Here is a 230,686-nt window from a genome sequence, read left to right as displayed (position 1 = left end):
TTTGAACGAAACGCATGATTTCTCCATCAGACTTCCCTTTAGGATCAAAATCCGATCCACCTTTCCCGCCGCCAATCGGCATACCAGTCAGTGCGTTTTTAAAGATTTGTTCAAACCCTAAAAACTTGATAATGCTTGCATTGACGGTTGGATGGAAACGAATGCCTCCTTTATAAGGACCGATGGCACTATTGAATTGAACCCTAAACCCACGATTGACTTGTACTTTGCCCTCATCGTCTACCCATGGCACTCGAAATATCACAAGCCGCTCAGGCTCAATGAGCCGTTCTAAAATGCCCTGTTTTTCATACTCTGGATGCTTCGCAAAAACTGGGACGAGTGATTCCAGAATTTCTTTTACCGCTTGCTGGAATTCCTCCTCGCCGGGATTTCGTTTTTCCACCTCTTCTAACACACGGTGGATGTAGCTTTGTGCTGTTTGTGCTGCTCGATCTAAGGTCAACATGTCGCATCTGCCTCCTTGTAGATATCTTCACACATTCAATTGTTAGATTTTCTAACGCATATTGAGATTAATTTAACACCAATTGTAAAATCTGATCAATATTGATAACAGATGAAAATGATGCCGAATTGAGATAGATCAAGCAGCCGCAGCAATTGACTTTAAAAATAAGCGCTCAAGGAATGACTAATGTGCTAGAAACGAACAAACGAATGTTTCTCGTCCCGTTTTCTTTGACAAATACATGAATCATGATGAATTTCTAGCTTGTTTTCCAACGAAAAAAGGGTCAAAAGTTTGATCGGTTGCACTCAATCTTTTCGGAGCTTCCCACCTCTTTTTCGATCAGGCAACACGACACAAAGCCAATATAAAATAGAAGACGATGGAAAATTAATGAGACCGACAATGCCCCAGAACCACTTGTAACGGCCTCTTTTCTTTGCATCCATAAATAAAAGAAAGCCCTGTGCAAACAATAACGGCAAGACGCACAATAAGATGATCATTTCCGTCTGACTCATAAGGAAGACCCTCCTTTAATATGTTGATATTCCTTGTAGCCAACAATAAAGCAGATGGGTACGCTCACTATTTGGAGAAGAATGAAGATGATAGGCAAATGGGTAATGGCAGCTGCAAAGAGCGCCAGAATGGTCAAACTGATCAAAATGTATGCTAGCACTTCTTGTTTAAAACGCCTTTTCTCTTGTTCCTTCGCCTGTTTCAACATCATCATGACAGCCTGCTCACTTGGCTTTTCCACTTCAATTTGTTCATCTAGCTGCTGCAGCTCTTCTTTTAAACGTTCGGTCAAACGATCTTCCTTCATACATCCCACTCCTTTCGAATTTTCTTTAATCCATGATGAACCCTCGATTTCACAGTGCCTTCTCTCATACCGAGCATTGAAGCCATTTCTGGGTAGGTAAAGCCATAATAATAGTGCAGAATAATCGGGGCTCGCTCCTGAGCCTTTAATTCATTTAAAGCGTCCCACATATCATGCCATGTGTTCCCCTTTTGTTGAACGTCCCATTTGAAACGGCGTATGGCCTCCTGATTCGCTTTTCCTTCTCTCATTTGTTCACGTTTTCTTTTCTTCTGGTGATCTAAAAATTGCCTAGATGCAATCGAAATGAGCCAGGTTGAAAATAAAGAATCTCCTCTAAATGAAGAAAGCTTCATATACGCTTTCAGCATCGTTTCTTGCATGATTTCCTCTGCCAGCTCTTGTTGAAGGGTCAGCTTCAGCACATATCGGTAAAGGAAGGAATAATGATGTCGATAAAGGGCTGTAAACGCAGCATCATCGCCCTGTTTTGCCCGCTGAATCAATAATGTCTCTTCTGTCTGCTCCAAACACGCCCCTCCTTCCTTTTCTTCTCTTACTCATGAGACGACACGAATGACAATACCGTTTAAAATAGACCTTATTTTTTAGCATAACTTCTTTGAAACCCATTTTATATGCCATTTTTTCTTATGTAATGATTATGGCATTCCTTCTTCTCTAACAAAATGATGCGTTTTGATTTTCTACTAAATGGAGAGCCTTCTCTCCATAATCATGATGTCATCCTCATACCTATCGACAATGGTCCTTATCTCATGAAGATGAAATAAAATAATCATTGGCTTAGCTTCCTAGAAAATCATGGAATACGCTGCGTCTATCCTTAGCCGATGATACCTTTTTGCATGCTATGCTCTTCCTACATTCCGAATGAGGCGATGCTTGTGAAGGAAGGAGGATTGGGTGAATCACAGCTTATTTTGGAAACGTTTTCATTAAAACAAAATAAAGAATGGAGATGTTGACTTTGAAGAGAAAAGTTCCAATGTTAGCCGGTGTATTAGCTGTTGGTCTCGTCACTTCATTATTTGCACCAAACGGGGAGGCAAAGGCAGCAGCCAAATACCCAGAAAGCCCTTCTATTATGGCCAACTTTAATCAACAAGGCTTCTCTACATTAAATGGCGGCACAACAGGCGGTGAAGGCGGTAAAACCGTCACAGTCAAAACTGGAAATGAACTATTGGCTGCCCTCAAAAATAAAGGAACAAACGAAAAATTAAAAATTGTAGTAGACGGGACGATTACCCCTTCAAATACATCAGCCAATAAAATCGATGTGAAAGATACTAATAATGTCTCGATCGTCGGTAAAGGGACGAACGGCGAATTTAATGGGATTGGCATTAAAGTATGGCGTGCCAATAACATCATCATCCGCAACTTGAAAATCCACCACAGCAAAATCGGTGACAAAGATGCGATCGGGATCGAAGGCGGTTCTAAAAACATATGGGTCGACCATAATGAACTGTACAACACATTGAATTCTGGGAAGGATGACTACGATGGTTTATTTGATGTGAAAAATGACTCTGACTATATTACCTTCTCGTGGAACTATGTACATGACAGCTGGAAAACAATGCTCATGGGCAGCTCCGATAACGATAACTACAATCGAAAAATTACGTTCCACAACAACCGCTTTGAAAACCTGAACTCTCGTGTACCGTCTATGCGCTTCGGGGAAGGCCATGTCTATAACAACTATTACAAAGGCATCTTGGCAACAGCGATTAACTCACGTATGGGCGCAAAGATGAGAATTGAACACAACGTATTTGAAAACACCAATAATGCTATTGGAAGCTGGGACAGCCGTCAAGTTGGAACATGGCATGTCATCAACAACTCTTATATTAACAGCACAGGCAGTCTGCCAACATCTTCAACAGGTACGTATAACCCTCCTTATAACTACTCTTTGCTTAACGTGAACAATGTGAAATCAGAAGTGATCTCAAATGCAGGTGTTGGTAAAGTAAACCCTTAAACCACAAAACGTTCGGGCAGAGATTTCCTGTCCGAACGTTTTTGTCATTTCATTTATATTGTAGAAAACGGACGATCCATTTCATACAGCTTTTGATAACGCTTGTTTTCTTTTAGTAAATCCTGATGCTGACCCTGCATCTCAATGCGCCCATCTTCAATAAACATGATGCGGTCACACGCCTCACAGCCAGTCAGATGATGGGTTATCCAAATAACTGTTTTCCCTTTTAACACACGGAAGATGGTTGCAAGCAATTCACGCTCTGTCCGTGGATCAAGCCCGACGGTCGGTTCATCTAATATAACAACCGGCGTGTCCTGCAGCAAAATCCGAGCTAATGCCATACGTTGTCTTTCTCCACCTGAAAATCGAACCCCTGTCTCCTGAACACCTGTGTGATAACCTTCTGGCAAAGACTCGATGTAATCATGCAGCTGCACTTGTCTAGCAGCTTCTTTTACCTGCTCTTCTGTCGCCTCTGGAGATCCTAAACGAATATTGTTTAAAACAGACGTATCAAATAAATAAGGCTGTTGATTGAGCACAGACACATAGGCAGACACCTTCTCTTGAATGCTTTGAACCGGTTTTCCTTGAATGCTGACAGCTCCTTGATTTGGAACGACTGCCCCTTCTAACAATTTTAAAATGGTCGATTTGCCTGCACCGCTTTTTCCTAAGAGCGCGAGTGATTCCCCTTGCTTCAGAGAAAAGGACAGGTTTTGAAGTACATATTGATGCGTGTCATACCGAAAAGACACATGATCGAAACAGACAGCTTCATCGTGAGAAAGGGTTGACTGATCCACTGCCTCGCTCTCAGTTTCTCCTTCATATGACTGCTTTTCATAATGATGTAATCTGCTGACAGCATGCTGATAGACAGGGATATCACCTGCTGCATCTGACAGCGGAAGAAAGGCTTCTGTTAACGGAAACAGCACAAGCACAAAGGCTGCAATCAGGGTGTGTGACATGGATCCTGACTGAACGACCGATCCGCTCCAATACACGACAAGCACGACAGCTCCTCCAATGATGAGCTGTGCAAAAAATTGGCGCAGGCGGATAAATCGGTGCTTTGCTGCTTCAAGCGCTAACAGCTGCGCTTCTTTTTGTTCATAACCATCAACAAAATCGTTCTGCCTGCCGCTGAACAGCCAGTCACTAACGCCCATGACTGCATCTGTTAAATGGCTGTACAGTTCATTTCTGCCTTTTTTCATTTGAATTTGTCTTGCCCGGTTCACAAGCACTGTGACGTATGGGAAGACGAAGACGAGAAGTGCCATATAAAGCAGCATCAGTCCAGCAAAAGGCCATGAGAAAAGGCCAAGTGCTCCAATGGATGCGGCATATAAAAGCAGTGCACCGATGGATGGAAAGATGGTTTTTAAATAGGCATCCTGCAGTCTCTCCACATCATCTGACAAGAGACCAAGCATTTCACCTGTCCCCAGCTTTGTCTGTTTGGCACTTCGTTCAGCCATGTCATACAGACGTACACGCATTTTTTCAATCATTGTCAAAATGAGCTGATGGCTCGCCAGCCTTTCTGCATAGCGGGCAGCAGAGCGCGAAATACCAAAGGTACGTACAGCCACGATTGGGACGTAGACCATGAGTATATTCTCAGGCCTTGTCGCGGCCTTTGAAATGAGAAAGCCTGACGTGTACATCAGCATAGAAGCAGAGAATACCGCAATGGCTCCTAAAAATAAAACCAAGGCAAACAGCTTTCGATTCTCCTTGATATAAGGTATAAACCAGCCTTTACTGATCATGTGTGACCGCCCCCATTTGCTCCTGTACCAATTGATAATACACGCCTTTTCTTTGCATTAATGATTCATGTGTCCCCATTTCTGCGACGGTTCCTTGATCCATGACAATGATTTCATCCATGTCCGGCATCCAATGGAGCCTGTGTGTCGCTAAGAACACAAGTTTATGTTCAAACAGCGGAAGCATTGTTTTCTTTAGTTCGTACTCTGTTTCAATATCGAGATGCGCCGTTGGTTCATCTAACAGCATAATCGACCGCTGGCCCAGCACAGTTCGAGCAAGGGCAATTCTTTGCGCCTGTCCGCCGCTTAGCCCTCTTCCCTGTTCTCCAATGACCTCATCCAGACCATTTGGCAGCTGCGTGACAAGCTGAGTTAAACCAGCCTCATGCACAGCTCTATCCACTTCTTCATCTGTTGCATTCGGTTCATAAAAACGAATGTTTTCTCTTAATGTCATGTGAAATAAATAGGGATGCTGCGGCATATAGACAACTTCCTTTTGCCATTCCTTCATCTGTAAATGAACAAGCGGCTGGCCGTTTAGCGTGATTTGACCCGAAGACGGTTCAACAAAGCCGCCGAGGACATCGGTTAACGTCGATTTCCCTGAACCACTGGCACCAATGATGCCGATTTTTTTCTTCCCTTTGACAGTGAGATCTACATCCTGAATGGAATAAGGGGCATGTTCATCATGCTGGACACAAACATCTTGCAGCGTGAGCACGGATTGTGCATCCCAATTGTCCAGCTGCACAGATTGTGTCTCCTGCGTGCGAAAGCCCTTTTCTTCTAAAATGACCTGCATAGCTTCATTCGCTTCTTTTCCATTTAACGTCGCATGATAATCATTTCCTACTTCACGTACCGGAAGGAAATACTCTGGCGCCAGCATAAGCGCCGTCAAAGCCGGCAATAAGAGAAGCTCTCCTTCAATTAATCGCAAGCCAAGAAAAACAGCGACGGTTGCAATTGATAGCATGGAAAAGAAATCGAGTGCAAACGATGACAGAAAGGCGACCTTCAGTGTGCTCATGGTCGCTTTTCGATATCGCTTTGACACCTCTGCAATATTACGGGAGTGCTTTTTGCTGATACCTAAGTAACGAAGCGTCTCAAGGCCGCGGAGAGAGTCAGTAAAATGATTGGATAATTTCTCATACGATCTCCATTGTTTGGCCGCTTTACGCTGAGCAACAAGGCCTAGCAAAATCATAAAAATAATTAAAATAGGCAGCGTCACAATTAAAATGACGGCAGATGTTTCATCTAATGTCCACACATAGATAAGGACCATTGCCGGAATCACTGCCATGTTCACCATTTTCGGCAAAAACAGCTGTAAATACTGACGGTATTGAGCAATTCCTTCCATTGCTAATGTGACAAGCTTACCTGTCCCTTTTTTCTTTGCGAAGGCAGGCCCTAATCGAAAGAGTTGGTCTAGCAGCTGCTTTCTAACGTCTGCTCCAATTCGGGAAGAGTAGGTAAACATGACCTTCTCCCGAATCAAGGTGAGACCGTGCCGCACAAGAAAGGCAGCAAGAAACAGCAGGACATATGGCGTTGCCTGCGAGAGGCTTTTCCCGTCAAACAGCGTTGTAATGGCATGTGCCAGCCACTGTGCTTGGAAAATAATACTTGCTCCTTGGATGAGTGACACAATACCTAAGAGGGCAAGAAGCCCTCTCATTCCTTTTAGTTGAAGCAAACTTTTATCCATTAGTAGGTCATTGGCTCCTTACCGCTTACACGTTTACGGAAGACGTAATAGCTCCAAATTTGATACCCAAGCACAAAGGGCAGCAAAGAAATGGCCACAATCGTCATGACCGTCAGTGAATAAGATCCAGATGCAGCGTTTTGAATCGTGAGATCAAATGAATGGCTGATTGAACTAATCATGACGCGCGGGAACAATGCAGTGAAAAGCATGGACACCGTCACCATGATGCCTGCGCCTGTGAATAAGAATGTCCAGCCATCACGTTCTTTTCTCATCAAAACAAGAGCAGCTATATAACAAGCCACAATCAGCACAGTTAACGGAATGGTGATGATCGGGCGTACGGTATAAATATCTGTTTCAATGATGGACACACCGACAAATATGACAAGAACAGGGAGTGCAATGAGCAGGACACGCTGACCTAGTTTTCTTGCACGATCTCTTAAGTCACCCTCTGTACGAAGTGTGACGAAAATCAATCCATGCAGAAGACAAAGAACCGTCACGGCTACCCCGCCGATCACTGAATAAAGATTCACAAAGTCCGTAAAACCAGCGTACATGTTCATGTCTTGATCAATTGGCATCCCGCGTAAAATACTCGTGAATAATACACCTAGTAAAAATGGCGGAAGCAGACTGCCAAAGAAGATGACCCAGTCCCATGCCTTGATCCAAGAGGCTTTCTCAACCTTCCCTCGGAATTCAAAGGCGACCCCGCGCCCAATGAGCGCTAAGAGGAGAACCGCAAACGGAATATAGTATCCGCTGAACATCGTGGCATACCAGTGAGGAAATGCAGCGAAAATAGCGCCGCCAGCTGTAATCAGCCAGACCTCATTCGCATCCCAGAAAGGACCAATCGTATTGATTAAAATGCGGCGCTCGTGCGCGTCCTTTCCAAGCAGCTGCATGGACATCCCGACACCAAAATCAAATCCTTCTAAGAAGAAAAATCCAACAAACAATACTGCGACAAGAATAAACCAAATCTCGTTAAGATATGCCATGATATGCGCCTCCATCAAATGGATCTGTAGACAGGTCCGTTTCATCCTTTTGATCTGTATCTTCTTCAGAATGTGCACCTTTTTTAATTTCTCGAATGAATAAGTAAGCAAGCACAATAGCAAGAATCAGATACATCGCCGTAAAGCTAATGACTGAGAATAACAGCATGCCATACGATACGTTCGGTGAAATCGATTGAGCCGTCGTCATCATACCAAAGACGGTCCACGGCTGACGCCCGATCTCAGTCATGATCCAGCCGGCTGAGTTCGCAATAAACGGGAACGCAATCATCCATACCATGAAGCGTAAATACCATTTGTTTGTTTCAAGTTTCTTTCTAAAGCTTAAGTACAAGCCAATCATACTAGCAAAAATCATCAGCATGCCGGCACCGACCATAATTCTAAAGCTCCAGAATGTTGTTTTCACTGGTGGAATGTAGTCTCCAGGGCCAAACTTAGCTTCATATTCTTTTTGAAGTGTCAGCATGCCTGGAACATCTCCGCTGAACTTCTGATAAGCCAAATAACTTAAGGCAAACGGAATATTGATCTCCGCAGAGTTTTCTTTTTTATCTGTGTCAATGTTGGCAAATAGTGTCCAAGCCGCTGGATCTCCACTATCCTTCCAAAGGGCTTCACTTGCTGCCATTTTCATTGGCTGTGATTTCATTAAATGCTTCGCTTGATCATGTCCAGAGAACGCTACACCTAAGCCAGAAATTAAAGCGAGGACCATCGCAATCTGGAATGACTTTTTGAAAAAGGCGATTTCTTGTTTTTTAATCATTTTATAGGCACTAACTCCTGCAATAAAGAAAGCTCCTGTTGCCAGTGCACCAAACAGAACGTGTGGGAACTCAACCCAAAGCTGCGGGTTCGTTACAAGAGCGCCAAAATCATTCATTTCTGCACGACCATTTTTTATGGCAAATCCAACTGGCTCCTGCATAAATGAGTTGGCGAGTAAAATCCAAAACGCCGAAAAGATCGTACCAAGGGAAACAAGCCAAATGCACAATAAATGAATTTTCTTCGGCAGACGATCCCAGCCGAATATCCAAAGTCCAATAAATGTAGATTCAAGGAAAAAGGCCAAAAGCGCTTCAATGGCAAGCGGTGCACCAAAGACATCACCGACAAACCTTGAATAATCTGACCAGTTCATCCCAAACTGGAATTCCTGCAGAATCCCTGTTACCACACCTACTGCAAAGTTAAGTAAGAACAGGTGACCCCAAAACTTCGCCATCTTTTTATAGATGTCTTTTTTCTTGACGACATAAAGGGTCTGCATCAATGCGACGATAAACACCAAACCTATTGACATAGGAACAAAAATAAAATGAAATAATGTCGTTGAAGCAAATTGAAATCTTGCTAAAAACAGCTCACTCACAGCCTTACATCCTCCCTTACTTTCACATGCCGAACGATTCATGCTCACCACTTCACAAAATATTCACTATTTGTTCAATGTTTCACAAATAAAAGTCCATTTGAAATGGTTCACTCGGTGAAATTTTACTCTTGATTTTCATTCGGTTAGTTATTTATACCTGTACTTTACACCCATACGCTTCAAAAATAAAGTAAATTTTACCTAAAAATTGGATGGTATTGTGTCAGTTATTTGAATACTTTGTCAACAATATGTGACGGAAAATAAAAAAATGCAAAAAAAGAGCGCTGCATGTGGGCCGCAGCGCTGTGTTTCTTTTTTAGGCTTTTTTCTGTAATGCAGGTCTTGTGACTTGCACTTCATAATACGTAATTGTATTTTTTAAAAGGCCTTCAGGTTTTGCTTTTCCATGAGCGTGTGCATCTCCAAATGCCTGAGATTTTGTCCAGTTCACAAAGTCTTCTTTTCGATTCCAGCGGGTATGAATGGTCACTTCATCGTAATCGGTTGTCTGCTGTGTGACCCAGACTTCCATGCCTAAAAATCCTTCCATGAATTCTACTTGTCCCTGCTTGTTAAAACGCTTGACAAGGTGGTCTGCACTGCCTTTTTCTACTCTAACCTGGTTGTTTACAATGATCATGTTTGGTTCATCTCCCTTTTGTTGTTGGACCGAAGCGATTGGGATAATGAGCGGATGCTCTCCATCTAAGTGAACCTCTGCCTGAATCCCAAAGACTTCTTTGAAAAAATTTTCTGTTAATACTTCGTTTGGTGTCCCTATTTGGTAAACCTGACCACGCTTCATCGCAATCAGGCGGTCACAATATTTTGCTGCCTGCTGCAGGTCATGAAGAACCATTAAAATGGTGATCCCATGTGTTTCATTCAGCTGTTTGAGCAGCTCTAGTAAATCAAGCTGGTGCGCAATATCTAAGTAAGTGGTAGGCTCATCCAGAATAATCGTCTCTGTCTTCTGAGCCAGTGCCATTGCAATATACGCCTTTTGCCTTTCTCCGCCTGACAATGTATGCAGCATCCTGTTTTCATTTACGCGGCTATTGGTCACATCAAGCGCCCACTCTATCGCTTCCTGATCTGTCTGCGAGCTCTTTTTCCAGATCGAACGATGCGGACTACGTCCAAGTGCAACCAGCTCACGTACTGTCATCGATGGGATGGCAGTTCTCGTCTGCATCAGAACGGCGATTTCCTGTGCAATCTCCTGTGCTGTCATTTCTTTTTGCGGGATATCGTGAATATAAATCATGCCGCTTTCGATCGATGTAAGGCGTGCGGCCGCTTTAATAAACGTCGACTTCCCTGACCCGTTCGGTCCAATAATTCCTGTTACACTCCCTTTAGGCACAGCTGCTGAAATAGACGACAATCGAAAGCCTCCTTGACTGAGACTCACGTCATCCATTGCAATCACATCCAATTTAACCCCTCCCTTTCTTTTTTAATAAATAGAGGAAGAAAGGTGCACCGATACAGGCAAGCAGAATACCCACAGGCAGTTCAACCGGTGTAAACCATACCCGTGCCGCTGTATCAGCAAAGACCACAAGTACGCCGCCGCCCAGCATCGAGATCGGCAGCAGGTACCTGTAGTCATCTCCAATTAAAAGGCGGATAAAATGAGGGACGACAAGACCGACAAATCCAATTAAACCGCTCACGCTTACCGCTGCACCCGCCAAAAGCGCCGCCAGTGCAATTAAGAAAAAACGGGTTCGCTCGATTCTAAGGCCGAGCAGCTGCGCTGACTCATCACCAAGTAAAAGAAGATTTGCGGGCTTGATCGCAAAAAAACAAAGACACAAGCCGGCAAGCGCATAGGGTGACACAAAGCTCAGATGATGCCAGCTCCGTCCATTTAATCCTCCTGATAAAAAAGGCAGAACAGCCTGCACACGCTCACTATAAAGCACCATCAACCCATTCATGACCGCACCAAGCAGGGCATTGACTGCCACTCCCGCCAGAATCAATTTCAGTGGCGAAACCCCTTGGTCAAACGACAGGATATACACAACGAGTGCCGCTAATAAAGCGCCAAGAAAGGCAGCCGCTGGAAGCAGATACGTGAATTGTGGAAACACAATCATGCTGAGTACAGCCGCTAATCCACCGCCGGCGGTCACTCCGATGATGCCAGGGTCAGCGAGTGGATTTCGGACGACTCCTTGTAAAATCGCTCCTGATGCTGCGAGACAGGCCCCGACGATGAAGCCTATGAGAACGCGCGGCAGGCGTAAATCCATGACGATCTTTTCATGGACAGGCTGGCCTGATCCCGTCAAAGCAGCGATCAAATCTGGCAGCGATAATTGAACAGAACCTAATGCAAGCCCTAGACATATGCCCACACCTAGGGAAAGAAGCAGTCCTGGTATCAGCCACCTTCGTCTCGACTGTCTTTTTTGAAAATCTAACTCTGCATTCACCTTCATGATGACAATCGCTTCAATCTCTTCTCTAGTTCATCAATCGCCTTGATGACGTCTGCACCTGGATTCGTCCCGAATAAATCACTAGGCAAAATCTCCACGCGGCCATTTTTGACAGCTGATACGTCGCGCCATGCTGCATTCTGTTTCATTTCACTCATAAAGCCCGCTTTCACATCTTCAGGATTGCTGTGTGTCATGAGCAGAATGAGATCAGGATCGGCTTCGATCACCTTTTCAGCATTGATTTGGGCGTATTGAGGGAATTTTTCGAGTGCCGGTTCATTCTCAGCGATGTTTGCACCCCCAGCGATATGCAGTAAATCTCCGCTTAAGGATTGAGGAAGCGCCGCCATATATGTGCCGGGTGCACCGTACACAACGAGTGTTTTTACTTTTTTCTTAGGCTGCTTGACCTGCTTTTTCCGCTCATCAATTTCATCATTGAGTGCTTTAGCCTTTTGCTGCTTCCCAAGCAACTCCCCAAATAACGATATTTGGCGCTGGATGTCCTTCACAGAATTGGCGCTTGTCAAAAGAAGCTGTGAACCAATCCCTTCTATTGTAGAGATGTCCTTGCTGTTTAATTGTTCATTTCCAAGCACAACATCAGGGTTTAAGCTTGTGATCAGCTCTACATCAAATTGATGCGTTGTGCCAATCGTTTGTACGGACTTTGCCTTTTGTAAGCTGTTTGGTAACTCGGCAGTTGGCCTGCCGACCGCCTCACCGCCTAAAGCATATAGAATGCTCAAGTCCCCGGTCGATAAGGCGACGATACGCTGAGGGGATTCATCAAACGACAGCGTTCTTCCGGTAAAATCCTTTATCTTCAGCGCTCCTGCCGCGCTTTCTTTCTCTACAGGTGCTGCCTGACTGCATCCGCTGAGGAGAAGCATCAAGACGAGTCCCGCCAAGATCACATGTGAAAATTTCAACCGTCAGTCTCTCCTTTTCTAGTAAACTTTCTTTAGCTTTGCCTGTACCACGAGACGCCCGTTTTTAGGTGCAAGCACATGATCACAGGTCGATAAGGTGAGGATGAGGTCATCTGTGGACACGTCTGTCTTCGTTTGATAGATTGATTTCTTCCGCACGGCTTGCAAGTAATGGGCATATTCGCCAAGATCCTGAAAATCGGTTTGAATATAATCGAAGTCAACCGTCGTTTCATACACGGCAAAAATCTCCGCTTCATAGCTTTGATACAGCGTATCGTACTGAAATGTCCGGTGCCCATGGAAGAAATCTTTTTTCAAATAGTTTGTGAGTCCAGCGAACATGGATCCATCCCTCATCCGATGGCCGTACACCACTGTATTTGGGCTTTCATGCAGGACATCATTACGATAGTCCATAAAGATACTGCCTGCCCGGGTGTCGTTTTTTAAATAATTACGAGTTAAGTAGAACGCATTATCGCGAGATTGAACGATCGGGTACTGAATCATCGTATCCTCCATATTGATCCAGCCGACAATGTCCTCATTCACCTTCCGCAGCTCATCAAATGACGAACGGATCTTTCCCGTCTCCCGTTTTTCATTCATTTCTTCATGTCCATACATCGTCTGGGCCTTTGCAAGCACCTGGCGATTTTGATAATAACCGAAAAGTTCGAAGCCGATGGCTGTACCGCTATAAATCAATACTCCTAAACAAACGATCGTCAGCATCCGCTGCCAAAGCCGTTTTCCTCGTTTCACACTGTCTCACCTGCTTTTTGCCCAGCTTATATACCAACAGGCACGATGTACATCCCTGTTTCTGCATCCTGTCTAATCGTCACGGACACATCATAAATGTGCCGTACGTTTTCCTCTGTTAACACATCGTTTGGCTGTCCTTCACTGATAATCTGTCCATCCTTCATCGCTATGATGATATCGCTGTAGCGGACAGCCTGATTCATATCGTGGAGCACCATGACAATGGTTAATCCGTGCATGGCATTCAGCTCACGAATCAGCTCAAGAATGTCAAATTGATAGTAGATATCCAAATAAGTTGTCGGTTCATCTAAGAAAAGGATCGGTGTTTTTTGCGCAAGTGCCATCGCAATCCATACACGCTGCCGCTCTCCACCTGACAGTGAGGCGAGCGGCACCTTTCGTTTGTCCGTTAGCTTTGTACTGGACAGCGCCCACTCTATCGCTCTCTCATCCTCTTCCTTGTCTCCTCCGCGCATTGTCTGGTACGGCGTTCTGCCGAATGCCACGACCCGTTCGATCGTTAAATCAAGCGGTGCTTCATTTTGCTGATGGACGACAGCTAACTTTTTTGCCAGCTCCTTTGGCTTGAACGCATTCAGCGCTTGCCCATCTAAGTGAATCTGCCCTTTATTTGGACAATGATTATTTGCCATTAAGGAGAGCAGTGTGGATTTTCCCGAGCCATTTGGACCGATAATGGTTGTGATTTTCCCCTTTTCAATCTGTGTTGTGACCGATTGAACGATGTCCTTCTGCTGGTCATATGAGAATGACACCTCACGAATGTCCATGGAGACGGTCCCCCCTTTTTAATAAAAAGATCAGAAACGGCCCGCCAATCACGGCCATAATCGTAGAAGCAGGAATCTCATTTGGCGCCACAAGCGTCCTGCCAAGCGTATCAGCCGTCAAAATAAGCAAAGCCCCGCTTAACGCAGAAAATGGAATCAGTACCCGGTGATCCGAGCCAACAAGCCTTCTTGAAATGTGCGGAATGAGCAAGCCGACAAAGGCTATCACGCCCGCTACTGCAGCTGTCACCGCCGCAAGTAAAACGGCTGTGATGGAAATCAAAAGGCGCATTCTGGTCACACGCAATCCTAAGTTTTTCGCTGTCTTGTCTTGAAGAGCCAGGAGGTTGCACCATTTGCTGAAGAAGAGTGCAACGACAAGACCGACGACACCATAGACACCGATTAAACGGACATCTCCCCACGTTTTCATCGTGAGATTCGACTGTCCTGACTGATTAATTGTGATATTGAAATAGCTGCAAATGGTCACAAATGCTTCAGCCATTCCAGTAAACATGGCATTGATGGCGATCCCAACTAAGATCATGCGGATCGGGCTTAAACCACCCTTCCAAGATAGAACGTAAACGAGGAAACACGCAATCGCCCCGCCTAATACCGAAAATAAAGGTGAGTAGAAATAAAATTGAGGAAGCGCTGTAATCGCCATTAATGAAAAGAAGCTGGCTCCTGATGAAATCCCAATGACGCCGGCATCAGCTAACGGATTCCTCATGACCGACTGAAGCAGTACACCGGAGACAGATAAGGCGGCCCCTGTAAACATCGCGATGAGCACGCGGGGGATTCTCAAATCTTTAATGATTTCTACCTGTGCATGTTGACCGGTGATGAGCCCTTCTAATAATTCAATTGGGGTCACATGAATGCTCCCAGTAATGGCTGAATAAATAAACACGCAGACCAGTAAGAGACTGACTATCAGAAATAAAAATCCTGTTTTTTTCATCTTGAACGTCCTTTTATCATTAAGATTCGCAAACTTATGACGGATACAACATACGAGTCAATTCATCTAATGCCTCTGCTGCCTTTAAATTGCCTGTTGTCCCGAATAAGCTTTCTTCGAGGTCATACACCCGGTTTTGTTTGACCGCATTAAAATGTTTCCAGATGTCATTTGTTTTAAATTCTTGATCAAACATTTTGACGACTTCATCCGGCATCCCATGTGCGGCTCGGAGAATGATATCTGGATTGGCTTTTTGTAAATACTCCGTATTGGATTCCAAATACTCCATTTTCTCGCCTTCCACAATGTTCTTTCCTCCTGCGATACGTACAAGATCACCAATATATGAATTTTCTGTCGCCACCAAATAACTTCCTGGCACACCAAGCAAAATCAGAACGGACGGCTTGCGTTTTCCTTTTGCCTTCTCTTGTATGTCTTTCTTTTTTTGCTCAAACGCAGACACAATGCGCTCAGCCTGCTTCTTCCTGTCATACTGATCCCCAAGCTTCGTGATGACCTTCTCCATGTTGGCCATACTCTCGAGATTTAAGTATGTGGCAGGGACACCTGCTTGCTGAAAGGGTTTCTCTAAATCATATTGAAGGGTTGTGACAGACAGGACATCTGTCGGTTGAAGTGATTGGATGATTTCCATGTCCGGGCTCATGGGATTGCCGACTTCTGGCAGTCCTTTGTAACGAGTGGGCAAGGATTTTTGACTTGTTGGCACCCCGACAAGATCCACCTCTAAAGCATCCATGATCTCCGCAGCAGCTACAGTCGTTGCTACAATACGCTCACTTGATTCAGCGCTTTTTTTGCCTTTTGCTGAGCTTTCAGCTGACTGTGAGCAGCCCGATAAGATCATGCACACACTGAAGGCAGCGATCAAGGTACTTAACATTCGATGCTTCAAAAACAGAAGCCTCCTTTCGAAAAAAGAGAGTGGATGCGCCGAGGAAAAAGGCGCATCTCACTTAAAATAAAACGAACTATCTTGTCCGTGTTTGATATTTTCTGACGAGTACGAATAACGAACCGCCGAATAAAAGAATATACACCCAAAGAAGAGAGGTATCTCCCGTTTTCGGATTCAGCTGTCCAGACTCAGATTTGGTTTGGTCATCTGATGGCGTAAATGTCATCTGCTCCGCACCCGTTTCCTCTGGTGCTACATTCTCAAGTTGAGGTGTTTGAGAATCGTGATCATTTGGATTTTTGACAAAGCTGATACTCTCATCGTCTCCAATGACCGTTGAAATGCCGCTTCCCTCACCGAGAGCGATTCCTTTTGTGTCATAGACAAGTTTGACATCGTACTGCTCATGATAGTTCGCAGCTGGAATATCAATTTTTACGCGTGCAGCCTGAGCACTGCTTAAACTTTTTGCTTCATATTGAATGACACGTGTATCTGCTTTTTGATCTGTTTTCGCGACAAGTGTCTCTTCAAATTTTCCGCCTGTTCCTACTTGGAATGACGTGATGGCTGAGCTGTTTTTCACTTTATATGAAACGAAATGGCGGCCATTTTTCACAACCAGTGTCGCAGGGCTCACGACGTAATCGTTCATGCGGGAAAGCTCATCCTTGTCTGCTTTCTTCATTGAGAAAGGAAGCTTGTATACACCATCTTTTAGCTGAGTAGTCTCTTGATCAGCTCCGCTGTTATTTGTTTCTGGTGATGGTGTATTTGGTTTTGGCGTTTCTGATGCAGCTGGTGGTTCTTCCTCTACCACCTGTCCGTCCTTCACTGGAGCGATACTCTTTGAGTCAAATTGAAAACGAATATCGTAGGTTTGGTCATAATTAGCGGCAGCTACTACAATGTGTACTTTTCCTTTCACCGCTTTTTTCAAATCAGCAGCATCGAATGAAACCACTCTTGTATTCTTCGCTTCATCTGTGCTCACTGTCTTTGCTTCTTGATAAGAACCGTTTTTCTCTGTTTTCAAAGAAGCGACAGACTTATGATCCTTCACTGTAAAAGAAATGGTCTGCTTTCCATTTTTGACGGTTAAGGATGCGGGATGTGAGAAGTATTGATTCATTCGAGATGCTTCATCCGTATCCCCTTTTAGCACACTGTAATTGATACGATATACGCCATCTTTTAATTGATTTTGCGCAGAATCATCTGGCTTTGTGCCATTGTTATTGCCTGGTGTTGTCGGTTGATCGTCTGGTTTTGTGCCATTTTGGTCATCCGGTTTAGTTTCATTGTCATCTGGCTTTGTACCGTTTTGGTCATCCGGTTTAGTTTCATTGTCGTCTGGCTTTGTACCGTTTTGATCATCTGGTTTTGTTTCGTTATCGTCTGGTTTTGCAGGCGTAACGAGTGTTAAGCTGCTTTGATCGAATGCAAGCTGTACGTCATATGCTTCGTCATAAATAAAGCCGCCTAAATCCCAGTAAATTTTCACCCAGCCGTTTAATTTCGCTGATAAGTCGGCGACATCAAATTTGATCACACGTGTATTGGCTGTTTCGTCCTCACTGACCGTTTCAGTGGTAACGAGAGCACCATTTTGTTCAACCTTGAAATCTGTTATTTCTTTGCTTTGCTTCAGTGTGACATAGGCTGTTTTCTTGCCATTTTCCACAATCAGCTTAGCTGGCTTTTCTGTATAGGTATCCATCATGGACGCTTCTGTGCTGCCATTTTTTAAAATGGTGAACCCGACTGTGTATTCACCATCAACGAATGAAGCCGCTTGAGCTGTTCCTTGAGGAATCTGAAACGCAGTCAACAAACTGAATAAAACAAGCAGAATGGCTGCCTTTAGATGAAAAAGACGTTTCAAATGGTGACACTTCCTTCCGTTAATGCTTGATGATCCACTTTCTTGCTAAAAACCCGCCAGAACATAAGACAAGCACAAGGAGCCACCCTATTTGGCTTGTATCACCAGTTTGAGGGTTCTCTTCTTGTTGTTTCGTTGTGGATGTATCAGCTTTGTTTGTTGATTCTTTTGATGGCTGCTGACTTTCTTGTGCACCCGTTGATTTATTTGCACTGTTAGACGATAGCGATTTCATACTGCTTTCATCAAATTTCAGCTGAATGGTGTAATCATGATCATAATCAGCAGATTTTACAGTGACGTGAATTTTTGACTTGATCGGTTTAGACAGGCTCTGAGCTTGGAACTGAACGAGTCTTGTATTCGCTTTTTTATTCGTTGAGAGAACAGTTGTGTCGACATAGCCGCCATTTCCAGGCACTTTAAATTCCGTTACCCAGCTGCTATTTTTAATCGTCATTTGTACTGTCAGGTTTCCATTTTTCGCTATCACTTTTGCTGGCTTCAACCAGTAATCATTTGCCATTGAGACCGCATTTCCTTCAGCTTTTAGCACTGTATAATTGACGGAGTATGTACCATCCTTTAATGCGGCAGCCTGTGCGTTTGAAAAAGGCAGCATAAGTGCCAGTAAAAAAGCGGCCATGAAGGCTGGCAGCCTCATCCATTTTTTCATCAAGCGAATTTCCTCCCTTTCTATTGAACAGATGCCGCATCAAACTTGAGGCGAATGTCATAATTACCTGTATATCCGATGACCGGTACAGTCACACTCACTTTTGCTGGTACAACCTCAGTCAGGCTGTTCACATTGAATTCTACGGTTCTCTTATTTGCAGCTGTATTTGTACTGATCACCTTCGCATCTTTGTAGACACCTTGATCGAGCGTTTTAAAGCTTGTGATCCAAGAGCTATTCGTTAACGTGACTTGTGCTTTGATTTTTCCATCCTTTACGACAAGCTTGGCTGGTTTTTCAAAATACGTATTCGCTGTTGAAGTCGAATCGCTATCAGCCTTCCATACCACATATTGCGCTGAATATTGACCATCTGCTAAGCCAGCTGCTGAGGCCGAGCTAACAGGAGCTAGAGCAAATAGTAGAACAAAACTAAGGAATAATAATACGGGTGATGTTGAACGAATGACTTTCATGTGAACCCTCCTAAATGATATTGATAATTATTCTCAATAGACAATAAAAAAAATAACCTTCACAAGTGCTGGAACACACTTATAGATGATTATGATAATCATTATCAATTGAGTTAAAAAAATAAATCTTTGCTTCCTAAAAGTCAAAGATGTCTGCTTCTAAATGATGGATTGATACGAGTTTTAGGCTATCTGTCCCATTTATAATACCATGGCATAACCTCCATTCCATTACAGGGAAAAGAACCCTCTTCTCCTTGATATTATATAATGCATGAAATGATTGTCAACATCATTTTTCATACTATTGTCTTAGTTTTCTGGAAAATCACACAAAAAAATTTCGATCAGACACACTGATCGAAATGGATTAAGATGAAACATGTTCCTCTATTTTGCTATTTTTACGATCTAAAGACCAAGCATACATTTCACGAATAATCGGTTCAATTTTCTTCCCTTGAACTGTTAATTCGTATTCAATCCGCACTGGAATATCGGGGTATACTTTTTTCTCAACAAGTCCCTCAGCTTCTAAATCCTTCAGCCTTTCTGATAGTAATCTTCCGCTGATGTTCATTTCATTTTCAAGCTGACAAAAACGCTTAGGTCCGGTCAGAAGCTGATTGATGATGAGAATGACCCACTTCTTGCCTAGAATCTCCATGGCATCTGTAATTGGACAGCCATCTACTTGAGCCATATCTTACTCCCTTCTGCTTTTTTCTCTTTTTTTTATTATAACACAATTAATTACTTGAAATAAGTCACTAACTATTATATAGTTTAGTTACTAAAAGTAACAAGGTATTCATTTTTTATATATTTTCAAAAACATTTGAACATGCCGATGCATATATCATGAAGGAGATGACCGAGCTTGAAGACAATTGAGCAGCTAAGGCTGGGTGTAACAGAATTACATGTGTCCAGCTTTGATCGTTCTTTACCTTTTTATACAGACATTTTAGGATTTTCTATATTAGAAAAGACAGATTCCACGGTAACACTTGGCAGCAATGCAAAGGAACCGATTCTTTTGTTAAAAGAAGATGCACAACTCAAAGAAAAGCCTGATCATGAGCCAGGACTTTATCATTTTGCTGTTTTATTACCTACCAGAAAAAACCTGGGCACATGGCTGGCACATGTAATCAAAAAAGGCTATCCTTTAATTGGAGCAAGCGATCACTTTTTCAGTGAAGCCATTTATTTAAGTGATCCTGACGGCATTGGCGTAGAAATTTATGCTGACCGTCCTCAGGACATTTGGGTCGGTGAGCATGGAGAACTGAAAGGTGGCGGAAATGCACCGCTTGATGGAGATGGACTCCTGCAAGAAGCTGCTGATACCACATGGGAAGGACTCCCTGCCGGTACAGTGATGGGACACTTGCATTTCCATCTCAACCCAGAAGAAGCGGATTCCTTTTATGTCAATACGCTCGGTTTTCATATCCGAATGGCTCCACCAGCAAGCGTATTTATCGCCGCTGGTTTGTACCACCACCACCTTGCCTTTAATGCATGGGGACGCGGACGAAAAGGAGCCATTGATCCACGTTTTTCAGGAATTAGAAGCTATACACTGGTTTTCCCAGAAGAAGCAGACAGACAATCCGTCGTCGAACGTCTGACAAAAGCAGGCACTCAAGTCAACACGACAGGAAAAAGCAGCGAATTTGTTGATCCATTTGGCGTTCTCGTTCGTTTACAGATTGAAGAAACAGACTAAAAAGAAGGTGCAGAATATGGACAAACACACAGAGCTTAAAACAGCCATATTAAAAGATAAAATCAAACGAGTACAGCAAGAAGACGGGTATATCTATATCACTGGACCCATTAAACTGCCAGTGAATTTAGACGGCAGAACCGTGATGTTTAACTGGTATTCATGGTTAAAAGACGATGGAAAAGAGCCACTGTCAGATGAAGCTTTAATTGAAAGCCTTTCGTCCCGCCAGCTGGCTGATCATCAGCAGTCAAGCGTTCTTGTGTATGGGGATTTCGAGCACGCTGACGAAGCTCTTATCCGTATGCATTCCATTTGCCACACTGGCGATATTTTCGGAAGCAAGCGCTGCGACTGTGGATTCCAATTGAAGCAGTCTATGCGAATGATTGAGGACAATGGAGCAGGAGCCCTGTTTTACTTAGCCAATCATGAAGGCCGCGGCATTGGTCTTTTCAGTAAAGCCATGGCTTATATTCTTCAAGAAAACGGCTATGATACAGTAGAAGCGAATGAAGCACTTGGTTTTGAAGATGACACACGTCAATACGAAGAAGCCATTGCCGTTCTTCAAACACTTCGTACAAAGCCGGTCAGACTCATTACCAATAACCCGAAAAAGACAGATGCGATCAGCCATGCAGGTTTATCTCTTTCTGGACGCATTCCGCTTTGGGGAGATGTCTCTGAATTTAACGAGAAATACTTGCAGACAAAAATCAACCGCTCAGGTCACATGAAGGCGGAGCAAGAGGTGCGTACAATTGCCACATCATGAGCGATATATGAAGCTAGCCCTTGATAATGCACGGGCAATGAAAGGTCAGACATCTCCGAATCCGCTCGTCGGGGCTGTGATTGTGCGAGAGAATGAAATTGTTGGAGTCGGTGCTCATATGAAAGCCGGTGAACCGCATGCTGAAATTCATGCACTCAACATGGCTGGAGACAAGGCAAAAGGAGCTACGATTTATGTGACCCTTGAGCCTTGTTCCCACCATGGGCGCACAGGCCCTTGTGCCGAAGCACTTGTGAAAGCCGGCGTCGAAACCGTTGTCGTCGCGGCTCTTGATCCGAATCCACTTGTCGCTGGCCGCGGGATTGCCATTTTACAAGACGCGGGCATCCAAGTTATCACGGGCGTACTTGAACAAGAATCCATACTGATGAATGAAGTATTTAATCACTTTATTACGAAAAAAACACCTTTCGTGACGCTCAAAGCGGGCATTACCTTAGATGGGAAAATCGCCTCTGCCACGTCTGACAGCAAGTGGATTACATCTGAGACATCCCGTTATGATGCTCACCATATCCGCAGTATCAATGATGCGATTTTGGTCGGTGCTCAAACCGTCATTCACGATGATCCTTCATTAACTGCGCGGATTCCAAATGGAAACAATCCGATTCGAATTGTCTTAGATTCAAAGCTCTCAACACCACTAACAGCAAAGATTGTCACTGATCAGATGGCACCTACATGGATCTTTACAACAAAGCAAGCCGATGAGGAAAAACGAGCGGCTTTAGAAGAAGCTGGCGTCCGTGTCTTTATGACAGACAGCGACACGCGGGTTCCCCTGCAGGAAGTGCTTCAAGTGCTGGGAGAAAAAAATATCTCCTCTCTCATGATTGAAGGCGGCGGCCAGATTAACGCCTCATTCTTAGAACAGCAGCTTGTAGATAAATTGGTCATCTATATGGCGCCTAAGCTCATTGGCGGACGACTCTCCCCTTCCTTTTTCGGGGGCGAGGGCATACGACTCATGAGTGATGCCATTGAACTGGATCAACTCGCCGTGGAACCACTCGGGAAAGATATCAAAATGACGGGCTATCCCGTTTATCAATAACAAATAGGCTGTCGAGATTTCCTCGACAGCCTTATTTTTGTCTTCTAGTCTCTTCTCTCTAAAAACTCAATTCGATTCCCGAATGGATCTTCTACATAAAACCGATTGGCTCCCTCCAATGGCTCATCTTCTTTTATACTAATCTGATGCTTCAATAATACCTCTTTTAATTCCGATAGGCTCTTTACAAGAAAAGCTGGATGAGCTTTCTTTGCAGCTTGAAAATGTTCCTGAATGCCAATGTGAAGCTGATGATGACCGCATTGGAACCAGACTCCTCCACGTTTAGCTAAATTACTAGGCTTAAGTATTTCTTTCATCCCTAAAATTTCGCCAAAAAACAAACGAGCTTCCTCTTCGCCGCCTTTTGGGGCAGCTAGTTGAACATGGTCGATTCCAAAAAAGTTTGACATATTTCCCTCTCCCTTTCTGTTCTCAATTGGTTTTTCAATGTAGTTTTTATGATGCTGAACAAATTTGATTGTTACTTCATTGGTGGGTTTGATACTTGGTGACTTTCTTTGAGGTGTTTCATACGATGTATGGTTTGAATGACAATGCGGTATTTTTTCAAAAACAGAACTCCCATGGTATGAAAGTTCTGTCCATCTAATTGTCTCTTGTCATGACATTTGAAACCAAGATATATCATGATTCATTTTGATGAAACTTGTCGTAAAATGTTTCATGTGAAACATTGACGTTACTTCCCTTCGACCAGCCTGCCAAAGCTTTCTGGTGAAAGCCCCGGTGAAATGCGGACGCGGTGCAAGGACATCATGCCTTGTTCCTTCTTTGCATGTCCTGGTTCAGTGGTGACAGCCATTTGGTATCCGGCTTCCTTCGCCAACTTCAACGTCTCTTCATTATAGCGCCCGACAGGATAGCTGACCATTCTCGTACGCTGAGAAAATCGCTGATCGAAGAATGTCTTTGATCCTTTTAACTCCTCTTCCTGCTGCTGCTTTGATAAACGATTGAGCTCTAAATGATGAATCGTATGACTCTCAATCGAGATCCCATGTGCCATCATCTCATCCATTTGCTCATCCGATAAGTGATTTGGACGGCCAATGGATTGCTCAATCATGAAAATCGTTGCTTTCATTCCATACTGTTTTAAAATCGGAAATGCCTTTGTATAGTTATCCGTATATCCATCATCAAATGTAATGAGGACACTCTTCTTACTTGGCATCGAATTTGTTATGAAAACGCGGTACGCCTCTTCTGGCGACAGTGTGACATAATCGTTGTCCTTCAACCATTTCATATGAGCTGCAAATTCGCTCTTTGGCACACGTAACGAGTTACCGCTTGAGATACTGTGATACATCAAAATTGGAAGCTCGACCGGCTCCTTTTGCTTCATCCAATTTTGTGTCTCTATCACTGCCGTTTCTTTTTTCTGCTGCATATCTTTTGTTTGTAATGGACCCTTTTCCTCTTTGACAACTTGCTGGCTTCCTTCTGCCTGCTCCTTCATTCCCATACAGCCCGAAATGAGCAGCAGCATAAGACCAACCGTCATCAGCATACATGTTTTCTTCATTCACCAATCCTGCTTTCTCTTTATCTACCGAATGATTATAACAGAAATTGGTTATTCATTGACATCTATTTTGACAGGGTATTCATTTTTTTACACATTTCGATCATTTCGATGGCGAGCAGATGAATGGTCTCTGTTGTGAGCATTTGATCTTCTGCGTGTATCAGCAGTAAAGAAAACGGAAGCTGTTCACCTGCCGCTTCTTTTTGAATCAGCGACAAGTGCAGGTTGTGGATGCTTCGAAACGCTTCCTCCCCTTTTTCGATCAACTGCTGCGCTTTTTCAAAATCATCAGCTCTTGCTAGACGAATCGCTTCTACATAATGACTTCTTGCCTCGCCTGCATGGGCAATGATTTGAAAGGCTGCTCCCTGCATTTCCTCTAATACCGTCATCTGCTTCTCCTCCAATTACTTAAGATTCATTTGCTAGTTTCAGTGCATGCTCTAGAATTTTTTCTCCGTTTGCTGTTCCGTATAATCTCACATTGACGACATCGACAGGGATTTGATAAGGTGCCGCTGTTTTTTCTGCTGCTTTTTTCATAAAACTTACTTGCGGTCCAAGTAAAATCGCCTTTACATCCTCTCCATGCTCTTCTAGTTCATCCACAATGGCTCCTTCAGGTATAGCATAAATATAGTAATCCAGCCCTTTAGCTTCTGCGGCGGCCTTCATTTTCGACACCACAATGGACGTCGACATTCCTGCTGCACAAGCGAGAATGATTCGTTTCAAATCCCATCACTCCTATTGATAAATGACTTCTGTTTCAACTGTCAGTTCCCTCGTTTTGATTAATGTTTGGTACCAATACGCAGATGCTTTCAGCTGTCGATTTCGTTCATTTTCCAGCTGGATTTCGACTAAGCCGTAGCGGTTTTTAAAGGCATTCATCGGTGAGACATTGTCTGTAAATGCCCAAAGCATATAGCCCGTGCAATTTGATCCTTCTGCTTTCGCTTGAAGTGCCCGCTTCAAATGCTGGCTGATAAATGAAATGCGATACTGGTCATCAATGATTCCATCTTCTTTTTTAAACCGTTCTTCCTTTTCTACACCCATGCCATTTTCGGCCACAAACCACTCAATATTTCCGTATTCCTCTTTTATCCTCATCCCCATATCGTAGACAATCTTCGGGTAGATTTCCCATCCTCTAAAAGGATTCATTTTTCTCCCTGGAAGCTCAAACATATCGTAATAATAGGATGGGTGAAAAGGCGTCCCTTCGTTCCAAGCCTTACTCGGCGCCTTGACACGATGCGGATAGTACAAGTTAAGTCCGACGACATCTACCGTATGATTCTTGATGATTTGAAGCTCTTCCTCTGTGGAATCGAAAAGAATATCATGCTTTTTCAACACATCGATCAGTTCCTCTGGATACTCCCCTTTGATGGAAGGATCTAAGAACACTCGATTAAAAAACAAATCATACATACGTGCCGCTTCTTGGTCATGCGGAGCAGACGATCTTGCATACGTCACTTCTGGATTGAGAATCACCCCGATTTTGGCTCCTGTCGATTCCTTCAAATCCATCTCCTGAAACAGCTTCACCACTTTTGCTGTTGCCAGTGCTTTATGATAGTTCCACTGCATCCATTTCTTCGTATTTTGCTCATACGGATAACGGATGGCATCTAGATAAACACGTGTCTGGACAACAATCGGTTCATTAAAACTAAACCAATGCTTGACCCGGTCTCCGTAGCGCTCAAACACTTTTTCTGCATAGAGAACAAACAGGTCGACGACATGCTTTGATGACCATCCGCCGTACTTCTCAAGCAAAACGGCAGGAAGCTCATAATGCTCTAAGCAAAACATCGGTTCTACACCTGCTGCGATTAATTCATTGATCAGATCATCAATGTAACGAGCATAGGCCTCATCCACTATCCCATTCTCGTAATCTATGAGAAACCTCGACCAATTGATCGATGTCCTGTAATGTGTCAGCCCAATCTCTTTCATTAAGGCTACATCCTCAGGATAGCGCTCGTAAAAGTTCGTTGCACCAGCCGGCCCATAGCCTTCGTGCCACACATGATACCCTTCCTTATACCATAAATCGATGTACGAGTCCTGATGCGCCCGCTTTCCCTTCCAGCCCTCCGTCTGCCATGCAGAAGCCGCAGCACCTAGGATAAAATCTCTTGGAATCTCAATGCTGTTCATGTCTCCGCCTCCCTTTTCTTCGTCTGAATGTTTATTCTGAACCTGGTACCGCTTCTGGCTTACGGTTAGACAAGAGAACAAACGGTAAATAGATGAAAACAGCAACCACAATGCAGATAAGCTGTGTGATGACTGCTCCCATGCTGCCAGCAGTGGACAGCCATGCATTCACAAGCGGCGGTGTCGTCCACGGCACCATCACGACCGCTTTTCCAGCGAATCCTGTAGCCGTCGCAATATAACCAATCGTACCTGTCACAAGCGGTGTGACGATAAATGGGATCGCCATTACAGGGTTTAGCATGACAGGTAATCCAAAAATAACGGGTTCATTGATGTTGAACAGTCCGGGTCCTGATGAGAGCTTGGCAATGCTTCGCATCTCTTCCCTTCTCCCAGCAATAAAAATTGCAATCAAAAGACCAATGGTCACACCTGAACCGCCGATGCTCATATACACATCCCAAAACGGCATCGTGATAATATTCGGGATCTCTTTTCCCTCTTGAAATGCTGTCATATTCACTGCAATCGATCCTAATAAGAGCGGCTCCCGGATCGGCTTAATCATCTGGTTGCCATGGATGCCGATCACCCAGAAAAATTGTGCCACAAACATCAACGTTAAAATCCCAGGCAGCCCCTGTACAACACTTTCTAACGGGCGCTGCACCACGTTATACACTGCTTCATGCAAATAAATGCCTGTCACACGATGAAATGCAAAGCCGAATGAACTAATGATTGTAATCGTAATGATCGATGGGAAAAGTGACGAAAAAGATGTCGCAACATTCGAAGGAACCGAATCCGGCATCTTGATTTGAAGCCATTTCACCTCGGTCAGCTTACAAAAAATCTCCACAGATACGATCGCAATGATCATCCCTAAAAATAAGCTTTTTGGATCGGAAAATTGCCTTGCCAACACGTCTACAACCTCACGCATCGATCCATCGACTTCAAGAAGAAGTGTCGTTGGAATAACAGATATAAATGAAATCAATGCCATCAATCCTGGGAACAGAGACTTGTGCCCGTTAATTTTCCCAAGCTCAATTCCAATAAGGAACACAGCCCCAATGGTTAAAAAGTTCAGCGTGGCATAATTGATTGCCTTCATAATAGGCTGAAGCTCTGCTAAAAACCTGAATATCTCAAAATGAGCAAGCCCTGTTTCTGGGCTCATGATCATATTCGCCACCAATACAGCAAAAGCTCCTGTAATGATGATCGGCATCAGTGTGACAAATGCCTGTTTAATCGCCATAATATATTTCTGGTTGGTGATGCGATAAGCCACATGCCCCATGACATCTGCCGCTTTCTCCTTGAAGCTCATGATCCGTCTCCCCCTTTGCAAAAACTCGTGATCATCCTCCTTTTTGATGTTATTTTAAAAGCGCTTTCATTAACATCTAATCTTTTTCCTCACAGATGCGGAAATGGGTGCCGCGTTTTTTCATTTGGATACTCCAATACTTGAAGCGCAGCTGTCAGTTCTTCAAATGAAGCGGCTTTGATGAGCTGTTCCACCACTTCCTTCCGTTCTGTCAGCCGCACAAGAAATTGATAAAGCGACTGTAATTCTTTTTGATACGTCTTCTGGATGCTTAACAAGCATACGACTTGTACTCGATCTTCTCCCCACAGCACCGGCTTTTTCAACGTACAGATCGCACAAAACGTGTCATCTGTTGCCGGTTTAATTGGATGAGGAATCGCAACCAAATGACCGAAAGATGTGGGTGATACTTGTTCTCTTTCTAGCAATAATTGTTCAAAATCGTCTGAGATTCGATGCTGCTCCTTTAACACGTTCACGAAGAATTGAAGAACCTCTTCCCTTGATTGAAGGTCTTGCTGAAAAAATGTCAGCGCCGGACTCACATACCGTAAAACCCCTGTATCCTGTGAATTTTGCACAAATCGTTTTAGCCGGACAATATCATCGTCACTTAGAATCGTATGTACATCAATTACTGGCACAGGCAATGTATTCTGAAGCGGAATGGTACTAATAATAAAATCAATGCTTCTCAAATCATATGAAGGAAGTTCCCCGACACTTGCAGTTCCAGCGATCTCCAGCCTTCCGCTAAAAGCCGTCGTGAGTTTATGAAGAAGAAGCTGGCTGCTGGCGACACCCGTCGCACACACAATAAGACATGTCTTTCTTACATGCTGTGATTTTGTCCGCTCGATTGCAGCCCCAATATGAAGTGCCAAATATCCGATTTCATCCTCAGGAATCTCAACACCCTCTTTTTCCTTCAGCCATCTGCCCATATAAACACCCGCCTCAAACGCAATGGGATAATGCCTTTTAATGTCTGGTAAATAAGGATTTCGGATGTTCATATCATATCTAAAACGGTGAATGGCAGAACGCAAATGAAGACTTAAACCAACGATCAGCTCCTTATCAAACTGAATATCAAGTGACATGTGCTCCTCTACATAAGCAAGCAATTGGTGAGTGAAACGAAAATGGTCTTCGTCCAGCAGATGAAATAGGGTATGGCCAGCCTCTCCATATGCCATCATCTTTGCTCCCAATAAGTGAATCGCAATGTACGCCATTTCAGATAACGGAAAATCAATCGCTAATACGCGGCGAATATCTTCTGCCATTTGTTGAGCTACCTGAAAAACTGGCTGCCCTTGAATTTCTTTCAATTCCGCTTCTGGTATCTTGACCAGCTTTTTTTCTTCAATTCGTTTGCATGCGATGGCAATGTGGGTCACTAAATTACTTAAACCGATTTCTGATAGATGAAGTCCGGTAGTTTTTGTACGTGAACGCACGATGTCCTGAATCAATTGATACGTTTCTTCAGGTAACAATGCAGCATTCGCATGCTCCTGCTGAAACACATGCTCTGCCATACAATATCTTAATTTCATTTCATCGCCTGTCAGACGAAGGCCATATTTAGGCCGATGCGAGATAGAAAGTCCATGCAATGAAAACAAGTGCCTGACAGCTTTCAAATCATTTTTCACTGTAGATTCACTCACAAATAATTCCTCTGACAATCCCTCTAATTTGATATAGTCTTCTGACAGAAGCAGCCTTTTCAATAGATAAGCCACGCGGTCCTCAGGCTGATTAGGAATGAACTGTTCCTTTTTCTCATTTCTTTCTCTCAGTGATTTTTTCAAAAATGTACGAAATGCCCCGTAATCTTCAACGTTCAATGTATACCCTGCCCCGCGTTTAATATGTAGTGCGGCACCATGTTCTTCTAAGATCATTTTAAGCGCTTTCATATCTGTTCGAATAGTTCGGGATGTGACTCCGATCACACGGGCAAGTTCTTCACTTGTCAGTTCCTGCTCCGCTTGCATCAATCGTTTCAGAAGCTCCTCCTGACGTAGAGATAGCATGGGCTCTCCTCCCTTGGCATTTACTTTTGCCTATCATCATAAACGAAAATAGAACTCTTTGCCCAGTATTTCTTTCAAATCGGGAACCTTGATATGGCTCATTCGTATGAATATGAAACTAGAGGAGGGATGTATTATGGGTACTTTTATGTTTGTTGTCATTATCATATTAGCTTCTTTAGGAGCCATCGGTGCTAACCTGTTCACACCAAAGGATAAACGTGCATCTGCTAAGCGTTCTGCACATCATAGTTCAACGACAAGTACATATACTGATTCGTATACCCATCACGCTTCTGATGCCTCCTGCGGGAGTGATTCAGGTGATAGCGGCGGTGGTGGATGTGACTAAACAAAAAAACAGCCGTCCTTTTATGAGACGGCTGTTTCATTTATGGTTTTAAAGAGCTTTCCAGCCCCGTTCAATCAAATGTTTAACATCCTTTGCAAAATCCTCGCCCTTTTCCATCACGTCCTGAGCTCTTCCTGCAAAATTACTGGCAACAGCCAGCTCCATTTTTTTCAATTCAAAGTGCAAGATTTTTTGGTCAATCTCTGTTATATACTTTTCATATTCATTATTAACGATGTCGTGCATCACGCTGTAAGCGTCTTTCCGGTGGCGATGAAAGTCGGTTCCCCTCTCGCCTTTCCATGACGAATCAAGAGCAGGCTTCTTGATTTCTTTGATATCTGACTGGGCAAGATCTTGTTCTGTTCGAATATTGCTTTTGGCTGTCTTTAACCGAGAGATCATTTCGTCAAATTCTGCACGTTTGTTCTCAATTCCCATATGCAGATGGTGCAGCATCTCGGATAAACTCATGTCATCCACCTCTATCTGACCTCATACGAAAGCACGGCGTGAGCGCCTTTGGAAACCATCGACTCACTTGATTTTTCCAATCCTGACATTTCTATCGTTCTGCTTTCATTAAGTATAGTATAAGGTGAAAAGCCTCAGGCTTAAATAGGGAAAAGGTGTCCTTTTGTCGACGCGTTTGGAAGAAAAACGGAATAATACAAGGTCTTACATCCCGAGTTTTATATGAGTCTTTAATATCATATTTATATTATCTCCGTCGTACCCATAAATAAAAGCGATTGTGCTGATTATTTTGCAGCAATCGCTTCGTCTTGTTCTTTTAATGTTTTCACGTTAGAACGTGTATCCTGAACATTTTTAATTAAGGCTTCTTTAAAGTTTGAGACCATTTCGCTTACCTCTGCTTCACGTGCCGTCCACTTAGTTACAAATTCAAGGCTGTTTTCACCCGCTTTATCTGCTGCTTTTTTCATCGCTATAGCTTCGACTGCTTGGGAGACTTCATCTAGTTTATCCATGACTGTTTGGTAGTTTAACTTAATTTGTCCCATTGTGATATCCTCCAGATTTGTTCAGCATGAATCTTGCTTACAAGCTGCTCCATGCTTTTGAGATCAAGCGTTTTGCGTCCTCTACTGCGTCTTCTCCTTTTTCAGCAAGACGTGCGGCGTCACCAGCTAAGGAACTGGCAAAGGATAACGCAGCTTGTTCTGCTTCTAATGTACTGATTTTGAATTCGATACGGCTCACGTAGCGTGGGTATTTATCGTTCACGATCGTTTGCAGCGCATCATGGGCTTCATTTCGGTCTGATTTGAAATCCTGGCTTCGCTCACCTTTCCAAGAGGTCCCAAGCTTTGGCTGCTTGATTTGCTTTAAATCTGTTTCTGCCGCATCTTGTTCACGTTCAACCTTGCTTTTCGCCTTTTTAAGCCGAGCGATTTTCTCTTCAATTTCTGCTTTTTTATTTGAAATGCCACCGTTAAGGGCAGACAGCATATCCGATAAGCTCATATGGGTTCCTCCTCCTGTCAAAAAATAAAAACGCTGCTTAGAGTCCCTCTAAACGAGCGTAAGGTGAATAGCACTTTTTCCAATATTGTTATTATAAGGTTCAAAGACTCATGTTTAAATAGGTATTTACGCCCTTTTTATGGGATAAATATGCTTTCGTTCTGGTTTACACCGCCCCTTTCGACCTCTTTTATAGGAGGTCTAAATTCCCGTTCATTTGCTTTATGTCACATATAGTCTCTCGGTCCTAGGACAAATAAAGCCGCCCCGTGCAGGAGCGGCTTTTGCAAAGGCTTATGAAGCTGTTTCTTCTCTTTCCTCTTGATCTTTTACGTACCAAATGAATTTTCCTGTATATCCGTAAATGATCGCAAGACCAATGGCGACAAAGCTCAACCACATAAATGGTAAATAAGAGAATGTCGATACGCCGAGGATCCCTGCCATGTAAATTCCGTTATCTGACCATGGAACCATACCAGACGTCATTGTTCCACCAACCTCAGCGTTCCTAGATAGGACACGTCTGTCTATTTTTAATTTATCATAGCTTTTTTCCATAATTTTTGGTGTGAGGATTAATGAAACATACATCGCACAGCCAAAAATGTTTGCGAAGAACGCCACAACCAGTGTAGATAGGGTGACATTTCCTGCATTATATAATTTCTTCTCGAAAGAAGCGACAATAACTTTTAAAACACCTAGATATTCAAGCACTCCACCAAAACCAAGTCCAAGAATAATCACAACTAAAGATCCAAGCATATTCACAATACCGCCACGATTTAACAGCGTATTTAAGAAATCTACATCAGAATTAATAGAGAAGCCATTGTATGCTGAACCAATCGCGTCTGCTGGATTCATTCCTTGGAAAGCCATGGCCCATATCGATCCTAAAAGAGCACCAATGGCAATAACAGGCAATGAAGGTTTCTTAAATACGAGCAGTAAGACAACCACTACTGCTGGGATAACCATCCAAATGTTGATTGTGAATGTATCATGAAGAGCATTTTTCAAAAATTCCACTTTATCTTGATCAATGTTGCGTCCTCCATACATAAAGCCTGTAACCGTAAACATGATTGCCGTAATGACAAAGGCTGGTATGGATAAAACCATCATTGCTCGAACATGCGCCAGCACGTCCACTTTTGAAAGAGAAGAAGCGAGCACTGTACTATCTGATAGTGGAGATAATTTATCTCCGAAATAAGCACCAGATAGGACGGCCCCTGCAACGATTGGAAGTGGAATACCTAGACCTTCACCAATTGCGATCATCGCAATCCCAGCCGTTCCAACCGTCCCCCAAGAAGTTCCTGTTGCAATGGACATGATTGCACAGATGACAAGTGTAGCTAATAAGAAAATATTAGGATGAATAAACTCTAGACCATAATAGATGAGCGTAGGAACAACTCCACCTGCAATCCATGTTCCAACAAGTGCACCTACTGCAATTAAGATCAAAATAGCATCTAACCCATTCGATATCCCTTTTGTGATCGCATTTTGGAGATCCTTATAGGAATGCCCCAATCGAATACCTAAAGCAATAACCATAAACCATGAGATAAACAATGCTAACTGAATATCTAATTTGAAGTAAAGAGTAAAAGATAAAACAATTGCTAAAAACAAGCCAAGTACAGACACGACTTCTAAAATAGACGGTAGACGTGGTGATTTCAATGTTGTTTCCTCCCTTTGTACGTGCGTTAAGCGTTTTCAAATTATTGTTAAAAAAGTGTGTCAATTCGAAAGAAAGTGAATTGCCTGTTTTTCTCTTTTTCACAGGCAATTCCACATATTAATAAAATAAAATTTTTGATATTATTATCGCTCTAGGAGCTCTGCCCCCGCAATGCCAGGCTTTGTCATCTCGTATGGATTTAAGATAATATCAAGTTCTTCTTCCGTTAAAACATCGTACTGCAAGCAAAGATCTCTGATCGATTGACCTGTTAAGATGGCTTCTCTTGCAATTCTAGCGGCTGCTTCATAGCCTAAGTGAGGGTTCACGGCAGTGATCACGCCTGCACTTTTTTCTACATATTCTTTCAAACGTTTTTCATTTGCTTCAATGTCCACTAAGCAATGATCTGTGAATGAGCGGAATCCGTTATTCATTATACTAATAGATTGAAGCAAGTTAAAGACTAAAACAGGCTCCATCACATTTAACTCAAGCTGACCTGCTTCAGAGGCAAGACAGATCGTGTGGTCGTTCCCAATAACCTGGAATGCGATTTGGTTAATGAGCTCTGCCATGACTGGATTGACTTTCCCAGGCATAATGGATGATCCAGGCTGACGGGCTGGCAATGCAATTTCAGCAAGACCTGCACGCGGACCAGATGCCATTAAGCGAAGGTCATTGGCAATCTTAGACATGTTCATCATACATACTTTTAAAGCGGCGGATACTTCTGTGTACGCATCTGTATTTTGCGTTGCATCCACAAGATGCTCTGCGCCTACAAGAGGAAGACCAGATATATCAGCGAGCTTCTTTACAACAATCTCAATATAACGAGGATCTGCGTTTAAGCCCGTCCCAACAGCTGTCGCACCCATATTGACTTCATATAAATGCTGCTTCGATTGGTTGATCCGCTTAATATCACGGCTCAGCACGCGGCTGTAAGCTTCAAATTCCTGTCCCAAACGGATTGGAACAGCATCCTGCAGGTGCGTACGACCCATTTTAATCACATGATCGAATTCTTTTGCTTTCTTTTGAAAGACGTCCTGCATGGCTTGCATTGTTTCAAGCAGAATGTCTAACTGCTTGAGCACAGCAATATGGATCGCCGTTGGGAATGAGTCATTCGTTGATTGCGACATATTCACATGTGTGTTTGGACTTAAATGGATGTATTCACCCTTTTGATGTCCCATGATTTCTAATGCTCTGTTTCCAATCACTTCATTGGCATTCATATTCATGGACGTTCCTGCGCCGCCTTGAATTGGATCGACAATAAAGTACTCGTGAAGCTTGCCTTCAATGACTTCGTCAGACGCTTGAACGATGGCATTTCCAATTCCCTCATATAAACGTCCAACTTCCATATTGGCTTGAGCTGCTGCTTTTTTCACGATGGCAAAGGCTCTGATTAGTTCCTCGTGCATTCGATATCCTGTAATTGGGAAATTCTCTTTCGCACGAAGGGTTTGAACCCCATAATACACGTCTGCTGGAATTTCTTTTTCACCAAGAAAATCCTTCTCATAGCGATAAGTTGCTTGAACCATCTCTTATGACCTGCTTTCTATAGAATAGTTAAATCACTAAATCTTCTGCGATTGGCGTTTCCATAATCTTTTTGACTTCTCTTGGATCTGTTGTTTTGCCTAGTGCCCACATCAGTTTCGGCACGATAGCTTCTGTATTCATATTTCTTGAACGTGCCACCAATTCTTGATTGATCTTGCGTCCTACCTCATATACACTCATGTCTTCGCCTTCTTCAAGACACTGAGTGGTGATGACAACAGAAATGCCTTCTTCCAGTAATTCGTTGATCTTTTCTAAAAGGTTTCTTCCTTCGAAAGGAATTCCGCCGCTGCCGTAGCTTTCAATGACGACGCCTTTGTACAGGCTTTTGACTGCATCTAAAAACTCAGGCTTCAGGCCTGGGTGCAATTTTAACAGACACACATCTGTGTTCAAGGATGCATCTAATTTAAGCGGTTTCATTGGTGTTCTTTTTACTTTGCTATTGTATTCAATTTGATGGTTTTCAATTGATGCAATATATGGGTAGTTAATGCTTTCAAATGCATCATAGCTTTTCGTTCTTAGTTTGATCGCACGTGTTCCTTGGATGACTCTGCCATCAAACACGACATACACGCCGCCAACACCGTCACATGCAAAGCGAATCGCATCTGTGATGTTTTTCTTCGCATCTGTTTTCTTAAAAGTAATCGGAATTTGTGAACCTGTAATCACGATCGGCTTATCAGGATTTTGCAGCATATAAGACAGCGCTGCTGATGTATAGGCCATTGTATCGGTTCCGTGAGTCACGACAAACCCGTCGTACTGATCATAATTCTCATAAATGGCTGTTGCGATATCAACCCAGTATTCAGGCTGCATATTTGTACTATCTATACTCATTAGGGACTTTGTGTCCATTGTATATTCTGCATTAATTTCATTTAAATAGCTCAAAAGATCCTCAGCTTTAACACCTGGAGCTAAACCATTTTCACTCTCTACAGATGCAATCGTCCCACCAGTCGTTAAAAGCAATAATTTCTTCAACAGGTCCACCTCTTTCGTAAAATTACTCCGTTTGTCACACATATTATAAGCTAGCTTGTGCTATTCTATAATATACGCTTTACGCGTACCTTCATTGCCATTATAGTCACATAACGCGAATTAATCAAGAAATTGTTACGCATAACGCGTACATTCTATGTCAAAATATGATATACTGTTGTTGTAAATAAAGGAGCGTTCATGTATGATACTCGATCGTTTAACCACTCTTAGAAAAAAGAAAAAATGGTCTCTCCAGCATACGGCAGATCGCCTAGGTATCGCCAAAAGCACCTATGCCGGTTACGAATCTGGGTACCGACGACCTTCGCTTGAAGCAGTGAAGCTGCTGGCTGATTTGTATGATACGTCCATTGATTTTTTACTTGGTAGAACGGACGAGCCAGAGATACAACGTAAAATCTCTGATATCAAAATTGAACTGACGGAAGCAAAAGAAGGCACCATTCATGTAGACGGCGTTCCCCTAAATGATGAAGAAATCAAACAGCTTGTTGCCTTTATTCGGGCGAAAAACACTCTAAAAGTATAAACACAGAAAAGAGAGGCACCTATCAAAAAGGTGCCTCTCTTTCCTTTTCCAATCTCAATATGGAGAAGACAGCTGGCTTAATTCCTCTAGCCGCCGCTTCGCTTCTTCTTTATTAAACGAACTATAATAGCGATAATTCTCCTCATCTAAGATGCGGTAATGCTGACTAAGTACATTTTGCTGAAGGCGAAACGTGCCTTTTTTGATAGACGTCCTCCACCAAACCTTTCCGCCAATCGTGCGATCTACTGATAGATGTAATTCATCATGTGCCACAACTTCCAAAATCTCGAGCGGGTCATCCCCTAAAGTCCCTTTCAGAATGTCACTATCCCTGAATAATGCACATACGGCCGCGGATTGCGTCCAGTTGAGACGCAGCCTGTTTTTTTCAACCTGCTGTAAATGCCGTTTCGATAGACCAAGTACCTCCGCCATACGATCCTGCGTATAATCCTTTTCTTTTCGAATTCGTGCCATTTGTTCTGTGACGAGGTCGATTACCATCTCTTTATCCATCTCTCATCACCTCTCCGAAGTCTTTACTGACATCATACACGATTTCTTCGAAAAAGTGGCGTCTCACCCTATAGAATTCTGACAAAAACAGCTTAGTCGGTCTTCTCTTCTCCCTGACCATGCTGCTGTCTCCAATTTTCTTGGGCTGACTGATGTAAATATGGATAGATCTCCTGTTTGACGGTCTGCTCAAATACTTCTTCATCTAAAATGCTGTACGCCGGAATTTTGATCAATTTCCCATCTACTTTCCGAATGAGCACATCCATGAAAAGAAATCCTCTTATACTGTAACGATGCCTGCGCATGTCGATTGATTGAATATCTTGAAAAGGGATCGTTCGCTCCCGATGCATCACAGCCCCATTCTCTCCGCGCTGAATGCGAAAAATCACATTTCCCCTCTTCGTAAAAGCAGGCAAAATCATTAAAAAGGAGATCCAGCCATAGACAATACCTAAAAGTCCGCCTAAAAATAAAAACAATGTATAGTTCGATTCAAATGTAAGAGCTTCTGAAAATAACCAAATACCGATGATACCGAAGCCGCCCGTTGCTAAGAATGCCCATACTCTTAAAAAAGGTCTGCTCCTTACTTCTATTACTTCACTTGGATTCAAGCGTCATTCTCCTTTTCTCCATTAGAATATAGAACGGAACCCGTCTTGATGAGCCGTCTCAATGCGAAATTCATTTTCTTTTATTCCTGATACAAGCCACGATTGGTTCTCACCTGGAATCACAAATATCATGGACTCCACATCAGGCGTATTATTTTTGTCATAGACGACCTTCATGAGGGAATCCATCTTTCCTTTTCTCGTCTGTACATCAGAAACAAATGCCTTCACGAGCTCTTGATTCTCTGCTTGATTCAGAAAGGATGGCCACTCATTTTTTGCTTCGCTTGCTTGCTCTAACAGCATTTCAAATTCCTCTGCCTGGAGGCTAATGACAGGTTCAGGGTGATCATTCATCTGTATGTTGAAAAAGGCTGTCACTTGCTCTTCTGCCTGCTGATCGCCGCTCAGTTTACGAATCTGATGCACTTGTTGATCATAAAGCGTATGATGCGCATATACACCCGCCTGAGTTGTGTGAAAGGAGGTGCTGACTTCTTCGTCTAAATCTCCAAATCTAGACGCCTTGACGGTGTAAGAGGCATCATTCATCGCCTGGATGAAATGACGGTATTCCGCTTTATAACGGTATTGTCTGTTTCGAAATTCCAGTACACCTTTTGCGAGCAAAGAACGGCACGCAATTTCAAATAAAAACCCAAGGCGCTCGTCCTCAACATCAGGATAATACGCTTCCTTTAAGGACATGCCTTGTTCAAAATAGCCTTCACTGTAAAAACTAAAGATGAGCTCCTCAATACTTAGACTTAGCTGATCCAACTTGATCTCTCCTTATCCAAAAGAAAATGCACCTTTAAAGAAATCGCCTGCACCCTTTATGAGCGAATCTGCGGTTTCTTTTGTTTTTTCTATCCCTTTATGTATCACCTGATTCGCCTGATCAATGGTATCATTGACTGCTTTCACACCTTGACCCGCCAGTTCGAATGCTTTTTTCCCGTTATCCACGACCGCATGAATCGGGTCCTTTAATTTCACTGCCATCTGTTCAGCAAAACCGGATGTCAGCTTGGCGACTTTTTCTCCAATAAATCCACCTACTGCTGAACCAATGGCTCCGCCAACAACGGTTCCAATCGGACCTGCAAAGCTTCCAAGAGCGCCGCCGACAACGGCACCTGCGACAGAACCGCCAGCGATAAAGACCGTATTGTTCACTGCATTTCCAACAGCCTTTGCATTTTCACGCTTAAGGACTTCTGGCTGATCACCGAATTCTGCATAGTTCTCGGCAATTTTCAATCCACAGCCAACTGTTTCTGTTGCACCAGTGACAACTGTTGCAATGATGGCATTTCCTTTCGCAAACCTTGCACCATTTTTCAGAACAGACTTGATCGCAGCTGTGTCCTTCCAATTAATACTTCCTTTTGTAAAATCACGGACACTGTTTGTGAACGCAACTGTATCGTCAGGATAAAATTTTGTGAATTTCTTATGGACCAAGTCAGCCATCGGCCAGTTCGATCGTTTTAATAATTCTTTTTTACTCAGCCAAATCCTTGCTAACCGGTCAAATCTCGTTCCTTCTACCCGGCTGGTCAGATCAAGCAGCAGCTTTGAATGCTGCGCTGCATATCGGCCATTCTCTTTAATGAAGGTCGTCATCCCAAGCCCGTAATATTTTGCCTGCATCATCACGATACCTGCTAAGCTCGTGAGTGTACCATATTGATCATAGATGCTGTACAATTTCCGCAATATATCATCTGCTTCGACCATTTTATCTGTTGCATGACGAATGGCAATATCATCGCTGCTCAATTTGCTGATTAACGCTTGTCCTGCTCCCCATGCATCCCCGACACCAGAAAAACAGCTTCTATACCGAGGATCGCAGCCTAAAATCAGCCCGTCCAGTTCACTATGTAAATCGCGGTGCTTCGTTTCAATGGCTGACAGCTCGCCTACAAAATCATTCGCCAGCCCTGTCAGCTGATCTGGATCAACCACAATGTCACGTGCCATCACATCATCTCCCTTCTCGGTTTCTTTCTCTCCGTTCTTCTCTTCTCTTTCGCTCAAGCTCTTCCATTCTGGCAATTTCAGCTTTACGCTCCTCTATTTTGACCGCTGCATCCCGCAGTTCCTGACTTGTTTCAAGCAAATCCTTTTCAAATTGATCATAGCGTGCCGTTGTTTCTTCAAAGCTTTGATCAAATTTATCTCTTGCTTCTCCCTGCCAGCCTGATCCTACTGCCTTTAGCCGATTCTCCAGCAGCTGCTTTGACTGCCGAATCTCATCAGCCGCTTCCTGAAACTTTTGAGCGAGTGCCAGCGTTTGACTAGAATCCAACTTTCGCACCCCTTTCTCCCAATTTAACGTACAAATGGATGATTTTATATGTCCTCATTATAAATAAAAAGACACCCAAAAAAATCACCCTAAAGAACCATTCAGCACATCACCTAATGAAAGTAGGTCTTTTTCCTCTCTAATTGCCAGAGAAAGCCTTTCTTGTTATGAAGCGCATTCAAGACGTGATAAAATGGACGTATTCTACAAAAGGAGTGACGTATAGATGAAAGAGGAAATGATTCAGCGTTTCACAAGTTATGTGAAGGTAGATACGCAGTCAGATGCAGAAAAAGGAAGCTGCCCATCTACTGAAGGACAATTGAACCTGGCGAGACAGCTTGTTGAAGAAATGAAATCCATCGGGATTCAAGAAGTGACAATGGATGAAAACGGCTATGTCATGGGAACGATCCCATCTAACACAGACAAAGACGTGCCGACCATTGGCTTTTTGGCTCATATCGACACAGCCACTGACTTCACCGGCAAAAATGTAAAACCGCAGCTTCATGAGAACTATCAAGGCGGCGACATTACCTTAAATGAAGATCTACATATCGTTTTATCTCCACAACAGTTTCCAAATTTACAAAAGTACCAAGGACATACACTGATCACAACAGATGGCACAACCCTACTTGGTGCAGATAACAAAGCTGGTATCGCAGAAATTATGACAGCTATGCATTACCTAATCGAACACCCAGACATCAAGCATGGAAAAATCCGCGTCGCTTTTACGCCAGATGAAGAGATTGGCAGAGGGCCGCACAAGTTTGATGTTGATGCCTTTGGCGCTTCCTATGCTTACACAATTGACGGCGGACCGCTTGGCGAGCTGCAATATGAAAGCTTCAACGCAGCAGGTGCGAAAGTATCCATTAAAGGAAACAACGTCCACCCAGGAACAGCTAAGGACAAAATGGTCAGCGCTGCGAAAATCGGGATGCTCTTTCACAACAAACTTCCTTCTGACGAATCTCCGGAGTATACAGAAGGCTACGAAGGCTTTTTCCACCTGACGAAATTTGTAGGAGAAGTAGAAGAGGCGGAGCTGCAATATATTATCCGTGATTTTGATAAAGAGAAATTCAACAATCGCAAGGCATTGTTTGAAAAAATAGCAAATGACTTAAAAGCCACCTACGGAGAAAACAGCATCACCCTCAGCATTCAGGATCAATATTATAATATGAGAGAAAAAATTGAGCCGGTGAAACATATTGTGGACATAGCTCATGAAGCCATGGAAAATCGCTCAGTCACACCGGTCATTGAACCAATCCGCGGCGGTACAGATGGCTCCCAGCTTTCATATAAAGGTCTACCAACGCCAAACATCTTTACAGGCGGGGAAAACTTCCACGGTAAATATGAGTTTATTTCCGTTGAAAACATGGTGAAAGCAACCGAAGTTATCGTTGAAATTGCCCGTCTATTTGAAGAAAAAGCATAGACATGTTTACAACCGTTCCTGTTCGGGAACGGTTTTTTAATAAAAGTTTACAATTTTCTGAAACTTTTATGACACTTATTCGTACTAATAGAGACAACCCCAGAAAAAATTCTTCTTGACGAGTGAAATAACTGGAAATATAATAGTTAAAAACAACCAGTATTTTAGACCTAAAATAGCAGATCAAATGAACCTTAAGGACTAAACCGATTCTGCTGCTTATTTTCAGTTATAAACATCACTCACCCTGTCTACACTTAAAGAATAGGATGAATTGGAGGAATGTCATATGATGATTTTATTGATTATCGCTTCACTTTGCTGCTACTTACTATTCTCTTTCAAAAAAGATAACCGCACCCAAAAAAGAAAAAGCGCAGAGCTTTCGGAGTTTGAAATCTTTCGTATGCGCCGCCACTACAACGGAAAACGCCGTCACCCACTAAACGAAGCACCTAAACAAGTATAAATCCAAATAAAAGAGCCTCATGAGGGGCTCTTTTTTGTTTGCATAAACAGCAAAAAACGACCAGATTCAGTGGTCGTTTTTCTTTTTATTTATATACCTTCGCAGGAACTTGAATCATAGGAATTCCAACATAATAAGGTGAAATTTCATATGGCTGGAAGACAACAGCAATTCCCTTTTTCGTGAAGTAAAACTGCGTGTTGTAGTTGATTTCAATGTCACTTTTTTTCAGGTTCGCATAGAATTTACTTTTATGTTTCTTTGTGTAGTTATAAATATAATCTCTTACTTTCGTACGCTTTTTCTTTGTTTTCACAACGTCAGTCAAGAACAGCTGCTTTGTTTTTTTCTTTGTTAACACATAGTTCATGCTGGAAACCATTGTGTCCCCGTGCATGCTGCCATCATTCATGTAGTCATAGTTTAAGATACTTAGTTTCTTCCCATTGTTAAATTTCGTTTTAAACGATCTCTCGTACGTGATCTTCCCAAAGCCTTCCTTTTTCGCTTCATCCTTTAAGAACAAGTAAGTAGAATAAGAGAAAGCGATATCTTCTTTTAAATCACGATTGATGGTTTTCATATGCGCCTTGCTTAGGTTTTTCACCTGTGCATATTTGAACGTTTTTTTCTTTTTATAATAGTGTGTGCTTACTTTTGCTTTTTTTGCTTGTTTGGCATCCGCAGATCCAACTGGCGCAAACAAGGAAACAATCAGTGAGAAAATAAGCAGGCTGATCGTTAGGCCTTTTTTCATTGTCATAGTAAAAACCCCCATTTTTGTCTATTACCAAATGAGTATACCATGACAAAAGAACCAAAAGAAGTATTTTTTCCATATTATTCTTCATTTTTCCACATCTGGTTTGTTTACCGTTTTCATAAGTTCCTGTATGCTTAATGTAGAATGCTAGATGAAGTGTGGTGTTTATCATAGAAGAGAATATTTTTAGTCACATTCGGACGACGTTTCATAGTTTGTCCCCAACCCAGAAAAAGATTGCCAATTACATTTTACAAAACCCTCAGAAAGTTGTGCTTCATTCTATCAGTGCTCTCGCTGCTGAATGCAGCACAAGTGAAACGACGATCTTTCGTTTTCTAAGAAAAATTGGCTATGAATCGTATCAAGTGTTTCGTGTCCATGTTGCACAGGATATCGCGACCAATACACCTCAATCCATATACGGCGAGATCGAGGCATCCGATAGTGTAGCTGACATTAAACATAAGGTCATAGAGTTAACAACAAACTCTATTCAAGATATGAAGCATATTTTAGAGGATCATGCCGTCACACAATTCATAGAACACATGAAACAGGCACATAAAACCGTCTTTTTTGGAGCAGGTGCGTCCAGCTTTATTGCTGGTGATGCTTACCATAAGTTCCTGCAGCTTGGTTTTGAAGTGAGCCTCTGCAGTGATCCGCATATGATGAATATGATTGCAACACACGCCACGGAACACGATTTTATCGTCGCAATCTCCCATTCAGGAGAAAGCAGAGAAATTCTTGACGCCGTACAGTTTGCAAAAGAAAAGGGGGCAAGGGTTGCTTCTATTACCAGCTATCCGAAATCTGAGCTCGCAAAACGGTCTGATTTTCATCTGCTTAGCTCTTCCAGAGAGACAACCTATCGATCGGACTCCATGATCTCCCGTATCAACCAGCTTGTGATCATTGATGTACTATACGTCGCCGCTGTTTTAGAGCTAGGATCAAATGCCATTGAAAACGTGAAACGATCTAGATTAGCCGTAGCTAAAAATAAAACATAAACGCTAAAGACCGGAGCTGATTCCGGTCTTTTTTTGTGACTTTTTTCATATTTTCCGTTGACACGTTCCTATCACGTCATGTACATTAAGTGAGCAATAGTTTATTTCCTACTATTAAATTTAAAAGATAGTATATATACTAACATAATGAAAAGAAAGCGCTTTTTGTAAGGGTTTTCTATATAGGAGGCGGACAACGTGACAAAGAAGATTGGATTTATTGGACTAGGTATTATGGGAAAACCTATGGCACTCAATCTATTAAAAGCCGGTCATACTTTAACGGTTTTTGACCTAAATGAGGAAGCGATTCGATCGTTACAGAAAGCCGGAGCAAAAGGTGCTGTTTCAGCAGCTGAGGCAGCTTCTGAAAGCGATATCATCATCACAATGCTTCCTAAAGGAGAGCATGTAGAGGCAGTCGTTTCAGGTGATCAAGGCATTTTAACGACAGCCGCACCTGGCACTGTCATCGTAGATATGAGCTCAATTTCTCCTGTAACCTCTAGGGCTTTAGCTGCTCTTGCCAAACAGCATCAGGTGGAATTTATCGATGCACCTGTCAGCGGCGGAGAACCGAAGGCAATAGACGGAACACTAGCCATCATGGCTGGCGGCGAAGAATCCATCTTTGAGCAAGTGAAGGATGTCCTGCTTGCGATGGGCACTGAGGTCGTATTAGTCGGGACAAATGGAAGCGGGACAACAGCTAAGCTTGCCAATCAAATCATCGTCAACTTAAATATTGCGGCCATGTCCGAGGCGCTCGTTCTAGCCGCTAAATCAGGCATTGCCATTGATAAGATGTATGAAGCCATCCGCGGCGGACTGGCAGGAAGTGCCGTTCTCGATGCAAAAGTTCCTCTCATCTTAGAACGAAATTTTGAACCTGGCGGACGCATCGACATCAACTTAAAGGATTTAACCAATGTCATGGAAACTGCTCATGATATCGGTGTTCCTCTTCCGCTTTCTAGCCAGCTGCTTGAAATCTTCCACGCCCTCAAATCAGACGGAAAATCCGGGCTTGATCATGGCGGCATCGTTCAATATTACGAAAAAATGGCTCATGTCGAAGTAAAGAAAGGGTGAGATGGTCATGAAGCAAAGCACTGACATATTGAATGCCATTCCGAAAGCAGATTCAAAGGCCATTCAATCAGCATACGAACAAGCACTCAGCAGCTTTCAGCATAAAGTCATTGTTTTAGATGATGATCCAACAGGGATTCAAACCGTACATGGCGTCTCTGTTTTCACCAATTGGTCAGAAGAAAGCATTGAGGCTGGTTTTCTTGAAGAGAGCCGCATGTTCTTTATTTTGACTAATTCTCGCAGTATGACTGAGAAAGAAACTACCGCTGCACACGAAACAATTGCTGCAACCATTGTAAAGGTGGCTGAACGGCTTAAACAGGAATTCATCATTGTCAGCCGAGGAGATTCTACTCTTCGCGGACACTTTCCGCTTGAAACTGAGGTACTCAAAACGACCATTGAACAGCAAAGCTCCCGCCAGTTCGATGGAGAAATCCTTCTTCCCTTTTTCCAAGAAGGCGGACGCTTTACGATCGACAATATTCATTACGTACAGGAAGGACACGAATTAATTCCTGCTGGTGCCACAGAATTTGCAAGAGACCGTACATTCGGCTTTCAATCCTCTCATCTAGGAGAATGGATTGAAGAAAAGTCAGAGGGATTGTTCACAAAAGAGAACACGACCTACATTTCGTTAGCTGATCTGCGGGCTTTACGCATCGATCAAATCAAACAACAGCTCATGGGTGTGAAAGATTTCAAAAAGGTGGTTGTAAACGCAGTGGACTATGACGATGTCAAAGTCTTTGTCACCGCTCTCATTGAAGCCATTCAAGCAGGACAGCAGCTGATGTTCAGAAGTGCGGCGGCGCTCACAAAAGTACTTGGCGGTATAGGGGATCAAGCCTTATTAACAAGAGGTGACTTGATACAAGAAGAAAGCCCGCATGGTGGTCTCATTATGATCGGTTCTCATGTAAAAAAAACAACAGAACAATTAAAAGCGCTTGAGCAAAATAAAGAGATGGCTTTTATTGAATTTAATACCCACCTCGTGTTAGAGTCCGATGCCTTTCGCAAAGAAATTGATCGCGTCATCCAGCAAACTGAAGCACTGTTGGCAGCAGGTCAATCTGTGGCTGTTTATACAAGAAGAGAACGGCTTGATCTTGGGGATGATCGCCAAGAGGAAGAATTAAAGCTCTCTGTACAGATTAGTGATGCTGTGACAAGTATTGTCCAGCGCCTCACCATTCGTCCTAAGTATCTCATTGCCAAAGGCGGAATTACTTCCAGCGATATTGGGACAAGAGGACTTAGCGTGAGACGTGCGACCGTGGCAGGTCAAATCAAACCAGGGATCCCTGTTTGGCAAACAGGAGAAGAAAGTAAATTCCCTTTCATGTCTTATGTGATTTTCCCGGGAAATGTTGGGTCAAAGGATACGTTAAAAGAAGCTGTAGACATACTTGAAGGATAAGGCATAGGGGGTGTTTGCGCCCCCTTATGCACCACAAAGGAGGAAAGATCATGTCGTTAGTGTTTATTGGACTTGGCGTTTTGTTATTACTTTTACTCATGGTTGTCTTTAAGTTAAACGCTTTCATTTCTTTGATTATTGTCTCTTTAATTGTTGCTGTGTTAGAAGGAATGACACCGCTAGAAGCGATTGCTTCCGTCGAAAAAGGACTTGGCAGTACGCTCGGACACCTGGCACTCGTTCTCGGTTTTGGAGCGATGCTTGGGAAATTGATGGCTGATTCTGGCGGTGCTCAGCGTATCGCGATGACACTCATTGACCGATTTGGCATCGGAAAAATCCAATGGGCGACAATGCTGACTGGATTTGTGATTGGAATTGCTCTATTTTATGAAACCGGATTCATTATTTTAATTCCATTAGTCTTTACGATCGCTCAGGCTGCAAGACTTCCTGTGCTGTATGTGGGCATGCCGCTTGTCGCTGCTCTCATCACCACACACGGCTTCCTCCCTCCTCACCCAGGGCCGACTGCCATTGCGAATGTCTTTCAAGCAAACATGGGACAAACCTTATTGGTTGGGATTATTTTAGCGATTCCTGCTGTTTTAGTAGGTGGACTTCTGTTTACAAAACTATTTAAAAAAGACCAGTTGCACGCACATATCCCAAAGAACTTATTTAATCCAAAGGAATTCACAGAAGAAGAAATGCCTAGCTTCGGCATTAGCATTTTCACCGCTGTTTTGCCTGTATTGCTTATGACATTCAGAGCATTTTTAGAAATTTTCTTCCCTTCCTCCCCATTGCTGCCTACCGCTGAGTTTTTAGGCGAACCGGCGATTGCACTATTAATCTCAGTGCTGCTTGCCATCTACACGTTTGGGCTTGGAAGAGGAAAGAGCATGCAGGACGTGATGAAGTCCATCACGGATTCTATCGGCTCTATTGCCATGATTTTATTAATTATTGCGGGCGGCGGAGCCTTTAAACAGGTGCTCATTGATAGCGGCGTCGATCAATACATTGCAGGGATCATGCAAGGAAGCACACTTTCTCCCCTGCTTCTGACTTGGCTCATTGCTGCTGTCCTTCGTGTCTCTTTAGGATCAGCGACTGTCGCCGGTCTCACGGCTGCTGGCATTTCTGCACCACTGATTGGCCTGACGGGTGTCAGCCCTGAATTAATGGTGATCGCAACAGGTGCCGGCAGTATCACGTTCTCTCATGTGAATGATGCAGGTTTCTGGATTTATAAAGAATACTTTAACCTATCGATGGCTCAAACCTTTAAAACGTGGACATTGATGGTCACCGTGCTTTCACTTGTCGGACTTGCTGGTGTTCTTGTTGCTGACTTGTTCATGTAGGAAATTAAATTGGAAAAAGCCATTGACTTTTCCCTGAAAACGTTGAATAATTGTGTTTATTAAGAAAATTTAATCAAAAGGTAACCTTATTAAGAGTGGTGGAGGGACTGGCCCTGTGAAACCCGGCAACCGCTGTTCCTAGGAACAGAATGGTGCTAATTCCTTAAGCAAGCAGATGCTTGTTTGAAGATAAGGCAGAGTTCTCACAGTATATGATGCTCTTCCTTATCCAAGGAAGAGCTTTTTTATTTGATTTTTTAACCTGAAGAAAGAAGGGATTCAGCATGACACAAGTACAAACCATTGGAAAGAAAACAACGAAACCGCCATTCCGCGCAGATCAAGTAGGAAGCTTACTTCGTTCAGAACGCATCAAGGAAGCACGCAAGCAAAAGGCAGAAGGTACGCTGACAGCAGAGCAGCTCCGACAAATTGAAAACGAAGAAATTACACGTATTGTAGAGAAGCAAAAAGAAATTGGGTTAGAGGTTGTCACAGATGGTGAGTTCAGACGTGCATGGTGGCATTTTGACTTTCTGGAAGGACTCGATGGGGTTGAAGGATTTGAAGCAGATCAGGGCATTCAATTCCATAACACGACGACAAAAGCAAGAGGGATCAAGGTAACAGGCAAGATCGATTTTTCAGATCATCCAATGCTGGAGGATTATCGTTTCCTTCACAGCATCGCTGGTGATCATACGGCTAAAATGACGATTCCAAGTCCGAATATGCTCTTTTTCCGTGGAAGGCTTGAAGAAGGAGTGTATGACAGCTTAGAGGAATTCCACCATGATGTGGCACAGGCGTATAAGAAAGCCATCCGTGCTTTTTATGATGCAGGCTGCCGCTACTTGCAACTGGATGATACGGCATGGGCGGTGTTCTTTTCTGAAAAAGGCCACGAACAAATCAAAGCCTTTGGCCGTGAAGAAGATGAACTTCGTGAGTCGTTTGCGAAAACAATCAATGAAGCTGTTGCTGATCGCCCAGAGGATTTGGTGATTACTATGCACATTTGCCGCGGTAACTTTAAATCGACATGGGCAGCTGAAGGTGGTTACGAAGCAGCGGCAGAAACAATTTTCGCCGGCTTAGATCTTGATGGTCTCTTTTTAGAATTCGACGACGATCGTTCTGGCGGATTTGAGCCTCTTCGATATGTGAAGAACCCAAACCTTCAAATCGTACTAGGCCTTGTCACTTCAAAATACGGAGAGCTTGAGCCAGTTGAACAGATTAAAAAACGCATTGAGGAAGCGGCTCAATATGTGGATATTAACCAAATTTGTTTGAGTCCACAATGCGGATTCGCCTCAACAGAGGAAGGCAACCTGTTAACAGAAGAGCAGCAATGGGAAAAGCTGCGTCATGTGATTGAGATTGCTGATCAAGTGTGGACTGCGTAGTCCCTCAGAGACGAAAAAAAGACAAACCGCAGTATGAGCGGTTTGTCTTTTTCTTTTATGCATCCAAATGTTCACCATTTGTCGCAATCACTTGTTTATACCAATCGAAGCTTTTCTTTTTCTTTCTATCTAATGTACCGTTTCCTTCATTATCACGGTCAACATAAATGAAGCCGTAGCGTTTTTTCATTTCAGCCGTTGATGCGCTGACAAGATCAATTGGGCCCCAGCTTGTATAACCGATCAGGTCTACTCCGTCTGCGATGGCTTCTCTCGCCTCTAGCAAATGGCTTCTGAGGTAATCAATTCGGTAATCGTCTTGAATTGATCCGTCTTCTTCTACTTGATCGACAGCACCCAATCCATTTTCTACGATAAACAATGGTTTTTGATAGCGGTCATACAGCTGATTCAGTGTTGTACGAAGTCCTTTCGGATCAATTTGCCAGCCCCAATCACTTGCTTCCAGATATGGGTTCTTCACACCTTCAAATAAGTTACCACCAGTCACTTGTTCAAGGACCTTTGGATCTGTACTCGTCACAAAACTCATATAATAACTGAAGCCAATATAGTCAACTGTATGGTTTCTTAAAATGTCTTCGTCCCCGTCTTGGAACTCAATGTTGATGTCATTTTCAAGGAAATAACGTTTCATGTAACCTGGGTAATAGCCTCTTGCCTGTACATCTGAGAAGAACAATGTTTTACGATCTTGCTCAATTGCAGCAAACATATCTTCAGGTCTTGAGCTGTACGGATAAGTTGTCATTGCTGCAATCATACAGCCGATTTTCGCATCAGGAATGATTTCGTGTCCTGCTTTGACAGCTAAAGCACTTGCAACAAATTGGTGATGCGCTGCTTGATATTGAATGCTTTTCTCGTCATCACCCTCTTCAAATACAAGTCCGCCGCCAGTGAAAGGCGCATGTAATACAACATTGATTTCATTGAAGGTCATCCAATATTTCACTTTATCTTTAAAGCGAGTAAACAATGTTTTAGCGTATGTTTCATAAAGATCCACAAGCTTACGGTTTCTCCATCCGCCGTAGTTTTTCACAAGTGCGAGCGGCATTTCATAGTGAGAGATGGTGACAACTGGCTCAATTCCATGCTTATGCAGTTCATCAAATACTTTTTCATAAAAAGCGAGGCCTGCTTCATTCGGTTCCGCATCGTCGCCATTTGGGAAAATACGCGGCCAAGAAATGGATAATCTGAAGCACTTGAATCCCATTTCTGCAAAGAGTGCAATATCTTCTTTATAGCGATGGTAGAAATCGATGGCATCATGATATAAGTTAAGGTCTTTCATTGATTCATCGAATGGGTGCATAATACCATTTGGCGATACATCAGCTGTCGATAAGCCTTTTCCATCTTTATTATATGCGCCTTCAATTTGGTTGGCTGCAACAGCGCCGCCCCATAAGAAACCTTTAGGAAATGTTTTTTCTAACTTGTTCATGTTGAATACCCTCCTCTTTATCTTCTACACTGACTGTAAGCAGTGTCTCTTTCCCTGTAATCGCTCCATCTGTTTTCGCATCAACTTGAGCATAATCATTCGTGTTGGTAACAATAACAGGTGTGGTCACATCATAGCCTTCTTTCTGAATACCCTTGATATCAAATTCAACCAGCACATCCCCTGCTTGTACAAGATCACCGGACTGCACATGACTTGTGAAATACTTTCCGTCAAGTTTTACCGTGTCAATCCCGACATGAATAAGAAGGTCTGTGCCTTGGTCGCTCTTCAAGCCAATGGCATGTTTTGTGTGAAAAATGGTTTCAACCTTGCCGTTGAACGGTGCAACAACTCGTCCAACAGTTGGTACAATGGCTGCACCTTTACCCATGATTTCATTAGAGAATGTTGCATCATTTACTTGATTGAGCGGCTTTAGTTGACCTTCAAGCGGGCTTTGTACCACTTCATTTTGAAGCGCTTCTGTGTCTTTTTTTTCTTCTGATTTGTCTGCTTTTTTATCATCTTTTACTGGTACATCTTTGAATCCTAGAACAAGTGTCATGATCGTTGCTACGACAAAACCGATCACTAAGCCTATGATAGAGTAGACAAATGTTGGTCCAATGAATGTTGGGAGACCTGGAATACCTGCTGACCCAGACACCACATATGATTTTACTTTGAAGATCGACATGAACACGCCGCCTGCTGCTGCACCAATGAGCGCTGCAAAGAACGGTTTTTTCAATCGCATGTTCACACCATACATAGCAGGTTCAGTAATACCCATTAAAGCTGTAATACTTGTAGACATCGCCAATGATTTGAATGTTTTGTTTTTTGATCTTAAGAAGACACCGAATGCTGCGCCTGCTTGTGCCATATTCGCTACAAACATCATTGGAAGAATGTAGTCAAAACCGTTTAACGTAATGTTGTTGATCATGATTGGAAGCAGTGCATAGTGCATGCCCGTAATGATCAATGGTGACATGAATCCGCCGATCAAGAGTCCGGCCAAAATACCTGCATGTTTAAACAATAAATCAATTCCACCTGAAAGGCCATTTCCGATAATTCCACCAAGCGGTCCAACCGCGATGAGCATAATTGGTACAACGACAAGAAGTGTGACCGTTGGAACAAGGATGATCTTTAATGATTTCGGACTATATTTTTCTGCGAATCTTTCAACATATGAGCCGAGCCAGATAGTGAGTAGAATTGGAATCACTGATGAAGAGTACACAACGGCAACCACTGGCAAGCCGAGAAATTCTGTATTTCCTGCGCCCAGTAAAGCGGTTAACTGCGGATGCAGTGCTGCTGCTGCAATGGCAGCTGCGATATACTGATTTGTGCCAATTTTTTTGGCTACGCTTACAGCTAGTAAAATCGGTAAGAAGTAAAAGGCTCCGTCTCCGATGGCTGTTAAAATTATATACGTACTGCTTTTATCTGATATCCACTGGAATGTGAGCAGTAGTGCCAATATTCCTTTGATCATACCAGCTCCAGCGATCGCTGGAAGAATCGGCGTGAAGACACCAGAGATAAAATCGAATAGCTTTGATATCACATTTTGTTTTGACGATTCTTCTGTACCGCCTGATTTTACATCTGCTGATAGGCCAGAGTCAGCAATCATCGCTTGATAGACATTTGAGACATCATTGCCGATAATGACATGATATTGACCTCCGCTTTGATTCACGCCCATGACGCCGTCTGTTGATTGCAGCTTTTCTTTATCTGCCTTGCTTTCATCGTATAAGTTGAAGCGAAGTCTTGTCATACAATGTGTAACTTGCTTAACATTTTTTTCACCGCCGACAAGTTCTAGCACTTCTTTTGCTGTTTGTTTGTGGTTCATTGTGTTACCCTCCAATCGTCGATTTCATCTTGATATAGAAAAAACCTAAACATCCATTAATGTCCGAGAAATAGCGATTCAGACATTAATCGATATTTAGGTTTTGCCTGCTTAACCAGTAACAATCCTTCATAACGATTGATCGTTATTTAATTTTTATAAGTCTTTAGATATAAAAAAACCTAAATCATGCCTTATCAAAGATAGGGACAATGATTTAGGTTTTGCCTGCTTGACCAGTAACAATCCTAAAAGATTGTGGGTTATTTAGTTTATAGTTATAAATTATCATGTTAATTTTGTGATGTCAACGCTTTCTTTTTGAATTTATTTTCTTTTTATTACTCTGTCTATATGCAAAGTTAAATATAGCATTTCATCTTCTATGAGACTTCGGTTGTATTCTTTTTGAACATACTCGTTAATTTTTTCTGCGCATTGAAAAGCTGCAGTGTTTTTCTCTTTTACCACTTCATACAGAAACTCATTTTGATTTTCCATTTTTGTTTCGTTAAACAGACGCTGCCCAAAAAACTTCAAATGCGTGACAAAACGGAAATAATTTAATGATTCCTCGTCCAAATCAATTTGAAAGTGATACTTAACAATGTTTAAAATATCTTGAATGAGTTTGGTGATTTGAATAACATTTGGCATTTCCTCATTGAGCTCTGCATTGACAATATGCATGGCAATAAAGCCGGCTTCATCCTCAGGAAGATGGATGCTCAGCTTGTCCTCAATGATCCGAATAGCTTCTAAACCACATCTGAACTCTTCTTTATACAGCCGTTTGATTTCCCAAAGCAAGGCATTTTTGATGTCCATTCCTTTTTGATGACGTTCTATGGCAAAGGTGATATGATCCGTCAGCGTCACATAGATGCTGTCATTTAGATTTTTGTTAAGGGTTGTTCTCGCATGCTCAATAATCGCCTCACACACTTGCATATACTCGATTGGAATATCATAAAGCAGGGTTTTGAATTTTTCTGATATATCTTTATTTTGAATAGAAAATACCTTCTCGATTCGTTCTTCGTCAATCGGGTCCCCGCTTTTCTTTTGAAACGCGATCCCTCTGCCCATAATGACCAGCTCATGCTGCTCGTCATCATATGCACTGACAACATTATTATTAATTACTTTCGAAATAATCAATTGATACCCCCCAGTACATTCCACTTTTCCGAGCATTTTATCGTTGATTCATATGTCTTGTTATTATTATTTTCAAAAAAGAGGACTTTAAGATGATTTTACATTTTTTTTTGATCCGGTCAACTAGAAAGAATGACAAATTACCTCTCAAAAATGACGAAATAGAGGCAAAAAAGTCTAAAAACATACACAAAAAAACACTCTATAAAGAGTGTTTTTTACAAAATCAGGAGCAATCCCAATTATAGACGACATTCTCGAAATTTTTTCGTTTGAGGTCTTCTGGTTTGATAAAGAAGTTGGCAATACCACAATCTCCCCACATCAAATCTACTTCGTCATCTGAGTCAATTTGTAATAACAAAACGGTATGTTCTTGATCTACATAGGTACGCGGGTCTTCTTGTGTAAACCCTGGGTACCCGCCCAATTTGTGACCAAAGCCACTCGCTGTTTCATAAAATTCATCCAGCAGGGCATCTGCTTCATCGCCATTAACGCCATCTGCATCTTCGAATAGGTCCCAGCTGTTTTTTCCTGTGACTTTTTCAAAGCGGAAATCTCCTACACTGATCGTTTCGCTTGCTAATTCACCTGTAATTGCGCCTTCCTTCGTTACAGGAAAATAAAAATCGTCTGGAATTTTCACAAAAGAAAAATCAGTCAATAACTCTTCTTCTGCCAAGAAAGGTTCCTCAATAAATTTAATTCGAAAATCTTTTTGCTCTGTTTTATGGTCAATATTCATTCCATAAAGATCATCATGCACAGAAATAAAGACTTGCAAAATCCCTGTTTCTGGATAATCCTTCAACTTTGGCAGCTGGCCGAAATTAATTTGTGCCAAAAGTTTCATAGGATGTCCTTCGCCGTCAACAGGATATTCGTCATTTTTGGGGAAGTAAGGATCACCAGCTATTTTGCTGTCGTATGGTCCTGTTTTTCCTTGTTTCATCTGCAATCGTATCATTGGTTTTTCCGTTTCATCTAACAACGGACGGTAGGGTGCAAGTATTTCTTGCAGCTTCGCTGATTGTGTCACGATGATCTTCCTCCTTATGAATAGGTCTAATGACAAAACTAGTCTCTCTTTTTCTATCATACAGAAGTGTATCCTGCCTGTCAGCGATAAAACGGTCATAATCCTAACAAGTTTCTCACCTTGAAATGATAAAAAAACCTCCAATTCAGCTGGAGGTTTTGTCGTTCTTTTATTTCACTTGATAGTTTACTAAGTCGTTTGCTAATGCTTTCATCGTTTCGTTTGTTTCGTGAAGGCCTTCAATAATTTTTGTAAAAGTGCCTACAAGTTCTGCCTGATGCTCAGAGGAAGCGACAATTTGCGCAATTTCTTCTTCCATTCCTTTGATTGAGCCCTGCACATCTTTTAGGGCTGTTTCAATGTCAGTCGTCGCCTGTTTCGCATGAGTTGACAGCTTTCTCACTTCTGTTGCGACCACTCCAAAGCCTGCTCCTGCTTCTCCTACTCTTGCTGCTTCTATTGATGCGTTAAGTCCAAGTAAGTTCGTTTGATCAGAGATACCTTTAATGAGATTAGACACTTGATTGATTTTAGAGGAATTTTCGACAGTGGTTTTCGTATTTTGAAGAATTTGTTCACTTGTCGCTTGTAGTTCCTCTGAATGTGCGGCAACCTGCTGTACCATTGCGACTAGTTTTTCGGAAGCTTCGTTGCTCTCCGTCATGATGTGCTCTAATCGTTGTTGATTGGTTTGGTCATAGGCCACACAGAAGGCAGCAACCACTTGACCTGATTCATCAGTAATTGGAACGGCTACGATATCCATTGGAATCCCGTATACTTCTTTCGGAATTTGGATAAACGATGGTTCTCTCCCATTTTTCAGCATCGCAAAGTTTTGGAATCCAGCATCTACTGTATCACCAGCTTTAAATCCTAAATCAATATTCCCATGCTGCTGATAATAAAGAACCTTCTCTTTCCCTAAAACAGAAAAGGTTAGCTGTTCTCTCATAGCAAGTCCAATGATTGGTAAAGCGTCTATTATGTTATCAATTCTCTGTGACATTCGCTTACGTTCATCCTCTCTTTTTCTCAGTACACCTTCTTTATCGGTTCGTTATATGATCTATTACAGCCTGTAATGTGCACTAATATCAATCTAATGACCTAAGACATATAAAAAGCCCACATTCTATCAAGAGAATGTGGGTGTTTTTTAAACAAAGTAAATGCACATGAAGACACTAATACCGATGAGAAAAAGATACATATAGTCAATCCATGAGGTGCTGATGATATGATAATACGTTCGCTCTCTCGTCCCTGTGAAGCCCCTGGCTTCCATTGCAATCGCTAAGCGTTCTGATTTTCGTACGCCTTGCGTAAAAAGGGGCAATGCATAACGCATAAACGCTTTCCAGCTGTTTTTTTGCTTGTAGCCTCTGATTTTATGTGCAGCTTTCATTTGTTTTAATTCACTTTGAAATAACGGAATAAACCGGAAGCCGGCAAGCATTCCATACGCCCATTTTGGAGACATTCGGCATTGATGAATCAAACTCATCATAAATGCCGTCAAATCTGTTGTGGACGTAAAAAGGAGGCCAAATGTTACAAATCCAAGCATTCTGAAAGCGATGGTGAGACCATTTCTTAAACTCTCCTCCGTGATATGAAACCACGCCCACTTCCAAACAGTATGATCCCCCTTGCCGAAGGCCGCCATCATCCAAAAGACGAGAATAAAAAAGAGCAGATAAGGGACAAGCCTTGTGATGAGATACTTCATATTCCATCCACCTAAAACAAGTCCAATGCCAAGAGCAAACAGCCAGATGATAAAGGTTGTTTTAGGATCAGATATCGCCATGAGGCAGCCCAGCGCAAGCAGGTGAGCGAGTAATTTCATGACTGGATTCACAGTAGAAAGAAAGGAATGATTACTTTGCAATCGTCAGCACGTCCTTTCTTTCTGCCACATAGCGATAATGTAAAGGAGCTCTCAGCTGATAAGCATCGACAAGTTCCTGATTTGAAAATAAATCATAAGGGGTGCCATCATACACATGCTTCCCTTGATGAAAAAGAAGCACTTGATCGGCACACTCATCGACAAGCTCCATATCATGTGTGACCATCACAATAGTTGTGCCTTGGCGCTGACGCTCTTTTAAACGTCTCATTAATTCCTTCGCTGTTTTTTCATCCTGCCCGAAAGTCGGTTCATCTAACAGCAATACATCTTGATCAAAAAGGAGCATCGTGGCAACACTCAATCTTCTTTTTTGCCCTAAACTTAAGGTGAAGGGATGTGCTTTTGCATGCTTCTCTAAACCGAACTCTTTCAGCAGCTGAACCGTTTTTTCTTGTACTACTGATTCTGGCCAGTTTCGCTGTCTGCCGCCAAATGCAATTTCATCGAATACTGTGTCTTGTATAAATTGAAGCTCCGGATTTTGAAACACAAAGCCTGCTTTTTCATAGAGTAGTCGGTCAGACCATTTTTTAAGGTCTGTTTCTTTTAAGAAAATATGACCTTTTTTAGCTGGCTCTAAGCGGATCAAATGTTTGAGAAACGTACTTTTTCCGCTCCCATTTTCTCCAATAATCGCCACCCAATCTCCTGCTTTGATATCAAGCTGAAGATTACTCATAATCCTTTTTTTCCCGTAGCTTAATTGAAGATTTTCTGTACGAATCATTGTCTCTCGTTCGAATGATGCCACTTTTTCATGCTGCGCTTTTCTTGCTTCATAGGTTTGCATAAAGGTTTGACTCAGTGGATGAAATGGATCTTGAATAATCGTGGACCATTTCTCGGGAAATAATTTTGGCCGCCAAATTCCTGCCTCTTTCATTTCTTTCTCATATGTTACGAGCACATTTTTTGGAGCTCCATCTGCTAAAATGCTACCTTGGTCATCTAATAAAATCACCCGATCCATCCATTCGATGACTCCGTCAAGTACATGCTCTACAAAAATCATGGTTTGCTGCTGATCGGCTGCAAGCTGCTGCAACAGTTGAAATATGTCCAATCTACCTGCTGGGTCAAGCTGTGCGGTTGGTTCATCAAAGAATAGAACATCCGGCTGTAATGCTAGTAAACAGGCAAGTGCCAATCGCTGCTTCATGCCGCCAGATAAAGTGTGAATCTCTGTATGCGGATCAACATTCAGTTGGACTTTTTGCATGAGCTGCTGAATGATATCATCCATCTCTTCACGAGGGACGGAACGGTTCTCTAAGCTAAAGGCAATTTCTTCATTGACGCGGTGCATACAAAACTGAGAGTCTGGATCTTGAAACATGACGCCTGTATGTCTTTGTAATACCACTTCACCCTGCATGTCTGCTTCCACATGCTCTGGAATGATTCCAGCCAGAACCGAAATGAGCGTGGATTTCCCGCTTCCGCTCGGCCCTAAAATAAGCACCTTTTCCCCTTTTTGAATCGTCAGGGAGACTTGATTTAAAATAGGCTTAGGCTGTTCATAAAAACGGACAGTCAGATCATTGCACGCGAGAAATGAATTCATGCTGTTCACCTTTGTTTCGTTTTTCTTTCATGATGGCATATTGATTCAGTACACCTGTTTTGGATAGTGCGTCCACCACCACTTTCGCAAGGCAGCCGCCAAGTATCATTCCGCTAATAATTTGAGTCACAAGGGTCATAAGTAAAACTTGAGGTGTGTAATAACTAAAGCCATTTGCCACGAGACTGTACGCCATCGCTCCGATAGCGGCAAAGGCACCAGACAGCATCAGTGTCCACATGCGGTATCGTTTATACCCAAAAAGAGCGAAGGCGATTTCTGCCCCAAGCCCTTGGCATACACCAATCAGCAGAGCTGAAAGTCCGAAGTGGCTGCCTGTCAATAATTCCACAGCCGCGGCAGCTGTTTCCGCAATCAGAGCAGCCCCCGGCTTTTGAATGATATACGCAACGATTGGACTGGCAATGACCCATATTCCAAACATGATATTGCCTCCTGCTGGGCCCACAAGTGCTGTAATTGGTAAGTAAAGTGTGGACCACCCTAAATAGATCACACCGCACGCAACGGATAAAATCACGGCAAGGACGACTTCTTTCATCTTCCATGTCATGATGAATGCACCTCCAGTTGAACTGGCCACTCTTCAACAGTAAAGGCCATTTCCCAAAACTTGTACTCGAGCTGGCAGCTTAAGATAAAATGCTGTTTCATTTTTTCCTTTTCCTTCTCACTTGCTGCTTCCGCCAATTGATCGAGCCGCTTGCAAAGCTCACCTGTGACAGAATCGGTTAATCCTCCATAAAACGTGATCCACTCATAAAACGGATGTGACGGGTCTGGCTGCACATCTGTGAGCATTCGTTTCCCTATTTCCCAATATGTCCAAGGACATGGAAGGAGGACAGCGATGATTTCACCAAGTGTACCTTCCTGTGCGACTTGCAGCATGTGATGAATATAGTGATGAGCACTCGGAGCCAAAGAAGCACCTTGAAGCTCATCATATGCTACTCCTGCCACTCGGCAAAGGTTTTGATGAGGGTGCGTTTCACTATCTAGTACAAACGCAATCTGCTGATGAAAAAACGCAATATCCTCTCTGCCTGTACATCTGCTGAGCGCTGCTGCATAAATTTTAATGAATGCTTGTAAGTATTCTGCATCCTGTTTGACATAATGAATGATCTGTTCCTTTTCCAGCTTTCCTGCTGCCAGGCCTCTGACGAACGGATGCTGATAAATAGCTTCAAATAACGAATCTGCTTCTTTCCTTAATTGCGTAGAAAATGTCATAAAAAAAGCCTCCTCTTTTTCAGTTGAATAAATGAAAAAGCCACCCCAAATGGAGCGGCCTTCTTATCGATTCAATCATGAATAAGACAAGGTCCAGCTCCACTTCCCTCCGCTAGTACGAACTAGATCAGGTTCAAAGGGTCCAAGATTTTCTCTTGTCTCAGTCATACATGACTCCCCTAGTGGACTTTTGTCATTTAATTATCTTTACTCTACACATGTGGCGATTTGATGTCAACCGCCTTTCTTAATTCAACGTTCTGATTGTTGGCAGCTTCTCGATCCCTGCAGCATAGTAGAAATTCAGCACGCTGAAGAAATCAATCGGCTTTCCTGTTTTTAAATCTACAGCTAAAATATGATCACCGTAATTTGTCATATCATCAATATCTAAGCGTCTTGGTGTTGTCTTCCCGAGTGTATCTACAAAGGTATCATGGTAATATTGCCCGCTTGCATAAGACGATTGATGGTACATAAACAATGTCTCCACATCTAAGTAGACGAGAATGGCCTCTGAGGAACTTGCGTATGGAGCAGAGTACGACACTGGTGCTGAAATACTTTTCACCTTCACACTTTCAACAGAATGAGTTCTCTGTTCATATTTTCCATCATATGAGAAGTAAAACACACGCTCCCATTTATAATCAGCGGTCTTAGATTGTTTGTTATACACTTTTGTACCGTTTGCGAAAACATCCCCATTGGCATACGTAGCGACAAAGTATTGCAATGTTGATGACAGGGATTCAGCACCTGTGAAATTTGGTGGGTTTTTTGCATTCACCTGTAATGTATATGAGTCTCCAAATTCTCCACCGCTGGTAATACCAAACGCATAATCACCCGCTGGTAAATTGCTTAACGCAAGCAGACTGCCTGCCGGTTGAATAAGATCCGTTGGATAGGCTTGTCCTGTTTCATAATCAACAACAAACAATTGAACGAAATAATCAGGGTTTGAAGAGGTAATCCGGCTGATGAGTGCCTGAGGTGAAGATGTGCTTAAAAACCATAGATCAACTGGGTCGTCCTCTGTTAAGACAGCCGATTGATTTATGGCTAGTCCATCAATGGAGCGAACGGCAGACGTGCGCATTTTACCATCTTTAGCAGCTTTTCGTTTGATACTGATTCCTTTCTTCTTATTCACTTTAAATGATTTTTTCACTTGCTTCTGTTGGATAGCGGTTCCTTCATCCTGCTTCAAAAACGACTCTTGCACTTGCTGAATCGCTTTTTCTGTCAGTGGTGATCGTTTCCCACTTGATTTTGGTGCTTCTTCTGCTTTTAATGCTGGTGAAAACAAACCTGTTGCAACGAGTAAAACAGACAGTAAAGCTGCAGTGATTTTGACATAAAATGCTCTCACAGGAACATCCCCTTTTCTTCATTTGGGTTTTTTAACCTGTGATAATTTTACCATTATTCCATTCATTGTTTTGGTCTTTTTTGGGACATTTTTATAACAAAAAACCAGCCGCATGAGTAACGGCTGGTTTTTGATCGTTTTATGCAATGGTTTTGACAAACAAACCTGCTGTTTCTGCACTTGATCCTGGGTTTTGTCCAGTAATGATTTGTCCGTCAACGACAGCAAATGGCGCAAAAGCATCGCCTTTTTCAAACGCTGCCCCCTGCTCACGAAGTTTTGTTTCCAATAAAAATGGAACCTTTGATGTCAGCTGCACGGCTTCCTCTTCTTCGTTGGTGAAGCCTGTGATTTTTTTGCCTTCGATAAATGATTTGCCATTTTCGTCCTTCACATCAACGAATGCTGAAACACCATGACAAACGGCTCCGATCGCACCATTTTTATCTGAAACCGCTAAGATCGCATCCGCTACCAATTGATTAGACGCAAAGTCGATCATAGGGCCGTGTCCCCCAGCAAAGAAAATGCCGTCATAATCAGCTGGATTCACATCTGTAAGCGCCTTTGTATCTTGAAGTAGTTCATACACATCTTGATATTGCGCTGGGACACCTTCAGGAATTGAATTTTTGTCAATTGGTACAGTGCCACCTAGAATGGAGACAATTTGTACTTCTAGTTCATTTTCTTTAAAAATATGAAATGGCTCTGCTAACTCTTCTAGCCATAAGCCTGTTGGATGTCCATTCATTTCTGGGCTGCTTGTCGATACTAATAACACTTTCTTACTCATATTGATCATCCTTTCGATTTATCATGTGGTTATTTTATATTTTGCGCAATTAAATATCAAGCAATATGACTTCGTCAGGTCAGCTCTTTATGTTATACCCGATTTTCTAAAAAATATGGTATGACTCCAAATCTAATCAATATGTCACATTCTATTGGTAGGGAATTTCATGTAAAATTGTCATTGAGTGATATAATATGAGGAAAGATTGACAGACCTCTCGTCACAAGAGGAGATTTTTAAAGGAGTGGAAAAGAATGAAAACCTATTCGATTGTGATGATCATCATCACGCTCTGTATTATATTGGCCGTCTTTTTGATGAACCTAACGGGGGTCATGTACGGAAAAATCATTTTGGCCGTTGCCGTTGCCCTTTGTCTAACATCCATTATTCGTTTAATGGGTCTTCGAAAAAGATAAAGCCGCCCTCACTAGAGGCGGCTTTATTTAAGGTTAGATCGCCAGCATCAGTGCAATGAGTGCAAGCAGCGCTGGTACTCCTTGTTTGATGATAATTGATTTATTGGATGTTACACCGCCAAATACTGCTGCGATGAGCACACAAAGAATGAAAAACAGCTGAATCATATATCCAACGGTATTCGATCCAAGAATGAGCCCCCAAATGAGTCCTGCAGCTAAAAACCCGTTATAAAGCCCCTGATTGGCAAACATTACTTTGACATTTGGATCTTTTTGCAAGTGTTCTGGCAGCTTAAAAGATCGCTTCGCCATCTTTGATTCCATAAAAAACATTTCTAATAACATGATGACAATGTGTTCTAATGCGACAATTCCTACTAAAATCATTGCTAAAATATTCAATTTAGTTAATTCCTTTCTGATAGACGGTCACGAATCTCTATTTTGTCCGTGTATAAATCAAAGTCTTGTATTAATTCTAGCGCTTCTGTAAAGCGACTTTGTGGAATGTCTTTCATTTTTCTCACGCCGAATTCCTTTTTAATAAAAGCCATGATGGTATTGATATGAAGCTTACCGTGGCCATCATACTCCAAATGGCTGCAAAAAGTCTGCATCGTCCCTCGAATCACCTTTAATTGCTTGGCAGTGACACAACTCATTGGTAACGCTCATCCTTTCCTTTGTTTTAACAGCTAAAAAGAATCATGGTTGAAAGAAAAACCTTCCAGTCTCTATTATATAATGGTTTCATTCGGATATCAAAATAAAAAAGAACAGACATTCGATTTAAAAAAACAATCGTGCCCTCACATTCCTTTTCTCACATATCAAAAAGCCGGATTCAATAGTAGAATCCGGCTTTCTATTTAGTTACTTTTCGAAATTAACACCTTTCCAACAGAACGATCCTTACTTTGTCCAACGACTTTAAAGGATAACCCATATGTCGGTACATCGCGTCCTGCATCTGGGTTGTTTGGATTCACATAGTTCTTTTTATCACTAAATGTACGAGCCGGGCGAATGTAGCGATCTTGCAAAGTTAAGCCCGTTGTTGCTGTATAATCTATATTCAGCTTCGTACTTGGATTCAAAGAGAATGCTGCATCATGTACTTGGAACCCTGTTGCGGCAATGGAACCGTCACTCCATTTTAATACTTTCTGATCTGCATCTACTACGCCAAGGAAGCCGTTCCCCGGATGTTTTCCTACCCAGTTATCACTGTATGATTGATCGACATACCAAACGACCAACCCGTTATTATAGCTCATCAGACTTGCCCCGCGTTTAATATGCTTTAAGCCTTTATCGACATCAGCATAAGAGCGCCACTCTAGTAAATAGTATTGTGCTGCATATTGTTTTCCATTAGATTTTGAGAATCCATTAAAGGTAAAAGTAGATGTATCCTCGGCATCATCTGACCATACGTTCGTTCCATCTGCTTTGACGTTCAGATCATCTACGAATAAACCTGGAAGTGAATAGCCTGCATCGGTTGTGTAACGGAATTGCAGGTCGATTTTCTTCCCTGCATAAGCAGACAGGTCAAAGTTAGCATCTACCCAGCCGTCTGATTTTCCGTCGATGCCATTGCCTTCGTTTGCACCTGCTTCATTTCGATCATTCGTGATGTTACCCGCGATGGTCTTCCATTGATCAGTCCCTGATTCACGCACTTCGACATACGCATAATCATAATCTTCTTCAATATCGTACCATGCTTTAAATGTCAGCTCTGCTTTGCTTCCTTTTGACAAATCAATACCTGTTGTCGTCATGGTTGCATTCAAATTGTCACCCGTTCCGCTGAAGTACGAATATTTTCCTTGAGCAGGTGTCGTGACGACAATCTCTTTATCTGGTAAATCGACTCGAACGGCATCATGGTTTGTTCCTTTTGTTGCTGCTTCATCAATTAAGACGGTTTTGCTTTTCTTTAATGTTTTACCATCGATGGTTTGTCCAGAAAGCCAGTTGCCCCCATGCAGATTTTGAAGCATTTCTTTCGCATATGGGCTAAAGCCTGTTGGTTCCGTACCAGGCACTTTACCTGCCCAGCTTCCGCTTGACATGATCGACCAGTAAGAAACGGGCTCTCCGTTGCCTGTGTACTGTGTATCGTACTCGTCAGGAAGACCAAGATCATGTCCGAATTCATGTGTAAACACACCTGCTGCGCCATCTTCAGGCTCAATAGTGTAATCCAATGCGCCTATTTTCCCGCCTTGTCCGACTTCAGATTCAGTATCCGGAATTTCAAATACATCACCAAGTGACCAGCGGTGTGACCAAATCGCATCAGCGCCAAGTTGTCCGCCGCCTGCTTCTTCACCTACACCGGCATGAACGACCATCAGATGGTCAATGATGCCGTCTGGCTCGTTATAAACACCGTCGCCATCAATATCATAGCGGTCCCATTGATCATATTCGCCGAGATCAACATTTGGATCTTTTGCTGCTGCTTCGAGTGCTTCTTTTACCAATTCGCGCGGTCTGCCGTCACTGCCTGAATCGTCAGGTACGTTCCCGCCATAATAAGCAGCTTCATGCTTCGCTGTATACCATCCTGCAACTGTTCCACTGACTGTGTAACTGCCGCCGGACTGCTTTTCATAATATTGCTTCATGGATACTTTTCGTTTCCCATCTGGACCGATGTAGCCATTTTTTCCGAAAAGCATATCTTGATAATGCTGTTGATCAAACTTGTCATAATACATATCAGTCTCTTCTTTTTTGATACTATTATGCTTATAATCTTTAAAATCTACTAATAAAACCAATACCTTATCATTGCGGACGTCACCTTTATACTTTTCCTTTTTGACCGGTTTTACTTGATTGCCTTCTTTTCCTTTATGCTTCTTTAACTTTTTCTTTTTGGCAAGTTTGTTATGTACCTCTTGTTTGTATTCTTTGAGGAATTCAGGCTCTTCTGTTAAAGTGCTGGCACTTTGTTTCATTGCCGATTCTTCTTTTTTCTTTAGATAGTTCTTTAATGCTTTTTGGGTTTCTGCCTCATTGGCATTCTTTTTGATCTTTCCTTGTTTTTTCAAGGCTTTGACGAGACGGTCTTCATTTACGACGCTTGAGTCAAATGGAATACCTGAATAATGACCGCCGTCAGAGGATGTTGATTTTTCTGTGGTGTGGGCAGATAGAGGGGTGCTGAAAGCTGTCAATGTGCCTAAACTTAGCACAGCGGTTAGTGCAATTTTCGTCCATTTCCCTTTTTTCATATTGGTTCCTCCCTATTTTGGTAATAAATAATATCTAATTCTAGCATATTCCAATATAGTTAAGTCGAAAAACATTTTATTTTCAGAAATTTTGTGGAAAATGCACAATACGTGAACGAAATGGGTGGAACCATATGTCGAAAATAAAAGAACCCTAGGCGATAACCGCCTAGGGTGTTTGTTGTTTTTCTATGAAAGCTGCTGGCCTTGAAAGGCAACCACGTCAAGTGGAGCGGCTAAGAATTCTTTTGCCTTCGCTACGAAAGCCTGGAAATGAGCACTTGCATTATGGCTTTGAACCGCAGCGTCATCTTTCCACACTTCTACCATTAAAAAGGTATTTTCCTTATCTGTATCCTTGAACAGCTTGTAGGAAACATTGCCTTCTTCAGCCTGTGAAGCTTTCATTAATTCGTTGATTTCTTCTAAAAATACGTTTTCTTTTTCTGGATGAATGGTCATCCCTGCATGAATAATAATCATTTGATCGTCTCCTTTTGAAAAGATATTATTTCCACTCAGCAATACGATCAACCGGTAAACGGTAAGATGCATAGCCTTCGTCAGCTGCTTTCCCAATTGATAGCAGCATGACTGGTACATAACGTTCTTTATCCCAGCCAAATGTTTCAGCAATGACTTCTTTATCATATCCGCCAATTGGATTTGTATCATAACCGTGTGCACGTGCAGCAAGCATAAGCTGCATAGACACAATCCCACCGTCAATTAAAATTGTTTCGCGGTTCACTTGCTCTGGAAGAACCTCAAAGTGTGCAGTTAATGCAGCAATTTGTCTTTCTTTCACTTCTTGCGGCATGTAGCCATGCTCTACTGCTTTTGAATAAATTTCTTCTAAGTATTCATCGCTTTTCATATCTGCAAAAACTGCAATGACAGCTGCTGATGTTGACACTTGTGTTTGGTTGAATTTTGCAAGTGGTGCAAGCTTTTCTTTTCCTTCTGGGCTGTCAATCACCATGAAGCGCCAAGGCTGTGCATTCACTGATGATGGTGCAGTTGTTGCTTCTTCTAAAATCTCTGTCATTTCTTCTTTGCTGATTTTCACAGATGGATCATAGTTACGAATAGAGCGGCGCCCTTTCATAATTTCCATAAAATCGTTTGTTTTTAATGTTGTAGCCATGTGTAACACTCCTTTAGGTTGTTTGAATCTTTTCGATGTTTTGTTGTATACGGATGAGCACATCAGTGAGAAGCCTTCGTTCTTCTTCACTTACGTTTTCAAGCATTTCTGAGATAAATCGTTCTTTTTCTATTTTAGAAGCTTCGATTCTTGTTCTGCCTTCGTCTGTTAAGCGAACAAGTGTGACTCGATTATCTTCTGGTTTTCTTCTGCGTGTGACCATTCCTTTTGTTTCTAACTGTTTTAAGTGACGCGTCACAGCTGCACTATCAATATTTACTTTTTTCTGCAAATCTGATTGGCTGATTTCATCGGCTTGGAATAACAGCGATAGCAACTCAAGTCTTGATTGGCTGATGCCCGTGCATGCTTCGAACTTCACGCCCATCATACGGTTCACGCACTGCAAACGATATAATACCTCTGCCTCTTCAGAGCAAAATGCAGTCAATGCCATCCCCTCTTTTCTATTCGGAAATCAATTACTTGATATATCAATCATTGACTCGTCAATTAATATACACCCATTGTTTGATGATTGCAAGAGGTTTGTTTCATAAAGTGAATTTTTTTATTTCAATAGAAAATGACGAGCATAAAAAAAGACAAAAGCGACGAATCACTTTTGTCCTTTTTCTTTATTCAGTAATGACCGTGTGGATCAAAGTTGGTGCATCGGCATGATCAGCGATGCGGATGTTGTCATAAATTTTCTCCATGACATTTGCAACATCTTCTCGATTCGCATACAGTGTCACAAGTGAATCTCCTTTTTCAACACGATCGCCCACTTTTTTGTTCAGCATGATGCCGACAGATAAGTCGATATCGTCCTCTTTTGTTGCGCGTCCTGCTCCAAGAATCATCGCTGCAACACCGATTTCGTCCGCGACGATTTCAGCTACGACACCTGATTCTTTTGCAGGTACTTCGATTTTGTAAGGTGCTTGCGGCAGTTTTTCAGGCTGATCCACAATTGAGCTGTCTCCACCTTGGTTTTCTAAGAATTCCTTGAATTTCTCAAGTGCTTTGCCGTTTTTCATCACTTCAATCAGCTTTTCTCTTGCTTCATCAAGTGTGTCTGCTTTTTTCGCAAGAACGACCATTTGACTTCCTAATGTGAGCACAAGCTCGTTTAAGTCTTCAGGACCTTCGCCTCGAAGCGTATCAATCGCTTCTTTCACTTCAAGGGAATTTCCAATCGCTAATCCTAGCGGCTGAGACATGTCAGAGATGACCGCCATCGTTTGTCTGCCAACGTTGTTTCCGATGCGCACCATGGCTTTTGCAAGCTTCTCTGAGTCTTCTGGTGTTTTCATGAAAGCACCTGCGCCTGTTTTCACATCAAGTACAATCGCATCTGCACCAGCAGCAATTTTCTTACTCATAATGGAGCTTGCAATAAGCGGGATTGAGTTAACAGTTCCTGTCACATCACGAAGAGCATACAGCTTTTTATCAGCTGGTGTCAGGTTGCCTGATTGGCCAATGACCGCTACTTTATGACGGTTCACGAGCTCGATGAATTCGTCTTTTGTAATTTCTACGTGGAAGCCTTTGACCGCTTCAAGCTTGTCCACTGTACCGCCTGTATGCCCAAGGCCGCGCCCAGACATTTTCGCAACAGGTACATCTAGTGCCGCAACAAGAGGAGCGAGTACAAGCGTAGTTGTATCACCTACACCGCCTGTTGAGTGCTTGTCTACTTTAATACCGTCAATGGCAGACAGGTCAATTGTATCTCCTGAGTTCGCCATAGCGAGTGTTAAGTCTGCACGTTCTTGATCCGTCATATCTTGGAAGAAAATTGCCATAGCCAAGGCACTTGCTTGGTAGTCAGGAATTGTTCCGTCCGTATAACCTTTGACAAAGAAAGAAATTTCCTCTGAAGATAATTCTTTTCCGTCACGTTTTTTCGCAATGATATCTACCATTCTCATTGTTTTCACCATTCCTTTTTTTAAATTAGTAAATCAAACCGACAACGCCTGCTGTTAAGAAACTGACAAGAGTTGCACCGAATAACAGCTTTAATCCAAAGCGTGCGACTACGTTTCCTTGCTTTTCGTTTAAGCCTTTGACTGCTCCAGCAATGATACCGATAGAAGAGAAGTTCGCAAATGATACAAGGAATACAGAAATGATCGCTTCTGTACGAGCAGTGAAATGCAGGCCATCCCCAGATAGAGCGAGCATCGCAACAAACTCGTTTGATACCATTTTGGTTGCCATAATGCTTCCTGCTTGTACCGCTTCGCTCCAAGGTACACCGACAAGGAACGCAAATGGAGCAAAGACATATCCAAGTACATCTTGGAAAGAAACACCGATGACTGCTGTAAAGATACCGTTAATCATCGCAATTAATGCAACGAATCCAATCAACATTGCAGCAACAACAATCGCTACTTTGAAGCCATCCATAATGTATTCGCCAAGCATTTCGAAGAAGGATTGTCTTTCTTCCTCAACGACTTCAAGCATGTCTTCGTCCTTAGACACTTCATATGGATTGATGATCGATGCGATAATAAATCCACCAAATAGGTTCAGCACAAGTGCTGTAACCACGTACTCTGGTTTAATCATTTGCATGTACGCACCAACAATCGACATCGATACTGTCGACATTGCAGATGCACATAATGTATAAAGACGCTGCTGAGGTAATAATCCAAGTTGTTTCTTAATAGAAATAAAGACCTCTGATTGACCTAAAATCGCAGACGCTACTGCGTTGTAAGATTCTAGTTTCCCCATACCGTTTACTTTACTAAGCAAATATCCGATTCCACGTACGATAAGCGGAAGAATACGCCAATGCTGCAGGATACCGATTAACGCTGAGATAAAAACGATCGGCAGTAAAACATTGATGAAGAACGTAGACGCTTTATCATTCATTAACCCGCCAAATACAAAGTTGATTCCTTCGCCGGCATAGCCTAGAAGCATTTGGAATCCTTTTGCAAAGCCTCCGACTAGGAAGTTTCCAACACCTGTATTGAGCAGGATATAACCTAAAATAAATTGCAGTACAATCATGACAATTACTGGACGGAATTTCACTCGTTTTTTCCCATTACTAGCCAGCCATGCAATGGCGAGAATCACTAGCAAACCGATGATACCAATCACGTATTTCATGTTTTTCCTCCTTGAATGAATTCGTTTACATTAATGCGCTTGTATGGAACAAACCCTATTTCGTAAACAAAACGCGGAAGAAATTCCCAGAAGCGAGTTCCTTCCGCATATGACTTTTTCATCATTTATGAGTCATGAATGTTATCCTACCATAGGATCGTATGAATTAATAGTCTTTCGAAGGAGCTGATTGATCCCCTTTGATAATGGAAACGCCTGCACTTGCACCAATACGGGTAGCACCTGCAGCTGTCATTGCCTCAACGTCTTCTTTTGTTCTCACGCCACCTGATGCTTTCACACCGATATCAGGCCCTACTGTTTTACGCATTAATGCGATGTCCTCAGCTGTTGCACCGCCTGTACTAAATCCAGTCGATGTTTTCACAAAATCAGCGCCTGCTTTCACTGAAAGCTCACAAGCTTTGACTTTTTCTGCATCAGTAAGTAGGCACGCTTCAATAATGACTTTCACAAGTGCCTTCCCTTTTGCCGCGTCTACAACTGCGCGAATATCTTGCTCAACGACATCATATTCGCCGTCTTTTAGTGCTCCGATATTGATGACAGTATCTACTTCTGTCGCTCCGTTTTCAATCGCATCCTTTGTTTCGAATGCTTTCACCGCTGTTGTGTTCGCACCTAACGGGAAACCGATGACTGTACATACATCAACACCTGTTCCTGCTAGTTCTTTTGACGCAAGAGATACCCAAGTTGGGTTCACGCAAACAGATGCAAATTGATGAGTCTTTGCTTCTTCAAGTAACTGCATAATTGCAGCTCTAGTTGTATCTGGTTTTAGTGCTGTATGATCAATGAGCTTTGCTATCGTCATGCTTCACACTTCCTTTTAATTATGATACTTTCATCATATATGACGAATGAACAATTGTAAACACGGTTATGAAATTTTGTTCATCTATTTTGTGACATTTAAAAGAGCCCTCGCTGTGTGCTGATCGATGATCAATACATTCGCATATTTTCCTCTTAGTGCGCCGTGTATAGAAGCCACCTTTCGATGACCGCCAGCGACAAGAATGGATCGTTCTTTTGTCCTTAAATCATCTAGCTCCACACCAATTGTGCGATTGTTAATGGCTTCACTGCAAATGCGTCCATCTTGATCATAAAAACGCGAGCAAATGTCTCCGACACTGGATGCCTTGAGGAGAGCTTTTTCTTCTTCACGGAAATAACCTAGTCTAAACAAAAGTGCCTCATCTCTTACCGTTCCAACAGTAAACACAGCGATATTCGCCTGCTTGCCCATTTCAATAATTCGCTGAATGTGTCTGTCCTGCTCAACCATTTCCTTGACAGCAGCACTATCAAATACAACAGGAAGCGGCAAATAGCGCGGTGCTGTTTGAAAGGCCTCAGCAAACAACTGAATGGTTTCCGCAGAATATGTATTCACATGAGAATGGCTGATTCCACCCTTGAGCTGGACAACCTCTACACCTTTTACCTGTTTAGGTTGCATCTTTTGTGCAATTTGATACATAGTCGTTCCCCAGCTCACGCCAACGATATCACCGTCTTTCACCGTTTCTTGCAAGTAATCTGCACCAAATCGGCTCAAATAATCGGTGATGGTTGGATAGTCGTCCTTTGGCGAAAACACCACATGTGCTTCGAGAAGGTCATATTTTTCCTTGAGCAATGAAGAAAGCTCATTTAAATCCTCAAACGGATCCATCACCGTAATCTGGACATACCCCTTCTCTTTCGCATATTGAAGCAGCCGAGATACAGTCGGTCTGGACAAGTCCAGCTGCTTGGCAATTTCCTGCTGGCTGTAATCAGACAAATAGTAAAGCCTTGCCGCTTCAATACTCAGCTGTTGTTTCTCTCGATCCATTCATAAGCCCCCTTTTTTCTTCTATCATAACAAATTGTTCAACTCATCATGCACAAATGTTCATTTGAAGAAAATTGTATAAGCAGCATGAAAGGTCTCATTCTTTTTTAATGTTTGAATGCCAAACTTCTCTTTATACTGCCCATTCGTCCCTTCCATATCGGCGATGCCATACCACGGCTCAATACAAACAAAAGGAGCCATCGTTCCTTTTTCTTGATCATAAGGCGACCAAATGCCCACGAACGGAAAGCCAGTGAGATCGACCTCAACTCCGTGACCTGCATTGGAAGTCAATGACACTCGATTGATATGGCTAAAGATCATCGCATCATGCTGAAAAAGCTCTGGCCGAAGCTGGATCGGCTCAAGCTCAATTCCTTTTCCTTTCTCTCTGACAAGTGAATTCCGCAGTTCATATTGCACAGGGAGATGTTCAGTGGAAGGTGTCAATGTGAGTGAATAATCTGCTGCTTGCTCGCCTTCAACGAGAGGAACACGAAATGCTGGGTGCCCTCCAATGGAGAAATACATCGTATCATCTCCGTCATGATCAATTTCCCAGGAAATCTTCAGTCCATTTTCCAGTAGTTCATAACGAATTCGTGCTGTAAATTCATATGGGTATTGCTTCACGTGCCGGCCTCTTGATTCATATTGAAAGGTCACCGTATGATCCGTTTCTTCATATAAATCAAAATTGACATCACGCAAAAATCCATGCTGCGTGAGCTCAAAGGTTTGATCGTCAATCTTGTATTGATCATTCATTAATCGCCCAACAATCGGAAACAAGACAGGCGACACCCTGCCCCAATAAGCTGGATCTCCAGACCACATATAGTGACGCCCGCTTTCCTTGTCAAGCACCTCCCTGACTTCCGCTCCCTTTTCATGAATCTGAACCAATAACTGATCATTTTCGATCGTTCTCATTCAACACATCCCCTTTCCTTCTTCTTTTATTATGACAGGGATTTTGGTTTTGAGTATCAAATTCGACATCTCTTCACCCACCAATTCTTTTTTCGTATGAAAAAAATTTAAAAAAAGACAGAAATTCGCCAACAAAATGTAATGCTGATTCGTCTAATCTTATATAAAATAAAAGAATCGTTGCTCTTTTGAATGAACAACAAAAAGAAGCGTTTGACATTGATGGGGGATTCATTTTCATGAACAGCAAGGAAAATCGTTTTCGTTATATTTTAGGATTAGATGGACTAAGAGCCGTTGCTGTATTGGCAGTCATTGCTTATCACTTACATATCGGACCCGCAAGTGGCGGGTTTCTTGGCGTTGATTTATTTTTTGTCATTTCTGGTTACTTGATTACAACGATCTTGTTACATAAGCAGGATTTAGGCTATCAAGAGCTTTTGCCATTTTGGATGGGACGGATCAGGAGGCTTCTTCCAGCTGCTTACATCATGATTTTTATAACCGTCAGTTGGTGCGCGATTGCTGGTTCAAACGCATTATTGTCCATTCGTGGCGATGCCCTATCGTCCTTTTTTTATGTCAGTAACTGGTGGTATATTTTTCACCAGCTTTCATATTTTGATAGCTTCAATGCCCTATCTCCACTGAAAAATTTGTGGTCTTTGGCAATTGAAGAGCAATTTTATATCGTTTGGCCGGTACTGTTGATTGCAGGGCTGAAATGGATAAAAAACAGATCCCATCTGCCTATGATCACCTTTGGCCTAGCACTTGTCTCCGCCTTATGGATGGCGATTCTTTATTCACCAGATACCGATCCAAGCAGGGTTTATTATGGAACAGATACTCGTGCATTTGCGCTCCTGATTGGTTGCAGTCTGGCATTTGTGTGGCCTATGCAAAGACTATCCAGCAAGAAATTACTTCCTGTTGGCAGACGTATTTTACATATTGCCGGGTTCGGTTCGTTTGCGATTTTCCTTCTTTGTGTTTATGCAGTGGACGATTTCGATGCCTTTCTCTATCAGGGCGGCATGCTTTTATTCTGTCTGAATGCTGCCATTTTAATTGCGTGCGTCTGCCACCCTGCAAGTCTTATAGGGAAATGGCTGTCCTTTCAGCCGCTCGTCTGGCTTGGTAAGCGGTCTTATGGTATTTATCTGTGGCATTATCCCATTATCGTACTGACCACACCGGTCATTGAAATTGGACAGCCTTCCATCGCGCGTGTCACAATGCAGTTCATCGCCATTTTACTAGTTGCTGAGGCTTCCTATCGCTTCATCGAACAGCCAATCCGCCAGCATGGCTTCAGACAATATTTTGCCTCTTGGTCTATTTGGAAAAAAGGAATCAAACAATGGTCTACATCTAATAAGGTGTTCCTTGGAATCACCGCAGCTCTTTTGATCTTATTTATCATTGGCATGTCTAATTCGTCCACTTCATCCCCACATGTGAAGGAAGTGACGCAAATTAAGACAGCACCGAAAAAAACAGCCGAACCTTCGGAATCAAAAGCGAAGAAAAAGAAAGAAAAGCACGAGAAAAAAGCAGCTGATCAAAAACAATTTCACCAAATTCTTGCCATTGGTGATTCTGTCATGTTAGACATTGCGCCGAATCTTGAAAAAGCATATAAACAGATCACTATCGATGGGAAGGTTGGCAGACAGATGAACGAAGCCATCAGCATCGCCCCTCAATACAAATCATTTAATCAATCTGATGCCGCTGTTATCATTGAACTTGGCACAAATGGTTATTTTACTGAGGACACGCTGAAAGCATTCATTCAAAACTTTTCAAAGGCACATATTTTCCTAGTGAATACGAGGGTCCCGAGGTCATGGGAAAATGATGTGAATGCGGTAATTCAGCGAGTGGCCGATCAAGATCAAAATGTCACCTTGGTTGATTGGCATTCAGCCGCTACTGGACAGCCATCCTATTTCCAGCCTGATGGTGTTCACCTTTCAAAAAAAGGTTCTGACACATTGACACAGCTCATCACAGGGAGCATCAAGAAAAAAGGGGATGTGTCGACATCATCATAAAAAAACTAAAACTAGCATCCGGCTTGTTAATGTGAAGAAATTTATGCAGGTGCTCTACTATGAAGCAAAACGTATTTTTATGGAGGATTAAAAAAGACATGCTCTCCCATGATGGGGGTCATGTCTTTTTTTGTGATGCAGCACGGAGCTGCATTATGTTTTACTTTTAAATGACCAAACTATTACAGGTATGAGAAATAAAGATAAAATTCCTCCGCTTAAAGATAATGTAGCATAACTCGTATTCGCAGCTACCATTCCTGAAAGAGCACCGCCAGCAGCACCTGCTAACGCAATAAAAACATCGAGTGTTCCTTGGGTTTTGGCCCGGGTTGATGGTTCTGTAGAATCAACTATTTGAGCAGTACCACTAATTAAACCAAAGTTCCAACCCAATCCAAGTAAAGACAGAGCAATGATTAATAGAATCATTGAATCACTTGGTGCGAATGCTGCTAATAAACCAGCAAGTAACAATGTTATGCCCGACGCTATGCTCATAGTTGTTCGTCCTAATTTATCTACAAGTACACCCGTGATAGGTGAAGGAAGATACATTGCACCAATATGAAAACCAATAACAATTCCCACTTCGGCTAATCCATAACCATGATGCTGCATATGTACCGGTGTCATGGTCATGAGTGCAACCATGACAATTTGAGTTAAGATCATAACCGTGGCACCTACTGTAATCCCTTTTTTATCTATTTTTTTATCAACAGAATCTGGTTGATATCCAGGCTCATGTTTTGCTTTGTAAGCTGCTATTCTTTGAGCAATAACTAACGGATCAGGACGCAGCAGAATAAAAAGGACAAGACTTGCTACAATAAATGCTGCGGCTGATAAAATAAAGGGACCCGCAAGTGATGGAACACCAATTGATACGGCGAATTTACCCATCATTTCAACTAAATTTGGACCTGCTACAGCCCCAAATGTTGTCATGACCATTGTCATACTAATGGCCGTTGCACGTTGTTTAGAATTCGCTAAGTCAGTCCCAGCATAACGAGCTTGTAAATTTGTGGATGTTCCCGCACCGTAAATGAAGAGCGAGGCAAATAATAAAATGACACTATTCATCATAGCTGCAATCACAACGCCAATTGCTCCGATTCCTCCAATAACAAAACCTGTCGATAAACCGATGCGTCGTCCATAACGTTGTGAAAGTTTTCCTACAATGAAAGCTGCCCAAGCCGACCCCAAAGTAAATAAAGCCATTGGAACTCCTGCATAGGCTTCAGTTCCAAGCATTTGTTGAGCTAAAAGGGCACCTACCGTAATCCCTGCGGCTAGTCCAGCCCCTCCAAATATTTGCGATAGACTAACAACGAACAATACTCGTTTATATAATTTTTGGGGTGAATCTATATAATTTTTAATTATATCTTGTTCTGTATTTAACACTTGTAAACACCACACCATCCACTTGAAATTTATTTGCAAAACGTAACCTTTTTATCATTCCCGTCTACAACCCTCCATTTGAATCACTCTATGTTCGTATTCTTTTATGCGGTTAAAAGGTTGGCTTTCAGCGCTAACACACGCTTTTCCTTCGTGTTTTGATCCACCAACGCGAATTCTCCATTCTCATACGCTAATGAAAATAATTGTTCGATATGAAACACACCTGTCTGAAACCGCCTGCTCAATAAATGTATTGCTGCAGCAGAGGCGACTTGAGCTGTTGCTTGAGACTCATCATGCCCTTTTATTCCAAGCGCTGCTTGATGAATCTTGTTCCTCTCCATTCCTGTCGCCTCCACTTTCACTGCATATTGATCTGTTCCCATTTGAGCCGATTGAATCATGGAAATGGCTCTTCCCTTGATTTTCGGAACAGTGAGAAGTGACGTCATTCCAAGGCTCCTTGTGAAGGCAAATGCCCGCGTTGCCGCGCGAGAATCAAAACAAAGTCTTGTTGTCACAGAAGGCACACTTAGTGTCAAAGGCAATGTCTGCTGATCAGAGAAGGGGAACTGATAGGCTTTCCTCTTTCCAAGTTTCACCCCAAAATCTATACGCTTGCCTCCAGTAAAGCTTTTGACTCTTTTACGTTGATGATGCTCAGTAAGCACATAGTCAGTATGGACATTGTCAAGCGTCCATTCAATGGCGGCTTTTCCATGCTGATCACCCAACCCAAGCATAATCCCTATATCTATTTGATTCACTGATGAGAGCATAGATGATGCTTTCGCAGCTAATAAATTCGTAAGGCCGGGTGCGAGACCTACACTGAGCAAAGCCGTCGCACCGATTTGCTGCTGATCCAGCTGTGCCATCTGCTCCATATACGCCCCCTTTGCAGAAATATCGATATAATCAATGCCTGCCCGCAGAACGGTTTCAGCAAATGTCGTGTCTTCTTGATCGAGACACATGATCACCAGCTTTGTTTGATCCACCCAGTCCGAAAATAACGGCTCACTGACATCAAGTTGATAGGGAAGAACCTTCCCTTTTGTCTGGCGTGAAAATTTCTCTGCCTTCTCATAGCTTCTGCCTGCTGCAACAATTTGACCGGGATACACTTCACTTAGCTGAAGACATATTTGCTGTCCAACATGTCCATAGCCGCCTATCACCATCACCTGTGTTCTCATTTCTCATCCGCCTCTCTACGATTCCGCTTGCAAACAAGCCCTTTGATCATTCCTGCCTGAAAATAGGGTCTGATGTCTTCAAATCCTGCTTTGATTAAATGCTCTTTTATTTCTTCCTCGGGAACAGGGTGTGTCGTGTGTCCCAGCCTGTTTTTAAAGGACGTAAACACCTCTTTTTCCAGGCCTTGCCGCTGCATGAAAAGAGAAAGCATGTGAAGCTCCTGTTGAAACGCATGGGACTTCATCTCGCCTTGTATAAAGGCCAACATAAACGGTGCTTCTGGTTGAAGCCTGCGGGCAACCTCGTCTAAAAAGAGCTGGCGCTTTTCTATAAAATGAATGACAAGCAAGCTCACTGCCGCATCGTAAACAGGTTCAGCTGATACCGTATCTAATGAGGCCTCATGCCATGTGACACGCGCCTCCATTTCTAGCTTTGCAACTCGCTGTTTCGCCATGTCCAGCATAGAAGGTGACGGATCAACCCCTGTGATGAGCCAGTCTTCTTTTCTTTGTAACATGTTGATGATCTCTTCGCCCCCACCCGCTCCAACAGTCAGGATGCGGGGAACCGCTCCCTTTAATTCAGTTTCTAATACATCTATTGTCAACTCATGCAATAGCTGATAGCCGGGTACTTTATAGGCAATCGTCGCTGCATATGACTCAGCAACGGGATCGTGCCAATGCTGGTTTTCTTTCATGTCCTTCTCCTCCAGTTCCTTTCCGCTTTCCATCGTTTCCTGTACACTAACGATATGACATCTTTATTGTAAAAAGAGACACCATAAAACACGATCCCTAAAAGTGGGGATTTTTGAGGAGGAGATCATGTGACCAATCCAGCCACTCATTTTCAGCAGCTGAGACAACACATTCGGGACGAACTTGCTGCCGTCCTTGATTTTGATGCCGCCTGTATCACGACCATTGATCCAGCCACTCTCCTCTCGACAGGTTCCTTCACAGATGAACCGATTGAAGAAATTCATGACCAGCTGTTTCAAAATGAGTTTTTAAAAAGGGACGTACATCAGCATGAGTTTCTAGCCAAAGGCCCTGTTCATGCTGCGAGCCTAGTCCAAAGCGGAGAATACCTTAGCAGTGATCGCTACCAAAACATTTTGTTACCTAAAGGATGGTCTGATGAATTGCGAGCAGCTCTTGTGATTCAAGGGGAATGCTGGGGGATGGCCAGCCTCTATCGTCTAAAGGACAAGGAACCTTTTCAAGAAAAAGATATCCAAGCGGTCATCGAACAAACGCCCAGGCTCGCAGCCAAGCTAAGAGATGAACTTTTCAAGAAAAGAGAAACTGAAGAAGACACGGCAGCGGAGCAACAAGGCTTCCTTATTCTTTCGCACGATTACAACCTTCTTTATGGAAATGAGACAGGTCTTCATTGGCTTCAGACTTTTCAAGCCTTTGAACAAATCCATGACAAGGCGATCATGCCACGCCCGTTTAGAGCATTAGGGGCAAAACTTTTATATGGCGGTATCGAGCAAACAACGGCAAGCATGACGAGATTGCCTACGGGGTTGTTCCTCTCTCTTCAAGCCTTTCGATTAGCGCAGGCTGACAGGCAGGAGGAGGCTATCATGATTCACATCAAACGAGCCCAAACAAATGATATCCTTCCTTATGCGGCGAAAACGTACAGACTGACAGAAAGAGAGATGAACGTCCTCGACTGCTTATTAAAGGGCCAGTCGACAAAGGAAATTGCGAGCACGTTATTTATTTCCCCCCATACCGTTCATGATCATGTGAAAGCGATGCTGCAAAAGACGAATTTAAGCAGCAGACGTATGCTTGTTTACTTTTTCTCCAATATATAAAAAAGCGGCTACCGCACTGGTAGACCGCTCTTTTCTTATTTTCCTAAAACCAGCTCATGCAGCACATGTGCTACTCCGGCTTCATTATTAGATTTTGTTACAACATCTGCTACGGCTTTGACATCATCAATGGCATTTCCCATAGCGACGCCGCAGCCCGCAAACTCTAGCATTGATACGTCGTTCCCATTGTCACCAATAGCCATGACTTCTTCACGAGGAATTCCCAGCTCCTTCGCTAGAAGCTTCACAGCATTTCCCTTACTCACTTCAGGATGCAGGATTTCAAGGAAGAAATCTGTACTTTTCACCATCATATACTTTTCCTTCACTTCAGATGGGATGGCTTGTATCGTTTTTTCCAAACGTTCTGGCTGATCAATATACATCATTTTCGGAAGTCTCATCGATGAATCTGCCTCTTCAACAGGCATATATTTCAGCGGCAGTTTTGTTAAGTAGGATTCAAGCACTGTGTATTCACTAATATCGCGATTCGGTGTGTATAAATTGGCTGAATCGAAATAATGCATCGGTGTATCCAGCTGACGGCTCAATTCATATAAAGAAGTTAAGTCATCATAGGATAATGTCAGCTCTGACACCACTTCATTTGTATGGCTGCTTTGAACAAGCGCTCCATTATAGGCGATCACATAATCTCCCTCTTGATCAAGGTGAAGATCAGCTAAATAACGATTTACCCCGCCAATTGGCCGGCCTGTACATAAAACAATTTTAATTCCTTCTGCCTTTGCCTGTTGAATGGCTTCAAACACTTCATCCGGCACTATATGTTGATCATTTAATAACGTACCATCCATATCAATTGCGACTAATTTATACATTCACTGGTCCCCTTTTCTCAGCAAAAACGTGCTGTCACTATTTTGAGCCACCATTACCATGATGACAGGTTATTTCATTACTATTTACCTATTTTAGCCTATCGTTTTTTCTTCACGCTGTCTACTTGTTCACATCTGTAACAAATATCACATGAGTCTACTCTATTATAACGTATTCTATTCATCGTGCTGATCCCCCATTTACAACAAGTAAAATAGTACAATTGTTCCCCACTATAGAATGTTTTGAAACTAGCAAATCTAATTGTATGATGGATAGCAAAGAAAGGAGGTGCAGGGAATGATTACGTTTACGAGAGGTAAATTGTCAAAAATGTCTGGAGTACATATTGAAACCATTCGTTTTTACGAAAATGAGGGGGTGCTCCCAGAACCAAAGAGAGCACATAACGGCTATCGTCTATATGATAAAAAATATGTACTCATGCTATCATTTATCACCGAAGCGAGAAAGCTAGATTTCTCGCTTAAAGAAATTCGTGAAATTATCAAATCACTTTTCGAAAAACAGTCAAAAACAGAAGCTGAACAGCTGCTTGAACAAAAAGTCGAAGATATCCAACACTCTATTCAAGAGTTAAAAAAGCGGAAGGCTGCCATTCAATTGTTAACAAAGCAAACATTAGCAAACATCAGCTGATTGTAACGGCTGCCAAAGGTGTACCGGTGTTGGTCACTGGCACACCTTCGCTCAGGTATCTCATTACACGTCCAATGAAAACATCGGTTATACTAGAGACAGCTTAAACGAGTGGAAGGGGTTTTGGAGAATGAACATCGCAACCATTGGAACAGGTATCATTGTGGAAGGCTTCCTTCAAGCGATTGAACAGCTCGAAGGTGCTTCTTGTCACGCTGTCTATTCAAGAAAGGAAGCAACGGCAAAGAAGCTCGCAGACAAATTTGGAGTGCAGACAACTTATACGGATCTAACCGCTATGCTAGAAGATCCTCACGTAGAAGCTGTTTACATCGCATCACCGAATCGTTTACATAGCGAGCATGCAACGGCTGCATTGAAACACGGAAAACATGTGATATGCGAAAAGCCTTTCACATCAAATGTTAAAGAACTGCAAGCCTTAATCGCTCTCGCAAAGGAAAAGCAGCTTCTCCTATTTGAAGCCATTACGACCGTTCATATGCCAAATTATCATTTAATCAAAAAGCATCTTCATCAATTAGGTAAAATCAAACTGGTTCAATGCAACTATAGTCAATATTCAAGCAAATATAATCAGCTGCTAGCCGGCGAAACGCCAAATGTCTTTAACCCTGAGTTCTCTGGAGGAGCGCTGATGGATATTAATATCTATAATATCCATTTCATCATGAACCTCTTTGGATCACCAGAGCAGGTAAGGTATCAGGCAAACCGCCATCCAAACGGTATTGACACATCTGGTGTTTTAACGTTCACTTACAATGATTTTATTGCGACAAGTGTCGGCAGTAAGGATACAAACAGCATGAACTTTGCATTGATTCAAGGAGAAAAAGGCTTTATTCATGTGAAAAATGGGGCGAATGGGTGCGAGGAAGTGCTGATGCATGTTGATGACAGGGTCATCTCACTCAATGCACAAACGAATCCAAACCGTCTGCATTATGAGGCAGAAGCTTTCCAGCATATCATTGAAACAAAAAATCATGAACAGTGCTATGCATGGCTTGATGAAAGTCTATCCGTGATGAAAGTCCTTGACGCTGCAAGAAAAGATGCAGGTATTGTTTTCCCAGCAGATCAATTTTAATGAAAAAACCGCCTTCTTCGAGAAGGCGGTTTTTGACGACTAAATACTCTTTGAATACGCCACAAGACGCTGAGACATGTGATTCACTTCATCAACTGCAGCATTCACCTGCTCTGTTAAAGCAGCCTGTGTTTGCGTCAGAGCTGTCATATTCGAAATATTATCAAGAATTTCATCAATTTGTGTTTTCATTTCCGCTAAACTAGATTCAATATTTTCAGTTGCATTGGCACTATGCAGCGCCAGCTTTCGTACTTCATCAGCAACGACAGAGAATCCGCGGCCCTGTTCTCCAGCTCTAGCTGCTTCAATTGCAGCATTTAGACCAAGCAGGTTCGTTTGGTTCGCCACTTCTTTGATTAAGTCAGAAATATTTTTCGTCTCATCAGCACTGTTTTTAGCTAGATTTGCGGCAGACGTTGACTGCTCTTGAGCAACAGCAAGCTCCTGTGCTTGATTTGTCACAGAACTAATGCCCGAGACCATCTCGCTAATAGAGCTTGAAAGCTGTTCTACTTGTGAAGCCATTTCATTCGCTGTTTTTTCTTTGTTTTTTTCTAACGTGATATCACGAATAGTTCCTGCCACACGAAGAGGCACACCTTTTTCATCACGAATGGTTTCACCACCCGCATGATACCAGCGGTACTCACCATTTTTACTCTGTAATCTGTAATCAATGTCGAATGGTGTGCGGCCAGAGTGGTCATTTAAATGATCCGCAAAAGCTTGGAGAGCCATTTCTTGATCCTCAGGATGCAGGCGGTCGCTCCAGCTGCTCAGAACATTTGGGAAATCTTTTTCATCCGTAAAGCCAAGAGTTGATCTGAACTGCGGAGACCACCAGAATTCGTTATTTGGATTGACTGGATCACCGGCCTCTACCACCATGTCCCAAGGAGCTTCAACAAGCGCACGGTTGATTAAGTCATATCTTGTGACGAATGCTTGCAGCTCTTCTTCTTTCAATTTCTGATCATGAATATCAAAAAGAGCTCCCGCCACACGAAGAGGGACACCATTTCGATCACGAACGGTCGTTCCAGTTGCTTTGAACCAGCGATAATCTCCGTTTTTTAACTTTAAGCGATATTCGATATCATACGGCGTACGCCCTGAATGATCCAATAAATGCGAAGAAAATGCGTCTAATGTATATTCTTGTTCATCCGGATGTATTCGAGATGCCCAGCTATCTAATAGATTTGGAAAATCGTGCTCATTTTGAAAGCCGAGCATTTTGCGGAATTCATCTGTCCATGTGAATTCATTTTTTGGATTGACCGGGTCTCCAGCGATGACGACCATATCCCATAAGCCAACTTTAATGGCTTTTGTCACTAATTCCACCCGCATTTGAATATTTTCATTTGCTTCTTGCATCTTTTGCAAAGCTTCATTAATTTGCGCTACCGCTTCTATCGTTTGGCTTGAAGAGAATGCAGCAGTGTCTAGTCTTGCTGAAAGGTCTCCTTTTTCGATTCTTTCTATTAATTGGCTGCTTTCACTCAGAAGGATTTCAGACGATGAATCATTTCCTTTTCTCTTAAACATCTTTCATATCTCCTTTCAACTTTAACGTTTTTGAAATATTTTACAGTTATAAATAATTCTCTATTAGGACTTTAGTAATACAAATGATATATCGACAAAAACTGAAAATTGTTTATGTCATAAATAAGGCAATTGTTCATTTATTTGAAGTTTCATTTTTAGAATATGGATGAAATAAGGTAATTATGGATATAAATATATATTTTGATAGAATTAACCTCTATTTTTGTCTGAAAAATCTCTTTTTTTATATTGACACTGACGTCTTGAAAAAAGAAAATGGAACATAAGCATTTTTAAAAAAGGAGAACGTCATGAGCGCGAATCAGGAGCAACAAGAATTAAAAAAGCTTTTATCACCGCGTCACATCCGCATGATTGCGATGGGCGGGGTCATTGGTACAGGAATCTTTAAAGGAAGTGCCGATACAATTGGTTTAGCGGGTCCTGGGGTCATCTTTTCCTATGTATTTGCCGGATTGCTGCTCCTCATTGTGATGGCAGCATTAGCCGAAATGGCCATTGTGTATCCGGGAAATAATCTTCGCGACCTTATACAAATTGCGCTTGGTCAACGTTTTTCATTTGTCGTCGGCTGGGTTTACTGTTTTATGTGGCTCACTGTATGTGTCATTGAGATTATTGCAGCTGGTAGCCTGCTTCAATACTGGCTGCCGAACGTACCTCTATGGTCTCTATGTTTACTTTGCTCACTCTTAGTCATCGGAATTAACTTAAATAATGTAAAATACTTTGGTGAAATTGAATTTTGGTTCGCTGGAATGAAGATTTTCGTTATTATTGTCTTTATTATTCTCGGTGCAGCATTATTATTTGGGATCATTCCAAACGAACAAAGCTCACCAGCGCTTACCAACTATCAAAACTTCGTCCCGAACGGATGGGGTGCGATTTTTGCATCACTTTTAGTGGTTATTTTCTCTTATGGAGGCTCTGAATTGATCGGGCTGACCATTACTGAAACAAAGGATGCAGAGAAGGTCTTGCCTGGAGTAGTCAAAAGTATGATGTGGCGGATTATCTTATTTTACACATTGCCGATTTTGATCATCTGCGGACTCATTCCTTGGAATCAAATTGACCCAAATAACAGTCCTTTTGTCCAAGTCTTCTCTGCTGCTGGTATGCAAGGCGCCTCTCACTTCATTAATTTCGTCTTGATTACAGCCGTTCTATCTGCGGCCAATTCTGGAATTTATGGAACGACGAGAATGATTCATTCTCTTTCTAAATCAGATGGCGGTCCGAAAAAGCTGGCACAGGTCAACAAAAGAGGCGTACCCATTTTGAGTTTATGGGTCACCGTTCTATTTCTTCTCATTGGAACATTCTTTGCTTACTTATATCCAGAGCAAATTTTCAGCTATATGCTGGCTATTCCTGGTTTTGCGGTTTCACTCATTTGGATCAGCATTTGTATGGCACATCTAAAGCTGCGTCCAAAATATCCACAGGAGCCGTATTTCAAGGTATGGCTGTTTCCGTATTTGACTTTATTTGCAGGTCTTGTACTCAGTTTGAGCTTTGTTTTGTTCCTATTCAGACAAGAAAACCTGCCTAGCTCCATTATCAGCATCGGCTTCTTAGTCGCTGCCATCATCGCTTCATTCTTAATGAAAAAGAAGGCTTAAACACCAAAACCCGCCGAAATGGCGGGTTTTTTCATGAGCTGCTATCTTCTGTTACCTCAAAATCAACCGATGCTTTTGGGATGCCGTTGATGATAATCGTTAAAGTATGGATTCCCTCATAGTGCTTTCTCGTCGTCATATTTTGAAAGGACTGTGACCTGACGAATTCTCTATGTAACGCTGCACTTGTTTCAAACTCTGTGATTTTAAATACCTTTTGATTGCGGGTACCCCGGGCTTTGACATAGTCTATGGCATACTCTACACGCAGCTTTAGGGGCTTAACAGCTTGAAGTATAAATTGAAAGGTCATTTTCTCTCCAATACGAATGGGATTTTGCACTACCTTCAAATCCGTTACTTGAACAGATGGATCGTCCCCATAACCAAACAAAGCCATGATATCTGGATCGCCTTTTTTTAGTAATGTACGGGATGCATGTTTGATGATCCAGTTCGTATGTTCATTCGTTCCATACCATTTTTTAGCCATCTTTTTCATCAGATCAGGCTGAATTGCAGAAATATCATTTAAGTGGTTCGCTACACTTTTTTGCACATACCGCGCTGGGTCCGACTTCAAGTTTTCTAATATAGGCAGCGTAACCGAAGGATCCTTTTTAAGCGCAGGAACAGTTAATCCCCATGGCAAACGTGGTCTGCATCCTTCACTAGCAAGCCGCCGGATATGCTCATTTTGATTCTGTGACCAGACGAGCATTTGCGCCAGCATTTTATCTTGATCCTGAATCAGAAAAGGCCGAACAGCAAATTCAGAAGTGGAAAAAGGTGTAAAGAATTCGAGCGCCTTGATCGAGATATCCCAATGTGCTAGACCGTACGTCTCGACGTAGTCTGGAAATACAAGCGCACTAAGTCCTGAAAAATGCGGGGCTGTCTGACGCAGCACCTTAATTGCCTGCTCATAATCCTTAGGTAGACAGGCATGCATTGATTCAGTGACTCTTCTCATTCTGCCTTTTAACTCCAGCTGCTCCCAATCCTTTTGGAGCACAAGCCGTTGGAATTCTTCAGCATCAAATCCAGTCGACGCTTGTGCAAGTTTCTCCGCTAATTCTTCAATAAATAATTTATGATAAACATGTTTTAATGGTTCGATCGTGTCCGCCTCCCGCTTTTCAATATCTTCATTTTACCCCAATCTGAAAAAGGAGGTATGGATAAAAGTAAAAACAGCCCAATTCCGTAGAACCAGGCTGTTGTGTTTCGTTATATAAACATATTAATGATCATAATAAATGCAATAGCACTAACAGAAATGATCGTCTCCATAGCCGTCCATGTCAAAAACGTTTCTTTAATGGTCATACCAAAATACTCTTTAATCAGCCAAAAACCAGAATCATTGACGTGAGACAAAATCAACGAACCCGCCCCTGTAGCTAACACTAGAAGCTCTCTGCTCACATCCGGCATAGATGCAGCAATCGGTGCGACAATACCAGCTGCGGTCATCATGGAGACCGTAGCAGATCCTGTTGCCACACGAATAACCGCAGCAATCAGCCAGCTAAGCAAAATTGGCGAGATCGGCGAGTGTTTGGCTAAATCTGCAATATAATCACCGACACCTGAATCGATAAGCACATTATTGAAAGCCCCGCCTGCTCCAATGACAAGCAGAATGGAAGCGATCGGACCTAAGCACTCATTACTAAAGGAAAGCACCCGGTCACGGCTCATCCCTTGCACAAAGCCAAGACTGAAGAAAGAATACACGGTTGCAATCAGCAGTGCTGTAATTGGATCTCCAATGTACTTGAATATCTGAAACCATAAACTGTCCTCTGGTAAAATAATATCTGCCAGTGTGGCAAGGAGCATTAGAATCACGGGCACTAAAATCGTAAACATCGTATTTGCAAAGCCGGGAAGTTTTCGATCTTCATTGCGTTCAGTAAATTGCTTTCTCAGCAGCTCTGGAACTGGTTTATGAATCCGTTTTCCAATCCATTTCCCATACAGCGGCCCAGCAATAATAGCTGTCGGTAAACCGACAATAATGGAAAAGAAAATGGTTTTCCCCACGTTGGCATGATAGATGCCGACAGCCGCCATGGCAGCTGGATGAGGCGGCACAAGACCATGAACGACAGACAAGCCAGCAATGAGCGAAATCCCAATTGTCACGAGCGAGATGCCCGTTTCAATCGCAATCGTAAACAATAAAGGAATGAGAAGAACGAATCCGACCTGGAAAAAGACAGGTATCCCCACAATAAAGGCAACAAACATCATAGCCCAATGCACATTTTTTGTCCCAAACCGCCCGATTAATGTGTGAGCGATCCGCTCAGCTCCACCTGATTCAGCCATCATTTTCCCAAGCATGGTGCCAAGTGCTAGAACTATGGCCAACAATGATAACGTATTGCCTAACCCCGTTTTAATGGATTGAATGATTTCCTGCAGGTCCATTCCTGTGGCAAAGCCGACTAACATAGAAGTAATAATTAAACTCACAAACGGATTCAACTTAGCAACTGTTATGAGGATGAGTAACAGGACAATTGCTGCAATCACGATGAATAAAAGCATGCTCTCCCACCTTTTCCCTGATGTTTAATGATTTTGTTTTAATTGCAGCGCACTGATGACATCAAATTCATCCTTCAGTTTGTCATAGAGGCGCTCATATAAGTAAAACAGTTCTATGTATGTTTCATTGTTCTCCATATTTGGTTCATGACGGGCAGAGATTCGAATCCAATCTTGAACCTCTTCTATCTCTTCCATATAACCTAAACTATGAAGTGCGAGGACAGCCGCCCCAAGTGCTGATGCCTCGTAGCTTTCTGGGACAAGTACTTCCCTGCCCATCGTATCCGCTAAAATCTGCCGCCACAGCGGAGATCGTGCAAATCCACCCGAAGCCCTGACATCCTTTGCTGAACCGGTTAAATCCCTTAAGGCAACACCGATTGAGAAAACACTCATAATGACGCCTTCTAACACAGCTCTTATAAAATGCTCCCGCTTATGCTGGAGACCGATCCCAAAAAAAGTGCCTCTCGCATTTGGATTCCAATAAGGTGCACGTTCACCTGTTAAAAATGGCAGAAACAGCAGTCCCTCTGAGCCGGCTGGAACTTTTTTCGCAATATCAATCATCAGATCGTAAGGGTCCACTCCAAGGCGCTTTGCTACCTCCACCTCTGAGGATCCAAATTCATCCTTCAGCCATCTCAGCATGATTCCGCCATTATTTGTCGGTCCTCCAACCACCCAATGCTTATCAGTCAACGCATAGCAGAACGTTCTTGATTGTTCATCTGTGATTGGTTTGTCCACGACCGTACGGACTGCACCGCTTGTCCCAATCGTGACAGCCACCTCACCTTTTCCAATCGCTCCCACACCTAAATTCGCGAGAACCCCATCATTCGCACCAACCACAAATGGTGTATCTTCCGCAATACCCATTCGCAGGGCGATCTCTGGCTGAAGACCTCTGAGCTGATGCGTCGTCGGAACAAGTTCAGACAATTGATTGGCTTTAATTCCAGTAATACGAAGCGCCTCTTCATCCCATTGAAGCGTTTCCAATCGGAACAGCCCTGTTGCTGAAGCAATTGAATAATCGACCACATACTGGCCAAAGAAATGATAAAGAATATATTCTTTGATGGAAATAAATTTCGCTGCCTTCTTGAAGACATCAGGTTCCATTTCCTTGAACCACCTTATTTTTGAAAGCGGTGACATTGGATGGATCGGTGTACCGGTTCTTGTATACACTTGGAAGCCATCCATGTCCGAAATGATTCGCTTCGCTTGTTCTGCACTTCTGTTATCTGCCCAAATGATACTGTTCGTTAACGCCTTGCCATCCTTATCCATCACAATCAAGGAATGCATCGCTGTACTAATTCCGATGCCTATGAGACGTTTTGCATCAAATGCTGCTTTCGTCAATGCACCTCTTACACTTGCAATGACGGCTTCTAATATATGTTCAGGGTCCTGTTCAACCCATGCTGGCTGGGGCTGAATGAGATCATAAGGAACCGAATGCTTTGCTATCACTTTCCCCTGTGGTCCAAACAGAACCGCCTTTGTACTTGTTGTTCCAATATCCAAACCAATTACCGCCTGGTTTCCCTTCATCTGTATCACGCCCAATCATTGATTTGAAATCATATTTATTGTTTTCTTATACCTGTTAAATCCCATTATAGGAATAATTTTTTCGACATTCAACGACTGAAAAGAAAATTTTTTTCACTTAAAAGCTCACAATCGTTACCACAACAGCATTTTTCATTAATAGAAAAATTTATTTTTGAAACCATTACACCCTTTTTTGTGAAATGGTTTCTCTCATTTGTTTTAAATTCGATAAAGTTTCCTGCTGCCTTAAGTGAGCAAGTGCAAAGTATAGTACGTCAATGACAGTGAGCTGAGCAAGTCTTGCAGACATCGCTTCTGTTCGAAAGGCCGTTTCTTGCGTCGATGTATACAACGTGACATCAGCAAGCTGGCTCAATGGAGAACGCTGATAGCTTGTAATACCGATGGTTTTCGCGCCTTTTTCCTTTGCTGTTTTCATCGCATCGAGTAAATCTTTATTCCGGCCAGAATGAGATATACCGATCACTGTACTGTGCTGGTCTAGAAGACCGGCAGACATCGCTTGAAAATGAGAATCCGTATGAACAATACAGTTGATGCCTGTCCTCATAAATTTATGAAAAGCGTCTGTTGCAATGAGGCCAGACCCGCCACTCCCATAAAACTCTAAGCGCTGTGCTTCATGAATGATTTGTATGGCTTTTTCTACATCCTCTGGATTCAACAATTGAAAGCTATCCTTTAATGCGGATATATTCGCCTGAAAAACCTTTTGCATAAAAACGGCCGTATCATCATCAAGACTCATTTCTTCGTCTACATAATCAGGCTTTGTTTGATCTATTTCCTGGGCAATTGCAATTTTCAAGTCTTGAAAGCCCTCAAATCCAAGCCTTTTACAAAGACGAAAAATCGTTGCCTCTGAGCTAGCTGTCTTTTTGGCAAGCTCGACAATAGACAAATGAATAATGTCGCCAGGTTCACTCGTAATATGTTCTGCAATTCCTTTCAGCTTTGGCGGCAATCCTCTGCTTGCTGCTCGTATTTTTTCAATACTACTTAAACTGACAGAAGCCAATTGACTTCACTCCTTCCTTAATCATGTGAGCGCATACATTTCCTCATGTTCCCATCTTATAAAAAAGAAGCCTGTTTGCACAGACTTCTTTTTTATGAATTCATCGTTTTGATCAATAAATCAAAAAAAGCTTCAGCATCTACATCCATACACACTTGGACATTGCGCTCTTTCTCCCATTGGTGCTGAAAATCACAGATCATTTGACCGTCACAAAACTCACTCTTCGTCTCCACTTCTACATGATAAGCCTGTGTGCTTACAAGCTTCTTGTTAATGGCAAGACTTACAGCAAGCGGATCATGCATGGCACACGCCCACACACCATTGCGCTCAAAATAGCGTTGGCGGTAAATGCTTGTACTCTCTCTGATGTAAGCTGCCAACGTTTCATTTTGAATGGCATCGATTCTCTCATCCGTTAACAAGACCTGTCTCGTGACATCCAGTCCCACTTGAGTCAATGAAGGGAACCCAGCATCCAGCACCAATTTTGCCGCTTCTGGATCTGCATATGTATTAAATTCCGCAACCGGTGTGACATTCCCCTGTCCCTGCACGACTCCCCCCATAAAAATGACCTCTTTCACATGATGAATCAGCTCAGGGCATTTTTTTACCGCAAGGGCTAAATTCGTTAAAGGCCCTGTCAACACAAGCGTGACCTGCTTCGAATACTGCAGCACTTGTTCAATGATAAAATCAGGCGCAAAACCAGCATCTGCGGTCTTCTTAGGCCGGGCGTCCTTTAAAGCGCCACCAATTCCATCCTCACCGTGTACCCGATGTTCATAATGAGGTGCTCTTAAAAGAGGGGTTGCTGAACCTTTGATGATAGGAATGTTATCTGCCTCAACCAACTCAAGCACTTTACACGTATTCAAAGTAGCGGTATCGACAGACACATTCCCGCACACCGTTGTAATCCCCAACATATCAAACTGCTTACTTTTCACTGCCAGCATAATCCCAATCGCATCATCGATTCCAGTATCTACATCCAAGATCAATTTCTTTGTATTTGCCATGGATGAAATCTCTCCCTTTTAATAGTGTTGTTAGGTGAATGATAGCATATGCCTGTTTCAACTATTTGGGGTTAATCGGAAATTACTTACTTGTTATTACTCTTTTTCTCCAATGTCTTTAAGATATTGTTCGCGTTCTTTTTTGGGGAGGCTTTTTAGGAAATTCTCTTTTAATTCCGGTTCATCTTTATATTTTTCCCAGTCCCTGAATCGAATTGATAACTCATATGAATAATTCATAGAACTAATTTCATTAGTTCTATACTTTAAAGATGCAGAAAAATTGAACTTCTCAGGTTCATCGTTAACGTATCCTTTAACAATAATATAGCCCATAGGACTAATGGTAACTCCCTTTTTAAAAGTTATATCTTTTATAAATTGATGGATGTCCATTTCATGAAGGTCTTCTTCTATTTTCGGTTTCATTTTTTCAGCTAGTTCTTCTGCCTTTTGTTGATCACTTTTCTCTTTTTCTTGCACAGTATTCTTTCCTCCTGAATCGCTAGTTTTATTTTGCTTATCATGTTGGATTAAAAGCACTACCACCGATATGATTATTATTATAATTAGAGCAAATAAAACCTTTAATGTATTTTTCATTAGCAACTATATCCACCTTTTAAAAAGTTAAAATATATTTTTAAACTTTATGCTCTTTAAATCCCAGACCATAATAGATATTTAATAAACTATATAATATAATTATTATGATAAATATTACAGGAGTGACAGTTTTGTCTAAAAAGATATCAAGAATTATGCTTAGCGACGAAGACTATAATAAAATTTCGGACGAATCCTATAAAATAGAAAATTATAGTGATTCAAACATGATAAAAATAAGTAATGGTAACAACATGTACGTCATTGATTATAAAGAGACGGAAAAAGGGCTCAATGCCTTAACTCTTGTTTCTGAAGAGGATTTCACTCGATCGAATGGCGGCAAAGACCTCACCAAAATCAAAAACGCAGTCATCGCATACCGTGGCTCAGAACCGATTGGTGCAGGCCAATATAAAGATACCATTAAAAAACATGGAAAAAAAGAGTCAGATGATCTTCTTTCTACCATTTTGACGAAGCTGCCTCCTTTTAGTCGGTCGAAGGGTTCACAGGAAGTGACGACTAAGTTGACAACAGGCACAACCGCCTATACAAATGAAATTGTTCAAGATTGGATGGTTTCGGATACAAAGTATCTGATTAAAAATATCCCATTTGAGCATGGTGCAGAGAATCAAATGGTTCAAGCGGATCGATATGCGAAAGAAATCCATAAGAAAATGCCGAATGCGAAGATGTATGTGACAGGGCATTCACTCGGCGGGTCAAATGCTTCCTATGTTCTTGTCAAAAATGATTTTATTCAAGGAGGGGTCACCTTTGAGAATCCGAATATTTACCCAAATCTATCGGATGGCCTACAGGCTAAAGCATTAAAAGGCGATTACCGCAGTAGATTAACAGAATATATCAATCTCAATGACGGGCTTTCTCTTTTAAATCGGCATACGACAGAAATCGGCCGAGTGAAAGTGATGTATGATGCCGCTCTCCCTGAAGGCGTCGATTACTCCGAGGACTCCTCAAAAGCCGTCCAATTCATAAAAGACCTCCTCAATCGGGCAATGAGTGTGAATCCTTCACTGGATGCGAATTTATTTCTTGAAGCACTCGCTGGCAGCCATGGATTAGATCGTTATACCTTTTCGCCAGATGGCTCCGTTCAAACCATTGATGATATGTTGAGAAAAAATCCTTCTCTTACCACGGCCATGTTACAACAGTTGGGTCAATCTAATGTTGATCCGCATAGTGTAGTGGCGATTTTAATTAAGTCCCACGTTCTCATGAACACAGGGCGTAAATTCTCGACATATGCCGATCACCATATGCAGCAAATCATTCGCAAAATTGAGAAACCCGATGACAAAGTAGATCAATCGGTAGAACGAGTTCGTTCGAGATACAAACAAATTGTCGGTTTCGGTTCGTATGATCAGCTAACGGCTTCAGATGTAGATACCGTGATTCGACACTTAAAAACAGAGGGTCTTGAAAATGAGTTCTATTCGGTCAAAAAGTATGATACAGCGATTGATAGCGCTATGAATATGAAAAGGTGGATGGTCTCAATATCAGATGATATGAGCGATCTTGGAAAACAATACCACGATGCAGATACAGCCCTGGCAAAGAACATGGGTATTTCTTAAGGAGTACGATAAATGGAATTTTCAAAGAAACAACCAACAGATGCAGATCGTTTTTTGCAAAGAATGACAGATACGCATACATCAAGCTCCATCTTCTCAAAAGCAAACTTTGACACGGAAGACATGACACCAGCAGAGCTGGCAGCTTTGAAAGCAAAGATCAAAGAAGAACAGAAAACAGCACTTATCAGAGCCATCCGGCATCAGCTTCAAAATGAATTTGCAGATGACCGTCAAGAAGCGGAAAAAATTTTAGATCTAATCGATGAACTTCAGATCAAAGTGTATACACATCAAAATCGCATCCAAACACATATGTCAGGTCAAGCCATTGATGCCTTAATAGAAAAAATTGAACAAAGACTCAAGTTTTACGAACTGAAAGAAGATGTTCGTTCCGCCATCAACTCGATTGGCATTTAGATGAACCTTCCATCCGATGAATCTTTTCCCTGCCTCACTCGTATATACTAAAAGAGTGATTGATTTGAAAGGAGATCTGTTTGTGGGATATATTCTGTTATTTTCGGTTGTGATCGGTCTTGTCCTGACCCTTTTGCTCACACCAATTAGGTTGATTATAAGAAAGAAAGGAACAGAACAGCAGGTGCCGTTCATGTGGATTGCAGGCCTTGCTTTGCTGTTTATGATCGGTATTTTTGTTTTCTATTACATCACCAATTTAGATCGGAATCCTTCCTCCCTATGGCTGATTGGTCTTGTTGTGACAGCAGCAGGCGCCTTTTTGTCAGTTGGATTGGAGCGTAAAATCAAAGGCGTGCTGTTTCTTATTCTATTGCTGCTCGGTGTTTACATGGCGACAGCTTTTCTATTCAATGCGAATGAGAAATTCGATGTCTCCAAAATGGAGCAAAAAGTAGAAATCAAGGCGTTTGAAGAGACAGAAACACCTGCGAGTGTACCGCCTCAATTTGCCCGTAATAAAATGAAGAAATCGTTCGGACAGGTTCCAAATACAAGCTACTATGAGCTTGGCAGCTTGCAAATTCAGAAGGTCAACGGTGAGTATGTTTACATCGCTCCGGTGGAATTCTCGGACTTCTTTAAATGGATTCGTGCAGGCAGCACGCCGGGTTACTTTACATTAAGCGCGACCGACTCATCTGCTAATCCAAAGTTCGTGAAGACGGAGATGGTTTATACGCCTTCCTCCTATTTCAACAAAGAAATTGAGCGGCATATCCGTCTCCAGTACCCAGATTTGATTTTCTACGGCGGCACACAGCTGGAAATCAATGATGACGGCAAGCCTTATTACATTCAAACGTATGGCGATTTCATTTCTGCCCGAAACGGCTTTAAAGCTTCCGGTGTGGTCATAGTTGATGCCAAAACAGGTGCGACAAAGAAATATGCTCTAGATCAAGTACCTGCCTTTATCGACGGTGCTGTTTCACCAGAGGCGGTCAGTCTGCAAAACAGCTATTTCGGAAACTATATTCACGGGTTCTGGAACAGTATGTTTGGGAAGTCAGATGTAAAGCTGCCTTCCGATGAAGGAACGGAAGCAAATGTGAGCCCAGTGTTTGATTCAAAAGGAGATATGTATTACTTCACAGATTTCACAAGTCCGAAAGAGGGCGTTGATTCCATGCTCGGATATGCCCTGACAAATGCCCGGACAGGAAAAGCGACTTATTATACCGGAAATCTTGAAGAATCCTATATGGATTCTCAGGGCGCTCTGCAAATTATTGAGAAACGTTTCATCGAGAAGAAATGGAAAGGCCGCATGCCGATTCTCTATAATTTCTATGGTGAAGCCAGCTGGCTCACACCGGTTCTCGATTCAAATGGATTCCTGCAAAACTACTTTATTGTTTCTGCAGCCAATCCAGAAATCGCTGCGTACGCGTCTACACCAAACGAAGCACTGAGAGCCTATAAAACAGCTCTGCAAAAAGGCGGCGGTACCGTTAACAGTTCCTCTAAGCAAGAAAAGAAAGAAGCAGCAGGGAAGGTCAAACGAGTCTACAAAGAAAAGACCGGTGATTATACAACCGTCACCTTCCTGCTAGACGATGGAAAAAGCTACACTATGTCATCTGAAAAAGAACCTCTCGTCATCTATTTAAAAGAGGGCGATCAGGTCACCATGAAATATACAGATACAGGTGAAATCTTCCTTCCAGTCGATGAAATCAAAATCAAAGGGTTATAAAAAAAGGAGCTTCTCCTATTGTGGAGAAGCTCCTTTTTTCTCTTTCCTTAACAATTCAACGAGCAATTCCTTATTTTTATTTCCCCCAGTCATCGGTGACTCGACATAGGAGAATTTTCGTTTGAAATCCATGCCTCTCACAGAAATAACAGCCAATTCACCGCCAATGCTGCCTCGCTGGAGGACATATTTAGATAAAACAGAAAGACCCATTCCGTGGATCACAGCTTCTTTAATGGCTTGATTGCTGCTAAAGGTCACAAAGGTTCGTGCTTTCAGTCCATTTGATTTCAGGACATGCTGTAAATATTCTCCTGTCCCTGATCCCTCTTCTCTCGTGATCCATGTTTCGTTTTGTAATTGATCAATGGTGACATCTTTTTTCTTGGCAAAAGGATGATCTAATGGCGCCACAATATACAGCTCGTCCTCTAGAAAAGTTTCTACAGAAAGCTCTTTGTCATTGGTTTGTCCTTCGATCAAACCGATATCGACATGGAATAAACGGACATGTCCGGCGATCGCCTCTGTATTATCAATGACCACCTCAATATCAACATGCGGATAGAGCTGATGAAACTCCGCCAATATTTGCGGCAGCACATACTCACCAATTGTGAAGCTCGCCCCAATGGTCAGCTTTCCTCTTGCCAAATGATGATGCTCATAAATGTCCTGCTTCGCCTGTTCATAGAGACGAATGATTTGTTTTGATCGATGGTACAGCATATCCCCAGTTGGTGTAACGGTTAATTGCTTCGGCGAACGATTCAGCAGAACGGTCTGGAATTCCTGCTCCAAGTTCTTAATATGAAGACTGACACTTGGCTGAGAAATCCGCAGCTTTTGGGCTGCTTTTGTAAAGTTCTTCTCCTCCACCACTGTCACAAAAGTCTTCAGTGCATCGTAATACATCGGCCCCTCTCCTATCAGAAATCTTAATCCAACACCTTACATATATATATCTTACTAATTCCTTTCCAGCACGTAAAGAACCGTCTAAACGAAAACAATTTAATAAAAATATTTACTAATTTTTTTAAAGACTCTATACTAAGAGGAGATATTTTCTATAGGAGGTGCTGATTTGGCAGCTAAAATAAAGGACATTGCAGAAAAAGCAGGCTTATCCATTGCAACGGTATCTCGCGTACTGAACCAAGATCCCAACCTATCTGTCACCGATCAAACACGCGAAAAAGTATATGCCGCCGCAGAAGCTTTGTCCTACCAAAAGAAGACATTCAAACATTCATTAAAAAAAATCGCCTTTCTCTATTGGATGACCGAAAAGGAAGAGCTTGAAGATATTTATTTTAAATCCATTCGACTAGGCATTGAGGAACTGACCAACACTCGGAGTTTAAATGTTACCGCTTACAATCCGTCTGATGGCCTTCATTCCATTGATCCTGCTACAGAAGGGATCATCGCCATCGGCCGATTTAAAACATCAGAGCTTGACCAATTATATGCGGTCACTCCGCACATTGTCTTTATTGATACGACACCAGATGAAGATCGTTTTGATTCTGTAAAGCCGAACCTGAAACGAATTGTAGAAAAGATCATCGATTCTTTTATCGAAAAAGAACACCAATCCATCGGATTCATAGGAGGCACAGACCTTGATCTAAATACGAACGTGCACATTCCAGATATTCGTGAAACGACTTTCCGTGAATACATGCTTGCCCGCCATATGCTTGATGAGCGATTGGTCTATATCGGCCACCATTTCTCAGTCGATGAAGGCTATTCGCTCATGATGAAGGCAATTGATGAGCTTGGTGATGATCTGCCCACCGCTTTTTGTGTCGCTAGTGACCCTCTTGCCATCGGCTGCTTACAAGCATTAAATGAGCGTGGATTTTCTCTGCCGAATCGCGTCAGCGTTTTTAGTATCAACGATATTCATGTATCTCAATATGTGTCGCCACCGCTCACCACGTATCATATCCATACGTCATTACTTTGTGAGACAGCGATCGATTTACTTTTAGAAAGACTTGTGGACGGCAGAACATTGCCTAAAACTGTTCTGATTGCCTCAGAGCCTGTTTTTCGAAAAAGCACCATATAATCAACTGGAAGCCCCTCCTAATATGGAGGGCTTCTTTTCTCTCTATATGAGTAAAAAATTTTACTTAATAAATTTAATAAAATATGTTTACTTTTTTTACTTAAGTTGATATTCTCACATTAAGAAAGCGTTTTCTTATCATCTGTGAAAAAAGAACGAGAGGGGATTACCAATGAAAAAGGGAAAATGGGCGACATTATCAGCAGTCGTTGGTACTGCTGTGCTTCTGCTTTCAGCATGCGGGCCAGGAGATGACAATTCAAGCGGGACTCAGCCAGCATCTACAGGTACAAAGACCTTGCTAGTATGGGAGGATGTCAAAAAGTCTGATGGGATTCAAGACGCTGTAAAAGAATTCGAAAAACAAAACGATGTGAAAATCAAAGTGGTCGAAAAAGCGTATGCCGACCAAATCGAAGCTCTCCGCCTTGATGGAGCAGCGGGGACAGGCCCAGACGTTATTACAATGCCTCACGATCAAATTGGATCAGCTGTTACTGAGGGGCTGTTACAGGAAATCAAGCCTGATCAAAAAGTAATCGATTCCTTCACAGACGAATCCATTCAATCACAAACGGTAGACGGCAAGCTGTATGGACTTCCTAAATCCGTTGAAACAACCGTGCTTTTCTATAACAAAGACCTTGTCAAAAAGGCACCAACTACACTTGATGGCTGGTATGACCTTTCGAAAAAGCTGACAAAAGACGGGAAATACGGTTTTGTTGCGAAATGGGATGAAATTTACTATGCACAAAGTGTGTTAGGCGGATCAGGGGGCTATATTTTCAAACAAAAAAACGATGGCTCCTATGATGTGAATGATATTGGTCTTAACAACGATGGCGCCATCGAAGGCGGAGCATACATTCAAAAATTCTTTAGCGAAGGACTTTTCCCGAAAGGCATCATTGGTGAACAAGGAATCAATGTCCTCAACTCCTTATTCACAGAGAAAAAGGCGGCAGCTGTCATTTCTGGTCCATGGTCATTTGGTCCATATAAAGAAGCTGGAATTGACTATGGCGTAACAGAGCTGCCAACACTCCCGAACGGAAAGCATATGAGCTCATTCCTAGGTGTAAAGAGCTACAACGTCTCCTCTTATTCTAAAAATAAAGAACTTGCTGAGAAATTTGTTGAGTTTATCACGAATGAAAAAAATTCGAAGAAACGATTCGAAGTGACAGAGGAAATTCCACCAGTGAAAAAGCTGATGAAGGATCCAATTATTACTGAAAACGCAAATGCAGATGCTGTTTCAAAACAAACGAAATATGCCACGCTGACACCGAATACCCCTGAAATGGCAGAGGTGTGGAAGCCGATTGACAGCGCATTAGGTCTTATTGCGACAGGCCGGACAGATGTGAAAAAGGCATTTGATGATGCGGTCAATCAAATCGACTCTCAAATTAAAGCAAATCACTCTAAATAATCATCAAACACGGGTAGCCTTTAAGTCTATCAAGCTGCCCGTATTTGATCTAATTTCATATGAAGTAGGTGTTAGACGTGACGGGTAACCTTGAACTAGACCGCACACACATAATGGAATCAAAGACACACCGGAGACGGGCGCTAATGTTCTCCTTAATACCCGGGATGGGGCAGATATACAATAAACAGTACGGTAAAGGGGCACTTTTTTTCCTATTCGGCGTCTCTTTTTTCATCGTATTTTATGATTTATTCAATATTGGCTTCTGGGGGCTGTTCACACTAGGTACGATGCTGCCTCGTGACAACTCTGTTTTCCTTTTGGCAAAAGGGATTATTGCGCTGTTAACAGCTGGTTTTGGTATCGGCTTTTACGTACTCATGATGCGTGACGCTTTTATAAACGGAAAAAAACGTGATCAAGGGGTTCCGCTCCATTCCATCCGAGCTCAATATCATCAGCTTATCGACCAAGGCTTTCCTTACTTAATGAGCACTCCTGCTTTCTTTTTACTTCTATTCTCTGTTGTCTTTCCTATTATGTTCAGCTTTGCGCTGGCATTTACGAACTACGATCTATACCACTCACCTCCTGCCAATCTGATTGATTGGGTTGGGATCAAGAACTTTCAAAATATCTTTTCAATTGATATTTGGAGAGACACTTTCATTGATGTACTTGGCTGGACCGTCGTATGGACGTTGGCTGCGTCGACCCTTCAATGTGCCATTGGCATCTTTCTAGCGGTTCTGCTCAACCAGAAGGATTTAAAGGGAAAACGGTTTTTTAGAACGATTTTGATTCTTCCTTGGGCTGTTCCAGGTTTTGTGACCATTTTGGTGTTTGCCGGACTGTTCAACGATACATTTGGAGCCATTAACAACACACTTTTTGCATCGATTGGGATTGATCCAAAACCATGGCTGACAGATCCATTTTGGAGCAAAATTGCCCTCATCGCGATGCAGACTTGGCTTGGATTCCCTTTTGTTTTCATTATGACAACCGGTGTTTTGCAGGCGATTCCAGAGGATCTATACGAAGCTGCGACCATCGATGGGGCAAACTTCTTTCAGAAATTCCGGTCCATCACGTTACCGCTTGTCCTTTATTCCATTGCGCCTATATTAATCACGCAATATACGTTTAACTTTAACAACTTTAATATCATCTACTTATTTAATGGCGGAGGACCGCCTGTGGCTGGCTCAACTGCTGGGGGAACTGACATCTTGGTTTCTTGGATTTACAAACTCACGATGCAGTCTTCTCAATATGCACTTGCTGCCGCAGTCACGATCTTACTTTCAATCTTTGTCATCGCCATTGCACTCTGGCAGTTTAAGAGAACGAATTCATTCAAAGAGGAGGACATGATGTGATATGGGATCAAAACAAAACAAGCTCATTCGCCTGAGCATCACTTATTTTATCCTTTTCATTGCCTCCATTTGTATTCTATATCCACTGCTTTGGACGATCGGTGCTTCCTTTAATCCTGGGAACAGCCTGATGAGTACCAGTATGTTTCCGAAGAATCCAACGTTCAGCCATTTCACCGAGCTGTTCTTCGGTCAGGGAGCACTTTATGCAAAATGGTATTGGAACTCAATGAAGATCAGTATTGCCACAATGGTTTTAACGCTGATTCTTGTTAGTTTTACAGGCTATGCCTTTTCCAGATTCCGCTTCAAAGGACGGAAAAATGGGCTGATGCTCTTTTTGCTGCTGCAAATGATTCCTCAATTTTCAGCGCTGATTGCGATTTTTGTTCTTGCTCAAATGCTTGGACTCATTAACAGCCACCTTGCCCTGATTTTGATTTATGCAGGTGGACAAATTCCGATGAATACGTATTTAATGAAAGGCTATCTTGATGCGATTCCGAAGGATCTCGACGAATCAGCCAGAATGGATGGTGCAGGGCATTTCCGGATTTTCATCCAAATTATTATGCCGCTCGCTAAGCCCATCTTAGCTGTTGTCGCAATCAACTCATTTACAGGTCCACTGGGTGATTTCATCATCTCCAGTGTCATTGTCCGTTCACCCGAAATGTATACGCTCCCAATCGGTCTGTACAATCTTGTGTCAGATAAAATGGGTGCCAGCTACACGACCTTTGCAGCCGGGGCTTTACTCATTGCAATTCCAGTTGCTTTATTGTTTCTTGTTTTACAAAAACAATTTGTATCCGGTCTTACACAAGGCGGGACAAAAGGATAAGGGGAGATTTGATGAAGAAATGGTTGCTTGTCACTGTTGTCGTTTTCTTTCTGATAGGGTTAGGTGTTTTGCCTGAAGCTAAGGCAGATGCGATTTCTGTTCAGCCGATCAATGGATTGCAAGGTGATTTCATCAAAGGAGCCGATATCTCTATGCTTGCAGAAGTAGAGAAAAGCGGAGGCAAATACTACAACCAGAACGGACAGCAGGTTGATCCGCTCAAGCTATTAAAGGATAAAGGCGTCAACTATGTGCGTATCAGACTGTGGAACCATCCATATGACAATCAAGGTCGTGCCTATAACGGCGGGACAAATGATCTCAATACAGCCATCGCTTTATCGAAACGTGCAAAAGCACAAAATATGAAAGTGCTGCTTGATTTTCACTACAGTGATTTCTGGACCGATCCTGGTAAACAATTCAAACCGAAAGCGTGGGCGTCCCTCTCACAAAGTGATTTAGAAAAAGCAGTCGGCACTTACACAGGCGATGTGCTCAAAGCGATGAGAGCGCAAAATGCTCTGCCGAACATGGTTCAGGTCGGGAATGAGTTGAACTCAGGTATGCTGTGGCCAAACGGAAAAAGCTGGGGTGAAGGCGGTGGTGAATTTGACCGGCTCGCTGCTTTGCTAAAGGCTGGCACAAATGCCGTCCGCTCTGTTGATTCAAACATCAAAATCATGCTTCACCTTGCACATGGCGGGGACAATGGTGCATCCCGCTGGTGGTTTGATGAAATCACAAAACGAGGCGTCTCATTCGATACGATCGGTTTATCTTATTACCCGTATTGGGACGGCGGCTTTAGCGGTCTGACCTCCAATATGAATGATATTAGCGCCCGCTATAACAAAGACGTCATCGTGGTGGAAACTGCTTACGGCTTTACGACAGCAAACGGTGACAACCTAGATAACTCATTTAATCAAGACTCTGTCAACACAGCCGGCTATCCAGCCTCACCTCAAGGCCAGGCATCTTTTATACGAGATCTATCCGAAAAGATTTCAAAAGTAAACAACAACCGCGGAAAAGGGTTCTTTTATTGGGAGCCGCTTTGGATTCCAGCGAAAGGTGCTCCGTGGTCTAGTCAATACGGGCTCGCTTATATCCAAACCACCGGTACTGTCGGAAATGCGTGGGAAAATCAAGCGATGTTTGATTTCAACGGAAAAGCACTGCCTTCTCTTGATGTATTTAAACAAATGACACCGTAACTAAAAGGATAGGACGTGACAAAATGGGAAAGCGTTACCCACTCGTTCACCCAAATGTGAAAGGCTTTTTGCATGGTGGCGATTACAATCCAGATCAATGGCTCCATATGCCAGAGATCATAGACGAAGATTTTCGATTAATGAAGCTTGCACACTGTCAAACATTCTCCATCAACATTTTCGCATGGAGTAAGCTAGAACCAGCAGAAGGTCAGTATGACTTTGCATGGCTGGATGACATCATGGACCGCTTGGCAGCGCAGGGGGCACACGCCATTCTCGCAACGCCAAGCGGAGCAAGACCTGCTTGGCTGTCACAAACATATCCAGAAGTATTGCGCGTCGAAGCGAATCGTCAGCGTAACTTACATGGACTGCGCCATAATCATTGCTTCACCTCTCCTGTTTATCGAGAAAAAACGAATACACTCAACCGGCTGCTTGCGGAACGCTACAAGGATCATCCAGCACTGATCATGTGGCACATTTCGAATGAGTACGGCGGCGAGTGTCATTGCGACCTTTGCCAGGAAGCATTTCGAGACTATTTAAAAGACAAATACAATCATGATCTTGAAGCTTTGAATCAAGCATGGTGGACAGGATTTTGGAGCCACACGTATAGTGATTGGTCACAAATCGAGTCACCTGCACCACACGGGGAGCATATGATTCACGGCATGAACTTGGATTGGAAGCGCTTTGTTACAGCACAAACGATTAATTTTTATCAAAATGAAATTGAACCGCTGCGAGAATTGACGCCTCATATCCCAGTAACCACGAATTTTATGGGCGACTATCCGCATATGCGTCCATTCCTTGGGCTGGATTATCATCAATTTGCTAAAGAGGTCGATGTGATCTCATGGGATAGCTATCCTGCTTGGCATAGCGGCAGAGAAACAACTGCTGAATTAGCATCAAACGTTGCCTTTGTACATGATTTGTATCGTTCCTTAAAGGACGGACAGCCGTTTCTCGTCATGGAGAGTACGCCGAGCCTTGTGAACTGGCATGAAGTGAACAAGGTGAAACATAAAGGCATGGCACACCTTTCTGCCATGCAGGCAATTGCCCACGGATCAGACTCCGTACTTTATTTCCAGTGGCGGCAAGGCCGAGGCGCCTCCGAGAAATTCCACGGTGCCGTTGTCGATCATTCTGGTCATGAACATACGCGCGTGTTTCAAGAGGTAGCTGATCTAGGGAAACAACTGGAGCAGCTGCAGCCAATTGCGGGCACATCCGTTCAGCCAGAGGTTGCCATCATTTATGATTGGGAAAACCACTGGGCCATTGATGATGCGCAAGGCTTAAATAATACAAACAAACGCTATGTAGAAGCTTGTCAAACTCACTATCGAAGCTTTTGGAAAAAAGGCATCCCTGTTGACATTGTCGGAATGGAAAAGGATTTCTCATCCTATCGTGTGCTCATTGGGCCAATGCTCTACATGATCAAACCAGGCGTTGCAGAAAAAATTGAAGCCTTTGTCAAAGCGGGCGGCATTTTTATTGCGACTTACTGGAGCGGCATGGTCGATGAAAATGATCTCTGTTTCCTTGGAGGTTTCCCTGGTCCTCTCCGCCATGTACTTGGCATTTGGGCAGAGGAAATCAACACGTTGATGCCAGATGAACATGTGTTAATGACGACAGGAAATGGACGCACCTATCATGTCGGACAATATTGCGAATCCATACATCCTGAAACGGCCTCTGTGCTAGGGCATTTTGAGAATGGCTGCTACGAAGGACAGCCAGCCCTGACTGTCCGTTCATTAGAAAAAGGGAAGGCATACTATATGGCCTCAGAAAATGAACAGGCTTTTTATGATGAGTTTTACGAAGACCTTATCGCAGGCATTGGCATACAGCCCGTCCTATCCACTGCAATTCCAGAAGGAGTGAGCGTACAAAAACGAACAGACGGTACGCAGGACTATGTGTTTTTGATGAATTTTTCAGAAGAGCAGCAGAACATGTCACTAGATTCAGAGGCAAGCTATGAGAATATACTGACTGGCCAGCAAGTGCCTGAGCAGCTTCAACTTGATCCTTACGAGTACGTCATCTTGAAAAAATAATTGAAAGAAGCGTCCATTTATTGGGCGCTTTTTGATTTAAACAAGTCTAAATACCCATATTAAATATGATAAAATTTAATCGTTATTTTTTATATAAATTTTTTACAAGATTTGATACCGCACCACGACTGGTCTCTCCATCCTTTTTTACCATTGTATAGGTATGAAAGCGGTTGCTTCATACTCATAAATTTGATACTCTTTTTTTTCAATGCACCTGTGGGAATGCATTGGATGGAAAGTATAGATAAATGTAAACGGTTTATTTGCAGGGGGAGGGGCTTATGTTAACGTTTGTTGGCTTGATGATTATTTTAACGATTGTTGTGCTGCTGATTTGGGGGAAAGCAAGTCCAATTGTCGCCATGGTCATGGTGCCTTTAATTGGGGCATTCATTGCAGGCTTTGGGATTAATGACATTCAATCATTCTTTGAAGAAGGGATTATCAAAGTACTGCCAGTGGCGACCATGTTCATCTTCGCCATTTTATTTTTTGGCATTTTACAAGATACAGGGTTTTTTGAACCTGTAATAAAAACGCTGATTAAACTGACAAAGGGAAATGTTGTCACGGTTGCGATGGGGACAGCTCTAATAGGAGTCATCGCTCATTTAGACGGAGCAGGAGCGACTACATTTTTATTAACTGTACCTGCACTACTTCCACTTTACAAAAAATTACATATGAGTCCGTACTTATTGCTGTTATTGATCGGGACAAGTGCTGGCTTAACGAATATGGTGCCGTGGGCTGGACCCACAGGACGGGCAGCGAGTGTCCTTAATATGGACCCATCTGAACTTTGGGTGCCGCTCATTCCCATTCAGCTCATTGGGGTCGTTCTCGTATTAGGAATGGCATTTATTTTAGGAAAAAGAGAAGAAAAACGCATTCGGGTCAAAATCGCCGCAAATGAAATCGCTGCTGTTCAATTAGAAGGCGCAGATTGGGACCGGGCTATTCAATCCATTAGCGAGACAGGTGATGCTGCTTTAAAACGCTATCACTTGATTTGGGTGAATTTCATTCTGTTTATAGCTGTTGTTGTCCTTCTTGTACTCAACGTGATTCCGGCTAGTTATATGTTTATGATTGGTCTTTCTCTCGCACTATTAATTAACTATCCGAAAGTGGATGTACAAATGGAGAGAATCAAGGCGCATGCACCTAGTGCACTCATGATGGCCGCTGTTATTTTCTCCGCAGGTTCGTTTCTAGGAATTCTCGAAGGAACGGGAATGCTAAAAGCTATCGCTGTGGACAGCATTCAGATTCTACCTGCTTTCCTGCTTCCATTTTTACATATCATTGTCGGGATGTTTGGGGTACCACTGGATATGCTGACAAGTACAGACGCCTATTATTACGCCCTTCTGCCAATTGTTGAATCCATTACATCTGAAGTTGGCGTACCAGGTACTTCTGCGGCATATGCCATGATGATTGGGAACATTATCGGAACCTTTGTCAGCCCGCTTGCTCCCGCTGTTTGGCTCGCTGTAGGTCTTGCAGGGGTTGATATGGGGAAACACATCCGCTACTCTTTCTTTTGGATGTGGGGATTCAGTATTATCCTTCTGTTCGTGGCGATGCTGATTGGCATCATTTAAAAAGAAAGACATGCGCTGATATGCGCATGTCTTTTCAATCATTATGAAGGATATTCACTTGTGTGAATGTCTGTATTCGGCTTTCTAATAAGAGACATTAATCCAATGATAAACAATAGAACCATTGGAACAAATGCAAGGCCAACTGTTCCAATTAAAAGAGTCACAGCAGAAACCAAGAAAAGAATACCTGATAGCACGGCACGGCGGTCAGTTTTCAAGAAAATCACACCGACAATCGACAGCACAGCAGCAATTGCGGAAACGACCATGAACTGAGTACCAAATGCATGAACCGAAGCCTGAAGCGTTTCGATCGGCAATGTTTCTCCTTCCTCTTTTAACACTTCATTGATTTCATCATAAAAAGATGGACCCACGGAGAGGATTAATGCCCCAAACCCAACACCAATGGCATTGAGGACAATACTAATAATCCCCATAATTTTTTCACCTTTACGTTTAATCATGTGTAAACCTCCTAAAAAGTTAAATTAACCTGTTTTCACTTCTCGCTTTTGGAAGACGATTAAGGCAATGGCTAAGAAAATAGCCCAATAGATGACTAGGACGATTAAAGAGAATCCTAGAGACATACCTTCGATAAGAGTAACCTGTTCCATAAAGTATTGGGATGGATCGTTTGCAAATAACAGATATTTTGACCAATCAAAGAAGAGCATTAAAATACCTGTGACTGATCCACCCACAATATACGCTAACACACTAATGGCAATGGAGATAGCTTCACTTCTAAATACTGTAGAAATGGCGAACGAAAGGGTTCCCAAAACGACAAACATTGCACAATGAGCAAGATAATAATAGACCATATTTGCAAACTGCGAACGTTCAATCACTTCACCATTTTGATACACCAAATTCACATAATCAGTGTTAAGTCCAAAGAAAATAGCACCCAATATGAATGACAAGATAAATAGCACCACAACAAGTAAAAGAGCATACAGCTGCACCGTAATATATTTAGATATTAGGATCTTTAGCCTTGATGGTGGACGAATCAATAATAATTTAATTGTACCATGCTTGTATTCAGCCGACACAATGGTGGAAGCAATAATGATCACAAACACACCGACAAGCTGAAGTAAATTGGCGTTTGTTTTCACATAGTCCCATACACTGTCGCTAAACTGATCAGCTGGCGGCAAGTTATGCTTGATCCGATAATCATTAATAGCGATCTCTTTTTCAAGCTCTCTTTTAAAGAAACCATTCTCTGTCTCTTTGAGCTCCCTCTTGTTTTCCTTATTCATCATTTCTAGCTGGGTTTTCCAATCACCTGAAGCTTGATCTTTGTCATTTGTTTTCACTACAAAGATCAACGTGGCAACCATACCTAATACAAGAAGCCCAACCATAATCCAAGTACCAACACGATAACTGATCTTCATCCACTCGTTTTGAATGAGGCGAATCATACGTCTGCCTCCTTTTTACCTGTTAAGCTTAAGAACTTATCTTCTAAGGTTTGTTTTTCGATTTTGATTTCGTACAAATGAATAGACGCGCTGCTCAAATGACGAATTAATTCTGGCATTTTTTCTTCTAGCACAGAGAAGAATAAGTACTGCTCCTCGTCTCTAACAGTGACGCCTTCCTCAAATGCACCAATGAGCTTCTTTGCTTCTTCAAGCTCCCCAGCTGCTACCTTCATTCGATAATTAACCAAATCATCCTGCTTCGTCTCAGCACGCTGATCCTCAATGGCAACTAGCTTTCCTGTTTGGATAATCGCAAAGCGATCACACATCAATTCCATCTCTGACATGAGGTGACTTGAAACAATAACTGCCAGCCCTTCTTCCTTTGCGAGCCTTCTTAAGTAATCTCGTATCATTCGAATCCCCTCAGGATCAAGTCCATTGGTTGGTTCATCTAAGATTAGCAGTTTCGGTCTATGTATGAGTGCCTGCGCAATGCCCAATCGCTGTTTCATTCCTAATGAAAATGTACTCACACGTTTATGTTTCACATGCTGTAAGCTGACTAGCTCTAACAGCTCATCAATTCGCGCTTCATCCACTTTCCCATTCATTCTGGCAAAGTGAACAAGATTTTGTCTTGCCGTTAAGTGATTATACATTTCTGGGTTTTCAATAATGGCACCGACATCTTGGATGGCATGCTGATAGGAGGTTTGAATACTATGACCATTAATCAGAATGTCACCAGATGTAATGGGAGAAAGACCGACCATCATACGAATGGTTGTTGTTTTCCCTGCACCATTTGGTCCTAAGAAGCCAAAGACTTCGCCCGCTTGGACAGAAAAGCTCAAGTCTTGAACAATCTTTTTCCCGCGAATATGCCTAGATACATTATGCAGTTCTAAAACGTTCGTCACGTTACCTCTCCTTCTTTGTCTAAGTATCATCTATCATTCTATTTCCTGATAAACACCATGATCCGTCAAAAATAGAAGAATACTTCCATATGGTACAGCAATGCCCAAAAGTTGTGAAGGGGATTAGCCAAAATTTAGCGAATCATCTGCCTTTTTTAAGGTAGAGTTAAGGTAATGATTTAAAATACTCTAATTCTATATTGCTTAAAGACCGTGGGATTCAAAATGGGAGCCCGCTCAATCTCTTAACATAAATATATAATAGAGGCATGCAATAAGATGTAAAGATAAGTCACCTTCCTTTTTTTCAATACTAACTGTTGCAGGAGGCAATATTTTATCGTATGTAATTTCAGCTATCGTCTGCTCTAAGTTTTCTACTCTAACACGTTTATTCGCAAAATCCTTCTTTGGATAATATATAGTATCATTTATTATGAATTTCATCGTTGGATTTATTTTGGTTTTAGTTCTATCTTCTAATAATAACTTTCCATTATCTCTACATTCTATCACCCAGTTTGCACGAAACATTGAATGGAGGGATTTATTTTCAATAGCCTTTACAATTATATTAGCATTCGAATCCATTACCTCAACATTCACAAAAAACTCATCAAATATATGATCAATCAACTTTTCAACTTTATTTGTATAAAATCTTTTTATAAATCCAATGTTGATATCATCTTTATTAATAATTGGTATACATTTAGTCGTTTTTTTGATTACTGGCTTCTTAAAATATCCAATTTCCATACATATCTCCCATTTATATTTTAGGCTCAATTAATTTATGAAGTTATAAATTTAAATTATTCCAATAACATCTACGGATATTCCTTTATATAGTTTCTCATTATTTTAAAAACTGCATAAAAATATAAAACACCTAATTTATTAAGGGATATGTTTTCCTTTAACAATTTAGGTGTTTTTTGTGCAACAGCAACATTCTTATACTTATTTCTTGCTCAGATTTTAGCCTACATCGGCTAGTTCTAATGCTTTATTATATCTTTTTCACAAACTCTGATTTTAATTTCATTGCGCCGAAGCTAGGAATTTTACAATCAATGTTATGATCGCCTTCAACTAAACGAATGCCTTTGACCTTCGTTCCTATTTTCAAAACGGATGAAGAACCTTTTACTTTTAGGTCTTTAATGACAGAGACCGTGTCCCCATCACTTAACAGGTTCCCATTCGCATCTTTGACCACAAGCTGTTCCTCTGCCGCTTGTTCTTGTTCAAGTGACCATTCATGCGCACACTCAGGACAAACCAGCAGACTGCCGTCCTCGTATGTATAAGGTGAGCTGCACGAAGGACAATTCGGTAGATTAGACATTTTTTGTTTCCTCCAACTTTCTACATCATTTATATCGATTTTACCACATTTCTATAGAAAGAATGTGATAGAAAAGGAAACATTTTTCATTGTTTACTTTTTTATTCCAAATTCTAACACAGCTGCGATATTCCGAGCTGTTCTTTCTACATGAATTTCCGCATCGCGTATCGCCTCAGAAAGAGAGGTAATACCTGGAACGATACTAAAAAGTGCATCAATTCCATGATCATGTACGACTGCACTGTCTTTTGAAAGAGAGCCTGCAATGCCAATCACGGGCAGATTATACTGCTTCGCTGCTTTGGCTACACCGATTGGCGTTTTTCCATAAATGGTCTGCCGGTCAATTCGGCCTTCTCCCGTAATGACAAGGTCTGCCCCCTTGATAACGTCATCAAAATGAACAGCCTTCAGCACAATATCGATTCCTCTTTGCAAATCGGCTTGTAAAAAGCCTAATAAACTTGCGCCAAGTCCTCCTGCCGCTCCCGCCCCTGCTGCTTCTCTAAAGGATACATTGAACTGCTTTTCAGCTACTCGTGCAAAATGAGCAAGGTTCTTGTCTAATACTTGAATCATTTCTTCATCTGCTCCCTTTTGAGGGCCGAAAACAGCAGACGCTCCTCTCTCACCTGTTAAAGGATTATCCACATCACAAGCCGCCTCCAGACGGACGGATTGCAGTCTTGGATCGAGTCCAGATAAATCAATTGAAGCTAATTGATGAAGTGCCCCGCCGCCTGACGTCAGGGAATGTCCTGTGTTATCTAGGAAAGCTGCACCTAATCCTTGCATCATTCCAACGCCGCCATCATTTGTTGCACTTCCGCCAAGCCCAATGATCACATGCTTCGCTCCTTTATCCAGCGCTGCAAGTATTAATTCACCAGTTCCTCTCGATGTCGTCCATAACGGATTACGTTTTTCTCGCGGTACAAGATGTAAACCAGAGGCTGCAGCCATCTCTATGACAGCAGTCTGACCGTCTCCTAACATGCCAAAAAAAGCATCCACAGGCTCACCAAGCGGGCCCGTGACCACTTGATGAACAATGTGCCCACCAGTCGCATCAACCAATGATTGAACGGTCCCCTCTCCTCCATCTGCCATTGGCAGTTTGATATATTCTGCGTTTGGCAAAATAGAACGAAATCCTCGCTCAATGGCACATGCTGTCTCATAAGCAGATAAACTTTCTTTAAATGAATCTGGTGCGATCACAATTTTCATCCTATCAGCCCCTCATTTCTTATCATGTCCTCAGCCAAACAGCTGGAAAACGCCAAAAATAATGGTCGATATAACGGTTAACGTCAAACCGATTAACGATTCAAAAGGCATGAGCTTCAAACGCTCTTTAATATCCATTTGAACACTTCCTGCTGTTGCATGGAAAAAGCTTCCGTGCGGCATATGGTCAAGCACTGTTGCGCCGGCATGAATCATGGCTGCCCCTGAAAGAGCAGACACACCAAGCCCAATCAGTGTTCCACTAAACACACCACTCGCTACCGCCGTTCCTGCTGTTGTCGAAGCAGTAGCGGCTGACATAAATATCCCTGAAGTTGGTGCAAGTAAATATGGAGGTAAACCCGATGCATCCAGTGCCTGAATAAACACATCTTTTAAGGAAGAATTCGATACGATTCCTGCTAATGTACCTGTCCCTAATAACATGATCGCGACACCTGACATTTTATGAAGCCCCGACATCGCATAATCATTGAGAAATTTCCCTTTTTTCATGAAAAGAGCGCCCACAATCCCTCCAATCGGTAAGGCGATCATTGGATCTATATTGATTTGAAAAAGCGGCCTTAAAGTCAACAATAAAATGGTAACCAGCGGACCAGCCAGTGCTTGAAAAAAAGCAGGTATTTGAACTTTACTTTGCCCGGTTTCCTCTTCAAGAACGGGTGTCCCCTTGTTTGCAAGCTTTTTAGCTAATACATATGTAACCGCCAGCCCGAACACAGCTGGAATGACACCCGCAGCCATCATTGAAGTCAGAGGTACACCAAAAGCATCTGAAGCGGCAATGGCATTCGGATTCGGTGACATGATATTTCCTGCCTTCCCGCCTCCAATCATAGCAAGAAGAATTCCTGTTTTTGAGAGCTTTGCACGTTTGGCAATGGCAAGTGCGATGGGCGCTACCGTAATAACCGCAACATCTACAAAAACGCCCACTGTTGTTAAAATCATCGTTGCAAGTGCGAGTGCTAATAGTGCCCTCGCCTCACCAAGCCTTCTCACGATGGCCTCAGCGATCGATAACGCTGCACCCGACTCAATGAGAACACCAGCCAGTACACCTGCCGCCATAATTCTAAGGACAGCCGGAATCATGTCCTTAGCACCTTCCATCATGACGTTGACGGTCTGAACAATATCTACACCGCCAACCAAGCCGCCTATAAATGCACCTGCCAGCATGCCATAAGCAGGTGATACTTTTTTTAGAATGAGAACAATCGCGATCAAAAGCGCCGCCATAGCTCCCAGAGTACTTACCGTTACATCTCCACTCATCCTCAATCCCCCTAAAAATATCTTTCTCCAATTGTAAGCGTTTACCCAAAGGGGTTGTGTTGTGAATCTGGATGAACTTTTTGCATTTATCGCTCTACTCAATTGTGCATTTGCACAATCAAGATAATTGATTCATTAACTGCGCCATATAAAGCTCGATTAACTGTTTTACATGACGAGGGTCTTTTCCGGTCAATTCTTGAATTTTGTCTAAACGATAACGCAATGTATTCCGATGAATAAATAAACGATCAACAATGCTCTGCAAATCACCGCCCTCTTGAATGTAAACCTTTAATGTATGGGCGAGCTCTGCTTCTTGTGTCAGCGGCTTGTAAAAGTCAGTCCATCGACTTTTCTTTTCAGCAATTCCCGCAATCATAAATACGCTTTCCAGCTGATAAGACTCAAAGAAATACATGCTTTCTTCCGGATCAAGAGCCTTCCCTAATCTCAGAGCTTCTCTCGCATGCTGAAAAGAAATTGGCAGCTGGCTGATGTCGTCAGCGACAGTCCCTATCCCCACTAACACTTGGCCTCCTATTGCTCTTTGCATTGTTCTTTGCAGATGACCTGCCACCTGCTTTAATTGATGTTCAGGTATGGAATGACTTAAAAGAATCAATTCATGACAAAAGGTCATACCAAGTAAATCATCCGCCTTCTTATCATATTGAATCGCATGCATCAATTTATGAACAGCATCCTCTGAGGATGGAACTGGCTGAAAAACAATAGCCCTTCGGCGCTTGTCTAAATCCATTCCCAGCCAAGCAGCTCGATTTTTCAGCTGATGATCCCCAACATCAGAATATGAAATCAACTGATTGACAATTTCACTCTCTATTCGATGACGCCATTGAACCCGTTCGAGCAGAAAAGATTGCTCTAACACCAGTTCAGCTGCCATCTTCACCAGCTCGGCATGATGCCGAATGTCCTCTGGCTCACCAGTAATCCCAATCACACCAACTACTTGTTCATGAAAGCAAATAGGCAAGTTGATCCCCGGTCTCACTCCTTCTAAGCGCAAGGAGGTCTCCTGGTCAATTTCCACACTGTTCCCGCTTGTCAGCACAAGTCGTGCACCATCATGTTTCTGGCCGATCCTGTTTCGTTCACCAGAACCAATAATGACACCAGCTGCATTCATCACATTGATGTTTTTATGTAAAATATGCATCGTACGTTCAACCATTTCTTGAGCCAATTCACTGGTTAAAAATTGCATGAGGCATCTCTCCTGAAGGTGTTTTTCATTCAATGTATCATAGTGTCTTCGAACAATAAATGCAAAGTGTTTAACCAGCCCATTGACAAAGACACCCTAAAAAGTGTTTAATCAAATCAAAGACCGACCGACAGTCTAGTTAAAAGAAAGGATGGCTTTATGAGAACCGTTAAACATCCTGAGGAACGTAAAAATGACATATTAAACGCAGCAGAAGCGCTTTTTTCAACCAAAGGCTATCAGAAAACAACGATTATTGACATATTAAAAGCCGTTGGCATTGCCAAAGGCACCTTTTATTACTACTTTGCATCCAAAGAAGAAGTAATGGATGCCATTATTGACAGGATCATCAAAGAAGATATCATCGTGGCAAAGCGTATTGCCGCTAATCCAGACCTTCCAGTCGTTGACAAACTATTTCGTATCATCATGGCGCAATCACCTCAGCAAGGAAGCCATAAACAGGGGATGATCGATCAGTTCCATCAGCCTTCTAATGCAGAAATGCATCAAAAAAGCTTAATCAAAGCCATTAAAGAACTATCACCATTGTTGGCAGATGTCATTCAGCAAGGTGTAGAGGAAGGGACATTCAAAACGAAGTATCCGCAAGAGACGGTTGAATTCCTTCTTGCTTCTGCACAGATCATATTTGATGAAGGCCTCTTTCAATGGTCAGCCGAAGAAAGTATACAACGCGCTTTAGCTTTTATCGATATACTCGAATCCTCATTGCATGCAGAAAAGGGAAGCTTTTCCTTCCTGCTGAAGCGATTATCTGGAGAGCCGGATGAAAATAATCAGTGATTGGTCACTTCAATACCAATCCTGCATACATTATAGACTGACGGTCGGTCTAAAAGGAGAGTGATATTTATGAATGTATTATTCAAAAGAGATTCATCCCACTTTATCTACCTCGTCCTCGGACAGATTATTTCCGTTTTCGGATCTTCTCTCATTCGGTTTGTTCTATCTTTACATGTGCTGGATATGACACAACGAGTTGATTTATTTGCCTTACTTTTCGCTTTATCCAATATCCCGTTTCTCCTTTCTCCATTATCTGGTGCAGTCGCTGACCGGTTTAACAGAAGGAACTTGATGATTTTATTTGATGTCCTCACCGGTATCATGATTCTGGCTTTTTATTTCTGGTTATTATCTGGAAATGATTCACTCTACATGATAGGAGCTGTCATGATACTTCTTGGTGTGATGAGTACGTTTTATGCACCTACTGTGATGTCCAGCATTCCACAGCTAGTGAAAGAAGATCAATTAGAACAAGCCAACGGCATCGTCAATGGCGTTCAGGCACTTTCTGGTGTTCTCGCACCTGTTATCGGCGGAGTTCTATACGGAATGATTGGAAGTCAATTCATTATAGGTGCCAGTGCCATCGTATTTTTCCTATCTGCGTGCATGCTCTTACGTTTAAAAATACCCTTCTCCTCTAGTCCGCTGACAGATTCTATGGGCAAAGTGCTCATAAAAGATATGAAACAAGGATTTTCTTATATCGGCAGCCAGCCGTTTCTAAAAAGAACCATGCTGCTTGCTGCAATGTTAAATTTCATCCTTACACCATTTTTTATCGTAGGTGGCCCAATCATTTTAAGGATCACAATGAAAACCAGTGACATCATGTATGGAGTAGGAATGGGCTTGATTGAGTTCGCTGTCATCGCAGGTGCTCTGCTAGTTGGACTTGTAGCGAAGCATTGGCGCATTCCTACTTTATATCGCTGGATGCTTGTCATCGCCATCATCCTGCTGCCTGTGGCGTTCTCAACATCGACTATGGCTCTACAATTTGGCACTTATCCAGCTTATTTTCTCTTTTTAGCAGGATGTCTTCCAATTGCTATGCTGCTTACAATGATCTCGGTCGTTGTGATATCACATATTCAAAAGAAAACTCCAAATCAGCAATTAGGAAAAGTGATGGCCAATCTAACAATGGTTTCTCAATGTGCAGTTCCGCTTGGTCAAATGATGTATGGGTTCTTGTTTAATACGTTTTCAGCCAACATGTATGTGACTGTGTTAATCGTCAGTGTTTTCATGTTTGCCCTAGCCTACCTAACAAAAAATATGCTTCAACATGAAGGGGAATCAGCCTCATGAGATTCGCCTTTATAAAGAAAGACTTAACCCGCCACCGTCTTATTTCAATTGGTTTAACTATTTGCATCATGATGACTTCATTTCTCGCAGCAAGTGCCGCTCAAATGACAGTACAGCTGAATGGGTCCATTTCTGGCCTGCTCCATTCTGCTAAAGCGCCAGACTTTGTCCAAATGCATGACGGCGACCTAAATGAAAAAGACATTGAAGCATTTTCAAGTAAGCAGTCCATGGTAAAAGCTCATCAAATCGTCCCTATGATACCAATTGAACATGCAAACATCAGGTTCGGACATGAGCCTGCCAAAGCAGGTGTGATGGATCATTTATTTGTGAAGCAAAATCGCAATTTTGATTTTCTTTTAAATCAACAAAACGAGAAGCTCATTGTCAATAAAGGTGAAGTGGCTGTCCCAATTTATTTTCAACAAAAGTATCATCTCAACATAGGTGAAACGTTACTGATTGAGAAAGGAGCTAATCAATTCACCTTTCGCATCAAAGCGTTCTTGCGAGATGCACAAATGAACCCCAGTCTAGTCAGTTCAAAAAGATTTCTTCTTCATAACGAGGATTGGGACGCAATAAATCAAGTGTTTCAACAAAAAGAGTACTTAATCGAATTTTTACTGCATGATGCCGCGCAGACAGATGCTTTTCAAGCAATCTATCAATCATCACAGATGCCACAACAAGGCCCAGCTGTCACACTGCCTTTGCTGCGCATGCTGAACGCATTGACAGATGGAATGGTGATTGCCATTCTTTTGCTTGTTTGCCTGCTGCTCATTAGTATAGCCCTTCTCTCACTCCATCTTGCTATGACGGCTTCTATAGAAGAAGATGAACGTGAAATTGGCATACTGAAGGTACTTGGGATTCCTTTAACAAAAATTAAGCAATTATACGTTGGAAAGTATGCCGTGCTTGCTTGTGCAGGATGTATAGCAGGCTATGTGTTAACACTTATATTTGGTGATATGTTTACGGCCAATATTCAGCAATACATGGGGAATCAGCCTTCTTTTGATCATTTGTTAATCCCGCTTTTTGTTTCTATTGTGACAGCAATGATCGTCATCTCTTGCAGCTATGCTGTCCTAAGAAAGTTTGGTCAAATATCAGCTGCTCAAGCCCTTCAAGGTGGTATCCATTCATCGAATCATAAGAAAAAAATACCTATGCACCTCAAGAAAAGCAGGTTCATACCGATCCATATTTGGCTTGGTTTAAAAGACCTGATATCACGAAAGAAGTTGTACACAACAATTACTTGTATTATTGCACTTTGTACATTTTTAATGCTGATGCCTATTCAGCTATGGCATACCTTACAATCACCGAATTTCATCACCTACCTTGGCTCTGGTAAAAGTGACCTTCGAATTGATATACGCCAAGGAAATCATCTAGCTAAAAATACAAACGAAATAGAATCAATGATTCGTGAGGATCAGAGCATTCAAACAGCAGCCATCTATGAAACTACTTCTCTTCAGGCGAAATCAAAGGAGAACACATTAGAAACGCTCTACTTAGAAACAGGTAAGCTCTCAGCATTTCCACTAACCTATTTACAAGGGCGGCAGCCTTTAAAGAATGATGAAATTGCCTTATCCGTGTTAAATGCAGATTCACTTCAGAAAAAGATAGGAGAAAGAATCGCTCTCGTAACTAACGGGCATGAAACCCAAAGAACGGTGACAGGTATTTATCAGGACGTCACCAATGGAGGCAAAACAGCAAAAGCAATATCACAGCCATTTCCTCAATCAGCTCTTTGGAAAACCATTCAAATCCAACTAAAACCAAGAGTAAATATTGCAGATAAAAAGGTAATATTTGAAAAAAAGGCATCTCCTGCAAAAGTGACAGATATGAAAGAATACGTTCATCAAACGATTGGCAGCACAGCAGCTATCGTAAAAGTCGTTGCATTTTTTGCTGCATTAGCTGCCTTTGGAACCGCCAGCTTAATGCTTTTCATGTTTCTGCACATGTTAAAGGCGAAAGATTCAAGCCGGAACAACATGTTAAGAACAATTGGATTTTCTATAACAGATATAACAGCACAATATATAACAAGTTTTATCGTTGTTCTCTCTTTTGGCGCCTTTATTGGAACAATCGCGGTCAATACAATTGGTCCTGCTTTGATGAGTGTCGGTGGAGCTTCATTAGGGGCGTCGAGCCTTCAGTGGCTCTCACCGCAATGGGTGTCGGTTGTGTATCCACTCACACTATTTATTGTCAATTTAGCTTTGATCACCTGGTTATTGAAGACGTTTTTTTCTAGTCAAACGACAAGGCATACACTTTTATAAGGAGATGTTTCACATGGAACACTTGATTGAAACGAAGCGAATGTCATTGCATATCAATTCATTAAAAGGACAGAAACAAACGATTCTTAAGGATATTCATTTATCGATAAAGCGCGGGGAATTCGTGACCATTATGGGACCTTCTGGATGTGGAAAAACATCCTTACTTTATCAGCTTAGCGGCATAGAAACAGCTTCAACAGGAGAGATCAAATATAAAGGCCGATCACTATCAGAAATGACAGAAAAACAGTTAAGTGCTCTGCGCTTAACTGAGATGGGATTTGTCTTTCAGCACAGCCACTTATTAAAAAATCTTAATCTATTTGACAACATCATTGCAGCAGCTTATTTAGCAAAGAAAAAGCCAAGACAAGAAGTGAATGAACGAGCTCAATATTTAATGGAAAAACTTGAAATTGATCATTTGGCAAATAGATATTTGACAGAAGTATCGGGAGGACAGCTTCAAAGAGCCGCTATCTGCCGAGCGCTCATGAATGAACCAGACATACTTTTCGCTGATGAACCAACAGGTGCTCTTAATTCCAGTACAACAAAGGAAGTGATGAATATTTTTTCAAGAATCCACTTTGAAGGAGCAACACTGCTACTTGTCACACATGACCCCAAGGTGGCTCTTCGTTCTGAAAGAATCATGTTTATGAATGACGGAGAAATGGCAGACAGTTTACAATTAGGAAGATATGATCGTTCAACTGCCGAGAACCGAGAAATGAGATTAAATCAATGGCTGCAAAATTTAGGTTTTTAATTTGAGTAAAACCAGGCAGGAAACTGCCTGTTCTACTTTTTCTGACACTCAAACGAGTAATCCATAGACAAACTATTTGTTTCTAAGATAATTTTGCCGCCAGCTTGTTGACAAGATTCTGTCAGCAGCTCAATTTCTTTGCTATAAAAGTATCTCTTTGACATATATAGAGTCACTAAAACAAGTAATAGAGTCGTGATAATGACTGTGATTTGTCTGTTTAAGCTTTGAAATCTTTTTTTCATTTCAACATCCTTTCTAAAAGGTCGGATTTTGTATTTAATACTTACTTTTGTCGTCATCTATCAGTTTCTTATCTCATGAGCTAGCAAAATTATACCTGATTTTCTTTCCTAGATCGACCTTCCATTTTCCCTCTGAAATAGCTAAAACTTCTTTATTCAAAATATATGAGTGATATTTCCGTTCATTATCATAAAATTCATTGTATATATCCCTTTTTTAGATTTCCAAAAAGAGATTTTATTCATTTGTGTTAACAAGCAATCACCCTTACAATGTCGTACATCGCATGACCTTAGGTCCTTTTTATTACCTCTTGTCAATCACCTCACCGAAACGATTATATTTTACCAAAAATTGTGATATCGTTTTTTATGAAACAGGTGAAAGGATCTTAAAGAGGTGAAATTTCCATGGCTATCATTTCTGCTGAACAGGTGGGGAATCGTTTAAATGATTGGAGAATTGCAATTCGCAAGCATGATGTACACAGTGCAAAAGCAATGTATACAGAATTAAAGGAATTACTTCAAAAAATGGAAGAGAATCAGGAGGTCTTGACCTATTACTCATTGCTAGAAGGCAAGTATAAGCTCATGTTATATGAACGAAGAGGTACAAAACTGAAGGAACAGACAGAACCAGATTGCCTCTCTAAAACAAACGACTTAATTGAATACTATTTTTACCTATACAAAGCCCTTTACGCGTCATATAAAAGAGACTATGCATCAGCCATTGGACTGTTTAAAATTGCTGAGAAAAAACTACAACACATTCCTGATGAAATAGAAGTAGCAGAATTTCATACGAAAATCGCCAACTTATATATGCTGCTTCGTCAAAGCCTAATTTCTCTACACTATATTCAGAATGCTATTGATATTTTCAAAAGCCATGAAGGATATGAAAGAAGACTAGCTGCAGCCTTTGTCATCGCCGCTGCTAATCATATGGACATTGGCGACTTTATAAGGGCAGAAAATTACTACAAAAAAGCATTACACATCGCAGACAGTCTAAACGATCATTTTCTAACATCACAGCTTTATCATAATATCAGTATTTTGTACGCCGAAGCTGGCGAATCAAAAAAATGTATCGATGCCCTAGAAAAGGCTCTTAGTGACGAAGACTATCTCTCATCGTGCTACTTCCATCACTCCATGTACATGTTAATGAAAGAGCTGCTTTCTATCGATGAAAGAACACAAGCTCTCTATTACTTCGAATTGGTTAACCAAAAACATGAATCAGAGAAATGCCCCATCTATACAGCAAAAATGAATTTGCTTTACCATCTATATTTCACTGAAGATATGGCTCAAAAAGCTCAAGCCTGTTTCGATGAAATCAGCATTCTTAAAAAATTAAAAGATAATGAAGGAGTCTGTGAATTAAGTGCATTAGCAGCAAAACACTTTGAAGAGCTGGGAGCAATTCATCAAGCCTATCTCTTTCTAAAGGAAGCTGATCGCATGAAACATCCTATCATTGACTGGGGGAATTCTAATGAAAAAAATGAGTTTATTGATTATCACTTTGACCATCGTTGTTTTAGGACACACAGGGACTTTCAATTCATTAAATGATGAAAATGGTACTACAGAACGACCTATCGGAACTTAATATAAACATTTGCCAAATAAAGAACCACTCGCCTCATCAAGGCAAGTGGTTCCACATTTATTTTAGTTGCTGATAAGAAATGAGGCGGTGTATATGTACCGCAAGATAAGTAAGCTCATCATTAGGAATGACGATACTATGCACCTGTTTAATATAGTCTTTGATCTTAAAAGCAACATCCATCGCTTGAGGATATAAATGTGCAATTTGTTCAAATAACTCATTTTCTTGATCTGATAATAATTTATCAGCATAAAATCTTTCTACAAAGAATTTCACATGTGTAATGAACCGGCTGTAATGAATATTCTCTTGATCCATTTTCATATTCAACGTATAGCGCACAAGATTAACAATACTTCCGATCATCTTGGCGTATTTCATACCATCTTTCGACTCGGACTCTTCACCTAATGCATTAATTAAGTGAAAAGCAATATTGGCAGCTTCTTCTTTTGGTAATTGTATGCCCAATGTGTCATTGACTAACTCAAGTGCGTAATTCCCTACTTCAAATTCTTCTGTATAGTAATTTTTGATTTCCCAATACACACGATTTGTAATATTAATATTCTTTTTATGACGTTCCACTGCAAAATTCAAATGATCCATTAAGGTAAAATAAACACCTGAATTTAAAGTTGAGTTTAAACGTTTTTCTGCATATTTGACAATTTGCTGAGTTAAATCGATAAACTCCTGAGGCATTGAATCTAACAATTGAAGAAATTCTTTTGCTCTCATGTTATCGACTGACATAAAGACTTGGTCCGCTTTTTTCTCTTCTATCATTTGACCTGGTTTCTGGCCATAGCCAATTCCTCGGCCGAACAAAACCATCTTCTGTTGGTTCTGATCTTCAGCCAGGACCACGCTCGAGTTTAAAACTTTTTTGATTTTAAACATCGTCATCACCTGTTTTCATGATTGTGGTGTTCAATCAAGCGATTCACCATTTGTCTCAATGACTTTTTGGTACCAATAAAATGAATCTTTTCGAGATCGTTTTAATGTCCCGTTCCCGTCATCATCTTGATCTACGTGAATGAAGCCGTAACGTTTTGACATTTGCGATGTACCTGCACTAATAATATCAATAGAGCCCCAGCTCGTATATCCAAAGAGATCGACGCCTTCTTCAATGGCTTCTCTCATTTGACGGAAATGCTCTTTGAAATAGTTAATACGATAGTCGTCATGGATTGAGCCATCACTTTCAACTACATCCTTTGCACCCATGCCGTTCTCGACAATGATAAGAGGTTTTTGATAGCGATCATACAGTTCGATCAAAGAAATTTTCAGACCAACCGGATCAATTTGCCAGCCCCAATCAGTTGAAGGAAGATAAGGGTTTTTGACTCCACGAATGGTATTCCCTTCTGTCTCTTCTAATCCATCTTGGGCTGATTCCGTTAAAGACATATAGTAGCTAAATGAGATAAAATCTACTGTGTTTTCTTTTAAAATGGTAAGATCATCTGCTTCCATATGAATATGAATATCTTTTCTCTCAAGCATACGCTTGATCAGTGGCGGATACTCGCCAAACACCTGAACATCTGCATAGAAATAGTTTTCTAAGTTTTGTTTCAAAGCTTGTTCTACATCATTCGGGTGGCACGTATGCGGATACGTTGTCAATTTTGTCAGCATACATCCTACCTGGCTGCCTGGAATGATACGATGGCAATCTGCTGTTACGAGAGCAGATGCAACAAATTGATGATGAAGTGCTTGGTACACCGTCTCTTCTACTTTTCCTTCTGGGCAGCGATCAGGAATAATTCCCGCTGTAATGAAAGAGTGTCGGTGAATACTATCAATTTCATTAAAGGTAAGCCAATATTTCACATCATCTTTATAACGTTCGAAACAAACATTGGCGAATTTCACAAAGAGGTCGATTACTTTTCTTTCAACCCAGCCGTTATATTTCACACTAAGGGCTAAAGGCATTTCATAATGAGAGAGAGTCACGATCGGTTCTATGTTGTGTTTTTTCATTTCTGCAAATACACGATCATAAAATTGCAGCCCTTTCTCATTCGGTTCAGCTTCTTCTCCAGTAGGGAAGATACGACTCCATGCAATAGAAATTCGAAGTGTTTGAAATCCCATTTCAGCAAAGAGAGCCAAATCCTCTTTATAGTGATGATAGAAATCGACACCTCTGCGCTTTGGGTATTTTTTATCGTCTGGATCTTTCATCGCACGATCTATATTTTCAGTGGTAACTGCAAGATGGCCTTCATAATCTTCTACACTCAAGTTGGAACGGTACATTGCAATATCTGCAACAGACGGCCCCTTTCCATCTATATTCCAGGCGCCTTCTGCCTGGTTAGCAGCAATGGCGCCGCCCCATAAAAATCCTTTTGGAAAACCTTTGATTTTTGTCATATGATTAGCCTCCTAATTGTGTAACAACCATCAATGTATCTTGACGATTGACCTCTTGTAATGGCTGTACCTTAATATCATATTGATCTGTATTTGTGACTACAGCAAGTGTTACTGGATCATATCCTGCTTCCATGATTTTTTCTAGATCAAATTCAATCAATAAATCACCCGCTTGAACACGATCTCCAGCCTGTACTTTTGGATGGAAATACTGCCCTTCCAACTGAACGGTGTCAATGCCGATGTGGAATAATACTTCAACTCCATGGTCCGTTTTCATACCAAGTGCATGGTTTGTTTCGAACAGCAAGGTTACCTCTCCATCTACAGGTGCATAAAGTGCTCCTTTTGAAGGTACAATGGCAATTCCTTCTCCCATGACCTTTGAAGAGAAAATATCATCTTTCACTTCGGATAGAGAGATCATTTGGCCAATCACAGGGCTCTTGAATGTTTCGCCTGCTCCAATTTTTTCAGCAAACCCAGCTTGATCCTTTGTCTTTTCTTCTACTGTTCGATCTTTACCTAATACAAAAGCAGCGATAAAGGCGACAATAAATGAAATGACCGCTCCAATGATAGCAAACATCAGATTTCGCGGTAGCTCATCTGATATAAACATCGACATGCTTGCTAAACCAGGACCAACAAGCACAAAGGCTTGTATACCAACTAATCCAATGAAAATTCCGCCAACAAACGAACCAATCATGACACTTCCTAGAACTCGCTTATTTTGCAGTGTCACACCATACAGCGCTGGCTCTGTGATGCCAAAAAAGGCTGATATCCCTGCCGAAATGGCTGTTGATCTAAGTACCTTGTCTTTTGTTCGAAGTGCCACAGCGAAACACGCTCCACTTTCCGCAATATTATGCGCAAGTGATGCCGGCAAATAAAGTGCTTCTTTCCCAAGGGTTCCCATCGTTGTGACTGCATAAGGAACCATTGCTTTATGCATGCCTGATGCCACCATGAATGGGAGGACCGCTGCTAAAATGGCGACAGCTACCCAGCCTACCGTATTAAACATCGAAAGAATAATAGATGAAAAACCTTGCCCCGCTGTAAAACCAATCGGTCCTAACAGAAGTAGCGTAACTGGTACAGTAATGACCAATGACATCATCGGAACGAAGAAAATCCGAATTGGTTTTGGTGAAAACCGTGTAAAGAATTTTTCCATTTGCGCGTAAAGCAATACAGAAAGGATTGCCGGAAACACTTGATACGCATAAGCTATATTTTTCACATCGAATGACAGTAATTGTGCACCTTCTGTAAGCATCGCCGTCATGTTCGGCAGAAGAAGCGCACCGACTGCTGATAGTGCGACCAGTGGGTTTACTTTTAGTTTATTCGCCGTCGTTACAGCAACTAGTAAAGGCAGAAAGTAAAGTGGTGCGTCACCTACCATGTTCAGTATTTGATAGGTTTGTCCCTTTGCATCCATCCAGCCTAATAAAGAGAAAAGGAGAAGAAATGATTTTAAAATTCCTCCGCCTGCGATAGCTGGTACAAGCGGCTGGAAGACACCGACAATGAAATCTAACAGAACTGTGCCTGCTCTTCTTTTTTCTTTTGGCTGATTGGATGGCACGTCTTGGCTTGATGAGCTGCTGCCTATTAAACTTGTTACCTTTTGATACACTTCAATGACGTCATTCCCAATGACTACTTGGCATTGCCCTGACATTCTGACAGCTATAACACCTGGTGTTTTTTCTAGTGCTGATACATCTGCCTTTTTCTGATCAATTAGTGTGAAGCGAAGTCTTGTTGAACAATGCTCAAGGTGCGCAATGTTTTCTTTGCCGCCTACATGCTGTAAAACGTCTTTGGCAACTTGTGTGTAATTCATTTTTTCTCCCCCTTTTCTCATACACGAGACCTATATTTCGGCAATAAAAAAAGGACCTAAAACGACAAATAAAAGAAAAATTCATCGTTTTTAGATCCTGCCTGCATGACCAGTCACATGTCTAATTTATTCATATTGGATTTGTTTTTAGTATATATGCATTATATGAAAGCGTCAACATTTATTTTTCTAAAAATTATAAAGGTCTATATACCTAAATCGCTCTTCTTTCATAGTTGAAGTAACCTCCCTCTTTTCTATACAATAAATTTCCTTTTGTCATCACCAAAAACTATTTTCGTTTAAAAAACAGATAAGTTTAAAATGACCCATCTGGTTATCATCATCTATTTTTTCTTCAGCCTGCTTTTTGAATGCTTCCGTTTGTTCTTTGATATTCCTCTTTCGTGATAGCTTTAAATTCTATTGTACCGCCTGCCATTTTAAAAGAACATTTAATTGATGTTGCATCTCGGTCAATATCTTTCGTTTGAGGAGAAACTAGCGCTTTTACAGGATTATGAGAGGCAGCTCCGTATTCGTTATGAGACATATGTTGCGATTGAACAAAACATTCAAGAGCTTTACCTAGATGAAGCGGATGCGAAGTATTGGCTGTTTACTTTAGATTATGGGAAAAGAGTGGCTCAAGCTGGAATTGATTGGTGCGTGGAGACATTCCATTCGATGAAGAAGGAAGGATAAATGAATGAAAAAAGACATACGTGCTGGCAGATTTACAACGGACAATTCTGATTCGATTGTTGTGTTCATTATCGGAATGAGAATCAACAAACGCTGGGCCATTCATCAATGGATGCCTGTGTTCATGGCGATGCCTAGCATGATCAAGGAGCTGTATACCCATCAAGAGGAGCTAGGGTTTCTTGGGACAGAAAATTACTTTGGATTACGTACGACAGCAATGATTCAATATTGGAAATCAACAGATGACCTCCTTGCCTATGCCAAGATGGAGAAGCATTTGGCTGCTTGGAAAAGATTTAACCAAATGGCACGAAATAATGATGCAGTCGGAATTTATCATGAAACATACCAAATTCAAGCCGGCTCGTATGAATCCGTCTACGTGAACATGCCTTCCTACGGACTGAGCCAAGCGAGAGCGCCTATTCCAATTGGTAAAGGAAAACAAACAGCGAAGGAACGTCTGAATACAACAAATTCCTAGAGAACGATTCTCTAGGAATTTTTTTTTGCAACTGTCACAAAATGCTTTAATATGCGGGCTGTTAATCCCCATATGGTGTAGTTTTCGTAATCATAAAACCATTCCTCAATCGAACGGCTCCCCCAGCTGTATTTTTCACCATTCATGATTTTTTCATAAGGGAAGTCCTCTCCTGGTGTTGGCTGAACGGATACATGATGTAGGTACGGCTCATATTGGCTGAGCCATGATAGAGGCACGGTAAAGGTTTCTTCTACTTCTTCTTGATTATAGGAGTGTTTCACTTTTTGCTCATCAATGATACCGACATATGGGTATACGACAAAGGATGGAGAAGCGATATAAGGACTGAGCTGTCCAAGGATTTCGACCGATTCTGGCGGGATGCCCAGCTCTTCATGTGTTTCTCGCAGTGCAGCTTCCTGTGCTGTTTCGCTGCCGTCGAGCTTGCCCCCAGGAAAGCTAATATCCCCCGGCTGTTTTCTCATCGACAGTGATCGTACCTCAAATAATATATGCCATTCTCCATTTACTTGTACTAAAGGGATAAGGACTGCTGCTTTGAACGCTGTCTCTTCTCCAATGAACAACGGTTGTGATTGATGTAAGTCATTTTTTAATTGATCAATGAACACGGCCATCACCTGTTTTCTGTTTCTCTTTCCTTTAGCGTATCATGGTTCACCTTTTGAATAAAGATGATCTTTCTGACAATTATTTTTATCATTTTGACAACTTTACTTGTCAAAATGAATATAATGCTTTACAATCAAGGAAAGATTTCAATCAAAACTTGAGGTGACAGAATGAAAAATCGGTTAAAAGAGCTTCGTGCGCGTGATGGTTTAAACCAAACTGAGCTTGCAAAGCGTGCAAAGGTCTCTCGTCAAACCATCAGCTTAATGGAACGAGATGAATTAATGCCGTCTCTCTTGCTCGCTGTTAAGCTTTCACGAATTTTTCAGGAACCCATTGAACGTATTTTTCTATTCGAGGAGGATGAACTATCATGAAAACTGTATACAAAATGCTCTTAGGTGCTCTCCTTGGCTTTCTCGGTGCTTACTGTCTGCTGGCAGCCGAATTTGAGATGACACTTCTTGATATTGCATTTGAAGCAACTCTTGTCATCAGTGGATTGACGATTTTATTGATTATTTATTGTTTTTCAGGGATTTCACGTATGAAAAAAAGAGTGTCTCTTTTGGTCTCTGGAGATGAGGAAGATGAACTGGAGGCTAAGCAATATCGGACCTTTACTGATTCGACATTAGCCAATACGGTGAGTACGATTTTGTCCATTATTGCCATCGGTATAACCATCGTCACCGAGCAGCCACTCTGGTTGATTCTGGTCAATGCTGCTTTATTTATCGTCACCATTATCAGTTCTTATGCAGCGATATCCGTCCTCAAACTTGTCTATCCTAATCGCAATCTGCCAAATCCGTCCGACAAAGACTATAGTAAAAAGCTGCTCGCCATTTCAGACGAAGGGGAAAAGCATGTCATGCTTGGCGGACTGTTTCACACGTATCAAATGATGAATATCCTATTGACCAGTGCCATGTTTATTTTGATTGTGTATTCCCTCGGAGCCAATCACTCTCAACTCTTCTCGATCGTGGTCATTGGGGTTGTTTTGATCATTTTGAATGCAAATTATGTGTTGAGGATTAGAAATCGTTAAATGATAAAAAGCACAGCTCTGTCAAAAGGCTGTGCTTTTTCCGTACGTTACGATGCACGGCGTTTCTTTCGTGCATAAATCAAAAATAAGAAACCAAACCATACCGGTGTCAATAGTAGCGCTGGACGTGTTGCATCTGCGAAGAGCATGATCACGAGAATGGCAGCAAAGAGCGCAAGAACGCAAATATTCACAAAAGGTGTGAACGGTGCTTTAAAGGTAGATGCTACATGCAGTTCAGGCCGTGTTTTTTTATATTTCAAATGACAAATTAAAATAATACTCCATACCCAAATGAAACAAATGGCACTGATCGTGGTAACAATCCCAAAGGCTTGTTCGGGAATCAGCTTGCTTAAAAGAGCACCGACCGATACTACAATCGTTGAAACGAATAGCGCATTACTAGGGACAGCGTGCTTGTTCAAACGTCCAAAGGAAGCTGGCCCCTGCTTTTGATGACTGAGATTATACAGAATACGGCTTGTCGAGAACATGCCGCTATTACAAGCTGATGCCGCAGACGTCAACACAACAAAATTGATAAGCCCCGCTGCTACTGGTATCCCAATGAGTCCAAAGGTTTTCACAAAAGGACTTTCTGATGCACTGAGCTCAGTCCATGGGTTGATACATAGTAAAACAAAGATCGCACCTACATAGAAAAATAGAATTCTTAATGGAATCTTATTAATCGCAGAGGGGATGTTTTTTTGCGGATTGGCTGTTTCTGCTGCGGATACACCAACCAGTTCAACTCCCACATACGCAAAAATCACCATCTGGAATGACAGCAAGAAGCCTGTGACACCATTCGGGAAAAACCCACCATGAGACCATAAATTCGTTACTGTCACCGGTCCGGCATCTGTTTGAAAACCAATGATTAAAAGAACAATTCCAACACCGATCAATAATAGAATCGTAATCACTTTAATGAGTGCAAACCAAAATTCCATTTCTCCAAAAAGCTTCACTGTTAACAAATTAAATCCTAGTAAAATCAACAAACAAATGATGGCAGGAATCCACTGCGGGATGTCAAACCAATACTGCACATACACCCCGACCGCAATGACATCCGCCATCGCTGTCATAATCCAGCAAAACCAATATGTCCACCCTGTCACAAAGGATGCCCACGGGCCGAGATAGTCCTCCGCAATATCGGTTAATGACTGATAACCCGCCTTCGATAAAAGTAATTCTCCAAGTGCCCTCATGACAAAAAAGATGGCCATTCCGACAATTAAATAAGCAAAAATAATTGATGGACCTGCCAATTGAATGGCTTTTCCAGAGCCTAGAAACAGGCCTGTTCCGATGGTTCCGCCAATGGCAATCAATTGCACATGACGGTTTGATAAATCTCGTTTTAATTCTTGTTGAGCCAATGCTAACGACCTCCTACGACACGATCTTATACTGAAATAATGAACCCCTCAAAAAGTCCATAAAAAAAGAGATTGGATGCGCTCCAATCTCATGGTCATAAAAGAATAGCAAAATAGAGAAAAGTAATACACGGCATCATCCATGCACCACAAATACAATATTTCGTACTCTTCTGTCCTTTTGCCTGAGATTGTGAACCCTTCGGCGCCGCACATACATGCGGTCTCTCCAGAAGCTGCTCCTGCTATAGTGTGACCCACAGCAATCATAGCCTTCGTTATTTAATTAAAATGTTGCTATTTCTGAATAATTTTATATTTTACGCCTCAATCAGAAAGCTGTCAATGGTAATCTTTTATGATTTACGGCGTTACTCATATGTCTTCACTTCATCAATCCCCCCTGATTCATGTATAATAAATCAAAAGATGTTCGGCTCGTCTGATGGAGAAATCCCTCTTGATCATGAACAAAGTTAGGCAATCCATTGAAGTTGGTGAAGACAAATGAAAAAAATGAACAAACAGCGTGTCACATTACAGGAAGTCGCCAAGCATGCCGGTGTCTCGACTTCAACGGCATCACTCGTTGTTCGAAATAATCCTAGAATCTCTGAAGCCACTCGAAACAAAGTACTGCAAGCCATGGAGGACTTAGGATACGTATACGACCGCGTTGCTGCCAACATGCGGTCAAAAAGCTCAAATATCGTGGGTGTGATTGTTACGGATATTTCTAACACCTTTATTTCGGAGTTTTTAATTGGCGTACAAACCACGCTTGAATCTCTGGGCTATACCGTTTTACTTGGTACGACCTTTGACAGTGTCGATAAACAGGAGCGCCTCATTTCCACTATGGTAGAGCACCGAGTTGGCGGAATCATTTTGAACCTAGCTTCGAAAAGCTCGGCTCGAACGGCCAAACAATTAAATCAAATTCGCACCCCAAAAGTACTGGCAAATCGCGAACTATCAGATGTGCAATGTGATTATGTCGGTGTTGATTATGAACAAGGTACTTGGATGGCGGTTCATCATCTTCTTCAAAAGGGACATCGGCGCATTGCCTTTTTAGGCGGCATCAAGACCTCTTCGACTTGGATTGAACGAATGAAAGGTTTCAAAAGAGCTCATGACGAAGAAAATGTGACGATTGATGATTCTCTTATTATTGATATAGAACCTACTCGTGAAGGCGGTAAAGAAGCACTCGCCCGAGTGATGAATCAGCCCGAACCCCCTACTGCCATTTTTTGTTTCAGTGACTTAGTCGCATTTGGGGTCATTCAAGCACTGTCAGCACGGGGCATCCAGCCTGGTGAAGATATTGATGTGGTTGGATTCGATAATGTTCCTGAAGCGGAGATGTACCATCCTCCGCTCACCACTGTTTCCTCCTTCCCCCGATCCATCGGGGTAAAAGCAGCGAACCTTTTATATCATAAAATGAACGAACAGGATGAAGAGCTGCAGCGGTTGATTTTAAAGCCTCAACTTCATATTAGAGAAACCTCTCCATCATGATGAAAAAGAGAATTGTGTGCAGCAATTCTCTTTTTTTATTGGTCAAGTCAACAATTTCTTTGTTTCATTTTTCTTTTTTTAAATCACAAAGTCATAAACTTGACACATTTAAAATGCAGGAGTATATTTATCTCGTTGCTTCTTTTAGTATATCGTTATACCTATTTCGTCATATCGTTATTTCTATCAAAAAACAGTTAAAAGTGATTTTTCATGATTCTGATCAAATCATGAAGTCTCACTTCCTATATAAGGCTGTTATTATTTTTTACATTTTAGTAGAACGATATACTTAATTGGAGAACAGATGAATATTCATTATTTTTTCATCAATAAGGGGTGTTGTGATGGGCTTCGTATTCTTAATTTTGAAGGAAACAATAACAAAGGGTATACAAAGAATTTGACCTTAAAGGGGTTTCAAATATAGGAGTGGGAACATGAAAAATCCTTATATAAAATCGTCACTTGGCATGTATTTAAATTACTTCATGCTTGGCATGATCAATATTATTGTAGCTTCCAACATGGACAGCTTATCTGAACGCTACCAGGTAGATATTCCGAAAATCAGCTTGCTTGTATCGGCGATCGGAATTGGTAAACTCATTGCGCTCTTTTTCTCAGGCCGGTTAGCCGACAGCTGGGGACGTAAGCCTGTCATTATTACAGGAAATTTTCTTTACTTATTATTCTTAATCGGTATTCCAACGACAACAAGTTATACACTGGCATTTATCTTTGCGATTTCAGCAGGTATTGCCAACTCACTGCTTGATTCAGGAACCTATCCTGCTTTGTCAGAGTCATTTCCTAAAAAAGCAAGTTCGGCTTCTGTTTTAGTAAAAGCGTCTGTATCCATTGGGGCGACTGTTCTTCCATTTATCTTGGCGTTCCTAGTGGCACATGACATCTTCTGGGGCTGGGCGTTCTTTGGACTAGGGCTTCTTTATTTACTTGTAGGAATTTACTTAATCTTTATGCCATTCCCGAACCATAAGCAAGTTTCTTCACAAGACGCTCTTCCAGTACAAGACCAGCTGAAGGAAGAACCAAAAATGCTTGGCGAAGGTTTAGCTGTTGTACTGATGGGATTCACATCGACTGCATTGTTTGTCGTATGGCAGACATGGCTTCCGCAGCTCGGGTTGAAATTAATCGGACTTGGCACAGAACAAGCCACACAGCTTCTATCTTATTTTAGTATTGGTGCTCTGGTATCTGTTCTATTGCTTTCGATCGTCTTAGATAAATTCATTTCACCGATTATGGTCGCGATCATTTATCCAATTGGGGCGTTCCTTGCAATGCTTTCACTTTTCCAAATCGAAACGTATAGCATTGTCATTGTCAGCACCTTCTTCTTAGGACTATTTACAGCGGGAATCTTCCAGCTGGCGATGAGTATTATGATGAAATTGTTCCCGACAAACAAAGCAACGGCTTCATCCTACGTCAACATTGCGGCAAGCTCAGCGTTTATTCTCGTGCCGCTCATTACAAGTGGATTGGTCAGCACGTACGATATTAAAATGACGTTGTTTTTCGATATGATCATTGCGGTTATTAGCGTATTACTAGCGATCTTTGTTCTTGGACGTATGAAAAAATTATTTAGATAACTAAAGGAGATGTCAATCATGACAAACATACATGAACGAAATATTGATGGAAAAACAAAATTAGTCGGTCTTCTTGCTACACCAATCGGACACAGCCTTTCACCACGTATGCATAACCTTGGCTATACACTAACAGGTATCAACTATGCTTACCTCGCATTTGAAGTAGGGAATGACGAACTAGAAGCAGCCGTAAGCGGTATGAAAGCAATGGGTGCAGCTGGATTTAACGTTTCTATGCCGAACAAAATGAAAGTACTAGATTACTTAGACGAACTAGATGATTCTGCAAGATATACACGTGCTAGTAACACTGTAGTAAACAAAGATGGTAAGCTCATCGGCTACAACACAGACGGTCTTGGATATGTGAGAAACTTGATTGAGCATGGCGTTGAATTAGCCGGCAAAAAAGTCACACTCGTTGGCTCTGGCGGCGCGGCAACTCCGATTGCGATTCAGCTTGCACAGTCCGGCATTCGTGAAATTAGTATTTTTGCTCGTAATGACCAATACTTTGTTCAAGCAGAAGAAAATGTAAATTACATCAACAACGAAATGAAATCTTTCGGTGTCAAAGCAAACATTTTCCCACTTGAAGACAAAGACGCGTTCCGCCGTGAAGTAGCAGAAAGTGCGATCCTAGCAAACGGGACAAGCCTTGGCATGAAACCACTAGATCAGCTCAGTATTATCGATGATACACTTGATGTACTTCGTAAAGATTTGATCGTGACAGATGTCGTATACAACCCGCAAAAAACAAAGCTTCTTGCACAAGCACAAGAAGCTGGTGCCAAAACGATTAACGGTCTTGGAATGATGCTATGGCAAGGAGCACTTGCTTACAAACTCTTTACTGGTGAAGATATGCCAGTTGATCAAGTAAAACAAATTCTTTTTGAAAATGACCGTTTCTAAAACAAAAGAAAGACGACTTCCTAAGCGGAGGTCGTCTTTTTTTTAATCATGTACCATAACTTGGCGGTAGCGATACAGGATATACAGTGCGCCGATAATGGCCGCAACAGCCACCACTGCATCGAACATAAAGATTTGTAAAATGGACGCGTGACTCTGAATTAAACCTGTTACGACCGGGATGACGATAGCCGACACGCCGCCCGCTGTAGAGATAATCCCAGTCATCGTCCCTTTGTTTTTCCAGAAGAATTCAGCCATCACAGTTAACGTCAGCTGAAAAACTCCTGCTGTTGAAAATCCCAATACAAAAGCATTGACGGTTCCTATGACTGGCGATTTCACGACCAAGAGCACACAAATAGAAACAAGTGTAATGATTGGATAGATCAGCAGCACAGTGACCGGACGGACAAAACGGCGCAGCAGAAATGCGAGCATCACAACAGACAGCAGCCCGCCCATGCTATAGTAACTGAGTAGTTTCACAGCACTGCCCGATGCCATCCCCAAGATGGCCTCACCGTATGTAGGAAGCCAAATTTGCGGCAGTGCATACAGCCCATTTGACGTAAAGCTGATCAATATGAGTGCGATCCCTTCCCTCCAAAATGTAGGCTCTGTCGAGAAGCGCGGAAGTCCATCATGCTCCGTTACCTGGACTTGCTCCACCTTGCGATGATTCGGAAATGGCAAGGTCCACAGCATCACGACATTCACAAGATAGATCAGAGCAGGAACAAAAAATGCTATTCCATAAAACAAATCATGCTCTGCTAAAAAGAAAATCGCTAGTGGCAAAATGGTGGCCCCAATGGAGATAAAGGCCTTCACCATCACATTCGCAGATCCCGAGTTTTGCGGAAAAGCCTCCATTAACGCAGGATACGTTCCTGCATCCATTGCCGAATTCGCGACCCCTGCCAAAATCGCAAACGCAAACGCGATTTGATAATTCGGAGACAATGGGATTCCGATGAGGAACACCGCCATCAGCACACCAGAAACCAAAATGACCGGCTTCCGCCCAAAACGATCTGACAGTACGCCTGATAAACCATACGTGAGCACCCTGCCAATGCCAAGCGCCGAAATCATATAACTAATTCCCGCACTATTGGTATCTAATTGTTCGATTAAAAATGGCATATTTGAAGCCAAAATAATATTGACCATACCTAATAAAAAGTAATTAATATACAGACTAGAAGCCGTTCTCACATACGGATTCCTCATCCTGACACACCCCTCAACACCATCGCAATGAAGTGACAAATAATGGTTACGCTTACAAGATCTCATATGTGAGGAAGAACAGCTTTGCAGCCTTCACGTTCATACATCTCATCATGTCATGCAGCTCACAGCTTACACGCCCTTCATGTATCAAGCATTTCTTCAATTTTTCACTGCTCTTATTTTATACGAATGCGAAAGGTAAAGATAGTGAATTGCTTAAATTTGAGGGGAATTCATCGATCAAGCGTATGACACCATCGATAGAAAAAAGGAGTGGTTCATTCCACTCCTTAAGTGATGTCTCAATTCTGTTCATCGCAGCCCCCAAATACTTAGCTCATAAAAATATTCCGTTCTCTCGATGCATAATCCAAAACGGAAATATTCTGCCAAAAATAAAATCCCCATACCCACTTGAAAATTTTGTTTGCTCAAGAAGGTGATTTAAATGAATAAAGACTTCATTCACATTCACTTTAAGTGCTTCAATTTCATGCTCTCGAAAAAACATTAATCGCGCTTGTGCAGGAGTTACTTTCACCTAGCTGATCCATTCCTTTAACATTGTACAGACTTTTCAATATGCTCTCGATAGTGTTCTCCATGTATTGCAATTTTATATTCTCTCGATTGAAGGAAAGCAAACACCTTCTGACAAAACAATTGATTTTCCTCGATATCTAAAAAGGGGTTTTCTGGAAGTGTCATATAGCTTAATTCGTTCATTAAGTGTTTTCTTCTGCTTTTTCTTTTTAAGGTTTTGATTTTTGGGTTTCTGTTGTTATTCATAGAAATCACCATTTTAGAGTTACCGTACTTTTTGTATTCAAACATCTTCAGATTTCTAATTAAACAAAAGCACTTGTAGCCTGAAGGACTAATCAAGTGCCTGAATCATTATTTTTCTACTCGTCAATAATAATATTTAATCTTCAAATATTTCTGGTATTTTTTCTTTCCAAATCAACAACAGCTCTATGAATTCCTGGTTCTTCAATCCTATAATGATGTTCAACTGTTGTTTCATTTTTTTTGATAATTACACTTGTAGCATTCAATGTAATTTCAAAGTTTACGTATTCTCCATCTATAACATTTTGAATATATCCTAAATACTCATCAACTTCTTCTGTTGTTGAAATATCTTGTATAAAATCTGCGAAAATACTTATTTCTTCTGGGAGTATTATTGCTAAGTTACCAAATTGATCTTCCTTAAATTCATATGAATACTCCATATAAGTTAATCACCTTCATACTTAAGGTTTATAGTGACTAATTTATACAGTCCAACTCATCATCTGTTTCAAAGCCACAAAATTTAATCATCATTTATTTGCTCGTCAACTTCTTCTAGATACTTTTCTGTATCCAAATAAGATTCAATAAGATTATCTAAAAATTCAACACTAACCTCTCGACTATCTTCATAAATATGCATTTTAGCTCCGGCTTTTTCTAGTAAACTGATAATTTTTTTCATCTCTTTCAATTCATCAATATCTAATAAATTATAAGATAAAATAAAATCATTTTTATTTATTGCTTCTTTTATTTCAGAAATACTTTTATCTGTAAGTTTTCTTAGAATTGAGATATATTTGATTTGATTATCATCTTTCTCTATTCGCATTTTTATTTTAGGCATTTATTTTCTCCTCCATAGTTTAGAAATCGTCAATAGGTTTAATTCTTTCTCCAGGCAGACTGTTCTTCCAATTACCTCCATGCCAACCATTAAAATGTTCATTTGGTGTGGCTGGATATATAATTTCACCTTTATTCGCTAAATGTGGATATTGTGATGCACTGTAAGAATGGTGACCTTGCACAGTTTTTCCATCTACTTTAGGCTTCTTACCATTTAGAATATCACTTAATTGCTGCTTATCCCAGTTTCTGGTTGGACCCTCTTTATTCAAAATCCTTTGACGTTCCTGATACCAAAACTCATTCACACCAGTGTTTCTATGTTTGGCAAACTTTTTATTCCATCTATAATTTTCGTATTCTAATTTCGTAATCGTCCTATTCTCAAATTTGTCTTTCAACTCTTTCATCTTCTTAGCGCTTAACTGCTTTCTTTGTATAGGGTGCTTCTTTAAATCTAATCCCTTGGTTCTTTCTGCTATAATATTCTCAGCAACTTTTTGTTCACCGATCCTCAGACTACCATTGAAGCTCTTTTTACCAAACGGCAAAAGCATCCCCAGAGCCGTGTTCATACTCGCTTCCTGCTGTTCTTTAGAAATTTTATTTCCAAACATATCTCGGCCAGTGATCGCTTCGCTGAAGCCGTTGGTGGCGGTGAGGCCATATAAGCCTTTTTGAGATGTTTTCAAGGCGTCAAAGGATTTTTGTGATGTCTTGTAGATGTCAACTGCCCTGACTGCGGCTGATGTGGCTTGGGTGGTTTTATAGACAGCTTTTCCGCCTTTGAAAATGCGGCCTGCCCAGCCGACGATTGGGATGTAGCCTGCTGCTGCCATGCCTCCTGCCGCGACTCGCTGGCCTGCGGTGAGTTCCTCACCTGTGATTGGATCAACACCTGTTGCGGCACGTTTTGCATCGTTCACACCAGTCAGTTCATTGACGATATTTCCACCGTAATCGAGCGCTTTTTCATACCAAGGACGGTTGGCGAGGGCTTCTTGTTCCTTTGCGATCTCGCGGGCTTCTTCTTGTTCTTTTTTGATTTTCAGATATTCAGAAGTTTGCTTTTCAATATCACTTTTTGCCTTGTAGATTTCGCTATTTTGATACGCTTTCTTGTCAAAATTCATAGGCGAAATCGCTTTTCCGTCATTTGTCGCATTCATCATTTCAGCGTACAATGCCATTGTAGCTTGCTGCTCCGTCTCTGACAAAGCATATTCATCTTTTAAATTTTGATCAAGCTCTCTTAGATCTTTGACTGTCTTTTTTCGTTCATCTTCCGCATCTTCTATTTTTTCGTCAAAGTTTTGGCTATCAAATACCTCTAGTGAAATGAGATCATCAATGTCTTGAAAAATCGTTTTGAGTGCCTTTTTTTGATCCTTTACAATGCTTTTGGCATTTTTAATGCCCATATGTACTGCGTTGTCTAAAAAGTGTTCTTCTACAAAGGTATCGCCACCAAAGCTCGTATCATCAAGTGCCCCAGAAACACCTTCATGAAAGGCTTTTTGCTTATCGATGAAGCTGATAAACATGTCTACATTTCCGGCGAGCTCTTTATAAAAGCTTTTAATGTTATCGGCACCTTTCCCAGTAAAATCATCACCGAGGTTGGCCACACCTTGTAATGCCTTTTTTAAATCTACCATTTGTTCGCGGAGTTCCTGATAGTGTTTTGCCCTTGTGTCCATGGCACTTGTTAGTGCTTTTGCATCAAGTATCTTGCCCAGAAGAAGTCACTCCCTCCATTATTGATCATAAAGTCTATTTTACCGTGCCCCTCAAAACGGAAAAATAGGCTAAATAACATAAATAATGGAATAGGCTCTCTATTTAAAAGTTAAATAAAATAAGCTAGACAATGGACTTTGCTCTGTCTAGCCATACATTCGTTTTATTTATAATCATTGATTGGTCCTTTATCCATCAAAACATCAATTTCATTAGAAGACTTCATTTTTAATTTAGGTCTGCGCTCGGAATTTGGTTTGCTGTAAAGCTCTAGCGGACGGATGATCACACCATCATTTGTATTTTGAAGCATACCCGGCACACAAGAATAAATCCGATCATTATCATTCGCATGTTTGGCATGAATTGTCACAGATGTTCCTTGGTGATTATCGATACTCATAGATACCCTATATCTATAAAAGGAACCTGTTCCGTTTGATTGAGCAGAATAAACAACCGGAACGATAGCAAGGATATCGTCATTTAACCGTAATTTAATGACTTCTGTTTTCATCAATTCACGGTCTCTACCGACATCTCCCATATGCTCTACAGCTCCGTTACCGTAACTTTTGAGAGCAGGAACACCTTTTGCGCCAAACATGGCCACATCTATTTGTTTTCCTGACTTCGTATAGACCAATGCATAAATATCATAATCAGTTCCAGACTCCCAGGATACTGTAGCTGTAATCTCAGGCGTTTTTTCAATGATGATCGGTTTATGACCTTTGTCTAGACTAATTTTACCTTGAACTTTCTCTAAGCTAATTGGTGCAGCGACTTTCTCTTTAGCAGCTGGCTTCATTGGAGCAGGCTCATCAATTAATTTTTCAGAAGTCATTTGAGGAGGTGTAGAAACATCCTGTTCATCAGGTTCAACCTCTACCCCAAAAAGCTTGCATAGCCCTTCTAATCCAGAATCGAAGCCACGCCAGATGGATCGTGCTTTCGTTTCACCATTTCTGATATATAGCTCTACTACGACAATACCCTTTTCATTTGTAAAGCTTACTGGTGTAAGGTATAGTACCTCATCGCCTGTTTGAATTTCTGCTTGCAGATTCTTCACTTGAGAAAAACCAATTCCTTGATCCTCTGTTAGTGTAATCGCCACCTTTGTGATTCCAGCAGGCACTTTGCTCATATCAAAATTCAATTGATGCCTTTTCAACTGACCTGATATCTCTGCTGGTAAAAGTGTCGCGACACCCGTGGCACTCTCCGGCTGATTGTAAAAAATAATGCCATGATCTCCTTGAACTAGATCTGAATCTGTTAAGAGAAACGCTGTTAAAGAAATATCAATTGCAGATGATACTTCATAACTGATAGATACTTGTCCCTTTGGAGAGTTTAGTACGGTATTGGCACCCATTTGCAGAGTTTGATTCATTTCAACAGCTCCTATTCTTTATCTACCATTTATCGCTTTTATAGATCAATTATACCAAATGGTGTAATAGAGCCTATTAATATCTTTATCTCATTTTCAATCTCTGCAATGATATGAGACAATGCCAATTAAAAACAAACTACTCTCGAAAGGAGAATCAATGTGTATAAAAAAATCATTCCTGCTGTTATGGTGATATTCGGCTTTTGGATTCTTCTTCAAATATCCTTGAACATTAAGATCTTTCTCAATCCAATGAACTATTTTGTCGCTATTACTCTCTTTTTTCTTTGTATTCAGGCATTAATAAAACATAAACAATGAAAAACCCGAACAAGCATATACCACGCTCGTCCGGGCTTCTATTTTCCTTTATTACACTTCTTCACCGTTCGTTGCGATGACGTTTTGATACCAAGTAAACGAATCTTTTTTGAGGCGCTTCATTGAGCCGTTTCCTTCGTTGTCGCGGTCAACGTAGATCATGCCGTAGCGTTTTTTCATTTCTCCTGTTGTGAATGACACGATATCAATGATGCCCCAAGGTGTGTAGCCAATAAGGTCGACACCGTCGTATTCAATGGCTTTTTTCAGTGCTTCGATATGAGAAGCGAGATATTGAATTCTTTCTGGATCGTGAATAGAACCGTCTTCTTCCACTTGATCTATTGCACCAAATCCATTCTCTACGATGAATAACGGGATTTGATAGCGATCGTAAAAACGATTCAATGTATATCTTAAGCCTGTCGGGTCAATGGACCAGCCCCAGTCACTTGATTTGATATAAGGGTTATTTACACCATGCGGCAGGGCTCCGTTGACAATGTCTCCGTTGTGATCAGACACCGTATCACTTTTAACCGTTGTCGACATGTAGTAGCTAAAGCCTAGATAATCCACTTTCCCTTTTCTTAAGCTTTCTTCATCGCCTTCTTCAAATGGAATGTGATAGCCTTCGCGTTCGAATTCTTTTAATGCATAGCTCGGATAGTAGCCGCGCACCTGTACATCTGGGAAGAAATAGCGCTGTCTCATATATTCCTCTGCCAGCATGACATCCTCAGGGTTTGAGGAATATGGATAGATTGGCACGTGAGACACCATCGCTCCAATTTGGAAAGCAGGATTGATTTCTTTTCCTTTGGCTACTGCCCATGCACTTGCAAGTAATTCATGGTGTCCTGCTTGATACATGACTTCTTTGGCATTTTCGCCTGCTTTGACTGATACCCCTGAATTTGTCCAAAGGAACAGCGGGTTGTTGACATCCATTTTGTTATTGATTTCATTAAATGTCATCCAGTATGTGACCTTGTCCTTGTATCGATTGAAGCATACTTCTGCGAATTTCGCGAAATACTCAGCGACTTTTCGGCTGCGGAACCCGCCGTACTCTCTTGCTAAATGGAGCGGCATCTCAAAGTGAGATAGCGTAATCACAGGCTCGATGCCGTGCTTGAGCAGTTCATCGAATACATCATCATAGAATTGTAAACCTGCTTCATTCGGCTCTTCTTCATCTCCCTTAGGGAAAATCCGGCTCCAGCCAATCGATGTACGTAAGCATTTCAAACCCATTTCGGCAAACATCGCGATATCTTCCTTATATCGATGATAGAAATCGATTGCTTCATGATTCGGATAAAATTTATCTTCTTCTATCGTTTCAGTTATTTGTCTCGGTACTCCATGAGCACCTGCTGTCATCACATCTACAACACTTGGGCCTTTTCCAGCTTCATTCCATCCACCTTCAAATTGATGTGCAGCTAATGCTCCGCCCCATAGAAAATCTTTTGGTAATGTCATTATTCATTCCTCCTATTTAACAATTGTGATCATGACGTCTGTTGGCTGACATGTCTCACGTTTCTCTACAATCACATCTTCGTACGCTTGTGTATTGGTGATGATGACTGGTGTGATTGTTTTTAATCCTTTGCTTTCAATGGCTTCTTGATCAAATGTCATCAACAAGTCACCCTTCTTCACCTTGCTGCCTTCTTTGATATGCAGAGTAAATGCTGAGCCATCTAGGGAAACCGTATCAATTCCTACATGAACTAGTAACTCCACCCCGAATTCTGAACGCAGTCCAATCGCATGCTTTGTTGGCGCAAGCATGACGACACTGCCGTCAAACGGTGCATACAGCTTGTTGTCTGTCGGTTCAATCGCAAACCCTTTGCCCATCGCCCCCGAGCTAAATACGGCATCTGGCACTTCAGATAACGGGATCACTTTCCCTGCAAGCGGTGCAGGAATGGTTTCTTCATTATTCATCGAAGCATTCATTTTTTCTCCAACTTGCTCTTTATCAGACGTTGCACCGGCTGTCTGTTCCACTGTATCTTCCCCATAACCAAACATTTGAATAAGCACAACTGGTAAGATCAGCGCAATTGCGACACCAATCAATATGCCGATAATTGATGTTGGATAATCTGAACTAATTCCGTTTACAATCGTCAGTGGACCAGGCAAACCTGCATACGCAAAGTAATAAGGCGTAAAGAAGCTGGCAGCAATGGCACCAACCGCTCCAGATATACATCCGAAAATAAATGGTTTTTTGAAACGCAGGGTAACCCCGTAAATCGCAGGCTCAGTAATTCCAAAGAGACCCGTGATTCCCGCTGAAACCCCGACTTTTCGTGTTTCGCGGTTTCTTGCTTTTAAAATAACCCCTAACACTGCGCCGACCTGAGCGATAACAGCGATGGTTTGATATGCCTGGAAGGAGTCACGTCCATATTGTTCAAAGTTGGCGAGCACCATTGGTGTGATGCCCCAGTGAACACCGAAAATGACAAGCACTTGCCAGAATCCTCCGATAATAGCACCTGCTAAAGCTGGGACATTTTCCGCTAAGACATTGTATCCGTTTGCAATCCCATTTGCACCGGCTGTCGAAAGAGGACCAATTAATAGAATCGTTAACGGAACCATGACAACCATACAGATAAATGGGACAAATAACGGTTTGACCACCTCGTGAATGCGTTTGTTTAAAAATCTCTCTACATATGAAAGAATCCATACCAAGAATAGCGGCGGCAAAACAGATGACGTATAAACTGTTTCAGATAACGCTATGCCTAAAAAAGTAACGCCTTCCCCTGATGCCACGCGTCCAGCAATCTCCGTCCAAGCTGGACTGACAAGCGCTGCTGTACACGCTACGGCGATATACATATTCGTTTTAAAATGCTTGGCTGCTGTGATGGCGATAAAGATAGGCAAAAACGTAAACGGCGCCCATGAAATAAAGCTAAAGACTTCATACGTTCCCGTTTTCGAGAAGCTTGGAAATAATAAATTAATGAGGATAAGTGCACCTTGTAAAATACCTGCTGCTGCCAAAATATACACAAATGGCGCAAACACAGCAGACATGGTCGCGATGACACGGTTCAGCACCGTTCCCTTGTTTTCATTTGGCTGATCATCATCAGACGGCTGCAGCTGAACAAGGCTTGAAAAATGCTCATATACCTCACCAACATGCTGACCGATAACGACCTGAAATTGACCGCCATTTTCCACCACGGTAATGACGCCAGGCATCGCATTGACTGCTTCCTTTGCCTTTGGATTCGAACGTTTCAAGACCAAACGCAGCCGCGTGGCGCATCTTGCAGCACTCACCACATTTTCTTCTCCGCCAACTGCCTCTAAGATGTCTTCTGCAAGCTTTTGATAGTCCCTCACTTTTGACATATAAAACCCCCCTTTATCACTACTAGTATATGTACATTATAATTATACCGGTACAATTTATCAATACATATATAATTTTAGATAGCATATCAAAGGAAATTAGGTATGTGCTATAATACAAAGACAATAAATCGTGAAAACAAAGAGGAATAGCCATGTTAAAGTATCAACAAATTGCGAGCGATATTGAAAAATATATTGTCACCCATGAGATGCAGCAAGGGGATAAGCTCCCTGTACTCGAAACACTCATGAGCCAATTTGCTGTGAGCAAAAGTACCATTATCAAATCGTTAGAATTACTCGAAAAAAAAGGAATTATCTATCAAGTGAGGGGCAGCGGCATCTTTGTTCGAAGACACCGGCGCAAGGGCTACATCAGTCTTTTATCCAACCAAGGGTTTAAAAAAGACTTAGAGGAATTTCAACTGACATCAGAGGTTTTAATGCTAGACACCATCAAGCCGTCCGAAGAAGCTGCATTTAATTTGAACATTGAACAAGATGAAGATGTTTTTTATCTAAAACGTATTCGTTACATCAATGGACAAACCTTATGTTTAGAAGAATCCTATTACCGAAAAACGATCATTCCTTATCTCAACACAGAAATTGCCGCCGATTCTGTTTTTAAATTCGTCAGTGAAGGTTTGGGACTCAAAGTCGGTTTCTCCGATATGTACTTACAAGTAGGCAAATTGAATGAAACCGAAGCGACGCACCTCGGCCTCAAACAAGACGATCCCGCTCTACGCGTCGAGACGGTCTTTCACCTCACAAACGGTCAGCCCTTCGACTTTTCGAAAATCACATATAACTACACACAATCCCAATTTTTTATTCAAGCCAATAATTATTATGGGTGATGGACGGAAAAAGCCCCTCATAAGCTGAGGGGCTTTTTGAATACAATTCACTTGTAATAGTTATAATCATTGAACGTCGCGATCATATCTTCTTGTGTACCGTTCTTCCCGCGATTTGTATTAAAATATAACGTTCCGTCATCGAAATCAACAGCTTCTATTTCAAAAAGAGTAAATGCACTGCTCGTAATTCGGAATGAAAGGTCTTTTCTAGTAAACAACTCTTTTGAAAAATCTTTTGCAGGTGTTTCCTTTTGCTCTTTCAGCATTTGATTGATATTTAACGGATATGTGAGAATAACACTCACATTAGAAGCTCCGCCGTTGGAGTCTGGCTTAGATAATGGTACATATAATGTTCCTTGGTAGAAAGAAATACCTTGAAGAATGTACTTAGAAACATCAACCTCTGATTGATTTACAATGGCTTCCTTATAATTTAATGTAAACGTTGCCTCATATTCAAACTGTCCTTTTTGGTCATTAAAATTCCCAATAAAAAAGCGATTGCCAGACCTTACAATAAACTTGTCCGCTCCAACAGAATATGTGATACCGCTAATTGATAAATTCGCCCCTTGGTATGGAAGGACATAGGATTTAGCCACTTTGTACGTATTTTTCTTCGTGTTCACACTTAACTTCACTATCTTTTTTACATACTTTACACCATCGGCCATAGGCGCTACATATAAGCTAACTTGATCATCACCTTTTTGGGCTTTCACAGCTAAGTCATTGGCATGTCCTAAGTCATTGCTAGTACTGTTGGTGTCAGAGTTTTTAAGGAGCTTCACAGTTCTATTGCCTGACGAGCCGTTCATTTTAATAGCGTACAATTGCGTCAAGTGATTTGACGTATTTATTTTTGCAGCATAAATCATATTATTATTACGATCTACAGCCATCCCTTGCATAGAAGTGTAGAACCCAGAACCTGACATTGCAGAATACGTTGTATATGTGTTGAAATACCCGGATTGTGCCTGAACAGTAGCGGACCACATACTGCAGCAAAAGATGACAGCCATTAGGATAAAATACTGCAATTTTTTCAATATAAACACTCTCCTATCATTGGAATTTATATCGTTTGGCTATTAAAAATAAAATCGTCACCATAGAAATGAACGACGATTTTTTAAAATGATCATTAAACTCTACTTTTCAGCTTTAAACGCCTTTACCGTCTTACTACTTTCCGACATGCCTTTCCCAGTGACGGTGAAGTAGAGTTTTCCTCCCTTAGCGCCTAGTTGTTTGAAAGTGACTTTTACAACCTTGCTTTTAGAAGCCGTTGACTTTCCAATAAGCTTTCCTGAAGAATGATAGATCTTGACAACATCTTGTTTTGTGAGTTTACTGACTGTGACCACGTCTTTTTTCTTTTTGTTGTTCACGATGTTGATTTGGTTGCTTTTTAACGAAGCAGACGGCTCACCTTTAAAAGAAATGGTTTGCTTTCCGCTTTCCAGCATCTTATCGCTGCTACGCGTGATATACACTTTACCGCTCTTAGTCCCAACTTGTTTAACGTACAATTTGATGGACGAGCTGGTAGCAGGTTTTGATGTGGATAGTAATTTCCCGCTTGTTGAGTAGACTTTAATCACATCTTTTTTCTTCAGTTTACTCACTGTAATGATGTCATTTTTATTTTTAAGATTATTGATTTTGACTTGGCTGGCTTTTAAAGCATCTGACTTTTCACCCTGATAACGAATTGGTACTCGATTTCCCTCTTTTAAACCAGGCTCTTTTATACTGATATAAAGCGTTCCACTTGTTTGACCCAATTGCTTAAAGGAAATCGTCAGGTTCGAGCTAGATGCAGCCTGTTGGGAAATCGCTTTTCCACCAGAAGATTGTTTAAAAACTTTGATGACTGATTGCTTTTTGATTCCTTTTATCGTCACCGTATCATTTTTCCCTTTATTGTTCGTCACCTTCACTTGGGATGCTGCAAGTGGAGATGTGACGACTTTTTTGACGGTGAAGGCTGGCAAGGCGACCTTTCTCTTTCCACTTTGCAACGTGATTGTTACTTTAGATCCTTGTTGTAATTTTCCCGTTTTCAATTTAAAATCTTTGCCCGGCGTAATGTTGAATGGTCCAAATTTCTTTTTCGTTGTGCTAGCGCTGAGTTTCGACATTGCTTTTATTGTGTTATTCGTTGAATCAGATTGCACCTCTACAATAGCTTGATCGCCAAACGTACTCATGCCATTAATGGTCTCACTTGAATCATCGATTTCTTCCACAAAAACTTTCTGTACATCTTCCTGAGATTGATCCGTTTCACTCGGATTATCAGCCATGAACGACTTGACTGTAATGAAGTCACCACCGATTAACTTTGAAACAGGAACATCATAGACGCCATTAGAGTCTGTCTGACCTTCCCCAATGACTCTTCCCTCTCCATCTAAAATATTGATCATACTTTTAGGAGTTGCAGTTCCGCCCACTGAAGTTGAAAGCTGAGTAAATGGATCAATAGTTGGAGCAGTTGATCTCAGTTGGAAAGTGGTCTCATACAAAGCATTATCATAGGAGGGTTCCAACACTTGAAATTTACTTTGATTTAATGACTTTATTGTGTTTTTGTCTAAACTCAATTCAAAGTTGCCATCACCATCTGCAGTCATCGATTGAATGATGTCACTTGATTTTTGATTTTTAAAAACGATCTTTGCATAAGGAATTCCCGTTTGGCCTTTCACTGATTTAGACCATTTTGTCATAGGAATAAGTGAGATTTTCTTAGGATTCACAATTTTTTTGTAAACGTCGATATTGCTGCCAGTCGTCATTTTCACTGTTAGGAATGTCCCTGCACTTAGGGCAGGCAGCTTCAAATGAATGGCATCATTGAATGTGCCTGAGGCAATTACTTTGCCATCTTTCATGACCTCTACTTTTGTGTTCTTCACAGTTTTCCCAGTTAACTCCTGAGAAGTATCATATATCGGATCTAATGAGCTAAAAGATTCCTTGAAAACATACACTTTGTTTGAAGAAAGCATTGTCCCATTTTGGTCATACGTATCTAACTCCGCCGTTTGACCTGAACTAATGTTCCAAGAAAACAACTTAAAGTTTCCATTACTATCTGCTTTTGCGTAGTACATATATTTAGATTTCCAGTTACTCGGAACACCCCAATCTACGAATGCAACGATTGCGTTTGGCGCTGTTTTACCTGTCAGATAATTATCACCATATTGATAACGATCAACCGTTGTTTTCGTTCCACCCTCTGTGGCACTCACACTTTCTTGTATATGAAAACTCAACATCATCACACATAGAATAGAAGCTACTAATTTCAGGACCATTTTCATAAATATATCCTCACTTTTCCTATTAATGTTTTTATATACAAATATTATATATTTCATCTGATATAGGCACAAGGGCTAATATAGTGACTAAAGACTTATATAATAATTTAAGAGATATGTTGAACTTTTCTCTATTACATGAACACTTCCGATTTAAAACATCAAAAAGATTCATTTTACGAATGCATCAAACAAACTTATGATAAACGTAACAAAAATGTATAGGAGGGTTCGTCAGATGAGAGACATTAGAGTGTATCATGTTGATGCGTTTACAACTGAGAAATTTGGAGGAAATGCCGCTGGGGTGGTGTTGGATGGTGAGTTTTTAACAGAAGATGACATGCAGAGCATCGCCAAGGAGTTGAATTTACCGGAATCCGTCTTCTTGCTGCCTGCCCATGATAAGGAAGCCGATTATCGGGTCAAATACTTCACGCCGACGGAAGAGGTCAATTTTTGCGGGCATGCGACTGTTGGATTGACTTGGCTTCTGGCGACGGAGCTAGGGCTGGCTAAAGAGAGATCAGGGGTCGTGTTAGAAACAAAGATCGGCAAGGTTCCTGTCGTATGGCACGAAGAAAATGGCAAGGTCGTTGATGTGGAAATGACTCAGGTGACACCGAAGACGCGAGATTTTGTCATTGATTTAGAAGAGCTTAGTGACATGCTTGGTGTGAGCATTGACCGCATTGATCCATCCTTTCCTATCAAATTAGCAAACACCGGTAACTGGCATCTGCTTGTTCCGATGAAGGACCAACAGGACATTGATCAAGCAGCACCAAACTTAGCGGCTTTAGCTAGAATGAATAAAGAGCATGTCATCTCGACAACCCACCTTTATACGTTCCACACCTCAAAAGAATGCGATCTTTATACGAGAGATTTTGCACCTGGGATTGGTATACCCGAAGATCCTGTGACGGGGGCAGCAAACGGGGCATTGGCTGGATATCTTTATTTGGAGGGCATCATTTCTCAGCAAGAAATCACTCACCTGAACATTGCCCAAGGCGATGCCATCGGCAGACCTGGCTTGCTTCGTATCACAGTCATTCCAAATGAATCAAAGCCGGTGATCAAAGTGGCAGGCGCAGCTGTCATCACGATCCGCGGCGTGTTGTCTTTATAAAACACCAGCTTGAATGGGGACTTCCTGTTCAAGCTGATTCTATTTAAAATGATTTTTGACCGTTTCGATCCACCTCTTGGTCGATGGGGAAGCTGCTTTGAACGATTTGAGCGCCAATTTGACCTCACGAAAGACGCTCGTCTCCAGTGGAATGACTTTCGTATGAGGTATGTGCGGCGGTAACACTAATTTTGGAATAATCGTGACCCCAAGCCCTTCTTGCACCATAGAAATGAGCGTATTGTTGTCTTCAATTTCAAACAAAACATGAGGCTTCACGCCGCCTCTTTCTTTTAACAGCTTCTTGACGAGTATGTCGCAGCCCGCTTTCGGCATGATAAAGGCTTCATCATGTAATGAATCAACTTCGATCACATTCTTCGTATGAAAGCGATGATTCTCTTGTATGAGCACCACCAATTCATCTTGAAAAAGTGGAATGGTCTCGAATTCCCTCGATGACTGCGTTAAAAAACCAACATCAACCGTGCCTGAAGCGATCCATTCCTCAATCTCCTCATAACCGCCTTCATATAACTCCAGCTTGATATGCGGATAGCATTGCGTAAAACGGTGAATAAGGCGTGGTAGAACATTTGAAGAAAAACTAGGAAATGTCCCAATCTTGATGCTCCCCACTTCCATCCCTTGAATTAGCGCCGCCTCCTGCTCAAGCAATGCCGCATGATGCAAGATTTGCCGGATATGAGGCATCACCCGCTCACCTGCGTCTGTCAACGACAGCCCGTTTCGATTCCGTCGAAGCAGCACAATCCCGAGTTCCGACTCAAGCTTTGCAATATTATGACTCACCCCAGACTGCGTCAGCCCAAGCTTCTCCCCGGCTTTTGTAAAACTGCCGCATTCGACGACTGTTAGAAATACTTTGTATTGGAATGTGATCAGTGTGCTCACCTCACTTATTAATTCGTCGTGGCCGACGACGAAGACCTAGACGCTGCTTCATCAGCTTTCACACAATCAATCGCAACAACGAGCGCAATCATCACAGGCTCCATTTCTTCTTTCAAAATATCAACCTTATAGCTGTCACCCCAAGTAAACCATTCCTTCTTCACCTGACCGATCACTTCGCCGTTCTGGAGCACCTGGAAATTCATATCCCACCAGTTACCTTGTACTTCAATCCCAGCAGCATCAATTGAATATTTTGCTTTAAAAAACGTAAACTCTTTTTTAATCGTCAATACCTCTTGACCATCAACTTCTACTAAAAACTTCGGTAAAAAGGTAAACATTTTCTTCGTAATCACAGCGATTTCATCTCGTTCTGTATTCAAAATGGTAAACGTCTTTGGCATCTTCATAAAGCTGCCTTCGACCACATACACATCGTCCTCCTGCTGATCCTTTACCGTAAACCTGCCGCTCAGACTAAATATTTTTTGTTTCATATAAAGCTGTTTCATATGTACCTCCCTCTACTTAAATGACAACTTCATTAAAGTTTATCATACAGAAAAAGGCCCAGATAACCCAGCTGTAAATTTTTTCATCAAAAACTGTACCAAACTAAGCGTTTTCCCCATTCATTTTCTTTTTAAAAGCAAAAATGGCGATAGCTACAATAACACCTGTATATCCAATCACCCACCAAAAATGCAGTGAAATTGATCCATAGTCTCCAGATAGAGCAGCTCTACTAGCGTCTACTGCGTGAGCAAATGGAAGTGCGTATGCAATATCTTTGAACCAACCTCCAACTAGATTCAAGTCAAACCATGTACCACTTAACCATGCACTCATATTCGTTAGTAGCGCTCCACAAATACCACCAACCTGCTTGTCGTTAAATATACTCCCTACTAAAAGCCCTATGCCGATAAATAGTAAAGATGTTGGTAAAAGGACAAGAATGGATAACAAAACATTGGCATCGAAAGGTAAACCTAAGAAAAATGCTGCGATAAAACTAATGATCACTTGAACAATCGCAATAGGTAGGAGTGGCACAATATACCCTACAATGTAGTCTGAGGCAGAAAGGGGTGTAGTAAATAATCGCATCAAAAATGAGGTACTTCGATCTTTAGCTATTAACATTCCGGAGAATAGTGAGATAAAAGAAAGGCCAAAAACAGCTATGCCAGGAATAAGTTGATCAATAGCAAATACATCAGTTGGATGATTCGTTTGAATAGCATGGAGTAATAATAAGATAACTAATGGAAAGCCTATACCAAAAGCTACGTTTAAAGGATCTCTTAAAATCTCTTTACCATTACGTGAAGCAAAGGCAAGTGACTTCATCTTATAACCTCCTCTTTAGTCGCTAATGACACAAACGCATCCTCAAGTGATTGGGTGTTGGTACTTTCCTTCAATTCAGCGGCTGTTCCAACAGCCTTTAATTTTCCTTTCGCCATCGTGCCTATTCGATCCGAAAGGGCTTCTGCTTCCTCCATATAATGTGTCGTGAGAATGATCGTCATATTCCCCTTTAATTTCTCAATAGTACTCCATAGCTCACGCCTTGCGATGACATCAAGACCGAGAGTAGGTTCATCAAGGAAAAGGATTTTGGGGTCTGTAATGAGTGCCATTGCAATACTAAGTCTTCTTTGCATCCCTCCGGATAAGGTTTTAGCCTTCATTTTAGATACCTCCGTCAGACTAAACGTACGAAGCATTTCCTCAACTTTTATATCAACTGTTTTCTTGTGGAATCCGTAGATCTGAGCGATTAATTCAAGATTCTCTTTAACGGATAAATTAGGAGCTACTGCCGTTTCCTGTGGTGAAACATTAATCTGCTTTTTTACTGCGTAAGAATTAGAAACAATACTGTTACCAAGAATCGATGCATCGCCGGTTGTGGGGGTGCTGAGACAGGTCAACATCTTGATCGTTGTCGTTTTACCTGCACCATTCACTCCAAGTAAAGTAAAAAGCTCGCCTTGCTCAATTGAAAGATTAAGAGAATCGACTGCAATCTTATCATCGAATTTCTTTGTTAGATTCTTTGTTTGAATTGCAATCATTCCTCATCCTCCTGACCTTCCTGTGCCTTATATATCTCGTCAGCGAACTGCAAGAAATCCTCATTCCTTACAATAGCAATTCCTTGAGCTTCATCGCCCAACATCAACAAGCTGTCTCCAGGATAGATGTTGAATATCTCCCTCGCTTTTTTGGGAATGACAATTTGCCCGCGTTCGCCAACCTTTACAAGTCCAAATATGTGTTTCCCTTTTGGTTTCACCCCTGCTACTTCTGTACCATCCAAATTATTCACGAGATCATCCAAAGCAATGCCATATAATTCAGCCAAAGCCTTACAATTGTTGATATCCGGCACAGTTTCTCCCGATTCCCATTTCGCAACAGCTTGCCTTGAAACACCAATTTTCTCAGCCACTTCTTCTTGTGTAAACCTGTGTATTTTTCGCATTTTTTTCAAATTCATATTAATCATGTTTTTCACACCCTTCATCATTATTATATAAAATCTCTTCCATTCATCTACCAACTAAACATGACATCAAAAGTTATCTTTAACTTACATTTGGCTAAATCCTAAGTTAAACCAAAAAAGCCCCCTCGAACTTAGTGGAGGGGGTTAGTTATAGTATTTATAAAGGGACGTAAGAGGATTTAAATAGTTAATCCCACACGCAAGGCATTACTACATAAGCATGCTAATGTGATCAGTGAATGACCGGATTCGCTTCATAACCATTTACAAAATAAGCAATCGTCTCTATTTCATCTTCTTTCAGTTCTCTGTTCACGTAATTTTGATATTCTTTCGTGATTTTCTGCTTATCTCCACCACATAGATCAGTGAATTTCGCAATCATCCTAAGCTTGTCCGTTTCCTGACGAAACTCCTTTTTTGTCCACGGTCTTTGGTGTGAAGGAATATACGTATCGGCATCAAAAGCATCTAACTCATCTAAAAGACGCAATATTTCCTTCACCGTATAATGAACTTTTTCGGCATACATTTTCGGATAAATGCAATCACCAAGAAAAAGGATTTTCTCTTCTTTCACATACACGATCACGGAATCAGCCGCATGATCGCCTCCAACATGCTGCACGACACAAGTAACCCCGCCAAGATCAATCTCTATCCAACGGTCAAACGTGACATCCGGTAAAACCACCTGAATATCTCGATGATTCTTATATTCTTCTTTTATCGCCTTCGCGCAAAACTCAATCTCCGTTCCTTCCCTCACCCGCTCATCAATCGCCTCATCTGACCACGAAAACGGAACAAGCTCCTCCATTTTCTTTCTTGTCTGTGCAGAAGCAATTGAAACCGTATCAGGCAGCGCAGGCAGACCAAAGATATGATCCCAATGCCAATGCGTGAGGACAACCATATCGGGCGAAGCGTTCTCGTGTTTTAAGGTTTCTTTGATAAAGTATTTGGCATGATCTTCTGAATTACCAGCATCGATCATTAATGTTTTGTTATTGCCTACGACCATACCTAGGATGGGGCGGTCAGTGAGTGATATTGGTGTGATGTAGGAGAAGGTTTGGCCTATTTTTTTGATTGTGTGCATGGTGTGCCTGCTTTCTTAGATTGTATATTGAAGTACTACTTACGCAGCTGGGTTACAAGCCAGTTGTACGTATATGTTATAAGTTTGAAATTCACTTATTATTATAGTCATTAATAATTGAAATAGTCTTGTTTGCAACGTCACTTCCAAGAGATGCATACAATTTCTTATCACCAATAATATAAAATTCTTCTTTAGCACGAGTGGCCGCAACATTCATTATATTGGGGGCGGAAACAGCCCATTTTGCTGCTCCACTGCTATTTGAATCTGCTCCTAGGACAAAATAGACAATTTTCGCTTCTCTTCCTTGAAAAGTATGAACAGTACCTACATTTATCGGTTTACCTTCTTTTCGTTTAGTAAAGCGGATTTCATCTAAAACTCGCGCAATTTGATATGCAACATTTCTAAAAGGAGATATTACATAGATATCATCAGCTAAATCTGTATTTGCTTGTAACCGCTCAGTAATTTGTTTTTTCAGTAACTCAGCTTGTTCATTAACATATTTGTCATTCGCCTTTCCAACAGAATGAAGCCACTCTGAAGTCCCTTGCACCTCATCTTCGTTTTTACCTTGTACCATTAAACCATCCTATGATATTTCATTAGAAATCGTGAACATCGGATAGTTTGAACGTCTATGTACCCACAGTGGAATACCAACCCATTCTTCTTCGTTTTTTTGGAAACCATACTGACTAGTATCGTCTACTATTGTTTGAGTGGATGCATCAGCAGAGACAAACTTTTCGTCTACATTATAGTGTCTTCCAATCAAAGTTAAAACATTTGGATCTAAAGTTAATACTGGCTTTATTTGTGAGGGGTCCCCAACAACCATTACTTTTTTACTTCTAACAATGGCGCCAACACTTGCCTGTGGTAATGCTTGACCAGCCTCGTCAATGAATAAGTTGCCTATTGAATTTTCCTTGAGGTTTTTAAACATTCGACCAAAACTTGCAAAAGTAGTGCTGATAACTGGCACAGCGAAATTGATCCATTGCCATGCTTCTGAAATTAACTCATGGCCATTTTCTTTCGCAATGTAATTTGATTGTTTATTCCAGATCATCCTTGCAGCTTTTAAATTCCTTACGTTCTCATTGAGGAATTGCTTTCTAACTTTTAAAGCCGAAATAAATAATTCTGATTGTAAAATACGAAACCCCTTTGTATACCAAGGATTAGACTTTTGAAGTTCTTCGTATGATAGAGAAAAATCTATTTCCTTAATTCCATTTTGTGATTTGAACTTTTCAAATGCATCAATTTCTTTTTTCATTTTTTCCAGATCATTGTTCTTAGCATTCACCCATCGTTCAAAGATAGATTTTCTTTCCTCCATTTGTTTTTGAGTATACTCTTTTTTAACACCATTTTTCTCTAGATGATTTTCAAGCTGTCTATAATTATTTAAAAGTGTTGTTTTTTGTTGAGTTAGATCATTTAAGTGTTCATTCACGTTGTTTAGATTATTGAAATAATGTTCAACTTTAGACTTATTAAATATTTTCTGAAACCATAAAAAACTCGGTTTTTGTGAAGTAAGAACATGATAATTTCGTTCAGCTTGTACTTCTTCCCTTGATAAATTTTCAAGTTCAACAGAAACATTAGATAAAGCTTTTTGAAATTTTAATCCCTCTTCTCTAAGTCTCTCTAATTCAGTTTTGGCTTCTTTTTCATTACTAGCCAAGACAGTTTGCTTTTCCGTTTTCTCTATTTCAAATTCTTTAACTTCATCTATATATTTGATATTTAGTTTTCGTATTTCATATAATTTTTGGCTATATTTTTCGGCTTTGTCTCTTTCAACTTCCAATTTATTATAATGACGAGGTTCTATTAACAAATAAATAAAAGTAATATTTAAAAATTTGAAAATGTAACTAAGAAATTCTTCCACTCCTTTTATTTTACTTAAGTCTCTCTGAGAGTAAAATAAAAATAGGAGAGGCTACAACGCCTCTCCTAAATACTTATTATGAATTTAATCAAAAATATCAGCATCACTATTTGATTAGACATTTTCTATGCTGTTCCCATTGGATTTGACAATTCAAGCTGGTGAGACTCATCCAACACTCTTTAAATCAAAGTTTCATCCGTAATTTATTTATATCTTGAATTAAACTGTTCCTTAATTAATCGCTGCTGCGCTGTTCAGACTAATTGACCGTAGTTAAATATCCCAACTTGTCCCTTCTCTAGATATCCCACTTTACGAACTTTACTATTATATCTAATCTAAAATCAATCTTCGGCATACAGATTTAACCATTTAAAAACTATATTTTCAACCTGAACTCTATAGTAGCCTTTAATTATTCCATCGCAGTAACTTTTTCTTCAATAAATGCAATCTCCTTTTCATCAAGTCCATATTTTCCATAGAGCTGTTGGTCGATTTCTGTAGCAGATTTTGACCAATCAATATCAGAGGCATCAGTGAAGTCTTGCAGAGGGACATATTCCCACGTGTCAGATTTATTTCCTTGAGTTACTTTTAATATTCCTAACATCGCACGGGCAAACTTTGATTTAATGTAACGTAGCAAATTTTCCCCTTCTTCTTTAGTTGAATATGCACCTATTCCTATAAAAGTTTGTGTCATCCCTTCACCAGGTAATCCTAAAACAGGGGTACTAATTAACCTTGCAGATTCTTCGCCTAGAGTACCAGAAGCACCGTTTGAAAATGGAACAAATACTTTATACTTATCTAACCAATCTGTTGGCTCAACATACTTTCTAGGTATATATCTGTAAGCTCTTTTTTTATTAATTAGCCCTAAAATTCTTAAATCGTTATCAAATTTTCGCGTTTCAGAAAATATGCTTAAACGCTCCATAATAATTTGTCTAAAACGCTTATCCTTTCCTTTACTACCAATTATATCTTTATACTGAGGATATTCATCATATAGTACTTCAAGGTTGAATTTACTTTGTGTGTAGATTACCTTTCTAATGCTTTCTTGCCTAAATCCCCAGACTTTTTGCATTATACTATTTAGTTCTTTGAATTTAACAAAAGTACCTATTTTCCCAAAATCTATATTTACATCACGGTAGGTTACTACAATTCCACCTGGTATTGAGGTTCCTGGAAATATTTTACTACTTTCTAGTTCATAATGCACAACTGACAAATTTTTATCATTAAGCATTTCTTTATTCCATGAACTTGGTGTTTTTCCAGCATTAAATAAGAAACGTGCAGGAGTTATGAACATCACTTTATCAGCTATTTTATAGGACTCTTGCATAAACAAGTGATATATCGGATCATCGCTTGAACTGGTTCCTTTTGCTTTCTTTTGATAAGGCGGGTTACCAATAACTACATCAAACTTCAAATTCTCATCTCCAAATTGCTTTTTAAGTTTTTGGGTTATAGATTTTTCTTCAATAATTTGATAACTGTTAATACTATCTGAATTAGCTAGATTATTCAAATTCCATCCAAACTTCTCATACACTGCTCTTGTAAACTCATAACCAATATGGGAAGTTGCAACAGCAAACAGCCTATCTTTTAATATATTTTTATCAACACCTGCTTCAGCAAGTTTTTGATATGCCATTATAAGATAAACGCCTGATTTAGAAGTTAAATCAATAATATTTTTAGGATTTCTTTTGTATTCATTAATAAATTCTTCAGACATCAAGCTCTCAACCATCAATCTTGCCGCCTTAATTGGTGTAAAGACTTCATTTTCAGAAATACGCCCAAATTTCGCAATAGCTTTCAGAATATCTTGCTCTGTCAAATCACGTCTTAAGTCATTGATATTTTCTATTTTATTATCCAATGTAGCAAGAATAAAGGGGTTTATATGAGCTTTTATAACTTCAAGTATTGGTTTTTTAAGTTCTAAATGCTCAGCTAACCGCTCATTATTATCAATATTAGCAAGAATATCTGCTAAGTTCTTTTCATCATGAGGAGACAGGAATGCATAAAATAAAATACGTGAATAATACATTTGCATTTGTCTTGGTGATGGTTTTCCATCATTTTCAGATAATTCATTTTCTGTTTTTTTTGATTGACTATTTGTTGAATCATTTTTATTGTCTAAATTTCCATCTAATTCAGTATCCTGTTCTTCATTTGCACTCGTTTCAAAGCTCGATTTACTACCAAGCTCTGATTGTCTTGAAATTTCAGCTAAGATATCAGGGATACTATATAATTTATCATCAATAGGGAGTTCAATCACCTCATCAAGAATGCTCTTATCAGCAGAATATTCTCTTATTTTTGCGATAATATTAGTAGGAGTGGCTTCTACCAGTTTATTCATATTGAGATAGATAATTGGCGATACTGAGATATTTCTTTTAAGTTGCTCTTCTTGTTGTTCATTTCCTGATTTCCCTTCTGCAGCATTTACGACTAAAGCCCTCTCTGATTCAATCTTAAAAATACGACTTGGTGAAAAGTCGATTAGGAGTGTTTGGGGCTTCATATCTTCTTTACCCACTATTTCACCTGTCACAGTATCTTTGATTTCTTTTATCCATGGAGATTGAAGCCTAAAAATAGCTTGGTCATAATCTTGTGGGCTTTTAGTATCTCTTAGAAAAACCATTGTATCCCATTCAGGTACAGTAGACCCCGTGAGCATTTTATTGACAGTCAAGGTGATTGTCTTCTTATTTTTCCTCGCAAATTCCTTTATTCGGTTTTGAACTTCAGCAACATTCTTGAATTTTGATGTATTTCCAGCGACATTCAAAATTTCATATGAACCTAGATTTATGAAATTACCTTTTTGCTCAATTAGAAGCCGTTCCATTGAATCTGCTGAATTTTTGTAAGGTAAGACAAAAACCATATGTTGTGCTAACTTACCATCTTTGATTTTTTGATAATTCAAAAATGGAAATATATTTTCATCTTCCTCAGAACCATCTATAGCTTTCAGTAGATTCAAAACATCTGCTTCATGCATAAACTTTGTTAATTTTGCTTTATTTTTTGTTGTACTCTCTGGTGCAAATAAAATATTAAGTTCAGCAGATTCTCCATTTTCTTTTAGATTCTCTAGTAATTTTACAGCAGATTTGTTAGGAGTAAAAGCAAAGCGAACCATTTCGGGAAAACCAAAGTAAGGATTTTCCCAAGGTTTCTCCTCTGCTTCTTCAATATTTTCACTTATCCAATTTTTTTTCGACTCTAGTATATCAGTAAATTGGACTCTTCCCACAATATCTGCTTCTGAAAACTCCCCGCTTAGAAGTATTCTATAAGGTGTTCCCGACAGGTGCAGCTTAACTTTAGAATTTAAGCTATTTATATTTTCTACTGCATTATCAATTTCGTCCCCTATTAACTCATCAAAATCAGCGTCTTCTTTGTTTATAAGAGCTTTACTGTAAATTTTTGCTCGCGCTCCAAAATGGCTTTCGTCAATTACGAGGAAATCTATTTCACTTTTAAAAAGTAACTCATGCTTAACTTTGAGATTTTCTTGACTTCCTGCTAAGTCCTGTAATGTAGTAAAAACCACAATATTATTTGACTTGTGCTCTTTAGCAAATTCTTCTGTAAAACCTATGGAATCTGTAAAAACAATATTTTCAAAATCTTTGTGGGATTCAACTGTTTTTTTCCATTCGGTCTTTACATCCGCTTTCCCTGTTACTATAACGGTCAGTTTACTGTCTAACTCTTTAGCAGCCCAGATAGAAACATTAGACTTACCAAAACGCATGACAGCATAAAGCAAAAGATTTGTCCGACCTTTTTCTACCGCAGCAACAATATTTTTAATAACTTGTTCCTGATTGGGACGTGGTCTATAGTCTTGTGTTCTTTTCCAGTGGTTATCTTCTTGGCTATTATTTGTTCCTACTTGATAATAATTATATTTACGAATACCTTCTTTTATATAAGCATTTTTTATATCATTGATTCCCGATTCAATATCAGAAACAGTTGCATACTTAAAAAATTCACTCTCATATTGTTTTTCTGACAGCTTCTTATAGTTCTTCTCATTTAAAAGGTAATCATGCAATGCATAATCACGAAAAAAAATAGTTTTTTCTCCGTGTTCATCTTCCAACATTGCCTCTGCTTCGTACTTTTTTACTAAATTACTATATACTTTGCGCCACTCATTAAGGCGTATTTCAACTCTTCGATTAGTATCTCCAACCTTTAAATAATTAGGATGCGTGTTTGTCTCAAAAGCATAAATTGAATGTGGTAAGTAGCCAGTAATTATATTGTCAATTACAGCTGTATCATAATTATTTGTTGTCATTAATTTCTAACTCCTCTTTATAGACCTTAGTGATTTTAACTGTTGCATATCGTAATACTTCTGCTCCTAATTCTCTCCCAATTTCAAAGTCCAAGTCATAGGAATCAAATAAATCAAGCTGGTTCTCAATAATTTGAGGTTGTGCAAGAGTTCCCGCTTCATTTTCTTTGCCTTCGAATACTTCATCTAAACTATATTCCGTCCGTGTCACTGAAATAGTTCTTGTATTTGAGGTTAATTGATTTGTCATTTGCCATTCAGAAAAAATAATTGGCTCATTACTAATCGTTTTACGTGTTAAAAAATCCCCCTGGATTATATTTGCTCTTATAATTACTTTCGCACTATTTAATACATTTTTTTTCGGTTTTCTATGGAATTTTTGAGCAACTTCAGTATAGATTTCACTATATACATCAAAGAGATTTAACACACACATTTGAGCATTATCTCCCAAAAGTTCAATACCGTACAGGGTAGATAAAGCATAAAGTGAAAAATTTTCAAACTGGATAAGAGTTTTAGAGTATTGTTTTGCGACCATTCCAAGTTTTCTTCTTAGAATAGCAATTAGAAAATTACCTTCTCCTGCTGCCGGTTCTAAAAAAGTTGCAGTCAGATTTACACAAGCTTCTTTGATTTCCTCGTTATCAAGCATTTTTTCTACCATCCAACGGGGAGTAAATACTTCAGCATGTTTTTCTACTCGTCGTTTACTTTTAATAAGATTCTCAGACATTAAAAGCTCCTATTTCCAGTGAATAAAGAATTACTTGTACAACCTTCCAGGTTCCACGGTTAACCTTTAAACACTTTGTATTGTTTCTCCATTTATTATACCAAATTTTAAATGCACTTTTACTTAGACATTACAAATCAGCCCGATATTCCAAATATTTATACATAAGTATTTATTAGGTATTTTGTTATTTATCTTTGATCCCGATTGGGTCATATTACCTTTTTTAATAGGCATTTCCCAATATGGATTATGTCTTTAGTGTATTACAGGAATGACTATAAATCTGAGATTCCATCCACAAGGACACAGTCGAAAATTTCTTTACAGAAAGAGGTAAATGGTCAGGGTTCTTGGCTTCAATACGAGTATATGATGCCTATATTAAAGATCTAAGGTGCCTTGGTATTAAATTGGACAATTAAAAGTTTAGAAGAGCTGAAATAACACTTAAGAGGTTTAAATACCGCTATCATTATGATGGAATGGAAACTTCAGTCTCATTTTTTGAAAAAAGCGGTAACGTACAAGAATATTGATTAATAAGGAGAGCACCATTTGTGAAGGACACTATAAAAAAATTCGTAATATGATTCCTATGTCAGTGAAAATGAGTAGGTTGCAATTGTCCTTAGTCTAGCAATCTCAATACAAGGAGCGAGAGATATATTCAACATCCTTCCGAATTGCAAAGGAATTGATGAGGATGCAATACAACCTAGAGCAAAGTACAATGCTAACAAAACAATGAGCATCATCTTTAATCCAGGACTTGTTGATTGTTAAGGAACAGCACTAAGGAGGTCGGTCAAATGAATATTATTCTAAAAATAACCATTAATATCTTTGAGTGTAATAAGCATTCTAAAGGCTTTTTTAATGTGAAAATAGATGAGCTCAATTTACTAACTAATTAAAGTAAAAATTATATAGAGAAATTTCTTTATTAAGTAATTGAAGGGACAAACTTGTCTCTCCTTATTCATTTCATAAAACTGAAGAAATATTCTATGAATACATTTGATAACTTCACATTTAAAATTTTACTAGCAGCTATAATCAGAGAAAAAGAAGATGGATATGTCGATTTTCAGCCGCTTTCCGTCCATTCAGGAATTACTTAAAGTAACAGAGGGGGAACTCATGGAAATCAAAGAGTTTGGCAAGGTTAAAGCTTAACAAAATCACAGGCCATTTAGATAAACTAATGAATGCTCTACTTGGCGATGAACTGCCCGGAGGAATTGTTAAATCAAATCTATTCTCTCACGAGGAACAAAAAAAGCAGCTGGAAGAACGCCTTGAAGCGTTAATTACGGAACTAACAGAAGCAGATATCACCTGTTCACTACCATTCAGTACAATGATTATTAAGTAACTTTCAAGGTTTAACCAGAAGAACAAAAGATACTGCTCCGCTCTATTATCAAAGACATCTAGGCAAGTTTAGAATCACCACACGGATAGGTCGCCATATTAAGAAGATTAACATTCTCTTTGATTTCACCATAGATTCTATCACCGACAGCATTAATTGCTGCAAAAAATCTATCCAGACCTTGAGCAGCCGCTATATACGAATGGTCAACAAACTCCATATCATGTGATAAACTATTAAGGGACATACTAGAGCCCCTTAATAGTTTACCTTTACTTATGATAAGGCTCCCCCCGCACAATCCGAAACGCCCGATAAATCTGCTCCACCAACACCAACCTCATCAACTGATGCGGGAACGTCATCCTCGAAAACGACAGTTTCTCATTCGCACGCTGCATGACAGCATCACTTAGTCCGAGGGATCCGCCTATGACGAAACATACTTTGCTTTTTCCGTATGTTGCTAGCTTATCTATTGTATCGGCTAATTCTTCGGAACTTTTCATTTTTCCTTCGATGGCGAGGGCGATGACGTAGGCGTCTGGATTGATTTTGCTTAGGATGCGTTCGCCTTCTTTGTCTTTGATGATTTTCATGTCTTGATCGCTAAGATTCTCGGGTGCTTTTTCGTCCGCGAGCTCAATGATCTCAATTTTTGCGTAAGCCTGTAATCGTTTTGTGTATTCGGCTATGCCTTGCTTTAAATATTTTTCTTTTAATTTTCCTACTGTGATAATTGATATATTCACAGGTCATCCCCACCTTAAGAACAAGTTATTCATATAAGTTATCAACAATTGTGGATAAAATTTGTGTATTTTGTGTCCGATCATTCGTTCCCCACTATATATATTGCAGGTTCATCGCACAATTCACAGGTTGTGGATAAACTGTGTGTATGTTCGATTTTTCTGAATTCTGGCGGCGTTTCGTGATCATCTATGTACATGTCTAATACGGTTTCTATGTGTTCTGCACAAGCATAAAGTGATTTGTTCATAAGTTTCTAATTCCTCCAATAGGTTGTCTCGTTATTCACAAGTGTTTCGCTCATTGTTCAATATAACCGATTTATTCACATGTTAATAGTCTTTTACCATTTTCCACACCTTTTATCCACAAACCAAACAAAAAAGCCTCCACTCCTGTGAAGGCTTCCTTCTATAGAAACGGATTATAAAATCTCGTTCCTCTAACAAATGTAATCACTAACGAAACAATCAGTACCACACCAACAAATATGAACGCCACATAATCTGCTTTTTGAAAGTCTTTCGCCGTAAACCATGTTCTCTTTTTATGCTTCCCAAACCCCCGCAGCTCCATCGCATTGCTGATCGTCTCTATCCGCTCTAGGCTGGAAAAAATCAGCGGCATCACAATCGACAGCGCATTTTTGATCCGTTTTCCCAGCTTTTCATTCTTCGATAAATCAATCCCTCTTGCTTGCTGAGAAATCGCGATCGTGCGAAAATCCCGCTGAATATCTGGAATATAGCGCAAGGCAATCGCTACCGCATAGGAAATCCGGTAGCTGACCCCAATTCTGCTGAGCGATGAGGCGAATTCACTTGGATTTGTTGTCACAATAAATAAAAGCGCTGCTGGCATCACGGTCACGTATTTTAGCGTAATGTTCAACTGATAGAAAAGCTGTTCAAGTGTGACGTTGTACCAGCCGGCAATATGAAACAGCTCATGCTTTGCTCCGTAGATGGCGACACCTTGCTGAGGCGCAAAGATGTAAATGGCGATGTTATTAATCGCTAGGAAAATCGCCAGGACGATCACTACGAAAGAGATATCACGAAATCGTACGTTTGATAGCTGAAAGAACACGATACTAGCAACTAGCATAAACACTAAAACGCCTGTATCATACGTGAGCATCGCTGCGGATGACCAGAGGATAAAGCAAATGAGTTTGGTTGCACCTGTCAGCCGGTGAATCGGCGACGGGCGGTCGATATAGGACAGCATGTCTACAGCCATGTCATTCGTTCCTTTCTGTCAACCTCAATGAAGCGATCCACGAGTTCATTTGGATTCGGCCAATCAGCTTTCAGCGCCAGTTCATACAGCGATGTTTCCTTTAAACTCGCCTTTTGGACAAGCAGCTGATCTGTCAGTACTTTGGCCGGGGTATCATCTGCGATTTTTTCTCCATCTGAAATGACAATGGTTCTTGTTGTGTATTCGAGCATCAAGTGCATATCATGAGTGATCATGAAAATCGTGACATCCTGCTGATTTAATTGCTCTAAAAACGTCATCATCTCTGTGTAATGTTTAAAGTCCTGTCCTGCGGTTGGTTCATCTAGGATGAGGATTTCTGGCTCTAATACAAGAATTGACGCAATGGTGACGCGTTTTTTCTGTCCAAAGCTGAGCGCTGAGACCGGCCAGTTCCGAAATGGATACAGCCCACACACTTTCAGGACCCGCTCCACCCGTTCTTTGATCTCGTCTTCCTTTACCCCTCTTAAAACGAGACCGAGTGCGACTTCATCAAAGATCATTTGTTTTGAAATCATTTGATTGGGGTTTTGCATGACGACGCCGATTCGTTCGGAGCGCTGTTTGATCGTATCTCCTGTGATGTCATCACCATTTAAAAGAATTGACCCTTTCGTTGGCTTTTCAAATGCACAAAGCACCTTAGATAATGTCGTCTTGCCTGCGCCATTGGCTCCTGCGATGCTGATCATTTCTCCTTTTTTGACGGTAAAAGAGATGTTGCTCAGCGTGTTTGGTCTTGTTGGATAATCAAAACTCAGCTCACGCACTTCTAGTAAATCCTGTGCTGCAATCTGCTCTACTGATGGTTCAGATGCTTCCATCCATTGCTCGATTTTCTCTTTTGCTTCGTCGTTTAGAGTGAGACGCTGTAAATCAGCGATCTGATCCCCCGGTGCAACCGGAATGCCTGCGTATTTCATCGCCTTTACATATAAAGGCTCACGCAAATACGCCGCTTCTAGAACATTTGAGGCGAGCAATTCATCTGGTGTCATATCCGCTACAATCGTTCCTTCATTGACAACGATGATGCGGTCCACATGACGGAAGAGGACGTCTTCTAATCGGTGCTCAACCATCACAATGGTTTTTTTCGTTTGTTTTTGCAGCCGGTCAATGAGGTCGATGACTTCTTTACCTGTTGCGGGATCAAGGCTTGCAAGTGGTTCATCAAACAGTAAAATGTCGACATCGTTGACCAGTACGCCCGCAATGGCGACACGTTGTTTTTGTCCGCCTGACAGCTCATGCACGGATGATGCCAGCTTGCCGTCTACCTCTGTTAATCTAGCTGCTTCCTCGACACGTGTTTTCATTTCTTCTCGTGTGACTTGATCATTTTCAAGCGTGAATGCGATATCTTCTCCAACGGTCAACCCTATGAATTGTCCATCAGGGTCCTGAAGCACCGTTCCGACAAGCTGTGAGAGGGAGAAAATGTTCTCTTTCTCTGCATTTTTCCCGCCGATGTGAAGACTTCCTTCCATAGAACCTTTATAAGACGCAGGAACTAGCCCATTGATACAATGGGCTAGTGTGCTTTTTCCCGATCCAGACGGGCCTGCGATGAGAACTTTTTCTCCTTCATAGATGGTCAGGTTGATATCCTTTAATGTTGGTTCTGCCTGACTGCGATACTTGAATCCGAAATGTTCGAATTGAATCATCGGTTTCTTCATTTATGTGTTCCACCTTGCCTCATGATGTTTCTTTCGATAGACTGCCGCTTTTGCTTCTCGTTTTTGCATAGGCTGCAATGATGATGGTTCCTAGTACACCAACTGTGATGATGTTCGAAATTCCTGCCACAATGCCTTGAACAAATACTTTGTTCGCAGGTTCTGCATAGATCACAATGTCGAGTACAGGAGCGATGATAAACCAGCCTAATGCCTGTGCACCTGCTTGTACGGCGTTGAAGAGCGTGATTTTCTTCCAGCCAAAGTCTCCCTCTTCTACTTTTAAACGGTTAGAAATGAAGCCGATCAATAAACCAACTACACCCGAAACAATAATCCAGCTCCACCAAGGGCCAAATGTGGTCGCATCTTTAATGAGATGGCCAATAAAACCAATCAGTGCGCCTGCAACAGGACCAAATAGCACGGCCATTAATGCAAGGAATGCGTATGAGGTTTCAATTTGTGTATTCGGAATTCCAGTTGGAATGGAGACAAATCGTCCTAAAATCACAAAGACGGCTGCGCCAATTCCAATAGCAACGACAGTTTTCGTTGAAAGTTGTTTTCCTGCCATGATGTATCCTCCTCTTATTCGTATATAATGCGCGGAGCTTTGCGAATCGAAAGGCGCCAGCCTGTGCCTGTACCGATGTTATAAGCCTTTGCAAATGACCCTTGATTGATCGCCACGCCTAAATGGTCTAGTGAATTGACATATACGAGTGGTTCGCCTACCTTTAAGTCGGCAAAAGATCGTCCATAGGTCATGATATTTTTATACACATTTTTCGGCCCGTTGGCAATGGTAACTTCTATTGCATCCCCATAATTAATTGAAAGCTGTTCAAACAGCGTGTGATGAATGTTTGTCCATAGGTTTCCGAATCTCACATCTAAAATATCAATCGTCCCTGTGATCACATCTTCTTCCGCATATGCCTGTACGACTGGAAGATGGATAATATCATCAATATTCGCCTTTGGCCCAACCTCTTCAAAAGAAATCACACCTGATGCAATTCTCGCCCCTGTATAAGCGTATATGTCTCTCCCGTGGAAAGTATGTGATTTTCCCGACTTTGGCAGCCGGTTAATGGTTTCATCTAAATAACGGGCTTCCACAATGCCAATATCCTGCGCGACGTGTGTGAGTGTGCCGTTATCTGGGGTAATGATATAGTGTGAGCTTGTCGTTTTGACAACAAGACTTTTTCTCTCTGACCCAACACCTGGGTCAACAACGGAAACGAATACCGTCTCTTCCGGCCAGTATGTGACGGTTTGAAGCAGGCGATAAGATGCCTCCCAAATGTCATACTGCGGAATATTGTGTGTTAAATCAAAAATGCGGATCCTGCTGCTGACCGTATTTGCCACTCCGTACATTGCACTGACAGCTCCATCATCAATGCCGAAATCTGATTGTAAAACCAATGCATGTTCACTCATGTCAATCTCCCTTTCATTTGAAAAAATGGATGTGGTGTTTCACGTGGAACATTTGAACAATTGTATGAAAAAAAGTGGACAATAAAAAATACCCCATCCTTATCTTTGAATCATAAGGACGAGGTATTTGTCTCGTGGTACCACCTTTATTTACTGTTTGCTCGCGCTAAACAGCCTCTACAAGTACAAAGCTCCAATCTGGCTCATATACTGTGGTTTTGATAACGAGTACCAACTCTCGTCGTCACCTACTAATATCATAGATATGTTCAGCACGAGGCTCAGAGACCATTTTTCGAATCATTATTTTTGCTTCTTTTCAGCTGCCGAAGCTCTCTGTGGAAAAATTGATGATTGTACTTTCTCTCGTCATTGCCTGTATAATTATCTTGAATTAAAGCTATCATACATGATGTTTTTTCATAAATCAAGATATTTTTCTGAACATTTTTAAAAATGAGTCAACTGGAGCTGGAAGAGTCTTCTTTTTATGAAATTTAAACAAATGTTAAAGAGCAAGATATGGTCTCTTTCTTTTCTAGGGGTATAATAAAGGTGAAGGGAGGTACAGCATGTGTGGACCATTTGTATGAATGAGTTTAAGCAGCTCTTCAAAAGCACAAAATCTATTTTAACAATTGTTATTATTTTCATTTTATCTACTTTTGTTTCAAGTCTTCCGTTTATCGCTGCTCATCAGGAACAATGGGAACTGGCAAAGGATCCTTATTCTATTGGGAATGAACTGGTGATTTCTTTATTTGGTTTCTTCCTTATTTTTTTGTTGTCTCATGATATTTTAAGCCGTGAAATTCATTTGAAAACCATTCGTTTTCTCGTCAGTAAAACAACTCGTTTGAACATCATCATCGGGAAATATCTTGGACTGATGCTGTTTTGGCTTAGCTGTATTATGACGACATATGTCCTGAATATGGTGATTTCACACCGTTTTCTGTTCTCTGATGCGTTAAAAATCTTAACCTTTATCAGTGTCGGTATCTCATGTGCTTTATTTTTGTCCATGCTCTTTCCAACACCGCAGAAATCAATGTTTGTCGGCATGTTATTTTCCTTTCTTTTCCCAATCGTCAGTATGATTTCTGTTCTTTCTTCAGAACGAATGATTCATTGGTTCCAATATATGACGCCTTATTATTATGCGCGCTGGAGTGAACCGCTGACCTACGTCCTAATGAACACGGCATTGACCGTTATCTTACTCATTGGAACTGCACTGCTGTTTCAAAGGAGGGATGTGTAGATGCTTCATACAAAAGGGCTTACAAAAAAATATCGTACAAAAGTCGCAATAGATGATATTAATCTTGATGTCAATCAAGGCGATATCTTCGGACTCATTGGACCAAAGGGATCTGGTAAGACGACGTTTTTCAATATTATTACCGGAATCTCCCGCCCTACCTCTGGTACGTTTACAGTGATGAATAAGCCTTCGCTAAAAAAAGTGAGGCAGCATATCGGTGTTCTGCCTGAATATACGGATTTATATGAAGGTCTCACGGCTCTGGAGCATATTGCCTATTTATCAAAAATCACCGGAACACGCCAGAAGACGAGTGATTATGAAGAACTGCTCGAATTTGTCGGCTTACATCACGATCATCAGGAGAAGGTCGGTGCCTTCACACCTGGTATGAAAAAGCGGCTTGGAATGGCGCAGGCCATTGCCCATCAGCCGGAATTTATTTTACTCGACGAGCCTTTTGCCGATATTGATGCAGATTCGATTTTCCACATTCAGCGGGTCATTGAAGCATTAAAGGATGAAGGAAAAACCGTATTTTTAACAGCTGACCGCCCAAGGTTCACCAATAGTATTTGTACCAAAACTGCATTCATTTCTGAAGGAAAATTAGTGTCCCCACATACTCATCCTCAAGAGAAAACCATCACATCCTCAAACATACGTGCAACCTTCAAGCATGCATGGATTGATGATGAGGTGAAACCTGTTCTCATGCAGTACCTACAAACTGTCGGAACAGATCTTGTGATCAGTGATGACGAGACCTCATTGTTAATTCGTTCAGAAGCTCAAGTTCCAGCGATCATTCGCGCTTTCGTGAAGTGCAAAGTCGATTTATACAGAGTCACGGCTCAGGATGCCATGATGTCCTCATAAAAAAGTACCGTACGCTTTCTGCACGGTACTTCTTCTTTTTTATAAAGGTTTACTCATATAAATACCGGTTTCTGCAAATCCCGTTTTCTCGTACAGCGAACGGGCGATTTGATTGTGAGCAAAGACATGGAGCGAGAGTTTTTGCACACCTAATGACTTTGCCTGCTCCTCTAATGCAGCAATGGCCTGCTTTGCAAAGCCTTTTCCTCGATAAGCTTCAAACAAAATAAAGTTATAAATAAATCCTTCGTGTTGCGGGTGATTCGGATCATAGCAAAGCCAAACCCAGCCAATCGCTTCTTCCCCATTTAAGAAATTCCACAGCTCATGATTCTCCGTCTGAAGTCCTTCTGGAAGGAGTCTGTCAAATTGTTCTTCTGCGTTCGCAAGTGATTCTTCCTTTTCCCATGTCCCTGCGAGTACCTTTTCTTCAGCGTACCGCTGAATGGCCTTCTCCATCAATACATCGTAATCGGTTTGTGACATCCGTTGTAGTGTAACCAATCGTACCGCCCCCTTTCCTTTATCATATGATGTGCATGCAAAAAAAACCAGTCCCTTGCTGGAACTGGTTAGCCGCCATATTGGTCGGTTTGAGAAAGTTTAATCTCTGCTGATTTTTTCTTTCCGCTTCGATAAAACTGCACCTTCACCTTGTCGCCGACCTTCTTTTGATATAAATACTTACGAAGATCCACGATATTCTGTACACTCTTGCCATCAAAAGAAGTCACGACATCCAGCTCTTTTAGTCCTGCTTTTCCTGCTGGAGATAACGGCTCAACACTCATGACGACAACTCCTGATGTGACCTTGGATGGCAATTTCAATGTTTCCTGCCAGTGGTAACTCGCAATATCCGCTAATGATTTCATGCCGACGCCAAGATACGGACGCTTTACCTCTCCGTAGCGCTCTAAATCCTCTATGACAGGGATGACCAGATTCGCTGGAATAGACAGCCCGATTCCTTCTACCTCTGATTCAGCAATCTTCATTGAGTTGATGCCGATCACCTTTCCGTCCATGTTGATCAAGGCACCTCCGCTGTTTCCAGGATTGATAGCGGCGTCTGTTTGCAGTACTTCTGCATTCCAATCTGTTTGTCCGTCTCCATTTGAGTCGACAGGGATCGCTCGCTCCGTGCCCGAAATGACCCCTTGTGTGACAGAGCCTGCGAATTCAAGCCCTAATGGATTTCCAATGGCGATGACTGGCTCACCCGGCTTCACATGATCTGAGTTACCGAAGGCTGCCGTTTTCTTGATTTTATCACTTTTGACAGTGAGAACTGCTAAATCCATAAGCTGATCACTGCCGACAAGATTGGCACCAATTCTTGTCCCATCATGAAGGCTCACTTCAAGCTGGTTGGCGCCTTTGATGACGTGATGGTTTGTGACAATATAAAACGTGTCACCCTTTTTTTTATAAATCACACCTGACCCGCTGCCTGCTTCTCCGCCTTCCTCCCAAAAGCTCGACTTTTGGATATTAATGACGCCGACCACCGTATCTGACATATTAGACACCACTTTCGTGACAGCATCATTGACGTTTACATTCACAGTTTTTAAAGGGCCCTGAGATGTTTGTCCATCACCGTTTTGCTGCCATCCAAAGGGACTGCCGCTCTGTCCAGATACATAGGGGAAAAAGAATCCCATTAAAAAAGCTCCTACCAATACACCGATCAAACCAGAAAGAAAATATCCTTTTCTGCTTCGTCTCGGCTTCCACTCTACATCGCGATAATCCACTATGTTTCCTTCCTTTCAGTGAATAGATGATGTATATAGTGTTGGTAAGAAGCTCTTATCTTAATCATACGATTATAAAAATCATACGGCGCAAAGCGGGGTTGCTTTTTTCGGGTCCGTATCAAATAAATCAAAGCCGTCCCCAACAACAAATCCCTTCATTTCAAGCGTCTGCTGGACCGCCATACGGGCTAAATCCTTCATGTTGTTGTCTTGACTCAAGTGAGCCAAATAAATGCGTGAGGTGGCATCTCCAATGACATCTGTCATCGCAAGAGCCGCATCTTCATTTGATACATGTCCGACATCGCTCAGAATTCTACGCTTAATGCTCCATGGGTATCGGCCCATTTGCAGCATACCGACATCATGATTGCTCTCAAACACAAACGTATTGGCTGACTTAATAATGCCTTTCATGCGGTCACTCACATAGCCTGTATCCGTCATGAGCGCAAGTTTGCGCCCTCCATAATGGAATACGTAAAACATGGGCTCTGCCGCATCGTGTGAAACGCCAAATGACTCGACATCAAGACCGCCAAAGGATTGAACGGTCTCCATATCAAAATGGAATTTCAGCTCTGTATCAATTTTTCCGATATGAGACTCCATTGCCTTCCATGTTTTCGCATTTGCATAGACAGGAAGCTTGTACTTTCTTGCCATGACACCAAGCCCTTTAATATGATCGGAGTGCTCGTGTGTCACAAAAATACCGTCCAAGTCTTCAGGCTTGCGGTCGATTTGGCCAAGCAGCTCGACCATCTGTTTGCCGCTTAAACCAGCATCGACCAAAAAGGCATGCTCGTCTGTTTCTAAATAAAAAGCGTTCCCCGTACTTCCGCTCGCTAGTACACTGAACTGCAAGCTCATGTTCTCTCACTCCATTGAAGATTTGTCATCTTTCTCTATATGATCAAGTGTTGAGCCATCGATGGCATTGATCAAATATTCTTCCTCTGTCTTTTTCTTTGAACCTGCTGATACGCCTTCAAGCTCCACACGCCACACAGGAACCATGACTTGTGTGCTTGCCCCCGGGTATTGCGTATAGTAACCAAGCTCTACCTTTTTCACGGTCGTGTTTTGGCTCAGCATATTTTGCGTATATAAGTCCTTCACGGTTTCAAGTGCTGGGACAAGTGTTTCTTTTCTCACTTCATTAATCGACGTCACCATTGACTGCTGATAAGAAACAACTTCGTTTTGCTCGTTGAGATTTAAGGTGATTTTCCCGATGGTTTCGGTGTCATCCAGGCCTTCTTGGAAGATGTATTTCCCTTTATACGTTTGGAAAAAGACGATTTTCCCTGTCTCTTCATCTATATTCCACAGCTTATAATTCTTCCCATCCAGCAATCGCTGGTTCACAAGGTTCGTCGCCGCTGTTTTGATATCCTTTTTCGGCAAGGCAACTGGCTTATTGAAGGTCATTTCAAGCAGCGTGACAGGATCATCTTTATCTGTTTTCGGGAATGTGCTTTTCGCCTTTTGATCAGCTAATCCGTCGACATCCTTTTTTGTATATTGCTTCTTTTCAGCTGTAATGCGGTATCCAATCTTCGCTTCATCTGATAGATTGCCATATTTGATCCCGTCTGCCTTCATTTCTTCCAGCGTATCCGTTTTTTCGATAATCGCAAAATGATCGGTTGACCGTTTTTCAAAGTATTGAAAACCTAGAAAGATATCGAGAACGAGAAAGGCTAGGATAAAGATCGTTTTGGTCTTATTCCACTCCATGATTCTCGCTCCCCTCTGTCAAAAGATCATTCGATAGAATCACGGTTTTGCCGTTATACTTCATACACCATACAGGCTCCAGCCAGACAAACATCCCTTGATCTTGATCTGATGCAGTTGAAACAGCTTGATATGCCGGGAAAATCTGTTCAATTTTCTCCAAGTCATCATATTTCGTCTGCTTGATGATCAAGTCCTTCAGCTCTGTCCCGTTCATCAGCTTGACCTGTTCACTTTGACTCGCTTTATTGCCAAGAATATAGTTTGGACGCTTGTAATTCAAAATGTCATCATTCGCCCATTGGACTTCAAGGGAGGTCATCCCAAATGGATGCTTTGTACTGTTCACAATCGGCAGACCGTCCATAAACATATTGAAGGACAGCTGCTGGTTGCTGTTGATGCCAAAGTATTGGTAGTCATCAGTAAAGCTTCCCGTATCATTGAAATATTTCACGCTTCGCTTGATCAAATCCCCCGTTTGGAAAACAGTGCTGGAATTGATATTGCGATGCTGATATTGAATGCGGTGGTCTTTTTGATTGGCTTCAAGGCGGCTTGTGCCATCTGTGTACACCGTCCGGTTTAAATTAGATTCCTCACCGACAAGACTCGGGTCCGTAAACAAAGCGTCTTTGAACTTGTTTGTCTTAATCGTTTCGATAAAGAACATTTTCGCTTCAAGCTGCTTTTGCTTTCTCGGAAGAAGGAAATCTCGTTTAGAATTCGTAGAGAATGTATAAAGATCATAGCGCGGCATCTCGTTTTGAGCGGCAGCGATACTGTCCATTAGATTACGGTAGTTGGCGGACTCAATTGTCAGCTCAAGCACCGTTTCCTTGCTGTATGAGACCAAGTAAACTTTCTTATTGGCCTTATCCTGCTGAGCGAACGGCACAATCATCCGATCAAACGAGTTGTATTCAATGGACTTGTTCGGCCATTTAAAGAGCGCCTGGAAAATATCAATCGGAATCGGATCATTGAATACAAGATCCAATGTCTTCCCTTGTCCTTCACGTCCATAGAAGAAATTCTTAAATTTCTGCTCGGAATATTGATCCGACACATCATTAACCTCTTTGACATCCCAAAGGCTCACATCATTCCAAAAGTTTTGAAAGAGTTCCTTTTGATCCACTTTAAAATGCTCTCCATTTGAATGGATAAACATCTCGCGCGGCTTCACGACATCAATGAGACTTCTAGGCTCGTCGCTTGAAATCTTCTTCGTTTCAACGACCTGTGTGCCGGTTTCAGCCTGATCCTGCATGACGGGCTGGAACATCCAGATATTCCACGTAAATACAAGACTGATCGCAATTAGGATTGTCAATATTATGGTTTTAAAGGTCTCACGCTTCATCCCAATCATCCTCTTGTTCTTCATTGTACGGAAGGGTAAAGGTCACCGTTGTTCCTTTTCCTTCAATGCTGTCAGCCCAAATATCTCCGCCATGAGCCTGAACCATTTCTTTTGCAATCGCAAGACCTAGGCCAGTTCCGCCCAGCTTCCTTGTTCTTGCTTTATCCACTCGATAAAAACGTTCAAAGATTTTATCCATATCCTTCTTCGGAATACCGATTCCTTCATCTTTCACGCTGAATAACACAAGGCCTTTCTCCTCATCCAAATCGACGGTAAACGTGATGTGTCCACCCTCTGGTGAATATTTCATGGCATTGGAAATGATATTATCGAGCACCTGTGTAATTTTATCTTGATCGATTTCCACATATACTTCACGCTGCGGCAGGTTGCGGATAAAATCGACATGCTGCTCCTTCGTCATCTCAAAACGATCAATGACAAGCGAGATAAACCTGATAAAGTTCGTCCACTCACGGTTGAATTGATAATCCTTGCTGTCGAACTTAGACAGCTGCAGCAGGTCATTGACAAGCCGGATCATGCGCTCAGTTTCATTTTGCGTGACACTGAGGAATCTTGGCGCAAGCTCCTTATCACCAATCGCACCTTCAGCCAGCGCCTCAAGGTAGCTTCGCATCGTCGTCAGCGGTGTGCGCAGCTCATGCGATACGTTCGCGACGAATTCACGGCGTTCAGCATCAATTTTCTCCTGCTCTGTGACGTCATAAATGACCGCAATTAAACCGTCAATCTTCCCATGCTCTTTCTGAATAACGGAGAAATTAACACGCAATACAGACAGCTGGTCTTCGCGTTCAATTTCGATCAGCATGGAATCTTGATTTTCGACTAAATCTTCAAATGTATGAGTTTCCTCTAAGCCGAGCAAGGACGTAATCGGCATCTCTAGAGCTGTTTCACGTGAAACATTTAACAGCTCTAATGCGGGGCTGTTTAATAGAATAATTGCACCGTTTTGATTCGTTGCGATGACGCCGTCCGTCATATAGGCAATAACAGAAGAAAGCTTTTTCCGCTCACCCTCCGTCATCAGCTGAGCTTCCTCCAGCTCTCTCGTCAGATGGTTAAAGGTTGTCGCAAGCTGGCCAATCTCATCATGCCCATACTTCCGGACCTTCCTGGAGAAGTTCCCTTTGGCAAGCTCGATCGCTTGCTTTCTCATATCTGAAATAGGATGAGTGATTGTTCTGAAGATGAAGATACCAAGTAGAGCAGTCGTCCCAAGTGCAATCAGTGTCCCAGTTGCCAAAATGGTGTTAATGGTTCGCATTTGGTTAAACACACTTTCCATTGAAGACACAACATAAATCACACCAACGGTCTCTTGGTTCTCATTTTTTACGGCTGTCGCAGAAATACGCACCCTTTTATTTGATTCAGGGTCATAGAATTTTTTCTCATAGTCTTTGCCAACCGCGAAAATACGGCTAATGATTTGATCAGTGATTTTCTTGCCGGCAATCTCTTGGCTGCCGTTATTGACAGAGGCAATAACCTCTCTGCTTTCGTCAATATAGCTGACTTCAGAGATTTCATTAGACTCATCTTTGTTGTTAAAATCGTTTAATATCTTTTGAGCATCCTCTTTTAATTCTGCCTTGCTTTTCGATGAATCTTGTTCTAGGTAATACGATAACGAGTAGATTCGCTGATTCAAGGAATTATCATATGAATTAATTAAGGACTGCTCTAGCTGCTTCACAAAGTACACGCCAATGATCTGCATGGCGACGATGATCAGCAGCACGTAAATCAAGGTCAATTTGAAGTGAATCGAGCGAAAAAAACCTACTTTACTCATAAGAATCTTAGTCCTGCTCTGGGTTTCTTAAATAGTAGCCGACGCCTCGTCTTGTCACGATCCAGCTCGGATGGCTAGGGTTGTCTTCAATCTTTTCACGAAGACGGCGGACTGTGACGTCTACTGTACGGACATCTCCGAAGTAATCGTAGCCCCATACGGTTTGCAGTAAGTGCTCACGTGTCATGACTTGTCCAATATGTTTCGCTAAGTAATGAAGCAGTTCGAACTCACGGTGCGTCAATTCAATCGTTTCCTCACGCTTAGACACTACATACGCATCCGGATAAATGACGAGTGATCCCACCTCAATATCATTTGATTCAGATTCTTCCTCCGTCTGCGGAGCAGCGGTTTGTCTTCTCAAATTCGCTTTCACGCGGGCAAGAAGCTCACGCGTGCTGAAAGGCTTTGTCACGTAATCATCTGCGCCAAGCTCAAGGCCGATGACTTTATCAATTTCAGAGTCTTTTGCTGTCAGCATGATAATGGGCATGTCGTATTTCTTTCTCACTTCACGGCATACTTCAACACCATCTTTATTCGGCAGCATAATGTCGAGCAGAATAATGTCCGGCTTAATTTCTTCTACCATTTCAAGGGCTTCGTTTCCATCATATGCACAATGAACCTCATAGCCCTCTTTCCTTAAATTAAATTCCAATATATCAGCAATCGGTTTTTCATCATCTACGACAAGAATCTTTTTTTCCATTGTGATTTCCTCCTGCATTTTTAGCATCTATGTCATTCCATTTTGCATGTATCATTACGCCTTTTCCGTTTACGAAAAAAAGGCTCACTGTCTATTATAACGTTTTACGAGGCAAAGATAAAAATAATAACGGCTTTCTTTTCTAGTAAACGTTGGATAGGAATGCGCCGCTCGAAAAAATTGATGACTTTTTCCTTTTTTATTGAAACTTTTCCAATCATCAGCCGTCTATATAGATGTAACGTCTTCTTCTTATGGAGCCGGGCCCTACCTAGGTCCGGCTTCTCCCTTTTTATGCCTTCTTTTCATAATAAAAACGCACCTGCGATTGCAGATGCGTTTGGAAGTGGCTCGGGACGGAATCGAACCGCCGACACACGGATTTTCAGTCCGTTGCTCTACCAACTGAGCTACCGAGCCATCATCAAAAAGATGAATATGTATTAAATGGCGGTCCGGACGGGACTCGAACCCGCGACCTCCTGCGTGACAGGCAGGCATTCTAACCAACTGAACTACCGGACCTCAGTAACTTGCCCGAAAAAGCAATCGTGGTGCTCCTTCAAGCAAGTGAGGAAAAATTAGCTTAACGCTAAAGTAAATCAATGACCCGTACGGGATTCGAACCCGTGTTACCGCCGTGAAAGGGCGGTGTCTTAACCGCTTGACCAACGGGCCAATACATGGTGAGCCATGAAGGACTCGAACCTTCGACCCTCTGATTAAAAGTCAGATGCTCTACCAACTGAGCTAATGGCTCTCGGTTTGTGAAAAGTAAATCTGAAGAAGTTGTATTGCGTCAAACCAATCGCTTTAAAAAAGCTGGAACATCGCATCCTAACAAGTTTCAGAGACCTTTGCAACAACGAGATTTATAATATCATAGAATAATTACATATGGCAATACGTTTTTCGACATTTTTTTAAAAAAAGTGTCGGATGTCAAATCTGCTTTCAAAGCCTCCACTTCTGCAACCGCCTTCATTTCACACGTCTTTCCGCATGATCTCTGCCTATTCAAACACATAGACACGTTTCAGGCCGCTCAAAAATGGCTATACATGAAACAAGTGACATTGTCATTGAAAAAGGAGGAAGCAGTATGAGTTCATTCAAATTAGGAGATAAAATGCCCAACTTTTCACTTCCAACAATACAGGGCGATCACATTGATTTCGACAAACATTTAGAGGAGCATCAAAGCTGGCACCTGATCGTTTTCTTTAGAGGATCTTGGTGTCCGGTATGTGTAGAAGAATTAAAAGAGCTCGAACAGCAGCAGTCATATTTTCAGGACAAGGATATTCACTTGATGGCGATTTCAACCGATAACCCTGATGACTTGAAGGCATTTGCGGATAAAGAGGGACTATCCTTCCCGATCATGTATGACCATGACCTCACGTCATTAAAAGCATATGAAGTCCACTATCACGGGGAGGATGCCCCATATGAAGACCACGGGGTGCACGGTGAACCCGCCTATTTCTTATTAAATGAAAAAGGGCAAGTGCTCTATCAGCAAAGACAAACAAGTCCGTTTGGCAGACCGCATGCCAACGAACTACGCAAAATCATTCAGTACATCCGTAAAAACTTAAAAGGCCAATATAAAAGCCTGAAGTAAGGAAAAAGCCCTCGTGATGAGGGCTTCTTTATGAATGTTTTTTGTTAAATAGCCAGTCAGCGGAGAAAAAAACAAGGAGTCCCGCCATTAAAATGACAAAAGTAACCGGTGGCCTGTCACCTTGGAAATACGCGTACAACGCATGCCCTCCTAATGCCAGAAGATAAAAGACAAATGCCGGCACAGCCGCTTGATGTGCATTCGCTTGTTCTCTTTTCGTCATTTTTTTAAAAAACATTGTGTCTATCCCCTTTATGATGCTTTTTTCATTGTCATCCTGCGAAGTGCCCGTGAACGGATATATTCCATTGGTCCAATTCTCCAAACCTTTAGGCAAACTGCTGAAATCGCGATTTGCAGAAGTGAAATCAATAGCCATGCCAATACAATAAGGGGCGCATTGATTTGACCGCCAAGTCCCAATCCCCAGCTATAAAAAAGAATGGAGCAGATGACATTTTGTAGGATGTAGCAGCTAAGCGCCATTTTCCCTACATATTCAAACCAATTCCACATGAACCATGACTCCGTGCGTGCGAGGAGCTTCGCAATGACAGCTATATAGAAAATAGAGAGGAATGGTGAAAAGGCGTAGCGCACCGCAAATTCCACTAGATCGTTTGGAACGAAGACTAGTGCATTCAGCGGCAGACCAACCCACAGTCCGATTCGGAACAATATTTTCCGGAGAGATTGTCCGCGTTCATTTGCATAAAATACACCGGCTCTCATCATCCGCACACCTAATAAAAACAGAAATGTGTTCATTGGAATGATAAAGATCGCTTCTTCTCGGTACATGAAAAAGTATTGTAACCGTTCTTGAACCTGCGAGATCCATGTCTCTGGCAGCTGCTCTTCCAGCGCCGGTTCAACGCTTTGATCATCGGCCGCTGACTCCATTTCAGAGAGGGAGTACACCATCAAACTTGACATAACGAGTAGATGAATCACACCTGAGACCATCATGCCCTTTTTGATACGCCTGCTGCCTCCCCGTACAATGTAAGCCACAAGTAGCCCAGTAACGGCATAACTCATGAGCACATCATATTCCATCACGAGCGCAAAATGGACAAAGCCTTCGATAAATAAAAATAAAAGAATCCATAAATAAGTACCCGGCCAAGGCGTGTTTTTCCTTTTTGCCTGCTGGTATTTCAGCTCCAATCCAACACCAAACATGATCGTGAGCAGCGAGAGCATTTTTCCATAAACGAACATGGAGACAAGACTTTCAAGAAAACTGCCATTTTCATATTCATCCGCTATCTGATCTGTCGCAAAGGTATCCCCTGCGTACGCAAAAAACCAGACGTTCGTTCCCAATGTGCCTAGTATGGCAAAACCTCGTAAAATATCTAATAATCGTATTCTTTCTTTCACTAGAACGCTCCTTCCCTCTATACAGTTATCATATTTTGGTAATGACCGGAAGTCCGTTCTACTGAAATTAAGGAATATTTAAACAAAAAAACACCAGTAAAATGCAAGATTTTACTGGTGTCTCATCAATCTATTCTTATGGACGGTACACGCTGCGGACAACGTTCGTTTGTGAACGATCTGGTCCGACTGAAAAAATGGAAAGTGGAATACCTGTTAATTGTGAAATGCGTTCTAAATAATGGCGGGCATTTGCAGGCAGTTCACTTAAGTTCTTCACACCTGTAATATCCTCTGTCCATCCAGGCATTTCTTCGTAGACAGGCTCACATTTCGCTAATTCATTTAGGCTTGCTGGGAATTCCTCTGTGATTTCTCCGTTCAATTTATAAGCAACACAGATTTTCAACTTTTCAATCCCTGTTAGTACATCAATTGAGTTAAGAGATAAATCTGTAATTCCGCTCACACGGCGTGCATGACGGACAACAACGCTGTCAAACCAGCCGACACGGCGCGGGCGTCCAGTTGTCGTACCGTATTCACGGCCAACCTCACGAATTTGATCGCCAATTTCATCATGGAGTTCTGTCGGGAATGGGCCATCTCCAACACGTGTTGTGTACGCTTTTGACACGCCGACCACATGTTGAATTTTCGTTGGTCCTACACCAGAACCAATCGTCACTCCTCCAGCTACTGGGTTAGATGACGTCACAAATGGGTATGTCCCTTGATCGATATCAAGCATGACTCCTTGTGCTCCTTCAAATAGCACGCGGCGGCCTTCATCTAGTGCATCATTCAGAACAACAGATGTGTCTACGACATATTTTTTCACTTGCTGGCCATATTCATAATACTCGTCTAAAATATCTTCAATCTTGAAGCCTTCTGTGTCGTACATTTTCTCTAAAAGACGATTTTTCTCTTCTAGATTACGTGCAAGCTTCTCTTCAAATACTTCACGATCTAATAGATCTGCGACACGGATACCGACGCGAGCTGCTTTGTCCATATAAGCTGGTCCGATTCCTTTTTTCGTCGTGCCGATCTTGTTAGCCCCTTTCCGCTCCTCTTCTACCTCGTCCAATTTTAAATGGTAAGGCAGAATAACATGGGCTCTATTGCTGATTCTGAGGTTATCTGTACTCACATTCCGTTCGTGAAGATACGCAAGCTCAGTGACCAACGCTTTAGGATCAACCACCATTCCATTACCGATGACACAAGTTTTCTCTTTATAAAAAATACCGGATGGAATGAGGTGTAGCTTGTATGTCACTCCATCAAATTTGATCGTGTGACCTGCATTGTTTCCCCCTTGATAACGGGCAATCACCTCTGCATTTTCTGAAAGGAAATCGGTAATTTTCCCTTTCCCTTCGTCACCCCACTGCGTACCTACTACGACTACTGAAGACATATCGTGCACCTCCGTTAACCTTTCAAAACGTTATCTCTTTCAAACACATTTATTTTATCAATGCACACCAAAAAAGTCAACGCTAAATCCGAACATTAATATCTCGAAATAAAATTTTGTTCGCTTTAAATATATAGAAAAGCGCTTTAATCACTTCTTTAGCGCTTGGAAATGGAGATTTTGATAAAAAACAACTTTTTATCGTTTCCAGCTGTTCATCAACATAAAAAAGACCCCCAGCAATGGGCGTCTTTTTTAAACCGGTGTAATACCATCTGTGTTCATCAGCACAACCCGATACCCATCTGGGTCTTCAATGGTTGCTCCTCCCCGGTCCCAGTATGGATTCGTTGAGGTGACATGCTGTCCGCCAAATGAAATCAATCTCTCTTTCATTTGCTGAAATTCCTCTGCATCCGGAATATAGAAAACAAGCAGCTGTTCTGGATGCGGGACGGGCAGGCTTTCTTCTTCTTCATGTTTGGTGATTTCTAAATGAACATGCTGGTGAGGCAGCCCGAGCATCACACCATCGTACCCTTCATGTTGATCAAATGAGCCTATTCGTTTGAGCCCTAAGCCTTCTTCATAAAAGGAAACAACCTCTTTCATGTTGACGGTCGGGCGTGCGATACGTAATTGAGCGGCTTCAAACTGTTGAAATTTCATCAGTCTTCACTCCTTTTCTCCTTTTAGTATACGCTCTCTCTTTTTCTCTCTCCTCCTCATATTGACTGTTTTTTCAATCATTCTTTCGATGTAGATCAATCAAAAAAAGCCCAGCTTCTTGAGCTGGGCTTTAAGCACCGGGCGGAACACCCGCATCATCAAATCTTCTTTCCAGGTTGACGAATTTGTTATATTCTTTGACGAACGCCAGTGATACTGTACCAACTGGACCGTTACGCTGTTTGGCAATAATGATTTCGATAATGTTCTTATTCTCTGATTCTTTGTCATAGTAATCATCACGATAAAGGAATGCCACGATATCGGCATCCTGCTCGATACTTCCTGATTCACGAATATCAGACATCATCGGACGTTTGTCCTGACGCTGCTCTACCCCACGGGAAAGCTGAGACAAAGCAATAACCGGAACTTCAAGCTCCCTTGCCAGCGATTTTAAGGCCCTAGAAATTTCAGAAACCTCCTGCTGACGGTTATCACTTGATCGTCCGCTTCCTTGAATGAGCTGCAAGTAGTCAATTAGGATCATGCCAAGACCATTTTCTTGCTTCAAGCGGCGGCATTTCGAACGAATTTCACTTACTCTGATCCCAGGTGTATCGTCAATGAAAATTCCGCTGTTTGACAGCGAGCCCATCGCCATTGTCAGCTTGCCCCAGTCCTCTTCTGTCAGATTACCGGTTCTTAGGTTCTGTGCATTGATATTCCCCTCTGCACAAAGCATACGCATGACGAGCTGCTCCGCACCCATCTCTAAACTAAAGATGGCGACACTTTCGTCCGTTTTGGTCGCGACATTTTGGGCAATGTTCAATGCGAAGGCGGTTTTCCCTACTGATGGACGAGCCGCTACAATGATTAAATCATTTCGCTGGAATCCAGCTGTCATCCGGTCAAGCTCAGAGAAACCCGTTGGAATCCCTGTGATATCGCCTTTGCGGTTATGAAGCTGTTCAATATTATCGTATGTTTGAACAAGAACGTCCTTAATGTTTTGAAAGGCTCCTGAGTTTTTACGCTGAGCCACTTCCATAATGGTCTTTTCAGCATCACTCAACAAGTCTTCTACTTCATCCTCACGCGTGTACCCATCCTGTGCAATGGTTGTCGCCGTACGGATCAGACGTCTTAAAATGGATTTCTCTTCTACAATTTTTGCATAGTATTCAATGTTTGCGGCAGTTGGGACCGAGTTCGCAATATCGGTTAAATACGAAATCCCGCCTACCTCTTCTAGTAAATCTGTATTAGCAAGCTCAGATGTCACCGTGACAAGATCGACCGGTTCCCCTCTATCGCCAAGGATAAGCATCGCATTGTAAATCTTTTGATGCGACATTCTATAGAAATCCTCTGGAATTAATACCTCAGAAGCGAGCGTTAGCGCAGATGGTTCTAAAAAAACAGCACCTAATACGGCCTGCTCGGCTTCTATATTTTGCGGCGGCAGCCGGTCATCGAGAAGTTCCGTCATGCCAAGCACCGTCCTTTCATAAAAAAATACGCTACTCATCATTTTAACATTTTCATCAATAAAAAAGTGAAAAACATCGACTATAGTCAAAATTACCATGAGGATGTTTCGTTGAACAGCGAAACATCGCACTTCAATAGAAAAGACTCTGTAACATAAATTGTTATAGAGTCCTTTATTAACGGTATCTGGTTTTGTACCTGTTGTCGTCCACGTTTTGTTAATCTATTGTTCTCTTAATCCCATAATTCTCTTTTTGTCCAATGTCATATAAGGAGCCGTTTTGGTAACCAATAGATAGCACCAAATCAGGAATAGAGTCAAACCCATTTTTGGCTAGATCAAAGAGCTGTGCACCATAATGTGAAGCAGCGATACGCGCATTTTCTGCTGTGTATGGATTTTTCAGGAGTTCTTCTTTGTATAGATCAAAAATATTCGCTCCGTTATCCGTTACAAATTGACCGTTTACAATGCTTAAATCCTTTAAATTGTAGCCTGTCACCGTTTTGATTTGATTGACAAGATGGAACTTTGCCAGAGAATCAGGTGTGAATTGAGTAGAATCATCATTTCTGCTTTTCATAATATGGAAAAATAGTTCTCTTGTATTGTTGGTTGTATTTAATAGGTCTTCTATTTGTTTCATCAGCGATTCGTCTGTTGATCCACTCACCACTAATTTGAAATTATTTGGATCAATGGTAAAAGTTAAATTTGTGTTTTTAGGAATGGTTATACCGTTTTTAGAGAATAAATCTTGTAATTGTTCGTTGACCTTTTGACGATTGAGTATTTTCTTTTCTACACTTTCTTGTGTAGGGTCGTACCGTTTTTCATTACGGAAGATGGCGTCATTAAAGTCATATTGACCTCCTTTATTATTCCTTGCCCAACTCATTTCCATAATGTAAGCAGCTTCTCTTTCCGGTTTTGTTAAATCACTTCTGAAATAAGAAGAATAAGGGTTTCTATACTTATTATATATATGGTCTTGAGGATCTTTGAATCGTTTATTTTGTTCATTTATTTTTTCGTATTTTTCATCTAATATTTTCATCCGTCTATCAGCTTCGGTCATCACCTCATTTGTACTTTTAATAGCTGAATGGCTATTGAAGTCCGGAAGGTTCTGCTTATTTAGAATGGCTGTCGTGTTAGATGTATTTATCTTCACTTTGATACTCCGTAATTCACCTTTTGTCCAATGTCATATAAGGAGCCGTTTTGGTAACCAATAGATAGCACCAAATCGGGAATAGAATCAAACCCATTTTTGGCTAGATCAAAGAGCTGTGCACCATAATGTGATGCAGCAATGCGTGCATTTTCAGCTGTGTATGGATTTTTCAGGAGTTCTTCTTTGTATAGATCAAAAATATTCGTTCCTTTATCCGTTACAAATTGACCGTTTACAATGCTTAAATCTTTTAAATTGTAGCCTGTCACCGTTTTGATTTGATTGACAAGATGGAATTTTGCTAGAGAATCCGGTGTGAATTGAGTAGAATCATCATTTCTGCTTTTCATGATATGGAAAAATAATTCTCTTGTATTGTTGGTTGTATTTAATAGGTCTTCTATCTGTTTCATCAACGATTCGTCTTTTGAACCACTTACCACTAATTTAAAATTGTTCGGGTCAATGGTAAAAGTTAAATTTGTGTTTTTAGGAATGGTTATACCGTTTTTAGAGAATAAATCTTGTAATTGTTCGTTGACCTTTTGACGATTGAGTATTTTCTTTTCTACACTTTCTTGCGTAGGATCGTACCGTTTTTCATTACGGAAGGCGGCATCATTAGAATTATAATGCCCTCCTGTTCCACTATTAGCCCATCCAATTTCAATAGAGTAAGCCGCCTCTCTTTCCGATTTGGTTAAGTCATTTCTGAAATAAGGGGAGTTTGGATTTCGATACTTATCAAATATATGGCCATGAGGATCTTTGAAACGTTTATTTTGTTCATTTATTTTTTGATATTTTTCATCTAGTATTTTCATTCGTCTATCAGCTTCGGTCATCACCTCATTTGTACTTTTAATAGCTGATTGACCTTTATAGTCTATTCGGTTCTGACTGTTTGAAGCACCTGCCGTGTACGACGTATTAATATTCATTTTGATTCTCCTTTTTAAAAAAATAGTGATTATTAAATATATCGGCAATTCAGTTAAAATTTGTTAGTTTTGATCCGATATAGTAATTATTACAAGGAGGGTTAAAATATGACAAATACTATTTTCAAACGTTTTTTATTACCTGCATTATTGTTAGTGCTTATTACTAGTTTTTTTGCACCTCATTCAGCAGAAGCAGCGATTACGGGGAATAACAGTCCTAACACAGCAAGCTCAATGGGATATTGGAAATATAGTCGTCCAGATACGACAATCTTACCTGAAGGTGAAAATGAAGCGTATTATCAGTTCACGATCAATAAGGGTGAAAGGGTTTATGTACGAAGTTCATATGATAAGCAATATACGGGGATGAAAATCGAGGTGTACAATTCGAAATATTCTGATGGAAGATCTAGAGTCATTAACCCTGATTCAATTACACCCTTTATTTTTGCTAATACTGATGAAGTTACTTCAACTTCAGAAACTTACTTTGTGAAAGTGACCCGTGGTACATATACAGGGAATATGTACTTTACTGTTTCTATCCAAGATCGTATTAAATCTGGAAATGGGACATTCAATTTTACGGGGACTGCTACCAACTTGGGGAATTCTTCTTTAAATTTTTTAGGAGTTGATTCTTCTATCATTACAATGGATTTAACGAACAATTCTTCTATCCCTAAAAATGCAATCGTTAAATCGATTTCAACAACTAGTATCCAATCGCCTAATCAAGGAAATGTCACACACAAACTGATGGCTGATATAAACAAAATTTGGAACGAATCTATTTTTTCATCTGCAACAAGTGGTTCTTACCGTATTTCTCTGGATGATCAATTAAAAGTCGCGCAAAAATGGAGCTTTAAGTACAACGCAAAGGCTACTGCGAGATCTACTATGAGCAATGTCAAAGCTGATATTCGTTACGAATATGATGTCACAGATGGATTCTAATTGAATGGTGGTTGCAGAAAAAAAGTAAGGGGACATCCCTTACTTTTTTAATTGCCGCATTTTTAATGCTATATGATCTTTTGCCACTCTTAAGACAGCACCGTCCTTTCATAAGAAATACGCTGCTCATAAAAAGTGAAAGTGTTAATGGTGGTTTTGCTTGAGGGCGTGTTGAAAGAGGAGGATGGTGATCATATCGGTGGCCCGCTGGTATAAATCCCATTGTTCATAGGCCGCAAATGACATCCGTATTTCATGTAATGACTGTTTCATTTCATGATATTCTTCCACTGTAAACGTATTTGTCAGTTTGAGCTGATTTTCAAGCAGTTTTAGCCTCAGCTTTCCTAATGAAGTTTTCATTCTGCCTACATTCCCTTCGATCTTGTCTTCCTTAGAAAATTGTATATCAATTTACGCATGATATTGAATAAGTTGTGAGATATGATCACCAGCTTTTCGAAAAATTCTCCTCTTTTTTCCTAAAAATGCAATAAGGTCTATAGACTTATTTTTCCTCAAAATGATTTCAAGAAGAAAAACCTATATATATTCCTGAATCAAACAGAAGAAAATGGTAAATATCCCGAGACGGTCAAGGACTTTTGGCATTTCTCCTCTTTTTAAATGACACGGCCCGGCATTCTCTATTTCCAATCATTTGGTAGTTATTTAGTCCTTTATTTTCTTAATATTCAGATTAAATTGCCGATTACACAACTTAATGAACATTTGACTTCATAATTGATAACCATTATCATTTGATTTGCTTGCGTGATTATTGAGAATCATTTTCATTTGAATTCTATTACTTAACTCATCCTATATCCGCAAGCCTGCTTTTATCATCGTATGATGGTCAATTTGAGGAAGGGGATTTTTTACATATGTCCAAACGCCCTGAAGGAATGGGTACTGAGGATTCACTTTTCGGAGAAATCCGTCCTTTTTTTATACCTGGGACGGAGCAATTGGATATCACAGCACACCCATACAGACTTTTTATATTTAAACCGAATACTACTCCTCCAGCGGCTGGTTTTCCAGTCATGTACGTACTTGATGGAAATTCACTTTTTGGCACAATGGTCGAAGCACTTCGTTTACAGTCAAGAAGACCTGAAAAAACAGGTGTCGTACCTGCCATCATTGTTGGAATTGGCTATCAAACAGAAGCGCCCTATCATCCGCTCAGGCATTATGATCTCACTCTTACCGATCCTGACGCTTCCATTGGTGGCAAAAGAAAGGACTTTTCCAACCATACATATGGCGGTGCCTCTGCGTTCTTTTCTTTTTTAGAAAAGATTGTAAAGCCTTATATCGAGCAGCGCTTTCCGATCAACCAGAGTCGTCAAACACTGTTTGGGCACTCTCTTGGCGGTCTTTTTGTATTACACACACTATTTGAGCACCCTGATGCTTATCAGACATATATTGCGGGCAGTCCTTCTATCCACTGGAACAAAGATTTATTTCTAGAAAAAGAACACCAATTCAACACCCATATACGTCAGATGTCTATGGATGCCAGGCTGCTTGTAGGTGTAGGTGAATTAGAAAAACATCATCCATGTCAAATGAATGATCATGCACATGCACTAGCAAAACGGATGCTGACTTTATCTTCATATGGCTTGCATACAGCCTATCACGAGTTCCCTGAAGAAGGACATACGTCCGTTTTACCAGTGCTAATGAATTACGCTTTTCGTTTTGCACTCTATCATGATGATCCTTTCACAACCACAGACATGAAGGAAAGGCAGTGAACACATGAAACATAGTGGTCTATCTCAAAAAATTGCCCTTATTACAGGCGCAGGACAAGGTATTGGCCAAGCAGTCGCTAAAAGACTAGCCGAGGAAGGTGCGATTATTGCAGCAGTTGACGCAAATGAAGATCAGCTGCAAAGCACCGTCCAGCAAATGAATGATGAAGGCATACGTGCCTTTGCCTATCCAGGGGACATCACCGATCAAGCTTCTGTTCAGCACATTGTTGATCAAATTGAAAAGCAGCTTGGACCCATTTATTTACTGGTCAATGTAGCAGGCATTCTTCGAATCAGTTCTATTGAACAGCTTAGTGCAGATGACTGGCAACAAACTTTCGCAGTCAACACACATGGTGTCTTTTACGTATCTCAAGCTGTCTCCAAATACATGATGAAAAGATCAGAAGGGGTCATTGTGACTGTCAGCTCTAACGCAGGTGCTATTCCTAGAATGAATATGGCTGCCTATGCCGCTTCAAAAGCAGCAGCTACTTCCTTTACAAAAACGCTTGGATTAGAGCTGGCAGCCTACGGGATCAGATGCAACGTCGTCTCTCCCGGCTCTACCGCAACACCTATGCAATGGGCTTTATGGGCTGATGAACAAGGAGAAGATCAGGTGATTAAAGGCTCATTAGAGACGTATAAAACCGGTATTCCTTTACAAAAAATCGCTGATCCTCAAAACATCGCTGATGCAGTCATTTTCTTTGCATCTGAGCAATCCAATCATATTACGATGCAGAATCTCACAATTGATGGTGGCGCAACACTCGGAATCTAGCATTTCATTTAAAAGGAGGCCTTTTCATGAAACATTCATTATTGTCGTCAGAAGAAAAAGTACAGTTGCTTCAAGACTATCAGCCAGGCGCTTTTTTCCTTGCTTCCCCTAAACGCACGATACTTGCCGAAGGGATTTTCCAGCATATTGAAACCAATCAGTTAAATGAACTATCCACAAAGGTAGCGCACGTAATTGACGCTGCCAAACAAGCTGGTATTCAAGCACCGATTGCGGCTGGTGCTGTCCCATTTGATCCGGCGCAGCCCGTTCGTTTAAATGTGCCAGTCCATGTTCAGTTTAGTGATCCACTCGAATTTCAACAAGGTGATGAGGAGTCAGAAGCGGTATCGCCATCCTATGAGGTGACACCTGTCCCTGCTCCAGATGTCTACATGGAAGGTGTGAACGAAGGGTTAGCTAAAATTGAGAAAGGAGAACTTAGCAAAATCGTACTCTCTCGATCTCTCCATCTCAAAGCAAATCGAGATATTCATACGAAAACAATACTCGAACGACTGGCTCGTCATAATACGACTGGCTATACGTTTGCTGCAAATATAGCTGACCCGGCATCTTCCCAAAAACGCATCCTTCTTGGGGCAAGCCCTGAGCTGCTACTTTCAAAAACTGGTTCATCTGTGATTTCCAATCCACTCGCTGGTTCTCGGCCACGCAGTTCAGATCCAGTAGAAGACCAGCGCCGCCGCGATGAACTCCTTACTTCAGCGAAGGATTTACACGAGCACGCAGTGGTTGTCGAAGCTGTCACTAAAGCGCTTACTCCTTACTGTCACACATTAGATGTGCCTGCATCACCATCCGTCATACAAACAGAAACGATGTGGCATTTGTCTACTGTGGTCAAAGGTGAATTAACAGATTCTAGTGTGTCCTCAATTGATTTAGCGCTTAGCCTTCATCCAACACCTGCAGTATGCGGAACACCTACAGCAGATGCACGTGAAGCCATTCAAGCGATTGAACCCTTCGATCGAGGATTTTTCACAGGAATGATCGGCTGGGCAGATACAAATGGTGATGGTGATTGGATTGTCACCATTCGTTGTGCAGAAGCTGAGGGTCACTCCCTTCGCCTCTTTGCTGGTGCAGGAGTGGTCAAAGGATCAAAGGCAGAAGAAGAGCTAGCTGAAACATCTGCAAAATTCAACACGATGCTTCATGCGATGGGCATCCATCAGCTATAAAAGTAAATAGGAGATGACAAAAACATGTTTGTTCAACCACCTACATGGCCAGAAGAATTTGCAAAACGCTACCGTGAAAACGGCTGTTGGCGTGGGGAAACCTTTGGCGGTATGCTTCGTGAACGCGCTGTATCGTTAGGAAATAAAACAGCGATTACATACGCTGATACGCACATGAGCTACCAAGAACTTGATGAGCGTGTCAGCAGTCTTGCCGCCGGTTTTCATCAGCTTGGCATTCAAAAAGGAAGTCGAGTTGTCGTGCAGCTTCCTAACATTCCTGCTTTTTTTGAGGTCATTTTCGCTTTATTTCGAATCGGTGCTTTACCCGTCTTCTCTCTGCCGTCTCATAGAAGCAGTGAAATCACTTATTTTATTGAGTTTGCCGAAGCAGACGCATATGTCATACCAGATATCGATGGCGGCTTTGATTATCGAACACTCGCACGTCAAGTGAAAGAAAAGCTTCCCTCATTACCCCATGTCATTGTTGCAGGGGAAGCTGAGGAATTCCTTGGCTTAGATGATCTTCGCAAGGACCCAGCACTTGATCCCCAAATTCATGTAGAGGCAAGCGATATTGCATTTCTTCAGTTATCTGGAGGCAGCACAGGCCTTTCTAAGCTTATTCCTCGCACGCATGATGACTATATTTATAGTCTTTGGAAAAGCAATGAGGTGTGCGAGCTCACACAAGAAAGTGTGTATCTAGCTGCACTTCCCGTTGCGCACAACTATCCATTAAGCTCGCCTGGAGTCCTTGGGACGTTATACGCAGGCGGAAGAGTCGTTCTTGCACCTGGATCAAGCCCTGATGTAATCTTTCCACTCATTGAAAAAGAACGGGCGACCATTACCGCTGTCGTTCCACCTATCGCATTGATTTGGCTAGAGGCCGCTCCTCATCGATCAGATGACATATCGAGTCTTGAAGTCTTACAAGTCGGCGGTGCTAAATTCAGTGCTGAGGCAGCAAAACGAGTGATGCCTGCCCTTGGATGTAAGTTACAGCAAGTTTTTGGCATGGCAGAAGGTCTGGTCAACTATACCAGATTAGATGATCCTGAACATGTCATTATTCATACACAAGGACGCCCGATGTCTGAATATGATGAGGTACTAGTGGTAGATGATGAGGACAAGCCCGTCCCGCATGAAGAGGCTGGACATCTTTTAACAAGAGGACCTTATACGATTCGCGGCTACTATAAAGCCGATGAACAAAACAAAAAAGCATTTACACCCGATGGCTTTTACAGAACAGGTGATATCGTGCGATTAACCAAAGAAGGAAATGTTGTTGTAGAAGGCAGAGACAAGGATCAAATCAATCGTGGCGGTGAAAAGGTTGCCGCTGAAGAAGTTGAAAACCATTTACTTGCGCATGCTGACATTCATGATGCCGCCATGGTTTCCATGCCGGATCCATTTCTTGGCGAACGCTCATGTGCCTTTGTTATCGCGAAAGGAAACAACAAACCAGCACCGCACGTCTTAAAATCATTTCTAAGAGAACGCGGGCTCGCAGCCTATAAAATTCCTGACCGCATTGAATGGATCGATGCGTTCCCACAAACAGGTGTAGGCAAAGTCAGTAAAAAAGCATTAAGAGAACTAGCTGCAACCCATACTGCCAACGTATAAAAAAGAGGAGTGAAAACCATGGCAATCCCTACTATTCCTGCATATCCAATGCCAAGCACACAAGATTTACCCGAAAATAAAGTGAACTGGATACCAGATCCGAAACGTGCTGTTCTGCTGATACATGACATGCAGCAATATTTTTTAAATGCATTTCAACAAAATACATCACCGATCACAGAGTTAGTTCAGCATATTGAACAATTACGTGACACATGCAATGAACTTGGCATTCCAGTCGTCTATACAGCTCAACCTGGTGACCAAGACCCGAAGGATCGTGCCCTATTAACAGATTTTTGGGGACCTGGACTTGGTGATGATGAAGCATTGACAAAAATCATTGATCAGCTTGCTCCATCTGAGGCAGATACATTGCTGACAAAATGGCGTTATAGTGCATTTAAGAAATCTAATTTTTTGGATATTCTTCAAGAAGGCGGGCGTGATCAACTGATCATTACTGGCGTATATGCACATATTGGCTGTATGCTGACAGCCGCAGAAGCATTCATGCTCGATATCGAAACCTTTTTTGTCGCCGATGCCGTCGCCGACTTTTCATTGAAACATCACAAAATGGCCATGACCTATGCAGCTGAACGCTGTGCGGTCACCACAACAACAAATCAAATCATTGGTCGTTTAACAGGACAGGAAGCAGAAAGTGATGAGCTATCCTTTGAGGCCATTCTTCAGCAAGTAGCTGAGTATCTCCAAATGGAGCCGAATGAAATACCACTTGACGAGAATCTCGTCTACCTTGGGCTTGATTCTATTAGAATGATGAGCCTAGCGGAAAAGTGGAGACAACAAGGAGCGACAGTCAATTTCGTTGAGCTTGCAGCAAATCCAACACTCGCTCATTGGCGGACTCTTCTTTTCCCAGACAAACAGCCATCTATTCCAAATATCGATTACTTGTAAAGGAGGTATAGACCCTTGTCGATCCAGCCAGTCGATTCATTCCCACTAACCGGTGCCCAATCAGGCATTTGGTATGCGCAGCAGCTTGATCCATCTAATCCTATTTTCAATACAGCTGAGTATATAGATATTAAAGGTCCTATTGACCCCATACACTTTGAAGCAGCCATTAGAAAGACTGTCTTAGAAGCAGATTCCTTGTATATGCGCTTCGTTGAGGATACTGACGGTCCAAAGCAATGGTTGACATCTAAGAAAGAGATTCCATTTCAATTTATCAATTTACAAAATGAAAAACAGCCGCTTGATGCGGCTAAAGCATGGATGAAGGCAGACCTTTCAACGCCAGTCTCTTTAGAGAAAGATGTATTATTCCGTGAAGTACTTTTTCAACTTGCTGACGATCGATTTATCTGGTATCAGCGCATTCATCACATTGCCATTGATGGATTCGCCTTTTCGCTCATTGCGCGTCGTGTTGCTGAGGTCTATTCATCCCTATCGAAAGGGACACCTATGCCCCCTCAAACATTTGGATCCTTACATGACGTAGTCCAAGAGGAGCTCACCTATCAACAGTCCAATCGATATGAAGATGATCAAGCGTTTTGGAAAAATCGCTTTGCTGATCAACCTGAAATTGTCAGCCTTGCTGAGCTTGCTCCAAGAACGTCGGATCATTTTATCCGAAAAACGGCTAGCTACGATGCCGCAAAGGTAAGCAAAATGAAAAAAAATGCTCCAGCCTTCGGTGGTACGTGGCATGAAATGATCCTTGCTGCATCCGCTTTATATGTGCATCGTATGACTGGTGCACATGATATTGTTTTAGGATTACCTGTGATGATGCGCCTTGGATCGTGCGCCTTACAAACACCCGGAATGGTCATGAACCTGGTACCGCTTCGTTTAACATGCAAACCAGAAATGACGCTATCAGCACTTGTTCGCCAAGTATCTGATGAACTAAAAGCCATTCGCCCTCATCAAAGATATCGTCACGAGGACATGCGGAGAGACTTTAAGCTTATCGGAAGAAATCAGCGATTATTTGGCCCGCAGATCAATATCATGCCATTTGATTATGATCTCATGTTCGATCAGAGCATGGGTCAAGCACATAATCTTTCAGCAGGACCCGTGGATGATATATCGATCAACATATACGACCGCGCGGATGGGAACGGTTTTCAAATCGACTTTGATGCAAACCCTGCCGTTTACAAAGAGCAAGCAGTTGACGCTCATCAGCAGCATTTCCTTCAATTGCTGGAGGAAATAACCGGACTAGAGCAAGATCAAACGATCAGTCAATTCAACCTTCTTTTGTCTGAAGAGAAAGAGACCATTCTCAAGCACTGGAATGATACAAAACGAGAATTACCAAAGGGATCTTTACGGGAACTGTTTGAAAAACAGGTGAGCAAAACGCCACAAGCAAAAGCATTACAGTTTGAAGGAATCACTTTGACCTATGAAGAGTTGAATCAGCGGGCTAATCAATTAGCTCATTATTTGAAAAAACATGGTATTGGACCAGAACAATTTGTTGCCATTGCTCTGCCTCGATCCATCGATATGGTCGTAAGTCTATTAGCCGTCGTCAAAACGGGAGCTGCATATCTGCCATTAGACCCTGATTACCCTAACGATCGAGTCGCCTATATGCTAGAAGATGCCAAACCTGCGTGCTTGCTCACAGTCAAAGAGACAGCAGACGGTTTGGACCACCCGCACATCGTTCAACTGGATGATTTAACTGTTCATCAGGAGATAGCAGACAGTCCAAATCTCAATCCGACTTGGAGCGAGGGCTCTCCACATCACCCAGCTTACATCCTCTACACATCAGGATCGACAGGCAAACCAAAGGGTGTTGTTGTAACAAAACGAAATGTGATCAACTTTATATTGTCCATGCAAGATTCATTTTTATTAGATCAAGAAGACCAGCTTTTAGCGGTAACGACCATTGCCTTTGATATTTCCGGGCTGGAAATGTTCCTCCCGCTTTTACATGGCGCTGCTATTTTATTGGCAAAAAAAGAAACCATACAAGAACCAGCAAAGCTTTCAGACATGATTCGTTCTCATCATGTCACCATCATGCAGGCAACACCAACGTTGTGGCATGCATTGGCAGATGAATATCCTGACGTGATTACAGGTATGCGAGTTCTTGTTGGAGGAGAAGCACTCCCTGCCTCCCTTTTGCATACCTTGCAATCTCTTCAATGCGACATTACCAATTTGTACGGACCTACAGAAACGACGATCTGGTCTACGATGGAAAATGTCACAGCACATCGAGAGAATAGCGGGCCGGCAATCGGTAAACCCATTTGGAATACGAGCATTTACATTTTAGATGAAGGACTAAACCCAGTCCCAGCAGGATCAATCGGTGAACTTTATATTGCAGGTGAAGGAGTATCTAGAGGATATCTTGGACGATACGATTTAACGGCTGAACGTTTTGTCGCTGATCCATTCGGCACAAAAGGCACGAGAATGTATCGTACCGGTGATTTAGCCAGATGGCGTGAAGATGGTTCGATTGATTATATCAGCCGTGCCGATCATCAAATTAAAATCCGCGGCTTCCGTATTGAACTAGGTGAAATCGAAACCGTGATGATGCAGCACCAAGCCATTAAGCATACATCTGTTATCGTTCGTGAGGATCAACCTGGGCAGCAGCTGCTTTGTGCATATGTTGTGCTGACAGATGGCTCTTCTCTACACCCTTCAGAGCTCAGACAGTTTGTGGCTTCATTACTTCCTGATTACATGGTACCTTCTGCTGTTGTCGTTTTGCCAGAACTTCCACTTACGCCAAATGGCAAAATCGATCGCAAAGCATTACCAATACCAAATATGTCTTTAGTTAGTTCTGAGCGGACACCTAGAACACCACAAGAAGACATGTTATGTAGTTTATTTGCAGAAACCCTTGGCCTATCTCAAATTGGCATAGATGATAGTTTCTTTGACTTAGGAGGACATTCCTTACTCGCCGCTCGCCTGCTTAGACGTATACGCGATACACTTGGCGCAGACCTAAGCATGAGTACCATTTTTGAATCGCCTCGGGTTGCTGATCTTGCGCAGCATATTGACAAAGCGAAGGACATTCGGCCGCCGCTTCAGGTTGAAGACAAGCCAGATGAAATTCCATTATCCTTTGCCCAAAAACGGCTCTGGTTCCTTCATTGCCTTGAAGGGCCAAGTCCAACTTACAATATTCCACTTGTCATTCAACTGACAGGTACACTAGATCAAACAGCTCTAATTGGTGCTCTGGCAGATATCACTGAAAAACATGAAACCCTTAGAACCATTTTTCCAGATAAGAACGGCATGCCAAGACAGGTCATTTTACATCCGAAAAGTGTCCAGCCTGAACTCCATGTCACAGCTTCAACCGATCAACAAATTGAGAGTCAGTTAAACGAAGCCATTCGCTATAGCTTTAAAATTGAAGAAGAACCTGCACTGCGAGCAGAATTATTCACGCTTGATACAAACCGATCCGTACTGCTTCTATTGCTGCATCATATCGCTGGTGACGGTTGGTCACTTGCACCATTAACGCGAGACTTAGCTGCTGCTTACGAAGCCCGTATACAAGGAAAATCTATCTCCTTGCCAGCAGAACCTGTTCAATATGCTGACTATGCTATTTGGCAGCAAAAGCTGTTGGGCAGTGAAGAAGAGACGGATAGTCTATTTGCCAAGCAGCTCAACTATTGGAAAGGTGCCTTACATGACTTGCCTGAAGAACTTGAGCTTCCCTATGACTTCCCGCGGCCACAGGAAGGAAGCTTCAACGGTGCGACGATAGACTTTACGATTGAACCCGCTTTACATCAGAACCTCCTTGAGCTTGCCAAACAGCATCAAGTGAGTTTGTTCATGGTGCTTCAAGCATCACTTGCAGCATTAATGACACGCCTTGGAGCGGGGACAGATATCCCAATCGGCAGTCCGATTGCTGGACGGAATGACGATGCACTTGACGATATTGTGGGCTTGTTTGTGAACACACTAGTATTACGTACCAATACAGATGGTAATCCAACCTTTAGTGAGCTATTGAAGCGAGTGCGAGACGTTGACTTAGCAGCCTATGAGCATCAGGATCTGCCATTTGAACGGCTAGTCGAAATCCTAAATCCAACCCGATCCAGATCACGAAATCCATTGTTCCAAGTCATGCTTGCCTTCCAAAATACACCGAAGGCGGAAATGAAGCTGACACAACTTGACTCAGACCTCTACGTGAAACCAGTAGGGTCAGCTAAATTTGATCTGACCATCGAATTAACAGAACAAAGAACTGAAACTGGGTCAGCAGCAGGTTTAACAGGATTGTTTGAATTCAGTACAGATGTATTTAAAGAAAGCACCATTCGAGCAATCGCTGACAGAATGAAGCGCTTTTTAACTGAAGTGACTGTGCGCCCACAAGTGCCGATTGGTCAAGTGAACATTTTATCAGATAAAGAGCGTCAAACATTTCTCCCTGACAAAAAGACAATTGCTCAGTTAGACCAAGCATATAATCTCCCGGCCTTATTTGAAAAAACGGCGCAGCAATATCCTGATCGAGTGGCTGTAACGTATGGCAATAGGCAGCTTACCTATGTTGAGTTAAACACCAAAGCCAATCGTCTTGCTCATTTATTAATACAAAGAGGCGTTGGACCAGAACAGTTCGTTGCACTTGCCCTGCCTAGATCAATCGACATGCTCGTAAGCTTATTAGCCGTTCATAAAGCAGGCGCAGCCTATGTTCCGCTTGATCCTGACTATCCAGCAGACAGGCTGGCATACATGATACAAGATGCCAAACCAGTTTGCAGCATCACAACAAAAGCAGATGCAGTGCATCTCCCTGCTGATTGCGATTTGATTTTGTTAGACGAAAAAGAAACGAGCGATCAATTGCTGACTATGCCAAATCATAATCCGGCTGATATAGACAGAATTGAACCGCTATCTTCTCTGCATCCGGCCTATATTATTTATACATCCGGTTCTACAGGGAAACCAAAAGGAGTGGTCATCCCACATCAAAATGTCATCCGTCTTCTGACATCTACTGAACATTGGTTCCATTTTGATGAAGAAGATGTTTGGACAATGTTCCATTCATATGCCTTTGATTTTTCAGTATGGGAAATATGGGGACCACTTTTATATGGCGGCCGTCTTGTCATTGTACCTCATACCATCTCTCGCTCTCCTGAAGAGATGCTGCAGCTTCTAGTCGAGGAAGGGGTAACTGTGCTTAATCAAACACCTTCTGCCTTCTATCAGCTCATGCAGATAGACAAGGAACAACAAACACTAGGCCAAGCATTATCACTCCGCTATGTCATCTTTGGCGGTGAAGCATTAGAGCTTAGCAGATTAGAAGATTGGTACAGCCGTCACTCAGACTGTAAGCCAAAGCTAATTAACATGTACGGCATTACAGAAACCACCGTACACGTTACGTATAATGAACTCAATCGAGACATGATCACAAAGAACTCCAGCAGTTTAATCGGCGAACCGATTCCTGATTTACACGTTTACGTACTTGATGAATACCTACAGCCTGTTCCCCCTGGGACAACAGGTGAAATGTATGTAGCCGGAGCTGGCCTTGCAAGAGGTTATCTAGGCAGACCTGACCTGACATCAGATCGATTCCCTGCCGATCCATATGGAGCACCTGGCACAAGGATGTATCGTACCGGCGACCTTGCGCGCTGGACAGAAGAAGGGGCTCTTGATTACATTGGCAGAGCTGATCATCAAATTAAAATACGCGGCTTCCGCATTGAACTTGGAGAAATCGAAGCTGTTCTGGCACGCCATGATGCAGTTGCACAAGTGGCCGTCATAATGCGAGAGGATCAGCCTGGTGACAAGCGCTTAGTTGCATATATCGTCACAACGGAAGAAGACCATTTCGATACTGAAGCCCTTCGTCATTTTGCGGCAGCCAGTCTTCCTGATTACATGGTGCCCGCAGCATATGTACAGATTGACGCCATGCCGCTTACAGCAAACGGGAAGCTTGATCAAAAATCACTGCCGGCCCCTCAATTGCATTTACAGCAAGCGGATGGGCGCGGCCCAAGAAATCCGAAAGAGGAAATCCTATGTCATCTCTTTGAAGAGGTGCTTGATTTGCCTAAAATCAGCATAGACGATCGCTTTTTTGACATTGGTGGGCATTCACTGCTTGCAGTTCGTTTAATCAGCCGCATTCGTGATGCACTTGGTGTCAAACTAAGTATCGGAACATTGTTTGAAGCACCAAATGTGGCAAGTTTGGCAGAGAAACTAGAAACAGGAAGCGATGAAAACGCACTAGAAATCTTGCTGCCGCTGCGAACAAATGGAGAAAGGTATCCTCTCTTCTGTGTTCACCCAGCAGGTGGTCTTAGCTGGTGCTATGCCGGTCTCTTGAATACATTAGAGAAAGACATCCCTATTTATGGATTACAGGCACGAGGAATCGCAAGAAAAGATGACTACCCGCACACACTAGATGATATGGCTGCGGATTACATCAAGCACATCCAAACAATTCAGCCAAAAGGTCCTTATCATCTTCTTGGCTGGTCATTAGGTGGAAACGTTGTACAGGCAATGGCTACACAGCTCCAGCAGCAAGGTGAAGAAATCGCACTCGTTGCGATGCTGGATGCCTATCCAAACCATTTCTTACCGATTAAAGAAGCACCTGATGAAGAAGAAGCACTAATTGCTCTTCTTGCGCTCGGCGGTTATGATCCAGATACCTTAACAGGTGAACCGCTCACGATGAAAAGTGCCGTCGACATTTTGAAAAAAGATGGCAGTGCACTAGCAAGCTTAAGTGAAGATGCCATTAGAAATCTAAAAGAAACCTATGTGAATTCAGTTCGATTGCTCGGAGAATATCAGCCAAAAACTTATCAGGGAGACATATTATTCTTTAGATCTACCATTATCCCAGATTGGTTTACACCAATTGATCCCGAAGCATGGGCGCCTTATATCAACGGAACAATCGAACAACACGACATTCATTGCCGGCACAAAGACATGTGCCAGCCTAAACCCCTAGCAGAAATTGGTGTCATCTTAGACAACACACTGCATCGAGTCAAACAAAAGCACTAAGAATAAAGGAGAGATGACAAATGACAAATCCCTTTGATCGTGAAGACGGTGTATTTCTTGTGCTTGTCAATGAACAAGGACAGCATTCACTTTGGCCATCATTTGCACCAGTGCCAGATGGATGGGAAAAGGTCTTTGGTGAAGACACTAGAAATGCCTGCATCGATTATATCCAGACACACTGGCAGGACTTGCGGCCATTAAGCTTAACAAAAGAACCTGCACTAGCACATGGAAAAACGGAATAAATCATCGCACCCTGATTTCCATCAGGGTGCTTTTTTGACAGAATAAACATCACCATCTTTCAGCTCTTTCTGCTACAATTTAATTGAGAATGTTTATCAATCAATAAGAGATCAGGTGGTTTTATGGGAAACAACAATCAATTACGTACATTGGCAAATGCCGAACAATTCATCTATCGATTAACATATACTGAAAAAATAAATAATGCAGAGCTTCCACATACAGAGCAGCAGCTATCAGATACATTCTGCCTCCTCTTCAGCATAAGCGGCAGCGGTTTACTCACATTGAACGATCAAAAATGGCGATTGAAACATCTGACACTCTATACGATCATGCCTGGGGAAACATTTATGTTGAAAACAGAGCCTTATCAAAAACACGAGCTCTATCTGTTTCGCTTTCAGCTCTACACGCTGCAAGATCAAAACATAGAAGAAGTATCAACGGAACATGCCCGTTCTTTACTGAATAAATGGCAATTTATCGATATTAGCTCAATTGAACAAATTCATTCTTTACTGTCCGATATGACAGAGGAATGGCAAAGACCTGAATCCATTAGCTTTTTTAGAAGCCAAACTCTTTTTCAGCAGCTCATTATGCAGCTTTTCACACTGCATAAAGAAGATATTTGTGACACAGCACATGCCCTTTTCAAAACAAAACAATATATCGATCAACATTCCGAAGAACCCCTCAGCCTGACAAGTCTATCTCATATGGCTGGCATCAGCTCTAATCATTACAGTGAGCTATTTAAAAAGCATTTTGATGTGAGTGTCACTGATTATATCACCAAGAAAAGGATGGCTAGAGCGAAACAATTAATGGCAAAAGGCAGCGCAAAACTCAAAGACATTGCACTGGAAATCGGCTATCAAGATCCGTATTACTTCAGCCGCATCTTTAAGAAAAAAACGGGCATGACCCCTTCTACTTATATGAAAAGCCGGCAGCGGAAAATTGCAGCCTATGGCCATTCCATACTCGGCCAGCTCACACCCATTCATATCATCCCATATGCTGCCCCTCTCCACCCTAAATGGACAGCACATGATTTTGAGCATTATGCAGAAGAAATTCCGATTCACCTGAGTGCACATCGGATCAACGAGCACGCTGAAGCCAATTTACAGCTATTAAAGGAAACAAAGCCTGAGCTGATCATTGCCAATGATCATGCGACAGAGGAAGAAAAACAAGTGTTAAAAACCATCTGTCCTGTTCACTTTGTTCCATTCACACAATTGGATTGGCGCACTCAATTCAGACAAACAGCTATGTTCCTAAACGAAGCGAAGGAAGCAGAAGAATGGCTGATTCATTACGAGGAACTCGTCATTCAAGCAAAAAAGGCATGCCTTTTTGATCATCCACCAAAAACTATCCTGCCTCTTCGTATCTTTCAAGATCAGCTCTATTTGTCTGTGAATCGCACCATGTCAGAAGTGATTTTTCAAGACATTGGTCTTCAGCCAGCTTTTCAGAATGACGGCCAGCTAATAGAAAAAAAAATCAGCATTCGCTCTATACAACAGCTAGATCCAGACACCATCTTCCTTTTCCTGCATAAGGAGCCAAAAACCATTGCTTTTTATCAAAAATTAAAGCAGCAGGAGGCTTGGCAAAATCTCAAAGCTGTGACGCAGCAAGCAGTCTATCCACTTACGTCTGACCCTTGGCGTGAATACACAGCAGCCAGTCATCAACGAGTCATTCAGGACCTTTTATCTTTTTTTCCGTAAAAAGTCCATCGTTTGACAGATCATTGTCTATGGATAAAAGGACGAAAGACTACTACAATCTTTAATTGAGAACAATTATCAGTTAAAGGAGAAAACAAATGAAAAAATGGTTCGCATTGCTTATCCTTTGTATCATGACGATCATCGCAGCAGCCTGTGGTGCTGCAGAAAATAAACCTGCTTCAAACACAAACAAAAGCAAGTCAGCTGAAGCAGCAGAAACAAACATCAAATACTTAGATCAAACGTACAAACTCACAACACCAGTGAAACGAATCGTCATTGCTGGAAGCCTAGAATCAATGGAAGATGCAAAATTACTTGGTATCGAGCCTATTGGTGCTTCTACTGTAGGCGGCACTTTCCCTGAATTATTTAAAGACATCACAGCGAAAACAGAAGGCATCGGGGAAAAAACAGAACCGAACCTAGAAAAAATCCTAAAACTAAAACCAGATGTGATACTTGGATCAACCAAGTTCCCGCCTGCAACAATTAAAAAACTAGATAAAGTCCAAACGACGATCCCAGTATCACATGTCTCTTCCGACTGGGAAAGCAATCTATTATTACTCGGCGAACTGACTGGAAAAAGTAAAGAAGCCAAAACCATCATCTCTGATTATCAGAAAGATCTCAAACAAGCGAAAGAAACCTTGAAAGACAAAAGCAGCAACAAAACAGCTGTCATTTTACGCATTAGACAGGGCGACCTGTACGTGTACCCTGAAGACGTATACTTCAACTCTACCTTATATGGAGACTTAGGTTTTACAGCACCAAGTGATATCAAAAAAGCCAAAGCACAGGCATTGATTTCATTGGAGCGCCTAGGAGAACTCAATCCTGACTATATTTTTGTTCAGTTCTCTAAAGAGGAAAACTCATCGAATCCGAACGCATTGAAGGACTTAGAGAAAAATAAAATTTGGACAAGCCTAAAAGCTGTGAAAAATGGGCACATCAATGAAAATGCCGTTGACCCTATGCTTCAAGGAGGAACAGCACTAAGCAAGACAACCTTCCTTGATAAGGCCGTGAAATGGTTAGATCAAAACAACTAAAAAAGATGTGACGAATGACAAAGGGCTAAAATGATTTTTATTTTCAGCCCTTTGTCTTCTTTTCAGCGGAGCTTGAAAATTTGGAGGAGAGATGACACATGAACGGAACGTTTCTATATGACGAGTTTAACGGGCGTCAGCTTGATATTTACCTACCACCGGACACCTCTATTCATGTTCCAGCCGTCTTTGTACAAGATGGCTCTTCTTTGTTTAGGACACACCTGCTAGAGATCGAAAGAATGATCGAAGCCAAAACCATCTCGCCAATCATCATTGTCGGCATACATCCCTTCAATCGTCTTGACGAATATACACCATGGAAGGCGTCATCACTGCAATCTGGGTTTCCTGACTTTAAAGGCGAGGCACAGACGTATGTTTCATTTTTAGCGAATGACTTGCTCCCATATATCAAAAGAGAATATCCAGTTCAAGAGATCAGTCATGAGCATAGCCACATAGGTGCTTCATTAGGCGGGCTATTTGCTATTTATACTTTATTCATGCACCCTGATCTTTTTAAAAATATCGCATCGATCTCCGGGTCATTTTGGTATGAAGATTTTCTACCGTTTGCTAAACAACAAAGCATTCAGTGTGTGGATCACCTTGTCTATTTGTCTGTAGGCAGTGAAGAAGGGAAAGGCAAAACATCGGTTCAACAGCACATGCCGTTATTCACCAAACAACTGCATGATCTTTTATTACAGAAAGGGATGCAGGAATCGCAGCTGCACTATCACATCGAACAAGGGGAAGGTCATCATCTGAAACAATTTCAAAAAAATTTCTTATCGGCTCTAAAGTGGTTTTATCAAAAAGAACACTAATTTTTAATCAGCATGGCATAAAGCCGATATGATATATTGGAACGTATAGATTGAAAGAGGAGGGATTTGCGCATGAGACCTTTACAAATCTCAGCCGATACCGCACAAAAGCTTGCTGCATCACTCAATGTACCATTAGAACAAATTATGCATATGCCGCAGCATATCTTATTAGCTAAATTAGCGGAGCTTGAACAGAAGAAAGATCGTTCTTCTTAAAGAAATAAAGGAGTTTACATTCATGGAACAACAACTAGAAAAATCAACATTGTATCCCCGCAGTACAGGACAAACCATCCTGCTGGTTGCTGGGATTTTGCTCATTGCATTTAATCTGCGGCCTGCCATTACGTCCGTTGGCCCTGTTATCGGCGCGATTCGTTCCGATTTACAGCTTTCAAATGGACTGGCAGGTTTTCTTACGACATTACCACTGCTTTCATTCGCATTGCTTTCTCCAATTGCACCTAAAATCGGAAAACGCCTTGGCAATGAACGAACCCTCTGGCTTGGACTTGCTGTCCTTCTCTTTGGGATTGTGATTCGCTCGTTTGGCACCATCACCTTCTTAATGATTGGAACGGCGCTAGTCGGCGTCGGAATTGCGATTTGTAATGTGCTCTTACCGGGGCTTGTGAAGCATAAATTTCCTGCACATGCAGGTTTGATGACAAGTGTATACACGACTTCAATGTCCGTCTTCGCTGCACTTGCATCAGGTGTCAGTGTTCCGCTCAGTCATACGATGCCTGGCGGCTGGAATACATCATTCCTTATATGGGCTGGACTTGCCCTTCTCGCCATGATGGTTTGGGCGCCGCAGCTTCTTCATCAGAATACAGCGGCCGTCAAAACCATTTCTCTTACAGAGCAGCCAATATGGCGCTCACGTGTCGCATGGCAAGTGACCTTTTTTATGGGCTTGCAATCATTCCTTTTCTATAGCAGCATCGCTTGGTTTCCTGATATCTTAACATCACATGGAATGAACCTGTCGACAGCTGGCTGGATGCTGTCCATTATGCAGTTCGCTGGTCTGCCATCCACCTTCTTAACGCCCGTTCTTGCAGAAAAATTAAAAACGCAAAGACCGCTTGTCGCCGGCCTTGTCCTTGTGTATTTACTCGGCATGATTGGACTTCTTCTCGGAGGATCGACACCTATTCTTGTCATCTCTGTCCTATTGATCGGCATTGGACAAGGTGCTAGTATCAGTCTAGCGCTCACCTTCATTGGATTGCGCACAAGACATATGGAACAAGCAGCTGCCCTCTCTGGAATGGCGCAGTCACTCGGTTATTTATTAGCCGCTGTTGGTCCATTCATGATCGGTATCCTTTTTGATTTCACACATACATGGACACCAGCAATTATCATCTTTATCATCATCCTATTTTTCATGTTTTTATCCGGTATGCGTGCCGGACGCAGCGTCTATATTTCAGATCCTTCATAAAAAAGAACCCGCCTCCTCGTGAGACGGGTTCTTTTCTGCTTATGCCTGCTCTGTCACATGTACCTTTAACGTTGCTTGTACCTCTGGATGAAGCTTTACCGGTACATTTGTATAACCTAACGCACGGATGGCATCATTCAGCTCGATTTTGCGCTTATCAAGTTTAATTTGATGATCTTTTTGCAATTTATCAGCGATTTGTTTGCTTGTAATGGAGCCAAACAAACGGCCGCCTTCACCTGATTTTGCAGTGAGTTCCACTGTTAACGCCTCAAGTGTTTCTTTTAATTGTTTTGCTTGTTCAAGCTCTTGGATGGCATTCTTTTTCTCTTTGTTTTTCTGCCCTTCCAATGCACTTAGGTTCGTTGGAGTTGCTTCAACAGCTAACCCTTGTTTGATGAGAAAGTTGTGAGCGTATCCGTCAGCTACATTCTTGACTTCGCCTTTTTTCCCTTTGCCTTTTACGTCTTTTAGAAAGATGACTTTCATCTTTGAACCCCTCCTTCGAAATATTCGTCTATGGCAGCCTTTAACTTCCCTACCGCTTCTTCAATGGTTATACCATAAATCTGGGTAGCAGCGTTAGTTAAATGACCGCCGCCGTCTAGTGCTTCCATAATAATTTGAACGTTGATATCCCCTAATGATCTGGCACTAATGCATACCGTATCGTCATCTCGTCTAGCGACAGCAAATGACGCTTCTACCTCACTCATTGACAACAGTGAATCAGCCGTCTGGGCAATCGTTATTTGATCATAATACTCCGACCTATCAGACGGTAATGAAGCAATGGCTACCTGATTTTGATACAGCTCTGTATGCTGAATGAGTTTTGCCCGTTTGATGTAATGATCGACTGTTTCTTTTAAAAACTTTTGCACAAGGACAGGATCTGCTCCCTTTGCACGAAGGTAAGATGCTGCATCGAACGTTCTTGACCCCGTTCTCAGAGAGAAACTCTTCGTATCCACGATGATCCCAGCAAGAAGCGCAGTCGCCTCAATCATGTTAATCCGCAATTTCTTCGGCTGATACTCTAAGAGCTCTGTCACAAGCTCTGCTGTAGATGAAGCATACGGCTCCATATAAACAAGTAAAGGATCACGGATAAATTCCTCGCCTCGTCTATGATGGTCAATGACCACGACGTTTTCAATCTTATTCAGTAGTCGTTCCTCCATGACGAGAGACGGTTTATGTGTATCCACGACGACAAGCAATGTGTCATCCTTTGCAAGCTCCATTGCTTCCTCTGGCGTGATAAAACGTGACCAAAGCTCTTCATAATTTTTAATTTCACTAATTAAGCGTTGAACACTGTCGCCAATCTGGTTGGCATCAATGACAATATAGCCTTCTTTTCCATTGGCCTGAGCGACCTTTAAAATCCCGATGGATGCACCGATTGAGTCCATGTCTGGGAACTTATGACCCATGATCATGACATTACCGCTTTCAGATACAATTTCCTTTAAAGCATGAGAAATGACCCGTGCGCGTACGCGTGTCCGTTTCTCCATTGGGTTCGTTTTTCCACCGTAGAACTTCACTTTTCCATTCGGCTGTTTAATGGCGACCTGATCCCCGCCTCGTCCGAGGGCAAGGTCAAGACTCGACTGTGCTAGTGCTCCAAGCTCTTTCAAAGAAGGAACGGACGCACCAATCCCGATACTCAAAGTAAGCGTAGCACTATGTGCCCCTGTTTTCTCACGGACCTCGTCTAAAATGGAGAATTTCGACGCCTCAAGCTCAGCTAAAATGCTCTCATTTAGGACCGCCATAAATCGTTCAGACGAAATTCTCTTCAGGAAAATTCCGTATTCTTGTGCCCAATTGTTTAAAAGAGACGTCACTTCACTATTAATCGCGCTACGCACTTGATCATCAAGGCCCTGCGTGACATCGTCGTAGTTGTCTAAAAAGATATAAGATAAAACCGTTCGTTCATTTTCGTACTGTCGTTCAATCTGCACCTGTTCCGTGACATCAAAGAAATATAAAAGGCGCTCTGATCGTTTAATAATGACTTTGAATTTCCGGTCATTCAGCGTTACATTTTCGGTCTCTACCTCTTGTTTAATAAGAGGCACAATGGACTCAAATGTATCGTACAAGGATCTGCCGACAAGTGTGCTTTCATGAAAGCACGAAGCGAGAAATGGATTCGTCCATTCGATATAATACTGGTCATTAAACAGCATAATACCAATCGGCATCTCCATTAATGCTTCTTCTCCAACCTTTTTGACTCGATAGGATAATGTTGAAATATATGAATCAATCTCTTTCTGCACTTGCGTATCTGCCCACTTTAAGAAGTAGAGCACACCTGCAAGGACGAAAAGACCAACCGCTCCTATGATCCAATTAAAATAAAGGTTGAGGAGGACTGTGACCACCGCAAGAACAATTAACACGAAGATCGGATACTTGATGACAGGTTTTCTATAGAAGCTTGGCACTGATATCAACTCCTCAACATTCAGAGTGAATTATTTGTTTTTTACTTTTTCTCTTAAATCAAAGCCTATGTCAGCAATCCCTATAATTCGCACAATCACACCGATCGGCGGAAAGAAAACCGTTAACACGACAGCGAAAATGGGTACGGCTTTTGAGATGTTTTTTTCGTGGCAATAATAGAAGAGAAAAGAAAATCCCTGAATAAGCACCAGTATAAATAAAATTTGAAACGCACTCGTTTGAACGAGCCATAAAAAGCTGCCTTTTTCCGTCTGAATCAGCATCAAAAGCAATGTGAGTAAATAATACCATACCATGCTTTTTGGCAGCCGCATATCCTTAAATTTCTTCAAAGCCGGCATGTCTGAAACAAACCGTTTGAGCAAAGGCCGCACGAACCAATGATTCACAAAAGCCATCAAAGTAACAGCGATCAAAAGCGCTACAGGTAAAGCACTTAATGCCATATCCTGCATCTCTTTAAACTGTTTGAGCTGTTTGGCTATGTCCTTTTCAGAAGCCCCGGATTGCTTTAAAACACTCTCTACCATCGGCATCATTTGCTCAATCGACTCTTTCGCCATATTCATGATATCGATTTGAAAGAGCTGAACACTGACAACAAAGGAGATGAGAAAACTGAATAAATAAATCAGCGCACCTGTAATGATGGCATTCCCAGGCTGCCTTCTGCTGTAGAAAGAACCCATGCCTAATCCGACAGCAATCAGAATAGGTGCACTCATGAGTCCAGCCATAGACCCAATTAAAAAGCTGATCACTATGCCAATAGCGCCAGCAGCAATTCCTTTTTTCAAGCCGTGCCTGATTGTATAGAGGATGATCGGAATCGGAGCAGCTAGAAAGAAAATAATGGATAATAGCGGCACATACAAATAAAACAGCATCATGACCGAGAAAATACTCATCATGATTGCGCCCTCTACTAACGCTTTTGTTTGTTTCACACCTTCACCTCTATCCAATCCTTTTGTCTATATCTTGCTCAATGTGTACTTCTATGTATACGTACGATGTAAGCTCCATCATGTCTTGCCCCAACCTTTATTTTACCATAGCGGCAAATCTCAAGTAAAATGCAGGCTATTCTGGGAGCGTTTCACGTGGAACACCGATATGGAATCGTACATGCAAGTTTTCAAACAGCATGTTACAATTTTTAAGATAATTCTTAGCTATAAACCCTGAATTCAAGGTCAAAAGCTGTTAGAATAGAAACATCATCAATAAAAGTAAGAAGGAGAATTCACATGGGAAAAACACTCGTATTCGGACACAAAAATCCTGACACAGACACGATTTGTTCTGCTATTGCTTACGCTGATTTGAAAAACAAAATCGGCACTGAGGCAGAAGCCGTCAGACTTGGAGAAATCAATGGAGAAACACAATACGCATTAGATTTCTTTAAACAAGAAGCACCTCGTTTCATTGAAACGGCTGCAAATGAAACAAAGCAAGTCATTCTTGTCGATCATAACGAATTCCAGCAAAGTGTAAGCGATATTGATCAAGTACAAGTAACTGAGGTCATTGACCATCACCGTATTGCCAACTTTGAAACAAGTGAACCTCTTTACTATCGTGCTGAGCCTGTAGGCTGTACAGCAACGATCTTAAACAAAATGTATAAAGAAAACCAAGTGACGATTGAAAAGGAAATCGCTGGTTTGCTTTTATCTGCGATCATTTCTGATTCCTTACTATTCAAATCCCCAACATGCACACAGCAAGATATTGATGCTGCGCATGAGCTTGCAAAAATCGCAGGGGTAGATCCAGAAGTTTATGGCCTAGACATGCTGAAAGCAGGCGCTGATCTAAGCCAAAAAACAGTTCAAGAATTAATTACACTTGATGCAAAAGAATTCGCACTAGGCAAAAGCAAAGTGGAAATTGCGCAAGTCAATACAGTAGATATCGCTGAAGTGACAGCAAGACAGGCTGACATTGAAGCGAAAATCAATGAAGTCATTGCAGCAAAAGGTCTTGATCTATTTGTTTTAGTCATCACAGACATTTTAGAAAATGACTCCCTTGCTCTTGCACTCGGTGCAGAAGCAGCAAAAGTAGAAAAAGCATTTAACGTCACGCTTGAAAACAACACAGCTTTACTAAAAGGTGTTGTATCAAGAAAGAAACAAGTCGTACCTGCATTGACAGACGCACTTTCTTAATAAAACACGACAAGACTGCTGAATCATTCAGCAGTCTTTTTTGTCTGTCTTCTTTTTAATGAATGTACGTATCACTAACGAGAATATCCTTTAGCACGCTTGTTGGAATCGTAAATTCAACAACACCCATGTAGCCAGGCGCCACATCATATTCATTAAAGGAAATCACAAGCTTCCCTTTTGAATTGATATAGAAGTTTTGATCCGGCTTAATTTTCTTAAATGGATCCGCCATATCTTGCTTGCCAATCCAATACATTTTGTTTGAATCCTCTTTCATCTGTTTCTTCATTTGTTCTTTAATATTTTCACTAATCACATCAATATAACGTTCATCTTTAAACAGACTTGGTAATGTAATGAGGACATGATTTTTCTTATCCACCGTATCATATGTCATTTCCTCTGCCGCAGAAGCCTGAGTCGTCACCTTGTATCGGCCTAGTGAAAGGATTTGATCATTGTTCGTTCTCACTTCATAACCGCTCTCAACACTTAAATGACCATTTTTATAACCCTTTGTTTCCTTTTCAAAATCTTGATACAGCTTTTTGTTTTCAGCTAAATATTTTTGATTCAGGCTGTCTTGTAATGTTTCGTCCCCAAGTCCTGAAACGTGTGGTGTTTTAAGATCAATATTCGTTCCTTGATCGCTCTTTTTAAATTCTGTAAACGTTACGACTTTCACCAGCTCGCCAATGATAGGTACTTCTGAAATCGCTCTTGCTGCCTGTGGACTGACATTAACAGTTGTGACAAAAAGAGCAGCCGCTGCAACAAGTCCGATGGTCCATTGCTGAAAATGAGGTTTTTTGTTTTTTCTTTTTAACGTTCGTTCAATCATCGCATCATATTCCGGTGGAATAGGGATTTCTAAATATTCATCTTTTAAATGTTCCAAATACTTATCCATTTATATTTCCTCCTGTGATAATTCTACTTTTAAAAGCCGCAGCGCCTTATATAATCTTGTTTTAATGGTGTTTTCATTTTCATCGAGAATCTGGGCGATGTCCTCTAATTTTAAATCTTCAAAGAATCTCAAAATAATGATGACTCGATACATCTCAGGCAAATCCTCTATAGCCCGTTTGACGTCTTGATCCTCGTATACATCTGATTCGCCCTGTGATAAGAATTCAAGCGTATCATCATCTGTCACCTGCACCCGCTTCTTCTTTCGTAAAAAGTCTAGGGCAGCGTTCACCACGATTTTATAAAACCAGCTATGCATCTTGCTCGCATCCTCTAATCGATGAACAGATTTGAGTGCTTTATGAATAGCCTCCTGAACAACATCCATAGCATCTTCCGGGTTTTTGACATAACTATAGGACAACCGATAAAAACTGTGTTTATGCTCCATGACGTAATCCGCAAATTGATCGTCTATTTTTCGTTTCTTCATTTTACAAAGAGCTCCTTTATCTTAAATGCGCATCTGTTATTTCTTACATTGGATAGACGCGCGCCTTTTAAAAATAGTTTGCGCTCGGTTATTTTTTTAACATGTCATCGCATTTACATTCCTATACAAAAAGAGCGAACCTGATGGGTTCACTCTTTCCAAGCGGATAGTGTTTGATGGACAAACTGTTTTAGTGGAGAAAGCGGATGAATGATAGGAACTCCTGTCTCCCGCTCCATCTGCTGTGCCGCATGAACCATCGAAAGCTGCATCACACAAATATCTCTGCCTTTTTGCTTCATACATTTTCTCAGCTGCTCCATGATTTGTTCATCATAGGCTTGCATATCACCGTTTAGGCAAAGATGAAAGACATCCTCCATCACAACCATTTCTACTTCAACCTGTTTGCCCCGCTCTTTTGCATATGAATCAAGCCGCTGCATCGTTCCCTCCACTGTATCTGGGTTGGAAAACACAAGCTGAAGAGGCCCTTTTTTCTCACAAATCAGCTCAAATAACGGTTCATCGATCGGAACAATCGGTTGTTTAAAGAGGTGCTGCTGATCACCTAGAGCAGCAATGTATTGTGTACACGTAAGCAGAATGAGGTCAGCTTCACTTTCTTGTTTTAATCTGTTGATAGCATACGTTTGCTGCTTGTGTTGATCAAATGCAGGATCTTGTGTAGCGCGTTCTATAAATGATGAATCGACTGTGTAATGCAAATCAACATCTGTATCACCAAAAACATCTTCTATATATGACTGATTGGATGGATGGGCGTGAAGGCAGTGTAATCGAATCATCAGGCTCTCTCCTCGTGAAAGTTTTCAATCATTATATCAATCCTTGTATGAAATAGGGAGCAACATGACCATATTGTTAAGGAGATATTGAAGGAGGGATTCGAATTGAAAGAAGATCAACAGCCTAAACCATCTTCAGATTCAGAAGAAACCTTAACGAATCGGCAAGGTCATCCCGTCACAGACAATCAAAATATGAGAACTGTTGGGAATAGAGGACCCACTACGCTTGAAAACTACGATTTCCTAGAGAAAATCAGTCATTTTGATCGTGAACGCATTCCTGAACGTGTTGTGCATGCACGTGGTGCCGGAGCTCACGGTTATTTTGAAGCCTATGGCACATTCGGCGATGAACCGATCTCCACCTATACGAGAGCGAAATTGTTTCAGGAAAAAGGGAAAAAGACGCCTGTTTTCGTACGTTTTTCTTCTGTGATTCACGGCGGGCATTCGCCAGAAACATTACGCGATCCGAGAGGATTTGCGATTAAATTTTACACAGAAGAAGGCAACTGGGATCTCGTTGGAAACAACCTGAAAATTTTCTTTATCAGAGATGCGTTGAAATTCCCTGATTTGGTTCATGCCTTCAAGCCTGACCCCGTCACCAATCGTCAGGACGGCGAGCGCATATTTGATTTTGTCTCACAATCACCTGAAGCGACACACATGGTGACTTTTCTTTTCTCACCTTGGGGCATTCCAGCGACATACCGCCACATGCAAGGCTCAGGTGTCCATGCGTACAAATGGGTAAATCATGAAGGAAAAGCGGTGCTAGTTAAATATCATTTTGAACCGAAACAAGGCATTCGCAATCTGACCCAAGAACAGGCGCAAGCGATTCAGGGAGAAAATTTTAACCATGCCACACAGGATTTATATGAAGCCATTGAGCAAGGAGATTTTCCTGAATGGGAGGTATATGCACAGATCATGGAAGATGATGCCCACCCTCACCTCGACTTTGATCCGCTTGATCCGACAAAGCTTTGGTACAAGGAAGACTATCCATGGAAACCAATCGGACGGATGGTATTAAACAAAAATCCTGAAAACTATTTCGCAGAAGTCGAGCAGGTTGCCTTTGGGACTGGTGTACTCGTAGATGGTTTGGATTTCTCAGATGATAAATTGCTTCAAGGCCGTACCTTCTCCTACTCTGACACGCAGCGATATCGTGTAGGACCAAACTATTTACAGCTGCCGATCAATGCACCGAAAAAGCATGTCGCCACCAATCAGAGAGACGGCCAAATGGAATACCATGTCGATCAAGGCAAAGGGCAAAATCCCCATGTGAATTATGAACCATCGATCCTCGGGGGATTAAAAGAAGCCAAACAGGATGGAAAGGATCATACGCCTTTTGTAGAGGGTGAAGTCAAACGAGAAGCCATTGACCGACCAAACAACTTCGGACAAGCGGGAGAAACGTATCGCCGTTTTAATGATTGGGAGCGAGAGGAACTGATTAAGAACTTAGTCAACACCCTTGCGACATGTCAAAAGGACATTCAAGACCAAATGATCGAAAACTTTACAAAAGCAGACCCTGATTACGGAAAGCGTGTCGCTGACGGCTTAAAAGCCTATAAACAAGAGCAGCCAAGCGGACCTATCGGCTCTACAGGCGCTGCTCAAGCCGTGGACGAAGCCATCAACAACAGCACACCATCAGATCCTTATTAATGAAAAAAGAATGCAGCGGCGAGGCTGCATTCTTTTTGTATTACATCTATTAAGCGTTTTGACCTTTTTTGATCCATTCTGCCACATTCACTGTACGTTTTGCCTGATGTTTCACAGCTGCTTCTGCATCCTCTTGGATTTTTCCATTTTGGTCAACAGTCACACTCACACCGTAAGGGTTGCCCCCTGCACCGTATAAGGAATCATCTGTGTATCCAGGAGCGGCAATAATTGCTCCCCAGTGGAACATTGTCGTATAAAGGCTGAGAACCGTCTGCTCCTGTCCGCCATTTGCATTTTGAGCTGAAGTCATCGCACTGACTGCTTTGTTTGCCAATTTACCTTGGAACCACAAGCCGCCTGTCGTATCTAAGAACTGCTTCATTTGAGCTGGCAGGTTACCGAAACGTGTCGGCATGCTAAAGATGATGGCATCTGCCCACTCTAAATCACTTAATTGAACCTCTGGCACATCCTTAGTTTCGTCTAAATGTGCTTTCCATGCTGGATTTGAAGCTACAACTGCTTCTGGTGCCAATTCAGCAACCTTTAATACCTTAACTTCTGCGCCAGCTTCTTTTGCTCCAGCTTCAGCCCATTTCGCCATCTGATAGTTTGTACCTGTTGAACTATAATAAATAATCGCTAATTTTACGTTTTCCATTTGATCCATCTCCTTTTGTTTGTTTTGCCCAAAAAGCTTCTGTAAAAATCCCACCTGTATACCCCACCTTATTTAAAATTGACGACGATACCATAAAGCTGCAGCATCGACTTCTTCTCTCGTTAGCTGATGTCCGCGATTTTCCCAATGAAGTGTAACCGATGCGCCTGCACCCTGCAGCAATTGCTCCAGCTCCTGCGATTCCTCTGGACGGCACATTGGGTCATTTTCACCAGCTGCTATAAAGACTTGTTTCCCCGCTAATGAAGGCAATGAAACCCCGCGTCTTGGAACCATTGGATGATGCAGGATGGCTCCTTTTAAAGCATCCCCATAATGGAATAACAAGCTTCCAGCAATGTTCGCCCCATTGGAATATCCGATTGCCACCACATTGTGACGATCAAACCCATATTCATCGGCTGCTTCTCCGATAAATGTATACAGCTCCTCTGTACGCTCAATTAAATCCTGCTCATCAAATACACCCTCTGCCAAACGTCTAAAGAAACGCGGCATGCCGTTTTCTAATACATTTCCTCTCACACTAAGAACAGATGCATCAGAGTCTACTAAATCTGCAAGCGGCAATAAATCTTCTTCCGTCCCGCCAGTCCCATGCAGTAATAACAGGACAGGTCTTTGTTCATTCTTTCCTTTTCGAAAAAGATGCTTCATCATGAATCTCCTTTCCCTTTAACTTCTCTCACTTCAATTGGCAGTACAATTTGTTCAATCTGACTGCGCTGTGCCTCATATTGCGGTGGCAGTTTCAATGCTTCACCCATTGTTTCCACTGATTCGTCATGTGCAAACCCTGGAGGATCAGTGGCAATCTCAAATAAGATGCCCCCAAGTTCTCTAAAATAAATGGCATTGAAGTAATTTCGGTCTTGCACCGGTGTCACTTGATACCCACTTTGTGCAATATGTCTTTGCCAATCTAATTGGTCCTGATCATCTGTTGCTCTCCATGCAATATGGTGCACAACTCCAACACCCATACGTCCTCGTGGAACAGGTGTGATGTTCACATCAATGACATTGCCTATTTCGCCAAACGAACGGAATCTCACATAGTCTCCTTCTGCTCCGACTCTTTCAAGTCCCATCGTTTGCTCTAGCAGCTGCATTGTTTGTTCCGGCTGCGAAGTTAATAAAACAGCTCCGCCAAATCCTTTAATCGCTACATCTGGTGTGACACCGTTAAATGTCCACTCGTTTTGCTTTCCTTCCGCACGCTCTACTAGCTCAATCAATAAGCCGTGTGGATCTTCAAATGAGAGAAAAGCTTCACCAAAACGTTCAACCATTTCATAAGAAACATTAAACTGCTCAAGACGATCCTTCCAGAAAGAGAAAGCGCCTGTCGGTACGACATATGTCGTCACGCCCACTTGACCTGCACCAATTTGACCTTTTTGTGCTCCCGGCCAAGGGAAAAATGTAATAATGGTCCCTGGAGAGCCGCCTTCATTTCCAAAATATAAATGGTATGTGCCCGGATCATCAAAATTCACGGTCTTCTTCACGAGACGAAGCCCTAAAACACCTGCATAAAAATCAACGTTCTCCTGAGGATGACCCACAATAGCTGTAATATGGTGAATTCCTTCTGTTTTTTTCACTTCTAATGACCTCCTAATCATGAAGTAATAAACCTCTATTCATTATGTCTTTACTGACGTCTTTATATTATCTCGAATTCGAGATATTAGATCAAAAAAATATATTTATCTCGAATTAAGGATATGATGTTTTTAAGTAAATGTCAATGATTTTTGTTTTTTCTTTTAAAAAAGCAGAGCTGCTTTGCCTTAAACAGCCCTGCTTTGCCTTGATTATTGCAGCAATTTTTTCTTTTTTAAATAGGCTTTCGCTACCTGAAATGCATCCTTCCCCTTCACATTGACTTCAAAATTCATTTCTCTCATCTCATCGTCTGTGATTTGCCCCGCAAGTTTATTGAGAGAGGTCTCAATCTCAGGGAATTCAGTTAATGTCTCCTGCCTGAGCAGCGGTGCTCCTTGATATGGCGGGAAAACATGCTGATCATCATCAAGCACCTTTAATTTGTATTGTCTCAATTCACTATCTGTCGAATACGCATCGACTAAATTGATATCCCCTTTTTGAATCGCTCGATACCGAAGCTTCGGCTCCATCGTCACGACATCGTTAAAGGAAAATTGATAGGCTTTTTGAATGCCTCGATACCCATCCTGACGATCAGAAAACTCTAAGGTGAATCCAGCTTTTATGCGGTTTTTGATCTTACCTAGATCTGAAATGTTAGACACCTCATATTGATCAGCCAGTGACTGCGGCACGGCTAAAGCATACGTATTGTTGTATGCCATGGGCTCAAGAAGGCGGAGCTGAAAGGATGATTCTAATCCGCGCCGAGCTTGCTCATACACTTTTCTTTTATCTGTGCTTTTTGCTGTTTCCTTGAGGAATTCAGAAATCGCTGTACCCGTAAACTCAGGATAAATGTCAATATCACCAGAGCGTAAAGCCTGGAAAACAAAGGACGTCTTGCCAAGACCGGGCTTTAGGTTCACTTGAATATCTGTATCCTGTTCAATTAAAAGCTTATACATCGAAATCAAAATCTCAGGCTCTGAACCTAACTTCCCGCCAATGGTGATTTCTTTCTTTTCTTGCTGAAACAGCAAGGGGGAAGCGACAACTGCTCCTGCAATCAAAGCAAAAACAGTCACAGAGATCACCGTCTTTTTAAAGGAAATTTTCTCAAAGGTTCGCAGCACCACATCAAATAAGAGTGCGAGTAAGGCAGCTGGTATCGCGCCAATGACAATGAGCGACATATCATTTCGATCAATTCCCAGCAGGATTAAGCTTCCTAATCCCCCAGCCCCGATCAGTGCTGCCAGAGTGGCGGTTCCCACAATGAGAACCATCCCGGTTCGGATACCCGCCATGATCACTGGCATCGCAAGAGGTAGCTCCACCTTTAATAACCGTTTGCGATGATTCATCCCCATAGCAAGCGCTGCTTCTCTCAGGGAAGGATCAACCTCCTGAATGCCTGTATATGTATTTCTTAAAATAGGGAGTAAGGCATAGACCACAAGCGCAATAATGGCAGGCACTTGCCCAATCCCCACGAGAGGAATCAGCAAGCCAAGCAGTGCAAGCGACGGAATTGTTTGCAAGACAGCCGTCACCCCGATGACCCACTCCGCTAGCTTTGGAACCCTTGTTAAATAGATACCTAATGGAATGGCAATCAAAATCGCTAAAAATAAAGCGATAAAAGAAATTTGAATATGCTCAAGTAAGGCGTGTCCCAATTGTTCTTTTCGTTCCCATAACACACGAGTCCAATCATTCATGTGAATCGCCCCTCTCTCTAGGAGAATCAGCTAAAAACTGAATCACTGCTTGACGGTTCACTAGTCCTATCCGATCTCCATTCTTTTCTACAGCCAATTCCTCGTGCCTTGCCAATTGAGATAAGACTTCATCCAGTGTGGCATGTGCTGAGACCGCCTCAAAGGATAAAAGAGCTTCGTGAGCCATCGGTTGCGCCAAGTTTTCCAGCTCAAATGCTTGATGTCCTACATGATGGGCAGCCCCTGAGACAAACTCCTGTACAAAGGCATTGGCTGGTTGCTGAACCAATTCCTCAGGACGTCCGATCTGCACTACTTTTCCTTCATTCATCACACAAATTCGATCACCCAGCTTCATAGCTTCCTGCATATCATGCGTCACAAAAACAATGGTTTTTTGAATACGGCGCTGCAAATCAAGTAGATCATCCTGCAATTTCTCCCTCGTTAGTGGATCTAACGCACTAAAAGGTTCATCCATCAGGACAATCTCAGGATCAGCTGCAAGTGCCCGTGCCACACCGACACGTTGCTGCTGCCCACCAGAAAGCTCTGCTGGCTTTCGATGTCGATACATAGCAGGATTAAGCCCGACCATCAACATGAGTTCATCAACACGCTGATCGGTCTCATTCCGGCTCCATTGCTTAAGCTCTGGCACCACAGCAATATTTTCTTCTATGGTCATATGAGGAAAAAGCGCAATTTGCTGCAGAACATAACCGATATCCCAGCGCAGCTCATACATATCATAATCACTTATTTTTTGACCTTTTATGTAAATCTCACCTTCTGTTGAAGTAATGAGACGATTGATCATTTTCAATGTCGTCGTTTTCCCGCTGCCACTAGGTCCAATCAATACAAAAAACTCACCTTGCTGAATCTCCAAATCAACAGATTGAACGGCATAGCGCTCATCAGAAAATTGCATCGATACCTTTTTAAATTCAATCATCTTCCCACGCCCTGACTACAATTATTTTCTAGACTACCAATATGACAGATCAACCTCATATTTGTATAGAATAAACTGTCACTTTTACATACTTCCCCTTCACATTGACTTAATAATTCGATTCTCTAATATTTTGTTAATAATATTCCATCTAGTGTGTATTCCTTTTTAGTGTTTACTGGTAAAATTCTTATAAAAGATATTTCTTGGGGGAGAAACAATGACTAATACCTGCCCATACTGTGGCACAAAACTAAATATAGAAACGGATTTCTTCTTTTGTGATTTTTGCGATATGAATTTACCACTAGATCAGATTCAAAAAGACGGAGAAAGAATCCAGATAATAAATAGAGAAATCAATTCTGCCTATCTTAATATGACAACTCCAGAATTGATGACATTTTCAACATGGGAACTGATACTTCTTCTAAAAGAGGCTAGAAAAACAAGAGCATTCTTTTTTGAGCCTAATACTCGCAAAAATACACAGAAGGGAGAAGATGAACAATTTAAACTATCCACCAAAAAAATGTATGTAATTGAAAATATACTGAAGATACGGCTAGGTTATATCCCAGCAAATCTAAATCAATCTTTCCTCAACAGATATAACAAAAATATAGAAAACCCTAAATATAAAACAAAAATGCTAATATGGGAAACCTAATTAATATATTTTCACTTGAGCAGTTTAAATTTTTAATATCTATTTTATTTAATAAAAAAAGCGAAGAGCTCGGGGCTCTCCGCTTTTTAAGTCAACGACTTACTCACCAGTAACGTATGGAAGTAATGCCATTTGACGTGATCTTTTGATCGCTAATGTCAATTTACGTTGATACTTAGCGCTAGTTCCTGTTACACGACGAGGTAAAATTTTACCACGCTCAGAAACAAACTTTCTAAGAAGATCAACATCTTTGTAATCGATGTGCGTGATACCGTTAGAAGTAAAGAAACATACTTTACGACGTTTCGCACGACCGCCTCTGCGTCCACCTGCCATTTGTTTTCACACCTTTCCTTTAGTCATTTTTTCAGATCAATTAGAATGGCAAATCATCATCGGAGATGTCAATCGGTTTACCATCGTTCGCAAATGGGTCATCATTGAAGCTATTTCCCTGATTACGATTTTGGTTGTTTTGATTGCCATATGGATTTTGACTTGGTTCATTTCCAAATGGATTCTGATCATTTTGGCTCCCGCCATAATACTGGCCTCCGCTATTGCCACCGCCGCTGTATCCACCTGAACCAGCACCGCCGCTCTTAGGCTCAAGAAATTGAACACTTTCAGCTTGAACCTCTGTCACGAAGACACGCTGTCCTTGCTGATTTTCATAGTTTCTTGTCTGCAAACGACCGTCTACACCGGCAAGACTTCCTTTTTTCAAGAAATTAGCCACGTTCTCGGCTTGTCTTCTCCAAGTAACACAGTTAATGAAATCGGCTTCACGCTCTCCAGATTGATTCGTAAACGTACGATTCACAGCTAGAGTAAACGTGGCTACAGCCGCACCATTAGGCGTGTAGCGAAGCTCAGGGTCTTTTGTTAGTCTTCCGACCAATACAACACGGTTTAGCATATTGAAAGACCACCTTTAAATATATATTTCAATGATTTATACTTCTTCTTTAACAACAATGTGGCGAATGATATCGTCACTGATCTTAGCTAAGCGGTCAAATTCTTGAACTGCTGCAGCGTCAGATTGAACGTTTACGATTTGGTAGAAACCGTCACGGAAATCGTTGATTTCGTATGCAAGACGACGTTTACCCCAATCCTTTGTTCCAGTGATCTCCGCACCGTTAGAAGTTAACACGTTATTGAAACGCTCGATAACTGCTTTTTTAGCTTCATCGTCAACTGTTGGGCGGATGATGTACATAACTTCGTACTTTCTCATCTGATTGCACCTCCTTTTGGTCTAAGCGGCCCTAAACGGGCAAGGAGCAATAAATTATATTACTCACAATTGTATATTATAACAAATCACTTGGCCTATGACAAGAACCTATACGTTAAAACGGAAATGAATGACGTCTCCATCTTTCACTACATATTCTTTACCTTCTAGACGAACTTTTCCTGCTTCTTTAGCAGCAGACATACTTCCGCCAGCTAGTAAATCCTCATACGCAACCGTTTCAGCACGAATAAATCCACGCTCGAAGTCTGTGTGGATGATTCCAGCACATTCTGGCGCTTTCATTCCTTTTTTAAATGTCCAAGCACGTACCTCTTGCTCACCTGCTGTGAAATACGTAGCTAATCCTAGAAGAGAATAAGATGCTCTAATTAGCTGATCAAGCCCTGACTCATTAATACCAAGCTCTTCAAGGAACATTTGCTTCTCTTCTCCTTCAAGCTCTGCAATTTCAGACTCGATCTTCGCACAAACGACGATGACTTCAGCATTTTCACCAGAAGCAAACTCACGGATTTGCTGAACATATTCGTTGCCGTCATGATCCGCTACTTCATCCTCACTCACATTTGCTACATAAAGAACTGGTTTAGATGTGAGTAAATGAAGCTGTTTCACAAGCTTTTGCTGCTCATCTGTAAATTCAACCGATCTAGCAGATTTTCCAGCTTCAAATGCGTCCTTCAGCTTTTCCAAAATATCAAATTCAGCTACAGCTTCCTTGTCTTTTTGCTTCGCAAGCTTACTCACACGAGTTAAACGCTTTTCAACCGTTTCTAAATCAGCCAAAATCAATTCTAAATTAATCGTTTCAATATCTGACACTGGGTCAACTTTACCTGATACGTGTGTAATGTTGTCATCTGCAAAAGCTCTGACCACGTGACAAATCGCATCTACTTGACGAATATGAGAAAGGAATTTATTCCCTAAACCTTCACCTTTAGATGCACCTTTGACAATACCCGCAATATCAGTGAATTCGAAAGCAGTGGGAACTGTCTTTTTCGGCTGCACTAATTCTGTTAGCTTTTGTAAACGCTCGTCTGGAACTTCTACAATTCCGACGTTTGGATCAATGGTACAAAACGGATAGTTAGCAGACTCCGCTCCAGCCTGTGTAATTGCATTAAATAGCGTTGACTTCCCGACGTTAGGTAAGCCAACAATACCAGCTGTTAAAGCCATTCTTTCATCTCCTCTATATCAAACGTGCTCGTTATACTGCGTAATATGAACCTAGAGCAATTATAAGTAGGTTTACATGAAAAGACAAGCTAACCATCATGCATTTTCAATAGAAGAAACATCGTAAAAAAGAATAAATCAATGCTTCAAAACGGGAAATTGCACCTGGCTTTGCTGTAGAAAAGACAAATTTAATAAAAAAAGCATGAGGCCTACTTAAGCAGTTGGCTCCTCATGCTTGACGAGAATTTTCTTCATTTTTCGTTCAAAATCTCTTCTTGGGATCATCACGCTGTGTCCGCAGCCTTCACATTTAATACGGATATCCATGCCCAAACGAATGACCTTCCACCGATTGGCACCACATGGATGGGGCTTTTTCATTTCAACAACATCATGTAACCCAAACGCTTTGTCTGCCATCAGCCTTCACCTCTCTTGCTCATTTCATTGAATCTATTGTACAAAAAAACGGCGATGGAGGGCAATGCACAAAACAAAGAGTCTCTTTCAATCGTTCATCCTATTCTTTTTTAGAGAAAAAACCCTTCTTTTAGATCATTTTATTTGTGACCAATAGTTACTTAAACTCCGCTTTTTTTCAATATTGTCACAAACACTGTAGGTCAAAAGGTTTTTATTGGTAGAACGCGGTGGTTTTTCCATATTTTTTGATTTATGATATCTGCATAAATGTTATGTGAGGGAGCAGGTACGATGGTCAATCGAAAGGATATATTAACTGATAAAGAATATAAAATCATATCCGATCATGCTGGAAATATCGACAATTACCAGCAGCACCATACGATAGAAATAGGTCAGCAAACACTCACTGTCCACGATTTTCTAAAGATCGACCAAAAATTATATGGTTTAACGATGCAGCCGGAACAATCAGACGAACTCATCGTCGCTTTTCACTGTCCGCTGCCACATCAAATGACGGTGACATCTAAGCAAGATGTACACAACGCGGCACAGTCTTTGCTCAAAACAGACTATGCCTATCCAATTGAAAGAAAGTCCCTTGATGGCAATCAAGACCATGTCTTTTTTAAAGGGAAGGAATACATAGATACAGTCTGTCAGAAGCATCCGAATGCAGGTATCCATCTCACTGGACAAGCACTTGCCGGTGCTGTTTGTGCTTATGTTGCAACAGAACAGCCAGCTGTCAAAAAAGCCGTTACCTTTGACAGCCCAAATATATGGAGCAGCCTGTCGCCTTCGATTCAGCAAAAGGCGCAGCAGGGTCAATATACACACATGTTGACTGAATATATTCAGCCTAGTCATTACGTCGGTTTACTCAATCGTCATGATCAAGGGGTTGGACAAGTCAAGTACACCGTACCGCCAAAGCAGCAAGGCTCAGTCCAAGAATCCGTTAAATACAAAAAAAGAGAAATAGACACCTTTTTAAAATCAGCTTTTGCATCTATGAATATAGAATGGAACGAATCCTTTGATACAAATGCTTTTTTAGCTCTCGTTTCAGGAGAATTTAAAGAAAATGGATATTCATTCCATCCGAATGGATCTGCCCGTATTTTAGATGAACAGCTTGATCATAATACAAGTTTTACAGCCATGCTGCTGCAAGAAATTCATTCTGGACGTGCATATGCACAAAGCGGACTTGAAATTATCATAAAATCCCATTTACTGAAAAATTCATCCTATGATCTGCAAAGTATTATTGAACATGAAGTGCACACTGTATTTGAGAAAATCGATGGAATTGATGAAAGCGTAAAAGACGCCGTTCATCATGTAAAACAAGAGCTCAAAGGACTCGTCGGCTTTGGCCACTATGATTTATTAAGTCATAGTGATGTGGAAGCACTCGTAGAGGAAGTGAGGATGGAACAGACCCATGCCTCCTTTTATTCACACGAAAAACAACTGAATGCCTTGTACACCCTGAGAGATTACGAACAAGAGCTTTCTGCCCTTTCAAGACATATGTATACAATGGGTGATGACTACGCCAAGGCAGATAGACGCCTTGCGGTGCAAATGGGTATTCATTAAGAAAGGAGTCATCGTATGATCAATCAAAATAAACCTCCTAGTGACGCCCAGCGTTTCTTGCAAAATGTGAGTGCCCGCCGCTCCATGTCTGTATTCGAAAATCAATCGGCACCACACACACAAACACAGTCTCCTGAAGAAATCGCCGCCATTCAGGCCATGCGCAGAGAAGGGCAGCGAAAAGATCTAAAACGGCTGCTCAAAATGCGGCTGCACGACGAATTAGCAAATACTCGCGTGCACTTGGAGTATCAATTGGCTAAAACAGAAGACATGATAAACCAGACGACCATTGTCAAACAGCACATTTCCCTACATTTAAAGGGACAGGCCATTTCAGAATTAGAGGATCGCCTCCAGCGTCTTAAACAAATGCCTGTCTACGATGACATCAAAGAAGCTATTGATTCAATTCAGATCAAATAAGCACAGCTCTTAAAAAGAGAGGTGCTTATTTTGTTTTATCAATATAATTTTTAGGGTGAGAAAATATCTTTTTACTTAAAATCGGATACAGCATTAAACAGACGAGCAAATAAAGATTCAACAAACTATATATCGGATACAAGAAAGCAATCAAATCAGCAAATCCAAGAGATGTTAAAGGGGCCATCAAAAGAAGCATCACCAATACAACCAGCCAGCGGGGCATTCGTACAAAAGAAAGCATCCGGCTGGATAATCCAAATAAACCTGCTGCCGTCGTCGTATAAATGGCTAGACAAAGGACAACCGTCATAAACACAAACAAAGACGCCGGCGCCCCTTCTAATACTGTAAACAGAGGAATTCCCTCTGCTGAAAGGCTTCCAGAAATATCAACCAGTATTTCGTTATACACATACGAGATGACACCAAAAATGAGACCGCTTAATATACTCGCCACTTTGGCTTCCCCAAGCCCTTTCATTTCTTTCCCAACCGAAGACAGCACTGCCACAACGGATAATATATTCAAAGAAGCAAAGACAATGCTGGCAGGCCAATTGTACTGCTGCCCAAAATCAATCCGCCACATATGATCATGGTTCATATAATAAAAAACAAACGCATAGATGAGCCCTGCCACCAAAATTGGTATAATGAAAGCATTCACAGATAAAAGCCCTTTCACATCCCAGAAAAAAATCATAAATGAAAACAAACAGAACGCGCCGATGCCAATCCAAAAAGGCACATGATACATCTCAAGAGTTACCCCGCCGCCGGCAATCATGACCGTCGTTGTCGTGAATAAATAAAGGACAATTAACACGTCATACACCTTAGCCAGCCATGGACCGACAAGCCGCTCCAGCACTGGCACAAAGTGATCGGCACGCACCTCATAACTGATTTTTAACACCACATAGGTAGACAGCATAAACATCAATGTAAACAGTAGAATGGCTAGTCCGCTATCAATGCCAAAAAACTGCCAAATTTCCTGGCCGGAAGCATATCCCGCTCCTATTAAGCTTCCTAAAATTAAAAGCGTCCACCTTGAACCAGCCTTCCACACAATCATCACCTCATAGGTATAGAATTAAGCTTGTTTCCGTATACTGTTACTAACTACTATGACAAGGAAGTGAGACCTATGAATAGCAAGAACGGTCTTTTTTTTAGAAATAGGGTGAAAGAATACGTGTCCCATACGGATACAAATGCCATTCAACAGCTTAAAAGTATTTTATTCTCGCATCTTCAGAAAGCAGGAAAAAGACCCGTTGCCATCGTTTGTATTGGAACAGACCGCTCAACTGGCGACTCTCTAGGTCCACTTGTTGGTACAAAGCTTTCAAGTTTAGATTTGAAAAAGCTTCATGTATATGGAACACTCTCTGATCCAGTGCATGCAGTCAATTTAAAAGAAAAACTCGCTGAAATTGAACAAGCTCATAAACACCCGTTTATTGTAGCGGTTGATGCTTGTTTAGGAAGGGTGAAAAGTGTCGGTTCCTTCCAAATTGGAGATGGGCCGTTAAAGCCTGGAGCTGGTGTGCAAAAAGAGCTGCCAGAGGTAGGAGATATTCATATTAATGGAATCGTCAATGTGAGTGGTTTCATGGAATACTTCGTTCTCCAAAACACACGTCTTCATCTTGTCATGTCTATGGCCAATACACTTTCTGAAAGTCTATCTCACATTGACCAAATGGATTGGGCGAGAGAAAAAAGCCGGTCTCTCTTCACACCTATTCAAAATATCACTGGGAGAATATAAAAAAGACCATCCTGTATCAAGATGGTCACTCTGATGATTCCCTCGTAGAAAGCAATTCAAGGATTCTTTCTAAATCTTCATTGGAGAGAAATTCAATCTCAATTTTCCCTTTTTTCTTTTGTTTCTTGATCGTCACGGAAGTACCAAAGTAGTTTTGTAAGAAAGACTCTCTTTCTTTCAACACTCGATCCTTTGGTGCTTCTTTTTTCTTTGTTTCACGTGGAACATTTTCGTTTAACTGCTGCACAAGTTTCTCAACCTGGCGTACGTTTAATCCCTCATCCACGATTTTCTTTACTAAAGGCGCCAGCTTCTTTTTGTTTTTTAAGCTAAGCAATGTCCGGCCATGTCCCATTGATAACGTTCCATTTGCAATCAGCTTTTGTATGTCATCCGGTAAAGTCAACAGACGGAGATGGTTCGCAATATGCGGTCTGCTTTTCCCTAATCGCTTCGCTAATTCCTCTTGCGTCACACTTAGATGATCCAGCAAGGAAGCATACGCTTCGGCTTCCTCTAGTGGAGATAGATCCTCGCGCTGCAGGTTTTCTAAAAGGGCAATTTCTCTCATTAGCGTTTCTGAAAACTCTCGAACGATCGCAGGAATTGTTGTCAGACCAGCTTGTTGTGCCGCGCGAAAACGGCGCTCCCCTGCTACAATGTCATATCCTTTAATCGATTTACGAACAATGATTGGCTGTAAAACACCGTGCTGCTGAATCGATTCTTTCAGATCAGACAACGCATCATCATCAAACGTTTTCCTTGGCTGATACGGATTCGGGCGCAAATCCTTTAGTTTGATTTCTTCAACCGTTTCTTCATTTGAGTCTACGTTGTTAAATAGTGCATTAATACCCTTTCCTAGACCTTTAGCCATTCGCATCCACTTCCTTTGCTAAGTCTAAATAGACATCTGCACCTCTTGAACGTGGATCATACAAGATAATCGGCTTTCCATGACTTGGCGCTTCACTCAGTCTCACATTTCTAGGAATCACGGTTTGATAGACTTTATCTCTAAAGTACTTCTTCACTTCTTCAATAACCTGAATCCCAAGATTTGTTCTGGCATCAAGCATTGTCAGTAAGACACCTTCAATGGCTAGATCGGTATTTAAATGTTTCTGCACGAGACGAACTGTGTTTAACAATTGGCTCAATCCTTCAAGCGCATAATATTCGCACTGAACTGGTATTAAAACGGAATCAGAGGCAGTTAACGCATTAATCGTCAGTAGTCCAAGTGATGGCGGGCAGTCAATAATCATATAATCATAATTCTGCTTAACAGATTCAAGTGCTCTCTTCAGCCTCACTTCACGTGAGATTGTAGGCACAAGCTCTATTTCAGCCCCTGCAAGCTGTATCGTCGCAGGAATGACATCAAGATTTTCGACCTCTGTTGTCTTAATCACATCAAGAACATCTGCATCATCAACTAAAATATCGTACACACACTTCTCTACGTCGGCCTTCTCAATCCCAATACCACTCGTGGCATTGCCCTGCGGATCAATATCAACTAACAACACTCGTTTGCCTATGTATGCTAAACACGCACCCAAATTAACAGAAGTTGTCGTCTTCCCGACGCCGCCCTTCTGGTTGGTAATCGCTATGATTTTTCCCACGATGTCACCCACTTTCAACTTAACAAGTTTCTCATTCATTCATACTTCCTATTCTATCAAAAAAAGTATGAAACGTTTGCTTTTTTTGTTTCCCTATTATAAATTCGTCGGTGAATGTTGAGTTTCGTACATGAAAAACCGAATGAAAACACAGTAAAAAATATATTAATATATCTTTTTCGAGAAATAAACATACTCAAAACCCTCACTTTCATCAAAAGTGAGGGTCACATGTCAAAAGTTTAATTCACCTATTTTACGGCCTTCACTCACAATGACCTTAGGAGTTACTGTTTTATAGCTTTTCTTTTTTAAAAATCCATAGGGTGTCTTAATGGTAAAAGTCGCATGTCCCAAAGCGTCCCCTGTTTTGCCATAAGCCTGCCACACAATCTTTGAACAATAAGTCGGATCCAGTGATTGAATGGACATGGTGATGGAGTAGCGAGCCTTCGGATGACCTTTCACATAATCGTGTGCCCATTCCCCTGCTAAATCTGCCTTCTCCTCTTGATTAATTCGAATTACCTTTGTATTGGCACTATAGCGAAACCAGTTATGAATGGAATCAAGTTGAGGATGCTGCCGAAACCCCGGAATAGAAGCATAGCTTTTCTCATTAATGACGATACCTGCATGTCCAACCAACCCCTTCACAGCATCAGTAGTTGTCACCAAAATATCTCCTTTTTTAGGAATAATATCGGTACCAGGATACGGCTTTCCTAAAAGGAGCTTGAGAGTGTGCGGCTTTTCATCTGTCACCAGTTCATCCTGCTTATTTTGTCGTAATCCATAGTTCTTCAAATCATCGTCAGCTGTAATCAAGTCGATCGAATCGTCGGAAGACGCATACTCTTGATTGAATTGCTGTACAGTCACATCTTGAGAAACAGCACCTTGCTCCTTCAGAACGTTCAATTCTTCGTTGGTCATCAAGCTTTCATCCGCATGATGAGCCGTTGGCAATTTCACAGCGTATATTGTGGCTTCATTTGAAAAAAGAGAAAAAGAAAATAGTAAATAACAAATAATGGCGAAAGTAGTCTTCTTCATTTTCATCAAGTAGTGTCACCTCCTTTACACTTCTAAAATCATATTTTACCAATTTATAAATATAATGTATATTGAATGTGTGCTAGAAATAAGACAAAAAAAAGCTGACGAGTGGCGCTCATCAGCTTTTTTCTATTTAGGGATTCGAATCGTTAATTGGATATATTCCTCAAACTCTTCTTCCTCGGTATTTATCTTAAGTCCGCTGTCTTCCACCATGTGGAGAGACTGACGAATGGTATTCATCGCAATTCGTGTATCACGACTAAACGCCTTACGTTTTGGCTTCGGTTTGCGATCTGTTTTTTGTTCAAGCATCTTCACTACACGCTCTTCAGTCTGTTTCACATTCAACTGCTTTTCGATGATTTCCTGCAATAGCGCGATTTGTAATTCTGGAAGCTTTAGAGGCACAAGTGAACGTGCATGCCTTTCAGAGATTTTTTTCTCTAAAATGGCCTGTTGTACCTCTTCAGGCAACTTTAACAGTCTTAATTTGTTTGCAACAGTTGATTGTCCCTTACCTAAACGCTGAGCAAGAGCCTCTTGTGTTAAATCATGAAGCTCTAAAAGACGTGCATAAGCATGAGCCTCCTCAATAGCAGACAGCTCTTCTCTTTGCAAATTTTCAATCAACGCCACAGATGCCGTTTCCGTATCAGTAAAATCTTTTATAATAGCGGGGATTTTCTCCCATTGAAGAGTCTGTACCGCTCTCCAACGTCTTTCGCCGGCGATCAGTTCATATTTTCCTTCTTCTTCTGTTGGTCTAACAACAATCGGTTGGATAATGCCATGGGTATGAATCGTCGTGGCCAGCTCTTGTATCTTTTCTTCTGAAAAAATGGTGCGTGGCTGAAAACGGTTTGGCATAATTGTGTTGACCGGGAGCTCCTGTATCTCTTCCTTTAATGTATCATGCTCAGCAATCTCTGCCTCTATTTCGGTTTCACGCTCAGGATGTTCTTTGTCACCAAGCCCGAAGAAGCGTGAGAGTGAATGCTTCATGAACCTACACCACCTTTAAAAACTACCTTTTTATAATTCTATTTTCTCATGTTTTTTCCTTCTGTAAAATCATAAATATTGAAGAAAAACCGACCTTTTACATGATCAACCTTCTATTGGTGATTTATTAGGTGTTCCTGGTTTTCTAGGATATTTTTTTGGTGTCTGCTTTTTCTTTTCAATGACAATAATGTTCCGTTCGCTTTCTTCTAAAGGAAGAACAAAGGAATGCTTTTCAACAACCTCTCCTCCGAGGACTGTGACGGCTTTTTTCCCTGCTTGCATTTCTTCATCAGCGGCAGATGCTTTTAAGGCAACAAACAATCCTTCCTTTTTCACTAGAGGCAGACAAAGTTCGCTCAAGACGGATAAACGTGCAACTGCTCTAGCAGTGACAAGATCATAGCTTTCACGCTTTTCCTTACGTTGTCCAAACGTTTCCGCACGATCATGATAAAAAGTAGTATCTTGTAAGTTTAATCCTTTTGCTAATTCATTGAGAAACGTAATTCGTTTCTGAAGAGAATCAACAATGGTCACATGTAGATGAGGGAAACAAATTTTAAGAGGAATGCTTGGAAAACCAGCACCAGCTCCAATATCACAAATCGTCGTCACTTTGTGAAAATCAATAAAAAATGCTGCTGATATTGAATCATAAAAATGCTTTAAATACACTTCTTCCTTTTCAGTAATGGACGTTAAATTCATTTTCTCGTTCCATTCTACAAGCATGCGGAAGTAGGTTTCAAATTGTTCAAGCTGCACAGGAGAAAGAGTGATCCCTTTCTCCTCTAGTGCTGCTGTAAATTGTTCAATGTTCATGCCGACATCCTTTCTATTCTGCTATCTTCGCAATACGCCCCTGCTCTAAATATACTAAAAGGATAGAAATATCAGCAGGGTTAACGCCTGAAATACGAGAAGCCTGTGCAACAGAAAGCGGTCGGACTTCTTTCAGCTTTTGTTTCGCTTCAGTTGCAATCCCTTTGATAGCGTCATAATCAATACGATCAGGAATCTTTTTGTTCTCCATCTTTTTCAGTTTTTCAACTTGCTGGAGTGACTTTTCAATATAACCTTCGTATTTAATTTGAATCTCTACCTGCTCACACACATCAGAAGGAAGCAGTGTTTCAGCAGGAGCTAATTTCACAACAGATTCATAATTCATTTCTGGACGCTTCATCAAATCGCTTGCACGAATGCCGTCCTTCAGCTCACTTCCACCGAGTGAACGAATAAATTCTTGAGTCTCTGCTGTTGGTTTAATGATGACAGAATATAAACGTTTTTTCTCTGCTTCGATGGCTTCTTTTTTCTGCTGGAATGCTTGGAATCTTTCTTCAGAAATTAATCCAATTTGATAGCCAAGTTCGGTTAATCTTAAATCAGCATTGTCATGACGTAGAAGTAGACGATACTCAGCACGTGATGTCAAGAGACGGTATGGTTCATTTGTTCCCTTTGTGACAAGGTCATCGATGAGAACACCGATATATGCATCAGATCGGCTTAAAATGACTTCTTCTTTACCTAATGCTTTTCTTCCTGCATTAATACCTGCCATAATCCCTTGACCTGCTGCTTCCTCATAACCAGACGTACCATTAATTTGGCCAGCTGTATATAATCCAGAAATTTTCTTCGTCTCAAGTGTAGGCCACAATTGAGTAGGTACAA

Annotated in this window: 216 protein-coding genes, 4 tRNA genes, 2 pseudogenes, 3 riboswitches and 1 other annotated feature (2 of these 226 only partly in view); of the genes and pseudogenes, 67 read left to right on the top strand and 155 right to left on the bottom strand. The window is 41.6% G+C overall.

What is annotated here, in order from left to right:
* The 4 genes from gdhA to sigY all read right to left on the bottom strand — a co-directional run.
* Positions 1-469, bottom strand: the 5' end (the start) of a protein-coding gene (gdhA, locus tag V6Z54_RS08495; RefSeq protein WP_039182467.1) for an NADP-specific glutamate dehydrogenase. The gene continues 902 nt to the left of window position 1, outside the view; 469 of the gene's 1,371 nt are visible here — the first part of the coding sequence; its start codon is at positions 467-469; its stop codon lies beyond the left edge, outside the window.
* Between the two features lie 311 nt (positions 470-780).
* Complete coding sequence (locus tag V6Z54_RS08490; RefSeq protein WP_039182469.1) at positions 781-993, bottom strand: hypothetical protein; 213 nt, start codon at positions 991-993, stop codon at positions 781-783.
* On the bottom strand, positions 990-1,301 hold the full coding sequence (locus V6Z54_RS08485; protein WP_041087639.1) for a YxlC family protein: 312 nt from the start codon (positions 1,299-1,301) through the stop codon (positions 990-992). Before V6Z54_RS08485 ends, V6Z54_RS08490 begins: the two co-directional genes overlap by 4 nt.
* Entirely contained in the window at positions 1,298-1,831 is a 534-nt protein-coding gene (gene sigY / locus V6Z54_RS08480) for an RNA polymerase sigma factor SigY (protein WP_075612136.1), read from the bottom strand. The genes V6Z54_RS08485 and sigY overlap by 4 nt, the downstream gene beginning before the upstream one ends.
* Positions 1,832-2,283: 452 nt before the next feature.
* Here sigY and V6Z54_RS08475 point away from each other — a divergent pair, with 452 nt between their 5' ends.
* Positions 2,284-3,321, top strand: coding sequence for a pectate lyase (locus V6Z54_RS08475; RefSeq protein ID WP_064498828.1), 1,038 nt, complete (start codon positions 2,284-2,286; stop codon positions 3,319-3,321).
* 53 nt (positions 3,322-3,374) lie between these two features.
* On the opposite strand, the gene cydC is transcribed toward V6Z54_RS08475, so the two are convergent.
* The 15 genes from cydC to V6Z54_RS08400 all read right to left on the bottom strand — a co-directional run bounded on the left by cydC (position 3,375) and on the right by V6Z54_RS08400 (position 19,852).
* Positions 3,375-5,108 carry a thiol reductant ABC exporter subunit CydC gene (cydC, locus tag V6Z54_RS08470; protein ID WP_338527922.1) on the bottom strand — a complete coding sequence of 578 codons (1,734 nt, stop codon included), beginning with the start codon at positions 5,106-5,108 and terminating at the stop codon, positions 3,375-3,377.
* Positions 5,098-6,834: a thiol reductant ABC exporter subunit CydD gene (gene cydD, locus V6Z54_RS08465; RefSeq protein WP_338527921.1), complete on the bottom strand. Its 1,737-nt coding sequence runs from the start codon at positions 6,832-6,834 to the stop codon at positions 5,098-5,100. The genes cydC and cydD overlap by 11 nt, the downstream gene beginning before the upstream one ends.
* Positions 6,834-7,850: a cytochrome d ubiquinol oxidase subunit II gene (cydB, locus tag V6Z54_RS08460; protein ID WP_305960550.1), complete on the bottom strand. Its 1,017-nt coding sequence runs from the start codon at positions 7,848-7,850 to the stop codon at positions 6,834-6,836. Before cydB ends, cydD begins: the two co-directional genes overlap by 1 nt.
* Positions 7,837-9,252: a cytochrome ubiquinol oxidase subunit I gene (locus tag V6Z54_RS08455; protein WP_041087626.1), complete on the bottom strand. Its 1,416-nt coding sequence runs from the start codon at positions 9,250-9,252 to the stop codon at positions 7,837-7,839. Before V6Z54_RS08455 ends, cydB begins: the two co-directional genes overlap by 14 nt.
* Positions 9,253-9,574: 322 nt before the next feature.
* Positions 9,575-10,690, bottom strand: a complete 1,116-nt coding sequence (gene isdG, locus V6Z54_RS08450) for a heme oxygenase (RefSeq protein ID WP_338527968.1) — start codon at positions 10,688-10,690, stop codon at positions 9,575-9,577.
* 7 nt (positions 10,691-10,697) lie between these two features.
* Entirely contained in the window at positions 10,698-11,711 is a 1,014-nt protein-coding gene (locus V6Z54_RS08445; RefSeq protein WP_338527920.1) for an iron ABC transporter permease, read from the bottom strand.
* The gene (locus V6Z54_RS08440) at positions 11,708-12,646 is read right to left on the bottom strand and encodes an ABC transporter substrate-binding protein (RefSeq protein WP_338527919.1); all 939 of its coding nucleotides are present in this window, start codon (positions 12,644-12,646) and stop codon (positions 11,708-11,710) included. Before V6Z54_RS08440 ends, V6Z54_RS08445 begins: the two co-directional genes overlap by 4 nt.
* A gap of 18 nt (positions 12,647-12,664) precedes the next feature.
* Positions 12,665-13,414: a class B sortase gene (gene srtB / locus V6Z54_RS08435; RefSeq protein ID WP_073978803.1), complete on the bottom strand. Its 750-nt coding sequence runs from the start codon at positions 13,412-13,414 to the stop codon at positions 12,665-12,667.
* Positions 13,415-13,440: 26 nt separating this feature from the next.
* Positions 13,441-14,211, bottom strand: a complete 771-nt coding sequence (locus V6Z54_RS08430; RefSeq protein WP_041087616.1) for an ABC transporter ATP-binding protein — start codon at positions 14,209-14,211, stop codon at positions 13,441-13,443.
* The gene (locus V6Z54_RS08425; RefSeq protein ID WP_041087613.1) at positions 14,198-15,184 is read right to left on the bottom strand and encodes an iron ABC transporter permease; all 987 of its coding nucleotides are present in this window, start codon (positions 15,182-15,184) and stop codon (positions 14,198-14,200) included. The genes V6Z54_RS08430 and V6Z54_RS08425 overlap by 14 nt, the downstream gene beginning before the upstream one ends.
* Before the next feature lie 34 nt (positions 15,185-15,218).
* Positions 15,219-16,106 carry a heme ABC transporter substrate-binding protein IsdE gene (isdE, locus tag V6Z54_RS08420; RefSeq protein WP_041087611.1) on the bottom strand — a complete coding sequence of 296 codons (888 nt, stop codon included), beginning with the start codon at positions 16,104-16,106 and terminating at the stop codon, positions 15,219-15,221.
* 76 nt (positions 16,107-16,182) lie between these two features.
* Entirely contained in the window at positions 16,183-17,994 is a 1,812-nt protein-coding gene (locus V6Z54_RS08415; protein WP_073978802.1) for an NEAT domain-containing protein, read from the bottom strand.
* A 19-nt stretch (positions 17,995-18,013) separates the two neighbouring features.
* A complete protein-coding gene (gene isdC / locus V6Z54_RS08410; RefSeq protein ID WP_305960555.1) occupies positions 18,014-18,670 on the bottom strand; it encodes a heme uptake protein IsdC in 657 nt (218 codons plus the stop codon).
* Between the two features lie 20 nt (positions 18,671-18,690).
* Positions 18,691-19,149, bottom strand: a complete 459-nt coding sequence (locus tag V6Z54_RS08405; protein ID WP_212043628.1) for an NEAT domain-containing protein — start codon at positions 19,147-19,149, stop codon at positions 18,691-18,693.
* A 370-nt stretch (positions 19,150-19,519) separates the two neighbouring features.
* A complete protein-coding gene (locus V6Z54_RS08400; protein ID WP_073978800.1) occupies positions 19,520-19,852 on the bottom strand; it encodes a helix-turn-helix domain-containing protein in 333 nt (110 codons plus the stop codon).
* A gap of 177 nt (positions 19,853-20,029) precedes the next feature.
* On the opposite strand from V6Z54_RS08400, the gene V6Z54_RS08395 reads away from it, so the two are divergent.
* Genes V6Z54_RS08395 through ribD form a run of 3 tightly spaced genes read left to right on the top strand, consistent with a single transcriptional unit; the run spans position 20,030 to position 22,740 of the window.
* On the top strand, positions 20,030-20,884 hold the full coding sequence (locus V6Z54_RS08395) for a VOC family protein (protein ID WP_041087600.1): 855 nt from the start codon (positions 20,030-20,032) through the stop codon (positions 20,882-20,884).
* 16 nt (positions 20,885-20,900) lie between these two features.
* Positions 20,901-21,662, top strand: coding sequence for a GTP cyclohydrolase II (locus tag V6Z54_RS08390; protein ID WP_024427515.1), 762 nt, complete (start codon positions 20,901-20,903; stop codon positions 21,660-21,662).
* Complete coding sequence (ribD, locus tag V6Z54_RS08385; protein ID WP_041087597.1) at positions 21,649-22,740, top strand: bifunctional diaminohydroxyphosphoribosylaminopyrimidine deaminase/5-amino-6-(5-phosphoribosylamino)uracil reductase RibD; 1,092 nt, start codon at positions 21,649-21,651, stop codon at positions 22,738-22,740. The genes V6Z54_RS08390 and ribD overlap by 14 nt, the downstream gene beginning before the upstream one ends.
* 44 nt (positions 22,741-22,784) lie before the next feature.
* Here the strand turns inward: ribD and V6Z54_RS08380 are convergent, their stop codons facing one another.
* The 7 genes from V6Z54_RS08380 to V6Z54_RS08350 form a co-directional block, all read right to left on the bottom strand.
* Positions 22,785-23,153: a VOC family protein gene (locus tag V6Z54_RS08380; RefSeq protein ID WP_338527918.1), complete on the bottom strand. Its 369-nt coding sequence runs from the start codon at positions 23,151-23,153 to the stop codon at positions 22,785-22,787.
* A gap of 290 nt (positions 23,154-23,443) precedes the next feature.
* Entirely contained in the window at positions 23,444-24,292 is an 849-nt protein-coding gene (locus tag V6Z54_RS08375; protein ID WP_041087593.1) for a polysaccharide deacetylase family protein, read from the bottom strand.
* Positions 24,293-24,357: 65 nt separating this feature from the next.
* Entirely contained in the window at positions 24,358-24,687 is a 330-nt protein-coding gene (locus V6Z54_RS08370; RefSeq protein WP_024423898.1) for a PTS lactose/cellobiose transporter subunit IIA, read from the bottom strand.
* A gap of 19 nt (positions 24,688-24,706) precedes the next feature.
* Complete coding sequence (locus V6Z54_RS08365; RefSeq protein WP_073978798.1) at positions 24,707-25,030, bottom strand: PTS sugar transporter subunit IIB; 324 nt, start codon at positions 25,028-25,030, stop codon at positions 24,707-24,709.
* Positions 25,031-25,042: 12 nt separating this feature from the next.
* The gene (locus tag V6Z54_RS08360) at positions 25,043-26,476 is read right to left on the bottom strand and encodes a glycoside hydrolase family 1 protein (RefSeq protein WP_338527917.1); all 1,434 of its coding nucleotides are present in this window, start codon (positions 26,474-26,476) and stop codon (positions 25,043-25,045) included.
* A 31-nt stretch (positions 26,477-26,507) separates the two neighbouring features.
* Positions 26,508-27,818 carry a PTS transporter subunit EIIC gene (locus V6Z54_RS08355; RefSeq protein WP_041087586.1) on the bottom strand — a complete coding sequence of 437 codons (1,311 nt, stop codon included), beginning with the start codon at positions 27,816-27,818 and terminating at the stop codon, positions 26,508-26,510.
* A gap of 89 nt (positions 27,819-27,907) precedes the next feature.
* Positions 27,908-29,866, bottom strand: coding sequence for a BglG family transcription antiterminator (locus V6Z54_RS08350; protein WP_338527916.1), 1,959 nt, complete (start codon positions 29,864-29,866; stop codon positions 27,908-27,910).
* 136 nt (positions 29,867-30,002) lie between these two features.
* Here V6Z54_RS08350 and V6Z54_RS08345 point away from each other — a divergent pair, with 136 nt between their 5' ends.
* On the top strand, positions 30,003-30,218 hold the full coding sequence (locus tag V6Z54_RS08345) for a hypothetical protein (protein ID WP_231120168.1): 216 nt from the start codon (positions 30,003-30,005) through the stop codon (positions 30,216-30,218).
* Between the two features lie 48 nt (positions 30,219-30,266).
* Here the strand turns inward: V6Z54_RS08345 and V6Z54_RS08340 are convergent, their stop codons facing one another.
* From V6Z54_RS08340 to V6Z54_RS08315, 6 genes are all read right to left on the bottom strand, one after another.
* The gene (locus V6Z54_RS08340) at positions 30,267-30,692 is read right to left on the bottom strand and encodes a DUF5082 family protein (protein ID WP_041087582.1); all 426 of its coding nucleotides are present in this window, start codon (positions 30,690-30,692) and stop codon (positions 30,267-30,269) included.
* Between the two features lie 287 nt (positions 30,693-30,979).
* The gene (locus V6Z54_RS08335; RefSeq protein ID WP_041087580.1) at positions 30,980-31,243 is read right to left on the bottom strand and encodes a YwqI/YxiC family protein; all 264 of its coding nucleotides are present in this window, start codon (positions 31,241-31,243) and stop codon (positions 30,980-30,982) included.
* A 37-nt stretch (positions 31,244-31,280) separates the two neighbouring features.
* Positions 31,281-31,706, bottom strand: coding sequence for a DUF5082 family protein (locus V6Z54_RS08330; RefSeq protein WP_041087578.1), 426 nt, complete (start codon positions 31,704-31,706; stop codon positions 31,281-31,283).
* A gap of 294 nt (positions 31,707-32,000) precedes the next feature.
* Positions 32,001-33,407, bottom strand: a complete 1,407-nt coding sequence (gene nhaC, locus V6Z54_RS08325; protein ID WP_041087576.1) for a Na+/H+ antiporter NhaC — start codon at positions 33,405-33,407, stop codon at positions 32,001-32,003.
* A 144-nt stretch (positions 33,408-33,551) separates the two neighbouring features.
* Complete coding sequence (gene aspA / locus V6Z54_RS08320) at positions 33,552-34,973, bottom strand: aspartate ammonia-lyase (RefSeq protein WP_041087575.1); 1,422 nt, start codon at positions 34,971-34,973, stop codon at positions 33,552-33,554.
* A gap of 28 nt (positions 34,974-35,001) precedes the next feature.
* Positions 35,002-35,991 (bottom strand): asparaginase, encoded by a 990-nt coding sequence (locus V6Z54_RS08315; protein WP_041087573.1) that lies wholly within the window; start codon positions 35,989-35,991, stop codon positions 35,002-35,004.
* A gap of 205 nt (positions 35,992-36,196) precedes the next feature.
* Between V6Z54_RS08315 and V6Z54_RS08310 the strand changes: the two genes are divergently transcribed.
* Entirely contained in the window at positions 36,197-36,544 is a 348-nt protein-coding gene (locus V6Z54_RS08310; protein WP_039182556.1) for a helix-turn-helix transcriptional regulator, read from the top strand.
* Between the two features lie 54 nt (positions 36,545-36,598).
* On the opposite strand, the gene V6Z54_RS08305 is transcribed toward V6Z54_RS08310, so the two are convergent.
* From V6Z54_RS08305 to V6Z54_RS08285, 5 genes are all read right to left on the bottom strand, one after another.
* The gene (locus V6Z54_RS08305; RefSeq protein ID WP_041087570.1) at positions 36,599-37,063 is read right to left on the bottom strand and encodes a helix-turn-helix transcriptional regulator; all 465 of its coding nucleotides are present in this window, start codon (positions 37,061-37,063) and stop codon (positions 36,599-36,601) included.
* Positions 37,064-37,155: 92 nt separating this feature from the next.
* The gene (locus V6Z54_RS08300; protein ID WP_041087568.1) at positions 37,156-37,683 is read right to left on the bottom strand and encodes a YfjD family protein; all 528 of its coding nucleotides are present in this window, start codon (positions 37,681-37,683) and stop codon (positions 37,156-37,158) included.
* 21 nt (positions 37,684-37,704) lie between these two features.
* Complete coding sequence (locus tag V6Z54_RS08295; RefSeq protein WP_041087566.1) at positions 37,705-38,463, bottom strand: hypothetical protein; 759 nt, start codon at positions 38,461-38,463, stop codon at positions 37,705-37,707.
* Between the two features lie 12 nt (positions 38,464-38,475).
* Positions 38,476-39,672, bottom strand: a complete 1,197-nt coding sequence (locus tag V6Z54_RS08290) for a glycine zipper domain-containing protein (protein WP_041088592.1) — start codon at positions 39,670-39,672, stop codon at positions 38,476-38,478.
* A gap of 4 nt (positions 39,673-39,676) precedes the next feature.
* Positions 39,677-40,000 (bottom strand): WXG100 family type VII secretion target, encoded by a 324-nt coding sequence (locus tag V6Z54_RS08285; RefSeq protein ID WP_024427532.1) that lies wholly within the window; start codon positions 39,998-40,000, stop codon positions 39,677-39,679.
* Positions 40,001-40,226: 226 nt separating this feature from the next.
* On the opposite strand from V6Z54_RS08285, the gene pepT reads away from it, so the two are divergent.
* A complete protein-coding gene (pepT, locus tag V6Z54_RS08280) occupies positions 40,227-41,459 on the top strand; it encodes a peptidase T (RefSeq protein WP_041087563.1) in 1,233 nt (410 codons plus the stop codon).
* Between the two features lie 289 nt (positions 41,460-41,748).
* Positions 41,749-41,928, top strand: a complete 180-nt coding sequence (locus tag V6Z54_RS08275; protein WP_039182574.1) for a hypothetical protein — start codon at positions 41,749-41,751, stop codon at positions 41,926-41,928.
* A gap of 85 nt (positions 41,929-42,013) precedes the next feature.
* Here the strand turns inward: V6Z54_RS08275 and V6Z54_RS08270 are convergent, their stop codons facing one another.
* Positions 42,014-42,691, bottom strand: a complete 678-nt coding sequence (locus tag V6Z54_RS08270; protein WP_073978795.1) for a DUF3298 and DUF4163 domain-containing protein — start codon at positions 42,689-42,691, stop codon at positions 42,014-42,016.
* Between the two features lie 161 nt (positions 42,692-42,852).
* On the opposite strand from V6Z54_RS08270, the gene V6Z54_RS08265 reads away from it, so the two are divergent.
* The 5 genes from V6Z54_RS08265 (at position 42,853) to V6Z54_RS08245 (ending at position 49,010) form a co-directional block, all read left to right on the top strand.
* Positions 42,853-43,710: a MurR/RpiR family transcriptional regulator gene (locus tag V6Z54_RS08265; RefSeq protein WP_175297110.1), complete on the top strand. Its 858-nt coding sequence runs from the start codon at positions 42,853-42,855 to the stop codon at positions 43,708-43,710.
* 198 nt (positions 43,711-43,908) lie between these two features.
* Positions 43,909-44,802, top strand: a complete 894-nt coding sequence (gene garR / locus V6Z54_RS08260; protein ID WP_075612156.1) for a 2-hydroxy-3-oxopropionate reductase — start codon at positions 43,909-43,911, stop codon at positions 44,800-44,802.
* A 7-nt stretch (positions 44,803-44,809) separates the two neighbouring features.
* Positions 44,810-46,231: a four-carbon acid sugar kinase family protein gene (locus V6Z54_RS08255; RefSeq protein WP_073978971.1), complete on the top strand. Its 1,422-nt coding sequence runs from the start codon at positions 44,810-44,812 to the stop codon at positions 46,229-46,231.
* A gap of 50 nt (positions 46,232-46,281) precedes the next feature.
* Positions 46,282-47,601: a gluconate:H+ symporter gene (locus V6Z54_RS08250; RefSeq protein ID WP_024423918.1), complete on the top strand. Its 1,320-nt coding sequence runs from the start codon at positions 46,282-46,284 to the stop codon at positions 47,599-47,601.
* An 83-nt stretch (positions 47,602-47,684) separates the two neighbouring features.
* Positions 47,685-47,797: riboswitch (SAM riboswitch) on the top strand.
* Positions 47,798-47,885: 88 nt separating this feature from the next.
* Positions 47,886-49,010 (top strand): 5-methyltetrahydropteroyltriglutamate--homocysteine S-methyltransferase, encoded by a 1,125-nt coding sequence (locus V6Z54_RS08245; protein ID WP_073978793.1) that lies wholly within the window; start codon positions 47,886-47,888, stop codon positions 49,008-49,010.
* A 55-nt stretch (positions 49,011-49,065) separates the two neighbouring features.
* Here the strand turns inward: V6Z54_RS08245 and V6Z54_RS08240 are convergent, their stop codons facing one another.
* The 11 genes from V6Z54_RS08240 to V6Z54_RS08190 form a co-directional block, all read right to left on the bottom strand.
* A complete protein-coding gene (locus tag V6Z54_RS08240; RefSeq protein WP_041087552.1) occupies positions 49,066-50,484 on the bottom strand; it encodes a glycoside hydrolase family 1 protein in 1,419 nt (472 codons plus the stop codon).
* Positions 50,456-52,363, bottom strand: a complete 1,908-nt coding sequence (locus V6Z54_RS08235) for a beta-glucoside-specific PTS transporter subunit IIABC (RefSeq protein ID WP_338527915.1) — start codon at positions 52,361-52,363, stop codon at positions 50,456-50,458. The genes V6Z54_RS08240 and V6Z54_RS08235 overlap by 29 nt, the downstream gene beginning before the upstream one ends.
* 327 nt (positions 52,364-52,690) lie before the next feature.
* Positions 52,691-53,524 (bottom strand): PRD domain-containing protein, encoded by an 834-nt coding sequence (locus V6Z54_RS08230; RefSeq protein ID WP_338527914.1) that lies wholly within the window; start codon positions 53,522-53,524, stop codon positions 52,691-52,693.
* A gap of 226 nt (positions 53,525-53,750) precedes the next feature.
* Positions 53,751-54,566, bottom strand: coding sequence for a YwqG family protein (locus V6Z54_RS08225; protein ID WP_269102877.1), 816 nt, complete (start codon positions 54,564-54,566; stop codon positions 53,751-53,753).
* Between the two features lie 169 nt (positions 54,567-54,735).
* The gene (locus V6Z54_RS08220; protein ID WP_075612162.1) at positions 54,736-55,575 is read right to left on the bottom strand and encodes a methyl-accepting chemotaxis protein; all 840 of its coding nucleotides are present in this window, start codon (positions 55,573-55,575) and stop codon (positions 54,736-54,738) included.
* A 150-nt stretch (positions 55,576-55,725) separates the two neighbouring features.
* Entirely contained in the window at positions 55,726-56,460 is a 735-nt protein-coding gene (locus V6Z54_RS08215; protein WP_338527913.1) for an energy-coupling factor transporter transmembrane component T, read from the bottom strand.
* Positions 56,450-58,048: an energy-coupling factor transporter ATPase gene (locus V6Z54_RS08210; RefSeq protein WP_338527912.1), complete on the bottom strand. Its 1,599-nt coding sequence runs from the start codon at positions 58,046-58,048 to the stop codon at positions 56,450-56,452. Before V6Z54_RS08210 ends, V6Z54_RS08215 begins: the two co-directional genes overlap by 11 nt.
* Positions 58,023-58,622 carry an ECF transporter S component gene (locus tag V6Z54_RS08205; protein WP_075612165.1) on the bottom strand — a complete coding sequence of 200 codons (600 nt, stop codon included), beginning with the start codon at positions 58,620-58,622 and terminating at the stop codon, positions 58,023-58,025. Before V6Z54_RS08205 ends, V6Z54_RS08210 begins: the two co-directional genes overlap by 26 nt.
* Positions 58,619-59,305: a thiaminase II gene (tenA, locus tag V6Z54_RS08200; RefSeq protein ID WP_041087536.1), complete on the bottom strand. Its 687-nt coding sequence runs from the start codon at positions 59,303-59,305 to the stop codon at positions 58,619-58,621. Before tenA ends, V6Z54_RS08205 begins: the two co-directional genes overlap by 4 nt.
* A gap of 87 nt (positions 59,306-59,392) precedes the next feature.
* A riboswitch (TPP riboswitch) is annotated at positions 59,393-59,496 on the bottom strand.
* 56 nt (positions 59,497-59,552) lie between these two features.
* Positions 59,553-60,680 carry a hypothetical protein gene (locus V6Z54_RS08195; RefSeq protein WP_041087534.1) on the bottom strand — a complete coding sequence of 376 codons (1,128 nt, stop codon included), beginning with the start codon at positions 60,678-60,680 and terminating at the stop codon, positions 59,553-59,555.
* Between the two features lie 139 nt (positions 60,681-60,819).
* Complete coding sequence (locus V6Z54_RS08190; RefSeq protein WP_338527911.1) at positions 60,820-61,476, bottom strand: type 1 glutamine amidotransferase domain-containing protein; 657 nt, start codon at positions 61,474-61,476, stop codon at positions 60,820-60,822.
* 257 nt (positions 61,477-61,733) lie between these two features.
* On the opposite strand from V6Z54_RS08190, the gene V6Z54_RS08185 reads away from it, so the two are divergent.
* Positions 61,734-61,898 carry a hypothetical protein gene (locus V6Z54_RS08185; protein ID WP_003214630.1) on the top strand — a complete coding sequence of 55 codons (165 nt, stop codon included), beginning with the start codon at positions 61,734-61,736 and terminating at the stop codon, positions 61,896-61,898.
* 33 nt (positions 61,899-61,931) lie between these two features.
* On the opposite strand, the gene V6Z54_RS08180 is transcribed toward V6Z54_RS08185, so the two are convergent.
* The 11 genes and pseudogenes from V6Z54_RS08180 to V6Z54_RS08130 form a co-directional block, all read right to left on the bottom strand.
* A complete protein-coding gene (locus V6Z54_RS08180; protein ID WP_024423930.1) occupies positions 61,932-62,303 on the bottom strand; it encodes a DUF1304 domain-containing protein in 372 nt (123 codons plus the stop codon).
* 5 nt (positions 62,304-62,308) lie between these two features.
* Positions 62,309-62,563, bottom strand: a complete 255-nt coding sequence (locus tag V6Z54_RS08175) for an ORF6C domain-containing protein (RefSeq protein ID WP_012011773.1) — start codon at positions 62,561-62,563, stop codon at positions 62,309-62,311.
* A 207-nt stretch (positions 62,564-62,770) separates the two neighbouring features.
* The gene (locus V6Z54_RS08170; protein WP_041087527.1) at positions 62,771-65,152 is read right to left on the bottom strand and encodes an immune inhibitor A domain-containing protein; all 2,382 of its coding nucleotides are present in this window, start codon (positions 65,150-65,152) and stop codon (positions 62,771-62,773) included.
* A 189-nt stretch (positions 65,153-65,341) separates the two neighbouring features.
* On the bottom strand, positions 65,342-65,635 hold the full coding sequence (locus V6Z54_RS08165) for a putative quinol monooxygenase (RefSeq protein ID WP_039182626.1): 294 nt from the start codon (positions 65,633-65,635) through the stop codon (positions 65,342-65,344).
* A 25-nt stretch (positions 65,636-65,660) separates the two neighbouring features.
* Entirely contained in the window at positions 65,661-66,299 is a 639-nt protein-coding gene (locus V6Z54_RS08160; RefSeq protein WP_039182629.1) for a nitroreductase family protein, read from the bottom strand.
* 13 nt (positions 66,300-66,312) lie between these two features.
* A pseudogene (locus tag V6Z54_RS08155) lies at positions 66,313-66,797 on the bottom strand (MarR family transcriptional regulator).
* 140 nt (positions 66,798-66,937) lie between these two features.
* Positions 66,938-68,239: a pyrimidine-nucleoside phosphorylase gene (locus tag V6Z54_RS08150; RefSeq protein ID WP_338527910.1), complete on the bottom strand. Its 1,302-nt coding sequence runs from the start codon at positions 68,237-68,239 to the stop codon at positions 66,938-66,940.
* 25 nt (positions 68,240-68,264) lie between these two features.
* Complete coding sequence (locus V6Z54_RS08145; protein ID WP_060698825.1) at positions 68,265-69,446, bottom strand: NupC/NupG family nucleoside CNT transporter; 1,182 nt, start codon at positions 69,444-69,446, stop codon at positions 68,265-68,267.
* A gap of 166 nt (positions 69,447-69,612) precedes the next feature.
* Positions 69,613-70,284 carry a deoxyribose-phosphate aldolase gene (gene deoC / locus V6Z54_RS08140; RefSeq protein WP_338527909.1) on the bottom strand — a complete coding sequence of 224 codons (672 nt, stop codon included), beginning with the start codon at positions 70,282-70,284 and terminating at the stop codon, positions 69,613-69,615.
* An 84-nt stretch (positions 70,285-70,368) separates the two neighbouring features.
* A complete protein-coding gene (locus V6Z54_RS08135) occupies positions 70,369-71,313 on the bottom strand; it encodes a sugar-binding transcriptional regulator (RefSeq protein ID WP_034281387.1) in 945 nt (314 codons plus the stop codon).
* Positions 71,314-71,373: 60 nt separating this feature from the next.
* Entirely contained in the window at positions 71,374-72,249 is an 876-nt protein-coding gene (locus V6Z54_RS08130) for an aldose 1-epimerase family protein (RefSeq protein ID WP_338527908.1), read from the bottom strand.
* 239 nt (positions 72,250-72,488) lie between these two features.
* On the opposite strand from V6Z54_RS08130, the gene V6Z54_RS08125 reads away from it, so the two are divergent.
* Positions 72,489-74,312, top strand: a complete 1,824-nt coding sequence (locus V6Z54_RS08125) for an acyltransferase family protein (protein ID WP_269102885.1) — start codon at positions 72,489-72,491, stop codon at positions 74,310-74,312.
* 153 nt (positions 74,313-74,465) lie between these two features.
* Here the strand turns inward: V6Z54_RS08125 and V6Z54_RS08120 are convergent, their stop codons facing one another.
* The 3 genes from V6Z54_RS08120 to V6Z54_RS08110 all read right to left on the bottom strand — a co-directional run bounded on the left by V6Z54_RS08120 (position 74,466) and on the right by V6Z54_RS08110 (position 77,634).
* Complete coding sequence (locus V6Z54_RS08120; protein WP_338527967.1) at positions 74,466-75,746, bottom strand: MFS transporter; 1,281 nt, start codon at positions 75,744-75,746, stop codon at positions 74,466-74,468.
* A gap of 86 nt (positions 75,747-75,832) precedes the next feature.
* On the bottom strand, positions 75,833-76,930 hold the full coding sequence (locus tag V6Z54_RS08115; protein ID WP_338527907.1) for a saccharopine dehydrogenase NADP-binding domain-containing protein: 1,098 nt from the start codon (positions 76,928-76,930) through the stop codon (positions 75,833-75,835).
* The gene (locus V6Z54_RS08110; protein WP_338527906.1) at positions 76,927-77,634 is read right to left on the bottom strand and encodes a class I SAM-dependent methyltransferase; all 708 of its coding nucleotides are present in this window, start codon (positions 77,632-77,634) and stop codon (positions 76,927-76,929) included. Before V6Z54_RS08110 ends, V6Z54_RS08115 begins: the two co-directional genes overlap by 4 nt.
* A gap of 129 nt (positions 77,635-77,763) precedes the next feature.
* Between V6Z54_RS08110 and V6Z54_RS08105 the strand changes: the two genes are divergently transcribed.
* Positions 77,764-78,771, top strand: coding sequence for a LuxR C-terminal-related transcriptional regulator (locus tag V6Z54_RS08105; protein ID WP_338527905.1), 1,008 nt, complete (start codon positions 77,764-77,766; stop codon positions 78,769-78,771).
* Positions 78,772-78,806: 35 nt separating this feature from the next.
* On the opposite strand, the gene yidA is transcribed toward V6Z54_RS08105, so the two are convergent.
* Positions 78,807-79,619: a sugar-phosphatase gene (gene yidA, locus V6Z54_RS08100; protein ID WP_041087516.1), complete on the bottom strand. Its 813-nt coding sequence runs from the start codon at positions 79,617-79,619 to the stop codon at positions 78,807-78,809.
* 301 nt (positions 79,620-79,920) lie between these two features.
* Between yidA and V6Z54_RS08095 the strand changes: the two genes are divergently transcribed.
* Together V6Z54_RS08095 and V6Z54_RS08090 are read left to right on the top strand one after the other, a co-directional pair.
* Entirely contained in the window at positions 79,921-80,280 is a 360-nt protein-coding gene (locus tag V6Z54_RS08095; RefSeq protein ID WP_039182663.1) for a MerR family transcriptional regulator, read from the top strand.
* 130 nt (positions 80,281-80,410) lie between these two features.
* Positions 80,411-81,394 (top strand): Gfo/Idh/MocA family oxidoreductase, encoded by a 984-nt coding sequence (locus V6Z54_RS08090; RefSeq protein WP_041087512.1) that lies wholly within the window; start codon positions 80,411-80,413, stop codon positions 81,392-81,394.
* Between the two features lie 39 nt (positions 81,395-81,433).
* On the opposite strand, the gene V6Z54_RS08085 is transcribed toward V6Z54_RS08090, so the two are convergent.
* Entirely contained in the window at positions 81,434-82,948 is a 1,515-nt protein-coding gene (locus tag V6Z54_RS08085; RefSeq protein ID WP_041087510.1) for a PAS domain-containing protein, read from the bottom strand.
* Between the two features lie 314 nt (positions 82,949-83,262).
* Here V6Z54_RS08085 and V6Z54_RS08080 point away from each other — a divergent pair, with 314 nt between their 5' ends.
* Positions 83,263-84,600, top strand: a complete 1,338-nt coding sequence (locus tag V6Z54_RS08080; protein WP_073978779.1) for an amino acid permease — start codon at positions 83,263-83,265, stop codon at positions 84,598-84,600.
* Positions 84,601-84,631: 31 nt separating this feature from the next.
* Here V6Z54_RS08080 and V6Z54_RS08075 read toward each other — a convergent pair whose 3' ends face one another.
* The 6 genes from V6Z54_RS08075 to V6Z54_RS08050 all read right to left on the bottom strand — a co-directional run bounded on the left by V6Z54_RS08075 (position 84,632) and on the right by V6Z54_RS08050 (position 91,401).
* Positions 84,632-85,573: a DNA alkylation repair protein gene (locus V6Z54_RS08075; RefSeq protein WP_338527904.1), complete on the bottom strand. Its 942-nt coding sequence runs from the start codon at positions 85,571-85,573 to the stop codon at positions 84,632-84,634.
* 257 nt (positions 85,574-85,830) lie between these two features.
* Positions 85,831-87,159 carry a GntP family permease gene (locus V6Z54_RS08070; RefSeq protein ID WP_039182672.1) on the bottom strand — a complete coding sequence of 443 codons (1,329 nt, stop codon included), beginning with the start codon at positions 87,157-87,159 and terminating at the stop codon, positions 85,831-85,833.
* Between the two features lie 24 nt (positions 87,160-87,183).
* Complete coding sequence (gene gntK / locus V6Z54_RS08065) at positions 87,184-88,728, bottom strand: gluconokinase (RefSeq protein WP_338527903.1); 1,545 nt, start codon at positions 88,726-88,728, stop codon at positions 87,184-87,186.
* Between the two features lie 184 nt (positions 88,729-88,912).
* Positions 88,913-89,770, bottom strand: coding sequence for a MurR/RpiR family transcriptional regulator (locus V6Z54_RS08060; RefSeq protein WP_041087503.1), 858 nt, complete (start codon positions 89,768-89,770; stop codon positions 88,913-88,915).
* Positions 89,771-89,862: 92 nt separating this feature from the next.
* Positions 89,863-90,798, bottom strand: coding sequence for a nucleoside hydrolase (locus tag V6Z54_RS08055; RefSeq protein ID WP_338527902.1), 936 nt, complete (start codon positions 90,796-90,798; stop codon positions 89,863-89,865).
* 96 nt (positions 90,799-90,894) lie between these two features.
* A complete protein-coding gene (locus V6Z54_RS08050) occupies positions 90,895-91,401 on the bottom strand; it encodes a DUF1433 domain-containing protein (protein ID WP_338527901.1) in 507 nt (168 codons plus the stop codon).
* A gap of 134 nt (positions 91,402-91,535) precedes the next feature.
* Here V6Z54_RS08050 and V6Z54_RS08045 point away from each other — a divergent pair, with 134 nt between their 5' ends.
* The 3 genes from V6Z54_RS08045 (at position 91,536) to V6Z54_RS08035 (ending at position 95,202) form a co-directional block, all read left to right on the top strand.
* A complete protein-coding gene (locus V6Z54_RS08045) occupies positions 91,536-93,020 on the top strand; it encodes a lipase (RefSeq protein WP_338527900.1) in 1,485 nt (494 codons plus the stop codon).
* Between the two features lie 12 nt (positions 93,021-93,032).
* On the top strand, positions 93,033-93,443 hold the full coding sequence (locus V6Z54_RS08040) for a hypothetical protein (protein ID WP_041087490.1): 411 nt from the start codon (positions 93,033-93,035) through the stop codon (positions 93,441-93,443).
* Between the two features lie 82 nt (positions 93,444-93,525).
* Positions 93,526-95,202 (top strand): hypothetical protein, encoded by a 1,677-nt coding sequence (locus tag V6Z54_RS08035; protein WP_338527899.1) that lies wholly within the window; start codon positions 93,526-93,528, stop codon positions 95,200-95,202.
* Positions 95,203-95,217: 15 nt separating this feature from the next.
* Here V6Z54_RS08035 and V6Z54_RS08030 read toward each other — a convergent pair whose 3' ends face one another.
* On the bottom strand, positions 95,218-96,117 hold the full coding sequence (locus V6Z54_RS08030; protein WP_041087486.1) for a LysR family transcriptional regulator: 900 nt from the start codon (positions 96,115-96,117) through the stop codon (positions 95,218-95,220).
* Positions 96,118-96,289: 172 nt separating this feature from the next.
* Here V6Z54_RS08030 and V6Z54_RS08025 point away from each other — a divergent pair, with 172 nt between their 5' ends.
* From V6Z54_RS08025 to V6Z54_RS07995, 7 genes are all read left to right on the top strand, one after another.
* On the top strand, positions 96,290-97,285 hold the full coding sequence (locus tag V6Z54_RS08025) for a LacI family DNA-binding transcriptional regulator (protein ID WP_338527898.1): 996 nt from the start codon (positions 96,290-96,292) through the stop codon (positions 97,283-97,285).
* 172 nt (positions 97,286-97,457) lie between these two features.
* A complete protein-coding gene (locus V6Z54_RS08020; protein WP_338527897.1) occupies positions 97,458-98,723 on the top strand; it encodes an extracellular solute-binding protein in 1,266 nt (421 codons plus the stop codon).
* A 113-nt stretch (positions 98,724-98,836) separates the two neighbouring features.
* Positions 98,837-100,108: a sugar ABC transporter permease gene (locus tag V6Z54_RS08015; protein ID WP_052468267.1), complete on the top strand. Its 1,272-nt coding sequence runs from the start codon at positions 98,837-98,839 to the stop codon at positions 100,106-100,108.
* A gap of 1 nt (position 100,109) precedes the next feature.
* On the top strand, positions 100,110-100,952 hold the full coding sequence (locus V6Z54_RS08010) for a sugar ABC transporter permease (RefSeq protein ID WP_041087477.1): 843 nt from the start codon (positions 100,110-100,112) through the stop codon (positions 100,950-100,952).
* 11 nt (positions 100,953-100,963) lie between these two features.
* Positions 100,964-102,172 (top strand): glycosyl hydrolase 53 family protein, encoded by a 1,209-nt coding sequence (locus V6Z54_RS08005; protein WP_338527896.1) that lies wholly within the window; start codon positions 100,964-100,966, stop codon positions 102,170-102,172.
* 23 nt (positions 102,173-102,195) lie between these two features.
* The gene (locus tag V6Z54_RS08000) at positions 102,196-104,262 is read left to right on the top strand and encodes a beta-galactosidase (RefSeq protein ID WP_041087473.1); all 2,067 of its coding nucleotides are present in this window, start codon (positions 102,196-102,198) and stop codon (positions 104,260-104,262) included.
* A 284-nt stretch (positions 104,263-104,546) separates the two neighbouring features.
* The gene (locus tag V6Z54_RS07995) at positions 104,547-105,875 is read left to right on the top strand and encodes a citrate:proton symporter (protein ID WP_073979543.1); all 1,329 of its coding nucleotides are present in this window, start codon (positions 104,547-104,549) and stop codon (positions 105,873-105,875) included.
* Positions 105,876-105,916: 41 nt separating this feature from the next.
* Here V6Z54_RS07995 and V6Z54_RS07990 read toward each other — a convergent pair whose 3' ends face one another.
* The 8 genes from V6Z54_RS07990 to V6Z54_RS07955 all read right to left on the bottom strand — a co-directional run bounded on the left by V6Z54_RS07990 (position 105,917) and on the right by V6Z54_RS07955 (position 113,363).
* Positions 105,917-106,345, bottom strand: a complete 429-nt coding sequence (locus tag V6Z54_RS07990; protein WP_338527895.1) for a DUF4064 domain-containing protein — start codon at positions 106,343-106,345, stop codon at positions 105,917-105,919.
* Positions 106,346-106,369: 24 nt separating this feature from the next.
* Positions 106,370-107,320, bottom strand: coding sequence for an ABC transporter permease (locus V6Z54_RS07985; RefSeq protein WP_039182707.1), 951 nt, complete (start codon positions 107,318-107,320; stop codon positions 106,370-106,372).
* Entirely contained in the window at positions 107,317-108,246 is a 930-nt protein-coding gene (locus V6Z54_RS07980; RefSeq protein WP_041087465.1) for an ABC transporter ATP-binding protein, read from the bottom strand. Before V6Z54_RS07980 ends, V6Z54_RS07985 begins: the two co-directional genes overlap by 4 nt.
* 237 nt (positions 108,247-108,483) lie before the next feature.
* Positions 108,484-109,005 carry a hypothetical protein gene (locus V6Z54_RS07975; RefSeq protein WP_338527894.1) on the bottom strand — a complete coding sequence of 174 codons (522 nt, stop codon included), beginning with the start codon at positions 109,003-109,005 and terminating at the stop codon, positions 108,484-108,486.
* 253 nt (positions 109,006-109,258) lie between these two features.
* Positions 109,259-109,597, bottom strand: coding sequence for a zinc ribbon domain-containing protein YjdM (locus V6Z54_RS07970; RefSeq protein WP_024423969.1), 339 nt, complete (start codon positions 109,595-109,597; stop codon positions 109,259-109,261).
* A 93-nt stretch (positions 109,598-109,690) separates the two neighbouring features.
* Complete coding sequence (locus V6Z54_RS07965) at positions 109,691-110,830, bottom strand: glycerate kinase (RefSeq protein WP_338527893.1); 1,140 nt, start codon at positions 110,828-110,830, stop codon at positions 109,691-109,693.
* Between the two features lie 30 nt (positions 110,831-110,860).
* The gene (locus V6Z54_RS07960) at positions 110,861-112,132 is read right to left on the bottom strand and encodes a GntP family permease (protein ID WP_041087457.1); all 1,272 of its coding nucleotides are present in this window, start codon (positions 112,130-112,132) and stop codon (positions 110,861-110,863) included.
* Between the two features lie 118 nt (positions 112,133-112,250).
* Positions 112,251-113,363: a sugar diacid recognition domain-containing protein gene (locus V6Z54_RS07955; RefSeq protein ID WP_041087455.1), complete on the bottom strand. Its 1,113-nt coding sequence runs from the start codon at positions 113,361-113,363 to the stop codon at positions 112,251-112,253.
* A 159-nt stretch (positions 113,364-113,522) separates the two neighbouring features.
* Here V6Z54_RS07955 and V6Z54_RS07950 point away from each other — a divergent pair, with 159 nt between their 5' ends.
* The 4 genes from V6Z54_RS07950 to V6Z54_RS07935 all read left to right on the top strand — a co-directional run bounded on the left by V6Z54_RS07950 (position 113,523) and on the right by V6Z54_RS07935 (position 118,595).
* Positions 113,523-114,173, top strand: coding sequence for a TetR/AcrR family transcriptional regulator (locus V6Z54_RS07950; protein ID WP_338527892.1), 651 nt, complete (start codon positions 113,523-113,525; stop codon positions 114,171-114,173).
* A gap of 69 nt (positions 114,174-114,242) precedes the next feature.
* Positions 114,243-115,496, top strand: a complete 1,254-nt coding sequence (locus V6Z54_RS07945; RefSeq protein WP_338527891.1) for an MFS transporter — start codon at positions 114,243-114,245, stop codon at positions 115,494-115,496.
* Positions 115,493-117,820, top strand: a complete 2,328-nt coding sequence (locus tag V6Z54_RS07940; RefSeq protein ID WP_338527890.1) for an ABC transporter permease — start codon at positions 115,493-115,495, stop codon at positions 117,818-117,820. The genes V6Z54_RS07945 and V6Z54_RS07940 overlap by 4 nt, the downstream gene beginning before the upstream one ends.
* A 13-nt stretch (positions 117,821-117,833) precedes the next feature.
* Positions 117,834-118,595: an ABC transporter ATP-binding protein gene (locus V6Z54_RS07935; protein ID WP_338527889.1), complete on the top strand. Its 762-nt coding sequence runs from the start codon at positions 117,834-117,836 to the stop codon at positions 118,593-118,595.
* A gap of 32 nt (positions 118,596-118,627) precedes the next feature.
* On the opposite strand, the gene V6Z54_RS07930 is transcribed toward V6Z54_RS07935, so the two are convergent.
* The gene (locus V6Z54_RS07930) at positions 118,628-118,840 is read right to left on the bottom strand and encodes a hypothetical protein (protein WP_058838595.1); all 213 of its coding nucleotides are present in this window, start codon (positions 118,838-118,840) and stop codon (positions 118,628-118,630) included.
* A gap of 411 nt (positions 118,841-119,251) precedes the next feature.
* Between V6Z54_RS07930 and V6Z54_RS07925 the strand changes: the two genes are divergently transcribed.
* Complete coding sequence (locus V6Z54_RS07925) at positions 119,252-120,430, top strand: Rap family tetratricopeptide repeat protein (protein ID WP_338527888.1); 1,179 nt, start codon at positions 119,252-119,254, stop codon at positions 120,428-120,430.
* A gap of 94 nt (positions 120,431-120,524) precedes the next feature.
* Here the strand turns inward: V6Z54_RS07925 and V6Z54_RS07920 are convergent, their stop codons facing one another.
* From V6Z54_RS07920 to V6Z54_RS07910, 3 genes are read right to left on the bottom strand one after another with little or no spacing between them, the layout of a single operon-like run.
* Entirely contained in the window at positions 120,525-121,373 is an 849-nt protein-coding gene (locus V6Z54_RS07920; RefSeq protein ID WP_338527887.1) for a PRD domain-containing protein, read from the bottom strand.
* Positions 121,374-121,403: 30 nt separating this feature from the next.
* A complete protein-coding gene (locus V6Z54_RS07915; RefSeq protein ID WP_251180882.1) occupies positions 121,404-122,870 on the bottom strand; it encodes a glycoside hydrolase family 1 protein in 1,467 nt (488 codons plus the stop codon).
* A gap of 4 nt (positions 122,871-122,874) precedes the next feature.
* Positions 122,875-124,734 carry a beta-glucoside-specific PTS transporter subunit IIABC gene (locus V6Z54_RS07910; protein WP_338527886.1) on the bottom strand — a complete coding sequence of 620 codons (1,860 nt, stop codon included), beginning with the start codon at positions 124,732-124,734 and terminating at the stop codon, positions 122,875-122,877.
* Between the two features lie 462 nt (positions 124,735-125,196).
* On the opposite strand from V6Z54_RS07910, the gene V6Z54_RS07905 reads away from it, so the two are divergent.
* Positions 125,197-125,439: a hypothetical protein gene (locus tag V6Z54_RS07905; RefSeq protein WP_256928158.1), complete on the top strand. Its 243-nt coding sequence runs from the start codon at positions 125,197-125,199 to the stop codon at positions 125,437-125,439.
* Between the two features lie 4 nt (positions 125,440-125,443).
* Positions 125,444-125,926 carry a DUF4188 domain-containing protein gene (locus V6Z54_RS07900; RefSeq protein WP_338527885.1) on the top strand — a complete coding sequence of 161 codons (483 nt, stop codon included), beginning with the start codon at positions 125,444-125,446 and terminating at the stop codon, positions 125,924-125,926.
* A gap of 11 nt (positions 125,927-125,937) precedes the next feature.
* Here the strand turns inward: V6Z54_RS07900 and V6Z54_RS07895 are convergent, their stop codons facing one another.
* Complete coding sequence (locus V6Z54_RS07895) at positions 125,938-126,561, bottom strand: CoA pyrophosphatase (protein ID WP_338527884.1); 624 nt, start codon at positions 126,559-126,561, stop codon at positions 125,938-125,940.
* 171 nt (positions 126,562-126,732) lie between these two features.
* Between V6Z54_RS07895 and V6Z54_RS07890 the strand changes: the two genes are divergently transcribed.
* Positions 126,733-126,939 carry a helix-turn-helix transcriptional regulator gene (locus V6Z54_RS07890; RefSeq protein WP_003215336.1) on the top strand — a complete coding sequence of 69 codons (207 nt, stop codon included), beginning with the start codon at positions 126,733-126,735 and terminating at the stop codon, positions 126,937-126,939.
* On the top strand, positions 126,936-127,616 hold the full coding sequence (locus V6Z54_RS07885; RefSeq protein ID WP_338527883.1) for a DUF3169 family protein: 681 nt from the start codon (positions 126,936-126,938) through the stop codon (positions 127,614-127,616). The genes V6Z54_RS07890 and V6Z54_RS07885 overlap by 4 nt, the downstream gene beginning before the upstream one ends.
* Positions 127,617-127,663: 47 nt before the next feature.
* Here V6Z54_RS07885 and V6Z54_RS07880 read toward each other — a convergent pair whose 3' ends face one another.
* On the bottom strand, positions 127,664-129,010 hold the full coding sequence (locus V6Z54_RS07880) for an amino acid permease (RefSeq protein WP_041087432.1): 1,347 nt from the start codon (positions 129,008-129,010) through the stop codon (positions 127,664-127,666).
* Positions 129,011-129,173: 163 nt separating this feature from the next.
* Positions 129,174-129,253, bottom strand: a riboswitch (glycine riboswitch).
* Positions 129,254-129,517: 264 nt separating this feature from the next.
* Here V6Z54_RS07880 and V6Z54_RS07875 point away from each other — a divergent pair.
* The 3 genes from V6Z54_RS07875 to V6Z54_RS07865 all read left to right on the top strand — a co-directional run bounded on the left by V6Z54_RS07875 (position 129,518) and on the right by V6Z54_RS07865 (position 133,080).
* Positions 129,518-130,537 carry a LacI family DNA-binding transcriptional regulator gene (locus tag V6Z54_RS07875; protein ID WP_041087430.1) on the top strand — a complete coding sequence of 340 codons (1,020 nt, stop codon included), beginning with the start codon at positions 129,518-129,520 and terminating at the stop codon, positions 130,535-130,537.
* A gap of 440 nt (positions 130,538-130,977) precedes the next feature.
* Positions 130,978-132,159, top strand: coding sequence for an MFS transporter (locus V6Z54_RS07870; protein ID WP_075612199.1), 1,182 nt, complete (start codon positions 130,978-130,980; stop codon positions 132,157-132,159).
* 18 nt (positions 132,160-132,177) lie between these two features.
* Positions 132,178-133,080: a shikimate dehydrogenase gene (locus tag V6Z54_RS07865; RefSeq protein ID WP_041087424.1), complete on the top strand. Its 903-nt coding sequence runs from the start codon at positions 132,178-132,180 to the stop codon at positions 133,078-133,080.
* Positions 133,081-133,122: 42 nt separating this feature from the next.
* On the opposite strand, the gene V6Z54_RS07860 is transcribed toward V6Z54_RS07865, so the two are convergent.
* The 6 genes and pseudogenes from V6Z54_RS07860 to V6Z54_RS07835 all read right to left on the bottom strand — a co-directional run bounded on the left by V6Z54_RS07860 (position 133,123) and on the right by V6Z54_RS07835 (position 139,108).
* The gene (locus V6Z54_RS07860) at positions 133,123-134,316 is read right to left on the bottom strand and encodes an MFS transporter (protein WP_041087422.1); all 1,194 of its coding nucleotides are present in this window, start codon (positions 134,314-134,316) and stop codon (positions 133,123-133,125) included.
* A 561-nt stretch (positions 134,317-134,877) separates the two neighbouring features.
* Entirely contained in the window at positions 134,878-135,045 is a 168-nt protein-coding gene (locus V6Z54_RS07855; protein ID WP_338527882.1) for a hypothetical protein, read from the bottom strand.
* A 199-nt stretch (positions 135,046-135,244) separates the two neighbouring features.
* Positions 135,245-135,557, bottom strand: a pseudogene (locus tag V6Z54_RS07850) (tRNA-Val4).
* A gap of 83 nt (positions 135,558-135,640) precedes the next feature.
* Positions 135,641-135,967, bottom strand: a complete 327-nt coding sequence (locus tag V6Z54_RS07845; RefSeq protein WP_041087420.1) for a hypothetical protein — start codon at positions 135,965-135,967, stop codon at positions 135,641-135,643.
* Between the two features lie 19 nt (positions 135,968-135,986).
* A complete protein-coding gene (locus V6Z54_RS07840; protein ID WP_338527966.1) occupies positions 135,987-137,708 on the bottom strand; it encodes a T7SS effector LXG polymorphic toxin in 1,722 nt (573 codons plus the stop codon).
* A 164-nt stretch (positions 137,709-137,872) separates the two neighbouring features.
* Complete coding sequence (locus V6Z54_RS07835; RefSeq protein ID WP_338527881.1) at positions 137,873-139,108, bottom strand: TerD family protein; 1,236 nt, start codon at positions 139,106-139,108, stop codon at positions 137,873-137,875.
* A 162-nt stretch (positions 139,109-139,270) separates the two neighbouring features.
* Here V6Z54_RS07835 and V6Z54_RS07830 point away from each other — a divergent pair, with 162 nt between their 5' ends.
* Positions 139,271-139,432 carry a hypothetical protein gene (locus V6Z54_RS07830; protein WP_041089488.1) on the top strand — a complete coding sequence of 54 codons (162 nt, stop codon included), beginning with the start codon at positions 139,271-139,273 and terminating at the stop codon, positions 139,430-139,432.
* A 51-nt stretch (positions 139,433-139,483) separates the two neighbouring features.
* Here the strand turns inward: V6Z54_RS07830 and bglA are convergent, their stop codons facing one another.
* Together bglA and V6Z54_RS07820 are read right to left on the bottom strand one after the other, a co-directional pair.
* Entirely contained in the window at positions 139,484-140,923 is a 1,440-nt protein-coding gene (gene bglA, locus V6Z54_RS07825; RefSeq protein ID WP_338527965.1) for a 6-phospho-beta-glucosidase BglA, read from the bottom strand.
* Between the two features lie 9 nt (positions 140,924-140,932).
* The gene (locus tag V6Z54_RS07820; RefSeq protein WP_039182778.1) at positions 140,933-142,831 is read right to left on the bottom strand and encodes a beta-glucoside-specific PTS transporter subunit IIABC; all 1,899 of its coding nucleotides are present in this window, start codon (positions 142,829-142,831) and stop codon (positions 140,933-140,935) included.
* Between the two features lie 155 nt (positions 142,832-142,986).
* Here V6Z54_RS07820 and V6Z54_RS07815 point away from each other — a divergent pair, with 155 nt between their 5' ends.
* On the top strand, positions 142,987-143,697 hold the full coding sequence (locus V6Z54_RS07815; protein ID WP_106025390.1) for a GntR family transcriptional regulator: 711 nt from the start codon (positions 142,987-142,989) through the stop codon (positions 143,695-143,697).
* A 47-nt stretch (positions 143,698-143,744) separates the two neighbouring features.
* Here V6Z54_RS07815 and V6Z54_RS07810 read toward each other — a convergent pair whose 3' ends face one another.
* Positions 143,745-144,755 (bottom strand): hypothetical protein, encoded by a 1,011-nt coding sequence (locus tag V6Z54_RS07810; RefSeq protein WP_338527880.1) that lies wholly within the window; start codon positions 144,753-144,755, stop codon positions 143,745-143,747.
* Positions 144,756-144,857: 102 nt separating this feature from the next.
* Positions 144,858-147,041 carry a hypothetical protein gene (locus tag V6Z54_RS07805; RefSeq protein WP_338527879.1) on the bottom strand — a complete coding sequence of 728 codons (2,184 nt, stop codon included), beginning with the start codon at positions 147,039-147,041 and terminating at the stop codon, positions 144,858-144,860.
* A gap of 238 nt (positions 147,042-147,279) precedes the next feature.
* On the opposite strand from V6Z54_RS07805, the gene V6Z54_RS07800 reads away from it, so the two are divergent.
* A complete protein-coding gene (locus V6Z54_RS07800; RefSeq protein ID WP_268501880.1) occupies positions 147,280-148,176 on the top strand; it encodes a PhzF family phenazine biosynthesis protein in 897 nt (298 codons plus the stop codon).
* A gap of 39 nt (positions 148,177-148,215) precedes the next feature.
* On the opposite strand, the gene V6Z54_RS07795 is transcribed toward V6Z54_RS07800, so the two are convergent.
* From V6Z54_RS07795 to V6Z54_RS07750, 10 genes are all read right to left on the bottom strand, one after another.
* The gene (locus tag V6Z54_RS07795) at positions 148,216-149,091 is read right to left on the bottom strand and encodes a LysR family transcriptional regulator (RefSeq protein WP_338527878.1); all 876 of its coding nucleotides are present in this window, start codon (positions 149,089-149,091) and stop codon (positions 148,216-148,218) included.
* Between the two features lie 8 nt (positions 149,092-149,099).
* Positions 149,100-149,606, bottom strand: coding sequence for an LURP-one-related family protein (locus V6Z54_RS07790; RefSeq protein WP_144493786.1), 507 nt, complete (start codon positions 149,604-149,606; stop codon positions 149,100-149,102).
* A gap of 103 nt (positions 149,607-149,709) precedes the next feature.
* Positions 149,710-150,447: an ABC transporter permease gene (locus V6Z54_RS07785; RefSeq protein WP_338527877.1), complete on the bottom strand. Its 738-nt coding sequence runs from the start codon at positions 150,445-150,447 to the stop codon at positions 149,710-149,712.
* Positions 150,444-151,178, bottom strand: a complete 735-nt coding sequence (locus tag V6Z54_RS07780; RefSeq protein WP_338527876.1) for an ABC transporter A family member — start codon at positions 151,176-151,178, stop codon at positions 150,444-150,446. Before V6Z54_RS07780 ends, V6Z54_RS07785 begins: the two co-directional genes overlap by 4 nt.
* Positions 151,175-151,612, bottom strand: a complete 438-nt coding sequence (locus V6Z54_RS07775) for a helix-turn-helix domain-containing protein (protein WP_326349746.1) — start codon at positions 151,610-151,612, stop codon at positions 151,175-151,177. Before V6Z54_RS07775 ends, V6Z54_RS07780 begins: the two co-directional genes overlap by 4 nt.
* A gap of 232 nt (positions 151,613-151,844) precedes the next feature.
* Positions 151,845-152,714, bottom strand: a complete 870-nt coding sequence (locus V6Z54_RS07770) for an MBL fold metallo-hydrolase (RefSeq protein WP_338527875.1) — start codon at positions 152,712-152,714, stop codon at positions 151,845-151,847.
* A 91-nt stretch (positions 152,715-152,805) separates the two neighbouring features.
* Positions 152,806-153,303: an AAA domain-containing protein gene (locus V6Z54_RS07765; RefSeq protein WP_338527874.1), complete on the bottom strand. Its 498-nt coding sequence runs from the start codon at positions 153,301-153,303 to the stop codon at positions 152,806-152,808.
* Positions 153,304-153,312: 9 nt separating this feature from the next.
* On the bottom strand, positions 153,313-154,629 hold the full coding sequence (locus V6Z54_RS07760; protein WP_338527873.1) for a hypothetical protein: 1,317 nt from the start codon (positions 154,627-154,629) through the stop codon (positions 153,313-153,315).
* 418 nt (positions 154,630-155,047) lie between these two features.
* Positions 155,048-159,004, bottom strand: a complete 3,957-nt coding sequence (locus V6Z54_RS07755) for an Eco57I restriction-modification methylase domain-containing protein (protein ID WP_338527872.1) — start codon at positions 159,002-159,004, stop codon at positions 155,048-155,050.
* Positions 158,991-159,743 carry a methylase gene (locus tag V6Z54_RS07750; protein ID WP_338527871.1) on the bottom strand — a complete coding sequence of 251 codons (753 nt, stop codon included), beginning with the start codon at positions 159,741-159,743 and terminating at the stop codon, positions 158,991-158,993. The genes V6Z54_RS07755 and V6Z54_RS07750 overlap by 14 nt, the downstream gene beginning before the upstream one ends.
* A 1,159-nt stretch (positions 159,744-160,902) precedes the next feature.
* Between V6Z54_RS07750 and V6Z54_RS07745 the strand changes: the two genes are divergently transcribed.
* Complete coding sequence (locus tag V6Z54_RS07745; RefSeq protein WP_338527870.1) at positions 160,903-161,121, top strand: hypothetical protein; 219 nt, start codon at positions 160,903-160,905, stop codon at positions 161,119-161,121.
* 58 nt (positions 161,122-161,179) lie between these two features.
* On the opposite strand, the gene V6Z54_RS07740 is transcribed toward V6Z54_RS07745, so the two are convergent.
* The 7 genes from V6Z54_RS07740 to V6Z54_RS07710 all read right to left on the bottom strand — a co-directional run bounded on the left by V6Z54_RS07740 (position 161,180) and on the right by V6Z54_RS07710 (position 166,274).
* Positions 161,180-161,368 carry a hypothetical protein gene (locus V6Z54_RS07740; RefSeq protein WP_338527869.1) on the bottom strand — a complete coding sequence of 63 codons (189 nt, stop codon included), beginning with the start codon at positions 161,366-161,368 and terminating at the stop codon, positions 161,180-161,182.
* Positions 161,369-161,393: 25 nt separating this feature from the next.
* A complete protein-coding gene (rlmH, locus tag V6Z54_RS07735; RefSeq protein ID WP_338527868.1) occupies positions 161,394-161,873 on the bottom strand; it encodes a 23S rRNA (pseudouridine(1915)-N(3))-methyltransferase RlmH in 480 nt (159 codons plus the stop codon).
* 80 nt (positions 161,874-161,953) lie between these two features.
* The gene (locus tag V6Z54_RS07730) at positions 161,954-162,124 is read right to left on the bottom strand and encodes a CxxH/CxxC protein (RefSeq protein ID WP_008360116.1); all 171 of its coding nucleotides are present in this window, start codon (positions 162,122-162,124) and stop codon (positions 161,954-161,956) included.
* A gap of 161 nt (positions 162,125-162,285) precedes the next feature.
* Entirely contained in the window at positions 162,286-163,116 is an 831-nt protein-coding gene (locus tag V6Z54_RS07725; protein ID WP_338527867.1) for an energy-coupling factor transporter transmembrane component T, read from the bottom strand.
* Positions 163,107-164,822 carry an ABC transporter ATP-binding protein gene (locus tag V6Z54_RS07720; protein ID WP_338527866.1) on the bottom strand — a complete coding sequence of 572 codons (1,716 nt, stop codon included), beginning with the start codon at positions 164,820-164,822 and terminating at the stop codon, positions 163,107-163,109. The genes V6Z54_RS07725 and V6Z54_RS07720 overlap by 10 nt, the downstream gene beginning before the upstream one ends.
* 19 nt (positions 164,823-164,841) lie before the next feature.
* On the bottom strand, positions 164,842-165,399 hold the full coding sequence (locus V6Z54_RS07715) for an ECF-type riboflavin transporter substrate-binding protein (protein WP_024424020.1): 558 nt from the start codon (positions 165,397-165,399) through the stop codon (positions 164,842-164,844).
* Positions 165,400-165,413: 14 nt separating this feature from the next.
* Positions 165,414-166,274 carry an S-adenosyl-l-methionine hydroxide adenosyltransferase family protein gene (locus V6Z54_RS07710; protein WP_041089455.1) on the bottom strand — a complete coding sequence of 287 codons (861 nt, stop codon included), beginning with the start codon at positions 166,272-166,274 and terminating at the stop codon, positions 165,414-165,416.
* Positions 166,275-166,385: 111 nt separating this feature from the next.
* Positions 166,386-166,656: a binding site (T-box leader), on the bottom strand.
* A gap of 192 nt (positions 166,657-166,848) precedes the next feature.
* Between V6Z54_RS07710 and V6Z54_RS07705 the strand changes: the two genes are divergently transcribed.
* Both V6Z54_RS07705 and V6Z54_RS07700 read left to right on the top strand, forming a co-directional pair.
* A complete protein-coding gene (locus V6Z54_RS07705) occupies positions 166,849-167,538 on the top strand; it encodes an ABC transporter permease subunit (protein WP_039182821.1) in 690 nt (229 codons plus the stop codon).
* Positions 167,539-168,420 carry an ABC transporter ATP-binding protein gene (locus V6Z54_RS07700; protein WP_041089453.1) on the top strand — a complete coding sequence of 294 codons (882 nt, stop codon included), beginning with the start codon at positions 167,539-167,541 and terminating at the stop codon, positions 168,418-168,420.
* Positions 168,421-168,459: 39 nt separating this feature from the next.
* On the opposite strand, the gene V6Z54_RS07695 is transcribed toward V6Z54_RS07700, so the two are convergent.
* The 11 genes from V6Z54_RS07695 to V6Z54_RS07645 form a co-directional block, all read right to left on the bottom strand.
* Complete coding sequence (locus V6Z54_RS07695) at positions 168,460-168,924, bottom strand: GNAT family N-acetyltransferase (protein ID WP_338527865.1); 465 nt, start codon at positions 168,922-168,924, stop codon at positions 168,460-168,462.
* 68 nt (positions 168,925-168,992) lie between these two features.
* Entirely contained in the window at positions 168,993-170,180 is a 1,188-nt protein-coding gene (locus V6Z54_RS07690) for a S1C family serine protease (RefSeq protein ID WP_041089449.1), read from the bottom strand.
* 81 nt (positions 170,181-170,261) lie between these two features.
* On the bottom strand, positions 170,262-171,056 hold the full coding sequence (locus tag V6Z54_RS07685) for an MBL fold metallo-hydrolase (RefSeq protein ID WP_305961132.1): 795 nt from the start codon (positions 171,054-171,056) through the stop codon (positions 170,262-170,264).
* 6 nt (positions 171,057-171,062) lie between these two features.
* Positions 171,063-171,926, bottom strand: coding sequence for a two-component system regulatory protein YycI (yycI, locus tag V6Z54_RS07680; RefSeq protein WP_041089447.1), 864 nt, complete (start codon positions 171,924-171,926; stop codon positions 171,063-171,065).
* Entirely contained in the window at positions 171,913-173,292 is a 1,380-nt protein-coding gene (gene yycH, locus V6Z54_RS07675; RefSeq protein WP_041089445.1) for a two-component system activity regulator YycH, read from the bottom strand. The genes yycI and yycH overlap by 14 nt, the downstream gene beginning before the upstream one ends.
* Positions 173,282-175,120: a cell wall metabolism sensor histidine kinase WalK gene (gene walK, locus V6Z54_RS07670; protein ID WP_024424029.1), complete on the bottom strand. Its 1,839-nt coding sequence runs from the start codon at positions 175,118-175,120 to the stop codon at positions 173,282-173,284. Before walK ends, yycH begins: the two co-directional genes overlap by 11 nt.
* A 7-nt stretch (positions 175,121-175,127) precedes the next feature.
* Entirely contained in the window at positions 175,128-175,835 is a 708-nt protein-coding gene (gene yycF / locus V6Z54_RS07665; protein WP_024424030.1) for a response regulator YycF, read from the bottom strand.
* Positions 175,836-176,182: 347 nt separating this feature from the next.
* A tRNA-Phe gene (locus tag V6Z54_RS07660) sits at positions 176,183-176,255 on the bottom strand.
* A gap of 28 nt (positions 176,256-176,283) precedes the next feature.
* Positions 176,284-176,360 (bottom strand) — tRNA-Asp (locus V6Z54_RS07655).
* Between the two features lie 81 nt (positions 176,361-176,441).
* Positions 176,442-176,513: transfer RNA gene (locus tag V6Z54_RS07650), tRNA-Glu, on the bottom strand.
* A 6-nt stretch (positions 176,514-176,519) separates the two neighbouring features.
* Positions 176,520-176,595, bottom strand: a tRNA-Lys gene (locus tag V6Z54_RS07645).
* Between the two features lie 342 nt (positions 176,596-176,937).
* Between V6Z54_RS07645 and V6Z54_RS07640 the strand changes: the two genes are divergently transcribed.
* Positions 176,938-177,462, top strand: a complete 525-nt coding sequence (locus V6Z54_RS07640; RefSeq protein WP_024424031.1) for a peroxiredoxin family protein — start codon at positions 176,938-176,940, stop codon at positions 177,460-177,462.
* 28 nt (positions 177,463-177,490) lie between these two features.
* On the opposite strand, the gene V6Z54_RS07635 is transcribed toward V6Z54_RS07640, so the two are convergent.
* The 7 genes from V6Z54_RS07635 to V6Z54_RS07605 all read right to left on the bottom strand — a co-directional run bounded on the left by V6Z54_RS07635 (position 177,491) and on the right by V6Z54_RS07605 (position 184,559).
* Complete coding sequence (locus tag V6Z54_RS07635; protein WP_099663870.1) at positions 177,491-177,700, bottom strand: hypothetical protein; 210 nt, start codon at positions 177,698-177,700, stop codon at positions 177,491-177,493.
* 14 nt (positions 177,701-177,714) lie between these two features.
* Entirely contained in the window at positions 177,715-178,848 is a 1,134-nt protein-coding gene (locus tag V6Z54_RS07630) for a DUF418 domain-containing protein (RefSeq protein ID WP_338527864.1), read from the bottom strand.
* Between the two features lie 136 nt (positions 178,849-178,984).
* Positions 178,985-180,274 carry an adenylosuccinate synthase gene (locus V6Z54_RS07625; protein ID WP_024424032.1) on the bottom strand — a complete coding sequence of 430 codons (1,290 nt, stop codon included), beginning with the start codon at positions 180,272-180,274 and terminating at the stop codon, positions 178,985-178,987.
* A 255-nt stretch (positions 180,275-180,529) separates the two neighbouring features.
* Entirely contained in the window at positions 180,530-180,943 is a 414-nt protein-coding gene (locus V6Z54_RS07620; protein ID WP_041089437.1) for a VOC family protein, read from the bottom strand.
* A 130-nt stretch (positions 180,944-181,073) separates the two neighbouring features.
* Complete coding sequence (gene dnaB, locus V6Z54_RS07615; RefSeq protein WP_024424034.1) at positions 181,074-182,438, bottom strand: replicative DNA helicase; 1,365 nt, start codon at positions 182,436-182,438, stop codon at positions 181,074-181,076.
* Positions 182,439-182,658: 220 nt separating this feature from the next.
* Entirely contained in the window at positions 182,659-183,585 is a 927-nt protein-coding gene (locus V6Z54_RS07610) for a DUF4885 family protein (RefSeq protein WP_338527964.1), read from the bottom strand.
* 26 nt (positions 183,586-183,611) lie between these two features.
* A complete protein-coding gene (locus tag V6Z54_RS07605; protein WP_052468301.1) occupies positions 183,612-184,559 on the bottom strand; it encodes a DUF4885 family protein in 948 nt (315 codons plus the stop codon).
* Positions 184,560-184,667: 108 nt separating this feature from the next.
* On the opposite strand from V6Z54_RS07605, the gene V6Z54_RS07600 reads away from it, so the two are divergent.
* A complete protein-coding gene (locus V6Z54_RS07600; protein WP_041089431.1) occupies positions 184,668-185,525 on the top strand; it encodes a hypothetical protein in 858 nt (285 codons plus the stop codon).
* Between the two features lie 144 nt (positions 185,526-185,669).
* Here the strand turns inward: V6Z54_RS07600 and V6Z54_RS07595 are convergent, their stop codons facing one another.
* Positions 185,670-185,888, bottom strand: a complete 219-nt coding sequence (locus V6Z54_RS07595; protein ID WP_041089428.1) for a hypothetical protein — start codon at positions 185,886-185,888, stop codon at positions 185,670-185,672.
* Positions 185,889-186,412: 524 nt separating this feature from the next.
* Here V6Z54_RS07595 and V6Z54_RS07590 point away from each other — a divergent pair.
* From V6Z54_RS07590 to V6Z54_RS07535, 12 genes are all read left to right on the top strand, one after another.
* On the top strand, positions 186,413-187,297 hold the full coding sequence (locus tag V6Z54_RS07590; protein WP_338527863.1) for an alpha/beta hydrolase-fold protein: 885 nt from the start codon (positions 186,413-186,415) through the stop codon (positions 187,295-187,297).
* Positions 187,298-187,301: 4 nt separating this feature from the next.
* Positions 187,302-188,087 (top strand): 2,3-dihydro-2,3-dihydroxybenzoate dehydrogenase, encoded by a 786-nt coding sequence (locus tag V6Z54_RS07585; RefSeq protein WP_075612220.1) that lies wholly within the window; start codon positions 187,302-187,304, stop codon positions 188,085-188,087.
* A gap of 26 nt (positions 188,088-188,113) precedes the next feature.
* Entirely contained in the window at positions 188,114-189,295 is a 1,182-nt protein-coding gene (gene dhbC / locus V6Z54_RS07580; RefSeq protein WP_338527862.1) for an isochorismate synthase DhbC, read from the top strand.
* A gap of 24 nt (positions 189,296-189,319) precedes the next feature.
* On the top strand, positions 189,320-190,939 hold the full coding sequence (locus V6Z54_RS07575; protein ID WP_075612222.1) for a (2,3-dihydroxybenzoyl)adenylate synthase: 1,620 nt from the start codon (positions 189,320-189,322) through the stop codon (positions 190,937-190,939).
* Positions 190,940-190,957: 18 nt separating this feature from the next.
* Complete coding sequence (locus V6Z54_RS07570; RefSeq protein ID WP_073979334.1) at positions 190,958-191,866, top strand: isochorismatase family protein; 909 nt, start codon at positions 190,958-190,960, stop codon at positions 191,864-191,866.
* A 15-nt stretch (positions 191,867-191,881) separates the two neighbouring features.
* Positions 191,882-199,030, top strand: coding sequence for an amino acid adenylation domain-containing protein (locus V6Z54_RS07565; RefSeq protein WP_338527861.1), 7,149 nt, complete (start codon positions 191,882-191,884; stop codon positions 199,028-199,030).
* Between the two features lie 20 nt (positions 199,031-199,050).
* Complete coding sequence (locus V6Z54_RS07560; RefSeq protein ID WP_025093680.1) at positions 199,051-199,278, top strand: MbtH family protein; 228 nt, start codon at positions 199,051-199,053, stop codon at positions 199,276-199,278.
* A gap of 123 nt (positions 199,279-199,401) precedes the next feature.
* A complete protein-coding gene (locus V6Z54_RS07555; protein WP_269102954.1) occupies positions 199,402-201,027 on the top strand; it encodes a helix-turn-helix domain-containing protein in 1,626 nt (541 codons plus the stop codon).
* 98 nt (positions 201,028-201,125) lie between these two features.
* Positions 201,126-202,091 carry an iron-hydroxamate ABC transporter substrate-binding protein gene (locus tag V6Z54_RS07550; protein WP_269102955.1) on the top strand — a complete coding sequence of 322 codons (966 nt, stop codon included), beginning with the start codon at positions 201,126-201,128 and terminating at the stop codon, positions 202,089-202,091.
* Positions 202,092-202,189: 98 nt separating this feature from the next.
* The gene (locus V6Z54_RS07545) at positions 202,190-202,924 is read left to right on the top strand and encodes an alpha/beta hydrolase-fold protein (RefSeq protein ID WP_041089409.1); all 735 of its coding nucleotides are present in this window, start codon (positions 202,190-202,192) and stop codon (positions 202,922-202,924) included.
* Between the two features lie 72 nt (positions 202,925-202,996).
* Positions 202,997-203,143 carry a YycC family protein gene (locus V6Z54_RS07540; protein WP_064498621.1) on the top strand — a complete coding sequence of 49 codons (147 nt, stop codon included), beginning with the start codon at positions 202,997-202,999 and terminating at the stop codon, positions 203,141-203,143.
* 22 nt (positions 203,144-203,165) lie between these two features.
* A complete protein-coding gene (locus tag V6Z54_RS07535) occupies positions 203,166-204,380 on the top strand; it encodes an MFS transporter (protein WP_338527860.1) in 1,215 nt (404 codons plus the stop codon).
* A gap of 39 nt (positions 204,381-204,419) precedes the next feature.
* Here the strand turns inward: V6Z54_RS07535 and rplI are convergent, their stop codons facing one another.
* The 3 genes from rplI to V6Z54_RS07520 are packed head-to-tail and all read right to left on the bottom strand — an operon-like array spanning position 204,420 to position 207,814.
* On the bottom strand, positions 204,420-204,869 hold the full coding sequence (gene rplI / locus V6Z54_RS07530) for a 50S ribosomal protein L9 (RefSeq protein WP_008359128.1): 450 nt from the start codon (positions 204,867-204,869) through the stop codon (positions 204,420-204,422).
* Positions 204,866-206,845, bottom strand: a complete 1,980-nt coding sequence (locus V6Z54_RS07525) for a DHH family phosphoesterase (protein ID WP_338527859.1) — start codon at positions 206,843-206,845, stop codon at positions 204,866-204,868. Before V6Z54_RS07525 ends, rplI begins: the two co-directional genes overlap by 4 nt.
* Positions 206,846-206,875: 30 nt before the next feature.
* Positions 206,876-207,814, bottom strand: coding sequence for a YybS family protein (locus V6Z54_RS07520; protein ID WP_073979339.1), 939 nt, complete (start codon positions 207,812-207,814; stop codon positions 206,876-206,878).
* Between the two features lie 303 nt (positions 207,815-208,117).
* Here V6Z54_RS07520 and V6Z54_RS07515 point away from each other — a divergent pair, with 303 nt between their 5' ends.
* Positions 208,118-209,044: a manganese-dependent inorganic pyrophosphatase gene (locus V6Z54_RS07515; RefSeq protein WP_073979340.1), complete on the top strand. Its 927-nt coding sequence runs from the start codon at positions 208,118-208,120 to the stop codon at positions 209,042-209,044.
* A 55-nt stretch (positions 209,045-209,099) separates the two neighbouring features.
* On the opposite strand, the gene V6Z54_RS07510 is transcribed toward V6Z54_RS07515, so the two are convergent.
* From V6Z54_RS07510 to V6Z54_RS07500, 3 genes are all read right to left on the bottom strand, one after another.
* Entirely contained in the window at positions 209,100-209,957 is an 858-nt protein-coding gene (locus V6Z54_RS07510; RefSeq protein WP_041089401.1) for a DUF3298 and DUF4163 domain-containing protein, read from the bottom strand.
* Positions 209,958-210,452, bottom strand: a complete 495-nt coding sequence (locus V6Z54_RS07505) for an RNA polymerase sigma factor (RefSeq protein WP_034283625.1) — start codon at positions 210,450-210,452, stop codon at positions 209,958-209,960.
* Between the two features lie 149 nt (positions 210,453-210,601).
* Positions 210,602-211,261, bottom strand: coding sequence for an aspartate/glutamate racemase family protein (locus tag V6Z54_RS07500; protein ID WP_269102966.1), 660 nt, complete (start codon positions 211,259-211,261; stop codon positions 210,602-210,604).
* A gap of 105 nt (positions 211,262-211,366) precedes the next feature.
* Here V6Z54_RS07500 and katX point away from each other — a divergent pair, with 105 nt between their 5' ends.
* Complete coding sequence (gene katX, locus V6Z54_RS07495) at positions 211,367-212,956, top strand: catalase KatX (RefSeq protein WP_338527858.1); 1,590 nt, start codon at positions 211,367-211,369, stop codon at positions 212,954-212,956.
* Between the two features lie 49 nt (positions 212,957-213,005).
* On the opposite strand, the gene wrbA is transcribed toward katX, so the two are convergent.
* The 5 genes from wrbA to V6Z54_RS07470 form a co-directional block, all read right to left on the bottom strand.
* Positions 213,006-213,620 (bottom strand): NAD(P)H:quinone oxidoreductase, encoded by a 615-nt coding sequence (gene wrbA / locus V6Z54_RS07490; protein WP_034283654.1) that lies wholly within the window; start codon positions 213,618-213,620, stop codon positions 213,006-213,008.
* 72 nt (positions 213,621-213,692) lie between these two features.
* Positions 213,693-214,301 carry an alpha/beta hydrolase gene (locus tag V6Z54_RS07485; RefSeq protein WP_075612232.1) on the bottom strand — a complete coding sequence of 203 codons (609 nt, stop codon included), beginning with the start codon at positions 214,299-214,301 and terminating at the stop codon, positions 213,693-213,695.
* Positions 214,298-215,269, bottom strand: a complete 972-nt coding sequence (locus tag V6Z54_RS07480; protein WP_039182911.1) for a ring-cleaving dioxygenase — start codon at positions 215,267-215,269, stop codon at positions 214,298-214,300. The genes V6Z54_RS07485 and V6Z54_RS07480 overlap by 4 nt, the downstream gene beginning before the upstream one ends.
* A gap of 192 nt (positions 215,270-215,461) precedes the next feature.
* On the bottom strand, positions 215,462-216,979 hold the full coding sequence (gene opuFB / locus V6Z54_RS07475) for an osmoprotectant update ABC transporter permease/substrate-binding subunit OpuFB (protein WP_269102968.1): 1,518 nt from the start codon (positions 216,977-216,979) through the stop codon (positions 215,462-215,464).
* On the bottom strand, positions 216,972-217,937 hold the full coding sequence (locus V6Z54_RS07470; RefSeq protein ID WP_338527857.1) for an ABC transporter ATP-binding protein: 966 nt from the start codon (positions 217,935-217,937) through the stop codon (positions 216,972-216,974). Before V6Z54_RS07470 ends, opuFB begins: the two co-directional genes overlap by 8 nt.
* 220 nt (positions 217,938-218,157) lie before the next feature.
* On the opposite strand from V6Z54_RS07470, the gene V6Z54_RS07465 reads away from it, so the two are divergent.
* On the top strand, positions 218,158-218,607 hold the full coding sequence (locus V6Z54_RS07465) for a hypothetical protein (protein ID WP_041089389.1): 450 nt from the start codon (positions 218,158-218,160) through the stop codon (positions 218,605-218,607).
* 99 nt (positions 218,608-218,706) lie between these two features.
* On the opposite strand, the gene rpsR is transcribed toward V6Z54_RS07465, so the two are convergent.
* The 5 genes from rpsR to V6Z54_RS07440 all read right to left on the bottom strand — a co-directional run bounded on the left by rpsR (position 218,707) and on the right by V6Z54_RS07440 (position 221,485).
* Complete coding sequence (gene rpsR, locus V6Z54_RS07460) at positions 218,707-218,946, bottom strand: 30S ribosomal protein S18 (protein ID WP_008359105.1); 240 nt, start codon at positions 218,944-218,946, stop codon at positions 218,707-218,709.
* Positions 218,947-218,986: 40 nt separating this feature from the next.
* Entirely contained in the window at positions 218,987-219,529 is a 543-nt protein-coding gene (gene ssbA, locus V6Z54_RS07455; RefSeq protein ID WP_007497456.1) for a single-stranded DNA-binding protein SsbA, read from the bottom strand.
* Positions 219,530-219,565: 36 nt separating this feature from the next.
* Positions 219,566-219,853, bottom strand: a complete 288-nt coding sequence (gene rpsF / locus V6Z54_RS07450) for a 30S ribosomal protein S6 (RefSeq protein ID WP_024424058.1) — start codon at positions 219,851-219,853, stop codon at positions 219,566-219,568.
* A 108-nt stretch (positions 219,854-219,961) separates the two neighbouring features.
* Positions 219,962-221,062 (bottom strand): redox-regulated ATPase YchF, encoded by a 1,101-nt coding sequence (ychF, locus tag V6Z54_RS07445; protein ID WP_041089387.1) that lies wholly within the window; start codon positions 221,060-221,062, stop codon positions 219,962-219,964.
* A 216-nt stretch (positions 221,063-221,278) separates the two neighbouring features.
* Positions 221,279-221,485, bottom strand: a complete 207-nt coding sequence (locus V6Z54_RS07440) for a DUF951 domain-containing protein (protein ID WP_008347561.1) — start codon at positions 221,483-221,485, stop codon at positions 221,279-221,281.
* 294 nt (positions 221,486-221,779) lie between these two features.
* Between V6Z54_RS07440 and V6Z54_RS07435 the strand changes: the two genes are divergently transcribed.
* Both V6Z54_RS07435 and V6Z54_RS07430 read left to right on the top strand, forming a co-directional pair.
* Positions 221,780-223,099 carry a hydrolase gene (locus V6Z54_RS07435; RefSeq protein WP_338527856.1) on the top strand — a complete coding sequence of 440 codons (1,320 nt, stop codon included), beginning with the start codon at positions 221,780-221,782 and terminating at the stop codon, positions 223,097-223,099.
* Between the two features lie 15 nt (positions 223,100-223,114).
* Positions 223,115-223,525, top strand: coding sequence for a hypothetical protein (locus V6Z54_RS07430; protein ID WP_041089382.1), 411 nt, complete (start codon positions 223,115-223,117; stop codon positions 223,523-223,525).
* Positions 223,526-223,550: 25 nt separating this feature from the next.
* Here the strand turns inward: V6Z54_RS07430 and V6Z54_RS07425 are convergent, their stop codons facing one another.
* Positions 223,551-224,606, bottom strand: coding sequence for a hypothetical protein (locus V6Z54_RS07425; RefSeq protein WP_080772310.1), 1,056 nt, complete (start codon positions 224,604-224,606; stop codon positions 223,551-223,553).
* A gap of 72 nt (positions 224,607-224,678) precedes the next feature.
* Between V6Z54_RS07425 and yyaC the strand changes: the two genes are divergently transcribed.
* Positions 224,679-225,305 carry a spore protease YyaC gene (yyaC, locus tag V6Z54_RS07420; protein ID WP_041089378.1) on the top strand — a complete coding sequence of 209 codons (627 nt, stop codon included), beginning with the start codon at positions 224,679-224,681 and terminating at the stop codon, positions 225,303-225,305.
* Positions 225,306-225,330: 25 nt separating this feature from the next.
* Here the strand turns inward: yyaC and V6Z54_RS07415 are convergent, their stop codons facing one another.
* The 6 genes from V6Z54_RS07415 to mnmG form a co-directional block, all read right to left on the bottom strand.
* Positions 225,331-226,185 carry a ParB/RepB/Spo0J family partition protein gene (locus V6Z54_RS07415; protein WP_024424064.1) on the bottom strand — a complete coding sequence of 285 codons (855 nt, stop codon included), beginning with the start codon at positions 226,183-226,185 and terminating at the stop codon, positions 225,331-225,333.
* Entirely contained in the window at positions 226,178-226,939 is a 762-nt protein-coding gene (gene soj / locus V6Z54_RS07410) for a sporulation initiation inhibitor protein Soj (protein ID WP_008360890.1), read from the bottom strand. The genes V6Z54_RS07415 and soj overlap by 8 nt, the downstream gene beginning before the upstream one ends.
* A 234-nt stretch (positions 226,940-227,173) precedes the next feature.
* Positions 227,174-228,001, bottom strand: coding sequence for an orthopoxovirus pf05708 family protein (locus V6Z54_RS07405; RefSeq protein WP_338527963.1), 828 nt, complete (start codon positions 227,999-228,001; stop codon positions 227,174-227,176).
* Between the two features lie 126 nt (positions 228,002-228,127).
* The gene (gene noc / locus V6Z54_RS07400) at positions 228,128-229,003 is read right to left on the bottom strand and encodes a nucleoid occlusion protein (protein WP_041089376.1); all 876 of its coding nucleotides are present in this window, start codon (positions 229,001-229,003) and stop codon (positions 228,128-228,130) included.
* Between the two features lie 105 nt (positions 229,004-229,108).
* Positions 229,109-229,828 carry a 16S rRNA (guanine(527)-N(7))-methyltransferase RsmG gene (rsmG, locus tag V6Z54_RS07395; RefSeq protein ID WP_024424068.1) on the bottom strand — a complete coding sequence of 240 codons (720 nt, stop codon included), beginning with the start codon at positions 229,826-229,828 and terminating at the stop codon, positions 229,109-229,111.
* A 13-nt stretch (positions 229,829-229,841) separates the two neighbouring features.
* Positions 229,842-230,686, bottom strand: the 3' portion of a protein-coding gene (mnmG, locus tag V6Z54_RS07390; protein ID WP_041089374.1) for a tRNA uridine-5-carboxymethylaminomethyl(34) synthesis enzyme MnmG. Its footprint extends 1,042 nt past the window's final position; only the last 845 of its 1,887 coding nucleotides appear in the window; its start codon lies off the right edge, out of view; it ends in the stop codon at positions 229,842-229,844.

The organism is Bacillus sp. MAG717A (genome assembly GCF_036884855.1).
Taxonomy (GTDB): domain Bacteria; phylum Bacillota; class Bacilli; order Bacillales; family Bacillaceae; genus Bacillus; species Bacillus safensis.
Note: the sequence above shows the minus strand (reverse complement) of the source record. Positions and strands in the feature narration are given on the sequence as shown.

Excerpts from the sequence above, each read along its gene's own strand:
- walK (WP_024424029.1), bottom strand. The coding sequence starts at position 175,120 with ATGAGTAAAGTAGGTTTTTTTCGCTCGATTCACTTCAAATTGACCTTG.
- yidA (WP_041087516.1), bottom strand. The coding sequence starts at position 79,619 with ATGTATAAATTAGTCGCAATTGATATGGATGGTACGTTATTAAATGAT.
- V6Z54_RS07910 (WP_338527886.1), bottom strand. The coding sequence starts at position 124,734 with ATGAATTACACACAAGTTGCCAAAGACGTTTTACAGCATGTAGGCGGC.
- V6Z54_RS07750 (WP_338527871.1), bottom strand. The coding sequence starts at position 159,743 with ATGTCTGAGAATCTTATTAAAAGTAAACGACGAGTAGAAAAACATGCT.
- V6Z54_RS07785 (WP_338527877.1), bottom strand. The coding sequence starts at position 150,447 with ATGAAGTCACTTGCCTTTGCTTCACGTAATGGTAAAGAGATTTTAAGA.
- cydB (WP_305960550.1), bottom strand. The coding sequence starts at position 7,850 with ATGGCATATCTTAACGAGATTTGGTTTATTCTTGTCGCAGTATTGTTT.
- V6Z54_RS07560 (WP_025093680.1), top strand. The coding sequence starts at position 199,051 with ATGACAAATCCCTTTGATCGTGAAGACGGTGTATTTCTTGTGCTTGTC.
- rplI (WP_008359128.1), bottom strand. The coding sequence starts at position 204,869 with ATGAAAGTCATCTTTCTAAAAGACGTAAAAGGCAAAGGGAAAAAAGGC.
- V6Z54_RS07710 (WP_041089455.1), bottom strand. The coding sequence starts at position 166,274 with ATGAGTGAACATGCATTGGTTTTACAATCAGATTTCGGCATTGATGAT.
- V6Z54_RS08475 (WP_064498828.1), top strand. The coding sequence starts at position 2,284 with ATGTTGACTTTGAAGAGAAAAGTTCCAATGTTAGCCGGTGTATTAGCT.
- V6Z54_RS08250 (WP_024423918.1), top strand. The coding sequence starts at position 46,282 with ATGTCGTTAGTGTTTATTGGACTTGGCGTTTTGTTATTACTTTTACTC.
- rpsR (WP_008359105.1), bottom strand. The coding sequence starts at position 218,946 with ATGGCAGGTGGACGCAGAGGCGGTCGTGCGAAACGTCGTAAAGTATGT.
- V6Z54_RS08185 (WP_003214630.1), top strand. The coding sequence starts at position 61,734 with ATGAAAACCTATTCGATTGTGATGATCATCATCACGCTCTGTATTATA.
- noc (WP_041089376.1), bottom strand. The coding sequence starts at position 229,003 with ATGAAGCATTCACTCTCACGCTTCTTCGGGCTTGGTGACAAAGAACAT.
- V6Z54_RS07940 (WP_338527890.1), top strand. The coding sequence starts at position 115,493 with ATGAGATTCGCCTTTATAAAGAAAGACTTAACCCGCCACCGTCTTATT.
- V6Z54_RS08245 (WP_073978793.1), top strand. The coding sequence starts at position 47,886 with ATGACACAAGTACAAACCATTGGAAAGAAAACAACGAAACCGCCATTC.
- V6Z54_RS07505 (WP_034283625.1), bottom strand. The coding sequence starts at position 210,452 with ATGAAGAAACGAAAAATAGACGATCAATTTGCGGATTACGTCATGGAG.
- V6Z54_RS08005 (WP_338527896.1), top strand. The coding sequence starts at position 100,964 with ATGAAGAAATGGTTGCTTGTCACTGTTGTCGTTTTCTTTCTGATAGGG.
- V6Z54_RS08330 (WP_041087578.1), bottom strand. The coding sequence starts at position 31,706 with ATGAGCTTATCGGATATGCTGTCTGCCCTTAACGGTGGCATTTCAAAT.
- V6Z54_RS08190 (WP_338527911.1), bottom strand. The coding sequence starts at position 61,476 with ATGAGTAAGAAAGTGTTATTAGTATCGACAAGCAGCCCAGAAATGAAT.
- yycI (WP_041089447.1), bottom strand. The coding sequence starts at position 171,926 with ATGGAGTGGAATAAGACCAAAACGATCTTTATCCTAGCCTTTCTCGTT.
- V6Z54_RS08360 (WP_338527917.1), bottom strand. The coding sequence starts at position 26,476 with ATGAACAGCATTGAGATTCCAAGAGATTTTATCCTAGGTGCTGCGGCT.
- V6Z54_RS07600 (WP_041089431.1), top strand. The coding sequence starts at position 184,668 with ATGACAAATACTATTTTCAAACGTTTTTTATTACCTGCATTATTGTTA.
- V6Z54_RS07515 (WP_073979340.1), top strand. The coding sequence starts at position 208,118 with ATGGGAAAAACACTCGTATTCGGACACAAAAATCCTGACACAGACACG.
- tenA (WP_041087536.1), bottom strand. The coding sequence starts at position 59,305 with ATGACATTTTCTACGCAATTAAGGAAAGAAGCAGATTCGTTATTTGAA.
- V6Z54_RS07935 (WP_338527889.1), top strand. The coding sequence starts at position 117,834 with ATGGAACACTTGATTGAAACGAAGCGAATGTCATTGCATATCAATTCA.
- V6Z54_RS08020 (WP_338527897.1), top strand. The coding sequence starts at position 97,458 with ATGAAAAAGGGAAAATGGGCGACATTATCAGCAGTCGTTGGTACTGCT.
- V6Z54_RS08085 (WP_041087510.1), bottom strand. The coding sequence starts at position 82,948 with ATGTTTAAGAGAAAAGGAAATGATTCATCGTCTGAAATCCTTCTGAGT.
- pepT (WP_041087563.1), top strand. The coding sequence starts at position 40,227 with ATGAAAGAGGAAATGATTCAGCGTTTCACAAGTTATGTGAAGGTAGAT.
- V6Z54_RS08290 (WP_041088592.1), bottom strand. The coding sequence starts at position 39,672 with ATGGCACGTGACATTGTGGTTGATCCAGATCAGCTGACAGGGCTGGCG.
- V6Z54_RS08220 (WP_075612162.1), bottom strand. The coding sequence starts at position 55,575 with ATGTCACAGAGAATTGATAACATAATAGACGCTTTACCAATCATTGGA.
- V6Z54_RS08255 (WP_073978971.1), top strand. The coding sequence starts at position 44,810 with ATGAAGCAAAGCACTGACATATTGAATGCCATTCCGAAAGCAGATTCA.
- V6Z54_RS08405 (WP_212043628.1), bottom strand. The coding sequence starts at position 19,149 with ATGAAAGTCATTCGTTCAACATCACCCGTATTATTATTCCTTAGTTTT.
- V6Z54_RS07820 (WP_039182778.1), bottom strand. The coding sequence starts at position 142,831 with ATGTCAAAAGTGAGGGACTATCAAAAGCTTGCAGAAGACATCTTAGAG.
- V6Z54_RS07510 (WP_041089401.1), bottom strand. The coding sequence starts at position 209,957 with ATGGATAAGTATTTGGAACATTTAAAAGATGAATATTTAGAAATCCCT.
- V6Z54_RS08390 (WP_024427515.1), top strand. The coding sequence starts at position 20,901 with ATGGACAAACACACAGAGCTTAAAACAGCCATATTAAAAGATAAAATC.
- cydC (WP_338527922.1), bottom strand. The coding sequence starts at position 5,108 with ATGATCAGTAAAGGCTGGTTTATACCTTATATCAAGGAGAATCGAAAG.
- V6Z54_RS07550 (WP_269102955.1), top strand. The coding sequence starts at position 201,126 with ATGAAAAAATGGTTCGCATTGCTTATCCTTTGTATCATGACGATCATC.
- V6Z54_RS08210 (WP_338527912.1), bottom strand. The coding sequence starts at position 58,048 with ATGAATTCATTTCTCGCGTGCAATGATCTGACTGTCCGTTTTTATGAA.
- V6Z54_RS08235 (WP_338527915.1), bottom strand. The coding sequence starts at position 52,363 with ATGAACCACAAACAAACAGCAAAAGAAGTGCTAGAACTTGTCGGCGGT.
- V6Z54_RS07405 (WP_338527963.1), bottom strand. The coding sequence starts at position 228,001 with ATGAAAATGAAGAAGACTACTTTCGCCATTATTTGTTATTTACTATTT.
- V6Z54_RS07755 (WP_338527872.1), bottom strand. The coding sequence starts at position 159,004 with ATGACAACAAATAATTATGATACAGCTGTAATTGACAATATAATTACT.
- V6Z54_RS08050 (WP_338527901.1), bottom strand. The coding sequence starts at position 91,401 with ATGAAAAATACATTAAAGGTTTTATTTGCTCTAATTATAATAATAATC.
- V6Z54_RS07725 (WP_338527867.1), bottom strand. The coding sequence starts at position 163,116 with ATGGCTGTAGACATGCTGTCCTATATCGACCGCCCGTCGCCGATTCAC.
- V6Z54_RS08165 (WP_039182626.1), bottom strand. The coding sequence starts at position 65,635 with ATGATTATTATTCATGCAGGGATGACCATTCATCCAGAAAAAGAAAAC.
- V6Z54_RS07575 (WP_075612222.1), top strand. The coding sequence starts at position 189,320 with ATGTTTGTTCAACCACCTACATGGCCAGAAGAATTTGCAAAACGCTAC.
- V6Z54_RS08430 (WP_041087616.1), bottom strand. The coding sequence starts at position 14,211 with ATGGACATTCGTGAGGTGTCATTCTCATATGACCAGCAGAAGGACATC.
- V6Z54_RS08070 (WP_039182672.1), bottom strand. The coding sequence starts at position 87,159 with ATGCTTTTATTCATCGTGATTGCAGCAATTGTCCTGTTACTCATCCTC.
- V6Z54_RS08375 (WP_041087593.1), bottom strand. The coding sequence starts at position 24,292 with ATGAAGAAAACATGTATGCTGATGACGGTTGGTCTTATGCTGCTGCTC.
- V6Z54_RS08305 (WP_041087570.1), bottom strand. The coding sequence starts at position 37,063 with ATGGATAAAGAGATGGTAATCGACCTCGTCACAGAACAAATGGCACGA.
- V6Z54_RS08350 (WP_338527916.1), bottom strand. The coding sequence starts at position 29,866 with ATGCTATCTCTACGTCAGGAGGAGCTTCTGAAACGATTGATGCAAGCG.
- V6Z54_RS07730 (WP_008360116.1), bottom strand. The coding sequence starts at position 162,124 with ATGAACAAATCACTTTATGCTTGTGCAGAACACATAGAAACCGTATTA.
- V6Z54_RS08335 (WP_041087580.1), bottom strand. The coding sequence starts at position 31,243 with ATGGGACAAATTAAGTTAAACTACCAAACAGTCATGGATAAACTAGAT.
- V6Z54_RS07855 (WP_338527882.1), bottom strand. The coding sequence starts at position 135,045 with ATGAACGAATTAAGCTATATGACACTTCCAGAAAACCCCTTTTTAGAT.
- V6Z54_RS07700 (WP_041089453.1), top strand. The coding sequence starts at position 167,539 with ATGCTTCATACAAAAGGGCTTACAAAAAAATATCGTACAAAAGTCGCA.
- V6Z54_RS07920 (WP_338527887.1), bottom strand. The coding sequence starts at position 121,373 with ATGTTTAAAATCAAAAAAGTTTTAAACTCGAGCGTGGTCCTGGCTGAA.
- V6Z54_RS07685 (WP_305961132.1), bottom strand. The coding sequence starts at position 171,056 with ATGAGCTTGCAGTTCAGTGTACTAGCGAGCGGAAGTACGGGGAACGCT.
- V6Z54_RS07715 (WP_024424020.1), bottom strand. The coding sequence starts at position 165,399 with ATGGCAGGAAAACAACTTTCAACGAAAACTGTCGTTGCTATTGGAATT.
- V6Z54_RS08170 (WP_041087527.1), bottom strand. The coding sequence starts at position 65,152 with ATGAAAAAAGGGAAATGGACGAAAATTGCACTAACCGCTGTGCTAAGT.
- V6Z54_RS08160 (WP_039182629.1), bottom strand. The coding sequence starts at position 66,299 with ATGGCTACAACATTAAAAACAAACGATTTTATGGAAATTATGAAAGGG.
- V6Z54_RS07975 (WP_338527894.1), bottom strand. The coding sequence starts at position 109,005 with ATGGAAATTGGATATTTTAAGAAGCCAGTAATCAAAAAAACGACTAAA.
- V6Z54_RS08075 (WP_338527904.1), bottom strand. The coding sequence starts at position 85,573 with ATGAGAAGAGTCACTGAATCAATGCATGCCTGTCTACCTAAGGATTAT.
- V6Z54_RS07555 (WP_269102954.1), top strand. The coding sequence starts at position 199,402 with ATGGGAAACAACAATCAATTACGTACATTGGCAAATGCCGAACAATTC.
- V6Z54_RS07595 (WP_041089428.1), bottom strand. The coding sequence starts at position 185,888 with ATGAAAACTTCATTAGGAAAGCTGAGGCTAAAACTGCTTGAAAATCAG.
- V6Z54_RS07815 (WP_106025390.1), top strand. The coding sequence starts at position 142,987 with ATGTTAAAGTATCAACAAATTGCGAGCGATATTGAAAAATATATTGTC.
- V6Z54_RS07435 (WP_338527856.1), top strand. The coding sequence starts at position 221,780 with ATGGTCAATCGAAAGGATATATTAACTGATAAAGAATATAAAATCATA.
- V6Z54_RS07960 (WP_041087457.1), bottom strand. The coding sequence starts at position 112,132 with ATGAGTGGAGATGTAACGGTAAGTACTCTGGGAGCTATGGCGGCGCTT.
- V6Z54_RS08175 (WP_012011773.1), bottom strand. The coding sequence starts at position 62,563 with ATGAGTTGTGTCACTGCCAAGCAATTAAAGGTGATTCGAGGGACGATG.
- V6Z54_RS07800 (WP_268501880.1), top strand. The coding sequence starts at position 147,280 with ATGAGAGACATTAGAGTGTATCATGTTGATGCGTTTACAACTGAGAAA.
- V6Z54_RS07535 (WP_338527860.1), top strand. The coding sequence starts at position 203,166 with ATGGAACAACAACTAGAAAAATCAACATTGTATCCCCGCAGTACAGGA.
- V6Z54_RS08015 (WP_052468267.1), top strand. The coding sequence starts at position 98,837 with ATGGAATCAAAGACACACCGGAGACGGGCGCTAATGTTCTCCTTAATA.
- V6Z54_RS08240 (WP_041087552.1), bottom strand. The coding sequence starts at position 50,484 with ATGAACAAGTTAGAAAAAACATTTCCTAAAGGTTTCTTATGGGGCGGC.
- V6Z54_RS07620 (WP_041089437.1), bottom strand. The coding sequence starts at position 180,943 with ATGAAATTTCAACAGTTTGAAGCCGCTCAATTACGTATCGCACGCCCG.
- V6Z54_RS07545 (WP_041089409.1), top strand. The coding sequence starts at position 202,190 with ATGAACGGAACGTTTCTATATGACGAGTTTAACGGGCGTCAGCTTGAT.
- V6Z54_RS08115 (WP_338527907.1), bottom strand. The coding sequence starts at position 76,930 with ATGAGAACACAGGTGATGGTGATAGGCGGCTATGGACATGTTGGACAG.
- V6Z54_RS08095 (WP_039182663.1), top strand. The coding sequence starts at position 79,921 with ATGATTACGTTTACGAGAGGTAAATTGTCAAAAATGTCTGGAGTACAT.
- V6Z54_RS07905 (WP_256928158.1), top strand. The coding sequence starts at position 125,197 with ATGTTGCATCTCGGTCAATATCTTTCGTTTGAGGAGAAACTAGCGCTT.
- V6Z54_RS07930 (WP_058838595.1), bottom strand. The coding sequence starts at position 118,840 with ATGAAAAAAAGATTTCAAAGCTTAAACAGACAAATCACAGTCATTATC.
- V6Z54_RS08135 (WP_034281387.1), bottom strand. The coding sequence starts at position 71,313 with ATGGATCGAGAGAAACAACAGCTGAGTATTGAAGCGGCAAGGCTTTAC.
- V6Z54_RS07640 (WP_024424031.1), top strand. The coding sequence starts at position 176,938 with ATGAGTTCATTCAAATTAGGAGATAAAATGCCCAACTTTTCACTTCCA.
- V6Z54_RS08270 (WP_073978795.1), bottom strand. The coding sequence starts at position 42,691 with ATGACAATGAAAAAAGGCCTAACGATCAGCCTGCTTATTTTCTCACTG.
- V6Z54_RS07415 (WP_024424064.1), bottom strand. The coding sequence starts at position 226,185 with ATGGCTAAAGGTCTAGGAAAGGGTATTAATGCACTATTTAACAACGTA.
- V6Z54_RS07970 (WP_024423969.1), bottom strand. The coding sequence starts at position 109,597 with ATGTCTAATCTACCGAATTGTCCTTCGTGCAGCTCACCTTATACATAC.
- gntK (WP_338527903.1), bottom strand. The coding sequence starts at position 88,728 with ATGAAGGGAAACCAGGCGGTAATTGGTTTGGATATTGGAACAACAAGT.
- V6Z54_RS08275 (WP_039182574.1), top strand. The coding sequence starts at position 41,749 with ATGATGATTTTATTGATTATCGCTTCACTTTGCTGCTACTTACTATTC.
- V6Z54_RS08370 (WP_024423898.1), bottom strand. The coding sequence starts at position 24,687 with ATGACGGTATTAGAGGAAATGCAGGGAGCAGCCTTTCAAATCATTGCC.
- V6Z54_RS07625 (WP_024424032.1), bottom strand. The coding sequence starts at position 180,274 with ATGTCTTCAGTAGTCGTAGTAGGTACGCAGTGGGGTGACGAAGGGAAA.
- V6Z54_RS08110 (WP_338527906.1), bottom strand. The coding sequence starts at position 77,634 with ATGAAAGAAAACCAGCATTGGCACGATCCCGTTGCTGAGTCATATGCA.
- V6Z54_RS07470 (WP_338527857.1), bottom strand. The coding sequence starts at position 217,937 with ATGATTGAATTTAAAAAGGTATCGATGCAATTTTCTGATGAGCGCTAT.
- V6Z54_RS08150 (WP_338527910.1), bottom strand. The coding sequence starts at position 68,239 with ATGAGAATGGTAGATATCATTGCGAAAAAACGTGACGGAAAAGAATTA.
- V6Z54_RS07740 (WP_338527869.1), bottom strand. The coding sequence starts at position 161,368 with ATGTCCCTTAATAGTTTATCACATGATATGGAGTTTGTTGACCATTCG.
- V6Z54_RS08340 (WP_041087582.1), bottom strand. The coding sequence starts at position 30,692 with ATGAGTTTATCCGAGATGCTGCACCATCTGCATATGGGAATTGAGAAC.
- V6Z54_RS07635 (WP_099663870.1), bottom strand. The coding sequence starts at position 177,700 with ATGTTTTTTAAAAAAATGACGAAAAGAGAACAAGCGAATGCACATCAA.
- dnaB (WP_024424034.1), bottom strand. The coding sequence starts at position 182,438 with ATGACGGAACTTCTCGATGACCGGCTGCCGCCGCAAAATATAGAAGCC.
- V6Z54_RS08055 (WP_338527902.1), bottom strand. The coding sequence starts at position 90,798 with ATGGCAAATACAAAGAAATTGATCTTGGATGTAGATACTGGAATCGAT.
- V6Z54_RS08400 (WP_073978800.1), bottom strand. The coding sequence starts at position 19,852 with ATGGCTCAAGTAGATGGCTGTCCAATTACAGATGCCATGGAGATTCTA.
- V6Z54_RS07765 (WP_338527874.1), bottom strand. The coding sequence starts at position 153,303 with ATGGTACAAGGTAAAAACGAAGATGAGGTGCAAGGGACTTCAGAGTGG.
- V6Z54_RS08310 (WP_039182556.1), top strand. The coding sequence starts at position 36,197 with ATGATACTCGATCGTTTAACCACTCTTAGAAAAAAGAAAAAATGGTCT.
- V6Z54_RS07955 (WP_041087455.1), bottom strand. The coding sequence starts at position 113,363 with ATGCAATTTTTAACCAGTGAATTGGCTCAAGAAATGGTTGAACGTACG.
- V6Z54_RS08485 (WP_041087639.1), bottom strand. The coding sequence starts at position 1,301 with ATGAAGGAAGATCGTTTGACCGAACGTTTAAAAGAAGAGCTGCAGCAG.
- V6Z54_RS07875 (WP_041087430.1), top strand. The coding sequence starts at position 129,518 with ATGAAAAAAATGAACAAACAGCGTGTCACATTACAGGAAGTCGCCAAG.
- V6Z54_RS08090 (WP_041087512.1), top strand. The coding sequence starts at position 80,411 with ATGAACATCGCAACCATTGGAACAGGTATCATTGTGGAAGGCTTCCTT.
- V6Z54_RS08080 (WP_073978779.1), top strand. The coding sequence starts at position 83,263 with ATGAGCGCGAATCAGGAGCAACAAGAATTAAAAAAGCTTTTATCACCG.
- V6Z54_RS07845 (WP_041087420.1), bottom strand. The coding sequence starts at position 135,967 with ATGCCTAAAATAAAAATGCGAATAGAGAAAGATGATAATCAAATCAAA.
- V6Z54_RS07925 (WP_338527888.1), top strand. The coding sequence starts at position 119,252 with ATGGCTATCATTTCTGCTGAACAGGTGGGGAATCGTTTAAATGATTGG.
- cydD (WP_338527921.1), bottom strand. The coding sequence starts at position 6,834 with ATGGATAAAAGTTTGCTTCAACTAAAAGGAATGAGAGGGCTTCTTGCC.
- V6Z54_RS07585 (WP_075612220.1), top strand. The coding sequence starts at position 187,302 with ATGAAACATAGTGGTCTATCTCAAAAAATTGCCCTTATTACAGGCGCA.
- V6Z54_RS07425 (WP_080772310.1), bottom strand. The coding sequence starts at position 224,606 with ATGATTGTGTGGAAGGCTGGTTCAAGGTGGACGCTTTTAATTTTAGGA.
- V6Z54_RS08425 (WP_041087613.1), bottom strand. The coding sequence starts at position 15,184 with ATGAAAAAAACAGGATTTTTATTTCTGATAGTCAGTCTCTTACTGGTC.
- V6Z54_RS08145 (WP_060698825.1), bottom strand. The coding sequence starts at position 69,446 with ATGAAATACGTGATTGGTATCATCGGTTTGCTAGTGATTCTCGCCATT.
- V6Z54_RS07720 (WP_338527866.1), bottom strand. The coding sequence starts at position 164,822 with ATGAAGAAACCGATGATTCAATTCGAACATTTCGGATTCAAGTATCGC.
- V6Z54_RS07865 (WP_041087424.1), top strand. The coding sequence starts at position 132,178 with ATGACAAACATACATGAACGAAATATTGATGGAAAAACAAAATTAGTC.
- V6Z54_RS07870 (WP_075612199.1), top strand. The coding sequence starts at position 130,978 with ATGAAAAATCCTTATATAAAATCGTCACTTGGCATGTATTTAAATTAC.
- ssbA (WP_007497456.1), bottom strand. The coding sequence starts at position 219,529 with ATGCTAAACCGTGTTGTATTGGTCGGAAGACTAACAAAAGACCCTGAG.
- V6Z54_RS07775 (WP_326349746.1), bottom strand. The coding sequence starts at position 151,612 with ATGATTAATATGAATTTGAAAAAAATGCGAAAAATACACAGGTTTACA.
- V6Z54_RS08030 (WP_041087486.1), bottom strand. The coding sequence starts at position 96,117 with ATGTATTACGATGCACTGAAGACTTTTGTGACAGTGGTGGAGGAGAAG.
- V6Z54_RS08445 (WP_338527920.1), bottom strand. The coding sequence starts at position 11,711 with ATGAAGGTGAATGCAGAGTTAGATTTTCAAAAAAGACAGTCGAGACGA.
- V6Z54_RS07860 (WP_041087422.1), bottom strand. The coding sequence starts at position 134,316 with ATGAGGAATCCGTATGTGAGAACGGCTTCTAGTCTGTATATTAATTAC.
- V6Z54_RS07835 (WP_338527881.1), bottom strand. The coding sequence starts at position 139,108 with ATGAATCAAACTCTGCAAATGGGTGCCAATACCGTACTAAACTCTCCA.
- V6Z54_RS07770 (WP_338527875.1), bottom strand. The coding sequence starts at position 152,714 with ATGCACACAATCAAAAAAATAGGCCAAACCTTCTCCTACATCACACCA.
- V6Z54_RS07900 (WP_338527885.1), top strand. The coding sequence starts at position 125,444 with ATGAAAAAAGACATACGTGCTGGCAGATTTACAACGGACAATTCTGAT.
- wrbA (WP_034283654.1), bottom strand. The coding sequence starts at position 213,620 with ATGGAAAACGTAAAATTAGCGATTATTTATTATAGTTCAACAGGTACA.
- V6Z54_RS08010 (WP_041087477.1), top strand. The coding sequence starts at position 100,110 with ATGGGATCAAAACAAAACAAGCTCATTCGCCTGAGCATCACTTATTTT.
- V6Z54_RS08120 (WP_338527967.1), bottom strand. The coding sequence starts at position 75,746 with ATGGTGTGGTGTTTACAAGTGTTAAATACAGAACAAGATATAATTAAA.
- V6Z54_RS07885 (WP_338527883.1), top strand. The coding sequence starts at position 126,936 with ATGAAAACTGTATACAAAATGCTCTTAGGTGCTCTCCTTGGCTTTCTC.
- V6Z54_RS08345 (WP_231120168.1), top strand. The coding sequence starts at position 30,003 with ATGGGTACTTTTATGTTTGTTGTCATTATCATATTAGCTTCTTTAGGA.
- V6Z54_RS08205 (WP_075612165.1), bottom strand. The coding sequence starts at position 58,622 with ATGACATGGAAGATGAAAGAAGTCGTCCTTGCCGTGATTTTATCCGTT.
- V6Z54_RS07780 (WP_338527876.1), bottom strand. The coding sequence starts at position 151,178 with ATGATTGCAATTCAAACAAAGAATCTAACAAAGAAATTCGATGATAAG.
- yycH (WP_041089445.1), bottom strand. The coding sequence starts at position 173,292 with ATGAAGCGTGAGACCTTTAAAACCATAATATTGACAATCCTAATTGCG.
- V6Z54_RS07945 (WP_338527891.1), top strand. The coding sequence starts at position 114,243 with ATGAATGTATTATTCAAAAGAGATTCATCCCACTTTATCTACCTCGTC.
- V6Z54_RS07540 (WP_064498621.1), top strand. The coding sequence starts at position 202,997 with ATGAGACCTTTACAAATCTCAGCCGATACCGCACAAAAGCTTGCTGCA.
- V6Z54_RS07890 (WP_003215336.1), top strand. The coding sequence starts at position 126,733 with ATGAAAAATCGGTTAAAAGAGCTTCGTGCGCGTGATGGTTTAAACCAA.
- V6Z54_RS07500 (WP_269102966.1), bottom strand. The coding sequence starts at position 211,261 with ATGATTCGATTACACTGCCTTCACGCCCATCCATCCAATCAGTCATAT.
- V6Z54_RS07465 (WP_041089389.1), top strand. The coding sequence starts at position 218,158 with ATGACTAATACCTGCCCATACTGTGGCACAAAACTAAATATAGAAACG.
- V6Z54_RS08000 (WP_041087473.1), top strand. The coding sequence starts at position 102,196 with ATGGGAAAGCGTTACCCACTCGTTCACCCAAATGTGAAAGGCTTTTTG.
- V6Z54_RS08130 (WP_338527908.1), bottom strand. The coding sequence starts at position 72,249 with ATGAGAACGATCGAAAATGATCAGTTATTGGTTCAGATTCATGAAAAG.
- V6Z54_RS08490 (WP_039182469.1), bottom strand. The coding sequence starts at position 993 with ATGAGTCAGACGGAAATGATCATCTTATTGTGCGTCTTGCCGTTATTG.
- V6Z54_RS07605 (WP_052468301.1), bottom strand. The coding sequence starts at position 184,559 with ATGAATATTAATACGTCGTACACGGCAGGTGCTTCAAACAGTCAGAAC.
- V6Z54_RS07995 (WP_073979543.1), top strand. The coding sequence starts at position 104,547 with ATGTTAACGTTTGTTGGCTTGATGATTATTTTAACGATTGTTGTGCTG.
- V6Z54_RS07990 (WP_338527895.1), bottom strand. The coding sequence starts at position 106,345 with ATGATTAAACGTAAAGGTGAAAAAATTATGGGGATTATTAGTATTGTC.
- V6Z54_RS07440 (WP_008347561.1), bottom strand. The coding sequence starts at position 221,485 with ATGGCAGACAAAGCGTTTGGGTTACATGATGTTGTTGAAATGAAAAAG.
- V6Z54_RS07965 (WP_338527893.1), bottom strand. The coding sequence starts at position 110,830 with ATGAAAATTGTGATCGCACCAGATTCATTTAAAGAAAGTTTATCTGCT.
- V6Z54_RS08355 (WP_041087586.1), bottom strand. The coding sequence starts at position 27,818 with ATGAGCTTCAAGGAGAAAGCGGCAGATGTCATGGGGCATGTGGCTTAT.
- V6Z54_RS07790 (WP_144493786.1), bottom strand. The coding sequence starts at position 149,606 with ATGAAACAGCTTTATATGAAACAAAAAATATTTAGTCTGAGCGGCAGG.
- isdC (WP_305960555.1), bottom strand. The coding sequence starts at position 18,670 with ATGAAAAAATGGATGAGGCTGCCAGCCTTCATGGCCGCTTTTTTACTG.
- V6Z54_RS08125 (WP_269102885.1), top strand. The coding sequence starts at position 72,489 with ATGAACAGCAAGGAAAATCGTTTTCGTTATATTTTAGGATTAGATGGA.
- deoC (WP_338527909.1), bottom strand. The coding sequence starts at position 70,284 with ATGACGATAGCAAAGCTCATTGATCATACAGCACTAAAACCAGATACA.
- V6Z54_RS08380 (WP_338527918.1), bottom strand. The coding sequence starts at position 23,153 with ATGTCAAACTTTTTTGGAATCGACCATGTTCAACTAGCTGCCCCAAAA.
- V6Z54_RS07985 (WP_039182707.1), bottom strand. The coding sequence starts at position 107,320 with ATGATTCGCCTCATTCAAAACGAGTGGATGAAGATCAGTTATCGTGTT.
- V6Z54_RS07570 (WP_073979334.1), top strand. The coding sequence starts at position 190,958 with ATGGCAATCCCTACTATTCCTGCATATCCAATGCCAAGCACACAAGAT.
- yycF (WP_024424030.1), bottom strand. The coding sequence starts at position 175,835 with ATGGAAAAAAAGATTCTTGTCGTAGATGATGAAAAACCGATTGCTGAT.
- ychF (WP_041089387.1), bottom strand. The coding sequence starts at position 221,062 with ATGGCTTTAACAGCTGGTATTGTTGGCTTACCTAACGTCGGGAAGTCA.
- V6Z54_RS08040 (WP_041087490.1), top strand. The coding sequence starts at position 93,033 with ATGGAATTTTCAAAGAAACAACCAACAGATGCAGATCGTTTTTTGCAA.
- V6Z54_RS07950 (WP_338527892.1), top strand. The coding sequence starts at position 113,523 with ATGAGAACCGTTAAACATCCTGAGGAACGTAAAAATGACATATTAAAC.
- V6Z54_RS07480 (WP_039182911.1), bottom strand. The coding sequence starts at position 215,269 with ATGATTAGGAGGTCATTAGAAGTGAAAAAAACAGAAGGAATTCACCAT.
- V6Z54_RS07805 (WP_338527879.1), bottom strand. The coding sequence starts at position 147,041 with ATGAAAATGGTCCTGAAATTAGTAGCTTCTATTCTATGTGTGATGATG.
- dhbC (WP_338527862.1), top strand. The coding sequence starts at position 188,114 with ATGAAACATTCATTATTGTCGTCAGAAGAAAAAGTACAGTTGCTTCAA.
- rsmG (WP_024424068.1), bottom strand. The coding sequence starts at position 229,828 with ATGAACATTGAACAATTTACAGCAGCACTAGAGGAGAAAGGGATCACT.
- V6Z54_RS07590 (WP_338527863.1), top strand. The coding sequence starts at position 186,413 with ATGTCCAAACGCCCTGAAGGAATGGGTACTGAGGATTCACTTTTCGGA.
- yyaC (WP_041089378.1), top strand. The coding sequence starts at position 224,679 with ATGAATAGCAAGAACGGTCTTTTTTTTAGAAATAGGGTGAAAGAATAC.
- opuFB (WP_269102968.1), bottom strand. The coding sequence starts at position 216,979 with ATGAATGATTGGACTCGTGTGTTATGGGAACGAAAAGAACAATTGGGA.
- rpsF (WP_024424058.1), bottom strand. The coding sequence starts at position 219,853 with ATGAGAAAGTACGAAGTTATGTACATCATCCGCCCAACAGTTGACGAT.
- V6Z54_RS07485 (WP_075612232.1), bottom strand. The coding sequence starts at position 214,301 with ATGATGAAGCATCTTTTTCGAAAAGGAAAGAATGAACAAAGACCTGTC.
- V6Z54_RS07915 (WP_251180882.1), bottom strand. The coding sequence starts at position 122,870 with ATGACAAAAATCAAAGGTTTTCCAAAAGGATTTTTATGGGGCGGCGCC.
- aspA (WP_041087575.1), bottom strand. The coding sequence starts at position 34,973 with ATGGTTCAAGCAACTTATCGCTATGAGAAGGATTTTCTTGGTGAAAAA.
- V6Z54_RS07430 (WP_041089382.1), top strand. The coding sequence starts at position 223,115 with ATGATCAATCAAAATAAACCTCCTAGTGACGCCCAGCGTTTCTTGCAA.